The sequence below is a fragment of the Saccharothrix sp. 6-C genome, assembly GCF_016695385.1.
GTDB lineage: Bacteria > Actinomycetota > Actinomycetes > Mycobacteriales > Pseudonocardiaceae > Actinosynnema > Actinosynnema texasense.
The window spans coordinates 2,629,418-2,860,103 of sequence record NZ_CP064192.1; the positions used below are offsets into that span (position 1 = coordinate 2,629,418).

171 protein-coding genes and 2 pseudogenes (1 of these 173 only partly in view) are annotated in these 230,686 nt (G+C 73.5%); 99 read left to right on the forward strand and 74 right to left on the reverse strand.

The window, feature by feature from the left end:
• Window positions 1–181: 181 nt before the first annotated feature.
• From IOD16_RS11950 to IOD16_RS11985, 8 genes are all read left to right on the forward strand, one after another.
• Window positions 182–1,216, forward strand: a complete 1,035-nt coding sequence (locus IOD16_RS11950) for a LysR family transcriptional regulator (protein WP_201440088.1) — start codon at window positions 182–184, stop codon at window positions 1,214–1,216.
• Window positions 1,217–1,517: 301 nt separating this feature from the next.
• On the forward strand, window positions 1,518–2,444 hold the full coding sequence (locus tag IOD16_RS11955) for a 3-oxoacyl-[acyl-carrier-protein] synthase III C-terminal domain-containing protein (RefSeq protein WP_201440089.1): 927 nt from the start codon (window positions 1,518–1,520) through the stop codon (window positions 2,442–2,444).
• Window positions 2,445–2,463: 19 nt separating this feature from the next.
• Window positions 2,464–3,822, forward strand: a complete 1,359-nt coding sequence (locus IOD16_RS11960; protein WP_201440090.1) for an ATP-grasp domain-containing protein — start codon at window positions 2,464–2,466, stop codon at window positions 3,820–3,822.
• Complete coding sequence (locus tag IOD16_RS11965; RefSeq protein ID WP_201440091.1) at window positions 3,819–5,120, forward strand: type III PLP-dependent enzyme; 1,302 nt, start codon at window positions 3,819–3,821, stop codon at window positions 5,118–5,120. The genes IOD16_RS11960 and IOD16_RS11965 overlap by 4 nt, the downstream gene beginning before the upstream one ends.
• Window positions 5,117–5,389, forward strand: coding sequence for an acyl carrier protein (locus tag IOD16_RS11970; protein WP_123742182.1), 273 nt, complete (start codon window positions 5,117–5,119; stop codon window positions 5,387–5,389). The genes IOD16_RS11965 and IOD16_RS11970 overlap by 4 nt, the downstream gene beginning before the upstream one ends.
• A gap of 2 nt (window positions 5,390–5,391) precedes the next feature.
• Window positions 5,392–6,228, forward strand: a complete 837-nt coding sequence (locus tag IOD16_RS11975; protein WP_201440092.1) for a hypothetical protein — start codon at window positions 5,392–5,394, stop codon at window positions 6,226–6,228.
• Entirely contained in the window at window positions 6,225–7,145 is a 921-nt protein-coding gene (locus IOD16_RS11980) for a DUF2786 domain-containing protein (RefSeq protein WP_201440093.1), read from the forward strand. Before IOD16_RS11975 ends, IOD16_RS11980 begins: the two co-directional genes overlap by 4 nt.
• Window positions 7,142–8,329 (forward strand): acyl-CoA dehydrogenase family protein, encoded by a 1,188-nt coding sequence (locus IOD16_RS11985; RefSeq protein ID WP_201440094.1) that lies wholly within the window; start codon window positions 7,142–7,144, stop codon window positions 8,327–8,329. Before IOD16_RS11980 ends, IOD16_RS11985 begins: the two co-directional genes overlap by 4 nt.
• A gap of 262 nt (window positions 8,330–8,591) precedes the next feature.
• Here IOD16_RS11985 and IOD16_RS11990 read toward each other — a convergent pair whose 3' ends face one another.
• Window positions 8,592–10,184 (reverse strand): tryptophan halogenase family protein, encoded by a 1,593-nt coding sequence (locus IOD16_RS11990; RefSeq protein ID WP_123742178.1) that lies wholly within the window; start codon window positions 10,182–10,184, stop codon window positions 8,592–8,594.
• Window positions 10,185–10,445: 261 nt separating this feature from the next.
• Between IOD16_RS11990 and sbnB the strand changes: the two genes are divergently transcribed.
• The 11 genes from sbnB (at window position 10,446) to IOD16_RS12045 (ending at window position 32,473) form a co-directional block, all read left to right on the forward strand.
• Window positions 10,446–11,474: a 2,3-diaminopropionate biosynthesis protein SbnB gene (sbnB, locus tag IOD16_RS11995; RefSeq protein ID WP_201440095.1), complete on the forward strand. Its 1,029-nt coding sequence runs from the start codon at window positions 10,446–10,448 to the stop codon at window positions 11,472–11,474.
• A gap of 36 nt (window positions 11,475–11,510) precedes the next feature.
• On the forward strand, window positions 11,511–12,494 hold the full coding sequence (gene sbnA / locus IOD16_RS12000; protein WP_201440096.1) for a 2,3-diaminopropionate biosynthesis protein SbnA: 984 nt from the start codon (window positions 11,511–11,513) through the stop codon (window positions 12,492–12,494).
• Window positions 12,491–24,046: an amino acid adenylation domain-containing protein gene (locus tag IOD16_RS40945; RefSeq protein ID WP_201440097.1), complete on the forward strand. Its 11,556-nt coding sequence runs from the start codon at window positions 12,491–12,493 to the stop codon at window positions 24,044–24,046. Before sbnA ends, IOD16_RS40945 begins: the two co-directional genes overlap by 4 nt.
• Window positions 24,043–24,858 (forward strand): ABC transporter permease, encoded by an 816-nt coding sequence (locus IOD16_RS12010; RefSeq protein WP_236594922.1) that lies wholly within the window; start codon window positions 24,043–24,045, stop codon window positions 24,856–24,858. The genes IOD16_RS40945 and IOD16_RS12010 overlap by 4 nt, the downstream gene beginning before the upstream one ends.
• Before the next feature lie 13 nt (window positions 24,859–24,871).
• On the forward strand, window positions 24,872–26,083 hold the full coding sequence (locus IOD16_RS12015) for a cytochrome P450 (RefSeq protein ID WP_201440098.1): 1,212 nt from the start codon (window positions 24,872–24,874) through the stop codon (window positions 26,081–26,083).
• A gap of 213 nt (window positions 26,084–26,296) precedes the next feature.
• The gene (locus IOD16_RS12020) at window positions 26,297–28,501 is read left to right on the forward strand and encodes an MMPL family transporter (RefSeq protein ID WP_201440099.1); all 2,205 of its coding nucleotides are present in this window, start codon (window positions 26,297–26,299) and stop codon (window positions 28,499–28,501) included.
• Window positions 28,502–28,693: 192 nt separating this feature from the next.
• Window positions 28,694–28,897: an MbtH family protein gene (locus IOD16_RS40125; RefSeq protein ID WP_236594923.1), complete on the forward strand. Its 204-nt coding sequence runs from the start codon at window positions 28,694–28,696 to the stop codon at window positions 28,895–28,897.
• Window position 28,898: 1 nt separating this feature from the next.
• Window positions 28,899–29,843 carry an ATP-binding cassette domain-containing protein gene (locus IOD16_RS12030; protein WP_236594924.1) on the forward strand — a complete coding sequence of 315 codons (945 nt, stop codon included), beginning with the start codon at window positions 28,899–28,901 and terminating at the stop codon, window positions 29,841–29,843.
• 196 nt (window positions 29,844–30,039) lie between these two features.
• The gene (locus IOD16_RS12035; RefSeq protein ID WP_201440102.1) at window positions 30,040–31,290 is read left to right on the forward strand and encodes a cation:proton antiporter; all 1,251 of its coding nucleotides are present in this window, start codon (window positions 30,040–30,042) and stop codon (window positions 31,288–31,290) included.
• Complete coding sequence (locus IOD16_RS12040) at window positions 31,287–31,796, forward strand: flavin reductase family protein (RefSeq protein WP_201440103.1); 510 nt, start codon at window positions 31,287–31,289, stop codon at window positions 31,794–31,796. The genes IOD16_RS12035 and IOD16_RS12040 overlap by 4 nt, the downstream gene beginning before the upstream one ends.
• An 83-nt stretch (window positions 31,797–31,879) precedes the next feature.
• Window positions 31,880–32,473: a hypothetical protein gene (locus tag IOD16_RS12045; RefSeq protein WP_148088711.1), complete on the forward strand. Its 594-nt coding sequence runs from the start codon at window positions 31,880–31,882 to the stop codon at window positions 32,471–32,473.
• 5 nt (window positions 32,474–32,478) lie between these two features.
• Here the strand turns inward: IOD16_RS12045 and IOD16_RS12050 are convergent, their stop codons facing one another.
• The 3 genes from IOD16_RS12050 to IOD16_RS12060 all read right to left on the reverse strand — a co-directional run bounded on the left by IOD16_RS12050 (window position 32,479) and on the right by IOD16_RS12060 (window position 35,190).
• A complete protein-coding gene (locus IOD16_RS12050) occupies window positions 32,479–33,573 on the reverse strand; it encodes an LCP family protein (RefSeq protein WP_201440104.1) in 1,095 nt (364 codons plus the stop codon).
• Entirely contained in the window at window positions 33,570–34,073 is a 504-nt protein-coding gene (locus IOD16_RS12055; protein WP_201440105.1) for a SigE family RNA polymerase sigma factor, read from the reverse strand. Before IOD16_RS12055 ends, IOD16_RS12050 begins: the two co-directional genes overlap by 4 nt.
• A 163-nt stretch (window positions 34,074–34,236) precedes the next feature.
• On the reverse strand, window positions 34,237–35,190 hold the full coding sequence (locus IOD16_RS12060) for a Gfo/Idh/MocA family protein (RefSeq protein ID WP_201440106.1): 954 nt from the start codon (window positions 35,188–35,190) through the stop codon (window positions 34,237–34,239).
• Window positions 35,191–35,341: 151 nt separating this feature from the next.
• On the opposite strand from IOD16_RS12060, the gene IOD16_RS12065 reads away from it, so the two are divergent.
• Together IOD16_RS12065 and IOD16_RS12070 are read left to right on the forward strand one after the other, a co-directional pair.
• Window positions 35,342–36,574 (forward strand): DUF4032 domain-containing protein, encoded by a 1,233-nt coding sequence (locus tag IOD16_RS12065; protein ID WP_201440107.1) that lies wholly within the window; start codon window positions 35,342–35,344, stop codon window positions 36,572–36,574.
• Window positions 36,575–36,596: 22 nt separating this feature from the next.
• Window positions 36,597–37,595, forward strand: a complete 999-nt coding sequence (locus tag IOD16_RS12070; protein ID WP_201440108.1) for a YdcF family protein — start codon at window positions 36,597–36,599, stop codon at window positions 37,593–37,595.
• 67 nt (window positions 37,596–37,662) lie between these two features.
• On the opposite strand, the gene IOD16_RS12075 is transcribed toward IOD16_RS12070, so the two are convergent.
• Window positions 37,663–39,513, reverse strand: a complete 1,851-nt coding sequence (locus tag IOD16_RS12075) for a S9 family peptidase (RefSeq protein WP_201440109.1) — start codon at window positions 39,511–39,513, stop codon at window positions 37,663–37,665.
• Window positions 39,514–39,607: 94 nt separating this feature from the next.
• Here IOD16_RS12075 and IOD16_RS12080 point away from each other — a divergent pair, with 94 nt between their 5' ends.
• Window positions 39,608–40,144: an ArsR/SmtB family transcription factor gene (locus tag IOD16_RS12080; RefSeq protein WP_201440110.1), complete on the forward strand. Its 537-nt coding sequence runs from the start codon at window positions 39,608–39,610 to the stop codon at window positions 40,142–40,144.
• Between the two features lie 146 nt (window positions 40,145–40,290).
• On the forward strand, window positions 40,291–40,824 hold the full coding sequence (locus IOD16_RS12085; RefSeq protein WP_201440111.1) for an RICIN domain-containing protein: 534 nt from the start codon (window positions 40,291–40,293) through the stop codon (window positions 40,822–40,824).
• A gap of 36 nt (window positions 40,825–40,860) precedes the next feature.
• On the opposite strand, the gene IOD16_RS40130 is transcribed toward IOD16_RS12085, so the two are convergent.
• Window positions 40,861–41,247 carry a DMT family transporter gene (locus IOD16_RS40130; RefSeq protein ID WP_236594925.1) on the reverse strand — a complete coding sequence of 129 codons (387 nt, stop codon included), beginning with the start codon at window positions 41,245–41,247 and terminating at the stop codon, window positions 40,861–40,863.
• Between the two features lie 38 nt (window positions 41,248–41,285).
• On the opposite strand from IOD16_RS40130, the gene IOD16_RS40135 reads away from it, so the two are divergent.
• A complete protein-coding gene (locus IOD16_RS40135) occupies window positions 41,286–41,528 on the forward strand; it encodes a hypothetical protein (RefSeq protein ID WP_236595289.1) in 243 nt (80 codons plus the stop codon).
• Here the strand turns inward: IOD16_RS40135 and IOD16_RS40140 are convergent.
• A pseudogene (locus IOD16_RS40140) lies at window positions 41,426–41,785 on the reverse strand (EamA family transporter); the annotation flags it as partial. The gene IOD16_RS40135 and the pseudogene IOD16_RS40140 overlap by 103 nt on opposite strands.
• 20 nt (window positions 41,786–41,805) lie before the next feature.
• On the opposite strand from IOD16_RS40140, the gene IOD16_RS12095 reads away from it, so the two are divergent.
• The 3 genes from IOD16_RS12095 (at window position 41,806) to IOD16_RS12105 (ending at window position 43,335) form a co-directional block, all read left to right on the forward strand.
• Complete coding sequence (locus IOD16_RS12095) at window positions 41,806–42,303, forward strand: MarR family winged helix-turn-helix transcriptional regulator (RefSeq protein ID WP_201440112.1); 498 nt, start codon at window positions 41,806–41,808, stop codon at window positions 42,301–42,303.
• 102 nt (window positions 42,304–42,405) lie between these two features.
• On the forward strand, window positions 42,406–42,864 hold the full coding sequence (locus IOD16_RS12100) for a DUF4383 domain-containing protein (RefSeq protein ID WP_123742158.1): 459 nt from the start codon (window positions 42,406–42,408) through the stop codon (window positions 42,862–42,864).
• Between the two features lie 45 nt (window positions 42,865–42,909).
• Window positions 42,910–43,335 carry a DUF6292 family protein gene (locus tag IOD16_RS12105; protein WP_201440113.1) on the forward strand — a complete coding sequence of 142 codons (426 nt, stop codon included), beginning with the start codon at window positions 42,910–42,912 and terminating at the stop codon, window positions 43,333–43,335.
• Between the two features lie 77 nt (window positions 43,336–43,412).
• On the opposite strand, the gene IOD16_RS12110 is transcribed toward IOD16_RS12105, so the two are convergent.
• Complete coding sequence (locus IOD16_RS12110) at window positions 43,413–44,585, reverse strand: glycosyltransferase (RefSeq protein WP_201440114.1); 1,173 nt, start codon at window positions 44,583–44,585, stop codon at window positions 43,413–43,415.
• A 247-nt stretch (window positions 44,586–44,832) separates the two neighbouring features.
• On the opposite strand from IOD16_RS12110, the gene IOD16_RS12115 reads away from it, so the two are divergent.
• Entirely contained in the window at window positions 44,833–45,075 is a 243-nt protein-coding gene (locus IOD16_RS12115; RefSeq protein ID WP_201440115.1) for an acyl carrier protein, read from the forward strand.
• A 67-nt stretch (window positions 45,076–45,142) separates the two neighbouring features.
• Window positions 45,143–45,631: a metallophosphoesterase family protein gene (locus IOD16_RS12120; RefSeq protein WP_268957733.1), complete on the forward strand. Its 489-nt coding sequence runs from the start codon at window positions 45,143–45,145 to the stop codon at window positions 45,629–45,631.
• A 299-nt stretch (window positions 45,632–45,930) separates the two neighbouring features.
• Here IOD16_RS12120 and IOD16_RS12125 read toward each other — a convergent pair whose 3' ends face one another.
• Window positions 45,931–46,443 (reverse strand): GNAT family N-acetyltransferase, encoded by a 513-nt coding sequence (locus IOD16_RS12125; protein ID WP_201440117.1) that lies wholly within the window; start codon window positions 46,441–46,443, stop codon window positions 45,931–45,933.
• A complete protein-coding gene (locus tag IOD16_RS12130) occupies window positions 46,440–47,081 on the reverse strand; it encodes a class I SAM-dependent DNA methyltransferase (protein ID WP_201440118.1) in 642 nt (213 codons plus the stop codon). The genes IOD16_RS12125 and IOD16_RS12130 overlap by 4 nt, the downstream gene beginning before the upstream one ends.
• 128 nt (window positions 47,082–47,209) lie before the next feature.
• On the opposite strand from IOD16_RS12130, the gene chrA reads away from it, so the two are divergent.
• Complete coding sequence (chrA, locus tag IOD16_RS12135; RefSeq protein WP_201440119.1) at window positions 47,210–48,334, forward strand: chromate efflux transporter; 1,125 nt, start codon at window positions 47,210–47,212, stop codon at window positions 48,332–48,334.
• Between the two features lie 28 nt (window positions 48,335–48,362).
• Here the strand turns inward: chrA and IOD16_RS12140 are convergent, their stop codons facing one another.
• The 6 genes from IOD16_RS12140 to IOD16_RS12165 all read right to left on the reverse strand — a co-directional run bounded on the left by IOD16_RS12140 (window position 48,363) and on the right by IOD16_RS12165 (window position 78,888).
• Window positions 48,363–48,554, reverse strand: a complete 192-nt coding sequence (locus IOD16_RS12140; protein WP_123742152.1) for an MbtH family protein — start codon at window positions 48,552–48,554, stop codon at window positions 48,363–48,365.
• Window positions 48,551–49,768, reverse strand: a complete 1,218-nt coding sequence (locus IOD16_RS12145) for an MFS transporter (RefSeq protein ID WP_201440120.1) — start codon at window positions 49,766–49,768, stop codon at window positions 48,551–48,553. The genes IOD16_RS12140 and IOD16_RS12145 overlap by 4 nt, the downstream gene beginning before the upstream one ends.
• Complete coding sequence (locus IOD16_RS12150; RefSeq protein WP_201440121.1) at window positions 49,765–68,574, reverse strand: non-ribosomal peptide synthase/polyketide synthase; 18,810 nt, start codon at window positions 68,572–68,574, stop codon at window positions 49,765–49,767. Before IOD16_RS12150 ends, IOD16_RS12145 begins: the two co-directional genes overlap by 4 nt.
• 6 nt (window positions 68,575–68,580) lie before the next feature.
• Entirely contained in the window at window positions 68,581–76,329 is a 7,749-nt protein-coding gene (locus tag IOD16_RS12155) for a non-ribosomal peptide synthetase (RefSeq protein ID WP_201440122.1), read from the reverse strand.
• 67 nt (window positions 76,330–76,396) lie between these two features.
• A complete protein-coding gene (locus tag IOD16_RS12160) occupies window positions 76,397–77,668 on the reverse strand; it encodes a serine hydrolase domain-containing protein (RefSeq protein ID WP_201440123.1) in 1,272 nt (423 codons plus the stop codon).
• A gap of 605 nt (window positions 77,669–78,273) precedes the next feature.
• Window positions 78,274–78,888 (reverse strand): GTP pyrophosphokinase, encoded by a 615-nt coding sequence (locus IOD16_RS12165; RefSeq protein WP_201440124.1) that lies wholly within the window; start codon window positions 78,886–78,888, stop codon window positions 78,274–78,276.
• A 262-nt stretch (window positions 78,889–79,150) separates the two neighbouring features.
• Between IOD16_RS12165 and IOD16_RS12170 the strand changes: the two genes are divergently transcribed.
• Window positions 79,151–79,981 carry an EamA family transporter gene (locus IOD16_RS12170; RefSeq protein ID WP_201440125.1) on the forward strand — a complete coding sequence of 277 codons (831 nt, stop codon included), beginning with the start codon at window positions 79,151–79,153 and terminating at the stop codon, window positions 79,979–79,981.
• Between the two features lie 42 nt (window positions 79,982–80,023).
• Here the strand turns inward: IOD16_RS12170 and IOD16_RS12175 are convergent, their stop codons facing one another.
• The 4 genes from IOD16_RS12175 to IOD16_RS12190 all read right to left on the reverse strand — a co-directional run bounded on the left by IOD16_RS12175 (window position 80,024) and on the right by IOD16_RS12190 (window position 83,506).
• The gene (locus tag IOD16_RS12175; protein ID WP_201440126.1) at window positions 80,024–80,560 is read right to left on the reverse strand and encodes a hypothetical protein; all 537 of its coding nucleotides are present in this window, start codon (window positions 80,558–80,560) and stop codon (window positions 80,024–80,026) included.
• Between the two features lie 133 nt (window positions 80,561–80,693).
• Window positions 80,694–81,194, reverse strand: coding sequence for an ATP-binding protein (locus tag IOD16_RS12180; RefSeq protein ID WP_123742144.1), 501 nt, complete (start codon window positions 81,192–81,194; stop codon window positions 80,694–80,696).
• Between the two features lie 571 nt (window positions 81,195–81,765).
• Window positions 81,766–82,719 (reverse strand): TIGR03617 family F420-dependent LLM class oxidoreductase, encoded by a 954-nt coding sequence (locus IOD16_RS12185; RefSeq protein WP_201440127.1) that lies wholly within the window; start codon window positions 82,717–82,719, stop codon window positions 81,766–81,768.
• A gap of 241 nt (window positions 82,720–82,960) precedes the next feature.
• Window positions 82,961–83,506 (reverse strand): YceI family protein, encoded by a 546-nt coding sequence (locus IOD16_RS12190; RefSeq protein ID WP_123742143.1) that lies wholly within the window; start codon window positions 83,504–83,506, stop codon window positions 82,961–82,963.
• Window positions 83,507–83,597: 91 nt separating this feature from the next.
• Here IOD16_RS12190 and IOD16_RS12195 point away from each other — a divergent pair, with 91 nt between their 5' ends.
• The 5 genes from IOD16_RS12195 (at window position 83,598) to IOD16_RS12215 (ending at window position 90,984) form a co-directional block, all read left to right on the forward strand.
• Entirely contained in the window at window positions 83,598–84,092 is a 495-nt protein-coding gene (locus tag IOD16_RS12195) for a MarR family winged helix-turn-helix transcriptional regulator (protein ID WP_123742142.1), read from the forward strand.
• Window positions 84,093–84,248: 156 nt separating this feature from the next.
• Entirely contained in the window at window positions 84,249–86,417 is a 2,169-nt protein-coding gene (locus IOD16_RS12200) for a hypothetical protein (RefSeq protein WP_201440128.1), read from the forward strand.
• Window positions 86,418–86,430: 13 nt separating this feature from the next.
• Window positions 86,431–87,417, forward strand: coding sequence for an AAA family ATPase (locus IOD16_RS12205; protein WP_201440129.1), 987 nt, complete (start codon window positions 86,431–86,433; stop codon window positions 87,415–87,417).
• Window positions 87,414–88,562: a DUF58 domain-containing protein gene (locus IOD16_RS12210; RefSeq protein ID WP_201440130.1), complete on the forward strand. Its 1,149-nt coding sequence runs from the start codon at window positions 87,414–87,416 to the stop codon at window positions 88,560–88,562. The genes IOD16_RS12205 and IOD16_RS12210 overlap by 4 nt, the downstream gene beginning before the upstream one ends.
• A 310-nt stretch (window positions 88,563–88,872) precedes the next feature.
• A complete protein-coding gene (locus IOD16_RS12215; RefSeq protein WP_201440131.1) occupies window positions 88,873–90,984 on the forward strand; it encodes a transglutaminase domain-containing protein in 2,112 nt (703 codons plus the stop codon).
• A 46-nt stretch (window positions 90,985–91,030) separates the two neighbouring features.
• On the opposite strand, the gene IOD16_RS12220 is transcribed toward IOD16_RS12215, so the two are convergent.
• Window positions 91,031–92,638 carry a serine/threonine-protein kinase gene (locus tag IOD16_RS12220; RefSeq protein ID WP_201440132.1) on the reverse strand — a complete coding sequence of 536 codons (1,608 nt, stop codon included), beginning with the start codon at window positions 92,636–92,638 and terminating at the stop codon, window positions 91,031–91,033.
• Between the two features lie 147 nt (window positions 92,639–92,785).
• Here IOD16_RS12220 and IOD16_RS12225 point away from each other — a divergent pair, with 147 nt between their 5' ends.
• The 3 genes from IOD16_RS12225 (at window position 92,786) to IOD16_RS40145 (ending at window position 96,213) form a co-directional block, all read left to right on the forward strand.
• Window positions 92,786–93,643 (forward strand): universal stress protein, encoded by an 858-nt coding sequence (locus tag IOD16_RS12225; protein ID WP_201440133.1) that lies wholly within the window; start codon window positions 92,786–92,788, stop codon window positions 93,641–93,643.
• 95 nt (window positions 93,644–93,738) lie between these two features.
• Window positions 93,739–95,028: an MFS transporter gene (locus IOD16_RS12230; protein WP_201440134.1), complete on the forward strand. Its 1,290-nt coding sequence runs from the start codon at window positions 93,739–93,741 to the stop codon at window positions 95,026–95,028.
• Between the two features lie 591 nt (window positions 95,029–95,619).
• Window positions 95,620–96,213, forward strand: a complete 594-nt coding sequence (locus tag IOD16_RS40145) for a hypothetical protein (RefSeq protein WP_236594927.1) — start codon at window positions 95,620–95,622, stop codon at window positions 96,211–96,213.
• A gap of 232 nt (window positions 96,214–96,445) precedes the next feature.
• On the opposite strand, the gene IOD16_RS12240 is transcribed toward IOD16_RS40145, so the two are convergent.
• On the reverse strand, window positions 96,446–97,474 hold the full coding sequence (locus IOD16_RS12240; RefSeq protein WP_236594928.1) for a LacI family DNA-binding transcriptional regulator: 1,029 nt from the start codon (window positions 97,472–97,474) through the stop codon (window positions 96,446–96,448).
• Between the two features lie 319 nt (window positions 97,475–97,793).
• On the opposite strand from IOD16_RS12240, the gene IOD16_RS12245 reads away from it, so the two are divergent.
• Window positions 97,794–100,520, forward strand: coding sequence for an exo-rhamnogalacturonan lyase family protein (locus IOD16_RS12245; RefSeq protein WP_201440137.1), 2,727 nt, complete (start codon window positions 97,794–97,796; stop codon window positions 100,518–100,520).
• 54 nt (window positions 100,521–100,574) lie between these two features.
• Here IOD16_RS12245 and IOD16_RS12250 read toward each other — a convergent pair whose 3' ends face one another.
• Genes IOD16_RS12250 through IOD16_RS12260 form a run of 3 tightly spaced genes read right to left on the reverse strand, consistent with a single transcriptional unit; the run spans window position 100,575 to window position 104,197 of the window.
• On the reverse strand, window positions 100,575–102,218 hold the full coding sequence (locus tag IOD16_RS12250) for an extracellular solute-binding protein (protein ID WP_201440138.1): 1,644 nt from the start codon (window positions 102,216–102,218) through the stop codon (window positions 100,575–100,577).
• 54 nt (window positions 102,219–102,272) lie between these two features.
• Complete coding sequence (locus IOD16_RS12255; RefSeq protein WP_201440139.1) at window positions 102,273–103,160, reverse strand: carbohydrate ABC transporter permease; 888 nt, start codon at window positions 103,158–103,160, stop codon at window positions 102,273–102,275.
• Window positions 103,157–104,197 carry an ABC transporter permease gene (locus tag IOD16_RS12260; RefSeq protein ID WP_236594929.1) on the reverse strand — a complete coding sequence of 347 codons (1,041 nt, stop codon included), beginning with the start codon at window positions 104,195–104,197 and terminating at the stop codon, window positions 103,157–103,159. The genes IOD16_RS12255 and IOD16_RS12260 overlap by 4 nt, the downstream gene beginning before the upstream one ends.
• 195 nt (window positions 104,198–104,392) lie before the next feature.
• Here IOD16_RS12260 and IOD16_RS12265 point away from each other — a divergent pair, with 195 nt between their 5' ends.
• The 6 genes from IOD16_RS12265 to IOD16_RS12290 all read left to right on the forward strand — a co-directional run bounded on the left by IOD16_RS12265 (window position 104,393) and on the right by IOD16_RS12290 (window position 111,055).
• Window positions 104,393–105,406 (forward strand): hydroxyacid dehydrogenase, encoded by a 1,014-nt coding sequence (locus IOD16_RS12265; RefSeq protein WP_201440140.1) that lies wholly within the window; start codon window positions 104,393–104,395, stop codon window positions 105,404–105,406.
• Entirely contained in the window at window positions 105,403–107,295 is a 1,893-nt protein-coding gene (locus IOD16_RS12270) for a DUF2264 domain-containing protein (RefSeq protein ID WP_236594930.1), read from the forward strand. Before IOD16_RS12265 ends, IOD16_RS12270 begins: the two co-directional genes overlap by 4 nt.
• Window positions 107,292–108,074, forward strand: coding sequence for a sugar phosphate isomerase/epimerase family protein (locus tag IOD16_RS12275; protein WP_201440141.1), 783 nt, complete (start codon window positions 107,292–107,294; stop codon window positions 108,072–108,074). Before IOD16_RS12270 ends, IOD16_RS12275 begins: the two co-directional genes overlap by 4 nt.
• A 220-nt stretch (window positions 108,075–108,294) precedes the next feature.
• The gene (locus IOD16_RS12280; RefSeq protein WP_201440142.1) at window positions 108,295–109,206 is read left to right on the forward strand and encodes a PmoA family protein; all 912 of its coding nucleotides are present in this window, start codon (window positions 108,295–108,297) and stop codon (window positions 109,204–109,206) included.
• On the forward strand, window positions 109,203–109,949 hold the full coding sequence (locus IOD16_RS12285) for a cupin domain-containing protein (protein ID WP_201440143.1): 747 nt from the start codon (window positions 109,203–109,205) through the stop codon (window positions 109,947–109,949). Before IOD16_RS12280 ends, IOD16_RS12285 begins: the two co-directional genes overlap by 4 nt.
• Window positions 109,946–111,055 carry a Gfo/Idh/MocA family protein gene (locus IOD16_RS12290; RefSeq protein WP_201440144.1) on the forward strand — a complete coding sequence of 370 codons (1,110 nt, stop codon included), beginning with the start codon at window positions 109,946–109,948 and terminating at the stop codon, window positions 111,053–111,055. Before IOD16_RS12285 ends, IOD16_RS12290 begins: the two co-directional genes overlap by 4 nt.
• 30 nt (window positions 111,056–111,085) lie before the next feature.
• On the opposite strand, the gene IOD16_RS12295 is transcribed toward IOD16_RS12290, so the two are convergent.
• Window positions 111,086–113,158: a hypothetical protein gene (locus IOD16_RS12295; RefSeq protein WP_201440145.1), complete on the reverse strand. Its 2,073-nt coding sequence runs from the start codon at window positions 113,156–113,158 to the stop codon at window positions 111,086–111,088.
• A gap of 79 nt (window positions 113,159–113,237) precedes the next feature.
• Entirely contained in the window at window positions 113,238–114,521 is a 1,284-nt protein-coding gene (locus tag IOD16_RS12300; RefSeq protein WP_201440146.1) for a hypothetical protein, read from the reverse strand.
• Window positions 114,522–114,704: 183 nt separating this feature from the next.
• Here IOD16_RS12300 and IOD16_RS12305 point away from each other — a divergent pair, with 183 nt between their 5' ends.
• Window positions 114,705–115,061: a helix-turn-helix domain-containing protein gene (locus IOD16_RS12305; protein ID WP_123742121.1), complete on the forward strand. Its 357-nt coding sequence runs from the start codon at window positions 114,705–114,707 to the stop codon at window positions 115,059–115,061.
• 9 nt (window positions 115,062–115,070) lie between these two features.
• Here the strand turns inward: IOD16_RS12305 and IOD16_RS12310 are convergent, their stop codons facing one another.
• The 3 genes from IOD16_RS12310 to IOD16_RS40150 all read right to left on the reverse strand — a co-directional run bounded on the left by IOD16_RS12310 (window position 115,071) and on the right by IOD16_RS40150 (window position 117,539).
• The gene (locus IOD16_RS12310) at window positions 115,071–115,661 is read right to left on the reverse strand and encodes a ClpP family protease (protein ID WP_123742120.1); all 591 of its coding nucleotides are present in this window, start codon (window positions 115,659–115,661) and stop codon (window positions 115,071–115,073) included.
• Window positions 115,658–116,284 carry a ClpP family protease gene (locus tag IOD16_RS12315; RefSeq protein WP_201440147.1) on the reverse strand — a complete coding sequence of 209 codons (627 nt, stop codon included), beginning with the start codon at window positions 116,282–116,284 and terminating at the stop codon, window positions 115,658–115,660. The genes IOD16_RS12310 and IOD16_RS12315 overlap by 4 nt, the downstream gene beginning before the upstream one ends.
• 154 nt (window positions 116,285–116,438) lie before the next feature.
• Window positions 116,439–117,539 (reverse strand): polysaccharide deacetylase family protein, encoded by a 1,101-nt coding sequence (locus IOD16_RS40150; RefSeq protein ID WP_236594931.1) that lies wholly within the window; start codon window positions 117,537–117,539, stop codon window positions 116,439–116,441.
• 487 nt (window positions 117,540–118,026) lie between these two features.
• On the opposite strand from IOD16_RS40150, the gene IOD16_RS12325 reads away from it, so the two are divergent.
• Window positions 118,027–118,770 (forward strand): carbonic anhydrase family protein, encoded by a 744-nt coding sequence (locus IOD16_RS12325; protein WP_201440148.1) that lies wholly within the window; start codon window positions 118,027–118,029, stop codon window positions 118,768–118,770.
• Between the two features lie 41 nt (window positions 118,771–118,811).
• On the opposite strand, the gene IOD16_RS12330 is transcribed toward IOD16_RS12325, so the two are convergent.
• Entirely contained in the window at window positions 118,812–120,320 is a 1,509-nt protein-coding gene (locus IOD16_RS12330; protein ID WP_170184975.1) for an IMP dehydrogenase, read from the reverse strand.
• A 234-nt stretch (window positions 120,321–120,554) separates the two neighbouring features.
• Here IOD16_RS12330 and IOD16_RS12335 point away from each other — a divergent pair, with 234 nt between their 5' ends.
• Window positions 120,555–121,430, forward strand: coding sequence for a hypothetical protein (locus tag IOD16_RS12335; RefSeq protein ID WP_201440149.1), 876 nt, complete (start codon window positions 120,555–120,557; stop codon window positions 121,428–121,430).
• Between the two features lie 21 nt (window positions 121,431–121,451).
• On the opposite strand, the gene IOD16_RS12340 is transcribed toward IOD16_RS12335, so the two are convergent.
• From IOD16_RS12340 to IOD16_RS12355, 4 genes are all read right to left on the reverse strand, one after another.
• On the reverse strand, window positions 121,452–122,561 hold the full coding sequence (locus IOD16_RS12340) for a glycoside hydrolase family 53 protein (RefSeq protein ID WP_201440150.1): 1,110 nt from the start codon (window positions 122,559–122,561) through the stop codon (window positions 121,452–121,454).
• 166 nt (window positions 122,562–122,727) lie between these two features.
• Window positions 122,728–123,075, reverse strand: coding sequence for a nuclear transport factor 2 family protein (locus IOD16_RS12345; protein ID WP_201440151.1), 348 nt, complete (start codon window positions 123,073–123,075; stop codon window positions 122,728–122,730).
• Between the two features lie 2 nt (window positions 123,076–123,077).
• The gene (locus tag IOD16_RS12350) at window positions 123,078–123,791 is read right to left on the reverse strand and encodes an SDR family NAD(P)-dependent oxidoreductase (RefSeq protein ID WP_123742113.1); all 714 of its coding nucleotides are present in this window, start codon (window positions 123,789–123,791) and stop codon (window positions 123,078–123,080) included.
• Window positions 123,792–123,898: 107 nt separating this feature from the next.
• Window positions 123,899–124,822, reverse strand: a complete 924-nt coding sequence (locus tag IOD16_RS12355; RefSeq protein WP_201440152.1) for a LysR family transcriptional regulator — start codon at window positions 124,820–124,822, stop codon at window positions 123,899–123,901.
• Between the two features lie 212 nt (window positions 124,823–125,034).
• On the opposite strand from IOD16_RS12355, the gene IOD16_RS12360 reads away from it, so the two are divergent.
• The 5 genes from IOD16_RS12360 to IOD16_RS12380 all read left to right on the forward strand — a co-directional run bounded on the left by IOD16_RS12360 (window position 125,035) and on the right by IOD16_RS12380 (window position 129,730).
• On the forward strand, window positions 125,035–125,448 hold the full coding sequence (locus tag IOD16_RS12360; protein ID WP_201440153.1) for a hypothetical protein: 414 nt from the start codon (window positions 125,035–125,037) through the stop codon (window positions 125,446–125,448).
• A gap of 68 nt (window positions 125,449–125,516) precedes the next feature.
• Complete coding sequence (locus IOD16_RS12365; protein WP_201440154.1) at window positions 125,517–126,839, forward strand: MFS transporter; 1,323 nt, start codon at window positions 125,517–125,519, stop codon at window positions 126,837–126,839.
• Window positions 126,764–127,336 carry an FCD domain-containing protein gene (locus tag IOD16_RS41435; protein ID WP_201440155.1) on the forward strand — a complete coding sequence of 191 codons (573 nt, stop codon included), beginning with the start codon at window positions 126,764–126,766 and terminating at the stop codon, window positions 127,334–127,336. Before IOD16_RS12365 ends, IOD16_RS41435 begins: the two co-directional genes overlap by 76 nt.
• 127 nt (window positions 127,337–127,463) lie before the next feature.
• The gene (locus tag IOD16_RS12375; protein ID WP_201440156.1) at window positions 127,464–128,363 is read left to right on the forward strand and encodes a fibronectin type III domain-containing protein; all 900 of its coding nucleotides are present in this window, start codon (window positions 127,464–127,466) and stop codon (window positions 128,361–128,363) included.
• A gap of 167 nt (window positions 128,364–128,530) precedes the next feature.
• Entirely contained in the window at window positions 128,531–129,730 is a 1,200-nt protein-coding gene (locus tag IOD16_RS12380) for a cytochrome P450 family protein (RefSeq protein ID WP_123742109.1), read from the forward strand.
• On the opposite strand, the gene IOD16_RS12385 is transcribed toward IOD16_RS12380, so the two are convergent.
• Window positions 129,717–130,820: a serine hydrolase domain-containing protein gene (locus IOD16_RS12385; protein WP_201440157.1), complete on the reverse strand. Its 1,104-nt coding sequence runs from the start codon at window positions 130,818–130,820 to the stop codon at window positions 129,717–129,719. The two genes, IOD16_RS12380 and IOD16_RS12385, sit on opposite strands and share 14 nt — an antisense overlap.
• 154 nt (window positions 130,821–130,974) lie before the next feature.
• On the opposite strand from IOD16_RS12385, the gene IOD16_RS12390 reads away from it, so the two are divergent.
• A complete protein-coding gene (locus IOD16_RS12390) occupies window positions 130,975–132,672 on the forward strand; it encodes a cholesterol oxidase substrate-binding domain-containing protein (RefSeq protein ID WP_201440158.1) in 1,698 nt (565 codons plus the stop codon).
• Window positions 132,673–132,708: 36 nt separating this feature from the next.
• On the opposite strand, the gene IOD16_RS12395 is transcribed toward IOD16_RS12390, so the two are convergent.
• The 4 genes from IOD16_RS12395 to IOD16_RS12410 form a co-directional block, all read right to left on the reverse strand.
• On the reverse strand, window positions 132,709–132,999 hold the full coding sequence (locus tag IOD16_RS12395) for a hypothetical protein (protein WP_201440159.1): 291 nt from the start codon (window positions 132,997–132,999) through the stop codon (window positions 132,709–132,711).
• 96 nt (window positions 133,000–133,095) lie between these two features.
• On the reverse strand, window positions 133,096–135,177 hold the full coding sequence (locus IOD16_RS12400) for a xanthine dehydrogenase family protein molybdopterin-binding subunit (RefSeq protein ID WP_201440160.1): 2,082 nt from the start codon (window positions 135,175–135,177) through the stop codon (window positions 133,096–133,098).
• Window positions 135,174–136,163 carry an FAD binding domain-containing protein gene (locus tag IOD16_RS12405; RefSeq protein ID WP_201440161.1) on the reverse strand — a complete coding sequence of 330 codons (990 nt, stop codon included), beginning with the start codon at window positions 136,161–136,163 and terminating at the stop codon, window positions 135,174–135,176. Before IOD16_RS12405 ends, IOD16_RS12400 begins: the two co-directional genes overlap by 4 nt.
• Window positions 136,160–136,663 carry a 2Fe-2S iron-sulfur cluster-binding protein gene (locus IOD16_RS12410; protein ID WP_201440162.1) on the reverse strand — a complete coding sequence of 168 codons (504 nt, stop codon included), beginning with the start codon at window positions 136,661–136,663 and terminating at the stop codon, window positions 136,160–136,162. Before IOD16_RS12410 ends, IOD16_RS12405 begins: the two co-directional genes overlap by 4 nt.
• 191 nt (window positions 136,664–136,854) lie before the next feature.
• On the opposite strand from IOD16_RS12410, the gene IOD16_RS12415 reads away from it, so the two are divergent.
• Complete coding sequence (locus tag IOD16_RS12415; RefSeq protein WP_236594932.1) at window positions 136,855–139,176, forward strand: glycoside hydrolase family 95 protein; 2,322 nt, start codon at window positions 136,855–136,857, stop codon at window positions 139,174–139,176.
• Between the two features lie 188 nt (window positions 139,177–139,364).
• On the opposite strand, the gene IOD16_RS12420 is transcribed toward IOD16_RS12415, so the two are convergent.
• The 6 genes from IOD16_RS12420 to IOD16_RS12445 form a co-directional block, all read right to left on the reverse strand.
• Entirely contained in the window at window positions 139,365–141,236 is a 1,872-nt protein-coding gene (locus tag IOD16_RS12420) for a rhamnogalacturonan lyase (protein WP_236594933.1), read from the reverse strand.
• A 255-nt stretch (window positions 141,237–141,491) separates the two neighbouring features.
• Window positions 141,492–142,277, reverse strand: a complete 786-nt coding sequence (locus IOD16_RS12425) for an MFS transporter (RefSeq protein WP_201440163.1) — start codon at window positions 142,275–142,277, stop codon at window positions 141,492–141,494.
• A 6-nt stretch (window positions 142,278–142,283) separates the two neighbouring features.
• Complete coding sequence (locus tag IOD16_RS12430; protein ID WP_201440164.1) at window positions 142,284–142,910, reverse strand: MFS transporter; 627 nt, start codon at window positions 142,908–142,910, stop codon at window positions 142,284–142,286.
• A 108-nt stretch (window positions 142,911–143,018) separates the two neighbouring features.
• Entirely contained in the window at window positions 143,019–144,245 is a 1,227-nt protein-coding gene (locus IOD16_RS12435) for a cytochrome P450 (protein WP_201440165.1), read from the reverse strand.
• A gap of 93 nt (window positions 144,246–144,338) precedes the next feature.
• A complete protein-coding gene (locus IOD16_RS12440) occupies window positions 144,339–144,662 on the reverse strand; it encodes a hypothetical protein (RefSeq protein WP_201440166.1) in 324 nt (107 codons plus the stop codon).
• Window positions 144,663–144,762: 100 nt separating this feature from the next.
• Window positions 144,763–146,865: a cellulase family glycosylhydrolase gene (locus IOD16_RS12445; RefSeq protein WP_236594934.1), complete on the reverse strand. Its 2,103-nt coding sequence runs from the start codon at window positions 146,863–146,865 to the stop codon at window positions 144,763–144,765.
• Window positions 146,866–147,596: 731 nt separating this feature from the next.
• Here IOD16_RS12445 and IOD16_RS12450 point away from each other — a divergent pair.
• The 3 genes from IOD16_RS12450 to IOD16_RS12460 all read left to right on the forward strand — a co-directional run bounded on the left by IOD16_RS12450 (window position 147,597) and on the right by IOD16_RS12460 (window position 150,652).
• The gene (locus IOD16_RS12450) at window positions 147,597–148,316 is read left to right on the forward strand and encodes an SDR family oxidoreductase (protein ID WP_201440167.1); all 720 of its coding nucleotides are present in this window, start codon (window positions 147,597–147,599) and stop codon (window positions 148,314–148,316) included.
• 315 nt (window positions 148,317–148,631) lie between these two features.
• Entirely contained in the window at window positions 148,632–149,207 is a 576-nt protein-coding gene (locus IOD16_RS12455; RefSeq protein WP_201440168.1) for a TIGR00730 family Rossman fold protein, read from the forward strand.
• A 95-nt stretch (window positions 149,208–149,302) separates the two neighbouring features.
• On the forward strand, window positions 149,303–150,652 hold the full coding sequence (locus tag IOD16_RS12460) for a serine hydrolase domain-containing protein (RefSeq protein ID WP_201440169.1): 1,350 nt from the start codon (window positions 149,303–149,305) through the stop codon (window positions 150,650–150,652).
• 273 nt (window positions 150,653–150,925) lie between these two features.
• On the opposite strand, the gene IOD16_RS12465 is transcribed toward IOD16_RS12460, so the two are convergent.
• Complete coding sequence (locus tag IOD16_RS12465) at window positions 150,926–151,582, reverse strand: pentapeptide repeat-containing protein (protein ID WP_201440170.1); 657 nt, start codon at window positions 151,580–151,582, stop codon at window positions 150,926–150,928.
• Window positions 151,583–151,705: 123 nt separating this feature from the next.
• On the opposite strand from IOD16_RS12465, the gene IOD16_RS12470 reads away from it, so the two are divergent.
• From IOD16_RS12470 to IOD16_RS12480, 3 genes are all read left to right on the forward strand, one after another.
• Window positions 151,706–153,178, forward strand: coding sequence for an ABC transporter substrate-binding protein (locus IOD16_RS12470; protein WP_236594935.1), 1,473 nt, complete (start codon window positions 151,706–151,708; stop codon window positions 153,176–153,178).
• A gap of 200 nt (window positions 153,179–153,378) precedes the next feature.
• A complete protein-coding gene (locus IOD16_RS12475) occupies window positions 153,379–155,073 on the forward strand; it encodes an ABC transporter permease subunit (protein ID WP_236594936.1) in 1,695 nt (564 codons plus the stop codon).
• 108 nt (window positions 155,074–155,181) lie between these two features.
• The gene (locus tag IOD16_RS12480) at window positions 155,182–155,613 is read left to right on the forward strand and encodes a PPOX class F420-dependent oxidoreductase (protein WP_123742094.1); all 432 of its coding nucleotides are present in this window, start codon (window positions 155,182–155,184) and stop codon (window positions 155,611–155,613) included.
• Between the two features lie 56 nt (window positions 155,614–155,669).
• On the opposite strand, the gene IOD16_RS12485 is transcribed toward IOD16_RS12480, so the two are convergent.
• The 3 genes from IOD16_RS12485 to IOD16_RS12495 are packed head-to-tail and all read right to left on the reverse strand — an operon-like array spanning window position 155,670 to window position 160,622.
• Entirely contained in the window at window positions 155,670–156,227 is a 558-nt protein-coding gene (locus IOD16_RS12485) for a nitroreductase family protein (RefSeq protein WP_201440172.1), read from the reverse strand.
• Between the two features lie 34 nt (window positions 156,228–156,261).
• Window positions 156,262–158,964, reverse strand: coding sequence for an RNA repair domain-containing protein (locus tag IOD16_RS12490; protein ID WP_201440173.1), 2,703 nt, complete (start codon window positions 158,962–158,964; stop codon window positions 156,262–156,264).
• Window positions 158,964–160,622 (reverse strand): RNA ligase family protein, encoded by a 1,659-nt coding sequence (locus IOD16_RS12495; protein WP_201440174.1) that lies wholly within the window; start codon window positions 160,620–160,622, stop codon window positions 158,964–158,966. Before IOD16_RS12495 ends, IOD16_RS12490 begins: the two co-directional genes overlap by 1 nt.
• Before the next feature lie 186 nt (window positions 160,623–160,808).
• Between IOD16_RS12495 and htpG the strand changes: the two genes are divergently transcribed.
• The 6 genes from htpG (at window position 160,809) to IOD16_RS12525 (ending at window position 168,062) form a co-directional block, all read left to right on the forward strand.
• Window positions 160,809–162,629, forward strand: coding sequence for a molecular chaperone HtpG (htpG, locus tag IOD16_RS12500; protein ID WP_236595155.1), 1,821 nt, complete (start codon window positions 160,809–160,811; stop codon window positions 162,627–162,629).
• A 324-nt stretch (window positions 162,630–162,953) separates the two neighbouring features.
• Window positions 162,954–163,865 (forward strand): SDR family oxidoreductase, encoded by a 912-nt coding sequence (locus IOD16_RS12505; RefSeq protein ID WP_123747812.1) that lies wholly within the window; start codon window positions 162,954–162,956, stop codon window positions 163,863–163,865.
• Between the two features lies 1 nt (window position 163,866).
• A complete protein-coding gene (locus IOD16_RS12510; RefSeq protein WP_201440176.1) occupies window positions 163,867–164,760 on the forward strand; it encodes an amidohydrolase family protein in 894 nt (297 codons plus the stop codon).
• Entirely contained in the window at window positions 164,757–165,215 is a 459-nt protein-coding gene (locus IOD16_RS12515) for a MaoC family dehydratase (RefSeq protein ID WP_201440177.1), read from the forward strand. Before IOD16_RS12510 ends, IOD16_RS12515 begins: the two co-directional genes overlap by 4 nt.
• A 10-nt stretch (window positions 165,216–165,225) precedes the next feature.
• Window positions 165,226–166,530: an MFS transporter gene (locus tag IOD16_RS12520; protein WP_201440178.1), complete on the forward strand. Its 1,305-nt coding sequence runs from the start codon at window positions 165,226–165,228 to the stop codon at window positions 166,528–166,530.
• 44 nt (window positions 166,531–166,574) lie between these two features.
• Window positions 166,575–168,062 carry an acyl-CoA synthetase gene (locus IOD16_RS12525; protein WP_201440179.1) on the forward strand — a complete coding sequence of 496 codons (1,488 nt, stop codon included), beginning with the start codon at window positions 166,575–166,577 and terminating at the stop codon, window positions 168,060–168,062.
• A 109-nt stretch (window positions 168,063–168,171) separates the two neighbouring features.
• On the opposite strand, the gene IOD16_RS12530 is transcribed toward IOD16_RS12525, so the two are convergent.
• The gene (locus IOD16_RS12530; protein ID WP_201440180.1) at window positions 168,172–168,954 is read right to left on the reverse strand and encodes an IclR family transcriptional regulator; all 783 of its coding nucleotides are present in this window, start codon (window positions 168,952–168,954) and stop codon (window positions 168,172–168,174) included.
• 123 nt (window positions 168,955–169,077) lie between these two features.
• Here IOD16_RS12530 and IOD16_RS12535 point away from each other — a divergent pair, with 123 nt between their 5' ends.
• The 4 genes from IOD16_RS12535 to IOD16_RS12545 all read left to right on the forward strand — a co-directional run bounded on the left by IOD16_RS12535 (window position 169,078) and on the right by IOD16_RS12545 (window position 174,165).
• Window positions 169,078–170,247, forward strand: coding sequence for a 4-hydroxybenzoate 3-monooxygenase (locus tag IOD16_RS12535; protein ID WP_201440181.1), 1,170 nt, complete (start codon window positions 169,078–169,080; stop codon window positions 170,245–170,247).
• Between the two features lie 563 nt (window positions 170,248–170,810).
• Window positions 170,811–172,202 (forward strand): endo-1,4-beta-xylanase, encoded by a 1,392-nt coding sequence (locus tag IOD16_RS12540; RefSeq protein ID WP_201440182.1) that lies wholly within the window; start codon window positions 170,811–170,813, stop codon window positions 172,200–172,202.
• Between the two features lie 283 nt (window positions 172,203–172,485).
• Window positions 172,486–172,617: a hypothetical protein gene (locus tag IOD16_RS40950; protein WP_268957705.1), complete on the forward strand. Its 132-nt coding sequence runs from the start codon at window positions 172,486–172,488 to the stop codon at window positions 172,615–172,617.
• 144 nt (window positions 172,618–172,761) lie between these two features.
• Window positions 172,762–174,165, forward strand: a complete 1,404-nt coding sequence (locus IOD16_RS12545; RefSeq protein ID WP_201440183.1) for a cellulase family glycosylhydrolase — start codon at window positions 172,762–172,764, stop codon at window positions 174,163–174,165.
• A gap of 83 nt (window positions 174,166–174,248) precedes the next feature.
• Here the strand turns inward: IOD16_RS12545 and IOD16_RS12550 are convergent, their stop codons facing one another.
• The 3 genes from IOD16_RS12550 to IOD16_RS12560 all read right to left on the reverse strand — a co-directional run bounded on the left by IOD16_RS12550 (window position 174,249) and on the right by IOD16_RS12560 (window position 177,965).
• Window positions 174,249–174,563, reverse strand: a complete 315-nt coding sequence (locus IOD16_RS12550; protein ID WP_123742081.1) for a SelT/SelW/SelH family protein — start codon at window positions 174,561–174,563, stop codon at window positions 174,249–174,251.
• Between the two features lie 210 nt (window positions 174,564–174,773).
• A complete protein-coding gene (locus IOD16_RS12555) occupies window positions 174,774–175,100 on the reverse strand; it encodes a hypothetical protein (RefSeq protein WP_148088704.1) in 327 nt (108 codons plus the stop codon).
• A gap of 57 nt (window positions 175,101–175,157) precedes the next feature.
• Window positions 175,158–177,965, reverse strand: coding sequence for an ATP-binding protein (locus IOD16_RS12560; RefSeq protein WP_201440184.1), 2,808 nt, complete (start codon window positions 177,963–177,965; stop codon window positions 175,158–175,160).
• A 57-nt stretch (window positions 177,966–178,022) separates the two neighbouring features.
• Here IOD16_RS12560 and IOD16_RS12565 point away from each other — a divergent pair, with 57 nt between their 5' ends.
• Window positions 178,023–178,622: a phosphoribosylanthranilate isomerase gene (locus tag IOD16_RS12565; protein ID WP_201440185.1), complete on the forward strand. Its 600-nt coding sequence runs from the start codon at window positions 178,023–178,025 to the stop codon at window positions 178,620–178,622.
• Window positions 178,623–178,725: 103 nt separating this feature from the next.
• Window positions 178,726–179,625, forward strand: coding sequence for a homocysteine S-methyltransferase (mmuM, locus tag IOD16_RS12570; protein WP_236594937.1), 900 nt, complete (start codon window positions 178,726–178,728; stop codon window positions 179,623–179,625).
• Between the two features lie 21 nt (window positions 179,626–179,646).
• Here mmuM and IOD16_RS12575 read toward each other — a convergent pair whose 3' ends face one another.
• Window positions 179,647–180,390, reverse strand: coding sequence for an SDR family oxidoreductase (locus IOD16_RS12575; RefSeq protein ID WP_201441328.1), 744 nt, complete (start codon window positions 180,388–180,390; stop codon window positions 179,647–179,649).
• Window positions 180,391–180,530: 140 nt separating this feature from the next.
• Here IOD16_RS12575 and IOD16_RS12580 point away from each other — a divergent pair, with 140 nt between their 5' ends.
• Window positions 180,531–181,193, forward strand: coding sequence for a TetR/AcrR family transcriptional regulator (locus IOD16_RS12580; protein WP_201440186.1), 663 nt, complete (start codon window positions 180,531–180,533; stop codon window positions 181,191–181,193).
• Window positions 181,194–181,226: 33 nt separating this feature from the next.
• On the opposite strand, the gene IOD16_RS12585 is transcribed toward IOD16_RS12580, so the two are convergent.
• Window positions 181,227–182,180 (reverse strand): alpha/beta fold hydrolase, encoded by a 954-nt coding sequence (locus IOD16_RS12585; RefSeq protein WP_236594938.1) that lies wholly within the window; start codon window positions 182,178–182,180, stop codon window positions 181,227–181,229.
• Between the two features lie 484 nt (window positions 182,181–182,664).
• On the opposite strand from IOD16_RS12585, the gene IOD16_RS12590 reads away from it, so the two are divergent.
• Together IOD16_RS12590 and IOD16_RS12595 are read left to right on the forward strand one after the other, a co-directional pair.
• Entirely contained in the window at window positions 182,665–184,035 is a 1,371-nt protein-coding gene (locus IOD16_RS12590; protein ID WP_201440187.1) for an MFS transporter, read from the forward strand.
• A 200-nt stretch (window positions 184,036–184,235) separates the two neighbouring features.
• Window positions 184,236–184,961, forward strand: coding sequence for an SDR family NAD(P)-dependent oxidoreductase (locus IOD16_RS12595; RefSeq protein ID WP_201440188.1), 726 nt, complete (start codon window positions 184,236–184,238; stop codon window positions 184,959–184,961).
• Window positions 184,962–184,964: 3 nt separating this feature from the next.
• Here IOD16_RS12595 and IOD16_RS12600 read toward each other — a convergent pair whose 3' ends face one another.
• Window positions 184,965–186,221 (reverse strand): glycosyltransferase 87 family protein, encoded by a 1,257-nt coding sequence (locus IOD16_RS12600; protein WP_201440189.1) that lies wholly within the window; start codon window positions 186,219–186,221, stop codon window positions 184,965–184,967.
• A 269-nt stretch (window positions 186,222–186,490) separates the two neighbouring features.
• Here IOD16_RS12600 and IOD16_RS12605 point away from each other — a divergent pair, with 269 nt between their 5' ends.
• Genes IOD16_RS12605 through IOD16_RS12615 form a run of 3 tightly spaced genes read left to right on the forward strand, consistent with a single transcriptional unit; the run spans window position 186,491 to window position 189,136 of the window.
• Window positions 186,491–187,705 carry a cytochrome P450 gene (locus IOD16_RS12605; protein WP_201440190.1) on the forward strand — a complete coding sequence of 405 codons (1,215 nt, stop codon included), beginning with the start codon at window positions 186,491–186,493 and terminating at the stop codon, window positions 187,703–187,705.
• A 28-nt stretch (window positions 187,706–187,733) separates the two neighbouring features.
• Window positions 187,734–187,934 (forward strand): ferredoxin, encoded by a 201-nt coding sequence (locus tag IOD16_RS12610; RefSeq protein ID WP_201440191.1) that lies wholly within the window; start codon window positions 187,734–187,736, stop codon window positions 187,932–187,934.
• Window positions 187,931–189,136, forward strand: coding sequence for an NAD(P)/FAD-dependent oxidoreductase (locus IOD16_RS12615; protein ID WP_201440192.1), 1,206 nt, complete (start codon window positions 187,931–187,933; stop codon window positions 189,134–189,136). The genes IOD16_RS12610 and IOD16_RS12615 overlap by 4 nt, the downstream gene beginning before the upstream one ends.
• Before the next feature lie 7 nt (window positions 189,137–189,143).
• On the opposite strand, the gene IOD16_RS12620 is transcribed toward IOD16_RS12615, so the two are convergent.
• The 5 genes from IOD16_RS12620 to IOD16_RS12640 all read right to left on the reverse strand — a co-directional run bounded on the left by IOD16_RS12620 (window position 189,144) and on the right by IOD16_RS12640 (window position 194,155).
• On the reverse strand, window positions 189,144–189,782 hold the full coding sequence (locus IOD16_RS12620; RefSeq protein WP_123747809.1) for a hypothetical protein: 639 nt from the start codon (window positions 189,780–189,782) through the stop codon (window positions 189,144–189,146).
• Between the two features lie 203 nt (window positions 189,783–189,985).
• Window positions 189,986–190,840, reverse strand: a complete 855-nt coding sequence (locus IOD16_RS12625; RefSeq protein ID WP_201440193.1) for an alpha/beta hydrolase — start codon at window positions 190,838–190,840, stop codon at window positions 189,986–189,988.
• A gap of 144 nt (window positions 190,841–190,984) precedes the next feature.
• The gene (locus IOD16_RS12630) at window positions 190,985–192,055 is read right to left on the reverse strand and encodes a zinc-dependent alcohol dehydrogenase (RefSeq protein ID WP_201440194.1); all 1,071 of its coding nucleotides are present in this window, start codon (window positions 192,053–192,055) and stop codon (window positions 190,985–190,987) included.
• Window positions 192,043–193,386, reverse strand: coding sequence for an MGH1-like glycoside hydrolase domain-containing protein (locus tag IOD16_RS12635; protein ID WP_123742067.1), 1,344 nt, complete (start codon window positions 193,384–193,386; stop codon window positions 192,043–192,045). Before IOD16_RS12635 ends, IOD16_RS12630 begins: the two co-directional genes overlap by 13 nt.
• Before the next feature lie 4 nt (window positions 193,387–193,390).
• Complete coding sequence (locus tag IOD16_RS12640; RefSeq protein ID WP_123742066.1) at window positions 193,391–194,155, reverse strand: sugar phosphate isomerase/epimerase family protein; 765 nt, start codon at window positions 194,153–194,155, stop codon at window positions 193,391–193,393.
• Between the two features lie 214 nt (window positions 194,156–194,369).
• Here IOD16_RS12640 and IOD16_RS12645 point away from each other — a divergent pair, with 214 nt between their 5' ends.
• From IOD16_RS12645 to IOD16_RS12675, 7 genes are all read left to right on the forward strand, one after another.
• On the forward strand, window positions 194,370–195,761 hold the full coding sequence (locus IOD16_RS12645) for an ABC transporter substrate-binding protein (RefSeq protein WP_201440195.1): 1,392 nt from the start codon (window positions 194,370–194,372) through the stop codon (window positions 195,759–195,761).
• Window positions 195,762–195,771: 10 nt separating this feature from the next.
• Window positions 195,772–196,710: a carbohydrate ABC transporter permease gene (locus tag IOD16_RS12650; protein WP_201440196.1), complete on the forward strand. Its 939-nt coding sequence runs from the start codon at window positions 195,772–195,774 to the stop codon at window positions 196,708–196,710.
• The gene (locus tag IOD16_RS12655; protein ID WP_201440197.1) at window positions 196,707–197,573 is read left to right on the forward strand and encodes a carbohydrate ABC transporter permease; all 867 of its coding nucleotides are present in this window, start codon (window positions 196,707–196,709) and stop codon (window positions 197,571–197,573) included. The genes IOD16_RS12650 and IOD16_RS12655 overlap by 4 nt, the downstream gene beginning before the upstream one ends.
• A gap of 50 nt (window positions 197,574–197,623) precedes the next feature.
• Window positions 197,624–198,823: an ROK family transcriptional regulator gene (locus tag IOD16_RS12660; protein WP_201440198.1), complete on the forward strand. Its 1,200-nt coding sequence runs from the start codon at window positions 197,624–197,626 to the stop codon at window positions 198,821–198,823.
• A 48-nt stretch (window positions 198,824–198,871) separates the two neighbouring features.
• Complete coding sequence (locus tag IOD16_RS12665) at window positions 198,872–201,052, forward strand: alpha-galactosidase (protein WP_201440199.1); 2,181 nt, start codon at window positions 198,872–198,874, stop codon at window positions 201,050–201,052.
• The gene (locus IOD16_RS12670) at window positions 201,052–201,978 is read left to right on the forward strand and encodes a Gfo/Idh/MocA family protein (RefSeq protein ID WP_201440200.1); all 927 of its coding nucleotides are present in this window, start codon (window positions 201,052–201,054) and stop codon (window positions 201,976–201,978) included. Before IOD16_RS12665 ends, IOD16_RS12670 begins: the two co-directional genes overlap by 1 nt.
• Before the next feature lie 151 nt (window positions 201,979–202,129).
• Window positions 202,130–202,672 (forward strand): hypothetical protein, encoded by a 543-nt coding sequence (locus IOD16_RS12675; RefSeq protein WP_201440201.1) that lies wholly within the window; start codon window positions 202,130–202,132, stop codon window positions 202,670–202,672.
• Between the two features lie 130 nt (window positions 202,673–202,802).
• Here IOD16_RS12675 and IOD16_RS12680 read toward each other — a convergent pair whose 3' ends face one another.
• On the reverse strand, window positions 202,803–203,348 hold the full coding sequence (locus IOD16_RS12680) for a DUF6630 family protein (protein ID WP_201440202.1): 546 nt from the start codon (window positions 203,346–203,348) through the stop codon (window positions 202,803–202,805).
• Window positions 203,349–203,553: 205 nt separating this feature from the next.
• On the opposite strand from IOD16_RS12680, the gene IOD16_RS12685 reads away from it, so the two are divergent.
• Window positions 203,554–204,531: a cellulase family glycosylhydrolase gene (locus IOD16_RS12685; protein ID WP_236594939.1), complete on the forward strand. Its 978-nt coding sequence runs from the start codon at window positions 203,554–203,556 to the stop codon at window positions 204,529–204,531.
• A gap of 111 nt (window positions 204,532–204,642) precedes the next feature.
• Here IOD16_RS12685 and IOD16_RS12690 read toward each other — a convergent pair whose 3' ends face one another.
• Window positions 204,643–205,248: a hypothetical protein gene (locus IOD16_RS12690; protein ID WP_201440204.1), complete on the reverse strand. Its 606-nt coding sequence runs from the start codon at window positions 205,246–205,248 to the stop codon at window positions 204,643–204,645.
• Window positions 205,249–205,322: 74 nt separating this feature from the next.
• Here IOD16_RS12690 and IOD16_RS12695 point away from each other — a divergent pair, with 74 nt between their 5' ends.
• The 3 genes from IOD16_RS12695 (at window position 205,323) to IOD16_RS12705 (ending at window position 207,893) form a co-directional block, all read left to right on the forward strand.
• On the forward strand, window positions 205,323–205,472 hold the full coding sequence (locus tag IOD16_RS12695) for a hypothetical protein (RefSeq protein ID WP_201440205.1): 150 nt from the start codon (window positions 205,323–205,325) through the stop codon (window positions 205,470–205,472).
• A gap of 340 nt (window positions 205,473–205,812) precedes the next feature.
• Complete coding sequence (locus IOD16_RS12700) at window positions 205,813–206,760, forward strand: IS481 family transposase (RefSeq protein WP_201440206.1); 948 nt, start codon at window positions 205,813–205,815, stop codon at window positions 206,758–206,760.
• Window positions 206,761–206,840: 80 nt separating this feature from the next.
• Complete coding sequence (locus IOD16_RS12705) at window positions 206,841–207,893, forward strand: histidine phosphatase family protein (RefSeq protein ID WP_201440207.1); 1,053 nt, start codon at window positions 206,841–206,843, stop codon at window positions 207,891–207,893.
• Window positions 207,894–207,914: 21 nt separating this feature from the next.
• On the opposite strand, the gene IOD16_RS12710 is transcribed toward IOD16_RS12705, so the two are convergent.
• On the reverse strand, window positions 207,915–208,430 hold the full coding sequence (locus IOD16_RS12710; RefSeq protein WP_201440208.1) for a hypothetical protein: 516 nt from the start codon (window positions 208,428–208,430) through the stop codon (window positions 207,915–207,917).
• Window positions 208,431–208,567: 137 nt separating this feature from the next.
• Here IOD16_RS12710 and IOD16_RS12715 point away from each other — a divergent pair, with 137 nt between their 5' ends.
• Entirely contained in the window at window positions 208,568–209,389 is an 822-nt protein-coding gene (locus IOD16_RS12715; protein ID WP_201440209.1) for a peptidoglycan DD-metalloendopeptidase family protein, read from the forward strand.
• A 111-nt stretch (window positions 209,390–209,500) separates the two neighbouring features.
• On the opposite strand, the gene IOD16_RS12720 is transcribed toward IOD16_RS12715, so the two are convergent.
• The 9 genes and pseudogenes from IOD16_RS12720 to IOD16_RS12755 all read right to left on the reverse strand — a co-directional run bounded on the left by IOD16_RS12720 (window position 209,501) and on the right by IOD16_RS12755 (window position 220,041).
• Window positions 209,501–210,310, reverse strand: coding sequence for an NPP1 family protein (locus IOD16_RS12720; protein ID WP_201441331.1), 810 nt, complete (start codon window positions 210,308–210,310; stop codon window positions 209,501–209,503).
• Window positions 210,311–211,316: 1,006 nt separating this feature from the next.
• Window positions 211,317–211,568: an ATP-binding protein gene (locus IOD16_RS40155; protein ID WP_328809492.1), complete on the reverse strand. Its 252-nt coding sequence runs from the start codon at window positions 211,566–211,568 to the stop codon at window positions 211,317–211,319.
• A 316-nt stretch (window positions 211,569–211,884) separates the two neighbouring features.
• Window positions 211,885–212,787: pseudogene (locus tag IOD16_RS41215) on the reverse strand (HAMP domain-containing protein); the annotation flags it as partial.
• Complete coding sequence (locus IOD16_RS12730; protein ID WP_123742052.1) at window positions 212,784–213,473, reverse strand: response regulator transcription factor; 690 nt, start codon at window positions 213,471–213,473, stop codon at window positions 212,784–212,786. The gene IOD16_RS12730 and the pseudogene IOD16_RS41215, both read right to left, overlap by 4 nt.
• Window positions 213,470–214,654, reverse strand: coding sequence for a streptophobe family protein (locus tag IOD16_RS12735; RefSeq protein ID WP_201440211.1), 1,185 nt, complete (start codon window positions 214,652–214,654; stop codon window positions 213,470–213,472). Before IOD16_RS12735 ends, IOD16_RS12730 begins: the two co-directional genes overlap by 4 nt.
• Complete coding sequence (locus tag IOD16_RS12740; RefSeq protein WP_201440212.1) at window positions 214,654–215,448, reverse strand: ABC transporter permease; 795 nt, start codon at window positions 215,446–215,448, stop codon at window positions 214,654–214,656. Before IOD16_RS12740 ends, IOD16_RS12735 begins: the two co-directional genes overlap by 1 nt.
• Window positions 215,445–216,353: an ABC transporter ATP-binding protein gene (locus IOD16_RS12745; protein ID WP_442978120.1), complete on the reverse strand. Its 909-nt coding sequence runs from the start codon at window positions 216,351–216,353 to the stop codon at window positions 215,445–215,447. The genes IOD16_RS12740 and IOD16_RS12745 overlap by 4 nt, the downstream gene beginning before the upstream one ends.
• 164 nt (window positions 216,354–216,517) lie before the next feature.
• Window positions 216,518–218,353 carry an asparagine synthase (glutamine-hydrolyzing) gene (gene asnB / locus IOD16_RS12750; RefSeq protein ID WP_201440214.1) on the reverse strand — a complete coding sequence of 612 codons (1,836 nt, stop codon included), beginning with the start codon at window positions 218,351–218,353 and terminating at the stop codon, window positions 216,518–216,520.
• 425 nt (window positions 218,354–218,778) lie between these two features.
• Window positions 218,779–220,041, reverse strand: coding sequence for a LacI family DNA-binding transcriptional regulator (locus IOD16_RS12755; RefSeq protein ID WP_201440215.1), 1,263 nt, complete (start codon window positions 220,039–220,041; stop codon window positions 218,779–218,781).
• 145 nt (window positions 220,042–220,186) lie between these two features.
• Here IOD16_RS12755 and IOD16_RS12760 point away from each other — a divergent pair, with 145 nt between their 5' ends.
• The 7 genes from IOD16_RS12760 to fabF all read left to right on the forward strand — a co-directional run.
• Complete coding sequence (locus IOD16_RS12760) at window positions 220,187–221,524, forward strand: tachylectin-related carbohydrate-binding protein (RefSeq protein WP_201440216.1); 1,338 nt, start codon at window positions 220,187–220,189, stop codon at window positions 221,522–221,524.
• Window positions 221,525–221,541: 17 nt separating this feature from the next.
• A complete protein-coding gene (locus IOD16_RS12765; protein ID WP_201440217.1) occupies window positions 221,542–222,810 on the forward strand; it encodes a M23 family metallopeptidase in 1,269 nt (422 codons plus the stop codon).
• Between the two features lie 63 nt (window positions 222,811–222,873).
• The gene (locus tag IOD16_RS12770; protein ID WP_236594940.1) at window positions 222,874–223,845 is read left to right on the forward strand and encodes a magnesium transporter CorA family protein; all 972 of its coding nucleotides are present in this window, start codon (window positions 222,874–222,876) and stop codon (window positions 223,843–223,845) included.
• Window positions 223,846–223,886: 41 nt separating this feature from the next.
• Window positions 223,887–224,228 (forward strand): DUF4342 domain-containing protein, encoded by a 342-nt coding sequence (locus tag IOD16_RS12775; RefSeq protein ID WP_201440218.1) that lies wholly within the window; start codon window positions 223,887–223,889, stop codon window positions 224,226–224,228.
• Between the two features lie 1,182 nt (window positions 224,229–225,410).
• Window positions 225,411–228,101, forward strand: a complete 2,691-nt coding sequence (locus IOD16_RS12780) for an aldehyde dehydrogenase family protein (RefSeq protein WP_123742045.1) — start codon at window positions 225,411–225,413, stop codon at window positions 228,099–228,101.
• Window positions 228,102–228,130: 29 nt separating this feature from the next.
• The gene (locus tag IOD16_RS12785) at window positions 228,131–229,873 is read left to right on the forward strand and encodes a thiamine pyrophosphate-binding protein (RefSeq protein ID WP_201440219.1); all 1,743 of its coding nucleotides are present in this window, start codon (window positions 228,131–228,133) and stop codon (window positions 229,871–229,873) included.
• A 25-nt stretch (window positions 229,874–229,898) separates the two neighbouring features.
• On the forward strand, window positions 229,899–230,686 hold the 5' portion of the coding sequence (gene fabF / locus IOD16_RS12790) for a beta-ketoacyl-ACP synthase II (RefSeq protein WP_201440220.1). Its footprint extends 463 nt past the window's final position; the window shows 788 of its 1,251 coding nt (coding positions 1–788); its start codon is at window positions 229,899–229,901; its stop codon lies off the right edge, out of view.

A 230,686-nucleotide genomic window follows, 5' to 3' on the forward strand; every position in this document is an offset into this window, starting at 1 on the left:
TGTTTCCATAATTTCTGTTGAGGACTCAACGAATAGTCGACGGTCACCTGAACTCCTCCTCACGCGTTCACCCGTGGGGTACGTTGGAACGGCCGCCCGGCACGAACGAGGTGGGTGCGGGAAATCCCCGAACCCGCCGGAGTTAGTGGACCCCGAGTAACGACGCGAAGGGGTTGGATGCATGCACCTGGAGATACGTCATGCCAGGGTGGTCACCACCCTTGCCGAGGCCGGCAGCATCTCGAAGGCCGCGGCGAAGCTGTCCCTGCCCCAACCGAGCCTCACCGCCCAATTGAGACGGATCGAGAAGGCGGTTGGCGGCGACCTGTTCGTGCGGTCGGCCTTCGGGATCACTCCCACACCCCTGGGGGAGCGATTGATCCCGATGCTGGCGGACCTGGCCACCCGGGCCGACGCGGTGGTGGCGGAGGCGTCCTCGCTGTCCTCCGGAATTCTCCGCATCGGCAACGCCGAATGGACACCGGTGACGCTGCGGCGCGCGCTGCAGTCGTCGCTGCCCTCGGTCGAGGTGCAGACGGTGACGCTGGACCCGGCGCTCGGCGTGGACGCGGTCAGCCGCGGCGAGCTCACCGCGGCGCTCGTGCCCAGCCCGGAGGCGGTGGACGGGGTGCGGGACCTCGATCCCACACTGGCCAAGGAGATCATCGTGCGCGAGCCGATCTGGCTCGCGCTGCCGCGCGACCACGCGCTCGCGCGCAGGACTACGGTGAGCCGAAGGCACATGCTGTCGCTGAGCTGGGTGCACCACGTGCCCGGCCACTGGTTCCACGTCGTCGAGGAGCACCTGTTCCGCAGGCTCGACCACCCCACGCCGGAGGTCATGCACTACGCGGGCGGGCACGCCGAGGCGATGAGCTGGGTGCGGGACGCGGGCGCGGCGGCGTTGGCCACGCCGACCGGGTCCACGTCGGACGTGAGCCTGGTGGCGATGACCGAGCCGTTGCGCAGCAGGCTGCTGCTCGTGTGGCGGCCCGGCTCGATCCACCCGAACACGCTCCGGCAGCTGATCGACGCGCTGCGCCGGTACTACTGCGAGTACGCCCGGTCGATCCCGCGCTACTGGAACTGGATGACCGAGCGGCCGACCGACTTCCCGGAGCTGGCCGCGTTCCTGCCGCGGCCGACCCGGTGGTGGCCGCGCGACTCGGCCGGTGACCAGCAGCCGGACCAGGCCTCCCGCACGGCCGCCACCTGAGCAGTCCACTGGGGATGAAGGGCCACCTCGACCCCGGTCGAGGTGGCCTTCGCCATCCCGAGAGTCCAACGTTCAGGGCTCGAGAGTCCAACGTTCGCGAGCCCTGAGTTCAACGCTCGGACACCCGCGCCCGACGCCGAGCGTTGAACTCAGGGCCGCTGAACGTCGGACTCTCGCGACGTGGGCGTTGGACTCTCGCGACGTGGGCGTTGGACTCTCGGCGGTCAGTCGGGTGTCAGCACGGTGTCAGTGGGCCTTGCGAACCTTGATCCGGCAACGGACCAGGGCGAGGAGGACGCACATGACGGCGTTGGTGGCGGTCTCGAGTCACCTGCCGGAGACGGTGGCCGTCGCGGACCTGCAGGAGTCGCTCGGGCTCGACGAGCAGCAGGTGCGCCGGTTCACCCGGCTCTACGGCCTCGACCGGATCTGCAAGTCCGACCTGTCCGAGGCGCAACTGCTGATCGCGGCCGCGGAGAAGCTCGACGGGCTGCGCGGCCAGGAGGACCGGGTCCGCTACCTCATCCGCGCCAAGGGTATGCGCACCACCGCGCCCTACCCGATCAGCCCGGTGCACGAGGTCCGCGAGGCGTTGAACCTGCGGCACGCGACGACCCTCTCCGTCGCCGACCACGGCTGCGCCACCGGCCTGCTCGCCCTGGACGTGGCTGGCACGCTGCTCGCCGCCGACGGCGACCCCGACGCGCTGGCGCTGATCCTGGCCGGCGACAAGACGTTCACGCCGTTCACCCAGTGGGTCCGCGACACGTCGATCATGGGCGAGGGCATGGCCGCGATCCTGGTGGCCGCCGACGGCGACCGCGACCACGTGCGCGGCTACGCCAGCCGCATCCACGGCCGCGACGACGGCGTGATCGACCTGACCCCCGAGATCGCCAAGGACGCCCGCCGCATCTACCAGGACGCGCTGGCCGAGGTCGTCGGTGCGGCCACCGGCGAGGCGGGCATCGGCGTCGCCGACCTCGACCTGGTGCTGCCCCACAACGTCAACCGCGTGTCGTGGACGGTCGCGGCGAAGAACCTCGGCCTGCCCAACGACCGGTTCTTCCTGGACAACCTCGGCGCCACCGGCCACTGCTTCTGCGCCGACCCGTTCATCAACTACCAGACGGTGACCGAGCTCGGCCTGCTCAAGCCCGGCGACAAGTACCTGATGACGGCCGCCGGCCTCGGTCAGACGTTCGCCGCGATGGTCCTGGAGCACTGAGATGTCCCGGAGCGCAGACATGGACGAACCGGACTTCACCCGCAGGCTCAAGACGGCGCTGCTCGGCACGCCGGACGCCTCGCTCGCGTTCCTCGGCAACTTCGAGGTCGAACAGCGGTGGGCGCTCGGCGAGCACACGCTGCCCCGGCTGTCGGCCGAGAGCGGCGCGGCCGTGGTCAACCACATGGACGAGTTCGCGCTGCTGCTGGCCGGCGGCGACGACCACGTCGTGCTCAAGGCCACCCCCGACCCCGACTACCTGGCCTACCTCGCCGGGCTGGGCATCGACCTGCCGACCGTGCACGTGGTGGCGGACTCCGACCCGCGCCGCACGGTCACCGCCGACGCCCTCGCCGACCCCGCCACGGTCGAGACGGTGGCGGGACTGGCCCGGCAGGGCGTCCGGCTGACCGCGCACGGCGTGTCCGACCTGGAAGAACGCCTCGCCGAACGCACCGGCATGGCCCTGGCCGCACCGGACGCCACGACGTGCAAAGCGGTCAACAGCAAGGTCTACAGCCGCCGCGCGGCCGACGAGCTGGGGTTGCGGCAGCCCGCCGGGTGGGCCTGCGAGAGCGTCGACGAGCTGCGCGAGGCGTTCGAGCGGGCACGCGCGCTGGTCGCGGACGGCCGCAAGGTCGTGGTGAAGGAGGCGCTGGGCGTCTCCGGCAAGGGCATCGCGGTGCTGGAGAGCGACCGCCGGATGGACCGCCTGCTCGGCATGGTCGCCAAGCAGGTCGAGAAGTCCGGCCGGCCGCGGCTCGCGTTCGTGGTGGAGGAGTGGGTCGCCAAGCGCGCCGACCTCAACTACCAGTTCACCGTGGCCCGCGACGGCGACGTGCGGTTCGACTTCGTCAAGGAGCTGCACACCGAAGGCGGCGTCCACAAAGGACATCGGATGCCCGCGAGGCTGTCCGGCGCCCAGGTCGGCGAACTCGCCGAGACCTCGCTCCGGCTGGGCAAGAAGCTCGCCGCGGACGGCTACTACGGCGTGGTCGGCGTGGACGCCATGGTCGACCCCGACGACGGCCTCTACCCGGTCGTGGAGATCAACGCGCGCAACAACATGTCCACCTACCAGGCACGCGTGCAGGAGCGGTTCGTCGGACCCGGGCAGGTCGCCCTGGCCCGGCACTACCCCGTGCGGCTGCACCGCAGGCTGCCGTTCGCCGAGGTGCGCGACCTGCTGCGCGGCCTGCTGCTCGACGGGGCCGGCGGCACCGGCCTGCTGGTCAACAACTTCGCCACGGTCAACGCGGGCCACCGCGCCGACGCGGCGTTCGACGGACGGCTCTACGGCCTGCTCGTCGCGTCGTCGGACGACGAGCTGCGCCGCGTGGACGACGACATCACCGCCCGATTGGAGACGCGACCGTGAGCGCCGAGTTCGAGGTCCAGGGCATCGGGATCACCGAGATCGCCGAGCGGTACGGCACACCGCTGTACCTGTACGACGGCGACGAGCTGGAGTCGCGGGTGGACGGGCTCAAGGAGCTGCTGCACCCGCGGCTGGAGTTCTTCTTCTCCCTCAAGTCGAACCCCAACATCGGCGTGCTGTCCGTGCTGCACGCCCGGGGCGCGCGGGCCGAGGTGTCGTCGATGGCCGAGCTGGTCACCGCGCGCCGCGCCGGCGTCGACCCCGCCGACATCATCTTCCTCGGGCCGGGCAAGAGCGCCGACGAGCTGGCCGCCTGCCTGGACGAGGGCGTCTACGCGATCGTGTGCGAGTCGTTCGGCGAGCTGGCGCTGATCGACGAGTTCGCCGCGCTGCGCGGGATGCGCGCGCCGGTCGCGCTGCGGGTCAACCCCAGCTTCTCGGTCAAGGGCTCCGGCCTGACCATGGGCGGCAAGCCGCGCCAGTTCGGCATCGACGAGTCGCAGCTGTTCGCGTCCGACGACCTCGTGGCACGGCACCCGAACGTGCGGTTCATGGGCGTGCAGGTCTACATGGGCACCCGGATCCTGTCCGAGGAGGCCGTCGCCGAGAACACCGAGCGGATCTTCGAGCTGGCCGACCGGCTGGCCGGGCACCTCGGCATCCCGCTGGAGCTGGTCGACATCGGCGGCGGCCTCGGCGTGGCCTACTTCGACGGCGAGCGCGACCTCGACCTCGCGCTGCTCGCCGCGCGCGTCAACCCGGTCATCGACGGGTTCGCCGACCGGCACCCCGGCACCCGGCTGGTGATGGAGCTCGGCCGCTACCTCACCGCCACGTCCGGCACGTACGTGGTGCGCGTGCGGTACGTCAAGGAGTCCATGGGGGAGCGGTTCGCGGTCGCCGACGGCGGCACGAACCACCACATGGCGGCGGTGGGCATCGGGTCGTTCGTCAAGCGGAACTTCCCCATGCGGGTGCTCAACCGGGTCGACGAGCCCGCCACCGAGAGCTGGCACGTCACCGGACCGCTGTGCACGCCCAACGACACCCTCGGCAAGAAGGTCCGGCTGCCGCCCGTCCGACCCGGCGACCTCGTCGGCGTGCTGCGCTCCGGCGCCTACGGCCCGACCGCCTCGCCCGTGCTGTTCCTCAGCCACGGCTACCCGGCGGAAGTGCTCGTCCACGACGGGCGCGCGCACCTGGTGCGCACCCGTGACGACACCGAGGACCTGCTGCGCCACCAACACCTCCCCGACCGCGCCGCCGCCACGGCTCTCACCGAAGGAACCGCATCATGAGCGAATCCACCACCGTCGCCCCCCGCGAGCGGATCGTCGGCGCCATCACCGCCGTGCTGGCCCAGGTGCTGGACTACGACCTGCCGGAGCTGACCGAGCAGTCCCGGCTGTTCGACGAGCTCGGCCTCGACTCGACCGGCGTCTTCGAGCTGCTGATGCAGCTGGAGGAGGCGCTGGAGGTCGAGTTCGACACCGACAACCTGGAGATGGCGCACTTCGAGACGGTCCGCTCGCTGGCCGACTTCGTCGCCGCGGAAATGGACCGCTAGCCGTGTACCGGACCACCGCGCCGACGCTGTCCCGGCCGGCGGGCGCGCGGACGCTGGGCCTGGCGCGGGTCGTGCGGACCCGCGTCGCCCCCGACCGCTCGCTGGCCGACGAGTTCTCGTTGCGCCACTTCACCGACCTGACCTCCGGTTACGGCGTCGCGCTGCGACCCGAGGCGCTCGCCTCGCCGGGCACCACGTTCACCGCGCTGACCCGGTCGCTGCACGCGGGCCTGGAGCCGTTGGGGCCGGTGGAGCTGGCGATCGTGGCCCACGCCACGCCGGACCTGGACTGCCGGATGGCCGCGGCGACGTACCTGGCCGAGGCGGTGCCCGGCGCGCCGTTGTCGTTCTCGGTGTCGGACGTCGGCCGGTGCGCGCCGTTCGCGGCGTTGCGGATCGCGGCCGACTACGCGGCCCGGCACGGGTTCTCGCGCGCGCTGGTGGTGATCGCGGACCAGGCCACGTTGCCCTACGAGCTGGGTGACGAGGCCGGTGACCGGCCGGTCGGCGATGCCGGGGTGGCGTTGCTGCTGGAGCCGGGAGGCGCGCCGTTGTCGATGGTGCACACACCCGGGGTGTCGGTCGCGGACCTGCCGGACGCCGTCGCGGCCGGGATGGCGTCGTTGGTGGGTCCGGGCGTGCCGGTGGCCGTGGTCGCCGGGGCCGGGGTCGACCCGGAGCTGGTGCGGCACGGCGGGACGGTGCGGTCCGCGCCGGCCGGGTACCCGTGCACGGCGCTGTGGGAGGGCTTGGCGGACTCGCTGGGACGCGTGGTGCTCGTGGAGCACGACGTGGCGACCGGCGACCTGGGCATGGCCGCGGTGGGGGTGACCCGGTGACGACGTCGGTGCGGTTGGGCGCGGCGGTGCTGTCGAGGTGCCACTCGGCGGCGCGGGAGGAAGGGCTGGCGCCCGCGTTGACGGTGCTGGGTTCGCTCGTGGCGCCGGGGCTGCTGCCGTGCGGGCCGGGTGGGCACGCGGTCGTGCCGCAGGAGGTCGCGGCGTCGGCGGACCGGGTGTGGGTGGACGGCGTCGTGGTGGACCGGCCTGGACTGGCCGAGTCCACTGTGGATACGATCGACCTGCCCGGCGGGGCGGTCGTGCTGCTGCGGGTCCTGGGTACACGATCGGGTGAAGATGGTCCGAGAATGTACGGAAACGGTGTTCCCGTACCTCGGTTGAGAGCAGCGGACCCCGAGACCGACCCCGCCACGTCCGACCAGCGCGCCGCCTGGGCCCTGGGCCTGGTGTGGCTGCGGCTGGGGCTGTCGGAGGCGCTGCGCGAGACGTGCATGCGCTACCTGAACGGGAGGCGGACCGGCAGCACCACCCTGCTGCAGCAGCAGATGGTGAAGTCGACCGTGGCCGACGGGCTGATCGAGCACCTGGAGGTGCGGGCGGTCCTGACGGGCGTGGACGCGGGCGAGCTGCCCGGCGTGATCCTGGCCCACCTGCACGCGAGGATCACCGCGGCCGACCGGTGGCTGGTGAACCTGCTCGGCGCGAGCGGGTACCTGGTCGGCGGCCCGGGGCAGGTGGCGCACCTGTCGGAGCTGCTGGCGGAGGCCTACGTGCCCGGCCCGACCCCGGAGCCCGCCGCAGACCCCACCGCAGGCCCCACCGCGGGTCCCGCCGCGGGTCCCGCCGCAGACCCGACCTCGGGCCCCACTGCGGGCCCCGCCGCAAACCGGACCTCGGGCGCCGCCGCGGATTCCGCGTCGGGCACGCCCGGGACGCACGTGGGCGTCGAGTCGTGAGCGCGTTGGACGCGCGGCTGGTCGCGTTGCGCGACCAGGTGCGCGAGTGGGGGGCGGACTTCCGCCGGTTGGGGCTCGCGGTGGACCGCGACCCGGAGCTCATCCGCGACCACTTCGACCTCCCCGCGGTCCGGTACCTGTCGACCATGGGCATCCCGCCGGAGTACGGCAACGTCCCCATCCCCATCGCGGGCAACCGGTTCTACGGCACGCTGGCCCTCGAACGGGCGATCATCATGGAGGAGCTGGCCTGCGCCGACGTCGGCATGCTGGTCGCCTCGCCCGGCCCGCTGCTGGCCGGCGTGCTGGTCGACCTGCTCGCCGACGACGAGCAGAAGGAGTGGTTCTACGGCCGGATGCTCGCCGAGCCGCTGTGGACGTTCTTCGCGCTCACCGAACCCGACCGCGGGTCCGACGCGGGCGGGCTGACCACGACGTTGACCTCGGTCGAGGGCGGCGCGGTGCTCGCCGGCGAGAAGCGGTACGTCGGCAACGCCTGCCGGGCGCAGCTCGGGGTGGTGTTCGCGCGCGTCGGCTCCGGCCCGCTGGGCATCAACGCGGTCCTGGTGGAGACCCCGGCGCCGGGGTTCTCGGCGACCGCGCTGGAGACCATCGGCCTGCGCGGCGCGCGGATCAGCGCGATCACCCTGGACGACGTGCACGTGCCGGCGTCCCGCTTCGTCGGACGGCACCTCTCGCCGTCGCGGCGCGGCATGTGGGCGTTCGTGCAGACGTTCAACCTGCTCCGGCCGGGCGTGGCGGCGATCGCGCTCGGCATCGCGCGGGCGGCGCACGAGTACGTCGCGGAGAACCGCTCGACGTTGCGCCGCGACGAGCGCGACCGGCTCGACGAGCTGGGCCGCCGGATCACGGCGGCGCGCGCGCTCGTGCACCTGGCCGCCCGCGCGGTGGACGCCCGGACCTCGGACGGCTACCTGGCGTCGGCGGCGAAGGCCCGCGCGTCGCAACTGGCGCTCGACGCCACCCGCGCGGCCTGCGAGTTCTTCGGCGTCGGCGCCCGCTTCGACCACCCGCGGCTGGACAAGCTGGTCCGCGACGCGCGCGGCCTGGAGTTCATCGAGGGCACGTCGAACATGCAGAAGCTGAACCTGTTCCAGGGCCTGTTCACCGGCAAGCTGGACCGGGACGACCCGTTCCGGGTGAGCGTCGGCTCACCGCGCTGAACCCCGCGCGCCACCCCCGCGGCCGACCGCCGCCGCACCCCGAGTACCCCGACCGGCGCCAACCGGTCGGGGTACTCGGCGTGGTGCCCGCGGTGGGCGCGCACCGCCTCCGGGCACGCCCGGAACTCCTCCAGCCGGCTCGTGAGCCGAGCCCTCATCCACGTCGTGCCGTCGTACCGGGGCTCGAAGCGGCGCCCGGACGGCGACGAGCCCACCGGGTCGGGGGACCGGTGGGCTCGTCGTTTCCCGGGGGAGGGAGGTCCTACTTGCCGTGCAGCTGCTTGAGGTACTCGTAGGTGCTGGGCAGCGTGGTCAGCAGTTCCTTCTGCGTCTGCTTGATCTGCGCGAACACCGGCTCGGCCGAGTCCAGCACGTCCTGCCGCGCGGCCAGCGCGGGCAGCGAGTGGTCGGGCAGGTAGTCGAGCCCGGCGAAGATGCAGTAGTAGTTGGAGTTGTTCCAGAAGTTGCGGAACTCCGCGTCGAAGTTCGCGTAGTAGGTCGACTCGTCGGTGATCGGCATGTTCACCGCCAGGCCCGCCTTGTACATGCGGACCTTCTCCTGGAAGTCGTCCGCCAGCCGCAGCTCCTTGCAGGCCTGCCAGAACGCCGTGTCGTTGCGCGGCGCGAAGCTGAAGTGGCCCTGCACGAAGTCGCGGGAGTCGTCGAACATCGTCTCGATCTCCGCGTTGAAGCGGTCTTGCAGGACCGAGTCGAAGTTCTTGTCCGGGAAGTACTTCGCCAGCTGGTACAGCGCCGCGTAGACGAAGTAGATGCCGGTCGACTCCAGCGGCTCCAGGAAGCAGGAGGCGAGGCCGATCGAGACGACGTTCTTCACCCACGCGCGGCGGTTGCGGCCGACCCGGAACTTGATCTGGTTCAGGTTCGCCGTCTCGGGGTCGAGGCCCCACATGGTGCAGAACTCCAGGGTCGCGTCGTCGCGCGACTGGAAGCGGCTGGAGAAGACGTAGCCCGTGCCGAACCGGCCCAGCATCGGGATCTTCCACGCCCACCCGCTCGACATGGCGATCGAGGACGTGTACGGCTCGACGCCGTTGGCCGCGTCGTCGTGCGGCACCTGCGTCGCGACCGCGCTGTCGTTGAGCAGGTGGTCGCTCATGTCCAGGAACGGCTCCTTCATGGCCTGGTTGATGAGCAGGCCGCGGAAGCCGGAGCAGTCGATGAACAGGTCACCCTCGATGGTGAGCCCGCCCTCGGTCTTGAGCGCCGAGATGTTGCCGCGCTGGTCGATGACCGCTTCGGTCATCAGGTCCTGGATGTGGATCGCGCCCTGGTTGGTGGTGGCCCACTTGCGCAGGAACGGCGAGATCAGGTTGGTGTCGAAGTGCCACGCGTAGTTGGTCCACTTCGTGCCGTCCATGAACCGCGGCGACAGCTTCGCGTCCATGATCGGGGGCTCGCGGTAGCAGGCGTAGTCGAACGGCTCGTCGGTCTGGCCGCCGAGCTTCTTGTGCGCCCAGTAGTGCGACAGCGGGTGGTTCTCGTGGTTGGGCAGCAGGCCGAACAGGTGGTAGTAGTGGTCGGTCCCGTCGCCGTACGGCCGGGGGTTCGCCTCGCCGCGGCCCGGGGTGCGCCAGTTGGTGAACTTGATGCCCATCTTGTAGCTGGCGTTGCACTCGCGCATCCAGTCCTCTTCGGCGATGCCGAGGAACTCGAAGAACGTCTTGTGCAGGTTGGGTACGGTCGCCTCGCCCACACCGATCTTGGGGATCGAGGGCGCCTCCAGCACGGTGATGGTCACACCGGGGCCGAGCGCCTTGCCGAGGTACGCCGCGGCCATCCAGCCCGCGGTGCCGCCACCGAGCACCACGACCTTCTTGATCCTACGATCTTCCATCGAGGTTTGTCCTCCCGTCATGATCACGACAAAGGCCGCGGAACCGACGTCCGTCGCGGTGCTGCCGGTGTTCGAAGGGCGAGTGCCCGGAAATCCGTGTCCGGACCCACCCTGAACCCGAATGGCTATGAATTTTCTATACGCACCGCCGTCAGTGACGTGTCAGCGGCTTGTCAGCCGTGTTCGCGAGTATGTGGTCGGGATCGCTGCCCGGCCGGGTCGGCGCAGCTCATCAGGGCTGGACGAGAAAGGGACGGTAACGTGGCACCTGCCTTCGCGGTGATTTCCGGCGCTCAGGTGAACGAGGTATTGCGAGGGCGCGAGAAGCACGTTCTCGAACTCATCGAGGCCGCCTACCGGTGGCACGGTGAAGGCGCCACGATCAATCCTCCGTCCTATTTCCTGCGGTTCCCCGAAGACCCCTCGTCGCGGATCATCGCGCTGCCCGCGTCCATCGGCGGCGACATCGGCGTGCACGGGGTGAAGTGGATCTCCAGCTTCCCCGCGAACGTCGCCGCCGGGCTGCCGCGCGCGTCCGCGGTGCTGATCCTCAACGACCGCGAGACCGGCTACCCGATCGCCTGCCTGGAGAGCTCCATCGTCAGCGCGGTGCGCACCGCCGCGTCCGCCGCGCTCGCCGCCGACTGGCTCAGCCGAGGCCGCGGCCCCGGCCGCCCCGCCCGGGTCGGGTTCGTCGGCACCGGCCTGATCGCCCGCTACATCCACACCTACCTGACCGCGACCGGGTGGAGCTTCGACGAGGTCGGCGTGCACGACCTGAGCGCCGACTCCGCGACCGGCTTCCGCGAGTACGCCCTGGACGCGGGCGACGGCGCGGTGCGGGTCCACGACAGCGCGGAGAGCCTGATCCGGTCGAGCGACCTGGTCGTGTTCGCCACCGTCGCGGGCACGCCGCACGTCACCGACCCGACGTGGTTCGACCACAACCCGCTGGTGCTGCACGTGTCGCTGCGCGACCTGTCGCCCGAGGTGATCCTCGCGTCCGCCAACGTGGTGGACGACGTGGAGCACTGCCTGAAGGCGAACACCTCGCCGCACCTGGCCGAGCAGCTCACCGGCAACCGGGAGTTCCTGTCCGGCACGTTGCACGACGTCATGACCGGCGCGGTGACGCCACCGGCGGACCGGCCGCTGGTGTTCTCCCCGTTCGGCCTCGGCGTGCTGGACCTGGCGGTCGGCAAGCACGTCTACGACGAGGTGTCGCGGGCGGGCGAGCTGGCCGTGGTCCCGGACTTCTTCCACGACCTCGACCGCTACGGCAAGCGCTGAGCCGCCTGACCGTGCACCTCGCCTAGGAGTCGGCGCATGCCAGTGATATCGACGCCCCAGGAGTTCAACGTGGACGACCTCTACGTGGACCTCCGGCGGCTCTCGGGCCACCCGCTGTACCTCAAGTGCGAAGGGTTCAACTTCGCCGGGTCCATCAAGCTCAAGGCCGCCAACGAGATGGTGTCCGCCGCCGTGCGCGCGGGCACCCTGCGCGAGGGCGCCACGCTGGTGGAGAGTTCGTCGGGCAACCTCGGGGTGGCGCTGGCGCTGGTGGCGGCGAGCCGCGGCTACCGGTTCCTGTGCGTCACCGACGCGCGCTGCAACCTCGCCACCAGACAGCTGATGGAGGCGTTGGGCGCGCGGGTGCACGTCATCACCGAGCCCGACCCCCAGGACGGCTACCTCGGCGCCCGCATCCGCTACGTCAAGCAGGTGTGCGAGGACGAGGGGCACGTGTGGCTCAACCAGTACGCCAACCCGGCGAACTGGATGGCGCACTACCAGAGCACCGGCCCGGAGATCCTCAAGAGCTTCCCCGAGGTCGACGTGGTGTTCATCGGCGCGGGCAGCACCGGCACCCTCATGGGCTGCGCGCGGTACTTCAAGGAGACCAAGCCGTCGGTGCGGGTCGTCGCGGTGGACTCGGTCGGCTCGGTCACCTTCGGCACGCCCGCGCAGCCGCGGCTGCTGCCGGGTCTGGGCACCAGCGTCCGCCCGACGCTGCTGGACGAGTCCTTCGTGGACGAGGTGCTGCACGTGGCGGAGCGGGACACGGTGCGCGCCTGCCGGACGTTGCTGCGGCACGGGTTCCTGTTCGGCGGCTCGACCGGCACGGTGCTGTCCGGCGCGGCCGACTGGCTCACCCGCAACCGGCCCGACGGCGACGTGACCGCGGTGGCGATCGCGCCGGACCTCGGCGACCGCTACCTGGACACCGTCTACCGGGACCAGTGGATCAGCGACAGCTACGGCGCGGAACTGCTCGCCGAGGACGCGATGCTTGCGAGGAGACTGCCATGACCCGACGGCTGCCCCTGTCCGCCGGCCAGGTCGACATCTGGTTCGACGAGAAGCTCTCCGGCGGGACCTCGTCCTACAACACGGCGGGCTACCTGGACATCCGGGGACCGCTGGACCTGGAGGTGTTCCGCGCGGCCGTGGCGCGGCTGGTGTTCGAGTCGGAGTGCATGCGCGCCCGGTTCACCGAGGTCGACGGCGAGCCCGGCCAGGTGGTCGAGCCGCTGCCGGACCCCGGTCTGCGGGTGCTGGACCTGCGCGCCGAGGCCGACCCGGAGCGGGCCGGCCGCGACTGGGTGCGGGCCGACCTGGACGTGCCGTTCGGCCTCGGCGACTTCCCGCTGTTCCGGCTGGCGCTGCTGCGCGTCGCCGACGAGCGGGCGTTCTTCTACATGTGCATCCACCACTTCCTGTGCGACGGCTACACGCAGGTGGTGTTCTGGCGCCGGCTCGGCGAGCTGTACGAGGCGCTGCTGGCGGGCGCGCCGGTCGGCGACGGCCAGCTGCCGCCGCTGGCGGAGCTGATCGAGGCGGAGGCGGCCTACGGCGGGTCCGGGCAGGCGGAGCGGGACCGGCGGTTCTGGGAGCGCCGGTTCACCGACGCGCCCGAGCTGGTCAGCCTGTCGCACCGGGACGGCGCCCGCACGCCCGGGTTCGTGCGCCGCAGCGCCGTGGTGCCCGAGGCGACCGCCCGGCTGGTCCGCGAGGTCGCCGCCGAGGCGAAGGTGACGTGGCCGACCGTGGTGACCGCCGCGATGGCGGCCTACACGCAGCGGATGACCGGCGTCCGCGACGTGCTGCTGACGTTGCCGGTGACGGCCCGGGTGGGCGCCCGGATGCGCGCCATCCCCGGCATGGTGGCCAACACCGTGCCGCTGCGGCTCGCCGTGGGCCCGGAGACCACGCGCGCCGGGCTGCTGGCCGACACCTCGCGCGAGGTCACCAGGGTGCTGCGCCACCAGCGGCACCGGGTCAGCCGCATCCGCGGCGCGATGGGCCTGCGCAGCGACGACCGCAGGCCGTTCGGGCCGCTGGTCAACATCCTGCCGCAGGAGACCGAGCTGAAGCTCGGGCCGTGCGTGATGACGGTCAACAACCTGTCCACCGGGCTGGTGGACGACTTCGAGGCCACGGTCGTGGAGGCGCCGGGCGGAGGCCTCGAGCTGCACCTGAGCGGCAACGCGGGCCTGTACGAGGAAGACGAGATGCTCGGCCACGTCACCCGCTTCGCCGCCTACCTGGAGCGGTTCGCGCGCGTCGCGCCGGACTCCGCGCTGAGCCGGGTGGACTTCGCGGGCGCCGGCGCGGTCGTCGGCCCGGTGCGCGAGGACGAGCACCTCGGCGTGGTCGAGCGCGTGCGCGCGGTCGCCGAGGCGCGGCCCGACGCGGTCGCGGTGGTGGACGGGTCCGGACCGGTGACCTACGGCGAGCTCGTCGCGCGCGCCGAGGCCCTGTCGCACGAGCTGGACGCCGGCCTGACCGCCGTGCTCGCCGAGCCCGGCGCCGGTTTCGTCACGGCGGTGCTGGCCGCCCTCGGCGCGGGCGGCGCCTACGTGCCGCTGGACGTGCGCGCGCCGGTCGCCCGGATCGCGGGACTGCTGGCCGACAGCGGCGCCACGCGCCTGGTGGTCGACCGGGCGCACCGCGCGCTCGCGGCCGACCTCGCCGGCGGCGCCCGGGTGGTGGTGCTGGACGACGCCGAGGCCGACGAGCTGTCGCCGCTGTCCGGCGCGGCGCACGACCTGGCGTACGTGATCTTCACGTCCGGGTCGACGGGCCGGCCCAAGGGCGCGATGGTGCACCGGGGCGGTCTCGTCAACCACCTCCTGGCCAAGGTCGAGGACCTCGGGCTCACGGCGGCCGACACCGTCGTGCAGAACGCGCCGGTCACCTTCGACGTGTCCGTCTGGCAGATGCTCGCGCCGCTGGTCGTGGGCGGCCGGGTGCGCGTCGTGGGCGCGGCCGAGGCCGCCGACCCCGACACCCTGTTCAGCCTCACCGCGGCCGAGGGCGTGACCGTGCTGGAGGTCGTGCCGTCGCTGCTGCGCGCCGCGCTCGACGCGTGGGACGCCGCCGGGGTCGCCGCGCCGCTGCCCGGCCTGCGGTACCTGGTGGTCACGGGCGAGGTGCTGCCCGCCGACCTGTGCGCCCGCTGGTTCGACCGCTACCCCGGGTTGCCGCTGGTCAACGCCTACGGGCCCACCGAGTGCTCGGACGACGTGACGCACGCGGTGATCACCGGACCGGTCGGCGGCGCCCGCGCGCCGATCGGCCGCCCGGTGCGCAACACCAGGCTCTACGTGCTGGGCGACGACCTGCGCCCGATGCCGCGGGGCGTGCCCGGCGAGCTGTACGTGGCCGGCGCCGGGGTCGGCGACGGCTACCTCGGCGACCCGGCACGCACCGCGGTCGCGTTCACACCGGACCCGTTCGGCGGACCGGGCGACCGCATGTACCGCACGGGCGACCGCGTGGTGCTGCGCGCCGACGGCGACCTGGAGTTCCTGGAGCGGCGGGACTTCCAGGTCAAGATCCGCGGCCACCGCATCGAGCTGGGCGAGGTCGAGGCCGCGGTCCGCACGGTCCCCGGCGTGGTGGACGCGGCGGTCGCCGCCGTCACCGACCCGGCCGGGCACAAGCGGCTCGTCGGCTACGTCGTGGGCGAAGCCGCGGCGGTCCGCGAGCAGGTGGCGGCGCTGCTGCCCGAGTACATGGTCCCGTCCACCTTCGTGGTGCTGGACGCGATGCCGTTGACCCCGCACGGCAAGGTGGACCGCAAGGCGCTGCCGGCGTTGGACTTCGGCACGCCCGCCACGACGCGCGCGGCCCGCACGCCGCAGGAGGAGATCCTCTGCCGTGTGCTCGCCGAGGTGCTCGGCGTGGCCTCGGTCGGCGTCGACGACAGCTTCTTCGCCCTCGGCGGCGACAGCATCAGCTCCATCCAGGTCGTCAGCCGCGCCCGCGCGGCCGGTCTGGTCGTCACCTCGGCGGACGTGTTCCAGCTGCGGACACCGGCCGCCATCGCGGCGGTCGCCGAACCCGTCTCCGCCGTCGCGGTGGTCGCGGACGACGGGGTGGGCGAGGTCGAGCTGCCCCCGATCGCCCACCAGCTGCGCGAGACGCCCACCGCGCTGACCCGCGACTACAGCCAGCACGTCGCGGTGTCCGTGCCCGCCGGGCTGGACGTCGACCGGCTCACCGCGGCCGTGCAGGTGCTGCTCGACCACCACGACGCGCTGCGGCTGCGGCTGGCCGAGCCGGTCGAAGGGCTGTGGGCGCTGGAGGTCCGGCCGCGCGGCGCGGTCCGGGCGGCCGACGTGGTCAGCGCCGGCGGCACGCTCGACTCGGCGCGCGAACGCCTGGCCCCCAAGGACGGCGTGGTCGTCCAGTTCGTCCTCAGCGACGGCGAGCTGCTGGTGGTGGCCCACCACCTGGCCGTGGACGGCGTGTCCTGGCGGATCCTGCTGCCCGACCTGCGCGCGGCCGTCGAAGGACGGGCGCTGCCGCCGGTCGGCACCTCCTACCGCCGCTGGACGCGGCTGCTGTCGGAGCAGGCGCGCACCGCCGCCCGCACCGCCGAGCTGCCGCTGTGGACCGGGCAGTCACGCGGCGGCGACCCGCTGCTGGGCGCACGCCCGCTGGACCCCGCCGTGGACGTCGAGCGCACCGCCGGCCACCACCGGTTCGAGGTGCCCGACGCGGCGGCGCTGACGACCGCCGTGCCCGCCGCGTTCCACGCCGAGGCCAACGAGATGCTGCTGGCGGCCCTCGCGGTGGCGGTGGCCCGGCGGCGCGGCCTGGGCTCGGTGCTGGTCGAGCTGGAGGGCCACGGCCGCGAGCAGACCGCCGAGGACGTGGACCTGGCGCGCACGGTCGGCTGGTTCTCCAGCGTGTTCCCCGTGCGCCTCGACATCGGCGACACCTCGGACGTGCCGGGCGTGGTGAAGCGGGTCAAGGAAGCGCTGCGCGCGCTGCCCGACCACGGCCTCGGCTTCGGGCTGCTGCGCCACCTCAACCCGCAGACGCAGGGCGCGCTGGCCCGCTACGCCCCACCGCAGATCGGTTTCAACTACCTCGGGCGCTTCGGCGTGGACCGGGGGGAGTGGTCGCTGCGCGGCGACGTCGGCCTGCACGCGCACCGCGACGTGCCCCTGCGGTACGCGCTGGAGGTCGCCGCCGTCACCGAGGACCGGCCGGACGGCCCGGTGCTCGTGTCCGACTGGCGGTACGCGGGCGCGCTGCTGTCCGAAGAGGACGTCCGGGGCATCGCCGAGACCTTCACCGAGGTGCTCGCCGCGCTCGTGGCGCACGCCGAGCGGCACGCGGACCGGGCCGGTGGCCGCACGCCGTCGGACTTCCCGCTGGTGTCGCTGACCCAGCGGGAGGTCGAGGACGTCGAGCGGTCCGTGGGTCCGCTGGACGACGTGCTGCCGCTGTCGCCGTCGCAGCGGGGCCTGCTGTTCCAGGCCGACTACGACCGCGACGGCGTGGACGCCTACACGTTGCAGGTGACCGTGGACGTGGCCGGCCCGCTCGACCCGGCCCGGCTGCGCGCCGCCGCGCGGGCGCTGGTGGCGCGGCACCCCCTGCTGCGCGCCGCCTTCCACCACCGCGAGTCCGGTGACGCCGTCCTGGTCGTGCCCTCGGCGGTCGAGCCGTCGTGGGACGAGGTCGACCTGACCGGGATGGACCCGGCGGACCGGGACCGGGAGCTCGCCCGGCTCACCGACGCCGACTGGCTGCGCCGCTTCGACCTGACGGCCCCGCCGCTGGTGCGGTTCACCGCGGTGCGGCTGACCGGCGAGGCGTCGCGCGTGACCTGGACCGTGCACCACTCGCTGGTGGACGGCTGGTCCAACCCGATCTTCGCCCGGGAGCTGTTCACCCTCTACGCCGGCGGGGCCGACGCGTCGGCGCTGCCCCCGGTCACGCCGCACGCCCACTACCTGCGGTGGCTGGCCGACCGGGACGTCGAGGCGGCGCGTGGCGCGTGGCGCGCGGCGCTGGCCGGGCTGACCGAGGCGACCCGGCTGGCGCCGGTCGACCCGGACCGCACGCCCGCCGTGCCCGACGAGCTGCTGGTGGACGTGCCCGAGCCGCTGACGGCCCGGTTGACCGACTGGGCGCGGGCCAACGACCTCACCCTCAGCACGGTCGTGCAGGGCTGCTGGGCGGTGCTGCTCGGCGCCCTGACCGGGAGCCGGGACGTGGTGTTCGGCGCGGTGCGGTCCGGCCGGCCCGCCGAGCTGCCCGGCGTGGAGACGATGATCGGCCCGTTCCTGGGCACGCTGCCGGTGCGGGTGGCGCTCGACCCGGCGCAGGCGCTCGCGCGGCTGCTGGCGGACCTGGGCGCCGCGCAGGTCGACCTGGAGCCGCACCTGCACCTCGGGTTGGCCGAGGTGCAGCAGCTGGCCGGGATCGGCGAGCTGTTCGACACGGTGGTCAGCTACCACAACTACCCGATGGCCGACGCCCGCGAGCTGGGCGGCCTCGTGCCGGACCTGGAGGTGCTCGGCGGCGAGGCGCGCGTCGTGGCCGAGTACCCGTTCGCGCTGGGCGTGTACCCCGGCGAGCGGATGCGGCTGCACGCCCAGTACCGGGGCCGGCTGTTCGCCCGGGACGACGTGCGGGTGCTGGTCGAGCGGTTCGTGCGGCTGCTGGAGACCGTGGTCGACGCGCCGGACACCCCGGTGGGCCGGGTCGACGTGCTGGCGGCGGGGGAGCGGGAGCTGCTGCTGGGCGAGTGGAGCGGGCGGATCGCGCCGATCCCGGACGTGACCGCGCCCCGGATGTTCGCCGACCGGGTCGCGCAGGCGCCGGACGCGCTCGCCGCCGTGTTCCGCGACGAGGAGCTGACCTACGCCGGGTTGGACGCCCGCGCGAACCGGCTGGCCCGGCTGCTGGCGGCCCGGGGCGCGGGTCCCGAGCGGGTGGTCGCGTTCGCCCTGCCGCGTTCGCTGGAGGCCGCGGTGGTGGTGCTGGCCGTGCTGAAGGCGGGCGCGGCGTTCCTGCCGATCGACGCGAAGCTGCCCCCGGACCGGATCGCCTACATGGTGGACGACGCCCGGCCGATCACCGTGGTGTCCACCGCGGACACGAGCGCGAACCTGGCCGGCCTGGACGTGCCGCTGGTGCTCCTGGACGACCCGGCGGTGCTCGCCGAGCTGGAGGGCCTGCCCGCCACCGCGCCGGACCCGGCGCTGCGCCAGGGGCACCCGGCCTACGTGATCTACACGTCCGGGTCCACCGGGCGGCCCAAGGGCGTCGTGGTCGACCACGCCGGGCTCGTCGCCATGGTCGAGAGCCTGATCGCGAAGTTCGACGTCACGCCCGACACGCGGGTGCTCCAGTTCGCCTCCTACAGCTTCGACGCGACCGTGTGGGAGTGGGGCCTGGCCCTGCTGGGCGGCGGCACGCTGGTGGTCGCCGACGACGACGCCCGCGCGCCGGGGCAGCCGCTGCTGGACCTGCTCCGGACCCGGCGGGTCAACCTCGCCGCGCTGCCGCCGGTGGTCGCGGGCGGGCTGCCCGAGGACGCCCGCCTGCCCGACGACCTGGTGATGGTCGTCGCCGGCGAGGCGTGCCCGCCCGAGGTGGTGGCGCGCTGGGCGCCGAGGCACCGGATGTTCAACGGGTACGGGCCGACCGAGGCGGTGCTCGCCTCGACCGTGGGCGGCCCCCTGACCGGGGAGGGCAGGCCGCCCATCGGCACGCCGACCGCGGCGCACCGGGTGTACGTGCTCGACCCGCTGCTGCGACCGGCGCCGGTCGGCGTGACCGGCGAGCTGTACGTCGGCGGCGGGCTCGCCCGCGGCTACCTCGACCGGCCCGGCCTGACCTCCGAGCGGTTCGTCGCCGACCCGTTCGGCGCGCCGGGCGGGTTCGCGTACCGCACCGGCGACCTGGTCCGGTGGCGCGCCGACGGCCAGCTCGACTACGTCGGCCGCGCGGACGACCAGGTGCAGCTGCGGGGCTTCCGCGTCGAGCTCGGCGAGATCGAGTCGGCGCTGGTGTCGCACCCCGCCGTCGCCCAGGCCGTGGTCGTGCTCCGCGAGGACGACGGCGACCGCAGGCTGGTCGGCTACCTGGTGCCGGACGCGTCCGCGGCCGGGCGGCCCGGCACGGTGCCCGAGGGCGTGCGGGAGCTGCTGGTCGAGTCGCTGCCCGAGTACATGGTGCCGTCAGCGCTGGTCGCGCTCGACGAGCTGCCGCTGACCCCGCAGGGCAAGCTGGACCGCAAGGCGCTGCCCGCGCCGGGGGCCGGCGCGCCCGCCGGCGGTCGGGGCCGCGCGCCGCGCACCCCGGTCGAGGACATCCTGAGCGGGCTGTTCGCCGACGTGCTCGGCCTGCCCCGGGTCGGGGTCGACGAGGACTTCTTCGAGCTGGGCGGGCACTCCCTGCTGGCCACGCGGGTCATCAGCCGGGCCCGGTCCGCGCTGGGCGTGGAGCTGCCCATCCGGGCGTTGTTCGAGGCGCGCACCGTGGCGGCGCTGGCCGAGCAGGTCCGCGGGGCGCAGGGCGCCCGACCGGCCCTGGCGCCGGTGCCGCGCGGCGCGGAGGCGCCCCTGTCGTTCGCGCAGCGGCGGCTGTGGTTCCTCAACCGCCTGGAGGAGAACGCCACCGGCACCTACAACGTGCCGCTGGCGATGCGGTTGACCGGCGCGCTGAGGGTCGACGCGATGCGCGCCGCCCTGCGCGACGTCGTGGCCAGGCACGAGGTGCTGCGCTCGGTGTTCCCGGACGTCGACGGCAAGCCGCACCAGCGGGTCGCCGACCTGCCGCCGGGGCACCCGGCGCTGGAGGTGGTCGACCTCGCCGAGGCCGACCTGGACCGCGTGCTCACCGCCGAGACCGACCGCGGGTTCGACCTGGCGGCCGAGCCCGCGCTGCGCGCCAAGCTGTTCCGGCTCGGCCCGGACGAGCACGTGCTGCTCGTCGTGTTCCACCACATCGCGTTCGACGGCTGGTCGATCGCGCCGTTCGCCCGCGACCTGACCGACGCCTACCGGGCCCGGTGCGCGGGCGCGGCGCCGGACCTGGCGCCGTTGCCGGTGCAGTACGCGGACTACGTGCTGTGGCAGCGGGAGCTGCTCGGCGCCGAGGACGACCCGGGCAGCCTGCTCGCCACGCAGCTCGCGTACTGGACGGAGGCGCTCGCCGACCTGCCCGAGGAACTGGACCTGCCCACCGACTTCCCGCGCCCGGCGGTGAGCACCCACGACGGCGGCGAGGTCGAGTTCCTGGTCGACGGCCCGCTGTACGCGGACCTGGTGGCGCTGGCGCGCGAGGCGGGCGCGAGCGTGTTCATGGTGTTCCAGGCGGCGGTGTCGGCCCTGCTGACCAAGCTCGGCGCGGGCACCGACATCCCCCTCGGCACCCCGGTGGCGGGTCGCGCCGACGAGGCGCTCGACGAGCTGGTCGGGTTCTTCGTCAACACCGTGGTGCTGCGCACCGACACCGGCGGCGACCCGACGTTCCGGGAGCTGCTGCACCGGGTGCGGGAGGCGAACCTCGGCGCCTACGCGCACCAGGACCTGCCGTTCGAGCACCTGGTGGAGAGGCTGAACCCGGTGCGGTCGCTGGCCCGCCAGCCGCTGTTCCAGGTCATGCTGGTGCTGCAGAACGACGGTGACGGCCCGGCCGTGCTGCCCGGCCTGAACGCCCGCGTGCAGCCGGTGGCCGCGCCGCGCGCCAAGTTCGACCTCACCTTCCAGCTGGACGAGCTGCTCACCGACGGCGTGCCCTCGGGCATCCGGGGCGCGCTGGAGTACACGACCGACCTGTTCGCCCGGCCCACGGTCGAGCGGATCGCGCAGCGGCTGACGCGGCTGCTGCGCGCGGCGGCGGCCGACCCGGGCGCGCGGCTGAGCCGGATCGACGTGCTGGAGCCGGCGGAGCGCGACCGGGTGCTGGGCGCGGGCGCCGGACCGCGCCGCCCGGACGCGTACCGGGGCGTGGCGGAGCGGGTGCGCGAGGTCGCGGCCCGCACCCCCGACGCCGTGGCCGTCGTGGACGACGACGGCGAGGTGACCTACTCGACGCTGGTCCGCCGCGCCGCCGCCGTGTCCCGCGAGCTGACCGGCGGGCCGGCCGCCGTGCTGGCCGCGCCGGGCGCGCGGTACGTCTCGGCCGTGCTCGGCGCGCTCGGCTCCGGCGGCGCCTACCTGCCGCTGGACGTGCAGGCACCGGTGGCCCGCACGGCCGCGTTGCTGGCCGACAGCGGCGCGCGGGTGCTGCTCACCGACGCCGCGCACCGGGGCCTGGCCGAGCAGGTGGCCGGCGCCGCGCGGGTGGTGGTGCTGGACGACGCGGAGGACGGCACGTCGCCGCCGCTGTCGGGCGCGGCGGACGACCTCGCGTACGTGATCTTCACGTCCGGGTCGACGGGCAAGCCGAAGGGCGCGATGGTGCACCGGGCCGGCATGGTCAACCACCTGCTCGCCAAGGTGGACGACCTGCGGCTGTCCGACCAGGACACGCTGGTGCACAACGCGCCGGTGACGTTCGACATCTCGGTGTGGCAGATGCTGGCGCCGCTGGTGGTCGGCGGCCGGGTGCGGGTCGTCGGCCGCGAGGTCGCCGCGGACCCGGAGGCGTTGTTCGGCGTCACGGCCGCCGACCGCGTCTCGGTGCTCGAGGTGGTCCCGTCGCTGCTGCGCGCCGCGCTGGACGTGTGGGACACCACCGGCTCGGCGCCGGAGCTGCCGTCGCTGCGCCGGCTGGTCGTCACCGGCGAGGCGCTGCCCGCCGACCTGTGCGAGCGGTGGTTCGCGCGGTTCCCGACCATCCCGCTGGTCAACGCCTACGGGCCCACCGAGTGCTCCGACGACGTGACCCACGCGGTGATCACCGGACCGGTGCCGGGCGCGCGCGTGCCCATCGGCAAACCGGTCCGCAACACCGCGCTGTACGTGCTGGGCGACGACCTGCGGCCCCTGCCCGTCGGCGTGCCGGGCGAGCTGTACGTCGGCGGCCTCGGCGTCGGGCGCGGCTACCTCGGCGACCCCGCGCGCACGGCGGTGACGTTCCTGCCCGACCCGTTCGCCGCGGAGTCCGGGCTCGGCGCGGGCGCGCGGATGTACCGCACGGGCGACCGCGTGGTGCTGCGCGCCGACGGCGACCTGGAGTTCCTGGAGCGGCGCGACCACCAGGTCAAGATCCGCGGCCACCGCATCGAGCTGGGCGAGGTCGAGGCCGCGACCCGGGCGTTGTCCGCCGTGCGCGACGCGGCGGTGGTCGTCAGCGGCGACGCCAAGGGCCACCGGCGGCTCGTCGGCTACGTCGTGCTGGACGACGACACCGCGGACGGCGACACCGCGTTGCTGCGCAAGGAGCTGGGCGAGGCGCTGCCCGACTACATGGTGCCCGCCGCGCTGGTCGTGCTCGACGCCCTGCCGCTGACCCCCAACGGCAAGGTGGACCGCAAGGCCCTGCCGGCGGCGGACTTCGCGCACCTGCCCGCCGGGCGGGCGCCGCGCACCCCGAGCGAGGAGCTGCTGGCCGGGATCGTCGCGGACGTGCTCGGCGTGCCGTCGGTCGGCGTGGACGACAACTTCTTCGCGGTCGGCGGCGACAGCATCAGCTCCATCCAGGTCGTCACCCGGGCCCGCAAGGCGGGGCTGCCGATCGCCGTCGCGGACGTGTTCGTCCACCAGACCGTCGCCGACCTGGCGGGCGCGGCGGACGACCGGGCGCCGTCCCGGGCCGCGGCGATCTCCAGCGTGTTCGACGAGTTCGCCGGACTGGAGGAGACCACGCCGTTCGACACGGTGCTGCGGATGAAGCCGGGCTCCGGGCCCGCGCTGTTCTGCCTGCACAGCGGCGTCGGCTTCGCCCTGCCCTACATCGGCCTGGCGCCGCACGTCGGCCCGGACACGCCGCTGATCGGCCTCCAGTCGCCGAGCATCACCGAGCTGGCCGAGCTGCCGACGTCGCTGGGGCAGCTGGCCTCGGACTACATCGACCTGATCAGGTCGATCCAGCCCACGGGTCCGTACCACCTGCTGGGCTGGTCGTTCGGCGGCATCCTCGCCCACGAGGTGGCCGCGCGGCTGGAAGCCGACGGCGAACGGGTCGGCGTGCTGGCCAACCTCGACGCCTACCCGCCGAGCAGGCACGACCCGCACGGCGACGAGCAGGCGATGCTGGGCTGGGTGGTGGAGCTGGTCGGGCACGACCGGTCGGAGTTCGCGGGCCGCGACATCACCTCCCGGGACGTGGTCGAGGCGCTGCGCCGCGACGGCAGCCCGCTGGCCGGCCTCGGCGACGAGCGGGTGCTGGCGATGATCGAGGTGATGAAGGTCCACTCGCGGTTCTCCGAGCGGTACCGGCCGTCCCGCTACGACGGCGAGGTGCTGCTGTTCGCGGCCTCCGGCGAGCTGGCCGAGGACGAGCTGGCCGAGCGGATCGACCTGTGGACGCCGCACGTCGGCGCGCTGCGCGTGCAGCACCTGCCCGGCGGGCACGACCACATGATGGACCCGGGCCACCTGGCCCGGATCGGCGCGGCGGTGGCGGCCGGGATGGCCCGCTCGAACGGGAATGGGGAATCGTGAACGCACTGGTCGACGTCAAACCCGGGCTCGGGGCGACCCTGGTCGAAGTCCTCGCCGTGACCGGTCGGAGGCTGCGGCACCTGCGCCGGGCGCCCGGCCGGTTCATCGGGGTCACGCTCAACCCGCTGGTGTCCATGCTGGTGCTGGGCTACCTGTTCCAGCAGTCGATCTCCATCCCCGGCGGCGGCAGCTACCAGGAGTACCTGTTCGCGGGCGCGGCCATCCAGGTCGGCCTCGCCGGCGTGGGCCCGACCGCCATCGCGGTCGCGACGGACCTCAAGGGCGGGCTGATCGACCGGTTCCGGTCGCTGCCGATCTCGCGCTCGTCCGTCCTCATCGGACACACGATCGCGGACCTCGTGGTCGCCGTCCTCGGCCTGGCCGTCGTCACCGGCGTCGGCCTGGTGCTGGGGTGGCGCCCGCACACCGGCCTCCTGTCCACGCTCGCCGCGTTCGGCGTGCTGGTCGTGTTCTGCTACGTGGTGACGTGGGTCGGCGTGCTGCTGGGCATGTCGTCCAAGAGCCTGGAGACGATCGACTCGATCGCGCCGCTGGTCGTGGTCGTGTTCCCGTTCCTGTCCAACGCGTTCCTGTCCGAGCAGAACCTGCCCGCGTGGCTCGCGCCGGTCGCGGCCTGGAACCCGATCAGCGCGGTGGCCACGGCCTGCCGGCAGCTGTGGGGCAACCCGGTCACCACCGGCGGCGGTTTCCCGACCGACCACCCCGAGGTGGTCGTCGTGGTGACCCTCGGCCTGCTGTTCCTGCTGACCTCGGTCGTCAGCCTGCGCCGCTACGCGAGCACCGCCAACTGAGGAGGACCCGGACATGACCGCCCACCTGGCCGACGTCGACCTGGCCGACCTGGACCTGGCCGACCCGCAGACGTTCCTGGACGTGGACCTGCACTCGATGTGGCGGCGGCTGCGCGAGGAGGACCCCGTGCACTGGAACCCGCCGGGTGAGGGCACGCCGGGCTTCTGGGTGCTGTCGCGCCACGCCGACATCGTCGCGGTCTACAAGGACAACAAGAGGTTCACCTCCGAGCACGGCAACGTGCTGGCGACCTTGTTGCGCGGCACGGACTCGGCGTCGGGCAAGATGCTCGCGGTCACCGACGGCCCCCGGCACCGCGACGTGCGCAACCTGATGATCAAGTCGTTCTCGCCGCGGGTGCTGGAGAAGGTCGCCGACCGGGTGCGTCAGCGCACCCGCGCGCTGGTGGGCGGACTGGTCGGGCCGGCGTTCGACTTCGCGACCGACGTGGCCGACCACATCCCGATCAACACCATCGGCGACCTGATGGACGTGCCCGTCGCCGACCGGGCGAAGCTCGTGGACTGGAACAACCGGACGTTGAGCCGCTACAGCTCCGAGGACGCGGAGATGGAGGAGTGGCTGGCCCGCAACGAGATCCTGCTCTACTTCTCGGGCCTGGCCGAGGAACGCAGGCGCAGCCCCGGCGACGACGTGGTCAGCGCCCTGGCCAACGGGCTGGTGGACGGCGCGCCGCTGAGCGAGGACGAGATCGTCTTCAACTGCTACAGCCTCATCCTGGGCGCGGACGAGTCCAGCCGCATGTCCTCGATCGGCGGTCTCCTGGCGCTGCACCAGCACCCGGAGCAGTGGCGGGCGCTCAAGGACGGCGCGGTCGACCTGGGCACCGCCACCGAGGAGGTGCTGCGCTGGACCACGCCCGCCATGCACTTCGGCCGCCGCGCCGTCGTGGACGTGGAGCTGGGCGGGCGGCTCATCAGGGCGGGCGACGTGGTGACGCTGTGGAACAGCTCGGCGAACTTCGACGAGGAGGTGTTCGCCGACCCGATGTCGTTCGACCTGTCCCGCACGCCGAACAAGCACATCGCGTTCGGCCACGGGCCGCACTTCTGCCTGGGCGCCTACCTCGGCCGCGCCCACGTGCGGTCGGTGCTGGAGGCGGTGCGGGACCTGGTGGACGGGATCGAGCTCGCCGGCAAGCCGCGCCGGCTGTTCTCCAACTTCGTCCACGGCTACTCCAGCCTGCCGGTGACGTTGCGCTGACCACCGCCGACCGACCACCCCGACCCGGACGTCGCCCCCGCGGCAGGCGTCCGGGCCGGGGTTCTCGCGCGCCCGCGGCGCCGGGCCGGCCAAGGGTGGGGACAGCCCTACCCCGGGCCGGTGGGCACCACCAGTGCCGGTCCGGTCACGCAGCGGAAGGATCACAAGCACAGTGCCACAACGGAGGAGTTGAGGGTCGTGGGCAGCTCGCCGGTGACCGTGTCAATCGCCAAGTGGAGCGCCACCCACCCGTGGCGCGCGATCATCGGGTGGCTCGCCTTCGTCGCGGTGTGCGTCGCCGCGGGCGCCATCGTGGGCGTCCGCGACGCCTCCAGCGAGGACTACCGGGTCGGCGAGGCGGGTCGCGCCGAGACCGTGGCGGCCGACAGCGGGCTGCTGGAGCCGATCGTGGAACGGGTGCTCGTCACCTCGCCGTCCGGGCCGCTCGACCAGGCCGCCGCCGACGCCGCGGCCCGCGAGGTCGCCGACCGGATGCGGGCCCTGGCCGAGGTGTCCTCGGTCGGCGCGCCGACCCGCTCCCCGAACGGTGACGCCGTCCTGGTCGAGGTGACCATGAAGGCCACCGACCGCACGGCGATGGAACAGGTGGCGGCGCTGCTGGACCAGACGGCCGCGGTGCGCGACGCCCACCCGGAGCTGGTGGTCGAGCAGACCGGCGGCGTGTCGATCGACGTCGGCATCGACGAGCAGCTGGCGGAGGACCTGGCGTTCGCGGAGAAGCTGACGCTGCCGGTGACCCTGCTGATCCTGCTGGTCGTGTTCGGCGCGCTGGTCGCGGCCGGCGTGCCCGTGCTGCTGGGGTTGTCGTCCGTGGTGACGGCGATGGCGCTGTCGGCGGTGGCCTCGCACGTGTTCCCCGACGCGGGCGCGACGAAGAACGTGATCCTGCTGCTGGGCATGGCCGTCGGCGTGGACTACTCCCTGTTCTACCTCAAGCGGGAACGGGAGGAACGCGCGCGCGGCGGTGGCCGGGTCGACCACGTGACCGCGGTGGAGCTGGCGGCGGCGACGTCCGGCCGCGCGATCGTGGTGTCCGGTCTCGCGGTCATGGTCTCGATGGCCGGTCTCTACCTCGTCGGCGACGTGGTGTTCTCGTCGCTGGCCACCGGCTCGATCATCGTGGTGGCGGTGGCGGTCGTCAGCTCGCTCACCGTGCTGCCCGCGCTGCTGGCCAAGTTCGGCCGGTGGGTCGACCGGCCGCGCGTGCCGCTGCTGTGGCGGCTCACCCGGCGCGGTGACGGCCGGGTGTGGCGCCGGGCGCTGGAGCCGTCGATGTCGCGGCCGGGGCGGACCCTGCTGGTCACCACGGGCGCGCTGCTGCTGCTCGCGCTGCCCGCGTTGGGCATGGAGCTGGGGTTGCCGGGCAACGACACGCTGCCCAAGGAAGTCGCGGAGATCCGCACCCACGACCGGATGGTGGCGTCGTTCCCCGGCGAGGGCGCGCGGCACGTGGTGGTGATACGGGCCGACCCGGCGCGGGCGGCGGAGGTGGCGTCGGCGGTGGACGGGCTGGTGGCCCGGACGCAGGGCGACCCGCTGTTCGCGCCCGGCGCCGCCCGGCGGGTGTCGGCGGACGGCCGGGTGACCGTGCTGGAGCTGCCGATCCCGTTCTCGCCGGAGTCGCCGCGGGCCGCGGAGTCGTTGGCGGAGCTGCGCGGCGAGCTGGTGCCCGCGGCGGTGGGCGGGTTCGAGCACGCGGTGTCCGGCGACGTGGCGCGCAACGTGGACACGGTGGCGCACCAGGCCGACAAGCTGCTGCGCGTGGTGCTGTTCGTGCTGCTGCTGACGTTCGTGATGATCGTGGTCGCGTTCCGGTCAGTGGTGATGGCGCTGCTGACGATCGCGCTCAACCTGCTCGCGACCGCGGCCACGTTCGGCGTGCTGGTGCTGGTGTTCCAGCTCGGCTGGGCCGAGGACCTGCTGGACTTCACCTCCGGCGGGTTCATCGTCTCGCGGGTGCCGCTGTTCCTGTTCGTGATCCTGTTCGGGCTGTCGATGGACTACCACGTGTTCGTGCTGAGCCGGGTGCGCGAGGTGGCGCAGACCGGCATCCCGTCGTGGCAGGCGGTGCGCGAGGGCATCGCGGGCTCCGCCGGGGTGGTGACCAGCGCGGCGGTGGTCATGGTGTCGGTGTTCGTCAGCTTCGTGTTCACCGGCCTGCTGGAGATGAAGCAGCTGGGCCTGGGGCTGGCGGTGGCCGTGGTGCTGGACGCGTTCGTGATCCGGCTGCTGGTGCTGCCGTCGGCGATGCGCCTGCTGGGCCGGGCAGGCTGGTGGCCGTCGAAGCTGTCGCGCCGGCCGGTCCACCCGACCGTCGAGCCGCAGCCGCAGCCGCAGCCGCAGCCGCAGCCGCAGTCGCAGCCGCAGTCGCCCGAGGAGGCGCACCTGCCGAGGTGACGGGGTGACCGGGGGATGACCTCCCGGGTCGTGACGCCGCCCGAGGGCGCGCCACGACCCGGGAGGTTCCGCTGCGTCGGCCCGGACGTGCCGCGCGGGGCCGGTCAGGTATCCGTCAGTGCGCTGTCAGCGGTGGTGACCAGGATCGGGAGCACCCGAGGCCGACGCCGGCGACGCGGACGGAGTACTGACGTGGTGAACCCCTTTGACGACGAGGACGGCACGTTCCTGGTGCTGGTGAACGACGAGGGCCGGCACAGCCTGTGGCCGACCTTCGCGGACGTGCCCGCGGGCTGGACCGTCGCGCTCGACGCCGGCCCCCGCGCCGCCGCGCTGTCCTATGTGGAGCGCAACTGGACCGACATGCGGCCCGCGAGCCTGCGCGAGGCGGGCTGACGTGGACGCCGCGATTCGCGTTGAAGGACTGAAGAAGACCTACAAGGGCACCGAAGCCCTCCGCGGGGTCGACCTGACCGTCAAACCGGGATCGGTCCTGGGCCTGCTCGGTCCCAACGGCGCCGGCAAGACGACCGCCGTGCGGGTCATGACGACGTTGCTCGCACCGGACAGCGGGCTGGTCGAGGTCGCCGGCTACGACGTGACGCGCCAACCGGGGCAGGTCCGCCGGCGGATCGGCCTGGCCGGGCAGTACGCCGCGGTCGACGAGCTGCTCACCGGCCGGGAGAACCTGGTCCTCGTCGGCAAGCTCCTGCACCTGGGCGGCCGGGGCGCCCGGGCGCGCGCCGCCGAGCTGCTGGAGCGCTTCGACCTCGTCGGGGCGGCCGACCGGCCCGTCGGCACCTACTCCGGCGGCATGCGCCGCCGGCTCGACCTGGCGGGCTGCCTGGTCGGTAGGCCGCGGGTGCTGTTCCTCGACGAGCCGACCACCGGGCTCGACCCGGCCAGCAGGCAGTCGCTGTGGAACACGGTGCGCGGCCTGGTCGCCGACGGCATGACCGTGCTGCTGACCACCCAGTACCTGGAGGAGGCCGACTACCTGGCCGACCAGATCGTGGTCATCGCCGCCGGCCAGGTGATCGCCGACGGCACCCCGGACGAGCTCAAGCGCAAGGTCGGCCAGGAGTGGCTGGAGGTGGCCGTGGCGCTGCCGGACCGGGTGGCCGACGCGGTGGCGGTGCTCGCGCCGCTGGCCGTGGACGAGCCGGGCGCCGACCCCGCCAGGGGCCTGGTGAAGCTGCAGCTGCGCGACGGCATGGACGGCATCGCGGCCGCCGCCGTCGCCCTGCGGGACGCGGGGGTGGACGTCGCGGACTTCGCGCTGCGCCGCCCGACCCTCGACGACGTGTTCTTCAACCTCGTCGGCCACCAGCCCCGGGGCTGACCCGCCGGCCACCGGCAGCCGACCCGCCCACACCCACGCACATCCCCGGCGCCGACGTTCGCGGCCCGACAGCGAAAGGCGCCGTCCACCGATAGGGAAGGGAACCCGCCGTGACCATGCGCATCCCCAACTTCGCGGGCAGCCGCGCGCTGTCGATGACCAGACACCACGTCCCCCGGTCACCGGGGGCGCGACCGTGACCGAGGTCCTGGTGCGGGTCGGGCACGTGGCAGCCGTGCTGGCGGTCGTGCTGGTCGCGGCGTACTCGGGTCGGGTCGCGGCGCGCGCCGCGCGCCAGCCCGAGGTCATCGGCGAGATCCTGGCGGGCATCCTGGTGGTGCCCGCGGTCCTCGCGGTCGGCGGGACGCCGACCCTCGCCGCGGTGCTGCCCACCGACGTGGTCGGCCCGCTGAAGGTGATCGGCCAGATCGGCCTGGTGCTGTTCCTGGTCGGCGTGGCGCACGAGCTGCGGCACGGCGGCTCCGGCCTCGGCGCCCGCGCGGTCGGCTGGGTGACCGCGGGCTCGTTCGTGCCCGCCCTGCTCACCGGCCTGGTGATGGCCGCGTGGGTGGTCTGGTTGGCCGACCCGGACCTGCGCGGCGACGCGCCGGTGCCCGCGCTGGTGCTGATGATCGCGGTCGCGTTGAGCGTGACCGCCGTGCCCGTGCTGGCCCGCGTGCTGGAGGACCGCGGCATGGTGGACAGCCCGGCGGGCAAGCTCGCCATGGCCGCCGCCGTGGTCACCGACTCGGCGGCCTGGGTGTTGCTCGTGGTGGCCGTCGGCATCTCCGGCGGTCTCGTGGTGTCCCTGGTCCTGGTCGCCCTCGGTGTCGCGGTGACCGTCGTCGGCCGCGTCCTCCTGCGCTCCCGGGTGCCCGTGTCGGCGGCCGGGCGCTTCCCCCGCGCCACGGGCGCCGGCATCGCCGGGGTGGCGCTGCTGGTGGCGTTCCAGTTCGAGCACTGGGGCCTGACCGCCGTGTTCGGCTCGTTCGTGGTCGGCCTCGCGATCCCCGGCGGCGTGTGGGCCAGGGCCGTGCGGGCCGTCACGTCGACCGGCCGGCTGCTGGTGCCGGTGTTCTTCGTGGTGGCGGGCATGGGCGTGGCGAACGCGCCGCGCGGCTCGGTGCCGTGGACCGCGATCGCCGTCGCCATCGCGCTGGCCGTCGTCGGCAAGGTCGGCGGCGGTTACCTGGGCGGGCGGTTGGCCGGTCAGGACCGACGCACGGCGATGACGGTCGGCGTGCTGGTGAACACCCGCGGCCTGACCGAGATCGTCGTGTTGCAAGCCGGGTACAGCGCCGGGCTGCTGTCCGTGCAGCTGTTCCTGGCCCTCGTGGTGATGGCGTTGGCGACCACCGGCATGACCGGTCCGCTGCTCTCGCTCATCGAACGCACCCGCGCTCCGAAGCCCGTGCCGGTACCCGAGTTGCCCGGGAGCAGGTCATGACCCAGTCGCTGCCCGCGATCGAGATCGCGGAGTTCCGCACCCTGATGTCGCACTTCCCGACCGGTGTCGCGGTCGTCACCACGACCGGCGAGGACGACTCGCCGCGCGGCATGACCGTCTCCTCGGTGTGCAGCGTGACGTTGTCGCCGCCGACGCTGCTGGTCTGCCTGCGCAACGGCAGCCCGACCCTGGACGCGGTGGTGGCCCGCGGCGCGTTCGCGGTGAACTTCCTGCACGGCGACGCCAAACCCGTCGCGGAGCTGTTCGCCTCCGGCGCGCCGGACCGCTTCGACCTGGTCCCGTGGCTCGTGCCGCCGAGCGGGGGCGGGCCGCACCTGGTGCGGGACGCGCACGCGGTGGTCGACTGCCGGGTCAGCCGGACCGAGGCCGTCGGCGACCACACGGTGGTGTTCGGCGAGGCGTTCCAGGTCGCGCAGGAGCACGGCCACCTGCCGCTGCTCTACGGCATGCGCGAGTACCGGGTGTGGCGGGCCGAGCAGGGGTAGGGCCAGCCCTACCGGCAGTTGGAGAACCATGATCGCCCCGGCGGCCCCTGTCGCCGGGGCGATCGCGCACTAGCCTCGGGAACGTGGCCCGGTTCTCGCCAGTGATCACCAGGTACGCGCCGGAGAGCTTCGACCTGTGGCCGGTGTCCGGCGGCGACGGCGGCTGGCTGCACCTGGACGGGACGGTGGGGCAGGACGAGGTCGGCTCGGTGCTCTGCACGCTGTACCTGCACAGCGGCGGCCGGGACGCCCGGACCGCGGCGGCGGCGGTGCACGAGCTGATCGGCTTCGACACCTTGTGCGGGCTCGGCGGGCTGCTGCTCGACGGCGGCGACGGGGTGCGCGTCGAACCCGTCGGCACCGACCTGTTCGAGTGGCGCACGTGGCTGCACGCGCTGCACCGCGCGCCCGTCGACCTCGGCCGCCCGCCCGCGCCGTGGGTCGAGCACGTCGGCGTGGACGTGGTCCGCGTGTGGGTGGCCGAAGGGCGCGACGTGCCGCACGTGGACCTGCCCAGGACCGCGCTGCCCGCGATGCTGCGCGCCGCGCAGCGCGACCTGGCCGACTTCCTCGTCCCGTTGCGCAGCTGGGCCGGCGTCCACTCGCCCCACCAGGTGGAGCTGCTGGTGGCGAGCGTGGACGCCGGCCTGCAGATCACCGAGCCGCTGCCGCTGTAGCCGGGTCAGCGCACGCAGTCGACGGGCGGCGGCGTCCGGCCGGGCTTCTCGGTCTCCGTGGCGGGCAGCGGGACGGAGTGGCCGCCGGTGGGCGCGCCGGTGGCGCCGTCGGCGAAGAACCCGGCCATGAACGCCCGCACCGCCGCCGGGTCGACCCGGTGGGCCCTGCCCCCGTCGGCGTCGACCTCGTCGCCGAGCGGGATGATCGCGGTCCGCACGGCGGGGGTGAGCCGCCCGGCGAGCTCGAGCACGTCCAGCCCGGGGTCGACGCGCACGCCGGTCGCCGTCACCCGCGCCAGCCGGGCGATCTCCGCGGGCCCGGCCTCGGCCAGCTCGCCCGCCAGCGACCGCAGGAACGCGAGCTGCCGCACGATCCGGTCGAGGTCGCGGTTGGCGAGCCCTTCGCGCTGCCGCAGGAACGCCAGCGCCTGGGCGCCCGAGACCGTCTGCGGCCCGGCGGGCAGGTCGACGCCGGAGAGCTCGTCGCGGGCCGGGCGCCTGAGGCAGACGGGCACACCGCCGACCGCGTCGGACAGCGCGCCGAACGCCGCCACGTCGACCGCCGCGTAGTGGTCGACCGCCACGCCGGTCAGCGCCTCGACGGTCCGGACGAGCGACTGCACGCCCGCCAGGTCGCCGTCACGCCCGTCGGCCCGCGCCGCCGCGTGGGCCCGCGCGTAGGCCGAGCCCAGCCTCCCCGGGCCCTCCCCGGGGATGTCGACCAGGACGTCGCGGGGCAGCGCCGCCGCGCTCACCGAGCCGTCCGCGCCGACCCTCGCCAGCACCGCGGAGTCGGTGTTCGCCGACCCGTCCAGGCCGATCAGCAGCACGGTCCACGCGGTCGCGGTCGCGGTCGCGGTCACCGGTGGCGCGGCCGGGTCGGTGGCCGGCGGCGCCGCGCCGCGGTCCACGGTCAGCGGCACGACCACCGCGACGACCGCGGCGACGACGGTCAGCCCGGCCGCGGCGAACAACGCGAAGGGCCGCCGCCGGGTCCGCCCGCCGTGCAGGGTCGCCAGCACGGTCCGGTGGTCGACGGCCTGGCCCGCCTCGGCCGCGATCGCGTCGCGGATGAGGGCTTCCTGCCGGGTGTCGGTCATCGCAGCACCTCCGACGGCGCGTTCTCGTTGACCCGCAGCGTGTGCAGCGCGCGGGAGATGTGGCTGCGGACGGTTCCCTCCGCGCAACCCAGGATTCCGGCGATCTCGGCGTCGCTGCTGTCCTCGTAGTAGCGCAGCACGAGCGCGGCCCGCTGCTTGCGCGGCAGCACGGCGATCCGGGCGCGCATCGCGTCCCGTTCGGCGTGGCGCACGGCCGGGTCGGCCACGGCGGGCGCCAGGTCGTCGAGCACGACGTGGGTGGCGGACACGTCCCGGGCCGCCCGGCGGCGACGCCACGACAGGTACTCGTTGGTCACCATCCGCTTGACGTACAGGTGGGGCACGTCGACCGCGCCGATCCGCGCCCACTTCTGCCGCGCGCGCAGCAGCACGTCCTGGACGATGTCCTGGGCGAGGTGCTTGTCGCACGTCAACGCCGTGGCGTACCGCAGTAGTCGATCAAGCCGCTCGGTGACGAACTGGTCGTAGTCGGCCAGCACGTCGCCCCCTTCCGCCGCTCCCTGGTTTCCGTCGCGGACGGGAAACCCCTCGGAGGACGTCCCCCGTTGCACCACCCGGGTGTGACCTGCGCCACCGCGCCGGGTGGGGTGGGCTACCGCCCGGCCCGGTCGGCCGCCGGGCGCGGAGGCGCGGGCTCCCCGCTCACGACCGCCGGCCGGCGGTGGCGTGCAGGTCGGTCAGGGACGCGGCGGCGGCGAGACCGAGGATCGGGTCCGGCCGGCCGGACAGCAGGCTCGCGTACAACGGGCGGTAGTGCGCGACCTTGCGCGGCGTGCGGCCGTCACCGCCGTGCTCGGCCAGCAGCTCGCCGCCGCGGAACGCGAACCCGGTCATCGCCGTGTGATCCAGCCACACCTCCACGTCACCGCAGGTGAACGCGGTGGACTTGCTGCTCGCGCCGGTGCGCCAGCTCGTGTGCAACCGGGCCTCGCCCACCGCGCCGCGCGACCGGAACGACGCCACCGCCCAGCAGCTCGTGCGCTCGTCCCGCAGCGACGTCACCTCGTCGACCCGCACCAGGCGGGCCAGGACGGTGAGCTGGTTGATGCCCGAGTCCGTCCACGCCGAGAGGTAGGACGTGAACGCCTGCTCGCCCTTGAGCACGTACGGGTCGTTGAACGCCGACGTGACGGCGGTGACCGGCCCCCACTCCGGGTGGGCGGCCACCAGGTCGGCCGCCCACCGCACCTCCGGCGAGAACGCGAAGTGGTGCGCGGTGAACAGCCGGTCGTGCGAGCCGGCCACGCCGCGCAGCCGGTCCACCGACGCCGGGTCCGGCGCCAGCGGTTTCTCCACCAGCACCCGCGCGTCGGAACCGGTCAACACGGCCGCGGCGAGGTCGGCGTGCGAGTCGGCCGGCGTGGCGACCACCACCAGGTGCGGTCGGTGCGCCGCCAGCGCGTCGTCGAGGTCCCGGTGGTGCGCGGGGGTCGCGCCCCGGAACACCGGCGGCTCGGCGTGCGGGTCGACGGTGAACACGAGGTCCACCTCGGACCGCTCGGCGAGCACCTCCAGGTGCGTCCGGGCGATGGCGCCGACCCCGACCAGCCCGACCCGCGTCCGCCCGTCGCCCCGCCGCACTCCGCCAACGTCCACACCGGGCAGTATCCCTCCGCCCCGGACGGCGGCCACCGGGCGGGGCCGACCTCTTTCTGGATCGTGACGACCAGGACACATCGCGTGGCTCGACGACACCGCGACGAGGTAGTTTCGGCGTCGTCCGCCGCGCACCAGCCACGGGGAGCACATGCGATTCCTCTTCCGCCCACCCGCCAGCGAGGCCGGTGGGCTGCTCACCCTGCCGTGGGCCCAGCCGTTGGAGGAGTGGGACGAGAAGCTGCTGCTGACCGTCCCGCAGCGGGGCATCTCGCGGCACGTCGTGCGGTTCGTCGCCAGCGAGGGCCGCGTGTACGCGCTCAAGGAGATCGCCGAGTCGCTGGCCCGCCACGAGTACGCCGTGCTCGGCGACCTGGAGGGCGAGGGCATGCCCTCCGTGGCGGTGCTCGGGCTGTGCGTCGACCGCCCGGACGACCAGCAGGCCATCCTGGTCACCCGCTACCTCGACCACTCGATGTCCTACCGCTACCTGTTCTCCAGCCCGCGCGGCGAGCACTCGGCCGAGCGCCTGGTGGACGTGCTGGTCGAGCTGCTGGTGCGGCTGCACCTGTCCGGCACGTTCTGGGGCGACTGCTCGCTGTCGAACACGCTGTTCCGGCTCGACGCGGGCAACCTGGCCGCCTACCTGGTGGACGCCGAGACCGTCGAGCGGCACCCGCAGCTCTCCGCCGGTCAGCGCACCTACGACGTGGACCTGGCCCGCGAGCGCATCGGCGGCGAGCTGATGGACCTCGAAGCAGGCGGCCTGCTGCCCTCCGACATCGACCCGATCGAGGTCGCCGACAGCGTGCCCCGCCGCTACGCCGCGCTGTGGGACGAGGTGACCCGCGAGGAGTTCTTCCAGCTCGACGAGCAGCGCTACCGGGTCGCCGAGCGCCTGCGCCGGCTCAACGACCTCGGCTTCGACGTGGACGAGGTCGAGCTGGTCACCTCGGACAGCGGCGCGCGGCTGCGGGTGGACATCCGGGTCGCCGAGATCGGCCAGAGCCGCCGCGAGCTGTTCAAGCTCACCGGCCTGGAGGTGCAGGAGGGCCAGGCCAGGCGCCTGCTCAACGACCTGCGCTCGTTCCGCGCCTACCTGGAGCAGCGCGACGGCGCGCCCGTGCCCGAGACCACCGCCGGTCACCTGTGGCGCAACGAGGTCTACGACCCGGTGGTCGCCGCCGTGCCGCCCGACCTGCTCGGCGTGCTGGCGCCGGCGGAGCTGTTCCACGAGGTGCTGGTGCACCGCTGGTTCCTGTCCGAGAACGCGGGCCGCGACGTGGGCACCACCGCCGCGCTGCGCTCCTACCTCGCCACCGTGCTGCCCGGGCAGGAGGCGTCGGACCGCGACAGCGCCCTCGGGGACGACGACTTCGGGTGACCGGCCGTCTACATTGGCCGGCATGATCTTCGGGATCGCGGCGCTCGTGCCCGCCCTGTTCTTCGTGGTCGGCGTCGTCCGGGACCGGCGGCGCCTCGGCAACGCCGTGTGGCTCGGCGTGACGCTGGTGCTCCTGCTGCTGTGGCTGGTGTTCCGGGCCTCGGCGACGGGCGGGTGGGCCGCCGTTGCCGTCGGCTACGCGTTCGTGGCCCTGCTGCTGGGTCTTGGTTTCGTGCTGCCGAGCGCGCTGGTCGCCAACGGCGTGCTGATGCTGCGCCGCGAGGGTCTCGGCCTGGCGAACCTGCTCTCGTTGCTCGCCGGGCTCGCGATCTTCGGCCTGGTGGTCGCGTTCGGGTTCGCCACCGCGCACACCGGGCCGGTGGTCGACGCGGTGATCGGGTCGCTGCTGATCGTCTCGGCCTACGTCGCGTTCCTGTTCGTCAGCCTGCTGCTGTACTCGATCGTGTACGGCAGCGTGGGCCGCCGCACGGGGTTCGACGCGATCGTCGTGCTCGGCGCGGGCCTGATCGGCGACCGGGTGCCGCCGCTGCTGGCCGCCCGGCTGGACCGCGGCCTGCACCTGTACCGCCGGGAGGTGGCCGCGGGCCGCACGCCGCTGCTCGTCGTCTCCGGCGGGCAGGGCCCGGGTGAGGCGGTGTCCGAGGCGGCGGCGATGCGCGAGTACCTGCTGCGCCGGGACGTGCCGGACGGGCTGATCGTCCTGGAGGACCGCGCGACGACGACCGAGCAGAACCTGGAGTACAGCGCGAAGCTCCTCGCCGACCGGGAGTGGACCGGCCGCGCGGTCGCGGTGACCAACAACTTCCACGTCTTCCGCGCCGCCGTGCTGGCCCGGCGGCTGCGGCTGCGCATGCAGATCATCGGCGCGCCGACGGCGTGGTACTTCCTGCCCAGCGCGTTCCTGCGGGAGTTCGCCGCCCTGCTGGCGCAGAACCCGGTCGTGCACACCGTCACGTGCGGCCTGCTGGTCGGCCTGCACCTGCTGCTGACCCTGTCCTGATCCGAGCGGGGCCGTGCCGCCGGAGGTGGCGGCCGGGGAGGTTCGCGTCGGCGTGCGTGCGGGGTCGTCAGCGGAGGTGGTCGGCGAACCAGGAGACGATCAGCCCGATGGTGGCGGCGAGCCCTTCCCGGGCCCACTCGTGCCCGACGCCGGGGTGCAGCACGAGCCGCGTCGGTTTGCCCAGCTCACGCAGCCTGCCGTACATCCGCTCGGACTCCGCCGGGTCGACGTTGGCGTCGTTCTCGCCGTGCATCAGCAGCACCGGCGCGGTGAGCCGGTGCGCGTTGCGGAGCGGGCTGCGCTCGGTGAGGACGGCCACGTCCACCGGGTCGTCGGGATCGCCGATCCAGTCCACCGCCCGCTTGCGCCAGGTCGGCGGGAACCCCTCGATGTCGCTGAGCAGGTCCGACGGCCCGCACTCGCTCACCCCGGCCCGCCACAGGTGCGGCAACCTGGTCAGGCACGACAGCGCGGCGAACCCGCCGTACGACGCGCCGTGCACCCCCAGCCGCGTCGGGTCCGCCCACGGCACGTCGTCCAGCAGCCGCGCCGACGCCTCCAGGTCGGCCAGGTCCCCGCCGCCCCAGTCGCGGTAGATCAGCCGCTGGTAGCGCAGCCCGTAGCCGGACGAGCCGCGGAAGTTCGGCGCCAGCACGCCGATGCCCCGCGCCAGCAGCGACTGCACCAGCGGGTCGAACACCGGCTTCGCCTGGTACTCGGGTCCACCGTGGACGCTCACCACCACCGGCGTCGCCCGGTCCGCGCCCGCCGACGGCGGCCGGTACAGCAGGCACGGCACGGTTTCGCCGTCGGCGCTGGTCGCGTGGACGAGCGTCGGCGGCACGACCGCGTCCGGCAACCGCGCGCCGCAGTCGGTGAGCTGCCGGGCCTCGCCGCGCGGCAGGTCCGCCAGGAACAGGTCGGTCGCGCCGTCCGGCCGGCCGAGCTGCACCAGCAGCTCCCCGGACGCGGTGAACCGCGGCGCGAAGCCGTCGAGGCCGAACTCGGTGACCGCGACACCGCGCGGCAGCCCGGTCACGTCGGCCGGCGGGCCGCCGACCTCCGCCCACCGCAGCCGGGTGTACCCGTCCTCGTTGAGGCCCCACGCCAGCCGCGTGCCGTCCGGTGAGAGGGCGCCGCCCTCCACGTCGGCCTCGGGGGTGTCGAGCCAGGTCAGCTCACCGTCCAGGGACAGCGTGGCGAGACCGAGGAAGTCCCGGCCCCGGGTGGTGCACAGGTAGACGCCGGACGAGTCGGGCAGCCACGCGAAGGGGTGGTACTTCGCCGGGCCGTCGTGCGGGGTGAGCAGCCGGACCTCGCCGGTGGCGAGGTCGCACGCGAACAGGTCCTGCTCGGTGTTCTGGTGCAGCCGCAGCACGAGCAGCAGCCGCGCGTCGGGGGAGAAGCCGATCGGCAGGTAGCGGTCGTCGCCGGGCAGCACGATCCGCTCGTCGCCGGTGCGCAGGTCGCGCACCAGCACGTCGAACACCTCGCGGTCCCGGGCGTTGGACGCGTAGGCGAGCAGCGCGCCGTCCGGGCTGTAGGGCCGCCCGTTGCTGCCGTGCGGCGTGCCGATCTCGCACCGCACCCCGTCCTCGGCGACCAGCCACCGCACCTCGCCCGTCCCGGGGTCGACCTCGGCCAGCCGGTGGTCCTCGCCGCCGTCCGGGTCGGTCAGCACCAGCAGCCGCGTCCCGTCGGGCCGCCAGACGCACCGGCGGACCGACCCGGCCACCTCCACGTGACGAGGGGGCCCGTCCAGGGTCGACACCCACGGCTGCGGCCGGCCGGAGGCGTCGCTGATGTACACCAGGCCCCGGCCGTCCGGGCTGGGCTCCGCGCCGGTCAGCCACTCGAAGTCGGTCCAGCCCGCCGTCCCGTCGAGCGCCTCGTCCACCTGCCGCGCCGGTCCGTCCACGCCGCCCCCCAGTGATTTCAGATTGTGCAATCGATGTCAGTGAACCAAATCACCGGTGAGGGCGGCAAGACGGGGGTGGGCTAGCCTCTGCGGCGTGCCGGCCCCGTCTGACCACCCCGCCCGCGACGCCACGGTCGAGGAGCTCAAGGCGCTCGCACACCCGTTGCGCTGGCGCATCCTGCGGTTGTGCTGGGACCGGGCGTTGACGAACAAGGAGCTGGCGGACCGGCTCGGCATCGCCCCGGCGACCGTGCTGCGGCACGTGCGGGCACTGGTGAAGCAGGACTTCCTGACCGCCGACCCGGTGCGCAGCGGCGCGCGCGGCGCGCTGGAACGGCCGTACCGGTCGACCGGCCGCACGTGGCGGCTCGGGTTGGTCGACGTCGAGGGCGAGGGCCTGGTCCAGCTGGTGGACCTGGCGATGCTCGCCGCGCACCGGGCCGAGGTGCTCGAAGCCGGGCCGGACGCCTACCGGGACACCGCGCGGGGCGTGCTGCGCCTCGGCGCGCGGTCGCAGGCGGAGCTCAACGCCCGGATGATCGCCCTGATCACCGAGTTCGTGGAGCGCGACGAGGCCGACGGCGAGCCGTTGAGCTACTTGTGGTCGCTGGTGGCGCGGTCGCAACCGTGAGCACCGGCTGCCCGATCGGGCGATGGGTGTCCCCTTTCGAGTGACCACATTGGACTGCGCGGGGTGGCTTCGTCTGCCTTGGTGGCAGTCCACTGGGGGCATCGGTGGATTTTCACGTCATTCTGGGGGGGAATGCGATGAAACCAGTGATTCGTGCGTCCGTCGCGCTGTCGGCGCTGCTGTTCGCCGTGATCGGCGCGGCACCGGCGGTGGCGGCGCAGGCGGCCCCGACCGGCGCGGTGTCGGGGCAGGGCGTCGGGCCCGCGGTCGCCGTGGCGGCGCCGGCGGTGCGGCACTTCTACAACGTGCGCTTCCAGCGGTGCCTGGACGCGGACACGAACACCGGCGGCAACGGCGGCAGGGTGCAGTTGTGGGACTGCGGTCCCTGGAACCAGCAGGACTGGGAGGTCCGGCCGGACGGCTCCATCTACAACGTGCGCTTCCAGCGCTGCCTGGACGCGGACACCAACACCGGCGGCAACGGCGGGATCGTGCAGCTGTGGGACTGCGGCCCGTGGAACCAGCAGCAGTGGGTCCTCCGCGACGACGGCTCCGTGTACAACGTGCGCTTCCAGCGGTGCCTCGACGCGGACACCAACACCGGCGGCAACGGGGGCAAGGTGCAGTTGTGGGACTGCGGCCCGTGGAACCAGCAGTGGTGGGAGAACCGGGCCGGCTGAGCCGGGCGGGCCGAGCCCGGGTCGGGTTCGGCTGAGTCAGGTTCGGCCGGGTCGGGAGCGGTGCCGTGCCCGCCTCTCCGGGGGCGGGCACGGTGCGGGCGGGCGGGTGTTCTGCCCGAGCAGCACGCCGGACAGCACGAGCACCAGCCCCAGCGCCTGGTGCGCGCCCAGCGACTCACCCGCCGACAGCAGGCCGAGCACGACCCCGGTGACCGGGTTGAGCAGGCCGATCAGCCCCACCGTCCCGGCGTCCAGGTGCCTGAGGCCGCTGAACCAGGCGATGAACGCGACCGCGGTGGCGACCACCGACACGAACGCGAAACCGGGCAGGGTGGCGCCGGTGAGCGGCGGGGGAGCGCCCTCGACCACGAGCGCCGGTCCGACGAGCACCGCGCCACCCGCGACGAGCTGCCACGACGTCACCGACAGCACGTCCGCGCCCGCCCCAGCGCTTGGTGAGGATGTGCCCGAACGCGGACATCGCCATCGCGGCGACCGACACGAGCACCCCGAGCGGGTCGACGGCGTCCACGCCCGAGGCGAGCATGAGCACCACGCCCGCGACGCCCGTGAGCGCGCCGAGGACCGTCCGACCGCGGGGTCGCTCACCGAGCAGGGGCCACGCCAGGGCGATCATCGCGACCGGTGAGGTCGCCATGATCGTCGAGGCCAGGCTGGTCGGCAGCAGCTGCGCGGCGAGGTAGACGAGGGTGAAGAACACGCCCATGTTCACCGTGCCGAGCACGAGCGACCGCCACCACCACGCGCCGCGCGGACGTCTGCGGCACAGGAGGAGCAGCAGCACGCCGGCGGGGAGCGCGCGCAGCACCGCGCCCCACAGCGGGTGGTCGGCGGGCAGGAAGTGGCGGGTGACGTAGTACGTCGAGCCCCACGCGACCGGGGCGATCGCGGTGACCAGGCCCCACCGGATAGTTTCCACGGAAGACACTATAGCTTCCACGGAAGCTATAGTGTGGTGGCATGGAACTCGACCGCGTGGCCCGGATCCAGGCCGAATGGGCTCGGGAACGCCCGGACCTCGACGTCACGCCCCAGGGCGTCATCGGCAGGCTGCACCGCCTCGCGGCCGTGCTGACCGAGCAGCTCGCCGTCGTGTACCGGCGGCACGGGCTGGGCGAGGGCGAGTTCGACGTGCTGGCCGCGTTGCGCCGGGCGGGCGCCCCGTACGAGCGCGCACCGGGCGAACTGGCCCAGCACACGATGGTGACCACGGGCGCGATCACCAAGCGCATCGACCGGCTGGAACGGGACGGCCTGGTGACCCGCAGGCCGGGGCGGGACGACGCCAGGCGGCGGGTGGTCGCGCTCACCGAGGCGGGCAAGCAGGTGATCGACCAGGCGTTCACCGAGCACATGGCCAACGAGCGGCGGCTGCTCGACGCCCTCGACGCCGACGACGCCGGGCGGTTGGAGCAGATCCTCACCACGTGGCTGGCCCGGTTCGAACCGCCCCGCTGACCCGCGCTGACCCGCCGGCGTGGTGAGCGTCGTTTGCCCGCACGCGCGTCGGGTAGTCGGACGGCAACCGAAGTGGGTTTCCGCGAGGCGACAGGAGTCGACATGTCCAGACCCGGAACAGCGACGACACGCACACCGGTCCAACTGGCGGCGACGGTGGTGGGCGCGGTGTTCCTCGTGGTCGGGATCGCCGGGTTCATCCCCGGCATCACCACCGACTACGACACGATGCAGTTCGCGGGCCACGAGTCGCACGCCAAGCTGCTCGGCGTGTTCGCCGTGTCGATCCTGCACAACATCGTGCACCTGGCGTTCGGCGTCCTCGGCCTGGTGATGGCCCGGACGATGCGCAACGCGTTCCTGTACCTCGTCGCGGGTGGCGTCGTCTACCTGCTGCTGTGGTTGTACGGGCTGATCGTCGACCACGACAGCTCGGCCAACTTCGTGCCGCTGAACACCGCCGACAACTGGCTGCACCTGCTGCTCGGCATCGGCATGATCGCGCTCGGCTTCGCGCTGGGTCGAACGGCTCGGCCGAACCGGGTCGCCGGGAACGGGTGAGCCCGGACGAGTGAGGCAGGACGGGCGAGTCGGGAGGCGACGGCGGTGGGGTCGGAGTCGGCGTTCGGGTCCGGGTTCGGGGACACGCCGACTCGGGGCCTCCAGCGGTACGTGCGAGCCGTCGCGGTCGAGGTGGGGTCGGCGAGCGGGTGTTGGCGCGCCGACCCCGGTCCGCCCGCGACGGCGTACCTGCCGGTGCACGGGAACCTGCCGTCGTTCCCGGACCGCGACCTCGCCCTGCTGTGGGACGAGGAGTACGGCTGGGCCGCCGCCGTCCGACCCCGACCGGCCGAGGCCCCGGTGGTGATCACCTACCGGGGCGGCGACGTGCTGCCGCCCGCGCCGGAGGTGGCCGCGTACGTGGCGGCGTTGCGGCGCGGCGACCACCCGGGCGACCCGAGGCCCATCCGGTTGCGCGCGTACGGCACACCGGACGACCTGACCGACCGCCTGCGTGCCTATCGGCCGTGACGCTCACCGACGCTCGTCGACCCGGTGTGACACCCGGATCGACGAGCGTGGCCGCGTGGGCGACGAGAGGTCGGGGGTCAGCCGTCGCTGATCGACGCTTCCAAGGTCTCCGGGCGGCCGGTGGCCTGGCGGTACACGTGGACCGTCTCGATGGCGATCCTGGTCGTGCTGAACCTCGCCTCGACGCGGTCGGTGGCGGCGATCCCGTAGGCGTCGCGGCGGGCATCGTCGGACAGCAGGGGGCGCAGCGCACGGGCCAGCACCCGCGGGTCGTTCGGCGGCACGAGCAGGCCGGTGACACCGTCCACGACCGTGTCCGTCGAACCGCCGACGCTCGCGGCCACCACCGGCACGCCGCACGCCATCGCCTCGAGCGGGGTGACGGCGGCGCAGCCCGACCCGGCGCAGACCACCACGTCGGCGGACCGCAGCAGCGCGGGCATCGCCACCTGCGGCACGCGACCGACCAACCGGACCCGGTCACCGACGCCCGACGACCGCGCGTGCTCGCGCAACCTGCGCACCTCCTCGGCCCGCCCGCCCACGACCACCAACTCGGTGTCCCACACCGATCGCAACGCCGTGATCACGTCCTCGGCGCCACCCGAAGGCGACACCAGCCGGTGCGGCAGCGGCCGGTTCAGCCGAGGACCGTCCGGCTTGAACCGCTCCACGTCCACCCCCGGCGGCACCACGGCCACCCGCGCCCGCGGCACACCCATGTGCACCAGCTGCGTCTTCTCCTCCGTGCACTGGGCCACGATCCGGCTCGCCTCACGCCCGATCAGCCGCTCGGTGGACAGCCGGGCCTCCGGCACGCCCTCGTCACCCGCCTGCTGCGCCGTCACGCCCAGCGATTGGAACGTCTGCACCACCGGCACGTCCAGACCGTTGGCGGCCAACACCGACGCCACCCCCGACGTCCAGTAGTGGGCGTGCACGACGTCCGGCGGGTCGGCCCGCCACTGCGACCGCAGGAACCGGGTGAACTCGTCCAGGTGAGGCAGTAGTTCGTCCGGGTGAACCGGGCTCGGCGGCCCGGCGGCGACGTGCACCACGTCGTAACCGAACCGGGTGCGCACCACATCGGGTGAGCGAGGGGAGTCACGTCGGGTGTGCACCACGACGTCGTGCCCGGCCGCCACCAATGCCGCCGAAAGATCGGCGACCTGAACGTCCTGACCGCCCTCTTCGGCGTCTCCGAGAACGGGCAGCGGGTTCGCATGCGCCGAGACGACCGCGATCCTCATGGGGGGTTCCTCCAGCCGGCGAAATGGCTCGCGCGAGACCAAGGCTGTCGTCTCAACCCGGTTCGCACGCTACAAGCAATGTCCGACTCCTGCCACTCAGCGAGACCGCGCCCGGGCGCCAGGCGGTTTGTCCGGCGGTCCGTCCGTGGTTCATCCGGTGGATTGTCCGGCGGTGTGGTCGGCTTGGTGGGTTGACGGCCCGGATGGCGGGTACCGCACAGGGCGACCGACCGACCGAGGAGGGTCCATGGCCACCGGTGAGACCGGATTCGACGACGTCAGCTACGACCTGATCTCCGTGCAGTACCACGCGCTCAAGGCGGGCCACGACTACGGCCAGTACGTGCGGGACGCGGAGAACGCGGGCAAGCAGGAGATCGCCGCCTTCTTCCGCCGCGTGATGGAAGAGGACTCCGCGCGCGCCAAGCAGTGCCACGAGTTCTTGAAGGAGCTGACCGGGAGCGCCGACGCGGGCCCGGCGATGACGTGAACCGACTCGACCGGCCGGTCGAGTCGGGCAGTCGTGCCGTGCGGGTAGTCACGCCGTGCGGGTAGTCGTGCTGTCCGACACCCACGGGCCCCGGCGGTGGAAGTCGTGCCCTCCGCGAGTGGCGGAACACCTGCGCCACGCGGATGTCATCCTGCACGCGGGGGACGTCTGCGTGGCGTCCGTGCTGGACGAGCTGGCCCAGTACGCGCCGGTGATCGCCGTGCGCGGCAACAACGACGGGCCCGACGTGGCCGAGTGGGGCGCGCCCGAGACGGTCGAACCGGACCTCGCCGGCCTGCGCGTGGCGATGATCCACGACAGCGGCCAGGCGGTCGGACGCGCGGCCCGCATGCGCCGCCGGTTCCCGGAGGCCGACCTGGTGGTGTTCGGCCACTCCCACATCCCGATGGACGTCACCGGCGAAGGCCCGGGCGGTGTGCGCGTGTTCAACCCGGGCTCACCCACCGACCGCCGCCGGCAGCCGCACGGGACGGTCGGGTTGCTCGACGTCGTGGAGGGCGAGCTGGTGTCGGCGCGGATCGTGCCGGTGACGTGAGGCGAGGTGAGGGGTCGGGGGCTCGATTCGACATGGGCCCTTACGGGCACCCCGCCTATGGCACCCGAACCCGGTAAAATCGGGCCCGGCGGGTTGGTTTCGGTCCGATGGGGTGGATTTTCGAGGTTTCGCTCACTCGACCGGGCGAAGAATGCAACCGAAGACAACCTGAATCGCATTTCTCACGTTAGCCGGGAAAAACGGCGGCCGGCGGCGACCACCGGTGGGCAGGCCCTCGGATTCGAGGGTCCGAAGGGCGAGGAGAGGGCAGGAGGATCGGGGAGAGGTCAGCGGAGAGGTCAGCGGAGCGTGATCAGGTAGCGGCGCAGGCGGCCGAGGTCGGTGGACTGGACGCCGTCGAAGGCGCCGCCGTTGCGCTCGATCGTCTTCACAGACGCGGTGTTGTGGTCTTCGCAGACCAGCAGCACCTCGGTCAGGCCGAGCGAGCCCGCCTCGACCAGCATGCGGCCCAAGGCCCAGGTGGCCAGGCCCCGCCCCCGAGCGGACGGGCGGATGCCGTAGCCGAGGTGGCCGAAGGCCCGCACGTGGTCGGCGGGACCGAGCCGCAGCGCGATGCCACCGAGCACGCGGTCGCCCTCGACGATCCAGCGGCACACCGAGCCGGGCCCGTCGGTGAGGCGCGCCACCCAGGCGGCGAAGCCCGGGGCTGAGTCGACCTCGTCGGACGGGTGCAGGCCGAAGCCGTCCTCGTGGACGCCCGGCCCCCAGTCGTCCCGGGCCGCCAACCAGGCGTGGTGGAGGCGGGTGGTGGGTGCGATCAGGGCCGGTTCGGCGCGGGGGTCGTCGGTCAAGACCCGGTCCGGGCGATGAGCATTCCGCCGGGCACCTCGTCGTCCGGGCCCAGGAGGACCTGCGCCTCGATGGTGAAGCCCGCGTCCCGCAGCCGGCCGGCCACCCGCTCGACCGGACGCCGGTGGACGTGCAGCGACATCGGGTGGCCGCCGTAGCCCTCGGTCTTGAGGCGGACGCGGTCGCCCACGTGGAAGCCCAGCATGACGACGCCGCCGGGCCGGAGCACGCGCCGGAAGTGGGTGAGGACGGTCGGCACCTCGTGGTCCGGGACGTGGATGATCGAGTAGAACGCCAGCACCCCGCCGACCGAGTCGTCGGCCAGGGCGAGGTCGGTCATCGAGCCGACGTGGAACCGCAGGTCGGGGTACTGCCGGGCGGCGAGTTCGACCATCCGGGGTGAGAGGTCGACGCCGAATGCGTCCAAGCCCAGCCCGTGGAGGTGGGACGTGATGAGGCCCGGTCCGCAGCCGATGTCGGCGACGGGGCCGCCGACGTCGCGGGCGGCCTCGGCGAACAGGGCCAGGACGCCGCGCAGGAGCGGGGACCCGGCCAGTGCCTCGCGCGTGAAGTCGAGGTAGCTGTCGGCCACCGTGTCGTAGGAAGCCCTGGTGTCGGTCAGCCAGTCGTCTGCGCTCACGGTGGTGAAGGTAACGCCACCCGTGCCACCCGACTCCTCGGCCACCGGGCGACCGGAAGTGGGTGGGAGGAGAGGATGGGGGAGGCGGGGTGACGTTCGGCTTCGGGAGTGGCGGCGGTGGGTGTCTCGTGAGCGGTCGGGTCGGGTTGGGGACCATCGTCCGCGAGTGGGGGCGGATCGGGTGCGTCGGGTTCGGTGGGCCGCCCGCGCACATCGCGTTGTTGCGCGACCTGTGCGTGACGCGGCGGGGGTGGCTGTCGGACCGCGAGTTCGAGGACGGCGTCGCGGTCACTAACCTGTTGCCCGGGCCCGCTTCCACGCAGCTCGCGATCCTGTGCGCGTGGCGGTTGCGCGGTGCGGTCGGGGCGGTGGTCGGCGGGGTGTGCTTCATCGTGCCGGGCCTGCTGGTGATCCTGGCGCTGGCGGTGCTGTTCCTGGCCGACGACGCGCCCGCGTGGGTGACGGGCGCGGCGGCGGGGGCGGGGGCGGCGGTGCCCGCGGTGGCGTTGCACGCGGCGTGGGGGTTGATCCCCGGCAGCCACCGCAGGGTCGGCGCGGCACGGGTGGCGCGGGCGCGGTGGGGGTTGTACCTGCTGGTGGGGGCGGTGGCGGCGGCGGTGACCGGGCCGTGGCTGGTGCTCGTGCTCGTCACCGCCGGGCTGGTGGAGGTCGCGGTGCGCGCGCCCGGCCGGGCGGCGAACTGGCCGGTGGTGCTGGCCCTGCCCGCGGCGGGCGGCGGGTTGGGCGCGGTGGCGTGGGTGGCGGCGAAGGTCGGCGCGCTGTCGTACGGCGGCGGTTTCGTGATCATCCCGTTGATGCGGCAGGACGCCGTTCACACCTATGGGTGGATGACGGACGCGCAGTTCCTCAACGCGGTGGCGCTCGGGCAGATCACGCCGGGACCGGTCGTGCAGACGGTCGCGGTCGTCGGGTACGCCGCCGCCGGGCTCGGCGGCGGGCTGCTGGCCGCGTTCGTGGCGTTCGCGCCGTCGTTCGTGATGGTCATCGCGGGCGGGCCGAGGTTGTCGCGCCTGCGGGAGGACGGCCGGGCCCAGGCGTTCCTCACCGGCGCGGGCGCCGCGGCCATCGGGGCGATCGCGGGCTCCGCGGTGCCGCTGGCCTGGTCGCTGCACGAGCCGTGGCAGTTCGTCCTGCTCGGCCTCGCCGCGCTGTGGCTGCTGGCGCTGCGCCGGGGCGTGGTGAGCGCGCTGGTCGCCGCGGGCGTCGTCGGCGCCCTGGTCCCGCTGCTCTGAGCGGGCCCGGGGCGCCGACGACCCGACCTCAGTCCATCGCCGCGCGCAACGACGCGGGCCGCATGTCGGTCCACACCTGGTCGACGTGCGCCGAGCACTCGTCCTTGGTGCCCTTCGTGCCCTCGAAGCGCCACCCGGCGGGCACGTCGTGGTGGGCGGGCCACAACGAGTACTGGCCCTCGTCGTTCACCAGGACCTGGTACGTGATGTCGTCCCTCATGCCTTGTTCTCCTCTTGTGCTTTCGCATACCCGCGCAACGTCGGGCTGACTGTGACGAAAATCGTGATGGACAAGATGCCCGCCGCGCACACCACGACGGCGGTGCGGGCCGACAGCGCTTCGGTCAGCACGCCGCCGACCAGGGGGCCGGCCGCGCCCGCGCCGCCCACGACGACACCCATCACCCCGCTGAGCCGTCCGCGCAGCTCGTCGGGGGTGAGCAGCAGCTGGTGGGTGCTGATGGTGGTGTTGGCGGTCGGCGCGAGGAAGCTCATCAGGGCGAACAGCACCCCGACCAGGTAGGCCGACTCGACCAGCAGCGCGCACGGCACCAGCAGGGTCAGCACCCAGAACACCGACGCGATCGACCGGTGCGGGCCGAGCGCGCGGTGCAGCCACGGCGCGGCCAACGCCCCGAGCACGCCGCCGACGCCGAGCATCGCCGCCATCACGCCGATCTCGCCGAACGACGCGCCCCGGCCCTCGACCAGCACGATGACGACCACGTAGAACGCGGTGAAGAACAGGTTCAGCACCACCGCGCACAGCGCCGTCACCCGGATCTCCCGCCGGCTCCACACCCACCGCAGGCCCTCGCCGATCGACCGCAGCAGGGGCGGGTGCGCCTCGACCGGCGCGGCCGGCGGCACCCGCAGGAACAGCAGCGCCACGAACGCCACCACGTGCGTGACCAGGTCCACCAGGAACGGCAGCCACCGCGCCACGGCGATCAGCAGGCCACCCAGCGCCGTCCCCGCCATCTGCCCCAACGAGGACCGCGCGCTGTTCATCGCCACGGCCGTCGCCAGCTGCGACTCGGGCACGAGCCGGGGCAGGCACGCGTCCTCGGCGGGCTCGAACAACGCCCGGCACACGCCGAGCACCGCGGCGACCGCCATGACGTGCGGGATGGTGACCGCGTCGGCCCACACCGCGACCACGAGCCCGCCCAGGGCGACCACCTGGACGGCCTCGCAGCACAGCATGATCCGCCTGCGGTCCCACCGGTCGACCAGCGCGCCGGCCGGCAGGCCGACGAGGAGCTGCGCGGTGGCGTCCACGGTGAGGACCAGCCCGGACAGCACCGGCGACCCGGTCAGCGCCAGCACGAGCAGCGGCAGGGCCAGCATCGAGGCGCTGAACCCCACCTCGGCCAACGCCTGGCCGCCCCACAGCAGCGTGTAGTTCCGGTTGCGCGCCAGCGACGTCGTCACAGCGCACCCCGGCAGTCCGCGGCGATCGCCCGCAGCGCGGCGGCGAAGTCGGCGGCCACCGCGCCGATCTCCTCGGCCGAGTGCGTCGACGGGTAGTGGTAGAAGGCGAAGCCCAGCGTCTTCCCGGCCTCGCCGACCACGTCGAGCACGTGGTCGCCGCCGTCGGCCGGGTCGTGGTCCGCGCCGACGGACGGCCGCACCGCCCGGTACAGGCCGGTCGACTCGGCCGAGCCGCCGTCGAACTGGCCGAGGTAGTTGAACGACACCGCGGGCCGCCCGCCGTCGGGCACCCGGCCGTGCTGCCGCAGCGGCCCGTACCCGAACCCGTTGCCCGGCACGGCCCGCAGCTGCCGCCGCACCGCCTTCACCCGGTCGCGCCAGCCGCCGTCCGGCACCTCCAACGTCACCGGGAACACCGTGGTGAACCAGCCGACGGTCCGCGAGAGGTCCACGTCGAGCACGTCCTCGCGGCCGTGGCCCTCCAGGTCGACCGCGACCCGCGACGACCCCGTCCACCGGGACAGCGCCCACGCCAGCGCGGCCAGCAGCACGTCGTTGATCCGGGTCCGGTAGGCGACCGGCGCGCCGCGCAGCAACGCGTCCGTGTCCTCCTCGGACAGCTCCACGGTCACCGACTCGGCCGTCCCGGACGGCGGGGGGAACGACGGGAAGGTCTGGTCCCAGTGCTCCACCTCGTCGTCCAGCGCGCCGCCGAGCACGTGGGACTCCAGCCGCCGCGACCACTCCTGGTAGGAGGTGGTCTTGGCGCCCAGGTCCTCGCCCCGGTACGCGGTCTCCAGGTCGTCGAGCAGGATCCGCCACGACACCCCGTCGACCACCAGGTGGTGGCCGACCAGCAACAGCAGCGGCTGCTCGCCCTGGAACAGCACCGCCCGCACCAGCGGCCCGGTCGCCAGGTCGAACGACGAGTGGACCTCGTCCGCGACCCGCTCCAGCTCCGCCGCTCCGTCCACGACGGTCAGCACGTCGACGTCGTCCACGTCGTCGTTGTGCTGCCGCCACACCCCGTCGACGGACGTGAACCGCAGCCGCAACGCGTCGTGGTGCGCCACGAGCACGCCCAGCGCCCGCCGCAACGCCGCGACGTCCACCGCCGGGTCCAGCTCCACCAGGTGCGACTGGTTGAAGTGGTGCGGGTTGTGCCGCCCCGAGGTGAGGAACCAGTGCTGGATCGGCGTCAGCGGCACCTCGCCCACCACCGGCGCCCGGTCGGCGGACGACGACACCTCCACCGTGACGTGCGGGGCGAGCGAGGCGGGGGTCTGGTGCACGAACAGGTCGCGGGTGGCGAAGCGGAACCCGGCCTGCCGCGCCCGCGCCACCACCTGCATGCTCAGGATCGAGTCGCCGCCCAGCGCGAAGAAGTTGTCCTGCGCGCCCACCCTGGGCACACCGAGCACGTCGGCCCAGACGGCGGCCAGCGCCTCCTCCACCGGCCCGGACGGCGCGACGTACCCGGCGCCGGCGAGGGCGCCGAAGTCCGGCTCGGGCAGCTTCGCCCGGTCCACCTTGCCGTTGGGGCTGATCGGCAGGGCGTCCACCGGCGTGAACACCGACGGCACCAGGTAGTCCGGCAGCGACTCGCCCAGGAACTCCCGGACTTTCTCCACCCGGAACGACTGCGCGACCTCGCCCACGACGTAGGCGACGAGCCGCTTGTGGCCCCGCGCGTCCGCCCTGGCCACGACGACCGCCTCACGCACGTCCGGGTGCCGCAGCAGGGCGGTCTCGATCTCGCCGAGCTCGATGCGGAACCCGCGGATCTTCACCTGCTCGTCGGCCCGGCCGACGAACTCCAGCTGTCCGGACGTCCGGTCGCCGGGGGTGGCGGTCCACCGCACCACGTCGCCCGTGCGGTACATGCGCGACCCGGGCGGCCCGTACGGGTTCGCCAGGAACCGCTGCGCGGTCAGCCCCGGCCGGTCCAGGTACCCGCGCGCCAGCCCGACGCCGGACACGTACAGCTCGCCGGCGACGCCCACCGGCACGGGCCGCAGCTCGCCGTCGAGCACGTGCGCGGTCGTGCCGGGGATCGGCCGGCCGATCGGCGGCACGCCGCCGGGCTCCAGCGGCTCGCTCCACGACGTGACCACGGTGGACTCGGTCGGCCCGTAGGCGTTGATCATCCGGCGGCCGGGCGCCCAGCGGCGCACCAGGTCCGCCGAGCACGCGTCGCCGCCCACGACCAGCGTGCGGAACGTCGGCAGCGCCACGTCCGGCACGGTGGCCAGCGCGACCGGCGGGATCAGCGCGTGCGTCACGCCGAACCCGTTCACCACCTCGACGAGCTGGTCGCCCAGCAGCGGCCCCGGCGGCGGCACGACCAGCGCCGCGCCGGCGGGCAGGGCCATGCACAGCTCCAGCACGGACGCGTCGAAGCTGGGCGAGGAGAACTCCAGCACCCGGTCGCCGGGCCGCACGTCGAAGTGCGCGATCTCGGCCGCCGCGAACGTGGCCAGGCCGGCGTGCGACACCACCACGCCCTTCGGCCGCCCGGTCGACCCGGACGTGTAGATCACGTACGCCGGATGCTCCGGCCGCACCGCCACGGCGGGGTCCGCGTCGGGCTGGTCGGACACGTCGACCGGCCCGTCCAGCACCACCAGCGGCCGGGCGTCGTCGAGCATGAACGCGATCCGCTCGGCCGGGTACTCCGGGTCGACGGGCAGGAACGCGGCGCCCGCCTTGAGCACCGCCAGCTCCGCCACCAGCAGGTCGACCGACCGGGGCAGCCGCAGCGCGACGATCCGCTCCGGTCCCGCGCCCAGCCCGATCAGGTGGTGCGCCAACCGGTTCGCGCGGGCGTTGAGCCCGGCGTAGGTCACGTCCGCCGCGCCGGTCAGCGCCAACGCGCCCGGTGTGCGCGCGACCTGCGCCTCGACCAGCTCCACGAAGCCGGGGCCGTCGACCGCCGGACCGCTGGAACCCCACGCCGCCAGCAGCTCCCGCTCGGAGTCGGGCAGCACCGGCAACGCCCACAGCGGGCGGTCGGGGTCGGCCGCGATGCCGGACAGCAGCACGCCCAGGTGCTCGACCAGCCGCTCGACCGTGCCCGCGTCGAACAGGTCGGTGTTGTACTCGACCGATCCGTGCAGCCCCCCGTCGGGGTCCTCGGTGAACTCGATCGTCACGTCGAAGTTGCTGCTCACCGTGGGCTGCTCGACGTCCTCCGCGTCGAGCCCGGGGAAGCCCGCCGCCTGGGGCGCGTTCTGCAGCGCCACCACGGCCTGGAACAGCGGCGTGCGGCTGGTGTCGCGGTCGGGGCGCACCGCGTCCACCACCCGTTCGAACGGCACGTCCTGGTGCGCGAACGCGTCCAGCACGGTCGCCCGGGTGCGGGCCAGGAACTCGGGGAACGTCGCCGACGGCTCGACCCGCGCCCGCAGGGTCACCGTGTTGACGAAGAACCCGACCAGGTCCTGCGTCTCGGGCCGGTCGCGGCCGGAGGCCACGGTGCCGAGCGCGAAGTCGTCCTGCCCGGTCCACCGGTGCAACAGCACCTCGCAGGCCGCGACCAGCGCCATGAACAGCGTGCCGTCCACGGTTCGTGCCAGCTCGCGCAACCGCTCCGCGACCGGCGCCGGCACCGCGAACCCGGTCTGCGCGCCCGCCGTCGTCTGCACGGGCGGCCGGGGCCGGTCCGTCGGCAGCTCCAGCGCGGGCACGTCGGCCAGCCGTTCGCGCCAGTAGTCCAGCTGCGCGTCCAGCGGCTGCTGCCGCTGCCAGGCGGCGAAGTCGCCGTACCGGACGGGCAGCGGCGCGAGCTCCTCGCCGCCGTACAGCGCGGCCAGGTCGGACATCAGCACCCCGCCGGACCAGCCGTCGGTGACGATGTGGTGCATCGTGAGCGCGAGCACGTGGTCGTCGGGTCCCCGGCGCACCAGCACGGGCCGGAACAGCGGCCCCTCGGCCAGGTCGAACGGCTCCGGCGCGGGCAGCTCGTCCACCACCGGCAGCGTCACGTCGACCGGCCGCACGGAGGTGACGGGCAGCCCGTCCACCGCCGGGAACGTGGTCCGCAGCGACTCGTGCCGCTCGACCAGCGCCCGCAACGCCCGCTCCAGCCTCCGCACGTCCAGCGCGCCGCGCAGCCGCACGGCCAGCGGTGTCACGTACTCGGTGCCGCCGGGCTGGAACTGGTCGAGGAACCACAGCCGCTGCTGCGCGAACGACAGCGGCGCGTCACCCTCGACGCGGGGGATCGCCCCGTCGGCCGAGACGGACCCGGACAGGCGGGCGGCGAGCGCGGCCACGGTCGGGTGGTCGAACAGGTCGCGCGGCGACACGTCGAACGACGACCGCAGCCGCGACACCACCCGGATGCTGGAGATCGAGTCGCCGCCGAGGGTGAAGAAGTTGTCCTCCGCGCCGACCTCGGCCAGGCCGAGCACGTCCGCCCAGACCTCCGCGACCAGGCGTTCGGCCTCGGTGCGCGGCGCGACGAACCCGCCCGCCGCCGACGCCTCCCGCTCCGGCGCGGGCAGCGCGGCCCGGTCCAGCTTGCCGTTGGCGTTGAGCGGCAACCGCTCCAGCGCCACGTACGCGGCGGGCACCATGTAGTCCGGCAGCGACCGCTCGGCGTGCTCGCGCAGCCCGGTGGCCTCGGCCGTGCCGGCGGGCACGTGGTAGGCGACCAGCCGGTCCTCGCGCACGATCACCGCGACCTGGGCCACGGCGTCGTGCGCGGCCAGCACCGCCTCGATCTCGCCCAGCTCGATCCGGAAGCCGCGGATCTTCACCTGCTGGTCCGCGCGCCCGAAGTACTCCAGCCGGCCGTCCACCCACCGGGCCAGGTCGCCGGTGCGGTACATCCGGCTCCCCGGCGCGCCGAACGGGTCGGCCGGGAACCGCTGGGCGGTCAGGCCCGGCCGGTGGAGGTAGCCGCGGGCCACTCCCGGCCCGGCCACGAACATCTCGCCGACCACGCCGGGCGCGACGGGTTGCAGCTCGTCGTCGAGCACGTAGACGCGCAGGTCGGGGATGGGGACGCCGATCGAGCCGTCCGCGGGCGTCCACGTGACGTGGACGGTCGTCTCGGTGATGCCGTACATGTTGATCAACTCGCCGGAGCCGCGCCACGCCGACAGCTTGCGCATGTCCAGCGCCTCGCCGCCGAAGATCACGTACCGGACGTCGAGGTCGGGCGCTTCCTCCAGCAGCTGGTAGAACGCCGAGGGCGTCTGGTTGAGCACGGTCACGCCTTCGTCGGCGATCAGGCGGGCGAAGTCGCGCGGCGACCGCGAGACCTCGTAGGGGACGACGACGAGTCGTCCGCCGTGCAGCAGCGGTCCCCACAGCTCCCAGACCGAGAAGTCGAAGGCGTAGCTGTGGAACAGCGTCCACACGTCGTCGGGTCCGAAGCCGAACCAGTGGTCGGTCCCGGAGAACAGCCGCACCACGTTCGAGTGCGGGATCACCACGCCCTTCGGCCGCCCGGTCGACCCGGACGTGTAGATCACGTACGCGGCGTTCTCGGGCCGCAGCGGCACATCGGGCGCGTCGGTCGGCAGCCCGGACAGGTCGGGCAGCCCGTCCAGGGTCACCGTCGGCCGGGCGTCCTCGATCATGTGCGCGATCCGGTCGGCCGGGTACGAGGCGTCCAGCGGCAGGTAGGCCGCGCCCGCCTTCAGCACGCCCAGCACCGCGACCACCAGGTCGGACGAACGGGGGAAGCGCAGCGCCACCACCGTCTCCGGGCCGGCTCCGGCCGCGACGAGGTGGTGCGCCAGGCGGTTCGCGCGCTCGTCCAGCTCCCGGTAGGTGAGGCTCGCGCCCTCGCACGTCACCGCGACGGCGTCCGGCGTGCGCGCGGCCCGTGCGGCGAACAGCGACGGGATGGTGTCCTCGACCACCGCGCCGGACGACGTGCCGTTCCACGACACCAGCACCCGGTCCCGCTCGTCGTCGGACAGCCACGGCAGCTCGAACACCCGCCGCCGGGGGTCCGCGCCGATCGCGTCGAGCAGCCGGGCCAGCCGCTCGCCCAGCAGACCGATCGTGGCGGCGTCGAACAGCCGCGGGTCGTAGGTCAGCTCCACGTGCAGCGAGTCGTCCACGTACGCCCGCACGGTGAGCGGGAACGACGTGGTGTCCAGGCTGTCCACCTCGCCGATGCCCGGCGCGCCGTCCGGCGAGTCCTTCTCGACCGGGTAGTTCTCGAACGCCAGCAGGCTGTCGAACAGGCGCGTGCCCGAGCCTGAGCTGATCTTGGCCAGAACCTGCACCTGCGCCAGCGACACGTGTTCGTACTGCCGGGACTCGGTCTGCGAGTCCTGCAACCGGCGCAGCCAGGTCACCACCTCGACGTCGGACTCCACCGTCACCCTCGTGGGCACGGTGTTGATGAACATGCCGATGATCGACTCGACACCGGGCAGCTCCGCCGGCCGGCCGGACACCGTGCTGCCGAACACCACGTCCCGCTGACCCGAGGTGCGGGACAGCAGCACCGCCCACGCGCCCTGGACCAGCGTGTTCACCGTCAGGCCGTGCGTGCGGGCGACCGCGTCGAGCCGGTCGGCGGGCAGGTCGAGCACGACCTGTGCGGACGACTCGGCGCGGTGCGCCTCGGTCGGCGGCCGGTCGAACGGCAGCGGGGTGGGCGTCTCGAACCCGGCCAGCACGCCCCGCCAGTACGACTCGACGGCCGACTGGTCGACCTCGGCGAGCCAGGCCAGGTAGTCGCGGAAGGGCCGCCGCGCGGGCGCCGCGCCGCCCGCGTACTCGTGGAGCACCTCGCCGAACACCTGCGCGGTGCTCCACCCGTCGAGCAGCAGGTGGTGCGAGGTCCACAACAGGTCCACCTCGGTGTCCGAGGCCCGGCCGACGACCAGCCGCATCAGCGGCGCGGTGGTCACGTCGACACCGGCCGCCGCGTCGGCCGCGACCACCTCGTCGGTGACGTCGGCGTAGGTCACCGGCACGGTCACGCCGCGCCGCACCACCTGCACCGGCTCGTCCAGGCCCTCCCACACCACGTCGGTGCGGAGGATGGGCGTGCGGTCGACCACGCGTTGCCACGCCTGGGCGAAGCGCCGGGGGTCGTCCACACCGGACAGCCGCACCCGCAGCTGGTTCACGTAGGCCGTGCTGTCGTCCACGAGGCTGTGGAACACCATGCCCGCCTGCAACGGGGTGAGGGGGTAGACGTCCTCCACGTCCCGGTCGACGATCCGGTCCACCTGCTCGGCGGTGAGCTTCGCCAGCGGGAAGTCCGAGGGCGTGCGGCCCCACGCGTCCGGTTTCGCGCAGAACGCGACGATCCCGCGCAGCGCGTCGACCATCCGGTCGGCCAACGCGCGCACCGCGGCCTCGTCGTGCGCCTCGGTGGAGTACTCCCAGTCCAGCACCAGCTCGCCCGACGACACGGCGGCGCCGATGTCGAGCAGGTGCGGCCGGACGGCGTCGTCCGGCACCTCGCGGCCGTGGTCGACGTCGTCGATCTCGTCGTCGTACTGGCCCAGGTAGTTGAAGCACACGCGCGGCAGCGGGCCGGTCACGCCGCGGTCCCAGTACTTCAGGGCCTCGTAGCTCAGCCCCTTGTCCGGCACGGCGCGCAGCTGCTCCTTGACCGACTTCAGCGCCGCGCCCCAGTCGACGGCGCCGCCGCCGTCCCCGGGCAGCTCCAGCGCGACCGGGAACTCGGCGGTGAACCAGCCGACCGTGCGGGACAGGTCCAGGCCGTCGAACAGCTCCTCCCGGCCGTGGCCCTCCAGCGCCACCAGCGCCCGCCCGGCGAACGCCGCGGTCAGCGCGGTGAGCAGGACGTCGTTGACCTGGGTGCGGTAGGCGTCGGGCACGGCGTGCAGCAGCGCGTCGGTCTCGGCCTTGCCCAGCCGCACGGACACGCTGCGCGCGCTGCCCGCCGACGTCGGCGCCGGTTCCTCCGCGGGCACGTCCGCCCAGTGCGGCAGGGCGTGGTCGAACCGGCCCTCGCGCACGTGCCGGTCGAGCCGGTGCGCCCAGTCGGTGAACGCCGTGCTCTTCGGCCCGAGGTCGCGGCCGGCGAGCGCGGTGTCCAGGTCCTCCAGCACGATCCGCCACGACACCGCGTCGACCACCAGGTGGTGGGCGGTGACGAACAGCCTGCCGTCGTCGAACAGGACGGCGCGCAGCAGCGGGCCGTGGCGCAGGTCGAGGCTCGTGCGGGCCTGGTGCGCCTCGGCGGCCAGGTCGCCCGAGGCGAGGCGGAACACCTCGGCGGACTCCGCGTCCGCCACCTCCTGCCGCCATTCGCCGTCCACCCGGGTGAACCGCAGCCGCAGCGCGTCGTGGTGGGCGACCACGGCCCGCACGGCGTCGCGCACCGCGGCCGGCTCGGCGTCGCCGACCCGCACCACCACCGACATGGTGAAGTGCGCCAGCGGTCCCTGCTCGGCGAAGAACCAGCGCTGGATCGGGGTCAGCGGCGCCGGCCCGGTCACCGTCTCGTGGGTCGTCGCGGTGTCGTCGGTGACCGCGAGCGCGAGGTCGCCGACGGTCTGGCGGAGGAAGACGTCCTTGGACGTCAGCTTCAGCCCGGCCTGCCGCGCCCGGGACACGACCTGCATGCTCAGGATCGAGTCGCCGCCCAGGGCGAAGAAGTTGTCCCGCGCGCCGACCCGCTCCACACCGAGCACGTCGGCCCAGATGTCGGCGAGGGTGGCCGCGACGCCCGGCTCGGGCGCGACGTAGCCGGCGTCGGTGAACGTCGGCGCGGGCAGCGCCCGCCGGTCCACCTTGCCCGCCGGGGTCATCGGCAGCGCGTCCAGCGCCACGAACGCCGACGGCACCAGGTAGTCCGGCAGCCGCTGCTTGAGCCAGCCCGCCAGGTCGGCGGCCGTGCCCGCGGTGTAGGCGACGAGCCGCTGGTGACCGTTGTGCGCCCGCGCCACCACGGCCGCCTGCGTCACGTCCGGGTGGTGCAGGAGCGCCGCCTCGACCTCGCCCAGCTCGACCCGGAAACCGCGGATCTTCACCTGGTCGTCGTTGCGGCCCAGGTAGTCGAGGGCGGCTGTCCGCGTCCGATCACCGGCTCCGCCGGCGGGAACCCACCGCACCTTGTCCCCGGTGCGGTACATCCGGGCGCCGGGCTCGCCGAACGGGTCGGCCAGGAACCGCTGGGCGGTCAGGCCCGGCCGGTCGTGGTAGCCGCGGGCCACCTGCGCGCCGCCGAGGTAGAGCTCGCCGGGCACACCGGCCGGGACGGGGCGCAGGTCCTCGTCGAGCACGTGGGCCACCAGGTTGAGCAGCGGGCGGCCGATCAGCGCGCGGTCCCCGCTGACGACGGTGGACACCGAGTCGACCGCCACCTCGGTCGGGCCGTAGTAGTTGTGCGCGGTGGTGCGGGACGCGGCCAGCGTCCGCCACAGCGACCCCGGCAGCGCCTCGCCGCCCAGCATCACGTGCCTGGGGGTGTGGTCGCCGTCGAGGAGCCCGAGCGGGAGGAGCTGCTGGACGTAGGACGGCGTCAGGTCCAGCAGGTCGACGCGGTGCTCGCGCACGTACTCGACGAGCACCTGCGGTTCGAGGCGGACGTCGTCGGTCAGCACGTGCAGCTCGTGGCCGCCCGCCATGAACAGCGGCCCCTCCCACGACGTGTCGAACGAGAACACGGCGGTCAGCGCGACCCGCATCGGGTCGTCGGCGAACACCCGGTGGTGGTTGTGGATCAGGTTCGTCAGCTGCCGGTGCTCGACCACGACACCCTTGGGCACACCGGTCGAGCCGGACGTGTAGATCACGTACGCGGCCTGGTCCGGGCGCACGACGACGTCCGGCGGGGTGTCCGGGAAGCCCGACACGTCGGGCATCACGTCGAGCACGAACGCCGGCCGGGCGTCGCGGAGCAGGAAGTCCACCCGGTCGCGCGGCAGGTCGCGGTCGACCGGCAGGTACACCGCGCCCGCCTTGTGCACGGCCAGGATCGCCACCACCGAGTCGGCCGACCGCGGCAACGACACCGCGACCACCCGCTCCGGACCCGCGCCGGCGGCCAGCAGGTGGTGCGCGAGCCGGTTGGCCCGCGCGTCGACCTCGGCGAAGGTGAGGCGGGTGCCGCCGCACACCAGCGCGCCGGCGTCGGGCGTGCGCCGCGCCTGCTCCTCGAAGATCGCGGCGAACGTCGTCTCGGGGACGGCCAGCCGCGGCCCTCGCCCGTCCGGCTCGTCGCCGAGCAGCAGCGGCAGCTCGCCCACCGGGCGGTCCGGCGCGGCCGTGACGCCTTCCAGCAGCACCAGCAGGTGCCGCGCCATGCGGTCCACCGTGTCCGCGTCGAACAGGTCGGTGCTGTACTCCACCGCGCCGCGCAGCTCGCCGTCGACCTCGCCGAACTCGAACGTGAGGTCGCACGTCGAGGTCACCAGCGGGAGCTGGAGGTCCTCCACCCGCAGGCCGGGCAGCTCGGGCACGTCGGCGCCGAAGTTCTGCATCAGCACCATGACGTCGAACAAGGCGTTGCGGCTGGGGTCGCGGTCCGGCCGGACGGCGTCCACCACCCGCTCGAACGGCACGTCCTGGTGCGCGAAACCGTCCCGCACGGTGGTCCGCACGTCGGCCAGCAGCTCCGTGAACGACCGCCTCGTGTCCACCGCGGACCGCAGCACCACGGTGTTCACGAACAGGCCGATCACGTCGTCCAGCTCGGCCCGCCCGCGCCCGGACACCGCGGTGCCGACCGCGATGTCGTCCTGCCCGGTGTAGCGGGCCAGCAGCACCTTCGTGGCCGCGAGCAGCGCGGTGAACAGGGTGTCGCCGTGCTCGGCGGCCACCGCCTTCACGGCCTTCGCGAGCGGCGCGGGCACGGTGAACCCGTGCATCGCGCCCGTCGTGCCGCGCACCGCCGGCCGCGGCCGGTCCGTCGGCAGCTCCAGCGGCGGCACGCCGGCCAGCGCGCCGGCCCAGTAGTCGACCGCGGGCTCCGGCAGCCAGGCCGTGTAGTCCACGTACTGCACGGCGAGCGGCGGCAGCTCCTCGCCCGCGTACAGCGCGCCGAGGTCCTTGGCCAGCACACCGGTCGACCAGCCGTCGGTGACGATGTGGTGCAGCGTCAGCACCAGCACGTGCTCCTCGGCGGCGACGCGCACCAGCCGGGTCCGGAACAGCGGTCCTCCGCGCAGGTCGAACGGCGTGCCGACCTCGTCGAGCAGCACCGCCTCCCACGAGCCGTCCTCGACCGCGAGCGGCACCTCGAACGGCTCGTGCACGAGCTGCACGCCGTCGTCGAACGTGGTGCGCAGCGACTCGTGCCGGACCACCAGGCCGTCGAGGGCCCGCCGCAGCGCGGCCAGGTCCAGCGGCCCGCTCAGGCGCAGCGCGGTCGGCGTGACGTACTCCGTGCCGCCCGGCTCGAACTGGTCCAGGAACCACAGCCGCCGCTGGGCGGGCGACTGCGGGTGGGTGAGCGGAGGGTGGACGCCATCGCGCGGGATCACCGGGATGGCGTCCACCGCATCCTGGCCGGAACCCGCCCCGGTGCTGATGGCGGAGGCGAGGCCGGACACTGTGGGGTGGTCGAACACCGCGCGCGGCGACAGCTGCACGCCGAACGCCGCGCGCAACCGCGAGGTCACGCGGATGCTGAGGATCGAGTCGCCGCCGAGGCGGAAGAAGTCGTCGAGCGCGCCGACCCGCGTCACCCCGAGCACGTCGGCCATCACCTCGGCCACGACCCGCTCGGCGTCGGTGCGCGGCTCGACGAACCCGCCGGACAGGTCCGGTTCGGGCAGCGCCCGCCGGTCCAGCTTGCCGCTGGGCGACAACGGCAGCTCGTCCAGCACCACCACCGCCGACGGCACCAGGTAGTCGGGCAGCGCGCGGGCCAGCGCGTCACGCGCGTCGGTCTCCGGCGCGCCGGTCACGTACCCGATCAGCCGGTTGTCCCGGACCACCACGGCGGACTCCCGCACGCCGGGCACGTCCAGCAGCGCCGCCTCGACCTCGCCGGGCTCGATCCGGAAACCGCGGATCTTCACCTGGTCGTCGGCCCGGCCGAGGTACTCGAGCACGCCGGGCCGAGCCGGGTCGTCGACCGCCGACCACCGCACCCGGTCGCCGGTGCGGTACATGCGCGCGCCGGCCGGGCCGAACGGGTCGGCGACGAACCGCTGGGCGGTCAGCCCGGGCCGGCCGAGGTAGCCGCGCGCCACCTGCGTGCCGCCGATGAACAGCTCGCCGGGCACACCGGGCGGCACCGGCCGCAGGTCGGCGTCCAGCACGTAGGCGGACAGGTTGGCCAGCGGCCGGCCGATCACCGGCCGCTCGCCGACGACCCGCGTCGCCACCGAGTCCACCGTCACCTCGGTGGGGCCGTAGTAGTTGAAGCCCTCCACCGGCGACTCGGCGATCTGCCGCCACAGCGGCGCGTCCACCGCCTCGCCGCCCAGCATGATCCGGCGCAGGCCGGACTCCAGCAGCCCGGCCTGCGCCAACTGCCGCGCGTAGGACGGGGTGAGGTCGACCGTGCCGATGCCGTGCTCGGTGACGTACCGGACCAGCGCGGGCGGGTCGAGCCGCAGCTCGTCGTCGATGACGTGCAGCTCGCTGCCCGCGGCCAGGAACAGCAGCCCTTCCCAGGACGTGTCGAAGGAGAACGTCGCGGTGACCGCGAACCGGGTCGGCTCGCGCATCAGGGCCGCGCTGTTGGCGTAGTACAGGTTCGCGAGCTGCCGGTGCTCGACCACGACGCCCTTGGGCGTGCCGGTCGACCCGGACGTGTAGATCAGGTAGGCGGCGTGCTCCGGGCGCGGCGCGACGGGCGGCGGCGTGTCCGGCAGCCCGGCCAGGTCCGGCCCGGCGAAGTCCGGCATCGCGTCCAGCACCGACGCCGGGTTCGCGTCGCGCAGCAGGAAGTCGATGCGCTCGGCGGGCAGCCGCGGGTCGACCGGCAGGTACACCGCGCCCGCCTTGAGCACCGCGAGCACCGCCACCACCAGGTCGGCCGAGCGCGGCAGCACGACCGCGACCACGCGCTCCGGACCCGCGCCGCGCGCGAGCAGGTGGTGCGCCAGCCGGTTCGCCCGGGCGTCCAGCTCGGCGAACGTGTACGCGGTGCGCGCCCCCGTGCGGTCGTGGTGCACCAGCGCGGTCGCGTCCGGCGTGCGGCGGGCCTGCCCGGCGAACACCTCCGGGTACAGCTCCCGGGGCGTGTCCCGCTCGGTCCGGTTCCACTCCACCAGCACCCGGCGCCGTTCGGCCTCGGTCAGCCACGGCAGGTCGGCGATCCGCGCCGTCGGGTCGGCCGCGATGGCGCGGACCAGCTCGCGCAGCCACCCGGCCAGCCGTTCGGCGGTGGCGGTGTCGAACAGCTCGGGGTCGTAGGCCAGGTCCAGGTTCAGCCGGTCGGTCAGCGACGCGCTCAGCGTCAACGGCAGCGTGGCGTTGTCGACCGCGTCGATCTCCACCACGCGCGGCCCGTCGCCGTCCCGCTCGAACGGGTAGTTCTCGAACACCACCACGGAGTCGAACAGGGTGGTCCCGGTCCACGACTGGATCTCGGCCAGCGAGGTGTGCTCGAACCGCCGCGACTCGCTCTGCGCGGCCTGCAGCTCGCGCAGCCACGCGCCCACCTCGGCGGTGCCGTCCACGACCGCCCTGGTCGGCACGGTGTTGATCAGCATGCCGACCATGGACTCGACCCCGGCGAGCTCGGCCGGGCGGCCGGACACCGTGCTGCCGAACACCACGTCGGCCTCGCCGCAGGCACGGGCCAGCAGCAACGCCCACGCGCCCTGCACCACCGTGTTCACCGTCAGGCCCGCGCGCCGCGCGGCGTCGTCCAGGTCCAGCGAGAACCGGACCGACGCGGACGCCTCCGAGCGGTGGGCCCGCGCGGGCGCGCGGTCGAACGGCAACGGCGTCGGACCGTCCACATCGGACAGCACGGACCGCCAGTGCGCCTCGGCCTCGGCCCGGTCCTGCTCGGCCAGCCAGCGCAGGTAGTCCCGGAACGGCCGCCGCGCGGGCAACCGGGCGGGCGTTCCGGTGACGATCGCCCGGTACTGCTCCAGCACCTCGCCGAACACCTGCCCGGTGCTCCAGCCGTCCAGGATCACGTGGTGCGACGACCAGACCAGCTCGACCCGGTCCTCGTCCAGCGGCGTGACCGCGACCCGCAGCAGCGGCGCGACACCCAGGTCGAACGGGGCGTCCACCGGCCCGCCCGGCAGCTCCACGTGCCCGTGCACGACCTGCACCGGCTCGGCCACCCCGTCCCACACCACGCTCGACCGCAGCACGGGCGTCCGGTCCACGACCCGCTGCCACGCCTGGCGCAACGCCGCCGGGTCGCGCACGCCGTCGAGCACCAGCCGCATCCGGTCGACGTAGGTGCCGGGCTCGACCAGGCTGTGGAACACCATGCCCGCCTGCAACGGCGTGAGCGGGAGGATGTCCTCCACGTCCGGGCCGGCCAGCGCGTCGACCTGCTCCTGCGTGAGCCGGGCCAGCGGGAAGTCCGAGGGCGTGCGACCGCCGGCGCCGGGCTGGGCGCAGTGCGCCACGATCTCCCGCAGCGCCTGCAGGGTCCGCTCGGCCAGCCGCCGCACGGTCTCCTCGTCGTGCACGTGCTCGGAGTACTGCCAGCTCAGCTCCAGCTCGCCGCGCTCGACCAGGCCGGTCACCTCGAGCAGGTGGGTGCGCGGACCGTCGGCGGGCACGTCCTCGCCGACCGCGTCCCGCCGGGCCCGGTAGAAACCGCCGTCGGCCACGTCGAACCGGCCGTGGTAGTTGAACGAGACCTGGGGCAGCGCGCCGCCGCCCAGCGCCTCGAAGCTCAGGCCCCGGTGCGGCGCGGCGCGCAGCGACTCCTTGACCGACTTCAGCGTGCGGCCCCACTCGTCGCCCGGCTCCAGCACCACCGGGAACTGCGTGGTGAACCAGCCGACCGTGCGGTTGAGGTCCACGCCGGGCAGCAGCTCTTCGCGGCCGTGGCCCTCCAGCGTCACGCTCACCGCGTCCCGCCCGGTCCACTCGGCCAGCGTGCGGCCCAGCGCGCTGAGCAGCACGTCGTTGACCTGCGTCCGGTACACCGGCGGCACGGCGGTCAGCAGCGCCTCCGTGGTCGCCCGGTCCAGCCGCGCCGACACCACGCGCGTCGACCCGGCGGTGTTCGCGCCGTCCCGGTCGACCGGCAGCTGCTCGGGCGCGGGCAGCGAGTCCCAGTGCGCCCGCGCGTCGTCCAGCGCGCCGGACGCCACGTGCTCGGCCAGCCGGTGCGCCCACTGCGTGAACGACGTCCCGACGGGCTCCAGCGGCACACCCCGGTAGGCCTGCTCCAGGTCGCCGAGCAGGACCCGCCAGGACACGCCGTCCATCGCCAGGTGGTGCACGGTCAGCAGCAGCTTCGGCCGCGCGCCGGGGAAGAACACCGCGTGCAGCAGCGGTCCCGCGGCCAGGTCCAGGCCGCGTTGCGCCGCGCGTGCCACGGGCTCCACGTCCGCGTCGACCTCGACCCGGAACACGTCGACCTCGGTGTCCGCGACCTCCTGTACCCACCGCCCGTCGACCTCGCGGAACCGCAGCCGCAGCGCGTCGTGGTGCCCGACGACGGTCCGCACGGCGCCGCGCAACACCTCCGCGTCCACCGCCGGCTCCAGCTCGACCAGCAGCGACATGGTGAAGTGGGCGAGCGGCCCGTACTCGGCGAAGAACCACCGCTGGATCGGGGTGAGCGGCGCCGGACCGGTGAACACCGGCTCCGGCGCGGTCCGCACGGCCTCCCGCACGACCAGCGCCAGCTCGGCCACCGTCTGGTGCCGGAACACGTCCCGCGAGGTCAGGTGCAGCCCGGCCCGCCGCGCCCGCGACACCAGCTGGATGGACAGGATCGAGTCGCCGCCCACCGCGAAGAAGTTGTCCTCGACGCCGATCCGCTCCGCGCCGAGCACCTCGGCCCAGATCCGGGCCAGCTCGGCCTCCGCGGGGGTGCGCGGCGCCACGAACTCGCCGCCCGCCACCGCCTGCGGCGCGGGCAGCGCGGCCCGGTCCAGCTTTCCGTTGGGCGTCAGCGGCAGCCGGTCGAGCTCCACGAACGCCGACGGGACCTGGTAGTCCGGCAACGAGTCGCGCAGGTGCGCGCGCAGGTCGACCGGCCCGGTGGTGACGACGTAGGCGACGAGCCGGGTGTGCCCGCCGTCCTCGCGGGCGACGACGACCGCCTCGGTGACCTCCGGGTGGGTGGAGATGGCGGCTTCCACCTCGCCGGGCTCCACCCGGAACCCGCGGATCTTGACCTGGTCGTCGGTGCGACCCAGGAACTCCAGGACGTGCGACGGCGCCCGATCGTCGGCTCCGCCGACGGGAGTCCGATCGTCGGCTCCGCCGACGGGAGTCCACCGCACCCGGTCGCCCGTCCGGTACATGCGTGCGCCGGGCCCGCCGAACGGGTCGGCCAGGAACCGCTGCGCGGTCAACCCCGGCCGGTCCAGGTAGCCGCGGGCCACCTGGGCGCCCGCGATGAACAACTCGCCCGGCACGCCCACCGGCGCCGGCCGCAGGTCGTCGTCCAGCACGTACGCGGTCACGTTGCCCAGCGGCGTGCCGATGACCGGCCGGTCGCCGGTGACGCGGCACGACACGGCGTCCACCGTGGTCTCGGTGGGGCCGTAGAAGTTGTGCGCCCGCAGCCCGGTGGCCACCAGGTCGCGCCACAGCGCCGTGCCCAGCGCCTCGCCGCCGAGCACCAGCACCTTCGGCCCGTCCTCGGCGGTCAGCAGGCCGTCGGCCAGGAGCTGCCGGACGTAGGACGGCGGCAGGTCCAGCAGGTCGATCCGGTGCTCGCGGGCGTACCCGATCAACGCGGTGGCGTCGAGCCGCACGTCGTCGGTGAGCACGTGCAGCTCGTGGCCGTCGGCCATGAGCAGCACGCCCTCCCACGACGTGTCGAACGAGAACACCGCGCTGAGCGCGACGCGCATCCGGTCGCCGGCGAACGTCTCGCGGTGGTTGTGCAGCAGGTTCACCAGGTGCCGGTGCTCGACCACGACGCCCTTGGGCCGGCCGGTCGAACCGGACGTGTAGATGACGTACGCGGCGTTGTCGGGCCGCACCGGCACGTCAGGCGGGGTCGCCGGCAGGCCGGCGGTGTCGAGCGGCGCGTCGATCACCCGCACCGCGCCGGAGTCCTCCAGCAGGTACGCGTACCGCGCCTCGGGCAGGCCGGGGTCGACGGGCAGGTACACCGCGCCCGCCTTGAGGATGCCCAGGACCGCGACCACCCAGTCCAGGCCGCGCGGCAGGGCCAGCGCGACGATCTGCTCGGGCTCCACGCCGTCGGCGAGCAGGCGGCGGGCGAGCCGGTTGGCGCGGGCGTCCAGCTCGGCGAAGGTGAGGGAGTCACCGTCGCACACCAGGGCGGTGGCGTCCGGCGTGCGGCGGGCCTGCGCCTCGAACAACGCCGGGAACGTCACGTCCGGCACGGCCAGCGCCGGTCCGCGGCCGGCCGGCTCGTCGCCGAGCAGCATCGACAGCTCGGCCATCGGCCGGTACGGGTCGGTGGTGATCGCGCCCAGCAGGGCGAGCAGGTGCCGGGCCATCCGGTCGACCGTGCCGGCGTCGAACAGGTCGGTGCTGTACTCGACCGCGCCGTGCAGCCCCTCGGGCGTCTCGGTGAACTCGAAGGTCAGGTCGAAGTTCGACCACGCGCGGCTGAGCGGGTGCTCCTCGACGCGCAGGCCCGGTAACGAGGGCAGGGCGCGGCCCGCGTTCTGCAGCACCACCATCACGTCGAACAGCGGCGTGCGGCTGGGGTCGCGGGACGCCCCCACCGCCTCCACCACCCGGTCGAACGGCACGTCGTCGTGGCCGAACGCGTCCAGCGCCGTCCGGTTCGCCTCGCCCAGGAACTCGGCGAACGACCGCGAGCTGTCCACAGTGGACCGCAGCACGACGGTGCCGACCAGGAAGCCGACCAGGTCGGCCAGCTCCGGCCGGTTGCGCCCGGTGGTGACCGTGCCGACCGCGATGTCGTCCTGGCCGGTGTAGCGGGCCAGCAGCAGCTGGCAGGCCGCCATCACGGCGGTGAACAGCGTGGTCTCGTGCACGCGGGCCAGCTCCGCCAGGTCGCCGGCCAACCGGGCGGGCACGGTGAACTCGTGCGTCGCGCCCGCCGGGGTGCGCTCCGCCGGCCGCGGCCGGTCGGTCGGCAGGTCCAGCGGCACGACACCGGCCAGCCGGTCGACCCAGAACCCGGTGTCCACCGGCCGGCCGCGCTGCCAGACGGCGTAGTCGGCGTACTGCAACCGGGGCTCGGGCAGGGCTTCGCCCCGGTACAGCGCGCCCAGCTCGTCGCCCAGCACGCCGAGCGACCAGCCGTCCACGACGATGTGGTGCGAGGCCAGCAGCAGCACGTGCGCGCCGTCGGCCTCGGTGCGCAGCGCCGCCCGGAACAGCGGGCCGCGCCGCAGGTCGAACGGCTCGTCCAGCACCTCGCCCAGGTCGTCCACGGCGAGCAGGTCGACCTCGACGTCGTCGTGCACCACCTGCACCGGGTGCCCGTCGACCTGGTCGAACGTGGTGCGCAGCGACTCGTGCCGGCGCACCAGCCCGCGCACGGCGTCGGCCATCCTCTCCCGGTCGAGCCGACCGGTGAGCCGCAGCGCGACCGCGCTGGTGTACTCGGTGCTCCCGGGCTGGAACTGGGCCAGGAACCACAGGCGCTGCTGGCCCGCCGACAGCGGCAGCGGCTCGTCGCGCGGCGCGGGCGGGATCACGTCGACCACGGGCGCGGCCCGGCCGGCGAGCCGGGCGCGGAGCTTCTCGCGGAGGTGTTCGGGCAGCGCGGAGATGCGGTCGTTCTTGGACGCGGTCATGACGGGTCACGCCTCCGTGTCGGCAGCGAGGGCTTCGAGATCGGCGAGCACCAGTTCCTCGACCAGATCGGCCAGGGCGGACACGGTGCGGGAGGTGAGGATGTCGCGCGGGGACAGGTCGATGCCGAACGCCGCCTTGGTCCTGGAGGTGATGTGCAGGCTGCGGATGGAGTCGCCGCCCAGGGTGAAGAAGCTGTCCTCGACCCCGACCCGGCCGACGCCGAGCACGTCCGCCCAGATGGCGGCGATCGCGTCCTCGGTCTCGGTCCGGGGCGCGACGTACTCCCCGGACGTGACCGCGTCGCGCTCGGGCGCGGGGAGCGCGACGCGGTCGAGCTTGCCGTTCACGGTCAACGGCAGGCTTTCCAGTGCGACGAACGCGGCGGGCACCATGTGGTCGGGCAGGACCTCGGCCGTGTGGTCGCGCAGCTCCGACGCCGTAGTCGGCTTGTCCGGCACGTAGTACGCGACCAAGCGTTGTTCGTTCGCCACTACAACGACCTGGGCGACGGCAGGATGCGCGGCGAGCACCGATTCCACCTCGCCGAGTTCGATCCGGAACCCGCGGATCTTCACCTGCTGGTCGGCGCGCCCCAGGTAGTGCAGCACGCCGTCCTCCCACCGGGCCAGGTCGCCGCTGCGGTACATGCGGGAACCGGGCGGGCCGAACGGGTTCGCGACGAACCGCGACGCGGTCAGCCCCGGCCGGCGCAGGTAGCCGCGGGCCAACCCGGGCCCGGCCACGTACATCTCGCCCGGCACGCGCGGCGGCACCGGGTTCAGGTCCTCGTCCAGCACGTAGATCCGCAGGTCCGGCATGGCCACGCCGATGCTGCCGTCGACCTCGGTGTAGGTGACGTGCACGGTGGTCTCGGTGATGCCGTACATGTTGATCAGCGCGCCGGGGCCGTCCCAGCCCTCCAGCTTGGCCGGCTCCAGCGCCTCGCCGGCGAAGATCACGCAGCGCAGGCTCAGCCCGGTCGGCTTCTCCGGGATCAGCTGGTAGAACGCCGACGGCGTCTGGCTCAGGATCGTCACGCCCTCGTCGGCCAGCAGCCGGGCGAAGTCGCGCGGCGAGCGCGACACCGCGTACGGCACGACCACGAGCCGGCCGCCGTGCAGCAGCGCGGCCCACAGCTCGAACACCGAGACGTCGAAGGCGTAGCTGTGGAACATCGACACCACGTCGTCGGGGCCGAGCCGGAACCAGTGGTCGGTGGCCGAGAACAGCCGCACCACGTTGCCGTGCGGGATGACCACGCCCTTGGGCCGTCCGGTGGAACCGGAGGTGTAGATCACGTAGGCCGAGTGGTCGGGCCGCAGCGCCGGCGTCGGAGCCGTGGCCGGCTGACCGGCGAGGTCCGGGATCTCCGACAGCACGGCCACCGGCCGGGCGTCGTCGAGGGTGGCCGCGATCCGCTCGGCCGGGTACGCCGGGTCCAGCGGCAGGTAGGCCGCACCCGACTTGAGCACCGCCAGCACCGCGACGACCTGGTCCAGCGACCGGGGCAGCCGCAGCGCGACGATCCGCTCGGGCCCGGCGCCCAGGCCGACCAGGTGGTGGGCCAGCCGGTTGGCCCGCTCGTCCAGCTCGCGGTAGGTCAGGTGCTCGCCCTCGCACGTCACCGCGACCGCGTCCGGCGTGCGGGCGGCCTGGGCGGCGAACAGCTCGGGGATCGTGGTGGTCGGCTCGTCGGCGACCGCGCCGTTCCAGTCGACCAGCACCTGGCGGACCTCGTCCTCGGACAACCAGGGCACGTCGGCCACCGGCCGGTCCGGGTCGGCGACGAGGCCGACCAGCAGCCTGCGCAGCCGGTCGCCGAGCCGCTCGACCCCAGCCCGCTCGAACATCGCGGGCTCGTAGCCCAGCAGCAGGCCGAGCCGCTCGGCCGGGTAGACGGTGGCGCTGAGCGGGAAGCTCGTCGTCTCGACCGCGGACAGCTCGCGCAGCCCCATGTCCTCGGCCGGCTCGACCGGGTAGTTCTCGAACACCACGACGCTGTCGAAGAGGTTCGTGCCGCGCTCGACACCGCTCCACGACTGGATGTCGGCCAGCGGCACGTGCTCGAACCGCCGCGACTCGACCTGCGCGTCCTGCAACGCGCGCAGCCAGTCGGCCACCGGCTCGGCGCCGTCGACCCGGACCCGGACCGGCAGGGTGTTGATGAAGATGCCGGTGATGGCGTCCACGCCGGGCAGCTCCGCCGGCCGGCCGGAGACCGTCGCGCCGAAGCACACGTCCCGCCGGCCGCTGGAGCGGGCCAGCAGCAGCGCCCACGCGCCCTGCACGATCGCGCTGGGCGTGACGCGGTGCCGGCGGGCGAACTCGTAGAGCCGAGCGGACTCCTCGTCGGTCAGCTCGACGCGGAGGCGCTGCGACGACGTGCCGTGCTCGGCCGGGCGGTCGGCGGGCAGCGGCGTGGGCGAGTCGAACCCGGCCAGCACCCGCCGCCAGTGCTCCTGCGCCTGCGCCTCGTCCTGCTCGGCGGTCCAGGCGACGTAGTCGCGGAACGGCCGCCGCTGCGCCGGTTCGCCGAGCACGTCGGACAGCACGTGGAAGACGCTCCAGCCGTCGAGCAGCACGTGGTGGAACGTCCACAGCACCTGCACGCTCGTCGGCGACAGGCGGGCGATGGCGACCCGCATCAGCGGCGGCGCGGCCAGGTCGAGGCCCTCGGCCCGGTCCTCGGCCAGCAGGTCGCGCAGCCGCCGGGCGCGGGTCGCCTCGTCCAGCCCGCTCCAGTCCAGGAACGTGAACGGCACCCGCACGTGCTCGTGCACGACCTGCAACGGCTGCCGCACGCCCTCCCACAGCACGCTGCTGCGCAGCACCGGCGTCCGGTCGACCACCCGCTGCCAGGAGGCGGCGAACGCGGCCGGGTCGGTCACGCCGTCCACCACGAACGTGGTCTGCTGGAAGTACACGCCCTTGTCGCCGAGCCCGTGGAACACCATGCCCGCCTGCATCGGGGTGAGCGGGTAGGCGTCCTCGCCGGTGATCAGGTCCACCTCGGCCTGGGTCAGGCGCGCCAGCGGGAAGTCCGACGGCGTGCGGCCGCCCGCGCCCGGCTCGGCGCAGTGCGCCACGATGCCGCGCAGCGCGGCGGCGAACCCGTCGGCGAGGTGGGCGACGGTGTCCCGGTCGTGGGCGTTCTCGCTGTAGTGGAAGCGGAACTCCAGCCGGTCGCCGCGCACCTGGCCGACCACGTCGAGCAGGTGCGGGCGCGGCGCGCGCGGGTCGGCGAACAGCTCCAGGTCGCGCTGGTCGGCGTCGAACCGGCCCAGGTAGTTGAACGAGACCCGGGGGTCGCAGGCGGGCGCGGTGCGGGCCAGGTGGCGCAGCACGCCATAGCCGAGGCCGCGTCCGGGCACGGCCCGCAGCTGCTCCTTCACCGACTTGAGCGCCGTGCCCCAGTCGCTTCCGGGCGCACGGTCGTCCCCGGGCAGGTCGAGCGCGACGGGGAAGACGGTGGTGAACCAGCCGACCGTGCGGGACAGGTCGACGTCGGCGAACAGCTCCTCGCGGCCGTGGCCCTCCAGGTCGACCAGGACGCGCGGGCGGCCCGTCCAGTCGGCCAGCACCCGGCCCAGCGCGGTCAGCAGCACGTCGTTGACCTGGGTGCGGTACACGCCGGGCACGTCGCGCAGCAGCGCGTCGGTCTCCGCCGCGGTGAGCCGCACGGTGACCTCCCGCTGCGAGCCGACCGTGTTCGGGCCGGTCCGGTCGACCGGGATGGCAGTCGGGGTGGCGGCCACGGCCGTCCAGTGGGCCAGCTCGGCGTCGAAGCCGTGCGGGGCGTGGTCGGCGAGCCGGGTCGCCCAGTCGCGGAACGACGTCGTCTTGCGCCCGATGCGGACGGTCTCGCCGGCGCGGGCCTGGCGGTAGGCGGTGGTCAGGTCTTCGACCAGCACGCGCCAGGACACGCCGTCGACCACGAGGTGGTGCGCGGTCAGCCGGACCGACCCGTCGTCGAGGACCTCGGCGCGCAGCAGCGGCCCGCGGGTGAGGTCGAAGTGGTCCACCGCCAGCGGGTCGGCGTGCGTGACGGGGCCGACCACCTGGCGGTCGCCCTCGAACCGGGTGCGCAGCGCGTCGTGGTGCCCGACCAGCGCGACCAGGGCGGTGCGGAGGGCGGGCACGTCGAGGTCGGGGTCGAGGTCCACCACCACGGACTGGTCGAAGTGCTCCGGCCGCACCGCGTGGCTGTCGAGGAACCAGCGCTGGATCGGGGTGAGCGGCGCGTCGCCGGTCACCACGCCCTGGTCGGCGGCGGGCGGCAGGTCGCGGGTCACGTGCGGCGCGATGGCCGCGATGGTCTGGTGCGCGAAGATGTCCAGCGAGGTGAGCACCAGGCCCGCGCGGCGGGCGCGGGTGACGACCTGGATGCCCAGGATCGAGTCGCCGCCCAGGGCGAAGAAGTTGTCCCGCACGCCGACCCGGGCCGCGCCGAGCACCTCGGCGAACACGTCGGCCAGCACGGCCTCGACGGGCGTGCGCGGCGCCACGTAGCGGACCTCCGCGCGGTCGTCCGGGGGTGTGGGCAGCGCGTCGCGGTCGAGGTGGTCGAGGCCGACGACCGTGGTGGGCACGGCGTGCGCGGGCAGCACCTGGCCGAGGAACCCCTGCAACGCCGGGGCGTTCACCGGGGGCGTCACGTAGGCGACGAGTCGGGTGCCGGCCACGACCACGGCGGCGTCGGTCACGTCGTGGTGACGGCGGATCGCCCGCTCGACCTCGGCCAGGTCGACCCGGGAGCCCCGGATGCGGACCGCGTCGTCCGGCTGGAAGTCGAGGGTGACGAGGTCGCGCAGCGGGCGGTCGGGGTCGTCCACCACCAGGCGCAGCAGCGCTTCCAGGTCGTCGCCCAGCGCGTCGATCGTGGCCGCGTCGAACAGGTCGGTGTTGTACTCGACGGTCAGCGCGAGGTCGTCGCCGCGCGGCCAGAACTCCACCACCAGGTCGAACCGGGCCACGGGGCGCGGGAGGTCGTGCTCGGCCGCGGTCAGCTCGCCGAACGCGGGGCCGGGCAGCAGCGGCTGCTGGAGCGCGACGACGGCCTGCACGAGCGGCGTGCGGCTGGGGTCCGGGTCGGGGCGCACCGCCTCCACCACCCGGTCGAACGGCACGTCGTCGTGCGCGAAGGCCTCCAGCGCCGTGTCCCGCACCTGGTCGAGGAACGCGGTGAACGGCAGGTCGGGGTCCACCCAGGAGCGCAGCACCAGCGTGCGGACGAAGAACCCGACGGCGCGTTCGAGGTCGGCGTGGTCGCGGCCGGAGCTGACCGTGCCCACGGCGACGTCCCGCTGCCGGCTGCGGGCCGACAGCAGCAGCTGCACGGCGGCGGTGAGCGTCATGAACAGGGTGGCGTCGTGCGCGCGGCCGACGCCCGTCAGCCGCCGGACGAGGTCCGCCGGCAACGGGCGCCGCAGCACCGCGCCGGCCGTGGTGCGCAGCGGCGGGCGGGGGCGGTCGGTGGGCAGGTCGAGCGCCTCGATGCCGTCGAGCCGGTCGCGCCAGTAGGCCACGTCGCCCGCGGGCCTGGCCCGGTCCCAGGCGGTGAAGTCCGGGTACTGCACGGGGGGCTCGTCCGGCTGCCCGCCCGCGTACAGCTCGGCCAGCTCCCGCAACAGCACCTGCACCGACCAGCCGTCGGTGACGATGTGGTGCTGGACGAGGGCCAGCAGGTGCTCGTCCGGGCCGAGGGGGAGGAGCACGGCCCGGGTGAGCGGCCCCCGCCGCAGGTCGAACGGCTCGTCGAGGCCGAGGTCGGCCGAAGCGGGTCCACCCGTGCCCGGCGCGGCCGTGCCCGGTTCGGTCCAGCCCGGCTCGGTCGGGTCCGTCGTCGCTCCCGCGCCCGCCGGAGCGGGCAGCACGCGCAGCGGGATCGTGCCGTGCGACGCGATGACCTGCACCGGCTCGTCGCCCACCACGTCGAACGTCGTGCGCAGCGCGTCGTGGCGGCACGCCAGCGCGTCCAGCGCCCGGGCGAGGCGCGGCACGTCCAGCCGACCGGTCAGCCGGATGCCGACGGCGGTGTTCTGCTCGGCCGTGCCGTCCAGGGAGAACAAGCGGCGCTGGGCGGGGGAGAGGGGCAGCGGCCCGCCCCGCGGCACGCGCGGGATCGGCGCGCCGTCCTGGTCGGGCAGGGCCTCGGCGAGCGCGGCGACCGTGCGGTGGTCGAACATCGCCCGCACCGGCAGCCCGCCGAGCCGTGACAGCGCCCGCACCGCCAGGATCGAGTCGCCGCCGAGGGCGAAGAAGTCGTCGTGCGCGCCGACTTGGGGCACGCCGAGGACGTCGAACCACACGTCGGCGACCCGGCGCTCGGCGGCGGTGCGCGGCTCGACGTGGTCGTCCGGGACGTCGCCGACGACCGGCTCGGGCAGCGCGTCGCGGTCCAGCTTCCCGTTGGGCGTGAGTGGGAACGCTTCCAGCGGCACGAAGGCGGAGGGCACGAGGTAGTCCGGCAGTCTGCTGACGAGGTGGTCCCGCAGCCCTTCCACGGTGCCGACGACGTAGGCCACCAGCCGCTTCGGCTCGCCGCGCGCGATGACGACGGCGTGCTCCACGCCGGGCCGCTGCCGCAGCAGCGCCTCGATCTCGCCGGGCTCGACCCGGAAGCCCCGGATCTTCACCTGGTGGTCGGCGCGGCCGACGAACTCGAGCTGGCCGTCGGCGCGGGTGCGGACCACGTCGCCGGTGCGGTACATGCGGGCGCCGGGCCGGCCCAGGGGGTCGGCCAGGAACCGCTGCGCGGTCAGCCCCGGCCGGCCGAGGTAGCCCCGCGCCAGGCCGACGCCGGTCACGTACAGCTCGCCCTCGGCGGCGGGACGCAGCTCGTCGTCCAGCACGCGGACCTCCGTGCCCGGGATGGGACGGCCGATGGGCGGCGTGCCGCCCGGCTCCAGCGGCTCGCTCCACGACGTGACCACGGTGGACTCGGTCGGCCCGTAGGCGTTGATCATGCGACGGCCGGGCGCCCACTTCGCCACCAGGTCGGGCGGGCAGGCGTCACCGCCGACGACCAGGGTGCGGAACGAGGGCAGCTCGACGTCGGGCACGGTGGCCAGCGCGACCGGCGGGATCAGCGCGTGCGTCACGCCGAACCCGGCGATCACCTCCGCGAGCTGGTCGCCGAGCAGCGGACCGGGCGGCGGCACCACGAGCGCCGCGCCCGCGGGCAGCGCCATGCACAGCTCCAGCACCGAGGCGTCGAAGCTGGGCGAGGAGAACTGGAGGACCCGGTCGCCCGGCCGCACGTCGAAGTGGGCGATCTCGGCGGCGGAGAACGCCGGCAGGCCCCGGTGCGGCACCACCACGCCCTTGGGACGGCCGGTCGACCCGGACGTGTAGATCACGTAGGCCGGGTCCTCCGGCCGGATCGCCACGTCGGGCGCGGTGGCGGGCTGGTCGTCGAGCGGCGGCAGGTCGGAGAGCACGAGCAGCGGCTCGGCGTCGGAGACCATGAAGGAGATCCGGTCGGCCGGGTAGTCCGGGTCGATCGGCAGGTACGCGGCGCCGCTCTTGAGCACCGCGAGCCGCGCCACCACGTTGTCCACCGACCGCGGCATGGCGACCGCCACCACGCGCTCCCGCCGCGCCCCCAGGGCGACGAGCACGTGTGCGAGCCGGTTCGCGCGTTCTTCGAGTTCCCGGTAGCCGACCACACCGCCGGCCGATATGACCGCGGGTGCGTCCGGAGTGCGCAGCGCCTGCGCGGCGATCAATTCCGGCAGTGTGCGGGCGTGCGTCATCGCGAGAAGTGCCTTTCTGGTTCGGGGGCGCGGCCTACCCATTCCGCGTGAGGTTCAAACGTGTAATTCAATACACTTTCGCGGCCTGCCGGCGCGCCAGTCGGCCGCCGATCTGGATCCAGCGGATGCCGCCGTCGCCCGGGTCGCGCAGGAAACGCCCGGTCTGGTTGGTGTCGCCGGTGTCGGAATCACGCATGGCGAACACCAGGCCGTCGAACAGGGACAGGTCCGCGAACGGCTCGCCGTCCACGGTCAGCGCCAGGCGCTCCCGGTCCACGGCCCGCACGGCGTATTCGACGTCCCCGTTGCGGAAGCGGCCGGTGCAGTCCGGCGGCGGGGCGATGCGGTGGTGCAGGCCGCTCATTCCGTCGTAATCGGCCACCGGCAGGCCCGCGTCGACCAATTCCGGCACGAGCTCGCGCCACAGGCCCCACCCGCTGCTGCCGTTGGTGGTCAGCGCGACCGAGGTGCCGTCGGCGGGGTTGATCCGCAGGTGGCAGGACGTGCCGTCGGCGGTGCCGTCGTGGCCGACCCAGCGGACGCCGTCGCGCTGGAAGAGCGCGAGGCCGAGGCCCCAGCCGTCGGCCATGCCGAACGGCTCGGCGTGCCGCACGGGCTCGCGCATGAGCGCGAGGTCCTCCGGGGACATGATGTGCGGCGCGGCGCCGCCGAGCATCCGGCCGAACGCCACCAGGTCCGCGGCGCTCACGGCCAGGGCGCCCGCGGGCGCGTCGACCGGCGTAAGCGATTGCGTCACCGGCACCACGCGGCCCGTGGCGGCGTTGACCGCGTGGCCGGCGACCACGTCGGCGTCGGGGCTCGTGATGAACCGGGCGCGCACCCCGAGCGGGCGCAGCAGGACCGCCTCCACCGCCTCCGACCAGGACATCCCGGTCGTTACCTCGATCAGGTGGCCGATCAGCGAGTAGCCGATGTTGGAGTACGAGAAGCCCGCGCCGGGCTCGTGCAGGGGGTGCAGCTCGCGCAGCGCCTGCCGGACGTGGTGGCGCAGGGACGTGGTGCGCACGTCCTCCGGGTCCGACGGCAGGCCGCCGGTGTGGCTGAGCAAGTGGCGCAGCGTGAGCTCGCCCGCCGCCACCCCGGGCAGGTGGTCGGACAGCGGCGCGTCCAGCTCGAGGTCCCCGTCGGAGACCAGGGCCATGGCGACGGCCGCGGTGAACGTCTTCGTGATCGAGCCGATGGGCACGGCCGCGTCGGCGGCCAGGCCCACCTCGTGCGTCCACGTGCGTCCCTCGTGGTGCACGGCGAGCTGCGCCCCGGGCACGAGGTGCTCGCGGGTCAGCGTCGCTAATCGGGTGGAGATCCGGTCGGTGTCCATGCGTGATCCTCTGAGAATGAGCCACAGTGTCAATGAGTAACCGGGCGCGGGGCCAACGTTGACGGTCGCCGGGAGTTCGTCGCGACCGCCGAACGGAGCATTCTCCGTAAAGTCATTCCCTATTTTGAGGGGAGCATGACCCCGCGTTGGAAGAAGCACTTCCGCGATTCACTCGAACGGCCGGTTTGGACCGTGGGGTCTCGTAAATACGTGCAGTACGCGAGGGTTATTCGCAGTCGCGTGTCAACGCGCCCGGCGCGCCTCGGACGGGGGATTGCACGCGTCCGTAGGCTGTCCATCCAGGAAGCATGAAATATCTTCGTGCTCCGTTCAGACGGATTTTCGAAGATGTTCTGGGATGGCCGTAACCTTCTCCGTCTGACGTCGTTTGACGTTACTCGGGCGTAGCGCGCTCGCCGGTCGCTAAGTGATGTGCGACACGTCTTGATTAATCCGCGACAAGCCCGCCCGCGAGAGTCCCGCGTTCAGGGCGCGTGAGTCCTACACCCACGACGCGTGAGTCCTACGTCCGGAGCGCGTGAGTCCTACGTCCAGGACAGGTGAGTCCTACGTCCGGGCACCCCGAGTTGAACGCTCGGCGCCGGTCAGTCGCGCTGGACCTCGAGGTGCAGCGACTGCATCCGGGCGTCCAGCTCCGCGGCGATGGCGGCGGTGGCGGTCAGCTCCTCGACGAACCCGGCGGGCACCTGGTCGTCGTACTTGTAGTACAGCTTGTGCTCCAGGGTGGCCCAGAAGTCCATCGCGATGGTCCGCAGCTGAACCTCGACCTTCACGTGCTCCACCCGGTCGGACAGGAACACCGGGATCCGCACGATCAGGTGCAGGCTGCGGTACCCGTTGGGCTTCGGCGCGGCGATGTAGTCCTTGGTCCGCAGGATCTCCACGTCGCTCTGCCGGGCCAGCATGTCGCGCACTCGGTACACATCGGACACGAAGGGGCACACCACCCGCACGCCCGCGACGTCGTCGAGGTGCTCGGCGGCCAGCGCCAGGTCCGCGGGCAGGCCCTTGCGCCGCAGCTTGTCGAGGATCGCGTCGGGCCGCTTCACGCGGTGCGTGACGTGCTCGATGGGGTCGTGCCGGTGGACGAGGTCGAACTCCTCGCTGAGGATCCGCAGCTTCGTCATGAGCTCGTCGACCGCGAACTTGTAGACCACGAGGGACCGCCGCAGCAGGTCATCCGCGACGCCGATGTCCATGATCCCCACGATACCGGCAGGCGGTGCGGCTACGATTCCGGCCGTGAACACCCACTGGCACGTGGTCCTCCCGCCGCCGTGCGCCTGACCGGGCGCACCCGCTGACGCACGCCTCCACGCCTGCCTGACCCGCCCCGGCCACGTCGACCCGGTCGAGATCCCGACCCCGGTCACGTCCGCCCGGCCCGGTCACGCGGTGCGCCCGTTCGCGTCCTCTTCACCCCTCGTCTCGCGAACGGAGACCTTCGTGTCGACCTCTGTCATGCCATCACGCGCTCGTTCCACCCGCGGACCGCTGCCGATCCTGGCCGCGTGCGTCCTGTGGGGCACCACCGGCACCGCGAGCTCGATGGCGCCCGCTTCCGCACCGACCGCGGCGGTGGGCGCGGCCGGGCTGGTGGCGGGTGGCTGCCTGTTGTTCCTGACCGCCAGCGGCACGCGCGCCGTGCTGCGGACCGCCGACTGGCGGTTGTTGCTGCTCGGCGCGGTGACCGTGGCGGGCTACGTGCTCGCGTTCTACCCGGCCGTCGCGCGCACGGGTGTGGCGGTGGGCACCACCGTGGCGCTGGCCGTCGCGCCGATCCTGCTCGGCCTGCGGTCGCGGCCGCTGCCCACGTCGGCCGCCGTGGCCGGCTGCACGGCGCTCGTGCTGGGCGGCGGCGACGCCCGCGTCGACCTGGTCGGCGTGGCGCTGGCGCTGGTCGCGGGCTTGTCCTACGCCGTGTACTCGGTGGTCTGCGCCCACCTCATCGGCTCGGGGCACCCGTCCCGGGCCGTGGTGGGCGTGGTGTTCGGCGGCGCGTCGGCCCTGACGCTGCCGGTGCTGTCGGTGGTGGGCGTGGGGTGGCTGGCGAGCCCGTCGGGGCTGGCGGTGACCGCGCACCTGGCGGTGTTCACCACGTTCGCCGCGTACCTGCTGTTCGCCCGTGGGCTCCGCCACACCGGCGCGGCGGCGGCGACCACGTTGACGCTCGCCGAGCCCGCGGTGGCGGCGGTGCTGGGCGTGGTCGTGCTGCACGAGCGGCTGCCGCTCGTGTCCTGGTGCGGGATGGGCGTGCTGGCGGCGGCGTTGGTGGCGCTCGCGCGGAAGTGAGCGGAGGGGCCGGCGTCCCCAGTGAGGCGCCGGCCCCGGGCGTCACTCGTGCGGGGTGAGCTGCCACTCCTGGCTGCCGTCGTCGAGGGGCAGCTGGATGTCGACCCGCGGCGGGTAGGTCCACGTGGGTGCCCGGTCGAGCCGCAGCCGGTCGTCGCCAACGGCGGAGGCGATGAGGACGCGGTCGGGCGCCGAGCCGGCGCGGATGGTCCACGAGTAGGGGTACGGCGTGGCGACGACGGGCCGGTGCTGCTGCGGCACGCCCCCGCCGAGCCCCAGGTAGAGGCCGCTGTGCAGGTTCCTGATGATCTGGGTGGTCCGGCTGTCCCGGACGACCTCCCACTCCTGGTAGCCGGGCCGGCCGAACGCCGGCAGGAGGACGGTCGGCAACCCTTCCCCGGTCGAGAGGTGGGTCAGCAGTGAGTCCTCGTCGCCCTGGAAGGCGATGCCGTAGACCCCGTCCGGGACCACCGTGGTGGCCGTGGCCGAGGCCGGGGGCGCGACGGTCGAGCCCGCCACCACTCCGATCGCGGCGGCCACCACGGCCATCCGCCTCGCGGCGCGTCGGAGAATCATCATCAACGGTCCCTTTCCCGAGGTGCGCGCCTCGCGGTGGCGAGGGCACCTCAGGCATACCGCCATTCGGTCGCCGGAGCAGAGGGCGAACGGGGGTACTGCCTGCGCGAAGGTGGGAACCTGTGGTGACGGCCCGCTAATCGGGCCGGTGCGCCCCGCCGCCCAGGCCGTAGAGGATGCGCTGGATGACCTCGGGGTCCACGTCCGGCTCGTCGCCCAGCGCCTCGGCGGCGGGCGAGCGGCGGGGTTCGCGGCGGGGCAGCGGCACGGCCGAGGCGCTCATGCCCGACGGCAGGGCCAGTTCGCACCACGCCAGGTGGCCGCCCGCGGTGAGGTCGACCAGGCCCGCGCGGGAGCCGGCCAGCTCCGGCGGCAGCGCGACGCGGTTGCCCTCGACCTCGACCACCAGGCAGGCGCCCGTCAGCCGCAGGCGCACCAGCAGGAAGCCGGGCGCCCGCCGGTCGGCCACGTCGACCGCGGCGCCGACCAGCCGGCGGACCGTCTGCGCGGCCTCGTCCTGCATCGCGCGCAGCCGCCACTCGCCCAGCGAGAAGCGCACGAATAGGTCCGCCACGTTCACCGCGGTGGGCAGCGCGACGAGTCGAAGGTCGTCGACCTGTTCGGTCTGGGCGTTCACACCGATCCTCCTCGCCTGCGTCCGGCGCGTTGCTGCGCCAGATGGTGCCATGGGTGCGTCCGATGTCACCCACGTGGTCTACCGACCGTGAGCGGACTGTGTCCGCACCGAGTTCTACCGCTTCAGTGCCGACCGAAGCAAAACTCGGGTCCCACGACCTACTACGGGTGGAGACGGCTCGCGGTTCAGGCAGGTTGCGGCGGCACGGCAGAAGTTACCGAAATGCGCGGTGAAATGGAATGACGCTCGATTTCGCCCGGTCCAGCTACTCGCCCTACGCACGGTAGGTGGCGTGGCGAGGGCCGCCGAGCAGCCGGACGTCTTCCGGCGGACCGACCCGGCACGTCGGTGGCGAGGCGAACTCGTGGTGGCCCGGGGCGTCGCGAAGCGGGTCGACGCGCCACGGCGGGCGATCAGGATCCGTTCCCCGACCGCCGGGAATCGACCGAGGACGTCGCGGGCCGGGCGGTGGGCGAGGAGGCGGTGGGCGAGGAGGTTGGTGGGGCCGCGCGTCCGGGGGCGCAGCTGTGCCGGCACGGGACGCGCGGTGACGAGCCGAGCCGGCGGTTCCTCATCCGGTCCTGACGACCGTCGGCGTCGGCGTGGCGCTCCTGGTGACCAGGCCGCCGTAGCGGCGGGCGTACTCGGCGCGCACCTCGGCCGGCGTCCCGACGACGGCGAACGCGTGCAGCACCTCATCGGGCACGAGGCCGGTCATCTCGTTCCACCGCCCGTCCAGGGACAGTTGGTGCAGCTCCTCGTGCAGGTCGCCCCAGCCGTGCAGGTCCAGGACCTTGCGGTAGGCGGGGGTGGCGCCGTAGAACGCGATCAGTCGCCGGATCTTGACCACCGACCGGTCGTCGTAGGCGATCAGGGAGGGGCCCTGGATCTCCAGTGGCCGCAGCCCTCCTGCCCTGGCCCGGCCGCGGGCGAGCGCGGGCAGGGTCACCTCGCGCAGGTACCGCTCGGTGGTGAAGCTGTGGCAGAGGAAGCCGTCTGCGACCTCGCCGGCGACCTCGGTCATGAGCTCGCCCACCCCGGCCAGCCACACGGAGGGGTTGCCGAAGGGGTTGGGACCCGGGTCGAAGACCGGAGTCATCAGCGTGTGGGTGTAGAACTCGCCGCAGAACCGCAGCTGCTCCCGGGTGGCCCAGCTGTGCCAGATCGCGCGCAGCGCGAAGACGAACTCGCGCATGCGCGCCGCGGGCCGTGACCACGGCATGCCGAACCGGTTGGTGACGTGCGCTTCCACCTGGGTGCCCAGGCCCAGGTGGAAGCGACCGCAGGAGAGCAGTTGGAGGTCGTTGGCCGCCATGGCGGTGGTCATCGGGTTGCGCGCGAACGCCACCGCGACGGCCGTGCCCAGCTCCAGCTCCACTTCGCCCGCGACGCGGCCCAGCGCGACGAACGGGTCACGAGACGTCTCGGCCACCCAGAACCCGTCGCAGCCGTCCTCCTCGGCGCTGCGCGCGAGGTCGAGGACCCTCGTCGGATCCGGGCCTGCTTCCACGCGGTCCGTTTTCATGGTGTGGAAGCTATTGACGCGCCGCGCGGCCCACTCGGTCACCGAACGGGTGCGGCGTGAAAATCGCCTGATCGAGCGACGGGATGCCCGCCGGGCGACGCCTGGGTGGCAGAGGTCGGCAGCGGTGTCCCGGTCGATCCGTGGAAGGAGGCCCGCCCCCGTCGAGTGCGGGCGGGCCTTCCGGGAAGCGCGAGTGCCGGGCAGGTTCGCCGTCGCGGTCGACGGCAGACCGGCGGCCGGTTCAGGCCTGCTTGACGGCCTCGATCTCGAGCAGGATCGTGATCTTGTCGCCGACGACCGCGCCCGCCGCGCCGCCGGTCACGCCGAACTCGCGGCGGTTGATCTCGGTGGAGGCGGAGAAGCCCGCGACCTTCGCGCCCTCGAACCCGTCGCCGAAGCCGTTGATCTCCAGCTCCAGGGACACGGTCTTGGTCACGCCGTGCAGGGACAGCTCGCCGTCGACGAGGAAGCCCTCGCCGTGTGCGCGCACGCCGGTGGAGGTGAAGGTCAGCTCGGGGAACTTCTCCACGTCCAGGAAGTCCTCGCCCTTGACGTGGGCGTCGCGCTGGCCGTTGCGCGTGTCGACCGAGGTGGCGTCGATCTTCGCGGTGACCGTGGACTCCAGCGGGTTCTCGGCCGTCACGATCGTGCCCTCGAACGTGCCGAAGTGGCCGCGGACCTTGGACACGCCCAGGTGGCGGACCACGAAGGAGATGTCCGAGTGCACCGGGTCGATCGCCCACGTGCCCGCGAGGTAGCCGGGGATCTGCACAGTCTGCGAGGTCATTGATGGTCCTTCTGGGTTGGTCTGGTTGAACTCTCAACAGAACATAGCGCATCCTGGTTGAAGGTTCAACAACGCCCGTATGATGGGAGACATGAGCGACGTGCGGTGGCTGAGCGCTGAAGAGCAGCAGGTGTGGCGTGCCTTCATGACCGCCGTGACCAAGTTCACCGGACACCTGGACCGGCAGTTGCAGCGCGACTCCGGGATGCCGATGGCGTACTACGAGATCCTCGTCGCGCTGTCCGAGGCACCGGAGCGCTCGCTGCGGATGAGCGAGCTGGCGTCGGTGTGCCACTCGTCGCGGTCGAGGCTCTCCCACGCGGTGGCCCGGCTGGAGAAGGAGGGCTGGGTCGAGCGCCAGGCCTGCCCGTCGGACCGCCGCGGCTCCAACGCGGTGCTGACGGACGCCGGGTTCCGGGTGCTGGAGGCCGCGGCGGCCGGGCACGTGACGGCGGTGCGGGAGCACCTGTTCGACGTGTTGACGCCCGCGCAGCTGCAGTCGCTCGCGGAGATCAGTCGGGCCGTGGACGCGGGGTTGACGGTCGAGTGCGCGAAGGCGCGGCGGGAGGAGTTCGCCGACCTGTGAGGCCCCGCCGGGAGGCCGCGTGACAAGCCGGTCATCCCACGCGCGGGGGACGACCCGTCCGATGTGGACGCATCCGGCCGAACCGCGTGTGGGCCGAGCGGAGCAGGCTCGCCGGTTGTCCCGGAATTGTCATACCGGGCCGTTAGCATCCGGCCCGTGGGAGCGAAGCTGGGCAGGATCGCGCGTCGGGTCGTCGGCGCGGGCCGGCGCGAGTCGGCCGGTGTGAGCGCCGCCGCGCTGGGGCTGCTGCTGCTCGCCGGCGCCGCGCTGGGCGACGGCATCTCGCGCACCGCCGTCGAGGTCTCCGACGGCCTCACCTGGCTGAACGACGACCAGCGCGGCGAGGTCGTGCAGGTCAACCCGAGCTCCGGGAAACCCCAGACGCGGCTGCAGGTCAGCGGCGCGGACGCGCGGCTGGAGATCGCGCAGTCCGACGACAAGCTGATCGTGCTCGACCGCCGCACCGGCCAGATCACCGTGATCGACCTGGCCACGCTGCTGTCCTCCGGTCGCCGCCAGGCGCCCGCCGGCCCGTCGGCGAAGGTCCTCATCGCGCTCGACCGGGTGTTCGTGGTCGACCGCGCGGCCGGCTCCGTGCACAACGCGGACCCGGTGACGCTGGCCGACATCGGCCCGCCGTGGCTCGCGGGCCAACCGCTGGCCGACGTGGTCGCCGACGACGGCGGGGTGGTCTGGGCCGTCGACCACGGCGGCAACCTCCACTCGCTGGAGTGGTCCGACGAAGACCTGAAGTTCCTGGAGCGCAGCAACAAGGCCGTGGCGGGCGCCGGACCGCGCACCGCGCTCGTGCCGCACGAGCGCGGCGTGACGCTGCTCGGGTTGGAGGGCGGCGTGGTGGTGCGCGACGGCACCGGCCGCGACCTCACCGCGAGCACCGCGTCGTTCACCGGCGAGGTGCTGGCCGCGCAGACGAGCCCGACGGGCCTGGTGCCGGCGTCGGTCCCGGACGCGTCGGTGGTCGTGCTGGTCAGCGGTGACGAGGTGGTCCGGGTGGACATGCGGCAGTTCGACTGCCCCGAGCCCGGACGGCCGGCGGTGTTCCGCGACCGGGTCTACGTGCCGTGCCTGGGTTCGGGCAAGGTCGTGGTGCTGGACCGGGCGGGCCGGAAGGCCGCGGACGACGTGCGAACCGGCGGTGCGGGCGACCCGGCGCTGGTCTTCGACGACGGCAAGCTGTTCATCAACACGCCGGGCGCGGACTCGGGCGTCATCGTGGACTCCGACGGGCGCACCCGGGACGTGGTGATCCGCAGCCCCGAGCTGCCGGTCATGGACCCGGAGCGCACGCCGATCCCGAGCGTGCCCAGTCCTCCGCCGCCGCGCCCGGACCCGCCGACTCGGGGCAACGGGCAGAACACGCAGGGCCGGGGCGTGGAGCCGACCACCGCGCCGGTGACCGTGACGACGACGCCGAGCGCCGGCGTGTCGGGCGCTGCGCCCGGGCGTCCCGCGGGCGTGACGGTGTCGCAGCGCGGCAACGACGGCGCCTCCGTGGTCGTGGCGGTGAGCTGGAGCGCGGCGCCGGACGGCGGCGAGCCGATCTCGGGGTACGCGGTGACGGGGACCGGCGCGTTCTCGGGCGGGTCCCGGGAGACGCGGGTGGCGGGCACGTCGGCCGAGCTGGTGCTGCCCTGTGCGGGCTCGACGTTCTGCGCGAGCGGGAAGCTGGACGTCTCGGTGGCCGCCTACAACCGGTTCGGCACGGGCGAGGCGGGCACCGCGTCGTGGACGATCCGGCCGGCGGCCGTGACCACGACCACCCAGCCGCCCGTGGTCACGACCACGACTGCCGCACCACCGCCGCCACCACCGACGACCGAGCCGCCTGTGGTCACCACGACGACCACACCGCCGCCACCGCCGCCACCGCCGCTGCCCACCCCGGGCGCCGCGGTGATCAGCACGGTCGGCGCGGGCTCCCACCTCTACGAGAGGAGGGTGACCACGGCGCCGCCGGCGGACTGGGCGAGCCACAGCGGGACGTGCGAGGTCGCCAACACGACCTTGGGCACCAGCGTGCCGATCGCGTGCGCCGGCGGCACCGTGACGATCGACGTGGACACCGGCTTCAACTCGCTGCTCGTGCGGGCGCACGGCCCGACGGGTGTGGCGGAGTCGAAGGTGTATCCGGTGCGCGTGCGTGAGCCGATCGAGAACTGCGGCGGCGGCAGGATCTGCCAGCCGCTGAGCGTGCCCGCGTCGGAGGAGGACAACCAGCTCGTCGGCGGCGGCATCGGGCTGCTGGCCACGGCGTGGCTGCTGACCCTGCGCAACCGGCGGATGCGGCGCGGCGGGTCGGAGTGACGAGGGGCGTGACGTGACGACTACGGCGGTGCCGGCCATCGGCGAGGACGAGATCGCGGAGTTCCGCGCCCTGCACGCGCGGCTCGGTGACGCGGTCGAGTCCGCGGTGCGCGGCAAGCGGGACGTGGTCGACCTGGTGCTGGTCGCGCTGTTCGCCGGCGGGCACGTGCTGCTGGAAGACGTGCCGGGCACGGGCAAGACGACGTTGGCGCGCGCCGTGGCGGGCGCGCTGGGCGGCGTGTCGAGGCGGGTGCAGTTCACACCCGACCTGCTGCCGTCGGACGTCACCGGCACGTCCGTGTACGACCCGCAGACCGGCGAGGTGCGGTTCCGGCCGGGGCCGGTGTTCGCGAACATCGTGCTGGCCGACGAGATCAACCGCGCGGCGGCCAAGACGCAGTCGGCGCTGCTGGAGGTCATGGAGGAGCGGACGGTGACCGTGGACGGCGTCGCGCACGCCGTGCCCGCGCCGTTCCTGGTGGTGGCCACGCAGAACCCGATCGACCTGGACGGCACGTACCGGCTGCCCGAGGCGCAGCTGGACCGGTTCATGCTGCGCACGTCCATCGGCTACCCGTCGGTGGAGCACGAGATGGACGTGCTGCGGCCCGGGAGCGGCGCGGGACAGGTGGGCGCGGTGCCCACGGTGAGCAACCCGCGCGTCGTCGCCGAGCAGGGACGTCGGCTGGCGACGCTGCACGTGGCGGACCCGTTGTTGCGCTACATCAGCGACATCGGCGTCGCGTCGCGAGAGGACAGCCGGTTGCGGTTGGGCGCGAGCACCCGTGGGCTGCGTTCCCTGGTGCGGTGCGTGCAGGTGTACGCGGCGGCCCGGGGCAGGCACTTCGTGGTGCCGGGCGACGTGCAGGAGTTGGCCGTGCCGGTGTTGGCGCACCGGTTGGTGCTGACGCGCGAGGCGCAGTTGGCGGGCACGACGACCGGGGAGGTCCTGGCCGACGTCCTGGCGGGCGTGGCGGTGCCGCGACCGGCCGCGCGATGACCAACGTGCGGCTCACCGCGCGGGGCTCGGGCGCGCTGCTGCTGGGCGTGCCGCTGGCGGGTCTCGGGTTGTGGTGGCGGTACCCGGGGGTGGCGGGGTTGGGGCTGGCCCTGGTGCTGCTCGTGGCGGTCGGCGCGGTGTCGGTGCTGTCTCGGGCGCAGGTCGCGCCGAAGCGGACCGTGCGGCCGCGGACCGTGCAGCGGTTGGGCGCCTGCTCGGGAGTGGTGGAGCTGACGGGCACGAGCAAGCGCTTCCCGGTGGTGTTCGACGCGACCGACGAGGTGGCGGGCGAGGCGGTGCCGGTCGACATCCCGCTGCTGGCGCCGGGGCAGAACGTGAAGGTGGAGTACCCGATCCCGACGCACGCGCGCGGCCTGCTGAAGGTCGGGCCGTTGACGTTGAGCCGTCGGGGTCTGGCGGGTCTCGCGCGCGCCCGGACCGTCGTGGGCGACGTGGTGGAGGTGCGGGTGGTGCCGCGCGTGCTGCCGGTGCGCGGTCTGCCCGGCGGGGTGCGGCGCGGGCACGTCGGCGCCGAGGAACGGGTGGAGCGCGGCGGGACGGACCTGGTGGGGCTGCGCGAGTACGTGCCCGGTGACGACCTGCGGCGGCTGCACTGGGCGACGTCCGCGCGGACCGGGACGTTGATGATCCGGGAGGACGCCGACCCGGCCCGGCCGCACCTGGCGGTGGTGCTCGACGACCACGCGGACGGGTACGCCGAGGCGAAGGACCTGGAGGACGCGGTGGAGGTGGCGGCGTCGCTGGTGGCGGTGGCGATCGCCGAGGGCCACCCCGTGCGGTTGGCGTCGACGTCGGGCGCGGTGGACGTGGAGCTGCCGGCGGGGGCGGTCGACGCGGACGCGTCGGTGGTGCTGGCGGCGTTGGCGGATCTCCGGGCGGCCGACGGGGCCGGGGCGGTGCGCTCACTGCCGATCCGGGACCTGGACGTGGTGGCCGTGGTGTGCGGGGCGAGGGCCGGCCTGTCCGCGTTGGCGCTGGAGGCGGGACGTGCCTCGGTGGGCGTCGTGCTGGTCGTGGATCCGGAGGTGACGCAGCCGATCTCGGCCGTCGGCCCGGTGCTGCTGCTGCGCCACGCCAAGGCCGAGGGCCTCCTGGACGCCTGGAACACGGCGGTGTCGCGATGACCGCCGGCGCTGCCGTAGATCACCCGATAGCGTCATGGCCGCCGGGGATGAATGGAAGCGCCGATTTTGTTGCCGGAAGTATGGAGGCGCGGCGCCCCGGCCCAGGGTGTGTCGCGGCGGTGGGCACGTGAACGCCCACAGACCCGCCGACCCCGCCCCCCGCACCACCCCAGCAAGCGCGACCCCGGGCACCGCGGGAAGTGCCGCGGGAAGCACCGCAGCCGACTCGAGCACCACCCGGACAAGCTCGAGCACCACCCGGACAAGCACGCCGGCCGCCCCGGGCACCGAGCGCACGAGCACGACGCCGGTGAGCACCACGCCGGTGAGCACCACGCCGGTGAGCACCGCCGTGAGCGCGGCCAGGGTGGGCTGGGCGGCCCTGGTGGTTGTCGTGGCGGCGTTGCACCTGGGGTCGGGGTGGCAGGGGTTCACCGCGTCGCTGGTGTTCGCGGGCGCGGCGGTGGTGGCGTTCGGGTGCCTGCCGTTGTTGCGGTGGCGGCGGATGCCTTCGGGGCTCGTGGCGTTCTCGCTGGTGGCGTCGGCGCTCGTCGGCGGGTACTGGGTGGCCCGGGACACGGCGGTCGACTCCGCCGATCCGCTGCCCGTGCTGCTGGACCTGGTGCCGCGCCTGCTGACCGCCGCCCGTCCCGCGCCCGCGACGCCCGAGCTGCTGGCGCCGGGCGCGCTGCTGGTGTTCGGGGTGTCCCTGGTCGTGGTGCTGGCGGTGGCGGGGCGTGGGCGGTCGTTGGTGGCGCCGGTGGGTGGCGCGGCGGTGCTGTACACGTGCACGGCGTTGTTGACGGCGGGGCGGGCGGATCGGTTCGGGTTGGTGGCGGTCGGGTTGGTCGCGTTGGCGGCGGCCGGGTGGCTGGTGGTGGACCGGGTGGAGGCGGGCGGCCGGGGGCGGGTGTTGTCGGGGTTGCCGGCGGTGCCGGTGGCGGTGGTGGCGGCGCTCGCGGTGGTCTTGCCGTCCGGTGATGCGTTCGAGCCCCGGGAGTTGGTGGAGCCGCCCGTCGGTGATCTGGGGGTGGCGAGTCCGCTGCCGCAGTTGGCGTCGTGGGCGAACCTGGGCGACACCGAGCTGTTCCGGGTGCGCGGCCCGGAGCGGGCGGTGCGGTTGGTGGCGTTGTCGGACTACTCGGGCGCGGCGTGGCGGGCGGCGTCGCTGTACGGGCCGATCGGGGCCGTGGCGGAGCCCGACCTGCCGCCCGGCGCGCGGGTGGACGAGACCGAGGTGGAGATCACCGTCGGCGAGCTGGGCGGCCGGTGGTTGCCGACGGTCGGGCGGCCGACGGCGGTGACGTTGGCCGGCGCGATGGTCGACCCGGACTCGGGTTCGCTGGTGCTGCGCGAGGAGCTGACGCCCGGGTTGTCGTACCGGGTGCGGGGTGTGGTGGACGTGCCCGACGACACGGACCTGCTGGACGCCGCCGTGCCGACGAACGCGGGCCGGTACCTGGAGCTGCCGGGCCTGCCCTACTCGTTGGCCGAGTACGCGCGGCAGATCGTGCAGAACGCGCGGTCGCCCTACGAGCGGGCCGTGGCGATCGAGCAGGTGGTGAAGCAGGGCCGGACGCCGGACGCGCAGGCCCCGGTCGGGTCGTCGTACGCGCGGCTGGAGCGGTTCCTGTTCGGCGGCGCCGGTGAGCCGGGCGCGAACGCGGGCACGGCGGAGCAGTTCGCGTCGGCGTTCGCGGTGCTGGCGCGGGCGGTGGGGTTGCCGACCCGGGTGGTCGTCGGCTTCCAGCCGGCCGACGGCGAGGAACGCGTGGTGCGCGGCAGCGACGCGACCGCCTGGCCGGAGGTGTACTTCGCCGGGTGGGGCTGGGTGCCGTTCGACCCCGTGTCGGGTGTGTCGTCGGGCGGTTCGAGCGCCGCGCGGAAGCGCGAGGTGCTCGACCGGTTGGCGTCGGTCACGGCCACCCCGACGAGCACGCCGCTGTCCGCGCCGCCGCTGTTGGTGACCCCGTCGAGTCCCGTCGCCGCGCGGGCGACGCCCGCCGGGTCGCAGCGGTGGATCGGGCACGCGGTGCTCGGCGGGGTGCCGGTGCTGATCCTGCTGGTGCTCGGGTCGGCCCGGCTGGCGCGGCGCGGGCGCCTGCGTGCCGGGGGCGCGACCGGCGCATGGGCCTACGTGCTGGACGGGTTGCTGCTGGCGGGCCGGACACCGCCCGCCGACCGGACCGCGCCGGACATCGCGGCGGGCCTGGGGTCCGGGCCGGCGGTGGAGTTGGCGCGGCTGGCCGAGCACGCCGCCTTCGCCCCGAGGACGCCGGGGGAGATCCCGGGAGCCGACGAGCGCGGTCGGACGTCGGCGTGGTGGTTGGCGAAGCAGGTGCGCGGCGGGCTGCGGCGCGGGGTTCCCTGGTACCGCAGGGTGTTCTGGGCGGTCGACCCGCGGCCCCTGTGGCGGCGATAGCCCGAGGCGTCGGCGCGAGGCGCGCGGTCGGCCGTGGTGCGCGGCGTCAGCCGTTGCGCACGGCGCACGTGCGGGCGGACGCGCCGCGCTGCGTGGCCGGGTCGTCCAGCCCGATCGCGAGCACCTGGAAGCAGTACTGCGGCGCCTTCGGCTCCAGGCCCTCCAGCACGTGCGACGTCGCACCGGCCGCCACCGTCACCAACGGCTTCGGCGCCGGACCCGTCACGTCGACCACGACGAACTGCGCGTTGCCCTCGCTCGGGTCCGTCCAGAACAGCTCGATCCGGTCACCGTCGTCCTCCAGCCGCTTGAGCACCGGCGTGAACCGCGGATCACCACCCGGAGGCAGGCCGGCCGTCGCGGAGGTGGTCGTGACGGCCGTGGTGGTGGTCGTGGTCGTCGCCGTGGACAGCGGCGACGCGACCTGCTCCGACCGGCCGGGCAGGCTCAACGCCACCCCGACCGCCACGCCGACGAACACCGCGCTCGCCCCGGCGAGCTTCCACGACCGGCGTGGCCGCGGCGGCGGCTCCGGCAGCTCCACCAGCGGCGGCGCGGGCGGCGGCACGGGCGGGCGGCGCTCGGTGTGGTGCCGGACGGTCAGGTCGGCCAGGTCCTCGGTCCACGTCTTCGCCGGCTCCGGCGCGGCGGCGACCGGTTCCGGCGCGCTGTCGAGCACCGGCTTCGGACCGAAGTCCGGCAGCTCGGTCGGGCCCTCCGGGTAGCGCTCCGGCGTCACGTGCCGCACCGCCGCGGTGTGCTCCGGGTCCACGGTGGACTGCGGCGACCACGTCGGCACCGACGCCAGCGCGGCGCGCAGCGCGGCGGCGTCCGGGAACCGCTCCTCCCGCGCCTTGCGCAGGCACCGCAGGATGATCGCCACCAGCTCGACCGGCACGTCCCGCCGCAGCAGCGACCTCGGCCGCGCCTCGCGCACCCGGCCGAGGTAGGCGAGCATGGTGTCCTCGCCGGGGTCGGCCGACGCGAACGGCGGTTGGCCGTCCAGCAGCGTGAACAGCGTCGAGCCCAGCGACCACAGGTCGTCGGCGGCGGCGGGCGGGCGGCCGTCCACCATCTGCGGCGCGGCGTGCCGGTAGCTCACCAGCTGCAACGACGCGGTGTGCGCCGCGTCCGCGCCGCGCGCGATGCCGAAGTCGGCCAGCACGTAGGAGGTGGGCAGCACCAGGATGTTCTGCGGCTTCACGTCCCGGTGCAGGATGCCCTGGTCGTGCGCGAACGACAGCGCGTCGGCGACCGCGATCCCGGCCGCGACCACCTCGTGCACGGGCAGCGGCCCGCGCTCCCGCAACCGGTCGTGCAGCGACCCGAGGTCGTGGTACTCCATCACGATGCACGGCCGGCCGCCGATGACGCCGGTGTCGAGCACGGTCACGATGTGCGGGTGCTGGCGGCCCAGCCGGACGGTGATCTCCAGCTCGCGGTGGAACCGGGTGACCGTGTCCTGATCGGTCACGTCCAGCACCTTCACCGCGACGTCGCGGTCGAGCCCTTCCTGCGTGGCCCGGTACACGGTGCCCTCGCCGCCGTGCGCGACGAGCCGGAAGTCGCGGTAGCCCGGCAGCGCGACGGCCGGCGCCGCGGCGCTCGAACCGGGCGGGGGCGCCCAGGCCAGCAGGTCGTCGGCGGGGTCCACGGCGCGATCGTATCCGGCGGGCACGGCGCCGGAGGGCACTTGGCGGACGGGGGCGCCGCGGGTGCGCCGGACGGCTGTCGACGTGCGGCCGGCCGGTCGGCGTCGGATGGTGTCCCTGTTGGCGGACGTCGGCGGAGGGAAGCTGTGATGAGTGGCCCGATCGTGGTCGGAGTGGACGGATCGGCGTCGGCGCTGACGGCCGTCCGGTGGGCGGCGGAGGAAGCCGCCCGGCACCGGGCGCCGCTGGAGCTCGTGCACGCCTACCTGCTGCCGAGGCGCGGTTACCCCGAGCTGGTGCTGACCGGGCACGAGGTGCGGGACGCGTTCGAGCGGCAGGGCAGGCAGTGGCTCGCGGACGCGGCGGACTCCGTGCGGGACCTCGTGCCCGAGGTGAGGACGTCGCTGGTGGTCGACCGGCCCGCCGCCGCGATGATCGCCGCGTCCCGGGGCGCCCGGCTCGTCGTGCTCGGCTCGCAGGGCCTCGGCGGGTTCTCCGGGCTGATCATCGGGTCGGTGGCGGTGTCGGTCGCCGCGCACGGCAAGAGCCCGGTGGCCATCGTGCGCGGCGCGTACCGGGACACGGGCCCGGTCGTGCTCGGGGTGGACGGCGAACCGGCGGGGGAGGAGGCGATCGCGTTCGCGTTCGCGGAGGCGTCGGTGCGCGGGACGACGCTCGTCGCGCTGCTCGCGTGGACGGCGCTGCTCGCCGAGACGCCGTACGCGGCGAGCCTGAGCGTCGACTGGGACGAGGTGGAGGACCAGCAGCGGCAACTGCTCGCGCAGCGCCTGGCGGGATGGCAGCAGGAGTACCCGGACGTCGTGGTCGAACGGCGGGTGGTGCGCGAACGCCCGGCGAAAGCCCTGCTCGACGCCGCCCACGACGCGCGGCTCCTGGTCGTCGGCAGCCGTGGCCGCGGCGGCTTCGCCGGGATGCTCCTCGGCTCCACCAGCCAGGCGCTGGTCTACCACGCGCCGTGCCCGTTGGTCGTCGTTCGGGCGGACTGACCCACCACAGCCGCCGGCCGGGGTGATCTTCGGGCATGATCGGCACCCCGAGGTGATCGCCTCGGTCCGTACCGGCGACGCGGCGGGGGAGCGGAATGGTCGCAGTGCTCGGGGATCTGCGGGACAACCGGGACCTGGCGGTGCTGGCGGGCGGGTCCGGGGTGGCCGGGCTCGGCGCGCAGCTCACGCTGATCGGGTTCACCACCGAGCTGGCCGGGTCCGGCGCGTTCGCCGTGGCCGGGCTGTTCGTGGCCGTCGCGTTCGGCGCGGTGCTCGGCACGCCGCTCGCCGGGTGGGCCCTGGACCGGGTACCCCATCGGCTGCTGCTCGTCGTCGCGGTGTTCGCGCAGGTGCTGCTGCCTGTCGGTCTGCTGTTCGGCTACCAGCGGCCGCCTGTGCTGTACGGCCTGGTGGCGTTGCTCGGCCTGTGCGGCGCGGTCGTGTGGACGTGCGCGTCCGCCCTGGTGCCGGTGGCCGTGGGCGAGGACGGCGCGGCACGCGGTCACGCGGTGTTGTCGTCGGCGCGCAACGCCGGGTCCGTGGCGGGCATCGTGCTCGGCGGGGTGATCGCGGCCGGGCCGGGCGTGCAGTGGGCCGTGATGCTCGACGCGGTGTGCGCGTTCACGCACCTCGCGCTGGTCGTGGTGTGGCTGCGGGCGGACCGGGACCCGAGGCGGGACGACGGCGGCGCGGCCGCGCCGGGCGGCCAGTGGAGCGGCTGGGTGCTGCTGCGCAGCGACCGGCTGCTGCTGGGCCGCGTCGTCGCGCAGGCCGTGGTCGGCGTGGCCGTGGCCATCGCGCTGGTCAACCAGGTGTTCCTGGTCCTGGGCCCGATCGGGGGCAACGAGTTCACCTACGGCGCCGTGCTGGCGTGCTGGAGCGCGGGCCTGCTGCTCGGCGCGAACCTGACCCGCCGCGTCACCACCACGCGAGGGCTGGTCGCGGCCTTCGCCGCCGCGAACCTGGTGCTGGCGCTGGCGCTGGCCGCGCCGGCCCGGCTGCCGCACCTCGTGGTCACGGCGGTCGCGTGGCTGGTCGCCGGCGCGTGCGGCTCGGTGCAGAACGTGACGCTGAACGGCCTGGTCGAGGCCAGGACCTCGGACGCGGTCCGGGGACGCGTGGTCGCCACCGCCGGCGCGGTCACCACCTGCTCGGGCGTGGTCGGCCTGCTGGTGGCGGGCGTGGTCGTCGGCGCCGCCGGCCCGCTGTCCGCGTTGACCGCGGCGTCGGGGTTCGCCCTGGTGGCGGCGCTCATGGCGGTGCTGGCGGTGCTCCGCCGCGACCACCTGCGCGCCTCCGCGGTGACACCGGACCCCGACCGCGCGCCGGACCGTCAGGGGACGCTGGTCGCGGGTTCTGGCCGGTGGACGCCTCGCGGCCGGTAGCGCAGGGCGTCGGCGAGCCCGAGGAGGTCGGCGAGCAGCCACACCACCGCCGGCCACATCTCGGCGCCCTGAAGGCCCGGCGCCGTGGCGGGGAGGCCCGCGGTCGTGGGTGCGGCGCCCGTAAGCCCAAGCCCGCGCCGGCGGACCAGCGGCCCAGCGCGTCGGTGAGCAGCCGGCGCGCGACCTCGGCGACCTCGTCGGCGCGGTGCCCGGTGTGGCGGGTCAGCCAGAGCGGGTGGGCGACGTCGAGGACCGTGCAGGCGTCCTGCTGCTCCGGGCGGAAGAAGCGGGCGTCGCGGACGTGCTCCAGGACCGTGTCCACGACGCGTTCCGGGTGCGGCAAGGGCAGGTCGAACTGGGCGAACGTGCCGCGCGAGGCCCGGTAGCAGCCGTTGACGAGCCGGCGCAGGCCGTCGCCGGGCGACGGTCGGCCCCACATGCCGGTGCGGCGGTCGGCGTTGACGACCAGCCAGCCGAACAGGGCCTCGGTCGCGCCGGGCGCGGTCGGTGCGCCGAGCCGCCGGTTCCAGTGCAGGACGGTGCCGAGGGCGTCGACCCAGGCAGGTCGAGCGCGTAGCCGACGGACAGGACGTGGTAGGCGGCGTCCGGGTCGACCGGACCGCGCCCGACCGGTCGCGTGGCGCCGTCCGGGCCGAGCGCGCCGACGAGCCCGGTCTCCGGGTCCTGCCGGCCGCGCAGCCGGTCGACCTGGGCCTGGGCGGGCAGCTGGTCGGGCACGCGGCCGAGCAGCAGGTCGGCGATCTCGATCGCGTCGCACTGGGCGCGGACGGTCGGCGCCGCCCCCGGCCGGTCGGTGAACAGGCCGAGGTCGGGGTTCCAGCAGCGCTCCAGCACGCCGGTGGCCTGGGCGCGGGCGGTCTCGGCGAACGCGGTGAGCCCGCCGACGAGGTCGTCCCTCGCGGCGCGAGCGCGGGCACCACCGTCACCCCCTCGAGGACCACGACGTGCGACCCGATCCAGACGTCGTCACCGACGGTGATGCCGATCGAGCGGAGGGGCTGCCGGAACACCTCGGTGTCCGGGTCGTCGACGGTGTGGTTGAACGCGAGGATCGAGGTGTGCGCGCCGATCCGCACGGCGTCGCCCAACCGGATGTCGCCGCGCACCACCGCGTACGGGTTGATCGAGCAGTCGCGCCCCGCGCGCGGCGACCCGCTCAGGTAGGCGCCCGCGGCGACGTAGCCGCCGGGGCCGAGGCGCAGCACCTCGTTCTGCACGGAGGCCGGCCCGGAGAGGAAGCAGCGCTCGCCGATCTCGTAGCCGCGCCGCTCGGCGAGGCGCCGCTGGACGTCGAGCTGCCGTCGCCGCGCCGGTTCGTCGGCCTCGTCTTGGAACGACCAGGGCGAGTAGTCGAAGTGGGTGCGGTCGAACGGTTCGTCCGCCTCGGGCGGGTCGGTCACGACCGGGCGCCGGAACGCACGACGGGGCGCACCGAGTCGCGCACCACGATGTGGGTGCCGAGCATGACCCGTTCGGGTGTTCCCGACTTGTCCCGTGCGCGTTGCAGGGCCATGCGCACCGCGGTGCGGCCCAGCTCCTCGTGCGGCACGTGGACGGTGGTGAGGCCGATGTCGGCCGCGGGCGGCAGGTCGTCGAAGCCCACCATGGAGATGTCGTCGGGGATGCGCAGGCCGTGCTCGAGCAACGCCTGACGGGCGCCGGCGGCGATGAGGTCGTTGCCGGCGAACACGGCGGTGAAGTCGGCCGGCCCGGCGGCGAGCCGTTCGCTGATCATCCGGTAGCCCTCGTGCCGCTCCATGCTGCCCTCGACCTCCAACCCGGGGTCGTGGACCACGTGGTGGTCGGCCAGGGCCTTGCGGTAGCCGGCGACGCGGCTCTCCGGGGTGGTGTAGTTGTCGCGCCTGCCCAGGAACAGGATGCGCTGGTGGCCCGCCGACAGCAGGTGGCTGGTGATGGCGTAGGCGCCGCCGGTGTTGTCGTACTCCACGACCAGGGCGGGCACGTCCGGCCCGAGCGGCGGGCGTCCGCACAGGACCAGCTGGGAACCGGCGAGCGCCAGCGCGCGGGCGTACTCGGCCATCCGGGCGCGGTACGCCTCGTCCGCCACCACGTTGCCGACCAGGATCACGCACTCGGCGTGCTCCTCGCGCATGAGCTGGACCGTGGCCAGCTCCCGCTCCGGGTCGCTGCCGGTCGTGCCGACGATGCAGAGCTTGCCCTCGATCGCGGCCTGGGTCTGCACGCCCTGCGCGACGTGGGCGTAGTGCGGCGACACGACGGAGTTGACGATGATGGCGACGCTGCGGCTGCTCGCGCCCGCCAGCCCGCGCGCGTTGGCGTTGGCCACGTAGTCCAGCTCGCGCACCGCCCGCAGCACCCTGGTCCGCGTGGCCGGCGCGCCGGGGTAGGTGCCGGACAGGATCCGGGAGACGGTGGCGACGGACACCCCGGCGTGGGCGGCCACGTCACGGATCGTCGTCGGCCGGGGTCCACCGCTGTCGGACGCCGCTCGCCGAACCATCCCGCCTCCGTCTGCGCTGGTGCACGCCGCTGGTAAAACGCTTGCACGCGATGCTTCCGGCGGACTGTCCCGGTGTCAAATCACCATTGCGGTCGGCGGCGGGCCGGAGCGGGGCCCGTTCGGACGCGTCCGACCCGTCTTTGCGGTAACCGCATACCTCCCATCGCCGGGTGTCTTGACAGAGGCTGCGGCCCGTGCTGGCATTACCGCGCTGTAAACGTTTTCATCACCTCATCGGAGCCCCCGCCGGAGTGGAGCACCCATGGCGATGATCTCCCGACGCAACCTCATCCTCGGCGCGGCCGCGGTCGGCGCCGCCGCGCACGCCGGTCACGGCGCCGCGCCGGCGCACGCCGCGGGCCCCCGACCGGCCGCGGCGAGCGGCACCTTGGCCGACGGCGTCCCGCTCGGCTGGCTGGAAGGCGGCACGCCGCGGCGGCTGGCCGCCGGGTCAACCTGGGGCGTGCCGTGGCCGAAGGGCACGGTGCCCGAAGAGCAGGCGTTCGCCCTGCGCACGGCCGCGGGGCAGCAGGTGCCCGTGCAGACGTGGGCCACGGCGTACTGGCCGGACGGCTCGCTGAAGTGGACCGCGCACGCCATCGGCGAGGACGTGCCGCCGGCTGAGAAGTACGTGCTGACCGGCGGCACGCCCGCCGTGCCCGCGACGGCCGTGACGGTCGAGGACGGCCGCAACGAGGTCGAGGTGAGCACCGGCGTCATCCGGTGCGTGATCCCCAGGAAGGGCGACCAGCTGGTCCGCGCCCTGTTCCGGGGCGACCGCGAGATCGCCCGCAACGGCCGCCTGGTGTGCCTGCGGCAGGACGAGCCGGGCGGCGACGAGGGCGGCACGGCGAAGGCGGAGAAGTTCACCGGCCGCACGGAGAAGGTGACGGTCGAGCAGTCCGGGCCGGTCCGCGCCGTCGTCCGGGTCGACGGCGGCCACCGGCACGGCAACCGGACCTGGCTGCCGTTCACCGTGCGCCTGTACTTCTACGCCGGCAGCGACGGCGTCCGCGCGGTGCACAGCTTCGCGTACGACGGCGACGAGAAGAAGGACTTCGTCCGCGGCCTGGGCATCCGGTTCGACGTGCCGATGCGCGACGAGCCCCACGACCGGCACGTGCGCTTCGCCGGACCCGGTGACGGCGTGCTGTCCGAGGCGGTGCGCGGCGTCACCGGACTGCGCCGCGACCCCGGCGCGGAGGTCCGCCGGGCGCAGGTCGCCGGCCGGGCCACGCCACCGGTGTCCACTTGGGACACCAGGGTGGCGTCGCGGCTGCACCTCGTCCCCGCCTTCGGCGACTACTCGCTGCGCCAGCTCTCCGCCGACGGGTTCCAGGTCCGCAAGCGCACCAAGGCGGGCCACGGGTGGATCCCGGTCGACGCCGGCGGCCGGGCGGGCGGGCTCGGGTACGTCGGCGGCCCCGGCGGCGGCTTCGCGTTCGGCCTGCGGCACTTCTGGCAGCTGCACCCCACCCAGCTCGACGTGCGGGGCGCGGCCGGCGGGACGGCCGAGGTCACCGTGTGGCTGTGGTCGCCCGACGCCGAGCCGATGGACCTGCGCTTCTACCACGACGGCCTGGGCCAGGACACCTACCCCGAGCAGCTGGAGGGCCTGGAGATCACCTACGAGGACTACGAGCCGGGGTTCGGCACCCCCTACGGGATCGCGCGCACGACGGAGCTGGTGTTCTGGGCGTTGGCGTCGACGCCGCCCGCCGAGCGGATCGCCGAGCTGGCCGACGCGGTGCGCACCCCGCCGCTGGTCGTCGCACCGCCCGCGCACCTGCACGCCGCCGGCGTGTTCGGCGACTGGTCGCCGGTGGACCGCTCGACCCCGGCGAGGGCTCGCATCGAGGACCGGCTGGACCTCCTGTTCGCCCACCACAGCGCGCAGGTGGAGCAGCGGTCCTGGTACGGGTTCTGGGACTACGGCGACATCATGCACAGCTACGACCCCGACCGGCACGTGTGGCGCTACGACGTCGGCGGCTACGCGTGGGACAACTCGGAGCTGTCCACCGACCTGTGGCTCTGGTACCACTACCTGCGCACCGGCCGGGCCGAGGCGTTCCGCTTCGCCGAGGCGATGACCCGCCACACCGGCGAGGTCGACGTCTACCACCTCGGCAAGTGGCGCGACCTCGGCACGCGGCACGGGGTGCAGCACTGGGCCGACAGCGCGAAGCAGGCGCGCATCAGCAACGCCGGCTACCGGCGGTTCCTGTACTTCCTCACCGCCGACGAACGCGTCGGCGACCTGATGCGCGACCTCGTGGACGCCGACCGGACGTTCCTGGCCCTGGACCCCGTCCGCAAGATCCGCACCGGGCCGTACGAGCCCGACCCGCACGCCCTCGGCGTCAGCACCGGCACCGACTGGAGCGGGCTCGCGCTCGCCTGGCTGACCGAGTGGGAGCGCGGCGGCGACCCGGTCGCCCGCGAGAAGCTGCTCAACGGGATGCGCAGCATCGCCGCGATGCCCAACGGGTTCGCGCGCGGCAGCGGCCTGTACGACCTGGACGACGGCACGTTCACGCCGACGGAGCCCGCGGTGGGCGTCGGTTCGCTGGGCGCGGTGTTCGGCCTGGTCGAGCTGTGCAGCGAGCTGATCTCGCTCACCGGCGACGAGGCGTTCACCGCGGCGTGGTTGCAGTACTGCCGCCTCTACAACGGCACCGCCGCCGAGCAGCAGGCGGAGACGGGGCAGTCGTGGGGCAGCCTGAACCTGCGCCAGGCGCACTCCCGGCTCACCGCCTACGCCGCCGCCAAGCTCGGTGACACCAGGCTCGCCCAGCGGGCCTGGGCGGAGTTCGACACGGGCCACGCGGGCTACCCGAAGGGCCACGACTTCGGGTCGCGGCGGGTCGAGGGGCCGAAGGTGCTCAAGCCGGTGGACGAGGCCGACTTCAGCACCAACGCCTCCGCGCAGTACGCCCTGGCCGCCATCCAGTGCCTCGCCCTGGTGGGCGACCGCCTGCCGGCGTGACCGGAGCTCCGGCCCCACCCGGTGCTCCCGGGCGGGGCCGGAGCTCCGACGGCGTCACCGGTTCGCCGCGTGCTCCTCGGCCAGTTCCCCGGCGACCCGGTCGCCGCCCGCCTGCCGCCACTGGGTGACGACGTCCTTCCACGCCGACAAGGGCTTGCGGCCGAAGGCGACCGCGGCGATCCCGTCCCCGACGATCTGGCTCAGCTGGGCGCCCTTGCCCGCCTCGGTGGCCGACCGGAGCCCGGTGGCGGGGTTGCGCACGCTGCGCGGCATCGTGGCCTTCTGCCACTCGTGCACGGCCTTGGCCGCGTCCGGGTACCCGGGCAGGTAGAGGACCGCCGGCGCGGCGCCGACGTACTTCGTCGGCAGCAGCGAGTTGTTCTCCTGGCCGTAGAGGTCGGTGGTCCTGATGCCGTCGGCGTCCTTGGTGAAGTGCTCGCCCTCCACGCCGTAGTTGGCCAGCTCGTGCTCCTCGGTGCCGAACGGCGCGCTGAGGTAGTCGACGATGCGCAGCAGCAGCTTGATGCGGGCCGGCTCGGCCTTCTTGAACGTGACGTGGCCGAAGACGCCCGGACCCTGCCACGGTGTGGCCCGCGGCCCGTAGGGGCGGCCGAGGTCGAGGGCGAACCGGCCGTCGATCTTCTTCATGGTCGCCAGGCTCACCGAGCCGAACCCGTCGTTCATGGTGGCGACCGTGCCGTTGTGGAAGTGGCTCTGCATGTCCGTGGAGCTGGTGGTGAGGCTGTCGGGGTAGTGCGCGCCCGACTCGACCAGCTTGCGCATGACCTCCAGCGCCTGCTCGAACTGGGGCGTGGCCAGGGTCGGCGCGAACGCGCCGCCGTCCGCGGACCACGTGTTGGGCGCGCCGAGCGAGCCCGCGTGGTAGGTGATGCCGCCCAGGCCGCCGAACAGCGTCTTGAACCAGCCGACGCCCCACTTGCGGTCGCCGGTGAGCTGCTTCATCGCGTCGAGGTGCTGCTCGGTCGTCCAGTCCAGGGGTATGCCCGCCGCGTCCAGCGCCGTGCGGTTGACGAACAGGCTGTTGGCCGGCATCGGGCGTTCCAGCGGGACGCCGTGCAGCTTGCCGCCGATGCGGCCCATGCCCTTCCAGGCGTAGGTGGGCAGGTTGGCCAGGTTGGGGTACTCCTTGACCGCGTCGCCGCCGACGAACTCCGACAGGTCGGCGCACCGGGCCTGGACGAACTCGGCGGCGTGCGGCAGCGCCAGGTTCGAGAACATGACCAGGTCCGGCAGGTCGCCGCTCGACGCCATCAGCGTGGCCATCTTCTGCCCGTACTCGGGGTCGGGCACCACGATGACCTTCAGGTTGACGCCGAGCGCCCGGTTGACCGCCTGCCAGTACTGGTTGTCGCCGACCGGTTTGGGCGGCGCGCCGTAGGACAGCACCATCACCGTCACGACGGACCCGTCGCCCGGGGTGTCGCCCACCGACCGCACCAGCCGCTCGGGGTACTTCAGGTACAGCGGCTGCACGCCGGAGTCGTCGCCGGGGGCGTCCGGGGTCGGGCCGGTGAACGGCACGTACGTCGGCCACGGGGCCAGGTCCTTGCCCGCGTTGGAGACGCCGCCACCCGAGGGGCCGCCGCCGCACGCCGTGAGGAAGGAGGGGACGGCGAGGCCGAGCGCGCCGACGCCCGCCAGCCGGAGCAGGGAACGGCGGCCGATGCGGTGGTCCATGAGGAGGTTCCTCTCCCGGCCGGGAAGCCGAAAGGAGTGGTTGCGGTGGAGGGGTCAGGCCTTCAAGGCACCGGTGACGACACCCTTGACGAAGTAGCGCTGCAGGAACGGGTACACGCACACGATGGGCAGCGTCGCCAGCATCACCACGGCCATCTGCACGGACTGCGGCGACGTGGCCGCCAGCTCGCCCGAGGACTCGGCGAGCGACGCCCCGCCGGTGACGTACTGCCGCAGCACGGTGCCGATCGGCCACTTGGCCTGGTCGTTGAAGTAGATGATCGCCTCGAAGAAGCGGTTCCAGTACGCGACCGCGTAGAACAGGCCGACCACGGCGATGACCGCCTTGGACAGCGGCAGCACGACCAGGCGCAGGATGCCCAGCTCGCCCGCGCCGTCGATGCGCGCGGCGTCGATCAGCTCCCCGGGGATCGACTGGAAGAAGCCGCGCATCACGACCAGGTTGAACACGTTGACCAGGAACGGCAGCACCAGCGCGGCGTAGGAGTCGAACAGCCCGGCGCCCTGCACCACCAGGAACAGCGGCACCATGCCCGGCGGGAACAGGAACGTGAACAGCACCAGCAGCAGCAGCGGTTTGCCGCCGTACACCGCGGGCCGGCTCAACGTGTAGGCCAGCCCGATCGTGCAGAACAGGCTCAGGGCCGTGCCGACGACCGTGACGCCCGCGCTGACCAGCAGCGCCCGGCTGATGATGCCGCCCTGGAGGATCTCGGCGTAGGAGTCGAACGAGAACTCGTCGGGCCAGAGCACCCAGCCGCCGTCGGCGATCACGTTCTGCGGCGAGGCCAGGCTGGTCGCCAGCACCGTCCACAACGGGAAGACCACCAGCGCGACCACCACGGTCAACGCCACGGCCTTGGCGACGCGCACCGCGGGGGTCGGCCGGCCCATCCAGGCCGGCGCGGTCGTCCTGCTCATGCCTTGTAGACCCCCTGTTCGCCCAGCCGGTGGGCCACCTTGTTCGCCGCGTAGACGAGCGCCACGCCGACCACGCCCTTGAACAGCCCGACCGCTGCCGCATAGCCGAAGTCGCCGTTCGCGAAGCCGGTGAAGTACACGAACGTCTCCAGCACCTCGCCCGCCTCCGGGCCGACCGACTGGCGCTGGAGGAAGAACTGCTCGAACCCGATCGAGAGGAACTCGCCCAGCCGCAGCACCAGCAGCAGCACGATCACCGGCCTGATCGCGGGCAGCGTCACGTGCCACACCCGGCGCCACCAGCCCGCGCCGTCCAGCGCCGCCGCCTCGTACTGCCGCTCGTCCACCTGCGACAGCGCGGCCAGGAAGATGATGGTGGCCCAGCCGCACTCCTTCCACACCAGCTGCGCGACCACCAGCGGCCCGTACGCGTCGGCGTTGCCGATGATCGACACCCCGCCCACGCCCAGGTCCGACAGCCAGCCGTTCACCACGCCCGCGCCGCCCAGCACCTGCTGGAACAGCGCGACCACGATCACCCACGACAGGAAGTGCGGCAGGTACACCACGCTCTGCACGAAGCGCCGCAGCGTGTCGCCCACGACGCTGTTGAGCAGCAGCGCCAGCGCCAGCGGCGCGGGGAAGAAGAACACCAGCTGCAACGCGGCGATCAGCAGCGTGTTCTCCACCGCGTTCCAGAACAGCGGGTCCGAGGCCATGCGCTCGAAGTGCGCCAGACCGACCCACTCGCTGCCCGGGACGCCCAGGAACGGCACGTAGTCCTGGAACGCCAGCACGTTGCCGAACAGCGCGCCGTAGTGGAAGAACAGGAAGTACGCCAGACCCGGCGCGGCGACGAGCAGCAGCACCCGGTCGGCCCGGAGGCGGCGCAGGTGACCGGGGCGCGGGCGACCGCCCTCCGGTGGGGCGGGCGCCTCCCCGGTCGGGGGACTGGCGCCACCGGTGCCGCCGCGGACCCGCGTCATGTTCACGTCGAACGCCTCTCTCGCGGTGCCGAGCCGAAACAGAATGGTCACGAAGATAAAACGGTTACACAGGTTCGTCAACGCCTTGCGTGGCTGGTAAGGCTGGGTGTATTCGCCTGTGCTGCTGCTCTGCTCCGGTCAGGTTGCGGGCATTGTGAGCGGAAGGGGTGGTGCGTAGAGTGACCTGTGGATGCAAACGTTTACATGGATCGGCCGCTGCCCGACCCACTGATAGGAGCCCACTCCGTGCCACGGCGCCCTGTCGCGGTCTTCGCCCTCGCCCCCTGGGCGTTCGCCGACGTCTTCCCACCCGACCTCGTCACCCGGTTGCGGCAGCTGGTCGACATCGACCCGACGACGACGTTCACCTCGTTCGACGGGCCGGCCGCCGCCGCGGCCCTGGCAGAGGCGGACGTCCTGGTCACCGGGTGGGGCTGCCCGCGCGTCGACGCCGGGGTGCTGGCCGCCGCGCCGGGGCTGCGCGCGATCGTGCACGCCGCCGGCACGGTGAAGTCGTCCGTCGACCCCGTCGTGTTCGAACGCGGGGTGGTCGTCTCCTCGGCCGCCGAGGCCAACGCCGTCCCGGTGGCCGACTACACGATGGCCATGCTGGTGCTGGGCGCCAAGCGGGCCTTCGGTCGCGCCCGGCGGTACGCGACGGCCGCCGAGGGCGCGCCGCGGGACTGGCTGCCCGGCGACGGCACCGGGCTGCACGACTGCGCGGTTGGGGTCGTCGGCGCGTCCCGGATCGGGCGCCTCGTGCTGCGGCGGCTCCGGGCGTTCGACGTGGAGGTGCTGCTCCACGACCCGCACGTGACCCGCGCGGAGGCCACGCGCCTCGGCGCGGAGGCCGTGGGGATGGACGACCTCTGCCGCCGCAGCGACGTGGTCACGGTGCACGCGCCGGCCCTGCCCGAGACCCGGCACCTGCTCGACGGCCGCAGGCTGGACCTGCTGCCCGAGGGCGCGCTCGTGATCAACACCGCGCGCGGCTCGCTGATCGACACCGACGCGTTGACCAGGGTGTGCGCCACCGGCCGGATCTCGGCGGTCCTGGACGTGACCGAGCCGGAGCCGCTGCCCGCCGGGCACCCGCTGTTCGCCCTGCCCAACGTGCTGATCACCCCGCACCTGGCCGGCGCGCAGGGCCGCGAGCTGCGGCGCATCGGCGAGTTCGCGGTCGCCGAGGTGGGCCGGTTCGTCAAGGGCGTGCCGCTGGTCGGGCGGGTGGCGGCCGAGCGGCTGCCGTACATCGCGTGACCGGCTCGTCCGACGAGAGGATGCACCGCGTGAACCCCTTGGCCGACCTGGCGGAAGACCGGCGGCTCAGCCCGCGCACCGGGTACACCCGCGCCCACTGGGAGGCCGCCGCCGACGCGTTGCTCGACGCGGCGTGGCGGTGGGCGAGCCCCGCCGGCGCCCGGCTGGACCTGCCCGGCCCGGCGTCGGGCAGCGGCGTGCGCAGCGACGGCCTGGAGGGGTTCGCCCGGACCCTCCTCGCCGCGGGCTTCCGGGTCGCCGGCGCGGGCGGCGACGACCCGCACGGCCGGCTGGCCCGGTACGCCGACGGCCTCGACGCGGGCACCCGCACGCCCGGCGCGGACGACGCCGAGTCGTGGCCGGTGATCCGCGACCACCACGTGCGGGGCCAGCCGATGGTCGAGGCGGCGTCGGTCGCGCTCGCCCTGCGGGTGAGCCGGCCGTGGCTGTGGGACCGGCTGGACGACACCGTCCGGGACCGGGTCGAAGCCTGGCTGCGGGACGCGCTGCACGCCCTGCCCGCGCCCAACAACTGGTACCTGTTCCCGTTCACCGTGGCCGGGTTCCTCGAGGCGGTCGGCCGGGGCGACGCCGACACCGCCCGCGCCCGGCGGCGCGCCCTGGACCTGCTGGAGGCGTGGTACCGAGGCCAGGGCTGGTACTCCGACGGCGACGGTCGGGCCTTCGACCACTACAACGGCTGGGCGCTGCACCTGTACCCGGTGCTCGACGCGCACCTGGCGGGGACGGGCTCCCCGCACGGCGACCGGCTGCGCGAGCACCTCGCCGGGTTCTCGCTGCTGTTCGGCGGCGACGGCGCCCCCGTGCACCACGGCAGGTCGCTGACCTACCGGTTCGCCGCCGGCGCGGCCGTCGCCCTCGGCGCGGTCACCGGCCACACCCCGCTCGCGCCGGGGGTGTCCCGCCGGCTGCTCAGCGGCTGCCTGCGCCACTTCCTCGACCGGGGCGCGGTGGACGACCGCGGCCTGCTCGGCCTCGGCTGGCACGGCCCGCACGCCCCGACCGTGCAGCGCTACTCCGGGCCCGCCTCGCCGTACTGGGCGGCCAAGGCGTTCGTGTGCCTGCTCGCCGGGCCCGACGACCCGCTGTGGACCGAGGTGGAGCGGGACGCGCCCGTCGAGGAGCGCGACCACGTGCTCGGCCTGTCCGCGCCGGGCTTCCTCGTGCAGACCACGGCCGCCGACGGGATCGCCCGCCTGCACAACCACGGCAGCGACCACGTGCGCCCGACCCACGCGGAGACCGCCGAGGGCGACGACCCGCACTACGGCCGGTTCGCGTACTCGACCCGCACCGGTCCGACCCCCGCCGGCCACCCGGCCGACAACCACCTCGCCGTCGTGCACCGCGGGCTGCGCGGCGCCCGCCGCCGCATCCACCCGCTCGGCGCGGGCCACGGCGACGGCTGGGGCTGGGCCGCCTCGTGGCACCGGCCGGTGTTCCCCGGCGGCTCGCCGTTGCTGCCCGCGCTGCGCGTGGAGAGCGTCGTGGTCGCCCGAGGACCGCACGAACTGCGCGTGCACCGCGTGGTCGGCGCGCCGCCCGGGGCCGGTGTCGAGCTGACCGGCTGGGCCGCCGGACCCGACCTGTCCTCGGTGCTGCGCCCCCTGCACGGCTGGGAGTCCGCCGACGAGGTCGTCGCGCCGGGCGGCACCGCGTTCACCGCCTCGGCGCGGGTGCCGAGGCTGCTCGGGACCTCGGACGGCACCTCCGCGCACGTCGCGCTGGCCGTGCTCGCGGTCGACCCGGGGGACCTCGCCGACGTGGTGGCGGTCGTGGCCGCCGGGCCGGACGCCGTCGAGGCGCGCTGGTCGGACGGGACGGTGACCAGGGTGTCCTTCGCGCCGCTGGAGGTGGTGCACGGGTGACCGGGTGGCGGTTCGCGGTGAGCACGCTCGGCGCGCCCGGTGTGCCGCTCGCGGACAGCGCGCGGGTGGCGGCCGAGCACGGCTGTCACGGCCTGGAGGTCCGCGTGCACCCCGACGAGGAGGTCCACCTCGGGATGTCGCCCGTGCGGGCGGCGCGGGCACGTGACCGGATCGCCGACGCCGGCTTGGCGGTCGCCTGCCTCGCGGGCTACCCGAAGGTGTGCCGGCCGGGACCGGACGGGCCGGTGGTGGACGAGCTGCGCGCCCTGGTGGAGTTGGCGGCGTCGCTCGGTGCGCCGTCGGTGCGGGTGTTCCCCGGCGGCGAGCGCCCGGGTGAGGACGGGCGGGCGTCGCAACGCATCGCCGCCGTGCTGCCCGACCTGCGCTCCGCCGGCGTCCGGCTGCTGGTCGAGACGCACGACTCCCACCCGACCGGCGAGGCGGCGAGGCGGCTGGTCGCGCCGTTCGGCGACCCCGGGCGGGTGGCGGTGCTGTGGGACGCGGTGCACCCGTGGCGCGCGGGCGAGCCGCCGGAGCGCACGCGCGCGTCGCTGGGGGAGTACCTGGGGTACTTCCAGGTCAAGGACGTGGCCGCCGGTGCCCCCACGCCGGTCGTGCCGGGTGCGGGCGACGTGCCGTTGGCGCGGTGCGGCCGGCTGTTGGCGGACTGGTCGGGGTGGGTGTCGCTGGAGTGGGAACGCGCCTGGTACCCCGACCTCGCGCCGCTGCCGGCGCCGCTGCGCGCGGCGGCCGACTGGTACGCCCGGTGGCGGCCGTGACCCGCTTGCCGGGGGACGCGGTGGCGGGCAGCCGAAGGCGACCGGCGGAGATGGAAAGCGCTTTCCGCAGTGGTGGCGAGCGGGTGAACGACCCTTGACGAGGGGTGCGGCGGGCCGGAATACTCGCCGGAAAGCGCTTTCCGACCGAAGGGGTCCGGGTGGAAGAGGCCGTCGTCGCGATCCGGGAGCAAGTCGGGCTCGACCTGCCGGAGCGGTCGCGGTGAGCGCCCTGGCCGTGCGGCACGACATCGGGTCCGCGCTGACCCTGCGCGCCGGCGACGTCGACCTCGCGCGCTACGTCTACGTGCCCGACACGCCGGAGCTGGAGTCGCCCAAGCCGTACCTGCACCCGGTCCGCACGCGGGCGGGGCGGGTGGTGAGCCTGTTCCGGCCGCACGACCACGTGTGGCACAAGGGGATCGCCTGGTCGTTGCCGAACGTGGGCGACGAGAACTTCTGGGGCGGTCCGACCTACGTGCACGGGCGGTCCTACGTGCAGCTGGCCAACAACGGCGCCCAGCTGCACCGGCGCGTGGTCGACGTCGGCGTGGACGGGGAGACGGCCGGGTTCACCCACGAGTTGGACTGGATCACCCAGGCCGGGGCGACGGTGATCACCGAGCGTCGGACGATCGCCGCGTCCCTGCTGTCCGCCGAGGCGTGGGCGCTGACGTTCGACACGACGATGACGAACACCTCGGGGCGGGACGTCGCGTTCGGCTCGCCGACCACGCGCGGCCGGGAGAACGCGGGGTACGGGGGCCTGTTCTGGCGCGGGCCGCGCTCCTTCACCGGCGGCGCGGTCGTGACGCCCGACGGCGTCGGCGGTGACGAGCTGCGCGGCCGGCGGTCCGAGTGGATGGCCTTCGCGGGCCGCCACGACGGCGACGACGCGCGATCCCTGGTCCTGATGGTCGACCACGCGGCCAACCCGCACCACCCGCCGCGGTGGTTCACCCGGTCCGAGAACTTCGCGTGCCTGAACCCGGCTCCGTTCTTCAGCGAGGAGCTCGTCGTCGCGGACGGGGAGACCGTGCGGTTCCGCTACGGCGTCGGGGTGGCCGACGGCGGTGAGGAAGACGCCGCCGCCCTGGCGGATTCGGTGCGCGGTGTGTTGGGTGAGTCGGTGTGAGCACGTTTCCCGGCGGGACGTCGTTGTCGTTCCTCGACGTCTACGACGACGCGGCGCCCGACGGCGTGGTGGGCGGCAGCCCGCACCTGCACCTGGCGTCGACCGAGTGCTACGTGGTCGTCGGCGGTGAGGGCGAGCTGCACGCGATGACCCTCGACGGCTGCCGCGAGATCCCGCTCGCCGCCGGTTCGGTGGTGTGGTTCACCCCCGGCACGATCCACCGCGCCGTCAACCACGGCGGTCTGCGGGTGGTCGTGGTGATGGGCAACGCGGGGCTGCCCGAGGCGGGTGACGCGGTGATGACGTTCCCGCCCGAGGTCGTCGCCGACCCGGACCGCTACCGGGACGCGGCGACGTTGCCGGTCCGGGCGACGGAAGCCGAACGGGCCGCCGACGCCCGCCGACGCCGCGACCTGGCGGTGGAGGGCTTCGTCCGGCTCCGGGACGCCCTCCGCGGCGGTGACCCGGCTCCGCTGCGCCAGTTCCACGCGTCGGCGGCGGCGTTGGTCCGGAACCGGGCTCAGACCTGGGCGGACATCGTGCGCGCCGGGCCGCTCGGCCAGGCCGAGACCACTCTCGCGATCACGCAGGACCTGTCGCGGGGCGTGGCCGCGCACTTGGCGCGGGCGGCCGTGACGCGGGCACCGGAGCCGCGGCGGGTGTTCGGCATGTGCGGCCGGCTGCGCCCGGTCGACGTGGGCTTCCCCCTGACCGTCGCAGCGGACGAGGAGCACCTCTCGTGACCAGTCGCAGCTACACCTGCGCGATCGTCGGCACGGGCGCGATCGCCGGCGCCCACGCCGAGGCCATCGCGCAGCTCGCCGGCCGGGCCCGGCTCGTCGGCGCGGTCGACGTCGACGCCGACCGGGCCGCCGCGTTCGCCGCGTCCTGGGACGTGCCCGCCTACCCGACGCCGGCCGCGCTGCTCCAGGACGGGCGACCCGACCTGGTCCACGTGTGCACGCCACCGGGGACGCACCTGCCGCTCGCGCTGGAGTGCCTGGCGGCGGGCGCGGTGCCCGTGGTCGAGAAGCCGCCGGTGCTGTCGTTGGCCGGTGTCGACCGGTTGCGCGCCGCCGAGGAGGCGACCGGCGTGCCGATGGCCACCGTGTTCCAGCACCGGTTCGGGTCCGGCGCGGTGCGGCTGCGGCGGCTGGTGGCCGAGGGCGCGCTGGGCCGGCCGCTGGTGGCGTCGGCGAGCACGTTGTGGTTCCGCGACGACGACTACTTCGCCGTCCCGTGGCGGGGGAAGTGGGAGCTGGAGGGCGGCGGGCCGACGATGGGGCACGGCATCCACCAGTTCGACCTGCTGCTGTCGATCCTGGGCCCGTGGCGCAGCGTCACCGCGATCGCCGCCCGCCAGGCCCGGCCGACCGACACCGAGGACGTGTCCGCCGCTCTCGTGCGGTTCGAGTCCGGCGCGGTGGCGACCGTGGTCAACTCGCTGGTCTCGCCGCGCCAGACCAGCCAGTTGCGCTTCGACTTCGAACGGGCCACCGTCGACCTGGAACACCTCTACGGCTACACGGACGCGCACTGGACGTTCACCGCCGCGCCCACGGCGCCCGACGTCGCCTCGGCGTGGGACAGCGGCCCGACCGACACGCCCAGCGGCCACACCGCCCAACTCGCCGCCGTGCTCGACGCCCTCGACACCGGCGGGACGCCACCCGTGTCGACCGCCGACACCAGGATGACCATGGAGTTCGTCGCCGCCGTCTACGCCTCGGCGTTCACCGGCGGCACGGTCGAGCAGGGCGAGATCACCGACGGCCACCCGTTCTACGACAGCATGGCGGGCACCGGCGCGCCCTGGCCGACCACGTCCGACCTCCGGTCCTCCCGGTGACGGGCGCGGGGACTGCCCGCGCCCGTCGGATCAGCCGACCTTCGGGTGGATCTGCGTCTCCCGGCCGGTGACGGCGTCGATCGCGAAGACCCGTTCGACCCGGGGGTTGGTCTGGAGCGTCGGGAAGTCCGCCAGCTCCACCGGGTCGCCCTCGGCGCGGTTGGGGCCGACGAGGACGTAGACGTCGCCGCTCGCGCTGCGCGCCGGGCTCGCCGCGACGTCGTCCGACAGCCCCCGCTCGGGCCCGGGTCGCCCGGCGGCGTCGGGAGCGGAACCCGGCTCGGGGCGGCTGTCCAGGTTCGTCATGAACTCGGCCAGGTCCATCAGGGAGTGCCGCCGGCCCTGAGCGTCGATGGTGTCGCCGGCCCAGAAGAAGGACCCTTCGCCCTTGGTGGCGAGGATGTCGCGGATGTTCTCCTGCCAGCGCTCGCCTTCCTCCGCCGGGAGGTCGCGCAGGTCGAGGCAGGGCTTCCCGTCCACCGACGTGATGGGGAACCCGTGCTGGTCACGCTCACCGGGCCCGCCATCCTCCCCGCCACCGCCGTGCTCGCCGTGCCGGCCGTGCTCGCGGTCTTCACGCTCGCCGTGTTCGCCGCGCTCACGGTGCTCGCCGCCTTCTCGATCACGGCCGGGGCGCTCGTCGTCCGAGGCGTCGCGGTCACCACGACCACCCTGGTCGCCGGGCGTCTGCTCACCGGGCCGGTGATCACCACCCGCACCACCGCCGCCGGTGCCGAGGTCGGGGATCCCTGGCTGCTTGAACAGGTCTTTCGGCACTTCGGGGATGGGTGGCATCGGCGGTGGGGTCGTGCCGCCTGCCGGGCTCGTCGCGCCGGGAGTGGTCGACGTGGGTGATCCGCCACCGGTCGATCCACCACCAGGCGTACCGCCGCCGGCCGAGCCGCCGCCCGTGCCCGGATCGGGGATGCCTGGCTGCTTGAACAGGTCCTTCGGCACCTCCGGGATGGGAGGGGTCGGTGGCGGGGTCGTGCCGCCGGCCGAGCCGCCCGTGCCCAGGTCGGGGATTCCCGGTTGCTTGAACAGGTCCTTGGGCGCTTCGGGGATGGGTGGCATCGGCGGTGGGGTCGTGCCGCCTGCCGGGGTGGTCGCGCCGGGGGTGGTCGGTGTGGGTGATCCGCCGCCGGTCGATCCGCCGCCGGCCGTATCGCTGCCGGCCGAGCCGCCGCTCGTGCCCGGGTCGGGGATGCCTGGCTGTTTGAACAGGTCCTTCGGCACCTCCGGGATGGGAGGGGTCGGTGGCGGTGTGGTGTCGGCGGAGGGGGTGGTGCCGCTGCCGGAGCCGTTGGGGACGGGAGGCGGGTCCGGGATCTCGGGGAAGTCGGGGATCGGTGCGGCTTGGGGTGCTGCGGCCTGGGGCGGGGTGGAGGGCTTCGTCGGGGATTCGGCGGTCGGTGCGTTCGGCATCGTGGCCGTCGGGGGCACCTGACCGGTGGGGACGCCGGCCGGCTGACCGGTCGGTGCGCCGCCGCCCTGGCCCGTGGGCGTGCCGGACTGTCCTGTCGGGGTTTCCGGGGCCGTGTAGTTCGAGGCTTGGGTGGTGCCGTCCGGGCCGGGGAGGTCGGTCGGCGGCGGGACTTGCGCGCCCGAGGGTGGGGCGGCGCTGCCCGCGCCGCCTCCGGCACCGCCCGGGATCTCCTGGGTCGGGGTGACCGGCGGGCCCTGGGGCGTCGGGGTGCCGCCGGGGCCGCCTGCCGGTGCGCCCCGCGGCCCGTCGGCGATCGTGGCGGGTTCGACCAGGGCGAACTGCTCGCCGCTGGCCCGGTCGGCGTCCTGATGGGTCTGCGCGGTGGCCTTCAGGCCGTCGCCGACGAGCCCCAACGTCGAGGCGGCTCGACCGGTCAGCTCGACCGACCTGGTGTTGGAGGCGTTGAACGCTTCGACGGCGAACGTGCCCGCGGTGCCGAAGGCGTTGCCCGCCAAGGCCTGGCCGGACAGCTTCGAGGAGACCTCTTCGTAGCCCGTGCGCAGCTCGCCGGCCTGCTGCTGGAGCGTGTCCATCGCGGCCGGGTCCAGGGTGAAACCGGAGTCGCCGCCGGGAGGTGGTGGCGTGCTGATCGTGGTGGGTGTCAGGTTGGTGACCATGGCGTTGCCTCCGCGGAACGCAGGGAAGTGGAAGGACGGGGAGGTTCTCGGCCGGGGCGGCCCGGGGGACCGCCCGCGCCTACTCGGTCTCCTCGACCCTGCGGACCGTCGCGTGGTGGGTGGCGGTCACCGCACGCGCCTCCGCCTGCTCGGCGGCTCGGAAGTGGGTGGCCGGCTCGGTGGCGCGAACGCCTTGCTCGTACTGGACGGGGGCCTCCAGGCGGGTCGCCTGCATCATCGGCTCCGCCTGCACGTGGGCCGTCCGCATCATCGGCTCCGCCTGCACGTGGGCCGTTCGCATCATCGGCTCGGCCTGGACGGCATGGCGCGCCTGGACCGGCTCCTCCGCCCGCACGAAATGGGTGGGTTCCTCGGGCAGGAGCCGACCGGTGAGCCGCTCGCCCGCCACCGCGTGCACGGGGCGCAGGGCTTCCGCCTCTTCCACGGCCATGGCGCGGGTGGCCTGCACGGGGCGCAGGGCCTCCGTCTCCTCGACCGCCATCGCCCGGGTCGCCTGCATGGGGCGCAGCTGCTCCTGAGCGGTCTCGCCTTCGCGCAGCAGTCGTCGGGACGCGGTGTGCGCCGGGGTCGCCTCCGAACCGCCGCTCGAGGCGGCCTCGAACCGCTCCCACCCCCGGCCGACCTCGTCGGCGATCTCGTCGAGCTGCTTGACCCGGTCGACCTGGCGGGTCAGGGCCGCGTTCAAGTCGTCCATCTTCGCCGCGATGCTCGTGCCGAGCTGGGTCGCGCTGTCCACCACCGAGGCCAGGAACATGGCGATGGACGCGCCGAACGTGATCGGCGCGAAGACGTAAGCGCTGATCGCACCCGGCACCAGCGAGTGCGAGTACTGGCCGACGGTGTGCAGCAGCGCCTCCCGCAGCGCCCGCACCATCGCGCCGCTGTTCTCGACCACCACGCCCTTCACCGCCACCGCGCCGGCCAGCGAGTCCAGCTCCCCGCCCAGGGCGTCCATGCTGGTCTGGTAGGCCTCCTGCGCCTTGCCCGTCCACCCCTGGGGCTTGGCCAGCGTGTCGCGCTGCGTCGACGCCAGCTCGCGCATCCGCTCCGCACCGGAACGGATCGCGTCCACGGTCGCCTGCACGCTCTGCGGGTCGCCTTGGAGCTGGTCGATCGGCTCGCGAAGGAAGGTCACGTAGTCGACCGCCCACCCGGCGACGCCTCGCAGGCTCGCGAACGGGTCCTCCGGGAACTGGCCACCGGTGGGCCTGCCCACCACGGAGTCCGGCTCGGCCGCCGCCTCCGCGCCGATCGCCTCGATCCGCTGGTCGACGTCGGCCCTGGCCGCGATCTTCCTCCGCACGGTGCGCATGGGGGCCAACGCGGCGGTTCCTGTTGCCATGAGCCGGACCTTCCTCGACAGCGCTGGGTTCGAGCCGGGACGGGTGCTCCGGGCTGGACGCCCGGCCCGGGCAGTCAAGTGATCGCCGCCAACGCCGCGCCAACGTTGTGCTAACGATCACCGCCGTGTCCGCCGGCAGCGGAACCGCTGCCGGCGGGGCCGGACCTGCGTCACGATGGCCGCATGGCGGACATCCTCCCCTTCCACCAGAAGCGCACGCCGGACCGCGAACCGGAACCGCTGTGGCGCGACCTGCTCGGCCGGAGCCTGCGCGCGGCCAGGGAGGAACGGGGCAGCCGCCTCGTCGACGTCGCGGAGCGGGCCGGCATCTCCCCGCAGTACCTGTCGGAGATCGAACGCGGCCGCAAGGAGCCGTCCAGCGAGATGATCGCCGCTGTCGCCGGCGCGCTCGGCGTCGAGCTGGTCGACCTGCTCGCCGACATCGCGGGCGACGTCCGGCGCCGGCGCGGCACGGGCCCCGGGGTGGGCCGCCCCGCGGTCGGGCGGCGCCCGGCGGGACCCGTGCTCATGGCCGCCTGAGGCGCGGTCTCAGACCCGGTGCTCGAGGACGCGGTCCGCGAGCCCGTAGCGGATGGCGCCCACCGCGTCGAACACCCGGTCGCGGTCGGTGTCGTGCCGCAGTTCCGCGACCTCGCGCCCGGTGTGCAGGGAGAGGATCGACTCCAGCTGGGCCCGCACGCGCACCACCTCGTCGGCTTGGAGGATGAGGTCCGGGATGGTCCCGCGGCCCTGCGCCGCGGGTTGGTGCAGCACCACCCTGGTGTGGGGCAGCACGAACCGGTGCCCGGCCTCGCCCGCCGCCAGCAGCACCGCGCCGGTCGCCACCGCCTGGCCGACGCACGTCGTCGCCACCGGGGCCTTGATGTAGCGCATGGTGTCGTACAGCGCGAGCATCGCGGACGGGTCGCCGCCCTCGTTGTTGATGTACAGGTTGATCTCGCGGTCCGGGCTGTCCGCCTCCAGGTACAGCAACTGGGCGATCAGCGCGTTGGCCACACCGGAGTCGATCGCGGTACCGAGGTAGACGATCCGCTCGGACAGCAGGTGCGAGTACACGTCCATGACGCGTTCGCCGCCCACGCCGCGGGTGATGACGTTGGGGATGGTGTAGGTGCTCACGCGCGGACCCCCGTCCGCGAACCCAGCCCCAGCTCGTGCGTGCGCACGGGCACGACCTGGTCGAGGCGCTCGACGACGTGGTCGATGAAGCCGTAGTCGAGCGCCTGCCCGGTGGTGAACCAGCGGTCGTGCAGGGAGTCGGTGAAGATCCGGTCGACCGGCTGGCCGGTGTCCTCCGCGATGAGCCCGAGCACCGTGTCCCGGGTGTGCCGCAGGTCGTCCGCCTGGACCTGCACCTCGACGGCGGACCCGCCGATCCCCGCCGAGCCCTGGTGCATCAGGATGCGGGCGTGGGGCAGGGCGTAGCGCTTGCCCGGTGTGCCCGCCGACAGCAGGAACTGTCCCGCGCTGCACGCCAGTCCCAGCGCGAGCGTGGCCACGTCGCACGGCACGAGCCGCATCACGTCGCGGATCGCGAGCATGGCCGGGACCGAACCGCCCGGCGAGTGGATCCACAGCGCGATGTCCTTCTCCGGGTCCTCGGCGGCAAGGGACAGCAGCTGCGTGGCCAGCACGGTCCCGTTGTCGTCGTCGAGGGGGCCGTCGAGCACCAGGACCCGTCGGCTGAAGAACCGGTCCCGCAGTCGGTGGTCGAACAGGGGCTGCCTGTCGTTGTCGCTCATGCCCCGACCATGCCGACGCGCCGGTGCGGTCGGTGGGTCGCGCTGCTGTGGGCAGATCAGCCCTCGGCAGTAGGCGGGCCGGCGCGAGGCGGGGCGACGGCCGGTGCGCCCCTCGACAGCGGTGAGAGGCGCACCGGCTCGCGTCACCGCGCGGTCAGGGGCTGGTGCAGCTCAGGCTCGTGGCCCCCGGTGTGCCGTTGGCGACGAACCCGAAGGTGGTGGAGGCGTTGGCGCCCAGCGAGCCGTTCCACGAGGCGTTGCGGATCGCGGCCTGGCTGCCGGAGCCGACGGACACGCCGCTCCAGACCTGGGTGATGCTCTGGCCGGACGGCAGCGTCCACCGCACGGTCCAGCCGGAGATCGCCGAGGCGGCGGTCACCGTGACGTCGGCCTGGAAACCGCCCTGCCACGAGTTGACCGTGCGGTAGGAGGCGGTGCACGCCCCGGTCGGGGGTGCGGTCGTCGTCGTGGTCGACGTGCTGGTGGTCGTGGTCGTGCTGGTGGTCGTCGTGGTGGTGGTGCTGGTCGGCGGGGTGTCCGACGGCGCGACGGCCCGACCGGTGGACGTCGAGATCATGCCCGCGCACAGGTTGCGGCCGGCGAGGTTCGCGGCGATCTGGGGGATCGCGTTGATGGTGGTCTGGTAACCGTCGTGCATGAGGATGACGCCGCCGTTCTGCAGCGTGGAGGCGGCTTGGACGATCTGGGCGGTGCTCGCGTTGTTCCAGTCCTGCGAGTCGACGCTCCACAGCACCTCGGTGAGCCCGAATTGCGCCTGCACGGCCTTGAGGGTGCTGTTGGTCTCGCCGTAGGGCGGGCGGAACAGCTTGGGCGCGGCGCCGGTGGCCGATTGGACGACCTGCTGGGTCTGGGAGATCTCGGAGGTCATCTGCGCCTGGCTGAGCTGGGTCATGTGGGGGTGCGACCAGCTGTGGTTCCCGATCCACATGCCGGCGTCGCGCTGGCTGCGGGCGAGGGCCTGGTTGGACTGGACGTTGTTGCCCTGGTTGAAGAACGTGGCCCGCAGCCCGGCCGACCGCAGCGCGTTGAGCAGCGCGGTGGTGGTGCCCGCCTTGGGGCCGTCGTCGTAGGTCAGGGCGACGTAGCCGCCCGAGCAGTCGGCGGCGGCGGCCGCGTTCGGCAGCACGACGGCCAACGCGCCGAGCAGCCCGACCGCACCGGCCAGCGCGGCGACGCGGCGCCGCACGCCACGCGTCACCGGCCTGCCGGCGTCGGTGGCAGCAGTTTCGGACATCACTTCCTCCAAGGGATCGGACCGGAGCGACCGGGTCGAGGCATCGCCGACCGAAAGTTGCGATACGTCAGGTGCGCTATTTCGGAAGCTAGGGCCGGAGGATCGCCGGAGTCAAGCAGTGAACCTCACCTATAGAGACGCAAGTCCCCAGGTAGGTCCACAACCAGGGCTGATCTCGCGAGGTGTCGGAAGTTTCGAAACTCTCGGCGGTGAGTCGGGTGTCCGAGGATGGTGAAGGGCGGGCGGTCCGGCGGTGGGCGGCGACTCCGGGCGGGAACCGGCAATGGCGCGGGCGACCCGTTCGGTGCGAAGAGGAATTGTCCGGATATAGCGGTCTGTGACGAATGGCACAGGTTGTTATGTCTTTTCCGGTCCGTTCGGGTGATTTGTTGACCTATTGAGGGTCACTCGAACGGGTGAAAGATGGTGCGGTCCCGCCGGGGTAGGACGCCTCCGCCCGGTTTCCAGGTCCCGAAGGGCTGCACCCGTGGCTAGAAAAGGCATTGTCGCCCTCGCCGTCCCTGTCGTCCTCAGCGCGCTGATGACCGCCGGTGTCGCACCGGCCCGGTCGCAGGCGCCGTCGCAGAGCCCGATCGACATCACGCCGGCGTCGATCCGCGTCGACCCGCACCTGCCCCCACTGCAGATCTCCTACGGGCACCACGCCGCCGGCGACCTCCACTACGTCCGCAAGGACGCCGCCGCCACCGACGGCTGCGCCGTGCGCGACCACGAGGAGACCGAGGAGTTCGAGGTCGAACCCGGCGCCGGCCACGTCACGCTCTCCGGCGTCCGGTACGACCTCGTGCAGTTCCACTTCCACACCCCGTCGGAGCACCGGTTCGGCGGCCACGCCGACCCGCTGGAGATGCACCTGGTGCACCGCAGCGCGGCGGGCGCGCTGCTGGTGGTCGGCGTGCCGCTGCGCGTCGGCGCGGCGTCCACCGTGGACAAGGTGCTGTCGCGCCTCGCGCCCGAGTGCGGCGAGGAGGTGCACCTGGCCGACATCGACCTGAACACCCTGCTGCCGGTGAACCGCGCCACGGCCCGCTACACCGGTTCGCTCACCACGGCGCCCTTCACCGAGGGCGTGCAGTGGTTCCTGATGGGGGAGAAGACGGTCACCCAGGCCACCGTCTCCCGCTTCCAGGGCTTGTTCCACGGGGGCAACGCCCGCCCCGTGCAGCCGTTGAACGGCCGCACCGTGCGGGTCGAGCTGCCGCACCTGTGACGGGTCCGGTGGCGGCGTCGACGACGCCGCCACCGGGCGCCTCAGTCCAGGGTGGTGTCGGCGTTGTCGCGCACGGCGACCGCGGCGGCGTTCTCCTGGTAGCTCTGCTCCGACACGAGGGTCACGCGCGCGGTGGACTGGAACACCGGGATGGTCGCCGCGCCGCAGGACGCCATCGTGGCCTTGATCTTGGCCACGGTCATCGCCAGCGCGTCGCCGAGGTCGCCGACGTACGGCACGTAGCCGTCGACACCCTCCTCGAAGTGCAGCTTGTCCTCGCCCTGGTCGTAGCGCTGCCAGTTGCGGGCCCGGCTGGAGCCCTCGCCCCAGTACTCCTTGAAGACCGAGCCGCCGATGCGCACCTTCTTGCCCGGCGACTGGTCGAACCGCGCGAAGTAGCGGCCCATCATCACGAAGTCCGCGCCCATCGCCAGGGCCAGTGCCATGTGGTAGTCGTGCAGCAGGCCGCCGTCGGAGCAGATCGGCACGTACTCGCCGGTGGCGCGCGCGTGGGCGTCGCGGGCCTCGGCCACGTCCATGACCGCGCTGGCCTGGCCCCGGCCGATGCCCTTCTGGTCGCGCGTGATGCAGATCGAGCCGCCGCCGATGCCCACCTTCACGAAGTCCGCGCCCGCGTCGGCCAGGAACCGGAACGCCTCGCCGTCCACGACGTTGCCCGCGCCGATCGGCACCTCCGGGAACTCGCGCTTGACCCACCGCAGCGCCTCGGCCTGCCAGTCGCTGTAGCCGTCCGACGAGTCCAGGCACAGCACGTCCGCGCCGGCCGCGACCAGCGCGGGCACCCGGTCGCGGTAGTCGTGCGTGTTCACGCCCGCGCCGACCCGGAACCTCTTGGCCGCGTCGACCACCGCGCCGGGGAACTGCTTGTGGTCGGCGTAGTCCGACCGGAACACGAGGTGCTGCAGGTGCCCCGCGCCGTCCACGACGGGCAGGCAGTCGAGGCGGTCCTCCCACAGCAGCGTGTTGGCCTCGGAGAGGGTGATGCCCTCCTTGCCGCAGGTCAGGGTGTCCGCGGTGCGCATCCGGTCGGCCACCGGCAGGTCGAGGTCGTGCCGGTCGGAGTGGAAGTCGCGGGAGGTGACCAGGCCGACGAACCGGCCGTGCGGCGTGCCGTCCTCGGTCACGGCGGCGGTGTTGTGGCCGGTGGTCCTCATCAAGCCGACGAGGTGGCGCAGCGGGTCGGTCGGGCGGACCGTCGTGTCGCTGACCACGAACCCCGCCTTGAAGTTCTTCACGAACCGCACCGCGTCCGCCTGGTGCTCCACGGACTGGTTGTGGTGCAGGAAGCTCAGCCCGCCCGACCGGGCCAGGGCCACCGCCAACCGGGGCGAGCTGACCGCCTGCATGATCGCCGAGGTGAACGGCGCCGACAGCCGGATCGACGACGGCTCACCGACGGCGTGCCGCACCAGTGGCGTGCCGAGGTCGACCTTCGCGGGTGTGCACTCCGCCGTGGTCCGGTTGGGCAGCAACAAGAACTCGTTGAACGTCCGCGACACACCGGGCACGATCTCGACCACGGGCAGCATCTCCGAATCACCAGGCCGGGCATCCCCGGCTCCGCTTTGTGGGGCGCAGCCTCCCACATCGCGAGGGGCACGCCGGGTCGCGTGCGCGGTGGCCGCCGCCTATGCTCGACGGATCCCCGTCGCGCCGTACCCGCCGGTCGTGCCGCGTGCGCGACCACCGCGACCGGCCGTTCGAGCCGGCCCTCTTGTCCCCCTGACGGGGGACCACACCCCCACTATCGAGGATCAGGACACGTGACCTTGCCCTACGGGTCGGACGACGACCACGCCGCCGACCGCTTCGTCAACAACGCCCTGCGCAGCCGTGACGACGAGACCTGGCGGCTGCTGGCCTCCGACGCCTACGTCGAGCAGACCGACCGGGTGCTGCGGGCGATGCTCGACCGGATCGCGGCGACGCGCGTGCACCGCACCGCCGAGCGCGCCACCGCGCGGGCCCGGGCGCTCGACGGGGAGATCAGCCAGGCCGAGTACCAGCGCGACGCCGCCGAGGACGCCAACCGCGCCACGAAGACCGCCCACTTCGAGACGTTGGTGCGCGAGCACCACCGGCTGATCGCGGCGGCGGCCCGGCGGCTGCGCGGCGACGACGTCCGCGACGAGCTGACCGACCTCGTGCTCGCCCTGGGCGCCGCGGTCGACGCCCACCGGGCCGCGGTGCTCGCCGGCGGCGCCGAGCCGTCCGAGGCGGACCGGGCGCTGTGGGCGCGGCTGGCCACGCTCGACGTGCCGGACACCTCCGACGGCGAGGGGCGCACGTCGGTGGAGGAACTGGTCCAGCGGCACTCGTCGCGGCAGGACGACTTCGGGCGCGTGCTGGCCGGGATCGTCCTGGACGTGGCGGGCGACGCGACGTCGGTGCCGCGCGCCGCGCTGCTGACCGCGTGGAAGCGGGAGGTCGCGCCGATGCTGGCCGCGGCGCAGAAGAACGAGTTCGCGGCCAAGGGCAAGGGCTCGCTGGTGACCGAGAAGCTCCGCAAGACCATGGGCCACCTGGAGCGCAAGGGCCTGGTCAAGCGCTCCGGCACGGCGGACGGGCAGCGGCTCGACGTGCTCGACCGGCCAGGCCTGGAGGCGCTGGCGGGCGGGGACGGGGGACCGTCGGCGTGACGGTCCCCCCGCCGCGTCGGGTCACGGCGTCCAGCGGATCTCGGGGTTGATGCGGCCGGACCAGTCGAAGGTCGCCATGTTGTCCCAGCCGTTGCCGCTGTCGGCGATGTCGGCGGGGTCCCAGCCGTTGCCGGGGACGGCGTACCAGGTCGGCTCCCAGTAGAAGACGCCGATGGCGCCCGCGTTGCGCGCGGTGTTCTGGACGTGGGCGAAGTTCTTCGCCTGGCCCGCCCACGTCAGCGGGTAGTCCGCGCAGCCGGAGGTGATGGAGTTGCCGGTGCCGTCGGCGTTCCCGGTGGTGAACGGGTAGGCGGTCTCCGCGAGCACGACGTCCTTGCCGTAGCGGGAGCGCACGTCGGTGATCACGTTGTAGAGGTTGCCCAGCGTGCCGTGCCACATGCAGTAGTACGACAGCGCGGTGATGTCCCAGGCCACGCCCTTGGCCCTGATGCCGTCGTAGAACCAGCGGGCGTGGTCGAGGCTGTCCGCGTTCGCCGTGTGGATCATGACCTTGGTGCCGCTGCTGCACGCCTTGGTGGCGTTGTAGCCGGCCTTCAGCAGCAGGCTGAGGTTGGTGAAGTCGTTGTTGACGACCTTGCCCTCGTTCCACAGCATGCCGACGTTGATCTCGTTGCCGATCTGCACGCTGTCCGGCGTGGTGCCCTGGGCCTTGAGGCTGGCGCACACGTCGTGGGTGTAGTTGTAGACGTCGGTCTGCAACTGGCCGATGCCGTGGCTCGACCAGGCGGCCGGCTTGTACTGCTTGCCGGGGTCGGCCCACGTGTCGGAGTAGTGGAAGTCGATCAGCAGCTTGAGCCCCTTGGCCTTCACCGTCCTGGCGTAGGCGAGGACCTTGGCCTTGTTGTTGTAGCCGCTGCGCGGGTTGTTCCAGACGCGCAGGCGGACGTAGTTGACGCCCGCGCCCTTGAGGATGTCGAGCGGATCCCGGGCGGCGCCGGACGCGTCGTAGTACTTCGCGCCGAGGTCGAGGGCGCGTTGCGCGGTCGAGACGTCGGCGCCGAGCATGCTCAGCGAACCGGCCGCGGAGACCGGCGGGGTGAGCGCGGCCAGCGGCAGCACGGCGGTCGCCAGGGCGAGGGCGGCCTTGACCGCCCGGGTGGGTCCGGACATCCGATCTCCTTTGATCGAGGGTGCGGAGCGGCGGCGATGGGCTGTGCACGTGCACGACATGAAAGCGCAGATCGTGGCTCAGCTCAAGGTCTCAACGGCCCTGATCGACTGGGAACGTGCACAGTGGCGGCCCGCTCGTCCGGACGAGCGGGCCGCACCGGCTGCCTCAGCCGAGCCCGGTCACCTGGTAGTGGCTGATCAGGCGGTCCTTCACGACCACGCCGAGGTGGACCCGCAGCGCGGGCCGGTCGGTGAAGGAGAAGTCCACCTCCAGGTAGCCCAGCACCACGCCGTCGGCCAGCTCGCGGGTCTCGCGGACCCGGTACTGCGCGGTCAGCCCGAACGGCTGGGAGGCGTAGTACGCGGCCACCGCCGCGCGGCCCACGCCGTAGGGGCGCAGCCCCTGGAAGACCGCGTCCTCGGCGAAGTTCGCGGCAACGCGGTCGGGTTCGTGCGCGTCCACGGCGTGCTTCCACCGGTCCAGGACGTCCCGCAGCACCTCGTCGGCGGTCATCGTCAGTGGCCCGCGTTCTGGCCGCCGTCGACGTGCAGGACCTCGCCGGTGACGAAACCGGCCTGCTCCAGGAAGACGACCGCGTCCACGACCTCGTCGATCTCGCCGAGGCGGCCGATCGGGTGCAGCGCGGCGAGGAAGTCGTGGGTCTGCGGCGCGTGCATCGGCGTGCGGATGACGCCGAGCGCGACGGCGTTGACCCGGATCTTCCTGGTCGCGTACTCGGTCGCGAGCGACCTGGTGACGGCGGTCAGACCGCCCTTGGTCAGCGCGGCCAACGCCGACGGCACCCGGGACAGCGCGTGGTCGACCAGGCTGGTGGACATGGTCACCACGTGGCCGCCGTCGCCCCGGGCGAGCATCGCCGCGACCGCGCTGCGGGTGATGTCGAAGAAGCCGCGCAGGTTGGTGCCCGCGACCGTGGCGAAGTCCTCGTCGGTGTAGTCGGTGAACGGCTTGGCGACGAAGACGCCCGCGTTGTTCACCAGCGTGTCGACCCGGCCGAACCGCGCGAGGGCCTCTTCGACGACCCGCGTGCCGTCGCCCGGCTGCGACAGGTCGGCGCGCACGGTCAGCACTTCGGGGTCGTCCGACGCGTCGATCGAACGGGAGGTCGCCACGACGGCGTGGCCGAGCTTGCGGTAGGCCGGGACGAGGGCGGCGCCGATGCCCTGGGAGGCGCCCGTGATGATCGCGACCGGCTGGGTGGTGGTCATGTCCGATACCCGCTTTCGACGGATTCGCAGGAGCGGTGGGCTTGCTCCTCGATCGTGCGCGCGGGCGGGCCGACCTGCCACGACCCGTTTCCTCCCGGGTGGGAGGCTCAGCCTCCGAGAGCCCGGTGGGGGTCGTCCGCGGGCAGCCAGGCGCCCGCCCGGCGCAGGCCGAGGTCGCCCACGTCGCGGGTGACGGCGTCGACGACGGCCAGCACGGAGGGGCGGACCTCGTCGTCGCGGCGGACGAGGGACCACGTCCACACCACCTCCGGGTCGACCACCGGGCGGCGGACCAGGTCCGGCGGCAGCGGGGTGGTCTGACCCTTGGGCGAGTTCAGCACCGGGGTGGCGCACGCCCGCACGTGGTCGAAGAACGCGGGCCCGGTGATCGCCCCGTTGTGGATGCGCACGACGCGGGCCCCGGTGTCGCCGGCGAACTCCTCGGCGAACTCGTTCCAGGACGACCACGACGTGACGTCGTCGTCCACGAGCACCGTGGTGTCCGCGGCCCGCACCGGACCGGTGTCCGCGCCGGTCGACACGGCGTAGAGCCGGTCCGCGCCGAGCAGCCGCGCCGTCAGCCCGTGGCGGGCGAGGTCGGCGGCACGCACCCAGCACACGGCCAGGTCGAGGCTGCCGTCGGCGACCCGGGCCGCCTGCGCGTGCGACGGCACGACCCAGGTGTCCACGTACAGCTGCGCGACCCCGGACGTGCGCGCGGTCAGGTCGGGTGGCAGCCAGTTGACGTAGCCGAGGCGCACCGGGTCGGCCCCGGACAGCTGCCGCGCCCGGCGCCGCAGCTCGTCGGCCCGGTCGAGCAGCGCACGCGCGTCGGGCAGCAACGCGGCGCCGGCCGAGGTGAGGGCGACCGTGCGGCGGTCGCGGGCGAACAGCGGCACGCCCAGGTCGCGTTCGAGCGCCTTGATCTGCTGCGACAGCGACGGCCCGGCGATCAGCAACCGGGCCGCGGCCCGGCCGAAGTGCAGTTCCTCGGCGACCGCGACGAAGTACCGGAGCTGCCGTAGTTCCACGGGACCGCATCCTAGGACCCGGGTCGCCGCCGCACCGCCGAGCGGCTCGCGCCGGGTCGGCGGGTGGTGCCCACCGTCCGAAGTGCACCGTCCCGCCGAGCCGACCGCCCTGCGCCGACACCGGTGGCGTTCGCCGGGTGCCGTCCGGCCGGCGAGGACGTGGATGGCCGAGTCGATCCCCGCCGCGGTCGAGGTGTCGACCGGGCGCACGGGTGCTCGACGTGTGCTGCGGCGCCGGGTCGTCGGCCATCCCGGCGGACGGCCTGCCCTACGACCGGGTGCAGTGCGTGTTCGGGGTCTTCTTCCTGCCGGACGTGGACGCGGCCGCGGCGCGCCTGGCGGGCCTGCTCCGGACGGGCGGCACGTTCGCCGTGACCACGTGGCGGCAGGGCAGCGCGGACGACGTGGTGGGTCCGCTGGTCCAGGCGCTCGCCGAGCGGGCCGGGCGGACGCCCGACCGGCCGGAGGCGGCGCGGCGGGCCGCCCAGGTGGACACCGACGGGAAGCCCTCCGGGTGGTTGAGCGGCCTCGGCGTGCTCGGGGTCGACGTGCGCCCGGTGGAGCGGGACGTCCCGCTCACCCCGGACTCGGCGTGGAAGTTCGCCATGGGCTCGGGCATCCGGTGACACCAGGTCGCGCCCGGGGCGTGGTCCGCCGGGTTGACGAACGACCCGGGACGCCCTTGGATTCGATCATGTCGATGGGACCGACCGCCATGGGTGACCGGGTGCTCGCCAAGGTCGCCGTCCGGATCCTGCCGTTCCTGGCGCTGCTCTACTTCGTCAACTACCTGGACCGCGTCAACATCGGGTTCGCCGCCCCGAACGGGCTGAACGAGGAGCTCGGGCTCACCGCGACGGCGTTCGGGTTCGCCTCCGGCATCTTCTTCCTCGGCTACCTGCTGCTGGAGGTGCCGAGCAACCTCGCGCTGCACCGGTTCGGCGCGCGCCGCTGGCTGGCCCGGATCATGATCAGCTGGGGTGTGGTGGCCACCGCGATGGCCTTCGTGCCCAACGCGACCACCCTGGTGGTCCTGCGGTTCCTGCTCGGCGTCGCGGAGGCCGGGTTCTTCCCCGGCATCATCCTCTACCTGACGTACTGGTTCCCGGCCGCGCAGCGCGCGAAGGCGGTCGCGCTGTTCATGGTGGCGGTGCCCGTCTCCTCGGCGATCGGGTCCACCGTGTCCAGCCTGCTCATCACGCACGGCGACGGCGTGTTCGGGCTGTCCGGCTGGCGGTTCATGTTCCTGGTCGAGGGCGTGCCGGCGATCCTGCTCGCGTTCGTCACCTGGTTCTACCTGACCGACCGGCCGGAGCGGGCCGGCTGGCTGGCCGAGGACGAACGCCGCTGGCTCGCCGGGGAGCTGGAGGCCGAGCGCCGCGCGAAGGAGGCCGAGCACCACTGGCCGCTGCGCAAGGCGTTGCTGCACCCGCGGATCCTCGGCCTGGCGTTCGTCTACTTCGCCATCGCCTACGGCCTGTACGCGCTGGGGTTCTTCCTGCCGACCATCATCGCCGGGTTCGGCGAGCAGTTCGGGACGAAGCTGACCGTGCCGCAGGCCGGGCTGGTGACCGCCGTCCCGTACGTGGTCGCGGCGGCGGTCATGGTGTTCTGGGCGCGCCACGGCGACCGGGTGGACGAGCGGAAGTGGCACGTGGCGCTGCCGATGCTGCTCGGCGGGTGCGCCATCCCCGTCGCGCTGCACCTCGGCAACCCGTATGCGGCGATGGCCGCCGTCACCGTGTGCGCGGTGGGCGTGTGCTGCGCGCTGCCGACGTTCTGGGCGCTGCCGTCGGACTTCCTGTCCGGCACGGCCGCGGCGGGCGGCATCGCGCTGATCAACTCGCTCGGCAACACCAGCGGGTTCGCCGCGCCCTACATCACCGGCTGGCTGCGCGACGTCACCGGCAGCCAGCGCGCCGGCCTGTGGCTGGTCGGCGCGTGCCTGGTCGGCGGAGCCCTGCTCGCCCTCGCGCTGGGCGACAAACCGCGGTCCGGCGGGGCGTCGGTCCGGTAGCGCGGCCCGGTTGTCGGGCCCCTGGGGAGAACCGACCGCGTTGTACTCCACGAAGAGCGGGCACGCCTACGGCTACCTGCGTCGGCGGATCCTCGACGGCGAGCCGGCGCCCGGACCGGGCATCAACCAGTTCACGTCGGCCGAGGCCATCGGGATCGGCACGGCGGACCGCCGCCGACGTCGAGGCGATCCGCGAGGCGGCGGAAGGGCTGCGCGCGCTGCCGGGCAACCCCGACCACGAGTATTTGCCGGCCCACCGGCGCTTCCACGCGGCCCTGTGCCGGGCTTCGCACAACGTGCTGCTGATCGGACGCTGGACGGCCTGTGGGACAAGTCCGACCGCTACCGCCGGATGGCGCCGGAAGTCGACCGCGGCGACTCGGCGCGCAGGCCGCGTGGCGCTTGCGCGAGCGGGGCTGACGGTCTCGCCCGGCCGGGCTGCCGGCCCGAAACTGTTGCGGGACAAGCACGACCGGCACGTGAGGTCCTGCCGGTGACTTCGGTGTCGTGGTTCGGTGCGGGGTTGGCGGACCGGTCCGGCGCGAGGACGATCGACGTGGCACCGCCGATCGTGTGGCGGGAGCGGCGCGCGTCGTCCCTCCCGCCACGGCTGAGGGGAGCACCATGCGAGGAGCGAGGAAGGTCCGGCGCGTCGTGATCGGGACGGCGGCCGCGGCGTTGTTGTGCACCGGGATGTCGACGGGGATCGCGCACGCCGCGTCGGGCAGACCGGTGGGCCTGGAGCTGGACTACACGTGCGCGGTCGCGTCCGGGCCGCAGCTGACCGTCGCGGTCGACGTCACGTTCGTGCTGCCGCGCGAGGGGATGGTGGGCGGCGACGTCCCGCACTTCGAGCCGGCGTTCATCGACGTGGACCTGGCGCTCGGCGGCGACCGGGCGGGGTTGGCCGCGCGCGGCGGGGTGCGGTTGGACGGCGACAGCACCGCGACGCTCGCCGCGAGCTTCGCCGGTCCGGTCACGCTGGAGAGCGAGGCCGTGCTGGCGTTCGCGCCGACGTGGGTCACCGCGTCGGGTGGCGGCCTGCCGCTGACCGCGGCGGGCGGGTTCCCGGGGCTGAGCGTCCAGCAGGCCGGCGACTACGCCATCCACCTCGGCGACCTGGAGCTGTCGCTGCGGCCGGAGCGGGCCGACGGCACGCCGCTGGGGACGATCACCGCCACGTGCGCGCCCGACCCCGCGCAGAGCACCCTGCTCGGCACGCTGAAGTCCGAGCCGAGCATCGTCGAGCACCCGGTGCGGCCGTCCCAGCTCCAGGTGACCGCCGTGACGCCGACCAGCGCCTCGCTGTCCTGGTACGCGGTCCCGTGGTGGTTCGAGACCGTGGGCTACGAGGTCCACCTGGACGGGGTGAAGGTCGCGTTCGTCACCGAGAAGCAGGCCACGATCACCGGGCTGGCTCCGGACAGCCAGCACCGGGTCAAGATCGTGACCCGGGACCTGTACAACCTCTCGTCACCGCCTAGCCAGGGCCTGGTGTTCGCCACGCCACCCGTTCGCGGCTGACGGACCCGGGCGGCCGTCCGCCTGACCGCGGACCAGCACCACCGCGGTCAGGCGCCGGCTGGTCGGGTCCGTGCCGCACGAGCCACCGGCACGCGTCGCGGGCGTACCGGCCGCACAACCCGCACAGCGCCTTGTACGCGCAGTGATCATGCGGTAGCGATGAGTGCATGGAAACCTACGTGCTGGACCCGACGGGCCGCGACATCCAGACCGAAGCGGCGGAGTTACGCGGTCGCGGACCGGCGACGCGGGTCGGCCTCCCGGGCGGGGTGGAGGCGTGGTGGGTCGGCGACCTCGGTTTGCTGCGCCGGCTGCTCGCCGACCCGCGCGTGTCCAAGGACGCCCGCCGGCACTGGCCCGCCATGGCGGACATCCCGCAGGACTGGCCGCTGTACCTCTGGGTCGCGGCGCGCAACATGTTCACCGCCTACGGCTCGGAGCACCGCAGGCTGCGGATGCTGATCTCCAAGGGGTTCACCGCCCGGCGCACCGAGGCGTTGCGCCCGCAGGTGGAGGAGATCGCGGCCGACCTGGTCGACCGGCTCGCCGCCGGACCGGACCTGGTCGACGTGCGCGCCGGGTTCGCCCACCCGCTGCCGATCGAGGTCATCAGCCGGTTGATGGGCGTGCCCGACGACGACCGCCCCGAGCTGCGGCGGATCGTGGACAGCCTCTTCGTGACCACGACGACGCCCGAGGAGGCGATCGCCAACCAGGGGCGGCTCTACGAGATCCTGCACGACCTGGTGGCCGCCAAGCGGGCCGTGCCCGGCGACGACCTGACCAGCGTCCTGATCGCCGCCCGGGACGAGGCCGACACCGGGTTGGCCGAGGAGGAACTGGTCGACACCCTCCTGCTGATGATCGCCGCCGGCCACGAGACCACCGTCAACCTGCTCGACCAGGCCATCACCGCGCTGCTCACCCACCCCGACCAGCTGCGCCTGGTCCGCGCCGGCGAGCGCCGCTGGGGCGACGTGATCGAGGAGACGCTGCGGTGGCAGGCCCCGGTGGCGAACCTGCCGCTGCGCTACGCCGTCGAGGACATCGAGCTGGCCGGTGTGACGATCCGCGAGGGCGAGGCCATCCTCGCGGGCTACGCCGCCGCCGGGCGCGACCCGGCGCACCACGGCGGCACCGCCGAGCGGTTCGACCTCACCCGCGCGGACAAGACGCACCTGTCGTTCGGCCACGGCGTGCACCACTGCCTGGGCGCGCCGCTGGCCCGCATCGAGGCCGAGGTGGCGCTGCCCGCGTTGTTCGACCGCTTCCCGGACATCGCGCCGGCCGTGCCCGTCGACGAGCTGGAACCCGTGCGCTCGTTCATCTCCAACGGCCACCGCACGCTGCCGGTCAGGCTGCGGTAGCGAGCCCCTGGTAGGCGGCGAGCACGAGACCGAGACCCCGGCTGTCACCCAGCGCGCCCTGCTCCAGCATCTGGTTCATCGCGTACGCCACCGTCAGCCGGGTGTTCAGGTCGACCACAACGACGGAACCGCCCCACCCGCCCCAGGAACACGTCCGCCCCTCGACCCGGTAGCCGAGGCCGTACCGGATCGGCACGTCCAGGTAGCGGTCCACGCCCCGGTACTGCTCCTCCAGCACCCGGCGGCACCCGGCCTCCGACAGCAGCCGCACGCCGCCGACCGCGCCACCGGACGCCAGCACCGACTGCACCAGGCCGACCGAGCGCGCGTTGCCGTGCCCGCCCGCCGACGGGATCTCGGCCCGGCGCCACGCGGCGGTGTTGGCGTCCTCCGCCACGATGGCGGGGTTGGGCGCCTCGCCGTCCAGGCCCGGCGCGGGGGTGTCGGCCGCGCCGGGCGGCGGGATCACCGGCGCGACCCGGTGGTCGTGCTCGGCGGGCAGGCCGATGTGGAAGTCGGCGCCGAGCGGCCCGGCCACCTCCTCGGCGAAGAACGCGCCCAGGCCGCGGCCGGTGACCCGGCGGACCACCTCGCCGATCACGAAGCCCTGGGTCAACGGGTGGTAGCAGCCGACCGCCCCCGGCGCCCACCGGGCGGGCTGCGCGGCCAGCCGCGCCGTCGCGTCCTCCCAGTCGAACAGCTCGGGCACGGTGATCGGCTCGGCCCAGGTCGGCAGCCCGGCGGTGTAGCCGAGCACGTGCCGCAGCCGCACGCCGCCCTTGCCCGCGGCGGCGAACTCCGGCCAGTACTCGGCGACCGGCGCGTCCAGGTCGATCACGCCCCGGTCGGCGAGCATCAACGCGCACAACGCCACCATCGTCTTGGTGGTGGACCAGACGTTGACGATCGTGTCGCGTTCCCACGGCGTGGTGCGCGCCGCGTCGACGTGACCGCCCCAGAGGTCGACCACCGGCTCGCCGTCCACGTAGACGGCCACCGACGCGCCGACGTCGTCCGCGTCCAGGGACGCCTCGAACGTGTCGCGCACCCGGCCGAACCGGTCATCGCACGTGCCACGGATCTCCGCCACCGCCGGAACGTAACGCCACCCGCCGGTGCCCGGCGACCGTTTTGTTGCCCAACCGCGCGGTGATCCGCCCGAGCGGGACGACGACGCTGCGCTGTTCGGCGCAACCTCCCGCCGGTGACGCGCAGCGCGCCACCGGCGCGCTTAGGGTCGGTCCATGAGCCACTCCGGCGATGCCTTCTCCCGCCGCAATTTCCTCGGCGCCTCGGCCGTCGCGTGGTTGCCGATCGGCGCGCTGCTCCCGGGCGAAGGCGCGGGCGACCCGCCACCCGCGTTCCCGGCGGGCGTCGACCTGTACCGGCAGTCCTACCGGAATTGGGCGGGCGAGATCCACACCGACGACCTGTGGACGTGCGCGCCGCGAACCCCGGAAGACGTCGTGCTGCTCGCGAACTGGGCGCACGGCCAGGGCTTCACCTTGCGGCCGAGGGGTTTCCGGCACGGGTGGTCGCCGCTGACCGTCACCGCGGGCACCACCGGCGCGGACCGGGTCGTGCTCGTCGACACCACCCGGCACCTCACGGCCATGACGTCGCTGCCGGGCGCGGTGCGGACGCAGACCGGCGCGTCGATGGACGACCTGCTGGCGTTCCTGGAGGACGCGGACCTCGGCGTGACCAACACGCCCGCGCCGGGCGACCTGACCGTCGGCGGCGTGCTCGCGATCAACGGCCACGGCACGTCCGTCCCGGCCGTCGGCGAGACCCGGCCGCCGGGCCACACCTACGGCTCGCTCAGCAACCTGATCATCTCGTTGACCGCCGTCGTCTGGGACGGCGCCGCGTACCGGTTGCGCACGTTCCAGCGCGACGAGCCCGAGTGCGCCGCGCTGCTGACCCACGTGGGCCGCGCCTTCCTGACCGAGGTCACCCTCCGCGTGGGCGCGAACCAGAACCTGCGCTGCGTCAGCCGGGTCGACATCCCCGTGAGCGAGCTGTTCGCGCCGCCGGGCAGCGGCGCGACCCGCACGTTCGCGAGCTTCCTCGACCAGGCCGGGCGGGTCGAGGCGATCTGGTTCGCCTTCACCGACCGCCCGTGGCTCAAGACGTGGAGCGTCGCCCCGACCAAGCCGCTCACCTCGCGCCACGTCGTCACGCCGTACAACTACGTGTTCTCCGACAACGTGCCCAAGCCCGTCTCCGACCTCGCCGACCTGCTCATCACCGGCGCGTGGGCGCTCACCCCGACGTTCGGCCAGTTGCAGTACACCACCGCGGCCACCGGGCTGACCGCCACGCTCACCTCGGACCTGTGGGGCGCGTCGAAGAACCTGCTGCTCTACGTCAAGCCGACCACCCTGCGCGAGACCGCCAACGGGTACGCGGTGCTGACCAGCCGGGCCGAGGTGCAGCGCGTGGTGAGCGACTTCGCCGCGTTCTACCAGGACCTCCTGGCGTCCTACCAGAGCCGCGGCCTGTTCCCGGTCACCGGCCAGGTGGAGATCCGCGTCGGCGGCCTGGACGACCCGGCGCACGTGGGCGTGGCGGGCGCGCGGAAGCCGGCGCTGTCGGCGGTGCGGCCACGCGCGGACCACCCCGAGTGGGACGTCGCGGTGTGGTTCGACGTGCTGACGTTCCCGACCGCCCCCGGCGCGGCGGCGTTCTACCGGGAGCTGGAGCAGTTCTTCTTCACCCACTACACGGGCGCGTACGCGGCCACCCGCGCCGAGTGGTCCAAGGGCTGGGCCTACACGGACCAGGCGGCGTGGGCCGACCACACCGTGCTCACGTCCACCGTGCCGGACAGCTACCGGCAAGGCCCGGACCCGAGCTGGGACGCGGCGCTGGCCGCGCTCGACGCCCACGACCCGCACCGGGTGTTCAGCAACCCGTTCCTGGACGTGCTGCTGCCGTGAGGTGGTCGAGCGGGCCGCGGCCCGCCGCGCGCACCCTCACCGCAGTTCCTTCATCACGGCGGTCAGGCCGGGCCGGCGGAGCTGACCCGGACCGGTCCAGGCGTGGACCACGTCGGCGGCCTTGACGACGCGCGTCCGGTCGAGTCGGACCCAGTAGTCGTCGACCCAGGTCTTCACCTTGACGGCCCGCGCGTCGCCCGCCGGCGCGGTGTGGACGAGCGGGGCGACCATCACGGCGTCCGCGCCGTCGTGGGTCAGCTCGACCCGGAGGACGACGACCCGCTCGTGGTCGTGCTTCATGATCATTCCGACGTGCTTCGCGGCCATCCGGCGAACCTCCGAGTGAAGGGGGAGCTCGCACCGTAGGCACTACGCGGCGTGGTCGGCGACATCCGAACGGACCAACTCGTCACCGTTCGGACGTCAGAGGAAGTGGTCGAGGGTCACCGGCAGGTCGCGGACGCGGACGCCGGTCGCGTGGTGCGCCGCGTTGACGATGGCGGCGGCGGTGCCGACGATGCCGATCTCACCGACGCCCTTGGTGCCCATGGGGTTCGTGTGCGGGTCGTGCTCCTCGACCCAATGCGCCTGCACGCGCGGCACGTCGGCGTTGGTGGCGATGTGGTACTCGGCGAAGTCGTGGTTGACCACGTGCCCGAACCGCTCGTCCGGCACGCCGTGCTCGTGCAGCGCCATGGACAGGCCCATGGTCATGCCGCCGACGAGCTGCGACCTGGCCAGGCGCGGGTTGACCACCCGGCCGACCGCGAACACGCCCAGCAGCCGGGGCACCCGCACCTCGCCGGTGTCGACGTGCACCCGCACCTCGGCGAACTGCGCCCCGAACGCGTGCATCGCGTGCGTGTCGGCCGCGTCGTCCTCGGGCATCTCCGCGCCGGCCTCGGCGCCCTCGGCCGGGTGGTCGCCGAACTCCCGGCGGAACGCCTCGGCCGCCGCGACGACGGTCGAGCCCCACGACGTGACGCCGGACGAGCCGCCCGCCACCGACGCCCTGGGCAAGGCCGTGTCGCCGATCCGCAGCTCCACGTCGGCGAAGTCCACGCCCAGCGCGTCGGCCGCGACCTGCGCGAGCGACGTCCACGTGCCGGTGCCGATGTCGGCCGCGCCGATCCGGACCAGGTAGCGCCCCGGGCCCGTGCAGCGGATCGTGGCGGCCGAACCCGGCGTCCGGTTCACCGGGTAGGTCGACGCCGCCACCCCCGTGCCGACCAGCCAGCCCGACTCGACGAGGGCGCGCGGCGCCGGCGCGCGGTGCTCCCAGCCGAACCGGCGGGCGCCCTCGCGCAGGCACGCGACCAGGTTGCGGCTGGAGAACGGCTTGCCCGACTCCGGTTCCACGTCCGGCTCGTTGCGGACGCGGAACTCCACCGGGTCGACGCCGCACGCGTTCGCCAGCTCGTCCACCGCCACCTCGGGCCCGAACATGCCGGGGCACTCGCCGGGCGCGCGCATCCACGACGGCACCGGGACGTCCAGCGCGGCCACCCGGTGGGTGGTGCGGCGGTTCGGCGCGGCGTACATCGTGCGGCTGGGCACGGCGGTCTGCTCGGCGAACTCCTTGATCCGGGAGGTCTGGGAGACGGCGTCGACCGCGATGGCGGCCAGCCGCCCGGCCGCGTCGCACCCCAGCCTGACCCGCTGGACGGTGGGCGTGCGGTAGCCGACGAGTGAGAACATCTGCGGCCGGGTGAGCGCGAGCTTGACCGGCGTGCCCGGCACCGCCATCGCGGCCATCGCGGCGATCACCGAGTGGACGTGCGGCGTGCCCTTGGACCCGAAGCCGCCGCCGACGTGCGGCGCGATCACGTGCACCCGTCCCGGTTCGAGCCCGAAGACCTCCGCCGTCGACTCGCGCGTGGTGTGCACGCCCTGCGTGGAGTCGTACAGGACGAGGTCGCCGTCCAGCCACAGGGCGGTGGTGGTGTGCGGTTCCATCGGGTTGTTGACGTACCAGGCCGTGGTGTAGGTCTGGTCGAGGGTGAACGGCGAGTGGGCCAGGGCCGTCGCGACGTCGCCCCGCGCGGTGTCGGTCTCCGCGCCGGCGTTCACCTTCTCCGGCGCGTACAGGTCGTCGCGGTCGGCGCTCAGGCGCACGTCGTGCGGCTGCTCGTCGATCCGGACGCGGACGAGCGCGGCCGCCTCGCGGGCGATCTCCCGGGTCCGCGCGATCACCGCCGCGACGACCTGGCCGCGGAACGCCACCTCGTGCGACTGGAGCGCCGCCAGCTCCCGGTCCCGCGCGGACGCCAGGCGCGGCGCGTTGTCCGGTGTCAGCACCGCCAGCACGCCGGCCAGCGCCTCGGCCGCGTCGACGTCCACGCCGGTCAGCACACCGCGAGCCGCGTCGGCCTGCACCAGGTGCAGGTGGGCGGGGTCCACCACGTGCTGGTCGCCCGCGTACCGCGCGGTGCCGGCGACCTTGGCCGGCCCGTCGACGCGCCGGGGCGACCGGCCGAGCACGCGGGGCCGCCGCGGGTCCGTCATCGTCGCCCCCGGCTCAGCTCGCGCAACGCGGACACCACGAGGTTGCGGGTCAGCGGGACCTTGAAACCGTTGCCCGGCAGCGGCGCCGCCCCCGCGAGCTCCGCGTCGGCCGCCCGCCGGAACACCTCCTCGTCGGCCGGTGAGCCGACCAGCACGTCCTCGGCCCGCCGGGCCCGCCACGGCTTGTGCGCGACGCCGCCGAGCGCGATCCGCGCGTCGCGCACCACGCCGTCCTCGACCCGCAGCACGGCCGCGACGGACACCAGCGCGAACGCGAACGACGCCCGGTCGCGCACCTTCCGGTACGACGACCGCGTGCCCGGCGGCAACGGCGGCAGGTCCACCGACGTGATCAGGTCCGACGGCGCCAGCACGGTGTCGCGGTGCGGCTCGTCGCCGGGCAGCCGGTGCAGCTCGACCAGCGGGACGACCCGCCGCCCCGCCATGCCGAGCACGCCCACCTGCGCGTCGAGCGCCGCCATCGCCACCGCCATGTCCGAGGGGTGCGTGGCCACGCAGTGCGCGGACGCGCCCAGGATGGCGTGGTGCCGCGTGTGCCCGCCGATCGCCGAACACCCCGTGCCCGGTTCGCGCTTGTCGCACGGCGTGGTGAGGTCCTGGAAGTACGCGCACCGGGTGCGCTGGAGCAGGTTCCCGCCGGTCGTGGCAAGGTTCCGGATCTGCCCGGACGCGCCCGACAGCAGAGCGCGCGCCAGCACCGGGTAGTCCCGTCGCACCACGGGGTGCGCGGCCAGGTCGGCGTTGCGCACGGTCGCGCCGATCCGCAGCCCGCCGTCCGGCAGCTCGTCCACGGTGTCCAGCGGCAGCCGGCTGATGTCGACGAGGACGTCGGGCGCGGCGAGCCCGAGCTTCATGTGGTCGACCAGGTTGGTCCCGCCGGCGAGGAACGCGACACCCGCCCACCCGCTCGCGGCGGCGACGGCGCCCTCGGCGTCGGGCGCGCGCCGGTAGTCGAACGGCATCACCGCGCACCGTCCCGCACCGCGTCCACGATGGCGACGTACGCGCCGCAGCGGCACAGGTTGCCGCTCATCCGCTCGCGGATCTCGTCGTCGGTCAGCTCCACGGGCCCCGCCAGGTCGTCCGTGACCACGCTCGGGTGACCGGCGGCCACCTCGTCCAGCACCCCGATCGCCGAGCACACCTGCCCCGGCGTGCAGAAGCCGCACTGGAGGGCGTCCCGCTCGACGAACGCCTCCTGCACCGGGTGCAGCCGCCCGCCCTCCGCGAGGCCTTCGGCCGTGGTGACCTCCGCCCCGTCGTGCGCCACCGCGAACGTCAGGCACGTGATCGCGCGCCGCCCGTCCAGCAGCACGGTGCACGCGCCGCACTGACCGTGGTCGCAGCCCTTCTTCGGCGCCTTCGCCCCGACACCGTCGCGCAACGCGTCCAGCAGCGTGGTCCTGGTGTCCACGCGCAACCGCCTGCGCCGACCGTCCACGCGCAGTTCGACCTCACCGTCCACGGCCCGGCTCCTCCGACTCGGCGTCCCCTTGGGCTTCCCGGGTCCGGGCCCGCCAACCGGACATCCGCCGAACGGTTCAGGCCTCCGATGTATGTCGAGCTGTCAGGCCCGGTTCGGGCGTTTGCGCCGCGAGGGGTACCGACACTTCGGACGTCTTGTTATCTTCGCCGCCGAAGACCGAGGAGGACGCGGTGGCAGCCGAGGTGGACCAGCGGACGCTCGCGCTCTGGTACGACGAGCCCGCCACCGACTGGGAGACCGAGTCGCTGCCCATCGGCAACGGCGCCCTCGGCGGCGGCGTGTTCGGCGCCGTGGCCGAGGAGCGGATCCAGCTCAACGAGAAGACCCTGTGGACCGGTGGACCAGGCTCGGCGGAGGGCTACGACTTCGGCAACCCGCCCGGCCCGCGACCGGGCGCGGTGCGCGAGGTCCAGGAGCTGGTCGAGCGTGACCACCGGGTCGCGCCGGGGACCGTCGCGGCGGTGCTGGGCCGGCCGCGGCGCGGGTTCGGCGCGTACCAGCCGTTCGGCGAGCTCGTCCTGGCCCTCACCGACCCGCCCGCCGGGGTCACCGGGTACCGGCGTGACCTCGACCTGTCCCGCGCGGTCGCGTCGGTGTCCTACGAGGCCGACGGCGTGCGGCACACCCGGGAGTACTTCGCCAGCGCGGCCGACGGCGTGCTCGTGGCCCGGCTCCGCGCCGACCGGCCCGGCCGGATCGGGTTCACCGCCTCGATCACCGCGCCGGACAACCGGTCGCGGCGGTTCACCGCGGCCGGCGGCCGGGCCACCTTCACCGGCGCGCTGCACGACAACGGCCTGCGCTTCGAGTCGCAGCTCCAGCTGCTCAACGAGGGCGGCACGCGCACCGACAACGCCGACGGCTCGCTCACCGCGGCCGACGCCGACAGCGTGGTGCTGGTGTTCGCCGCCGGCACCGACTACGCCGGGCACCACCCGACGTACCGCGGCCCGGACCCGCACGACCGCGTCCAGCGGACCGTCGACGCCGCGTCGGCGAAGGGGTGGGACCGGCTCCTCGACGCCCACCTGCGCGACTACCGCGCGTTGTTCGACCGGGTGCGCCTGGACCTCGGCCGGGCGCCGCTCGACGTGCCGACCGACGAGCTGCTGCGCGGTTACGCCACCGCGCCCGCGCCGGCCCGGCGCGCGCTGGAAGCCCTCTACTTCCAGTACGGCCGCTACCTGCTGATCGCCTCGTCCCGGCCCGGCTCGCTGCCCGCGAACCTGCAAGGGGTGTGGAACGACTCGGTGGCGCCGCCGTGGAGCGGCGACTACCACGTGAACATCAACCTGCAGATGAACTACTGGCCGGCCGAGACGACGAACCTCGCCGAGACCACCGGACCGCTGTTCGACTTCGTGGACGGGCTGCGCGAACCGGGCGCGGTCACGGCCCGGCAGACCCACGGGGCCCGCGGCTGGGTCGTCCACAACGAGACCAACCCGTTCGGCTTCACCGGCGTGCACGACTGGCCCACCGCGTTCTGGTTCCCCGAAGCGGGCGCGTGGCTGGCGCGGCACTACCACGAGCACTACCTGTTCACCGGGGACCGCGGGTTCCTGCGCGAGCGCGCCTACCCCGTGCTGAAGGGGCTCGCGCGGTTCTGGCTCGACGCGCTGAGGGTGGACCCGCGCGACGGCCGGCTCGTCGTCACGCCGAGCTACTCGCCCGAGCACGGCGACTTCTCCGCGGGCGCGGCGATGTCGCAGCAGATCGTCCGGCAGCTGTTCGCCGACGTCGTCCGCGCCGCCGACGACGTGGGCGACACCGCGTTCGGGGCCGAGGTCCGCCGGGCGCTGGACCGCCTCGACCCCGGCACGCGCATCGGCTCGTGGGGCCAGCTGCGGGAGTGGAAGGAGGACTGGGACGACCCCGCCGACACCCACCGGCACGTGTCGCACCTGTTCGCGTTGTTCCCCGGCGACGGCATCAGCCCGTCGGGGACACCGGAACTCGCCGCCGCCGCGCGGACCTCGCTGACCGCGCGCGGCGACGGCGGCACCGGGTGGAGCAAGGCCTGGAAGATCAACTTCTGGGCGCGGCTCCACGACGGCGACCACGCGCACCGGATGCTGGCCGAGCAGCTGACCGGCAGCACCACCGCGAACCTCTGGGACACGCACCCGCCGTTCCAGGTCGACGGCAACTTCGGCGCGACGGCCGGCGTGGCGGAGATGTTGTTGCAGAGCCACGACGGCGTGGTGCACGTGCTGCCGGCGCTGCCGGAGGAGTGGCGCGACGGCTCCTGCACCGGCCTGCGGGCCCGCGGCGACGTCACGGTCGACGTGCGGTGGTCCGACGGCCGGGCGCGGGAGATCGCGCTGACCACCGGCCAGGACGGACCCGTCACCGCGCGCAGCACCCTGTTCGGCGGCGGCGGCCGGCTCGTGGACGCTCGGACCGGCCAGGGGGTGGCGGCGCGGATCGACGGCGAGTCGCTCACCTTCACCGCTCGCGCCGGGCGCCGCTACGTGGCCACCGCCGGGTGAGGAGTCGCCGCCGGATCGGTCGACCAGCCCGAGCAGCGGCACAGGCCGACGACGGCACGGCCGGCGCCAGGCGCCCGGCCCACCGGCTTCGCGCGGGTCCTCCTGCGGGGTGCGACCGGACGAGGCGGTCCCGTGCCCGACGGCCGGGCACGGGACCGCTCACCCGTTCACGTGGTCGTGCCGACGCCTCAGCCGATGCGGAAGCTCGGGTGGGGCGGCTGGTTGTAGGCGGTGTTCTGCCAGGCCACGGCGACCCGGTACTGCCGGTCCTGCATCAGCGACGGGCGCGAGATGCTCGTGGTGTCCGTGGTGGCGTAGATGCGCAGCTTCGTGTTGTCCGACGTGCGCCAGATGACCTCCTCGCGCCAGTCGCCGAGGATGTCGGCCGACAGCGCGGGGGTGGACTTGGTGCCGTTGTTGGACGCCACCCCGGACCCGGTCAGCAGCCGCGTGTCGCCGCTCGTGCCGTACTTGTCGATGTGGGTGCCGTCGAGCAGCTCGCGCTGCGCGTCGCCGTCCCACCAGATCACGAAGTTCGCCGACGACGGGATGCGGCCCACGCTGTTGCCCGAGGCGTTGAGCAGGTTCGACGGCGCGCCACCGCCGGTCGCCCAGAACTCCGCGCCCGCGTTGCCCGCGTAGATGTCCGCGGCCACACCGCGACCCGGGCCCTCCGCGCCGGTGTTGTTCGGCTTCGAGAAGATGATCGCGCCGGTCCGCGCGTCGTGCAGCTCGAACCCGGTGCCGCCGCTCTCGTGGATGTCGAACACCTCCAGCCCCGCCCGGCCGGGCACGAAGTCGCTCACGTGCAGCGCGTCGCCGTGCCCGAGCCGCGTGGTGTAGAGGCCGGCGCCGTTGTCGTCCACGGTCATCGCGCCGTAGATGATCTCGTCACGGCCGTCCGCGTCGACGTCGGCGACGGACAGGTTGTGGTTGCCCTGGCCCGCCCACGCCGAGCCGTTGGTGGAGCTGTTGCTGTCGAACGTCCACCGCCGGGTGAGCTGGCCGTTGCGCCAGTCCCACGCGGAGATCACGGACCGGGTGTAGTAGCCGCGCGCCATGATGATGCTCGGCCGCGAGCCGTCCACGTACGCCGTGCCCGCGAGGAACCGGTCCACCCGGTTGCCGTAGGAGTCGCCCCACGAGGAGACCGTCCCGCGCGGCGGCACGTAGTCCGCGGTGGCGAGCACCGCGCCGTCGCTGCCCCGGAACACCGTCAGGAACTCCGGCCCGGCCAGGACGTACCCCGACGAGTTGCGGTGGTCGGCGCCGGAGTCGCCGATGACCTGGCCGGTGCCCGAACGGGTGCCGTCGGCGGTCTTCATGACCACCTCGGCCCGGCCGTCGCCGTCGTAGTCGAACACCTGGAACTGCGTGTAGTGCGCGCCGGCGCGGATGTTGCGGCCCAGGTCGATGCGCCACAGCCGGGTGCCGTCCAGCCGGTAGGCGTCGACGAAGACGTTGCCCGTGTAGCCGGACTGCGAGTTGTCCTTGGCGTTGGTCGGGTCCCACTTCAGCACGATCTCGTACTGGCCGTCGCCGTCGAGGTCGCCGACACTGGCGTCGTTGGCGGTGTAGGTGTAGTTCTCGCCGGACGGCGTCCGCCCGCCCGCCGGGATCTGCAACGGCACGTCACGCGTGCTCGCCGCGATGCCGACGTCGTCCGTCGTCGCGGTGAACCGCAGCGACGGGTCGGCGTCCGCCGCGGAGACCTGCTCGACGCCGCCCACGACCGGCCGGACGACGTAGTCGGCGTTCGCCGGCGCACCCTGGTCGACGTGGTTGGACGACCCCGAGATCGGGGCCGCGTTCACCTTCACGCCGTCGCGGTAGAGGTTGTAGGCGGTGCCCGGCGCGTCGCTCGCCAGCACCCGCCAACTGATGTAGTTCCCGGTGCCGGTGTGGACGCTGACGACACCCCGGTTCAGGCGTTCGCCCTGCTGGGTCCCCGCGCCCGGGGCCGATGTCGCGGCCGGGGCGGTCACCGCGGCCGACGTCGACACCGACGCCGCCACGAGGACGGCCGCGGCCAGTCCGCGACCGATGGTCTTTGCGCGCACGCTACCTCCACATGTGCGATAACTCCGTTGTTATGGCGTGGAAAGGACACGCGGTGACCGAACCGGTCGACCACGTGCGGCGGCGACGATCTCACGATCGGCCGCGACGCTGCGTAGCGGCCTGGATGGGGACCGTACACAGGCCACCGGGCTCGCGCAACGGTCTGAAACGTATCAGCGCATCGGTGACCGGCCCGACTGCTGTGGCGCGTCCTAGCTGAGGAATCCTTACCTTGACGCACCCTCACGACCTGGCTAGCTTGAGCGACAGCGAATGAAACGGTTCACAGCCGTCGGTGGGCCTTGGGGATTCATCGCGCCGAAGACCACGCCCGCCACCGTCAGCCCGGCGGCGACCGCGATGGCCGTGCGGAAGCCGTCGGTGAACGAGTCCGCCGTGGCGTAGGTGCCCGACGCGCTGAAAGCGGCGGACAGGGTGGCGATGCCGAACGCCGCGCCCAGCTGCCGCATGGTGCCGAACGCGCCGGACGCCTTGCCGATGTCGCCGGGCGCGCCGGTGCTGACCACCGCCTTGGTCACCGCCGGGATGGCCGGCGCGAAGCCGATGCCGCCCAACGTCATGGGGCCGACCAGCGACAGGTACGGGGCATCGCCGGTCGACACGAGCGCCAACCACGCCAAACCGACCGAGTACGACGTCAGACCGGCCATGACGAGCGGCCGTTCGCCGAGCCGGTCGGCGAGGGCGCCGGCGCGGGGCGCGGGGCGCGGGGCGCGGGGCGCGATCAGGAACGGCGCCAACCCCCACGGCAGCAGGCGCAGGCCCGCCTCCAGCGGGTCGTGGCCGAGCGCGACCTGGAGGTACTGGGCGATGAAGAAGATCGCACCGGTCAGCGAGCCGTTGAGGAGGAAGATCACGGCGTTGCCCGCGGCGAACGCCCGCGACCGGAACAGGCGCACGGGCGGCATCGGCGTGGCCGCACGCGTCTGCCGCAGCACGAAGAGCCCGGTGAGGACCACGCCGCCGACGAGCGCGCCGACGACCTCGGCGCTGCCCCAGCCCGCGGCCTCGGCGCGCACCAGCCCTCAGACCAGGCCGACCGCGGCCCCGCTGGACAGCAGCAGGCCGGGTGGGTCGGTCGCGGCGCCCGCGCCGAAGCTCTCCTTGACGCGGGCCGGCACCAGCGGCATCGCCACGAGGCCGATCGGCACGTTGAGCCAGAAGATCCACTCCCAGCTGAGGGCATGGGTGAGCACCCCGCCGATGACCGGGCCGAGCAGCGCCGCCAAGCCCGTGACGCCGCCGTGGACGCCGAGCGCCCAGCCGCGGCGGTGCGGCGGGAACGTGGCGTTGAGCAGGCCGAGCGCGAGCGGCATGACGACGGCCGCGCCGACGCCTTGAACGGTCCGCGCGGCGATCAGCGCGCCGGCCGACGGCGCCACCGCGCCCGCGGCCGAGGCCGGCGAGAACAGCGCCGGCCCGCCCGCGAACAGCCGCCGGCGGCCGAACCGGTCGCCCAGCGCCGCGCCGGTCATCAGCAGGACGGCGAAGCTCAGCGTGTAGGCGTTGACGGTCCACTCCAGGTCCGCCAGGGACGCGCCCAGGTCGCGCTGGATCGCGGTCGGTGCGGTGGCGACGGCCAGCAGGTCGAGCACCACCACGAAGGAGCCGACGGACGCCAGCACCAGCACCCACCGCTGCCCCGCGCTCACGGCCGGTCCTCTGCCACTGACCGCTCCTGTCGGACGGCGCGGCACCCCGCCACCGAGCATGCCGCCCGACCACCCGGGACGTCTTCTTCCCCGGTGCCGTCGTCGGCCCTACCCGGCCGTCCCGGTCCAGGTGACCGGCAGCTCGTGCACGCCGTAGATGTTCATGTCGGACTTGAGCCTCACCTCGTCGGCGGGGACGGCGAGCGCCAGCGTCGGGAAGCGGCGCAGCAGGCCCTCGAAACCGGCCCGCATCTCGATGCGGGCCAGCTGCTGCCCGAGGCACTGGTGGATGCCGTGGCCGAAGGACAGGTGGCCGCGCGCCTGGCGGCGGACGTCCAGCGCGCCGGCGTCCTCGAAGCGCAGCGGGTCGTGGTTGGCGGCCAGCAGCGACACGACCACGGTCGAGCCCTTGGTGATCGTCTCCCCGCCCAGCTCGACGTCCTCCGTCGCGTAGCGGTAGAAGATGTCGGCCACCGACAGGTAGCGCATCAGCTCCTCGACGGCGCCGGGCAGCAGCTCCGGGTCCTCGCGCAGGGCGGCCAGCTGCCCGGGGTGCTCCAGCAGCGCGAACGTGCCCAGCGACAGCATGTTGGCGGTGGTCTCGTGGCCCGCCAGCAGCAGCAGGAACGCGATGCCGGTCAGCTCCTCGACGGAGAGGTCGTCGTGGCGGGCCAGGTCGGACAGCAGGTCCTCGGCGGGCTCGGCCCGCTTGCGCGTGACCAGCTCGGCGAGGAACGCGTTCATCGCGCCGAACGCGGCCATCTTCTCCTCCAGCGCGATGTCGCGCTCCAGGAACCTGGCCGAGTCGACCTGGAAGTTCTCCCGGTCCTCGTAGGGCACGCCGAGCAGCTCGCAGATCACCAGCGACGGCACCGGCAGCGCGAACGCCTTGACCAGGTCGACCGGTGGGGCGAGGCGCGCCAGCTCGTCCAGCTGCCGCTCCACGATGTCGGCGATGTGCTCTTCGAGCTGCTTCATGCGCTTCACGGTGAAAGCGCCGGTGAGCATCCGCCGCAACCGGGTGTGGTCCGGCGGGTCCATGCTGATGAACAGGCCGGGCATCTGCGGCGACGGCTCGGTCGGCGCGGGCATGCCGGGCGTCTCGTACGGCACGTGGACGACGCCGAGGTCCTGGCGGGAGCTGAACCGGGTGTCGGCCATGAGCCGGCGGACCGCGTCGTAACCGGTGACGAGCCAACCCTCGTGACCGTCGGGGAACAGCATCGGGCTGACCGGGCGGGCCTCGCGCAGCTCGGTGATCCGGCTGGGCGGGTCGAAGGGGCCCGCGTCGCGCTCCATGGGCAGACCGTGCGGGACGGGAACCGTCCGACTCATCGGGGTGTCCTCTCGTGGTGGCTGTTGCGACCACGATCACCGGGCGGCCGGACACCGCGCTGACACCGGCCTGACACGGCCCTGACACCGCGCCTAGGTGGTCGAGGCCCACTGCGAGAGGGCGACGAGGAACACCGCGAAGACCACGAGGACGGTCACGAAGCCGAGGGTGCCCGCCAGCACCAACCCGGTGCCGACCGAGTTCCACGGAGGCCGGAGGAACTTGACCGCGCACCCGAGCACGGTCGAGCCGACCGCGACCCCGATGAACGCGTACGCGTACTCGCCGCCGTGCCAGCCCTCGTCCGCGAAGTACTCCGCCCGGAACGCCGCCAGCACCGCGAGCTGCGCCGCGAACGGCACCAGGAAACCCGCGAACGCCACCGCGGGCCGCTTCCGCCGCTCGACCTCGATCACGCGCCCAGTCTCGCCGACCGCCCGGCGCCGCGCATGAGTACGACTACGCAGCCCGGCGGCCCGGAGCGGGGTGCTCCGGGCCGCCGGGGGTGGCGAACGGTCAGGAGAGGGTGCCCGTGACCGACGTGCCGGACTTGGTGACGTAGTAGGTCACCGTGGCGCCGCTCCAGTAGTGGAACGTCAGCGTGACCCGCGAGCCGTCCGTGACCTCGGCGAAGAACTCGGGCTTCAACGTCGTGGCGCCCGCCGCGTAGTCGGGCGCGAACGCGACGTCGAACTCCTTGTACGAGGTCCAGTTGTGCGGGCCGGCGTTGCTGCCGTCCGCGTACTTGGCCTCCATCGTGGCCAGCTGGTCGCCGCGGAACTGGGTCGGGATGGCGAACGCGCTCGTCGTCCCGGTCGCGTTCTGCAGCACCGGCTTGTCGTAGGTGACCAGGTTGATCCGCCACGGCACGCCCGCCGAGAACCGGGCCGACAGCGTCGCGTTCGTGCCGTACGCCCGCGATCCGCTCAGCCGGGTGATCGCCGACGCCGTGATGGTCAACTGGTCGCCGCTCACCGTGTAGTCCGTGCCGCGCACCAGGTCGGTGCTGCCCTGGCGCAACCCGACGAACGACGTGCCGTTCAGGTTGAGCGTCAGCGTCTTGGCGGTGATGGCCGAGGACTTGGCGCTGAACACCTGGTCCGACGACGCCGTGCCGGACCGGGTCGTCCAGCTCGACTTGATCTGCGCGATCAGCTCCGGGTCGCTCCACTGGTACGACGTGCGGCCGAAGTGCTGGCCGTTGTCCCACAGCATGGTGGTGATCTTCTTCGTCCGGGCGTAGTGGCCCAGGAACTCGAAGAACTTCAGCTTCTCGCCCTGCTGGATGGTGCCCGTGTGCCGGTCGAAGCCCAGCAGGCCGTACTCGCCCAGGATGACCGGGATGCCGCGCGCCACGAACGCGTTGGCCACGCGGTCGAACGAGTCGGTCAGGTCCTTCTGCACGGCCGCGTCGAACTTCGTGCCGCCCGCGACGTTCACGCTGAACGGCCAGTAGCCGTAGAAGTGGAACGTGGCGATGAGGTTCGGGTCGTTCAGGGTGTTGAACGTGGCCACCAGCTCGTCGACCCGCGCCTGCTCCGACGACGTGTGCAGGGTCGGCAGGACGAGCAGGCGGGTCGCGTTGTTGCCGCCGGAGCCGCGCACGATCCGGTGGAACGACGTGTTCAGCTCGTTGAGCAGCTGCGCGTTCTGCGCGTCACCCGAGCTGTTGGCGAACTGCGGCTCGTTGACGCTCTCCAGCATCAGCTTCGGCGAGGCGTCCCGGAACGCGGTCGCGATCTGCGTCCACGCCGCGTTGTAGCGGGCCAGCACGTTCGTGCGGTCCGTCGGCATGGCGTTGATCCACTGCCACGAGTCGTGGTGGATGTTGATCATGACGTAGAAGCCGTCCGCCAACGCCCAGCTCACGACCTCCTTCACCCGCGCCAGGTACGCCGCCTCGATGGTGTAGCTCGGCGCTCCGCCCTGGTGCGCGCTCCACGTCACCGGGATGCGGATGCTCTTGAAGCCCTGCGCGCGGACGTTGTCCAGCAGCGCCTCGGTGATGCGCGGGTTGCCCCACGACGTCTCGTCGGCGCCCGTGGCGTCCAGCGAGTTGCCCAGGTTCCAGCCCGGCTGCATCTCCGCGACCCGCGCCATGGCGTCACCCGCCGGCGGGTTCGTGGTCGTGGTCGTGGTGGTGGTGGTGGTGGTCGTCGTCGTGCTGGTGGTCGTCGTGGTGTCACCGGTGCAGGTGACGCCGTTGAGCGCGAACGACGACGGGTTCGTGTTCGTGCCCGTCCACGAGCCGTTGAAGCCGAACGACACCGAGCCGTTGGTCGGGATGGAGGCGTTGTAGCCGACGTTGGTCGCGGTGACCTGGCTGCCCGACGCCGTGACGGTGGCGCTCCACGCCTGGGTGACCGTCTGACCGGACGGGAACGCCCACGTCAGCCGCCACCCGTTGGTGATCGGGTCGCCCAGGTTGGTGATGCTGACGTTGCCGCTGAAGCCGCCCTGCCACTGGCTCGGCACCGAGTACACGACCCGGCAGCCCGCAGCCGCCTGGGCATCGGTCACCGCGACCACGCCCATGCCCGCGAGCAACGAGGCCATCCCGGTGGCCAGCAGGCCAACCCGCCAACGGATTTTTCTCAGCTTGTCTCGCATGTCGGCCATGACGCTCCTCGTGATCGCGTGCGGCAGCGGGAGGGGAGGGAACCGAACGCGCGCGAGCGGTGAACCGCCGCAGTGGGATATCCGGATGCGCCGGTCGCCGCCCGGCGCACCCGCGCGCCACGACCGCGGGGACCGGGCGCGGCGGCGTGTTCCAGCGCTGCCTCGCCATGATGTTGGCGGTAACGGATGGGTGACGCAAGGGTTTCGACGTTAATCGACTCCGGACCGGTCGCCACCAATTCGCAATCGCCGCCGCGAGTCGACATCATTCGACTCCGCCACCGCCCGCCGTTCGACGAATCCGTCGAACGAATTCGACATCCGACGCCCTCTCCCCACCACCCTCGCAGCGCCCCGGACCTCGATGATCATGAAGTGAACCTCACCGCCGACCACTCGCATCACATTCCTCCTCGCGCTCCCCGATGACCAATCCGAACCATCATCAACGGTCGAACCGGACACGCGGCACCCGGTCGAGAACACTATTCGCGCCGCAGCCCGAACAATCCCACCGGCGAACCCGTCGGCTTCCGCAGGACCACCTGCCAGTACCAGTGCCAGTCACCGGTTGACCTGCACACCACCACCTCCGAGTTGCATGACGAAACCCCTGGAACCCGTGAGTTCTGGTCACACATGTGAAGCGGGTCATGAATGTGAACAATAATGGTGTCAATTGGGCCGAGAAGCGGATCGACCCCGGTCGGCGGCGCTGATAGGAACCAGGCATGACGAGAACAGCGGTCGTGACCGGTGGTGGCACGGGTATCGGCAAGGCGGTCGCCGCCGACTTGGTCAAGCGGGGGTTGGACGTCGTGGTCACGGGCAGGCGCGAGGACGTGCTGACCGCCGCTGCCGCGGAGATCGGCGCGCGGGCGGTCGCCTTCGACGCCGCCGACCCCGACCGGGTGGACGAAGCGCTGGCCGCGCTGCCCGACCGGGTGGACGTCCTGGTGAACAACGCCGGCGGCAACATGGCCCGCCGCCGCGGGGCGCCCGAGGGCCTGGCGGACGTGCGCGACCTGTGGCTGGCGAACTTCGAGTCCAACGTGCTCAGCGCCGTGCTGGTGACCACCGCCCTGGAGCCACGCCTGGCCGACGACGCCAGGGTGGTCACGATCGGCTCCATCGCGGCCCGCCGGGGCTCCGGCAGCTACGGCGCGGCCAAGGCGGCCATCGAAGCGTGGACCGCCGACCTGGCGTTCGCGCTGGGCGGGCGGGGGATCACGGTCAACGTCGTGTCGCCCGGCGTCACCGAGGAGACCGAGTTCTTCGGCGGCACCCTGTCCGAGGAGCGGCGCAAGAAACTGGTCGGCAACCCGGCCAACGGCCGCGCCGCCACACCGGCCGACATCGCCGCCGCGGTCACCTTCCTGACCTCCCCGGAAGCCGGCCACCTGACGGGCCAGGTCATCGGCGTCAACGGCGGCGCCAACCTCGGCCGCTAACCCCCGCCCCCCACTCCCGCCCCCCACTCCCGCCCCCGACCCTGCCCCCCAACGGACCCGCCACATCCCCACCCAGGCCCGATTTGACATGGGTTCGGGTGCTTTAGGCTGGTCGAAGCCGGACAGGCTTGGCGGGCGCTTTATCCGCCAGGCCTGCCCGGCTTTGGCCTGCCTGGAGCGCCCGTAAGGGCCCCATGTCAAATCGAGCCGCCCGCACCACCACCCCCCTCCCACCCCTCGCCCAACTCACCCCCGGCCCAAACCCACCCAAACCCGCCCAACCATTCCTGCCCGCCTCACCTACCGTGTGTCCCCATGCGGGTCTGTGTGTTCTGCGGCTCGTCCAGCGGACGGGTCCGGCATGTCGAGGTGGCGCGGGAAGTCGGTCGCGCGCTGGCCGAGCGGGGCGTCGAAGTCGTCTACGGCGGCGGTCGGGTGGGGACGATGGGTGCGCTGGCCGATGGGGCGCTGGAGGCGGGCGGCTCGGTCATCGGGGTGATCCCGCGCAGTCTGGTCGACTGGGAGGTGGCGCACGAGAACCTGACCGAGCTGCACGTCGTGGCGTCCATGCACGAGCGCAAGGCGTTGATGGCGGAGCTGTCGGACGCCTTCGTGACCCTGCCCGGCGGCGCGGGCACGTTGGAGGAGCTGTTCGAGGTCTGGACGTGGGCCCAACTCGGCCTGCACGCGAAACCGGTCGCACTTCTGGACGTCGACGGGTACTTCACGCACCTCATCAGGATGATCGACCACATGGTGGAGGAGGGGTTCCTCAAACCGCCCTACCGGGACATGCTGCTGGTGGATCACGACTTCGACCGGCTCCTCACGCGCTGCGCCGACTACCGGACGCCGGACTACACCTGGACCGACGAGGAACCCCTGTCGTAGCGCGAAAACCCCTGCCGCAGCACGGGGAAATCGGTACGGTGAGGTCAACGCGAAGGGATTTCGCAAAGTTTCGCGCCATCCGGGGGGAGCGGGCGATGGACATCAACCACTGGCAACAACGTTTGGCGGAGCTGTGCGAGGCGCACACGGTGCCCGGAGCTTCACTGGCGATCCTGGTCGACGGCGAGATCCACGAGTGCGCGACCGGTGTGCTGCACCGCGGCACGGGGGTCGAGGCGACCGCGGACTCGCTGTTCCAGATCGGCTCGATCACCAAGCTCTACACCGCCACCTTGATCATGCAGCTGGTCGCCGAAGGCGCGCTCGACCTGGACGCGCCGGTGGTCACCGTGCTGCCGGAGTTCGCCGTGGCCGACCCCGTGGCCACCAAGACCGTGACGCCCCGCCACCTGCTGACGCACACCAGCGGCATCGACGGGGACTTCTTCCGCGACACCGGGCGCGGTGACGACTGCGTGGCCGCCTACGTGGCGGCGTGCGCGGACCTCGGCCAGAACCACCCGCCGGGCGTCACGATGTCCTACTGCAACAGCGGGTTCACCGTGCTCGGCCGGATCATCGAGGTGCTCACCGGCCAGGTCTGGGACGACGCCCTGCGTGAACGGCTGCTCGACCCGCTCGGCGCGCACGACACGATGACCCTGGCCGAGGACGTGCTGAGGTTCCGCTCGGCCCTGGGCCACCTCGGTGAACCCGGCGACGAGCCCGTGCCCGCGCCCCTGTGGGGGCTGGCGAGGTCCGCCGGACCGGCCGGGACGATCAACGCCACCGCCGCCGACGTCGTCCGCTTCGCCAAGCTGCACCTGGACGGCGGCCGCGCCCCCGACGGCACGGTGATCCTGCCCGCCGAGCAGGTGGCCGCGATGCACCGGCCGCTGGTGCAGCTGCCCGCGAGCCAGGCGCACCGCATGTGCTGGGGGCTCGGGTGGATCGTCTACGACTGGCCCGGCGGCCCGGTGATCGGGCACGACGGCGCGACGGTCGGGCAGAAGGCGTTCCTGCGGGTCGTGCCCGGCGCGGGCGTGGCGGCCGCGCTGCTCACCAACGGCGGCGTGCCCGCCGAGGTGTCCCAGCGGCTGTTCACCGAGCTGCTGGCCGAGCACGCCGGTGTCGTGGTGCCGGACTTCGCGCCGCCCGCCGAACCGCCGGTGGTGGACGTCTCCCGGTACGTCGGCTCCTACGTGCGCGAGGGCTACGACGTGGAGGTGACCGAGCGGGACGGCGTGCTGAACCTGCGCGGCGAGAGCATCGGCGAGCTCGCCGAGATCAACGCGGTGACCAACGCGGTGCTCGTGCCGGTGGAGGAAGGCCTGTTCGCGGCACGGCGCAACGAGCACGAACCGTGGGTGCCGGTAGTGTTCTACACGCTGCCCGACGGCTCGCCGTACCTGCACTTCAGCATGAGGGCCGCCCCGAAGAGCTGAGGGTGCGGCCGCACGGTCGGGGACACGACCGGGGAACGGCCGACCGCTCGGGCGCAGACCTCGCCGTCCGCCGTCCGCCGCCCGGAGCCCGGAGCTGTTGCTGGCACCCGGCGGCCCGTCCCGGCCCGACGTCCAGTCCACAGCGGACAGTCGCGCGGGCGGGCGGACCGGCGCATCGCCCGTCCACGTGGAATGGCGTCGCTGGTCACCAGCGCGATCCGCTGCACACCGGTCGGCGGCGCGGTGTCCGCCGCGGCCGGGTTCGACCGCGGGTCAGCTGTCCTTGACGGTGATCCCGAGGGTGTGGGCGAACGCCGGCGCGAGGTCGATCGCCTGGGCGAAGGTGATCGTCGCGCCGCGCAGCGAGGCGACCCCGCTGCGGATGCCCAGTTCGGCCGCGTCGCGGAGGTCCACCTTCTTCAGCTCCACGTCGTCGAACCGGAGGTCTTCGAGCGTCGAGCCCGGGAACGTGACGTCGGTGAGCCGGGCTTCGGTGAAGTCGACGTCGCGCAGGACGCAGCCGATGAACGCGACGTCGCGCAGCACCGCGCCGCGCAGGTTGACCGAGACGAGCTTGCAGCCGAAGAACGTGACGCGGCTCAACCCGGCCTCGAACATCGCCACCCCGGCGAACGCGCTGTTCACGACTTCCGCGTCGAGCCACCCGGTCTCGGCCAGGTCGGTGCCGATGACCTGCACGCCGTGCAGCCACACGTCGTTGAACCGGGCGCGCCGCAGCGACCCGTCGGTGAAGCGGACGGTGGACAGCGCCGATTCGCTGAACCGCGCGTTGCCCGCCGCGAGGTCGGGGAACTCCTGGTCGGCGAGGTGGACGACGTTGTAGTCGCCGCCCGGCTCCAGCCGCCCGCCGTCGTGGTCCTCCAGGTAGGCGGCGAACGGCAGGTCCGCGAGCGCTCGGGGTTCCGACATGCGGGGATGGTAGCCGGCGGCCGACCGGCCCGCGCCCGCGTGGCGGTGCCCACACCAACTACCGATAACGATAATCATGTTGTTAGGTTCACGGTGCTCTGTCACCGAACGCTGGGACGACCCGTGCGCCACCGCTCCTCCACCGCCCTCGCGGCGTGTGCCCTGCTGCTGACCGGGTGCTTCGCCCCCGGCGCGGAACCGTCCGACGGGCGGATCAAGCTCGCGATGCTGCAACCGCCGCGGTCGGGCCTGACGCCGTTCAGCGACGACGCGTTCAAGCTCTCGCGCTGGTCCACCGCGGAGACGCTGGTCACCCTCGACGCGGCCGGCGACGCCCGGCCCGGCCTGGCCACCGGGTGGCGGCGGATCTCCGAGCACGCCTGGGAGTTCACCGTCCGCCCGGGCGTGACCTTCCACGACGGCACCGCGTTGACCTCGGCCGCCGTCGCGAACACCCTCACCCGCGCCACCACCGCCTCGCCCAAGCCGCGGATCCTCGACGGCGTCGAGCTGACCGCCGAGCCGGCGGGCGACGCCGTCGTCGTCACCACCGCCGCCCCCGACCCCCTGGTGCCGCAACGGCTCTCGTCGCCGCAGTTGGCGATCCTCGCGGAGAGCGCCTACCGCGCGGACGGCAAGGTCGACCCGGTGGGCACGGGCACCGGACCGTTCCGGCTGGTCGCGGTGAACGGCACCACGACCGCCACGCTCGACCGCTACGACGGCTACTGGGGACCGAAGGCCGCCGCCGAGGGCATCGACGTGTCGTTCGTCCCCGACGGCACCGCGCGTGCCGCCGCGATCCGCAGCGGTGAGGCGCACATCGCGGAGGCCGTGCCGGTGTCGCAGGCGGCGCTGCTCGACCGGGCGACGATCACCGAGGTGCCGATGCCGCGCACCAACACCCTGTACCTGAACACGAAGACCGGACCGTTCCGGGACCAGGGGTTGCGCGCCGCCGCTCGGGAGGCGATCGACGCGGCCGAGATCGTGCGGGGCGTCTACGAGGGCCGGGCCGACGTCGCCCAAGGGCTGCTCGGGCCCGCCCTGCCGTGGGCCGCCGCCGGGCGCACCCCGCTCGCCGGCCGCGCCGAGGCCACCGCGCCCGCCGGCGTCGCCATCACCCTGGCCACGTTCTCCGACCGCGCCGAGCTGCCCGAGGTCGCCTCGGTGCTGCAACAGCAGTTGCAGGACGCCGGGTTCACCGTCACGCAGGTCGTGCGCGAGTACGCGCACATCGAGGAGGACGCGCTGGCCGGGAAGTTCGACGCGTTCATCCTGTCCCGGGCGACGGTGCTGGACTCGGGCGACCCCGTCGCGTACGTGCAGTCGGACTTCACCTGCGCGGGCTCGTTCAACATCGCGCAGCTGTGCGACGGCGAGGTGGACGCGGCCGTGCGGACCGCCGCCGCCACCGAGGCGGGCGACCAGCGCCGGGCCGCGATCCTGGCGGCCGAGGCGGCGGTGCTGCGGACCGACGCGGCGATCCCGATGCTGCACGAGCGCGTGATCCAGGGCGACGCGACGTCGGTGGTCGACTCGGCCAAGGACCCGCGCGAGCGAACGCTGATCACCTCCTCGACCCGGCTGCGGTGACCGCCCCGGACGCCCGCCCCGCCCCGGACGCCCGCCCCGCCCCGGACCCCCGCCCCGCCCCGGACGCCCGCCCCGCACAAAGCAGCGGCCTCCGCCAGCCGGGTGAGCCCGGCTCTCCGGCCGGTCGGCGTCGCGCGTGGGCCTCTCGGATCGGCCGTCGGGCCGCCCCGGCCTCCCGCGCCGGTCGGCGCGGTGCGCTGGTGTCCCGCGTCGCCGGGCCGGCCGCGGTCGTCGCGGTGATCGGGTCGCTGCCGTGGCTGTCCGGGCGGGACCCGGCGCTGTCGGTGCTGCGCGCCCGGTCCGCCGAGCAGGAGCCGACGGCCGAGGCGCTGGCCGCGGTGCGCCGCGAGCTGGGCCTGGACGTCGGCCCGGTGGCGTTGTTCGGCGACTGGCTGGGCGGCGTGCTGCGCGGCGACCTCGGCCGGTCGTGGGTCGGGGGCGGCGAGGTGCTGCCCTCGGTGCTGTCGGCGTTGGGCGTGTCGTCGGCGTTGATGGGCGCGGCGCTGGTCGTGGCGTTGGCGCTGGCTGCCGCGCTGTCCGCGTCGACGTTCGCGCGCGGTGCGCGGGGGACGGCACGTGCGCGCACCGGCGCTGCGGCGGCCGTGCTCGCCGCCCTGCCCGAGTTCCTGCTGGCCACGGTGCTGCTGGTGGTGCTGTCGGTGTGGCTCGGCTGGTTGCCGCCCTACGGCTGGCAGGGGGCGCGGCACCTGGTGCTGCCCGCGTTGGCGCTGGGCCTCCCGGCGGGGGGCGTCCTGGGACGGCTGGTGGACGACGCGCTGCCCGCCGTGTTCGAGGAGCGCTGGGTCGTGCTGTGGCGGTCCTGGGGGTGTTCGCCGCGAGTGGTCGGCCGGGCCGCGGCACGTCGAGCGCTGCCCGCCGTGCTGCCGCAGTTCGGGCTGGTCGCCGTGGGGTTGACCGGGGGAGCGGTCGCGGTGGAGGTGGTGTTCGCCGTGCCGGGCCTCGGCCGGACCGCGCTGGGCGCGGCGGAAGCCCAGGACCTGCCGCTGCTGCAAGGGGCAGTGCTCGCGCTGGTGCTGCTCGGGCTGGTGGGCGGCGTGCTCGTGGCCGGGGTCCGGCGGCGGATGCTCGGGCAGGCGTTGCGCGACGCCGCCCTGTCCGCCCCGCCGCCCGTGACGGTCCCGGTCGGCCGGCTGCACCGCGTGGTGATCGCGGTCGGCGTGCTGGTCCCGGCGGTGGTGATCTGCTGGGGGCTGCTGCGGGAGCCGCTGCGGGTGGACCCGGCCGCCAGGCTCGCGTCCCCGGCCTGGGCGCACCCGTTGGGCACGGACGCGCTGGGCCGTGACGTGCTGGCCAGGGTGGGGCACGGCGCGGCGGCCACGCTCGGCGTCACGGTCCTGGTGTGCCTGTGCTCGTTCGCGGTCGCGGTGGTCGTCGGCTTCCTGCCGGGCCTGGCCGAAGGCGCCGCGGAGACCGCCAACGCCGTGCCGCCCGTGATCGCGGGCATCCTGGTCGCGGCGGTCGTCGGACCGGGCACGGTCGGCGCGTCCCTCGCGGTCGGCCTGGTCTCCTGGCCGCCGCTGGCCGCCCACGCGGCGGCGCTGGTCCGGGAGAACCGCGCGGCCACGCACGTCACCGCGTTGCGAGCGCTGGGCGCCGGGCCGTTCTGGATCACGACCCGGCACGTCCTGCCCGCGGTCGCCGGTCCGGTGGCCCGGCACGCCGTGCTGCGCCTGCCCGGCATCGCGTTGGCCCTGGCGTCGCTGGGTTTCCTCGGCCTGGGCGCGCCGCCGCCGACGCCGGAGTGGGGGCTGATGCTGGCCGAGTCCCTGCCCTACCTGGAGCGCGCGCCGTGGGCGGCCCTCGCCCCGACCGCGATGCTGCTGCTCCTGGCCGTGGTGGCGGTCTCGCTGTCGACCCTGCCGAGGAAGCGGTGACGACGGAGCCTGCCTGCGCGAGCGGTCCACTCAGGACTCCCCGTCATTCACCCGAAAGAGTGGCGAGAGGTGGGAATAGGCGACGGTGGGCCGCGGGTTGGTGCCGGCATGACCGACTCAGGGTTCGACCCGCACGCGCTGCTCGCGAAGAGCCGGATCGGCGTGCTCGCGACCATCAAGGCCGACGGACGCCCCCAGCTCTCCCCGATCATGCCCTCCTACGACCAGGGCGCGGGCGTGATCCGGGTGTCGACCACGGACCGGACCGCCAAGGTCGCGAACCTGCGCCGCGACCCGCGGGTCGCGCTGGAGGTGACCAGCGAGGACGGCTGGGAGTGGGCCACGGTCGAGGGCACGGCCACGATCACCGGTCCCGGCGCGGACCCGCACGGGCCGGAGGTCGAGGCGCTGGTGGAGTACTACCGCCTCGCCGCGGGCGAGCACCCGGACTGGGCCGAGTACCGGTCGGTCATGGTGGCGGAGCGGCGGGTGCTCGTGACGATCGAGGTCGACCGGGTGTACGGCCAGAAGGTCAACTGACCGCGCCGCCCCGTGCGGTTCACCGCGACCGCACGGGCGGGAGCGCCCGAGCCGGGCTACCAGCGCCCGAAGTGCACGGCGTCCTCGAACGGCCGGCGCTTGCGCGTCCGGGGGGACGCGCCCGCCGAGACGGTCTCCTCGGCGCCGTGCCCGATCGCGATCGCACCGATCGGCACGTGGTTCGCGGGCACGCCGAACCTCGCGCGCACCTCGTCGAAGTCGTCCTCGCCGATGCCGAAGTACACCGCGCCGAGCCCTTCGTCGACGACGGTCTGCAGGATCAGCAGCACGGCCATCCCGGTGTCGACGTACCAGAACGGCACCGGCCAGTGGTCCTCGGCGTACCGGTCCAGGTAGGCGTCCTTCACCGCGAACGCGAGCACGACCACCGGCGCGGTCTTGACCGTGTCGGCGGCCCACAGCTGCCCGACCGACTCGTAGAACCCGGCCGTCTCCTCACCGCGCAGCACCAGGAACGCCTGACCTTGGGAGTACCCGGCCGACGGGCCGCGCAGCGCGTTGCGCATGATCCGCCGGACGCTCTCGTCCGGCACCGGCTCGTCGGTGAACTCCCGCACCATCCGCCTGCGCCGGACCACGTCCTGGAACTCCACGAGAACCCCGCCTCCTCGGTCGACCGACGACGGCTCAGCGCAACGTCGGCACGTCGCCGTTGCCCACCCGGACGACGTCGACGCCGCGCAGCCCGCTCCGCCACGAGGCAACCACATCGGCGAGCACGGCGGCGGACACCGGGCGCCGGCCCAGCCCGATGGCGTACCGGACCGAGTCCGCCGTCCGCTCGACCGGTCGCGGCCACGCGTGCGCGTCCGGCGTCCCGGCCACCTCCAACGCGGTCAGCAACGCCCGCACCCGGCCGCGCACCGGCCCGACCAGCTCGTGCGGCACGGTGAGCAGCGCCCACGCGGCGTGCGTCCGGTGCGCGTCGGGCGGCGCGGTCAGCCCGGGAGCGCCGGCCGACACGATCTCCCAGGCCCGGTACAGCTCGGCCGTCAGCAGGTCCCGGAAACCCGGGCCGACCTGCTCGGTGCACGAGCGCACGGGCGCGGCCGGCGTCATGATGGTCACCGGCGCGCCGGTGCGGCCCGGCTCCGTCGTCACACCGATCGGGTCGCGCCAGTCCCACGCCGCCCACGTCCCGAAGAACCCGGCGAGCAGGTCCGGTCCGTCCCACTCGCGCACGGTCCGCGCCGCGAGCACCGACCACCCCAGCCCCGGCACGCCGCCGAACGGCGCCGAGTCCAGGCCACGCGCCCGTGCCCACGCCTTGACCGCCCGCGCGAGCCGCGCGAAGTCCTCCTGCCGACCGGCGACCGCCGCCGTCACCGCCTCCGCGTCACCGACCGCGCTCAGCGCCACCCCGTCGGCGGCGGCGACCGCGAGGTCCACCCCGAGCCCGTCCACGACCAGGCGGACACCGGGCGAGCGGGCGCCGACCACCGGCCGGACGACCGCGCCGGGCAGCGCGGAGGCCACCCGTCCGGCCACCGCCGCCGGCTGCGCCACCTCGGCGACGAGGTCCAGGTCGGCGTCGGGCAGCCCGCAGCCCATCCGCCGCGAACCGACGACGTGCACCACGTCCAGCACGGCCGACAGGGCGCGGGTGACGCGGTCGGCCACCGCGTCCAACGACGGTCCGGGCGCGGTGGCCGGTTCTTCGAACCACCGCACCTCGCCGGTGCCGAGCGCGATCGCCGCACGGGGCAGCACGGGGCCTTCGCCCCGCTTCGACAGCAGCACCACCTCGTCCACCCGGTCGGACCGCGCGCCGATCGTCCCGGCCGCCTGCGCCGACCCGTCGACGGTGAGGTGCGGGGTGAAGTCGTCCCCGGTCCGGCAAGCGGGGAACGGCCGCCGCACCGCGTCGTGCAGCGCCGTCCACGGCGTGCGGCCGGCCGCGGCCGGGTCGAGCCACACCACGCCCCGCCCGAACTGCCGCACCCCGTCCACCCGCACCGGGAACGGCGGCACGGCGGCGACCGCCTCGGCCAGCAGCGGCACGGCCCGGTCGAAGTCGGACTCCGGCACGAACCCGGACAGCAGCGTCACGTGCGGCGGCCGGCGGTCGGATCGGCGCTCGTGCTCCCGCCGCACCCGCTCGACCTCCTCCCACGGCCCCGGCAGCCACACCACGGCGGTCCGCGGCGTCGGCGGCGAGTCGAGCGCGCCGGTGGCCGGCCCGGCGGGCGTCAACCGGGCCAGCACCCCGTAGTGGTCGGAGGCGAACAGGCCGTCGACGGGCCGGTCGCCGACCAGCTCCGCGCCGGCGCACCGCAACCCGCCGCGCAGGAACACCCGGTCCAGCCGCGACCGCCGGCCGGTCAGCGAGGACACCGCGGCCAGCGGGTTCACCACCGGGTCGAACGTCGGCGGCTCGTCGTCCCGCGCCTGCAGCCACGCGTCCCGCATCCCGAGCGCGGCGGCCGGCCGCCGGCTGCCGTCGTTGAAGTCGCCGACCAGCACCACGTCGCCCGCCACCCCGGCGAACGCCTCCGCCACCCGCCCGAGCTGGGCGCGCCGCTTGGCCGACCCGTTCGCGGTGTGGTCGCTGGTCAGGTGGGTGGCCGCGACGACGAGCGGCCCGTCGGCCGTCTCGACCACGATCGCGCCGACGGCCTTGTGCGCGCCCAGCGGGAACCGGGCGGCCTCCAGGACGGGCAGCCTGCTCAGCACCAGCAGGCCGGTGCGGTCGACGTCCGGCCCGGTCGGGTCCACGTCGAGGGTGTAGCGGGCGCGCACCCACGGCTGGGCGAGGAGCGCGGCGAGCAGGTCGGGCTCGACCTCCTGCAACGCGATGACGTCCGCGTCGGCCGCCGCCAGCTCGCCGAACAGCAGGGGACGGCGGCGGGCGGTGTCGATGCGGTCGCTGTCGTAGCGGTCCCACAACACGTTCCAGGTGAGGACCGTGGTGGATGGCCGCTGCTCCCGCGGCACGACCTCGCGGGTGGCCGAGGGGGTGCGGGTCGGTTCGGGTGCCGCCCTTCGCGCGGTGGCCGAGGGGGTGCGGGTCGGTGTCCAGCCGTGCAGCGGGTCCCAGGCGTGGGGGGTGCTCGCGGTGAACACCGGCGCACGCAGGCGGCGTGGCGCGCGCACCCGTCCCGCGCCCGACTCGCCGACGCGATCGAGCCCGGTGGCCCGGTCCCACACCACCTCGCCGTCCGCCTCCACGAACAGCACCCGGTGCCACGGCACCTCGCCGCCCGGGGTGAACGCGGGCAGCGCCACCCGCTCGGGCCGCGCCCCGCGCTGCTGCACGCCGAGCACGAACCGCGCCGGGTCGAACCGCGGGTCCCAGCGGACCTGGTGGTAGACCTCTTCGCTGGTGCGCATCACGGCTCCCCGGCGGTGTCCGCGTCGTCCACGGCGCCGCCCGCGCCGACGTACCAGGTCCGGTGGGCCTGCCACGGGTACGGCGGGCTGAACCGGTGGGCCTGCGCGTCGAGCACCGCGGCGGGCACGGGGTGCGTCCGCGACCCGTTGCGCCGGGCCACCTCCCGCTCGTCGACCAGCACCACCGCGTGCGTCACCATCGCATCGTGCCGCCGCGCGACCGCGTGCACCACCGCCCGTTGCGGCCCGGTCAGCGAGGTCGCGTCCCAGACCACGGTCCGGTGCGCGCGCAGGGCGGCGTCGAGCCGGTCGAGCCCCGCCCGCAGCACCCGGCCGTTGACCCGCTGGTCCGCCCGGTCGCCCGCCTCCTCGCGCAGGTCGTCCAACGACACCCGGGCGTCCGCCGCCACCCCGGCGGCGAACGTCGACTTGCCGCTGCCCGACAACCCGACCAGGTGCACCAACGACGGGAAGTCGCCGGACCGCCACCGCCACGTCGCGGCGACGGCCTCCGCCACGTCCAGCACCCGCCCGGCCCGGACGCTCGCGTCCCGCGCCTCGGCCCAGCACCGGTCGGCGGCCGGGCCCGGGTGCACGCCCAGCCCCGACCGCAGCCGGTCGAACGACCCGACGTCCTCGGCGTGCAGGGCCGACCAGGCCACGAGGTCGCGCGCGTCCGCGTCGGGCGCGACGGCGGCCGACACGGCGTGCAGCACGTCGAGGTCCACCGCCGTCGAGAAGCGCAGCAACCCGGCCCGCCGCGCCTCGTCCGGGAACGGCTCGTGCAGCAGCCGGTGCAGACCCACGAGGTCGCCGACGCGCCGCGCCACCCCGACCCCGACCGGGCCCGCGAGCAGCGACATCACCCGGCCGCGCCGAAGCCGGTGCGCCGCCGCCGCCAGCACGCCGACCAGGCGGGCTTCCCCGGTCGACCGCGCCGCCACCGCCGCCGCGGGCTCCGCGTCACCGGCGATCCCGACCGCGTCGAGCAGCGCGGACACGTCGAACGGCGCGCCGGACCGCACGTCCCACAGCACGGAGCCGGGCCCGAGGCCGTTCTCCACCACCGGCGCCGTCATCCAGTGCGCGTCGGTCCGCACGTGGTGCGCGCGCACCCACTTCGCCACCCGCCGGCCGAAGTCGGCCCGCCCGAACCCGTCGACGGTCCGCACCACGAACCCCTCCTGCCGCGTCGTGTCCACCCGCAGCCGGCGCAGCGCCCGCTCGTCGAACACCCCGCGCCACAGCACCGGGGGCACGGGCACGCCCAGGTCGCGCAGGAAGCGCGCGGTCCGGTCCCAGTCCAGGCAGCGGTCGCCGTCCCAGACGGAGAACCCGTAGAACCAGCTCTCCAGGTCCGCGTAGCCGATCGAGTGACGTGCGTAGACGTTCTCGCCGCAGATCCGCCACCCGCGGGGCACCCGCGCCCCGATCCGGCCCTGGAGCGCCTTGACCCACGACCGGGACGGGTGGTGCGCCGAGTCGAGCGACCGCGCGTGCACACCGTCGGCGTAGAGGGTGGTGTTCTCGCCGTCGAGCTTCTCGGTGACCACCACCTCACGGCCGCGCATCGCGTCCAGGTCGGCGACCCGCACGTCGTCCGCCGACGCGCCGGGCGACCACGGCAGGTGCGGCGTGCGCGGGTACGGCGTGCGCATGACCCCTCCCACCACTGGATTCGGGTGAACCATAGAGATCACCTGGCCGGGTCATCGACCGGTTTTCGGCGGTGTCCCGGCCGGCCGGGCGACTGGATACGATGACGATTCGACGAAGGTCGAAGAGAAAGGACGAACGTGGAGACGCTCGAGTTCCAGTCGGAGGCGCGTCAGCTCCTGCGGCTGATGATCCACTCGGTCTACTCGAACAAGGACACGTTCCTGCGGGAGTTGGTGTCCAACGCCTCCGACGCGCTGGACAAGCTCAGGCTGGAGACGTTCCGGGACAAGGACCTGGTCGCGGACACGTCGGACCTGCACGTCGCGATCGAGGTGGACCGGGAGGCGCGCACCCTCACGATCCGGGACAACGGCATCGGCATGACCCGCGAGGACGTGATCGGGCTCATCGGCACGATCGCCAAGTCCGGCACCGCCGAGTTCCTGCAGAAGCTGAAGGAGTCGAAGGACTCCGCCGCCTCGCAGGACCTCATCGGCCAGTTCGGCATCGGCTTCTACTCCTCGTTCATGGTCGCCGACAAGGTCACGCTCGTGACCAGGCACCCGCGCGCGGAGGGCGTCCGGTGGGAGTCCACCGGCGAGGGCACCTACACGATCGAGGACGTCGAGGACGCGCCGCAGGGCACCTCCGTCACCCTCCACCTCAAGCCTGCCGACCCCGAGGACCACCTCGCCGACTACACGTCGACGGCGAAGATCACCGAGGTCGTCAAGCGGTACGCCGACTTCATCACCTGGCCGATCAGGATGGCGAAGGAGGACGGCGCGGAGCCGGCCACGATCAACTCCCGCAAGGCGCTGTGGGCGCGGCCCGCGTCCGAGGTCACCGAGGACGAGTACGCCGAGTTCTACCGGCACGTCAGCCACGACTGGAACAAGCCGCTCGAGACGATCCGGATGCACGGCGAGGGCGTCTTCGAGTACCAGGCGCTGCTGTTCATCCCGTCCCAGGCGCCGCTGGACCTGTTCATGCGCGAGCGCAAGCGGGGCGTGCAGCTCTACGTCAAGCGCGTCTTCATCATGGACGACTGCGAAGAGCTGATGCCGGAGTACCTCCGGTTCGTCAAGGGTGTCGTGGACGCCCAGGACCTGACGCTCAACGTGTCGCGCGAGCTGCTGCAGCACGACCGCCAGATCCAGCAGGTGCGCCGCCGGCTGGTGAAGAAGGTGCTCTCGACCGTCAAGGGCATGATGGCCGACAAGCCCGAGTCGTACGAGACGTTCTGGCGGGAGTTCGGCGGCGCGGTCAAGGAAGGCCTGCTCGCCGACCCCGACAACCGCGACGCCATCCTCGACATCGCCTCGTTCGCCTCGACGGCCGACGCGGAGAAGCCGACCACGCTCGCGGGGTACGTCGAGCGGATGAAGGACGACCAGCGGCACATCTACTACATGACCGGCGACTCGCGGGCCACGGTGGAGAACTCGCCGCACCTGGAAGCGCTGCGGGCCAAGGGCTTCGAGGTGCTGATCCTCACCGACCCGATCGACGAGATGTGGGTCGACGCGGTGCCGGGGTACAAGGACATGACGTTCCAGTCGATCGCCAAGGGGCAGGTCGACCTGGAGACCGAGGAGGAGAAGGCCCAGGCGCAGGAGCGGCAGAAGGACTTCGCCGACTTCCTGGCCTGGCTGACGGGCGCCCTGGCCGACCAGGTCAAGGAGGTGCGGCTGTCCTCGCGCCTCACCACGTCGGCCGCGTGCGTCGTCGGCGACGCGCACGACCTGACCCCGACGCTGGAGAAGATGTACCGGGCGATGGGCCAGGAGCTGCCGCCGGTCAAGCGGATCCTGGAGCTCAACCCCGACCACGCCCTGGTCGCCGGGCTGCGCCAGGCGTTCGCCGAGCGCGGCGGGGACGACGCGTCGCTCGCCGAGTCGGCCGAGCTGCTGCACGGCATGGCGCTGCTCGCCGAGGGCGGCGACCTGCCCGACCCGTCCCGCTTCGTCCGGCTGATGTCGGACCACCTGGAGCGGGCGCTCTGAGCCCGGGTCCGGCGCGGTGGCTCCCACCACCGCGCCGGACACCGGTCGCCCTCGTCCGCACGACGCCGGCCGCCCGCGTCGTGTCCACCGGACTGCCCGGCCGCCCGCGTCGTGTCCGCCGGACCGTCCGGCCGCCCGCGCGCGGCACGGCCCGCACCGGTCGGGCGTGCGCCCTTCCCGCCGCACCCCGACCGCGGTCGCCGCGCGCTCGCCGGTCGCTCCCGACACCTCGCCGACGTCGTTCCCCGAAGGGGGCGACGACCGCCGAACTGATATTGGGCAGACTCTGGACCGCCGTCACGAAACTGCCGTATGTTCGCCGTCATGGAGCTGCGAGGGAAGGTCGCCGTGGTCACCGGCAGTGGCCGCGGCCTGGGCCGGGCGTACGCGGAAGCCCTGGCGCGGGCGGGGGCGGCGGTCGTGGTCAACGACGTGGACGCCGAGGCGGCGGGCGCGGTCGTGGAGGCGATCGCGGCCGAGGGGGGACGCGCGGTCGCCGTGGTCGCGCCCGTCGGACCGACCGGGACCGCCGACCGGCTCGTCGAGGCCGCCGTCGAGGAGTTCGGCGGGCTGGACGTCCTGGTCGCCAACGCGGGCATCCTGCGCGACCGGGTGCTGTGGAAGATGTCCGACGACGACTTCGACGCGGTGCTCGACGTGCACCTGCGCGGCACGTTCACCTGCGCCCGCGCGGCGGCGGTGCGGATGCGGGAGCAGGGCCGGGGCGGCAGCCTGGTGCTGATCTCCTCGCCCGCCGGCCAGCGCGGCAACTTCGGGCAGACCAACTACGCGGCGGCCAAGGCGGGCATCGTCGCCATGGCCCGCACCTGGGCGTTGGAGCTGGCCCGCGCGGACATCGCGGTCAACGCCGTGGTGCCGGTCGCCGCGACCGAGATGACCCGGACCATCCCGGCGTTCGCGCCCGTCATCGAGGAGGCCGAGCGCACCGGCGCGCCGTTCCCCGACTGGCTGCGCCGGGACGAGGGCCTCGGCACGGTGGAGGACGTCGCGTCGCTGATCGTCTACCTGGCCTCCGACGCGGCGCGGCACGTCACGGGGCAGGCCATCGGCATCGGCGGCGACCGGCTCGCCCTCTGGGCGCACCCCCGGGAGAAGGCGGTGGCGCTCGCCGACGGCGGGTGGACCGCGGACACCATCGCCGAGTCGTGGGCGACCGGTGTCGGCGTGGAACCGGAGACCTACGGCATCCCCGCGCCGACCCCGCCGGCGGCCTGACATGACCCTCGCCCTGGACGACCTGGTGGCCATCGACGTCCACACCCACGCGGAGGTGTCGAGGGACGGCCACCCGTCGTTGAGCCCCGAGCTGCTGGCCGCCTCCGCGAAGTACTTCGGCGCGCACGGCCACCGCCAACCCACCGTCGACGAGACCGCGGCGTACTACCGGGAGCGGCGGATGGCGGCGGTCGTCTTCACCGTCGACGCCGAGCACGCCACCGGCCACCCGCGCATCCCGAACGAAGAGGTCGCGGAGAACTGCGCCGAGCACCCCGACGTGCTCATCCCGTTCGCGAGCGTCGACCCCTGGAAGGGCCGCGCGGGCGCGCGCGAGGTGCGCCGGCTGGTCGAGCGGCACGGCGTGCGCGGCTTCAAGTTCCACCCCAGCCTCCAGGGCTTCGCGCCGAACGACCCGATGGCCTACCCGCTGTACGAGGTCATCGAGGAGCTCGGCGTGCCGGCGGTGTTCCACACCGGGCAGACCGGCATCGGCGCGGGCGTCCCCGGTGGCGGCGGCATCCGCCTGAAGTACTCCGACCCCATGCTCGTGGACGACGTCGCGGTGGACTTCCCGGAGCTGCGGATCGTCCTGGCGCACCCGTCGTTCCCGTGGCAGGACTCGGCGTTGGCGGTGGCCACGCACAAGCCGCACGTGCACATCGACCTGTCCGGGTGGTCGCCCAAGTACTTCCCGCCGCAGCTCGTCCGCTACGCCGACTCGCTGCTGCAGGACAAGGTGCTGTTCGGCTCGGACTACCCGGTGATCACCCCGGACCGCTGGCTGGCGGACTTCGAGGCGCTCGACCTCAAGCCCGCCGTCCGCCCCAAGATCCTCAAGCACAACGCGGCCAGGCTGCTCGGCCTCGACACGACAGACTCGGAGCGCACATGACCACCACCGTCACCGGCCAGGCGGAGCTCCTCGCGCTGGCCGGGCACGACCTCGGGCACACCGGGTGGCGCGAGATCACCCAGGACCGGGTCGACACCTTCGCCGACGCCGCCGACGACCACCAGTGGATCCACGTCGACCCGGAGCGGGCGGCCGCCGGGCCGTTCGGCGGCACCATCGCGCACGGCTACCTCACGCTGTCGCTGATCATCCCCATGTTCGGGGAGCTGCTGGCGGTCGAGGGCGTCCGGATGAGCGTCAACTACGGGCTGGACAAGGTGCGCTTCCCCAGCCCGGTGCGCGTCGGCGACAAGATCAGGCTCGCGGGCCGCGTCGTCTCGGTCGACGAGGTCGCGGGCGACGGCGTCCAGCTGGTGCTGGACTTCACCGTCGAGATCGACGGCACGGAAAAACCGGCGTGCGTCGCGCGCGCCGTGTACCGGCACTACCCCTGAGGGGGCCACCATGTCGAACCAGCCGGACGCGCCCAACGTCCAACTCCGCCGCGCCGTCGCGTCGAGCTTCATCGGCAGCGTGATCGAGTACTACGACTTCCTGCTCTACGCCACCGCGTCCGCCGTGGTGTTCAACAAGGTCTTCTTCTCCTCCCTCGACCCGCTCGTGGCCGTCATCGCGAGCTTCGGCACGTTCGCCACCGGCTACCTGGCCCGCCCGCTCGGCGGCGTCCTGTTCGGACACTTCGGCGACCTGCTGGGCCGCAAGCGGATGCTCGTGCTGACCATGACGTTGATGGGGGTGGCCAGCTTCCTCATCGGACTGCTGCCGACCTACGCCCAGGTGGGCTGGCTCGCGCCGGTCGGCCTCGTCGTCCTGCGCGTGGTGCAGGGCATCGCGGTCGGCGGCGAGTGGGGCGGCGCGGTGCTGATGTCCGCCGAGCACGCCACCCGCAGGCGCGGGCTGTGGGCCGGGTTCACCAACGCCGGCGCGCCGTGCGGGATGGTGCTGTCGACGCTGGCGCTGACGGCGACCGCCGCGCTGGTGGGCGAGCGGGCTTTCCTGGACTGGGGCTGGCGCATCCCGTTCCTGATCTCCGTGGTGCTGCTCGGCGTCGGGCTGTTCGTGCGGCACCGGGTCGAGGAGACGCCGGCGTTCCGGGCCGTGCGGGACGCGGGCGTCAAGCGCCGGGCCCCGGTGGTGGAGGTGTTGCGCGACCACCCGCGCGTGCTCCTGCTGGGCATCGGCGTGGGGCTGGCCGCGTTCGTCTCGCAGTCGACGTTGACGACGTTCGTCCTGGCGCACGGCGTGGCGGCCGGTCACGCGCGCCAGACCGTGCTCAACGCGCTCACGCTGTCCTCCGTCTGCGCCGTCGTGGGCATCCTCGGGTGGGCGGCCGCGTCGGACCGGTTCGGCAGGCGGCCGGTCGTGGTGGCGGGCGCGGTCGCGATGGGCGCGTACGCGTTCGTGCTGTTCCCCTTGGTGGACAGCGGTGACACGGTGTTGCTGACGGTCGCGCTGGTGCTGGGCCAGGGCGTGATCCACCCGATGATGTACGGGCCGCTCGCGGCCCTCTACAGCGAGCTGTTCAGCACCGAGAACCGGTACACGGGCGCGTCGCTCGGCTACCAGGTCGCCGGGCTGGGCGCGGGCGTCGCGCCGCTGCTGTTCGCCTCGATCCAGCGGGCCACCGGCGGGCAGGGGCTGACGCTCATCTCGTCGACCATCGCCGCGTTCTGCCTGCTCACCGTGGTGTGCGTGCTGGCGTTGAAGGAGACCGGCGCACGAGACCTCAGGGCGGTCGCCGTTTCCTGAGCTGTTGCCGAGCTGTTCGCCTGAGTCGTGACAGGAGGACCGAAGTGAGGAACTCGGGGCTCGGGAGTTGGCCGTACCGGCGGGCGCTGATGTCGCCGGACCGGGTGGCGATCGTCCACTCCGGACAGCTGACCTACGCGGAGCTGGCCGAGCGCGTCACGCGCCTCGCGCACCGGCTGCGCGGGGCCGGCGTGGGCAGGGGCGACCGGGTCGCGTACCTGGGCCCCAACCACCCGTCGTTCGTGGAGTCGATGTTCGCCGCCCACGTGCTCGGCGCGATCTTCGTGCCGGTGAACTCCCGTCTCACCGCCCCCGAGGTGGCGCACGTGCTGGCGGACTCGGCGCCGTCGGTGCTGGTGTGCGCGCCGCAGTGCGAGGAGGTCGCCCGTTCGGCTTTCACCGGTGTGGTCGTCGCGGTGGGTCCGAGCTACGAGCGGTGGTTGACCGAGGGCGCCGTCGCGCCGATCGACGAGGTGGTGGCGCCCGACGACGTGGCGCTCATCCTCTACACGTCCGGCACGACCGGTCGCCCGAAGGGCGCGATGCTCACGCACGCCAACCTGGTCTGGAACACCTACAACCTGCTGGTGGGCGTGGACGTCACCAGCACCGAGCGCACCCTGGTGTCCGCGCCGCTGTTCCACGTCGCCGCGCTCGCGCAGACGTTGCTGCCCACGTTCATCAAGGGCGGCACGGCGGTGCTCACCTCGTCGTGGGACGTCGATTTGGTGTACGACCTCATCGAGCGGGAACGGGTCACGCTGACGTTCGGCGTGGCCACGATGTACGCCGACCTGGCCGCGTCACCGCGCTGGGCCACGGCCGACCTGTCGTCGTTGCGGCACCTGCTGTGCGGCGGGGCGGCCGTGCCGGACTCGCTGATCCGCGCCTACCAGGAGCGGGGGCTGACGTTCTGCCAGGGCTACGGCCTCACCGAGACCGCGCCCGGCGCGACGTTCCTGGAAGCGGGGGAGAGCGTCCGCAAGGTCGGGTCGGCGGGGGTGCCGGTGTTCTTCGGCGAGGTCCGGGTCGTGCGCGACGACGGCGTGGACGCGGAGGCGGACGAGCCGGGGGAGGTGCTGGTGCGCGGCCCGAACGTGACGCCGGGCTACTGGCGCGACCCCGGCGCGACGGCCGCCGCGTTCGCCCGCGACGGCTGGTTCCGCACCGGCGACGTCGGGAAGTTCGACGACGAGGGCCACCTGCGCGTGGTGGACCGGCTGAAGGACATGTTCATCTCCGGCGGCGAGAACGTCTACCCGGCGGAGGTGGAGAACGCCCTGGTCGCCCACCCGGACGTGGTGGAGGCCGCGGTGATCGGCGTCCCGGACCCCAGGTGGGGCGAGGTCGGGCGGGCGTTCGTGCGGTGCGCCGGCGGTGGCGGGCCGTCCCGGGAGGAGCTGCGGGCGTTCCTGCTCACCAGGCTGGCCAAGTACAAGGTGCCGGTGCACGTCGACCTGGTGGACCGGCTGCCGCGAACCGGCTCGGGCAAGGTCCGCAAAGCCGCCCTGCGCCAACTGCCCCAACCCTGAGCCGCCGCGCGTGTCCTACCTTCAGAACAGGCGTGTCCTACGTTCGGAACCCGGGTGTCCTGCGTTCGGAACCCGGGTGTCCTGCGTTCAGGACACCCGGGTTGAACCCTCAGGTCGACCGGACCGCGCGGTGCGCCAGGTCGTCCAGCCGCCGCCCGATCGCCTCGGCGGCGGCACGCAGGTCCGGCACGAGGCGGTGCAGGTCGGTGCGCACGGAGCGGACCACGATGCCCAGCGCGCCGGGCGGTTCCTGCCCGTCCGCCGGGATGGCGACGGCGACCGAGCACGAGCCGAGCGTCATCTCCTCGCTGGTCAGCGCATACCCGCGAGCGGCCGTGGCCCGCAGCTCGCGCGCCAGCCGAGCCCGTTCGGTGATCGTGTAACGGGTGCAGCGCAGCAGCGGGCGTTCGAGGTAGGCGCGCACGAACGCGGGGTCGGCGCGGGCCAGCAGGGCCTTGCCGACCCCGGTCGCGTGCAACGGCAGCCGCGCCCCGGTGCGGGAGACGATCGGCACCGAGCGGTGACCGGCGAGCTTCTCCACGTACAGCGCGTCGAACCCGTCGTGCACGGCGAGGTGGATGTTCTCGCGCGTCGCCTCGTACAGGTCCTGCATGAACGGCAGGGCGACCTCCCGCAGCCGACCGGCCACCGGCGCCAGCGTCGCCGCTTCCCACAGCCGCAGGCCGATGCCGTAGCTCCCGTCCGCGTCGCGTTGCAGCGCGCCCCACGACACCAGTTCGCGGACCAGCCGGTGCACCGTCGGCAACGGCAGGTCCGCGCGCCGCGCCAGCTCGGTCAGCCTGAGCCGCGGGTGCTCGGCGTCGAACACGCCCAGCAACGCCAGCGCCCGCCCGGCCATCGAGCGCCGGGGCGCGTCGCGGTCGACCGCCATGCAGCTTCTCCTTCGAACGCCGGACGTCGACCGTAACGGCGGGTCCGGTTCGGATTCACCGCCACTTTCACCCAGTGGAAGTCGATCCTGGCGAACGGCCGCACGCCGTCCTTGGCTTGACCCATGCGAACGAGAGTCGGAATCGTCGGCGCGGGTCCCGCCGGCCTGGTGCTGTCCCACTTGCTGGCCGAACGCGGCATCGACTCCGTGGTGGTCGAGACGCGCGGCCGTGCGGCGATCGAGCAGACGATCCGCGCCGGCGTGCTGGAGCAGGGCACGGTGGAGCTGCTGACCGCCATGGGTGTCGGCGCGCGTGTGCTGGCCGAGGGCGCCCGGCACGACGGGATCGAGCTGCGGTTCGGCGGCCGCGGTCACCGGGTCGACTTCAGCGGCCTCACCGGCCGGGCGGTCTGGCTGTACCCGCAGCACGAGGTGCTCAAGGACCTGATCGCGGCACGGCTCGCGGCGGGCGCCGACATCAGGTTCGAGGCGAGCGACGTGGCGCTGCGCGGCATCACGTCCGACGAGCCCGTCCTCTCCTTCACCGACGCCGACGGCACGCGGGTCGAGCTGCGCTGCGACGTGATCGCGGGCTGCGACGGCTCGTCGGGCGTCAGCAGGCGGTCCATTCCCGACGGCGACCGCACCGACTACTTCCGCGCCTACCCGTTCGGCTGGTTCGGCATCCTGGCCGAGGCGCCACCGTCCTCGAAGGAGCTGGTCTACGCCCACTCCGACCGGGGGTTCGCGCTGATCAGCACGCGGACGCCCCAGGTGCAGCGGATGTACTTCCAGTGCGACCCCGACGAGCGCGCCGACGACTGGAGCGACGACCGGATCTGGGCGGAGCTGAACGCGCGGGTCGCGGGCGACGGGTTCAGCCTGGCGGAGGGCCGCATCTTCGACCGGGGCGTGATCCCGATGCGCAGCTACGTGTGCGAGCCGATGCGGCACGGCCGGCTGTTCCTGGCCGGGGACGCGGCGCACGTCGTGCCGCCCACCGGCGCGAAAGGACTGAACCTCGCCGTGGCGGACGTGGTGGTGCTCGCCCGCGCGTTGGAGGAGTACTTCGCCACCGGGTCCACCGGGGCGTTGGACGCCTACGGCCCGACCGCGGCCCGGCGGGTGTGGCGGGCGCAGCACTTCTCGTGGTGGATGACGTCGATGCTGCACACCGACCCGGCCGGTTCGCCGTTCGACGTCAAGCGGCAGCTCGGCGAGCTGGAGCTGATCACCTCCAGCACGGCCGCCGCGACGCACCTCGCCGAGGCGTACACGGGCTGGCCGCTGTAGCCACTGGCCGACAGGTGCGATCGGCGCAATCCGGCTGCCGGTGTTCGGACCAGGTCGCCGATAAAGTTGCGAATCTTCTTTCGAACAGTTTCGAAGGTTGCCGAATATGGCTCCGGCGGTCGGACCACTTCGGTCAGTATCGGTTCAGGTTGTCGGAACATGGTGTCTAAACAGGGGTTTCGACCTGGTCGGTCGAGTCGGAACACGTCGTTGTGGACGAGTTCGACCGGCTGTTGACCTGCCGAACTGTCCCTTACGGGCCGATGTGGGCCCGCAAGGATGCCGCGTTTCGGTGCTTGCCAGACCTATCTGTTTCGGTTAATACTTCTAAAAGTTTCAGGCCGGGCACGGTCGGGTGCCGCCCCCGATGGTGTCCGCCTGCGCTGCGCACGCTCTGGAGGACCATCTCAACGACCTGTCGTTGGCGTGGAGGAATCCCGTGGCACCGGGCCCTCCCTCGCCAAGTGTGCGGATCCGGACCACCCCGCCCCGGCGGTTCGGGTCGACCCGGCAACCACCCCCACCACCTGCCGAACCCGCAGGTGCTCTCAGAAGGTGCAAACATGAAGCTGACATCGAGGTCAGTGTTGCGAGCGGCACTCGTGTCGACGTTGGTGACCGCCACCACGGGCGCCGCGGTGCTCCTGGCGACGTCGGCCAACGCCGGGACCACCCTCGGCGCCTCCGCGGCCGAGTCGGGTCGCTACTTCGGCACGGCCGTCGCCGCGAACAGGCTCAGCGACTCGACGTACGTCGGGATCCTCAACCGTGAGTTCAACATGGTCACGGCTGAGAACGAGATGAAGATGGACGCCACGGAGCCGAACCAGAACCAGTTCAGCTACGGCAACGGCGACCGGATCGTCAACCACGCCCGTGCCCAGGGCATGCGGGTGCGCGGTCACGCGTTGGCGTGGCACTCGCAGCAGCCGGGCTGGATGCAGAACATGTCCGGCACCGCGCTGCGCAACGCGATGCTCAACCACGTCACCCAGGTCGCCACCTACTACCGGGGCAAGATCTACGCCTGGGACGTGGTGAACGAGGCGTTCGCCGACGGTTCCGGCGGCGGGCGTCGTGACTCGAACCTGCAGCGCACGGGCAACGACTGGATCGAGGCGGCGTTCCGCGCGGCGCGGGCGGCCGACCCGGGCGCGAAGCTCTGCTACAACGACTACAACACCGACGACTGGACGCACGCGAAGACCCAGGCCGTCTACCGGATGGTGCAGGACTTCAAGCAGCGCGGCGTGCCGATCGACTGCGTGGGCCTGCAGTCGCACTTCAACAGCCAGAGCCCGGTGCCGGGCAACTACCAGACCACGCTGTCGAGCTTCGCCGCCCTCGGTGTGGACGTGCAGATCACCGAGCTGGACATCGAGGGCTCCGGCTCCGCGCAGGCGGCCAACTTCGAGCGGGTCGTCAAGGCCTGCCTCGCGGTAACGCGCTGCACCGGCATCACCGTGTGGGGCATCCGGGACACCGACTCGTGGCGCGCCTCGGGCACCCCGCTGCTGTTCGACGGCTCGGGCAACAAGAAGGCCGCCTACACCTCCACGCTGAACGCCCTCAACAGCGGCGGTTCCACCGTGCCCACGTCGACGACGACGTCCACGACGGACCCGACCGACCCCACCACCACGACGACCACGATCCCCGGTAACGGCGGCTGCACCGCCTCGGTGTCGCTGAACTCGTGGAACGGCGGCTTCGTCGCCACGGTGAAGGTCACCGCCGGCTCGTCGGCGATCAACAGCTGGACGGTCACGACCGACCTGCCGTCCGGCGTGGCGGTCACCAACGCGTGGAGCGCCGAGCGCTCCGGCACCAGCGGCACCGTCCAGTGGCGCAACGTCAGCTACAACGGTCGCGTCGCGGCCGGGATGTCGACCGAGTTCGGCTTCCAGGGCACCGGTTCGGCCTCGGGCATCTCGCCGAGGTGCACGGCCGGCTGATCGCGCACGACTGAAGTCGCTCCGGTCGAAGCCCGGTGCGGGGACCCGCGTCGTCCCCGCACCGGGCTTCGCGCGGTCGACCCTCCGCCGCCGCGCACGTCACGCCTCGTCGTCGAGCCGGGGCGCGACTTCACCGCGATGATCGGCGCGGTCCTGGACCTGGGTCCGTTCGCGAGGCGCGCCACGCGAGCGCCGCGCGTCGACCGGTCGAGGACCACCTGGCGGCGTTGGCCGCGGCGCTGCCCGGCCCGCCGCGGGCGAAGGCCGCGATGATGCGGGAGGGGTGCGCGACGGCCTGGTCGCCCAGACCCGCCGGACCGGCCGCGCCGCCGCCGTGCCGGCCACCGCGTCGCACGGCGTGGTCGCCGCGTCGGCCCATGTCTGCCGCCGGTGCGCCCAGGCCGGTTTCCGCTGATCGGACGCTGACCGGCCGACACGGAGCGTCACGGCGAAATGTCAGGGTGTGAGACAGGCTCTGTACGAGCGCGCGTGTCCCGGTGTACGTTCCCGGCGGGTCTGGGAGCGCTCCCAGGCATCCTTCGAGATGAGGAGGGGCTCAGTGAAGCGCTCCACCGCACTGCTCGCGGCTTGCGCGGTGGCACTCGGCTCAGCGGCGACGATGTTGCCGAACGCCGTGGCCGCCGCCCAGGGCTGCAAGGTCGACTACGCCGTCACCAGCCAGTGGTCCGGCGGGTTCCAGGCGGGCGTCAAGGTCACCAACCTCGGTGACCCGGTCAGCGGCTGGTCGCTGACCGTCGCGTTCCCGAACAGCTCCCAGCGGGTCACCCAGGGCTGGAACGCCACCTGGACCCAGTCCGGCTCCACGGCCACCGCCACCAACGTCGACTGGAACCGGACGCTGTCCACCGGCGCGTCGACCGACCTGGGTTTCGTCGGCTCCTACTCGGGCAGCAACCCGACGCCCACGTCGTTCGCGCTCAACGGCGTCGCGTGCACCGGTTCGACCACGGGCACGTCCACCACGTCCACGACGACCACCACGACGACGAACCCGCCGGTCGGCCGCAACCCGGTCGAGATCAACGGCCAGCTGCGGGTGTGCGGCGTCAACCTGTGCAACCAGTACAACCGCCCGGTGCAGCTGCGCGGCATGAGCACGCACGGCATCCAGTGGTTCGACAAGTGCTACAACAACAACTCGTTGGACGCGCTGGCGAACGACTGGAAGTCCGACCTGCTCCGCATCGCGATGTACGTGCAGGAACAGGGCTACGAGACCAACCCGTCCGGGTTCACCAACCGGGTGAACAGCCTGGTCGACATGGCCGAGGCGCGCGGCATGTACGCGATGATCGACTTCCACATCCTCACGCCGGGTGACCCGAACTACAACATCGACCGGGCCAAGACCTTCTTCGCCGCCGTCGCGCAGCGCAACGCGAGCAAGAAGAACGTGATCTACGAGATCGCGAACGAGCCGAACGGCGTGAGCTGGGCGTCGATCAAGAGCTACGCCGAGCAGGTCATCCCGGTGATCCGCGCCGCCGACCCGGACGCCGTCGTCATCGTCGGCACGCGCGCCTGGTCGTCGCTCGGCGTGTCGGAGGGCTCCAGCGAGACCGAGGTCGTCAACAACCCGGTCAACGCCACGAACATCATGTACGCGTTCCACTTCTACGCCGCGAGCCACAAGGACAACTACCGCGCGACCGTGAGCCGTGCCGCGCAGCGCCTGCCGCTGTTCGTGACGGAGTTCGGCACCGTCCTGGCCACCGGCGGCGGCACGTTCGACCGGGCGAGCACCACCGCCTGGCTGGACCTGCTGGACCAGCTCAAGATCGGTTACGCGAACTGGACGTACTCGGACGCGAACGAGAGCAGCGCCGCGTTCCGCCCGGGCACCTGCAACGGCGGTGACTACTCCGGCAGCGGTGTGCTCACCGACTCCGGCGCGTTGCTCAAGAGCCGGATCAGCACGCCGGACAACTTCCCGACCAGCTGAACCACGCTCCACCGAGGACGGGGCCCCGCGTTCGCGCGCGGGGCCCCGTTCCCATGTCGTCGCTCGATCGGGTGACCGGCTGCTCAGTCCGCGGTCGCCGGGTCCGCGGCCTTCCGGTGGCGGTCGGTGTGGCCGAGGTCGCGGTCGGGGGCGATGCGGTCGCGCACCAGCTGCTTGAGGGCGGCCAGGTCGGGGAAGCCGTCCTGCGCCTTGCGGGACCACAGGGTCTCGCCGTCGAGCCGGACGTCGAACACGCCGCCCGTGCCCGGGATGAGAGCGACCTCGCCCAGTTCGGTGGTGAACGTGGTCAGCAGCTCCTGCGCCGTCCAGCCGGCGCGCAGCAACCAGCGGCACTGCGTGCAGTACTCGATCTCCAGGCGGGGCTCCTTCGCGGTCACCGGCCCAGTATCGCCAGTCGGGCGGCCCGCCGGCGACCTCGGTGGCGGCGGTCACGGCGGCGGGGGAGGTCGTGAGGTGTGGGGCCGGTGCCAGCCCCCAGAGTTGACACCGGCCCCGTCCGGCGGGAGCGGACGTGGGTCCGCTGTCCACCGGTCATCGCCGGCGGTGGCGGTAGCTCCCCCTGAGCACCGCCCCCGCCGGGGGCACCGTCACCCGATGCGGGCGGACTCGGGACCGGTCGGCCCGGTGATCCGGTCGAGTGGCACGGCGGAGGCTTCGACGATCCGCTCGAAGGACACCCCCGCCCGGTCGAAGACCCGTTCCAGCGCCTCGGCGTCGTCGGCGGCGAAGACGCCGAAGTAGCTGTCGTCACCCGGGACGGCGAGGCAGCACCGCAGGACGACGGGCGGTGCGCACAGGTCGGCGGCGGCGCGCACCGCGGCCATCGCGGCGGCGACCTCACGCGGGTTCGCCGCGTGCAGGTAGCACTCCGCCAGGAAGAGCCTGGTCGGCCGCTCCACTCCGACAACGGTCATGCGGGCACTCTCACCCCCGCGCCCCCGCCGGCGCATCGGGGAGCGACCCCACAGTTGCTACCCCTGGCGCAGGAAGTCCAGCCGGGCCAGCTCGCGACGCGTGCGCACACCGGCCTTGCGGTAGATGCGGGTCAGGTGGGCCTCGACCGTCTTCTCGGTCACGTACGCCGCCCCGGCGACCTCCCGGTTGCTCATCCCGGCCGCCACCAACCGCGCGATCCGCAGCTCCGCGGCGGTCAGCTCGTGCTCGTCACCGCGGCGCAGCCCGAGCGTGGCCAGCTCGGCGTCGACCTCCGCCACCCACGACGGCGCGCCCAGCCCGTCGAACACCTCCCGTGCCGCCAGGAGCGCCTCCCGCGCCGCGAGCTTCAACCGCCGCCGACGCAGCACCCGGCCGCGCACCAGGTCAGTGCGGGCCCGCTCGAACGGCATCGGCAGCAGGTCCGCCGCCTCGGCCGCCGCCGCCAACGCCTCCTCCGCGTCCTGCGGGTCGCCCCACGCCATCCGCACGAGCGCCCGCGACCTGGCCGCGACCACCGCGATCCACGGACGTGGCGCCCGGTCGCGACGCTCCTCCAGCTCGGCCAGCAGCCGCGTCGCCTCGGCGTGCTCACCCAGCTCGACCACCGCCTCGACCAGGTCGCCGTACAGGGTGCTGATCGGGAAGTCGGCCATGCCGACCTCCGCGCACAGCGCCACCGCCGCCGTCAGGTGCCCGCGCGCCGCGCCCGGGTCGCGCCGGGACAGCTCGACGAACCCCAGCACGGCACGCTGGTGCACCGCGACCCACGGGTCGTCCAGCTCCGCGGCCACCTCCAACCCGCGTGTCGCCGCCTCACGCGCCTGCTCCCACCGGCCGCGGTGCGCGTCCAGCAGAGCGCGGGTGTAGAGCGCGTAGGCGAACCACGGCCGCTGCCCGGACTGCTCCGCCGCCTCCACGGCCTCCGCCGCCCGCCGCCCCGCCCGCGCCCAGTCGCCGAGCCACACGTCCAGCTCGGCCAGGTGCACCAGCCCGTGCACGGCCACCGCCTCGTCCTCGCGCGCGACCTCCTCCCGGTGCGCCGCCTCGACCAGCGCGCGTCCCCGCACCGGGTCCAGGTACTTCGTCAGCACGCGCAGGGTGCTGCGGGCCATCCGCGCCTCACGGGTCTGGCCGGTCGCCGACACCAACGCCGCGCCGCGCTCGACGTCGTCGGCGAACAGCCCCACCCCGGCCAGCAGCCGGTAGTAGGCGCCGGTGATCAGGATGCACGCCACCAGGTCGCTCGGCGCGGCGTCCTCGTGGCCCGTGATCGCCTCCAACGCCTGCTCGGTGTTGCGGCACCGCAGCCGGGTGTCGTGCTGGCAGAACAACGACCGCCGCAGGTAGGCGGACGCCCGCAGCAGCGGGTCGTCGCCGACCTGGGCCAACGCCTGGTCGGTCAACGCCGTCGCCCGCACCGGGCCGTCCTCGAAGAACACCACGACCGCCAGGTCGATCAGCACCGCCGCCCGCTCCGGACCCGCCGGGACGTCCTCCACGTCGAACGACTCGAGCAGCTTGCGGGCGCCCGACGCGTCACCGGCGTAGTACCGGCACACCACCGCCGAGGCCAGCAGGACGGCCCGTCGCCGCGGGTCGGCCGCGTGCGTCCCGGCCAGCTCCCACAACCGGGCCGCCGCGTCGGGCGCGTTGCGGGCCTGGGCGCTGCGGGCGGCCTCGTCCAACGCGTCGGCGACCGCGGGGTCCGGGCCGTCGGTGCTCAACGCGAGGTGCAGCGCGCGGGGCTCCGGGTCGTCGACGACCCCGGCGAGCCTGCGGTGGACCCGCCTGCGCCCGCTGCCCGACGCGGTGGCGAGCAACGTCGAGCTGAGCAGCGGGTGGGTGAACCGGACCGCGCCCGCCACGATCTCGATCACGCCGCGGTCCTCGGCGTCGACCAGCGCGTCCTCGGCCCGGCGCGGGTCGTCCGACGCCCGGCGCACCAGGTCGACGGTCGGGTGCGACAACGCCGCCGCGCACAGCAGCGCGTCCCGGCCGTGGTCGGTCAGCACGGCGAGCCGGTCGGCGAGCAGCTCCTCGATCGCGCGCGTGGTGGGCAGCGGCAGGCCGAACGCGCCGACCTCGCCGGGATCGGGCAGCGCGCGGGCGATCTCCAAGGCGTAGAACGGGTTGCCGCCGCTGGCCTGGCGCAGGCGGGTCAGCGTCGGCCGGGGCAGCGGCGTGCCCAGGTGCGCGCGGACCAGCCGGTGCAGCGCGCCGACGCTCAACCCGGCCAGCCGCAGGTGCGCCAGGTCGTCACGGGCGGCCAGGCCGAGCGGGACGTCGGGCGGGCGTGCCGACACGACCACCGCGACGTGCTCGTCGGCCAGCCGGCGCACCACGTACCCCAGGACGGCGGCGGTCGGCTCGTCCAGCCACTGCGCGTCGTCCACGGCCAGCACCACCGGCGCGGTCGCGGCCATCGCCCGCACGACGTTGAGCACGGCCACGTGCACCGCGCGCGGGTCGCCGGGCCCGTGCTCGGCATCGCGGCGCAGCAGCGCGACGTCCAGCGCGGTGCGCTGCGGCCCGGGTAATCGGGCGATCAGCTCGTCGTCCACGCGGTCGACCAGGTCGATCAGGCCGCCGTAGGACAGCCGGGCCTCCGGTTCCGCGGGCCGGCAGGCCAGCACGGCGTACCCGCGCCGTTCGGCGTCCCGCAGCACGTGCTCCCACAACGCGGACTTGCCGATGCCCGCCTCGCCGGACACGACCAGGCAGGCCGAGCCCGCCCGCGCCCGGTCGAGCACCTCGGCCGCCACCGCCGCCTCGGGCTCCCGCCCGACCAGCTCCCGCCACTGCCGCACGCGCGCGCCGCCTCCCCGCCGCGGGGAACGCAGCACGACTCCACTATCACCACGAGGTCCGGGCACGGGAAGCCCACCGCTACTGTTCGCGCCATGTACGTCAAGTTGTGCGGACTGCGCACACCGGCCGACGTCGCCGCCGCCGCGGACGCGGGGGCGGACGCGGTCGGTCTCGTGCTCAGCGCGAGCGTCCGGCAGGTCGATCCCGCGACCGCGCGGCGGCTGGTGCGCGAGGCGCCGCCGCACGTGCTGACCATCGGCGTGTTCAGGGGGGTGGCGGCGGCGGACGTGCGCCGGCTCGTCGAGGAGTCCGGTGTCGGGGCGGCGCAGCTGCACGGCGACTACCCGCGTGCCGCGTTCGACGAGCTCGCCGCGGCGGGGGTGCCGCTGGTCCGGGCGGTCACGTTGACCGCGGACACGGACGTGCGGGTCGGCGCCTACGGCGAGCAGATGCTCCTGCTGGACTCGCCCGAGGCGGGTTCCGGCCACCGGTGGGACCTGTCCGCGCTCGACGGCGCCCGACCCGACGGCCACTGGCTGCTCGCGGGTGGTCTCGGCGTGGACGACGTCGCCGAGGCCGTCGTCCGCGCCCGGCCGTGGGGTGTGGACGTGTCGAGCGGCATCGAGGCGAGCCGCGGGGTCAAGGACCACGGGCTCATGCGGGAGTTCGTCGCCGCCGCGCGCTCCGCCTGACGGCCGGCCGTGCGGGGGTCCGCGCGGTGCGCCGTCCGGGCCGGGAGTCGGGTGTGACGGCTGTCGGGAAGACCGACCGGTGCCCGGTATGTAGGGTCGGGCTGTGTCCGAGGAACGGCTGACCGACGTGCTGGCCCGCCGGGTCGTGGTGGTGGACGGCGGGCTGTCGACCGCGCTCACGGCCGCCGGCCACGACCTGTCCGACTCGCTCTGGTCGGCCCGCCTGCTGCTCACCGACCCGGCCGCGATCACGGCCGCGCACCTGGCCTACTACCGGGCGGGCGCCGAGGTCGCGATCACGGCCGGCTACCAGGCCACGTTCGAGGGCTTCGCCCGCCGCGGGCTCACCGCGGCGGAGACGGCGGGCCTGCTGCGCGACAGCGTGGCGCTGGCCCGCCGCGCCGCGTCCGAAGTGGACGGGCCGCGGTGGGTGGCGGCGTCGGTGGGACCTTACGGCGCGATGCTCGCCGACGGCTCGGAGTACCGCGGCCGGTACGGCCTGGGACCGGGCGCGCTGGAGTCGTTCCACCGGCCCCGGATCGAGGTGCTGGCCGAGGCGGGGGCCGACGTGCTCGCGGTCGAGACGATCCCCGACGTGGAGGAGGCGGAGGCGGTGCTGCGGGTGGTCGCCGGGTCGGGCGTCCCGCTGTGGCTGTCCTACAGCGCGCGGGGCGCGCGGACGTGCGCCGGCCAGCCGTTGGCGGAGGCGTTCGAGGCGGTGCGCGGGGTGGCCGAGGTGGTCGCGGTCGGCGTCAACTGCTGCGACCCGGCCGACGTCGACGAGGCCGTGGCCACCGCCCGGGAGGTCACCGGCAAACCCGTCGTCGTGTACCCGAACAGCGGCGAGAGCTGGGACGCCACCACCCGGAGCTGGACCGGCGCACCGGCCTTCGACCCGGCGCGGGTGGCCGGCTGGGTGGCGGGCGGCGCCCGGCTGGTCGGCGGCTGCTGCCAGGTCGGCCCGGCCACGATCCGCGACCTGGCCGCCGTGCTGAAGGGCTGATCGGGCCGGCGCCCGGGCGGGTCAGCCGCGGCCGATGAAGGGCATCGTGGTGGCCATGACCGTCATGAACTGCACGTTGGCGTCCAGCGGCAGGCCGGCCATGTAGCGGACCGCGTCGGCGACGTGCGAGACGTCCATGGTCGGTTCGGCGGCGATCGAGTCGTCGGCTTGCCGGACCCCGGCGGACATCCGCTCCGTCAACGGGGTCGCGGCGTTGCCGATGTCGATCTGGCCGCAGGCGATGCGGTGGCGGCGGCCCTCCAGGGAGATCGACTTCGTCAGCCCGGTGATGGCGTGCTTGCTCGCGTTGTAGGCCACCGCGTCGGGGCGCGGGGTGTGGGCGGAGACCGAGCCGTTGTTGATGATCCGGCCGCCCTGCGGGTCCTGCTCGCGCATCGCCCGGAACGCGGCGCGGGCGCACAGGAACGCGCCGGTCAGGTTCGTGTCGACCACCCTGGACCACTGCTCGACGGTGAAGTCCTCCAGCGGCGTCGCGGGCACGTTCGTCCCGGCGTTGTTGACCAGCAGGTCCACCCGGCCCCACCGCTCGCGCACGGTGGTGAAGAGCGCGTCGACGGACGCCTCGACCGTGACGTCGGTCGGCACGACCAGGACGTGCCCGGCCGGCGCCCGGTCGGCGGTCCCGGCCAGCGCGTCCGCGCGCCGCCCGGCGAGCGCGACCCGGTGACCGGCGTCGAGCAGCGCGCGGGCGACCGCGCGCCCCACGCCCGAACCGGCGCCCGTCACCACGGAAACCGGGGCCATGGCGTTCTCCTCCCAGTCGACGTCGACGGCCGCGTCGACCACCTCTGTCTACCTGATCCGGTCCGCGCAGAAGGCCGAACCCCGGCACGAGGTCGGTCGGTCACGCGTCGGGCGGCGCTCGTCCCGGTACGGTGTCGACCGTGGCGGCGGACGTCGGCAGGACCCCCAGGGCGGAGCAGGTCGGAGCTACGCGGCAGCAGATCCTCGCCACGGCGGAACGGCTGTTCGCGGAGCGGGGCCTGTACGCGGTGTCCAACCGGCAGATCAGCGCCGCCGCCGGGCAGGGGAACAACACCGCCGTCGGCTACCACTTCGGCGCCAAGGCCGACCTCGTGCGGGCGATCATGCTCCGGCACACCTCCCGCATCGAGTCGTCGCGGCGGGAGGCGGTGGCCGCCGTCGCCGGGTCGCGCGACGTCCGCGACTGGGTGGCCTGCCTGGTCCGCCCGGTGACCACCTACCTGGCCTCGTCGGGCGACCCGACCTGGTTCGCCCGGTTCAGCGCGCAGGTGATGACCGACCCCGCGTTCCGGGTGATCCTGGCCGAGGAGGCGCTGGCCGAGGACTCGTTGCGCCACGTGGTGGAGAACCTGATCGGACTGCTGCCCGACATGCCCGCGGACGTGCGCGAGGACCGCGCCGGCATGGTCCGGCACCTCATCGTGCACGTGTGCGCCGAGCGGGAACGGGCGCTCGCGGAGGGGACCGAGACGCCGAGGTCCACTTGGGACGAGACGGCGAACGGCCTGATCGACGCGATCACCGGGCTGTGGACGGCGCCGCACACCGCCGACCCCGCGTAGGACGGCCGGACGGGAGCCCGCGGGCTCCGGGGTTCAGGCGAAGAACTCGGTGAAGTGGTCGATCACGGTCTGCGGTGACTCCTCGACCAGGTAGTGGCCCGAGTCGGGGACGACGACGACCCGCACGTCCGTCGCCTGGTTGGGCAGGGTCGCCCGCATCTGCGCGGCGAAGGCGCCGTCGGCGAGGTTGGACACCATGCCCAGGACCGGCGCCGTCACCCGGCCGTAGTCGGCGAGGTCGACCACGTCCTGCCCGAACGTGCCGTACCAGGCGTTGCCGCCCCGGATGTTGTCCGGGTCGTCGTAGTGGTGCGCGTACACCGCGCGGTCCAGCTCGCCGACGGCGTCGCGGTTCAGCAGGAAGTTGTCGAAGATCCAGTCGACGAGCAGCCGCGAGCGCCCCGCGAGGAGCCGTTCGGGCAGCCCGGCGACCTGGTTGAACGCGAACCACCAGGGGTGGTAGGGCTGTCCGGGCAGGGGCACCATGCGCAGCTCGTACACCGACTCGTCCGGGTGGAGGATGTCGAGCATGGCGATGCGGCCGGTGGCCTCGGGGTGGTTGGCCGCGAAGCTGAACGCGATCTGCGCGCCGATGTCGTGGCCCGCGATGTCGACCCGGTCGTAGCCCAGGGCCCGCACCAGGCCGCGGACCGCGGTGGCCATGCTCTTCTTGTCGTAGCCGCCGGCCGGTTTGGCGGAGGTGCCCATGCCCGGCAGGTCGGCCGCGATGACGCGGTGCCCGGCGGCGGCGAGCGCGGGCATGACCTTGCGGAACTCCCACCAGGTCTCCGGCCAGCCGGGCAGCAGGAGCAACGGCTTGCCGGTGCCGCCCGCGACGTAGTGCAGGCGCAGGCCGTCCACGGTGACGTGGTCGCTGCGGAACCCGCCACCCAACGACCGGGCCAGCTCGGCGTCGGTGGGAACGGCGGACCGCGTGGCGCCCGCGGAGGTCCTCGTCGAAATCTTCAGGTCATTGTTCCTCGTCACGTCGCAATCCTCTTCCCAACGTCCGGGCACGCCGGCGGCCACCGCGTTCTGCGATTTCGCCGGGTATTCCAAGCGGCGTGGGCGAACGTCTCCATCGGGTGTGCGGTAATGGCCATCGTGTATTACGGAACCGGTCAGTGCTTCTTCCAGGTTGCCCTTCGCCCGGAAAATGTGTCGTCCGGGCGTGGGTGTCTGTTAAGGGCGGCGCAGTGGGGTGTCGCGCCATTCAGTCGGCAGGCGGGCGCCCGGTGTTGCGTCGTCCGGGTGATGCGGATCGGCGTCGCATCGGAGTGCGACCACTCCTCGGGTGGGTTCGCGCTGGTCGCCGGGCAGAGGTGAGTGCAACTCATGAGTTGCGCATCCTGCGCACTGTGTGCAACCATCCGATTGCGGTCAGTGGCGACCGAAGGGTTCTCGCGGTGCGCGCCCGGCCCGGAGACGTGCCGAGGTCGACCACGCCGGCTCCTGGAGAAGGGAACACCTCTTGACCGCCGAGATCACCACCTCGCCGGCCCGCTTCACCGGTCGCGAGCGGCTGGTCCTGCTGATCCTGCTCGGCGCCGGGTTCATGCTGTCCGTCGACTTCTCCATCCTCAACGTCGCGCTGCCCCAAGTGGGCGAGGGCGTCGGGTTGGACCTGTCGGCGCTGCCGTGGATCGCCTCCGCCTACGCCCTGCCCGCCGCCGGCTTCACCCTGCTGTTCGGGCGGTTGGCCGACCTGTTCGGCAGGCGCCGGCTGCTCCTGGCCGGCATGGTGCTGCTGACCGGCGCGTCGCTGCTCGGCGGCTTCGCCACCAACCCCGGGATGCTGCTGAGCGCCCGCGCCCTCCAAGGGCTGTCCACCGCCATGACCATCCCGGCGGCGCTGTCCCTGCTGACCACGACGTTCGAGGAAGGCGCGCGGCGCGACCGCGTCCTGGGCCTCAACGGCGCGCTCCAGTCCGGTGGCTTCACCGTCGGAGCGCTCGTCGGCGGCGCCATGGTCAGCCTGCTGAGCTGGCGCGCCGCGTTCTTCATCAACGTCCCCGTCGCGGTGCTGATCCTGGTGGCGACGCCGATGCTGATCGGCGAGAGCAGGAAGCCGGAGCGGGTGAAGCCGGACGTGCCCGGCGCGGTCGCGGTGACCGGCGGTCTGCTGGCCGTGGTCTACGCGATCGTGGAGCGCAGCGTCGCCGCGGCGGTCGTCGGCGTCGTGCTGCTGGCCGCGTTCTGGGTGATCGAGCTGCGTGCCGCCGCGCCGTTGACGCCGGTGCGGATCCTCAGGCGCCCCACGGTGAAGTGGGGCAACTACGCCGGTCTCGTCATCCTCACCATGGAGACGGCGATGATCTTCCTGATGACGCTGTACCTGCAGCGCGTCCTGGGGCTCACCCCGCTGGTCACCGGTCTGGTCTTCGGCGTGCCGGGGCTGGCGGCGGTGTTCGCGGGGCCGGTCGCCGGGCGCTTCATCGGCCGGCACGGCTACCGCAAGGTGCTGGTCGCCGGCATGACCGTGCAGGCCCTCGCGACGGTGCCGCTGGTGTTCGTCGGCGCCGACCGCCTCGGCCTGGTCATCCTGCTGCCGGCGCTGTTCGTCGGCTTCTTCGGCCACGTGGCGGCCATCGTCGCCTACACCGTGACCGGCACGTCCGGTCTGCCGAACGAGGAGCAGGGCCTGGCCACCGGCCTCACCTCGATGACCCAGCAGGTCGCCATCACGATCGGCATCCCCGTCCTCAGCGCGGTCGCGGCCACCGGGAGCACCGAGCTGGCCGGCATCCACCTGGCCCTGGCGGTGAACGTCGTCTTCACGTTCACCGGCATCGTGCTCGTCTGGTTCGGGCTGCGCCCGCGCGTCGGGGCCGCGGTTCGGTAGCGGGCGCGGACGGCATTCTCGAAAGGCCGCGGCGACGGTTCCCCGGCCGTTTTCGGCATTCCCCGGCACATTCCGGCCGGGTGCGCGGAAATTTCGTCCGATGGGCGCGGAGGCAATCCGCGAGTAGTTCCGGGCAGGCCCCGACCATAACGTGGAGCGCACGGGCCGATTCCGGTCGTCCACCCCACGCGAGGAGCAGCATGGACATCACGGGCAAGGCGGTCCTGGTGACCGGGGCCAACCGCGGCATCGGGAAGGCGTTGGTCGAGGAGGCGCTGCGGCGGGGCGTCGCGCGGGTCTACGCCGGCACCCGCCGACCCCTGTCGCACCCGGACGGGCGCGTCGTGCCGGTCACCCTGGACGTCACCGACGCCGCGCACATCCGCGCCGCCGTCGAGCGGGTCGACACCCTCGACGTCCTCGTCAACAACGCCGGCGTCCTGGAGTTCGACGACCTGGCGGACCGGGAGCTGCTCGACCGGATGCTCGCGGTCAACTTCTACGGCGTGCGCGACGTGACCATGGCGTTCCTGCCCAAGCTGGTGGAGGGCGGCGGCGCCGTCGCGAGCAACATCTCGGTGAACGGTTTCGTGGCGCTCCCGCTGAGCGCGTCCTACTCGATCTCGAAGGCGGCCGTGCTCGCGATGTCCCAGTCGCTGCGCGCCATCCTGGCGTCCCGGGGGGTGAGCGTGCACTCGATCCTCACCGGCCCGGTGGACACGGACATGACCGCCGGGCTGGAGATCGCCGAGAAGGCGTCACCGGAACTGGTGGCGCGCAACATCCTCGACGGGATCGAGGAAGGCGCCGAGGACATCTTCCCCGACCCGTTGTCGCAGGGCCTGGCCGACGACTGGCGCGCCGGCCTGCACAAGGCCCTCGAACGGCAGTTCGCGTCGGTCTACGAGGCCGCGACACGGGGCTAGCGCTCAGGACGGGGACGTCAGCGGGCCGGGCCGGCGCTCGGCGCGCCGCAGCGCGACGGCGAGCGCGGCGAGGAAGACGATGCCGGCGACCACGGTCAGGCTGTTGAGGACGATGACGGTCGTCAGGGTGCCCGCCATCACCTCGCCCGCGGAGGTCTGGGTCGGCGCGCCCACCGCGATCACGAACGTCAGCACGCCCGAGGCGGCCAGCACGAGCCACGTCAGCGCCGCGCCCGCCACGTGCGCTGCGCTGCGCCGCCAGGCCCACCACAGCCAGACGGCGAGCCCGGGAGCCGCCCACACCCAGTGGAACGGCCAGGACACCGGTGACACCAGCAGGCTGGTGACGGCGCAGGTGAAGATGCCGACCGCCTCCAGGCCGCGCCGGCTCGCCCACGCGGCGACCGCCAGCCCGGCGACGCCGACCGGGACCGCCGACGCCAGCCAGAACCACTGCGTGCTCAGCACACCGGGCAGGTGCGCGAGCACACCGCGGATCGACTGGTTGAACGGCGCCGCGCCCGGCGTCATCATCCGCCCGATGTCGACGACGAGCCCGCCCGCCCAGCGCGCCGACGGGCCGGGCAGCACGAGGAAGCCGACGAGCACGGTGGCCGCGAACGTCGCCGAGGCCACCGCGGCGGCGCGGACGCGCCGGGTGAACAGCAGGTAGGCGATGAAGATGAGCGGCAGCAGCTTGATCCCGGCCGCGATCCCGATGGCGACGCCCTGGAAGCGCCCGGTCCGGCGGGTCAGGTCGGCCACGAGCAGCAGCAGGAGCAGGATGTTGATCTGGCCGACGGTGAAGTTCAGCATCACCGGCGCCAGGGGCAGCGCGGCGACCGCGGCCAGGAGGGCGACCTTCGCCCGCCGGTCCCGCGACCGGGGCGCCACCAGCCCGAGGGCCAGCCAGATCGCCGCTTCGAGCGCGAGCACGTTGACGAAGGTCCACCCGGCGAACGCGACGGGGACGCCGGCCAGGCCCAGGACGGAGAGCACCACCGCGCCGAACGGCGGGTAGGTGAAGGGGTACCCCTCCACGGTCGCGACGTCGTAGGGCGAGATGCCGTGCAGCACCGCCGAGCCGGCCACGTGGTAGACCCGGAAGTCCGGTCCGATCAGCCACAGCGGGTGGGGCTGCGCGATGGCGGCGACGAGGACGGCCGTCACCGCCGCCGCGATGGCGAGCGCGGCCACCACGATCCCGGCCGAGAGGCGGTTCGTCGTCGTGGGGTGCTCCGGGGCCTCGGTCCTCGTCATGGGCCAGTCCTCACGTTGCCGGGTCGACGGGCGCGCCACCGCGGACTCCGGGTGCCGCTCGACGTGCCGAGCGCGCGTGATTCCACCTCCGCGGAACTACTCCGTCCCTCTCTACTGGTTCCGGGTTCGCGCCGACTACCGCTGACCGGGCGACCGCGGCCGGTGACGCAGCGGTGCCGGGGCGCGGTCGGCCGATCACGTTGCGTCGTGCGCCGATCGCCGGCAGTCTTAAGTCAGTTGATTGAATCAAGCTCGAGGAGGCGGTCGCGGTGGCGCTCGGAGACACCGACCACGTGCTGGACTACCCGATCCCCGGTCCGGCCGCGCTGGAGCCGCCCGCGGAGTGGGCCGAGCTGCGGCAGGGGTGCCCGGTCGCCCACGTCCGGCTGCCCAGCGGCGACGCGGCCCGGCTGCTGACCCGCTACGACGACGTCAAGCAGGTGCTGGCGGACCCCAGGTTCACCCGCAACCTCGACGCGCCGGACGCGGCCCGGATCGCGGCGAACGAGTCCGGTGGCGTGTTCAACAGCGGCCTGGGCAAGGCCATGCGCGAGGAGTACCACCAGCAGTGGCGGCGCATGGTCGGCAAGTGGTTCACCGCCAAGCGCATGACGGCGCTGCGGCCGGGCATCGAGGCGATGGCCGAGCGGCTGCTCGACGACATGGTGGCGGGCGGCGCGCCCGCCGACCTGAAGGCCGCGCTCGGCTTCCCGCTGCCGGTGTGGGTCATCTGCGACATGCTCGGCGTGCCCGAGAGCGACCGGGACAAGTTCGCCTACTGGTCGAACACCCTGCTCAGCCTCACCCGCTACGCGCAGGCCGAGATCGACGCCGCGCAGGCCGAGTTCGCCGCCTACATGAGCGCCCACATCGCCGCGACCAGGGCGGACCCGGGCGACGACCTGATCAGCGAGCTGATCACCGCCGCGGCGGGCGCCGGCCACGTCATGCCGGACGAGGCGCTGCTGGCCACCTCGCAGGGCCTGCTGGTGGCCGGGCACGAGACCACGGCCAACATGATCGGCAAGATGGTCGGGATGCTGCTGGCCGACCGGACGCGGTGGGAGGCGCTGCTGGCCGACCCGTCACTGGTGCGCACGGCGGTGGAAGAGGCGTTGCGCGCCGACGCCAACCCCGGGTTCGGCATCCCGCGCTACATCACCGAGGACGCCGAGATCGGCGGCAGCGTGATCCCGCGCGGCACGACCGTGGTGTGCAACCTGGCCGCGGCCAACCGGGACGAGGACGTCTTCGCCGACGCCGCCGGGCTGGACCTGGCGCGCACCCCGAACACGCACCTGGCGTTCGGCTCGGGCGCGCACGCGTGCCTGGGGCAGTCGTTGGCCCGCACCGAGCTGCAAGCCGTGCTGGAGGTGCTGCTGCGCCGCCTGCCGACCCTGGAGCTGGCCGTGCCCGCGGCCGAGCTGGAGCGCGTCGACGGCCTGGTCGTCGGCGGTCTGCAGGAACTGCCCGTCCGCTGGTGACGGCGACGAGACCCGAGGAGGGCGACAGATGAAGGTCACCGTGGACGAGGACAAGTGCTGCGGGGCGGGCTCCTGCGTGCTGGCCGCGCCGGACGTGTTCGACCAGCGGGACGAGGACGGCGTGGTGGTGCTGCTCGACCCCGAACCCGCCGAGCACCTGCACGCCGCGGTCCGAGAGGCCGCCGAGGTGTGCCCGGCGGCGGCGATCGCGCTGGGCGAGCGGGCGTGACACCCGCTCCCGAGGTGGCCGACGTGCTCGTCGTCGGCGCCTCGGCCGCCGGCCTGGCCACCGCCGAGGCGTTGCGCCGCAAGGGCTACACCGGCGGGCTGACCCTGCTCGGCGACGAGGCGCACCCGCCGTACGACCGTCCCCCGCTGTCCAAGCACGTCCTGTCCGGCGCGTGGGAGCCCGGACGCGCCCGGCTGCGCGGCCAGGACGCGCTCGACGGGCTGGGCGCGAGGTTCGTGCTCGGCGACCCGGCCGTGTCGCTGGACCCGGCCGCGCGCGGCGTGCGCACGGCGTCGGGGACCGTGCTGCGGGCCGACGCGGTGGTCGTCGCGACCGGCGCGCGGCCCAGGACCCTGCCGGACCAGGAGGGTCTGGGCGGCGTGCACGTGCTGCGCACCGTGGGCGACGCGGTCGCGTTGCGGGCCGACCTGCTCACCGCCGAACGGCTCGTGGTGGTGGGCGACGGCGTGCTCGGCGCGGAGGTCGCCGCCACGGCGCGCGGCCTCGGCCTGGACGTCACCCTCGCCGGGCCGCAGCCCGCGCCCCTGGCCGCCCAGCTCGGACCGCTCGTGTCCGGTCTGCTCGCCGACCTGCACGCCGCGCACGGTGTCCGGCTGCGCCTCGGCGCCGCCGTGCTCGGCCTGACCGGGCGGGACGGGCGCGTCACCGGCGTGCGGCCGGCCACCGGCGACGTGCTGCCGGCCGACGTCGTCGTGGTCGCGCTGGGCGCGGTCCCGAACACCGACTGGCTGCTCGACAGCGGCCTGCTGCTCGACAACGGCGTGGTCTGCGACGCGAGGTGCCGTGCCGCGGCCGGCGTCTACGCGGTCGGCGACGTGGCGCGGTGGCACCACGAGCACCTGGGTTCGTCGCTGCGCCTGGAGAACCGGACCAACGCCACCGAGCAGGCCGGGGTGGTGGCCGACAACATCCTCGGCGCGGACCGCGCGTACACGCCCGTGCCGTACTTCTGGACCGACCAGTTCGACGCCAGGCTCCAGGTCTTCGGCCGGCTGCCCGTCGACGCGGAGGTGTCCGTCGTGGACGGTGACGTCACCGCGCGCCGGTTCGTCGCGCTCTACCGGCTCGCGGGCGAGCCGGTCGGCGTGCTCGGCTGGAACATGCCCAAGCAGGCCCGCCTGCTCCGGCAACGCCTGCTCGGCCAGGCGCCGACCCCCGGGAGGGCGAGGACGACGGCGTGACCCGAGGTCACTTGGACCAGGTGATGGGCGACTTGTCGTAGCCGTCGCCGTTGGCGTAGCCGGCGGCGGCGACCGCGGCGCCCTCGCGGGCTCCCTGGAGCACGCACGTCTCGTACTTCGCGCCCACGGTGGTGAAGTCCTTCTTCGCCGTCTCCGACTCGCACTGCTTCGTGTCGCCGCTGATGATGACGCCGGTGCCCTTGCCGTCCGCGCCGAGCGCCCGCAGGCTCAGCGAGCTGTAGGACAGGTCGGTGCCGCCGACGTTCTCCACGGTCACCCTGATGTAGAACGGCGTGATGCCCTTGGCCTTCTCGCCGAACGCGGCCAGGTCGGCGTTGGCGCCCTGGTCGATCGCGGTGACGGTGATGGCGATCGTGCCGTTCTTCTCGGTGCCGTACTTGAACGGGACCACCGCGCGGTCGCCGACCTTGAGCTCGGTGCCGGGCGCGGTGACGTCGCTGACGGGTGTGTCGTCGGCCGGGGCGGGCGCCTTGCTCTTCGACGTGGTGCTCGTGGTGCTCGTCGTGGTCTCGGTCGTCGCCTCGGTGGCGCCGGGCGAGGCGGTGCCCGTGGTGGCGTCGCCGCAGGCCGTCAGCAGCAGCGCGAGCGCGCCCACGGAAGCGATCAGCGTGCGGTTGACCTGCATGAACGACACTCCTCGAGCTGAACGGGGCCGGCGCGTGCGCGCGGGAAGGGCGCGGTCGAAGTCGCCCTGACCGCACGGCCGACCGTAGCCGCACCCGGGGCAGCGCACTGTGGTCCGTTCGTACCACAAGCACCGACCGGTTCCCCCTGCACGGGAGCTGCCCGCCGCGGCGACCGCGGCGGGCAGGGTGCCTGGCGCGCGGGTCAGGTCAGGTTCGTCCGCAGCACGTCCCACTCGGTGGCGCACAGGCCGCAGTTCGGGCCGACGAACTGGGCCTTGCTCGCCTGGTCGCCCTTGAGCTGCCACTTCAGCCAGTGCCCGCCGACCCGGCCGAACTCGCCGCCGTCGGGCTGGTCGAACGTGCCGAGGTGCCCGACGTCGAGGTTGCCCATGAACGCGGGCAGCCCGGCCGGCAGCCGGCCCCGGTGGTCCATCGCGTTCTCGTAGGCGATGTCGGTCGGTCCGCCGATGAAGTAGGCGATCGGCACGCGCAGCCGCTGCAACAGGTGGTTCTGCGAGTCGCCGAGCATGCCGCTGTTCCACAGCACGGTGGTGGTCAGGCGCGGGTCGGCGGCCACCTCGTAGGTCTCGATGCCGCCGCACGATTGGCCCATCACGGCGATCTTGGTGGTGTCGATCCGCCCGTAGTACTTGCCGGTCCGCCGGGAGTTCTCCGCGACCGCCCAGTCGGTGGAGGCGGTGAGCATCTCCGAGTCGGTGGAGCCGCTGCCGCCGGGCCTGCCGTTGGCGATGACCAGGAAGCCGTGCGAGGCCCATCCGGTCAGGATGTTCCGGAACCACGTCCCGTCGGCGCGGCACGCGCCGTCGCCCCAGGCGACGATGGGCAGCTTGACGCCCGCCGGCAGGGTGTCGGGTCGGTAGATCGTGTGGTTGGTCAACCGCAGGGTCGTCTCGTAGCCCGCGGGGCAGGGGCCCGAGCCGCCGAGGACCGAGAGCGGCGTCCGGGGTGCGGCCGCCGCGCCGACCGGGCCGGTGGTCGTCGCGGTCAGCACTCCGGCCAGGGCGAGGACGGTGAGGATCGCACTGCGCAATCGCATGGCTTCTCCACCGGTGGCGTAGGTGGGTTCGGTGCGACGTCGTCGGAATCCGGCACACCGGACCCGCCCGCGGCCGGCGACGGCGCGGGGACCGGCGGAACCACCGATGTCCCACCGCCGGCGCCCCGGAGCCGGGGCGCGACGCTAGGCGTCACCGCGCGGGTGGTCGTACCCATCCGGCGCGGGGAACTCCAGCACCACCTGCGTCACCCGCTCCGGATGGGTGTCGAGCAGGTCGTAGGCCCACGCGGCGTCGGTGAACGGCACGACGTGCGACACCAGCGGCCGCAGCGACAGCCGGCCCCTGACGGCCAGGTCGATGACGGTGGTGTTGAGTCGCCGGCGGTCCCAGCGGTGCGCGAGACCGGGTGCGACGCCGGAGATCTGCGAGCACACCAGGTCGACCCGGTTGTGGTGGAACTCCTCGCCGAGGAACAGCCCCCGCGCCTCGCCCTGGTAGAAGCCGGCCGTGACGACGCGCGAGTTGTAGGCGACCGAGCGGACCGCCTCGTGCAGCGCCTTGGGGTTGCCGCTGACCTCCAGGGCGACGTCCGCGCCGCGACCGGAGGTCGCCGCGCGGACCTGCTCGGCGATCCGGCCTTCGCCGGCGTCCAGCGCCACGTCGGCGCCGAGGTCCCGGGCCAGCGCCAGGCGGTCGGGGAGGGTGTCGACCCCGATCACCCGCGCGCCGTTGCGCCGGGCGAGCTGGGCGACGATCTGCCCGACCACGCCGAGGCCGAACACCACGGCGGTCTCGCCGACGTGGAGGTCGGCGTCCAGCACGACGTTGAGCGCCACCGAGCCGATGTGGCTGAAGATCCCCAGCACCGGGTCGGCCGCCGGGTCGAGCACGCGTGCCGCCGCGTACTCCTCCTCCACCACGGTCGTCGAGCGGTGACCCCACACGCCCCACACGACCTGGCCGGGCCGGACCGCGGTGACCTCGTCGCCGACCTCCACCACCTCGCCGACCTCCTCGTACCCCACCACCACCGGGTACGCGACCTCCGGCCGGCCCGGCACGAACAGGCGCGCGTCGGGGTCCCACGTCTTCACGACGTGCGCGTTGGTGCCGCGGTACTGGGTCAGCTCCGTGCCCGCCGAGATGCCCGAGTACCGCGTGCGCAGTCGGACGCCGGTCGCGTGCAGCGGCGGGTCGGGCTCTTCCGCGATCGAGACGCACCCCGGCGCGTCCAGCCGCACTACCGTTGCCATCCTTGCCCTTCCGGTTCACGCGCGAGGACGTCCAGCAGGAGCGCCGCCGTCCAGCTGAAGTGGTCCGAGCCGAGGCCCTCGCCGGTCACCGGGTGGAAGTACTCCCGGAACCCGGCGCCGGCGACCAGGCCGACCATGTCGGCCGCCAGCCGGGCGGCGTGCCCGGTCTCGCCGTGCGCCAGCAACGCCCGCCACAGCAGCCAGGTGGTGTTGAGCCACGTCGGTCCGCGCCAGTACCGGCGCGGGTCGGCGTCGGCGGCGGTCAGGTCGTAGCTGGGCACGCCGCGCACGCCCGGGGCCGCGAACGCCGGTCCGGTGAGGGTCGCCAGCAGCGCCGACCGGTGCCCGCCGGGCAGCAGCAGCGGGACCAGGCCGGAGACCGTGCGCTTGGCGAGGGGACGGCCGGTGCGCGCGTCGAGCGCCACGTAGCACCCCAGCACCGGGTCGAACAGCCGCGTGTGGATCTGGTGCGTCAACTCCCGCGCCCGCTCCACGTGCCTGCCCGGGTCGACGCCGATGCGGCGGGCGAGCGCCGCCAACGCGTGCTCCGACCAGGCGAGCACCGCGCAGAACAACGGGTCCACGGTGCAGAACGGCAGGCTGAGCAGGTCGTCGTCGGCGTAACCGCGGTCGCGGTAGGCGGCGACGATGCCCATGTAACGCGCGTAGTCGTCGTCCGTCGGCCGGTGCCCGGCGTCGGCGTGCCGCAGGTCGCGCCGCAGCACCGCGATGTCGTCGGCCAAACCCGGGTCGACCGCGCCGAGCGGTTCGTCCCACGACGGGCTGTTGTCCAGCCCCGACTCCCACGGGTGCACGATGCCGACCAGCCCGGACGCCACGCGTCGCCGGTCGAACAGGTAGTCGTGGGAGCGCGCGAGCCGCGGGTACAGGCGCCGGACGGCCGCGTCGGCGGCGGCGCCCGGGTGGCGTTCGACGACGGCGAGCAGCGCGGCGGCGTGCACCGGCGGCTGGACCAGGCCCGTGGTCGACACCCCCGCCGGCGGCCCGTGCCGCGGCAGCGGTCGCCAGAACGCCGGGCCGGGGAAGTAGGCGTCGGCCGGCACGGCGGGGTTGAACACGATCTGCGGCACCCGCCCGTCGCCCCACTGCGCGCCGTGCAACGCGGTCAGCTCCGCGAACGCCCGGCGCGGGCTCAGGTGCGCCTGGCCGACCGCGATGAACGCCGAGTCCCAGCTCCACTGGTGCGGGTACAGCGCGGTCGTCGGCACGGTGGCCGACCCGCGCCAGTTCCGCAGCAGGGTCGCGGCGGCCTCGCGCCGCAGGCCGGCGATGTCCGGCGCCCGCGGCTCCGGCGTCGTCCCGATGCTCACCACCTCACCCGCCGGCCTGCCGCAGCACGCCGACCGCCGCCCCCAGGACGACCTCGGCCGGACCGGACAGGCGGCACGCGAGGCTCGTCCACCCCTCGTACCCGGCGGCGTCGAGCGCCGCGAACAGCGCCGGCCAGTCGACGTGGCCCGCGCCGGGTTCGAGCCCGGTGGAGTCGGCGAGCCCGACGTGCCCGAGCCACGGCCCGGCCGCCAGCAGCGCGCCGGCCGGGTCGGCCTCCTCGATGTTCATGTGGAACGTGCCGGCGGCCACCCGCACGGCCGGCGACCCCGCCGCCCGGCACAGCTGCGCGGCCTGGTCGAGCGTGTTGACGGGCCGGCCCTCGTAGCGGTTGACCGGTTGCAGGCAGAGCGACACGCCGTCCCGCCCGGCCTGCTCGGCGAGGCGGCGCAGACCGTCCGACCACGTGTCCCGGTCCGGGGTGGACGATCGTTGCCGCGGCACCCGGCGCAGGTCCGACAGCGGCACCACCACGGTCCGGGTGCCCAGCGCCGCGAGCGAGGACACCTGCCGCAGCCCGTCGCCGAGGTCGTCGCCGACCAGCGGCAGCGCGTCCAGGCACACCGAGGGCATCACCACACCGCGCCCGGCCGCGCGTTCGAGCACGCCGAGCCTCGCCGCGAACGCCTCGCCGTCGCGTGCGCGCAGCTCGATGCCGTCGAACCCCGCCGACTGCGCGAACTCCCACTTCTGCTCGATCGAGGCGCCCGGCAGCAGCTGCTCCTGGCAGGCGATCTTCCACTGCGGCATGGCGACATTAATCCCGCGATCAGTCAAAACGACAATGCGGCATCCCGATCCCCGCGCGGGTTTAGCCGCCGACAGCGCGTCAACCGCCTGGTACGGCCCCGAAGTCACGTCCGGATTGGCGGTTGTCACGGGACAAACCCGGGTGTTCAGTGACGCCACCGAACACCCGGCCCTGGCCCGTGAGAGGTCGCGGACCACCGGAAGGGAGCACCCGATGACCCGACGCGGACTGCGCGCGCTCGCCGCCGCGACGCCTCTCGCCCTCGTGCTGTCGGCCTGCGGCGGCGGTGACCCCGGTGGCGCGGCGGACGGTCCGCTGGTCTTCTGGACCATCGAGGACACCGCCGACCGGGTGCGCGCCCAGGAACGCCTGCTGGCGGCGTTCACCGAGCGGACCGGCATCGAGACCGAGGTGGTCGCGATCGCCGAGAACCAGCTCACCACCGTGCTGACCTCGGCCGCCGCGTCCGGCGAGCTGCCCGACGTCATCGGGTCGATCTCGCTGCCGATCATGAGCCAGTTGCGCACCGACGACCTGCTCGACACCGACGCGGCCAAGCAGGTCGTGGACGCCCTCGGCGCGGACACGTTCGCGGCGCAGTCGCTGGAGCTGACCCGGGAGGGCGACACGCAGCTCGTCGTGCCCAGCGACGGCTGGGCGCAACTCCTGTTCTACCGCAAGGACCTGTTCGCCCAGGCCGGGTTGGCGCCGCCGACCACCTACGACGCCATCCGGCAGGCCGCCGAACGGCTCGACCGGGACGACGTCGCGGGGATCACCGCGAGCACCACGCCCGCCGACGTGTTCACCCACCAGACGTTCGAGCACCTGGCCCTCGCCAACGGCTGCGACCTCGTCGACGACGACGGGCGGGTTGCGCTGGACAGCCCCGCGTGCGTCGGCGCGTTCCAGTTCTACACCGACCTCCTCACCCGCCACTCGGTGGCGGGCAACCAGGACGTCGACACCACGCGCGCCACGTACTTCGCGGGCAGGTCCGCCATGGTGATCTGGTCGTCGTACCTGCTCGACGAACTCGCGGGCCTGCGCGCCGACGCGCTGCCCACCTGCCCGCAGTGCCAGGCCGACCCGGCGTTCCTGGCGAAGAACACCGGCGTGGTGGCCGCCCTGAGCGGACCGGACGGCGGCGAGCCGACCACGTTCGGCGAGACCGCGTCGTTCGCGGTGCTCAAGGACGCCGCGACGGACGACGCCAAGAAGCTCGTCGAACACCTGATGAGCGACGGCTACCGGGACTGGCTGGCCATCGCGCCGGAGGGCAAGGTGCCGGTCCGCGCGGGCACCGGGGACAACCCGCGCCAGTACGCCGAAGCGTGGCTCGGCCTCGACGTCGGCGTGGACACCAAAGCGCCGCTGTCGGAGTTCTACGACGCGCAGACGCTGCGGGTCGTGCAGGACAGCCCGCGCAGCTTCAGCCGGTGGGGCTTCCCCCAGGGCAAGGCGGAACTCGCGGGCGCCGTCGCCGGCCAGCTGGTCGTGCCCAAGGCGCTGGCCGGGGCCCTGAACGGCGGCGGCGACGCGCCCGCCGCCGCGCGCGAGGCGACCGAGCGGGCCGCCGGCATCGCCCGGGAACTCGGCGAGTAGCGGGTCCGCGGTGGCGCGCACGCTGAAGCAGCACGACGCCCGCACCGGGCTGCTGCTGCTCACCCCGACGCTGGTGATCGTGCTCGCGGTCGTGCTCGTGCCGCTGGCGTGGTCGGTGCTCATCGCGTTCCAGCGGGTGCGGCTGATCGACATCGGCCGCACCGGGCTGCTCGAGAAGCTGACACCGGACAACTTCGCCCGCGTCCTCGCCTCGGACGTGCTGTGGCACAGCCTGCGCACCACGGTCGTCTACACGGCGGGCTCGACGATCCTCGCCGTCGTGCTGGGCCTCGTCGCGGCGCTGGCGCTGCGCCGGCCGTTCCGGGGCCGGTCGCTCGTGCGCGCCGCGATGCTCATCCCCTACGTGGCCCCGGTCGTGGCGGTCACGTTCGTCTGGCGCGTGCTGCTCAACCCCGAGTTCGGCATCGTCAACAGCTGGGGCACGCGGCTGTTCGGGTGGGACGACCCGATCGCGTTCCTGTCGCAGGCACGCGGCGAGATCACCCTGTTCGGGCTCGACGTGCCGGTGCCCACCGCCCTGCTGACCGTGATCGCGTTCGAGGGCTGGCGGTACTTCCCGTTCGCGTTCCTGTTCCTGCTGGCCCGCTTGTCGGCCCTGCCCGGCGACCTGGAGGAGGCCGCGACCGTGGACGGCGCGACACCGACGCAGCGCTTCCGCCACATCGTGCTGCCGCAGCTCATGCCGGTGATCGCGGTGCTCGTGGTGCTGCGCACCATCTGGACGTTCAACGAGTTCGACGACATCTTCCTGCTCACCGGCGGCGCGGCCGGCACGGAGGTGGTGAGCGTCCGGGTGTACGAGCTGCTGACCGTGCAGCGCAACGTCGGCGCGGCGGCGGCCCAGTCCGTGCTGCTGGCGGCGGTGCTGGTGCTGCTGCTCGGCGCCTACCTGTGGCTGCTGCGGCGACGGGAGGCGACGAAGGCATGACGCGCGACCGGTTCGAACGGGCGGTGCTCGCCGTGCTGCGGCCGGTGGTCGTCGTGGGCTTCCTGATCGCCACGCTGCTGCCGTTCTACTACATGCTGATGCTGTCGCTGCGGCCGATCGAGGACCTGCTGCGGCGACCGGACTCGCTGCTGGTCGACCTGGGGCAGCTGACCCTGGCGACCTACGCCGACGTGCTGCGGCCCGTGGCGGAAGGCGGCCAGGGCTTCCTCGGCCTGCTGGGCAACAGCGCGGTCGTCGCCACGGCGTCGGTGCTCGTGGCGCTGGCGATCGCCATCCCCGGCGCGTACGCGGTGAGCAGGCTCGAGTTCTTCGGCAGGCGGCAGGTCAGCGCGCTGTTCCTGGCCGTGTACCTGTTCCCGGCCATCGTGCTGGCGATCCCGCTGTTCGTGCTGCTCACCCGGATGCAGCTGCGCGGCTCGGCGGCCGGCCTGGTGCTCGTCTACATCGCGCAGACCGTGCCCGTCGCCATCTACATGCTCAAGAACTACTTCGAGACGATCCCGGCGAGCGTCGAGGAAGCGGGCCTCGTCGACGGCCTGAGCCGGGTCGGCGTCATCCGGCGGATCAGCCTGCCGCTGGCCATGCCCTCGGTCGTCGCGACCGGCGTCTTCGTGTTCATGATCGCCTGGAACGAGTTCCTGTTCGCCCTGCTCTTCCTGGTCGAACGACGCGACCGCTGGACCGTCTCCCTCGGCCTCGCGCAGCTGTCCGGCAGCGTCGAGATCCCCACCACCGTGCTCATGGCCGGCTCGGTCGTCATCACGGTGCCGGTGGTGCTGCTGTTCTTCCTGACCGAACGGCTACTCTCCCAAGGGCTGACCAGCGGCGCGGAGAAGGGCTGACCGCGGTGGTGGCAGCGGGTCCGACACCTCCGGCGGGGAAGGAATCCCGGGTGGCGCGCAGCGGGTTCACGGCGTCGCCGGGCGAGATCCTCGCACTGGTCCGGTCCGGCCGGGTCCGGACGCGGCGAGACCTCCAGGAGCTCACCGGCCTGTCGCGCTCCACGGTCGCGCTGCGCCTGAGCCAGCTCATCTCCGCCGGGTACATCCGGGCCGTGGAACAGCGGCGCGGCACGGCGGGACGACCGGCCGAGGTGCTGTCGTTCGAGGAGAGCGACAAGCTGGTGCTCGCGGCCGACCTCGGCGCCACCCACGCGCGGTTCGCGCTGACCGACGCGGGCGGGCGGGTGCTGGGCGAGCGCACCGAGGACCTGCCGGTCGACCAGGACCCCGACGTCGTGCTGAAGATCGTCCTGCGGCGGTTGCGGGAGCTGCTGAAGAGCGCCGGGCGGGACCGCGCCCGGCTCGTCGGGGTGGGCGTGGGACTGCCCGCGCCCGTCGACTTCCGGACCGGACGACCGGTGCAGCCGCCGATCATGCCCGGCTGGCACGGCACCGCGGTGGCCAAGACGCTCTCCGACGCGCTGGGCTGCCCGGCGTTCGTCGACAACGACGCCAACCTCCTCGGCCTCGGCGAGGTCCGCGAGCGCTACCCCGACGTGGACAACCTGCTGTTCGTGAAGGTCGGGACCGGGATCGGCGCCGGGGTGATCCTCGGCGGCCGGCCCGAGCGCGGCTCGACCGGCCAGGGCGGCGACATCGGCCACATCCGGATCGCCCGGCCGGTCGACGGCGCCCGGTGCCGGTGCGGCGCGACCGGCTGCCTGGCCGCGCACGCGAGCGGCGCGGCCCTGGCGGCCCGGCTCCGCGAACGGGGCATCGAGGCGCGCACCAGCCGTGACGTCGTGCGGCTCGTGCTGGAAGGCGACGCGGACGCCATCACGCTGGTCCGGGACGCCGGCCGGCTGCTGGGCGAGGTGCTGGCGACGGCCGTGGCGCTGCTCAACCCTACCGTCGTGGTCATCGGCGGCGACCTCGCGCTCACCCGCGAGCACCTCCTCGGCGGGGTGCGGGAGCGGCTGTACGAGCGGACCGTGTCGGCGTTGGCCAGCAGCGTGGCGGTGGTGGAGAGCCTGCTCGGAGATCGGGCCGGTGTCCACGGGGCGCGGCACATGGTGATCGACCAGGTGTTCTCGGCGGAGGCGGTCGACGCCCGGCTCGCGCCGGACGTGGCGGGCGCGTCGGAGAGCTGATCGTTGACGGGGTCGTGTCGGTCCGGAACCACTCCGCGGAGGAGAGCGATGCCTGCTGTCACCCGAACCACGTGCGCCGGGCGGCCCGCCTGGTTGGTGCGGACGTCGTGCAGCGCGATGCTGGTGTCCGTCGCGGACGGCGGGGCGTTGGTGCTGGACCACTGGGGCGGTGACGGTGGTGCCCTGGACGGCGGCCTCAACGGCGACTCGTACTTGCCGCACACGCCGTGGAACCGGCCGTCGCAAGCCCACTTCCTCGACGGTGTCCCGTTGGCGTACTCGGTGCACGGCGACCGGGCGTTCAAGGAACCAGGGTTGGTGGTGGCGCGCCAGGACGGCTCGTCGGTGTCACGGCTCACGTTGAGCGAGGACCACGTCGACGGCGACGTGCTGCGGCTCGTGTTCGAGGACCCGGGTTCGGGTCTCCTGGTGGAACACCGGTTCGCGGCGGCGGTCGAGCACGGGATCGTGGTGCGCGACGTCCGGGTCGAGAACCGGGGCGCGCAGCCGCTGCGGGTGGAGCGGATCGCCAGTGCCGTGCTCGGCCTGCCGCCCGCGCGCTACCAGGCGTGGACCCTGACCGGCCGGTGGGGTGACGAGTACCAGCTCACCCGACGCGACCTGATGCCGGGCAAGGTGGTGCTCGACAGCCGGCGCGGGTTCACCAGCCACGAGGCCAACCCCTGGTTCGCGCTGACCGAGGCGGGGCAGGACGGGCCGGTCTGGTTCGGCGCGCTGGCGTGGAGCGGCAACTGGTCGATCGTGTTCGAGACCGAGCGCAACGACGCGCTGCACGTGGTCGCCGGGATCAACCCGTTCGACTCGGCCTGGCACCTCGAACCCGGCGAGAGCTTCCGCACCCCGCCGCTGGTCTGCGGGTACGCCGACGACGGCCTCGACGGCGCGGCCCGGCTGATGCACCGCTACCAGCGCGACCACGTGCTGCCCGCACGGCACCGCGGGACACCCCCGCCCGTGCACTACAACACGTGGCTGGCCACGTCGTTCGACGTGGAGGTGGGGCACCAGGTCGAGCTCGCCACGCGGGCGGCCGAGCTGGGCGTTGAGCTGTTCGTCGTCGACGACGGCTGGTTCGGCGCGCGGCGGGACGACCACGCCGGCCTCGGCGACTGGGTGGTCGACCCGGCGAAGTTCCCCGGCGGGCTGGGCGAACTGGTCGACGAGGTCCACCGGTTGGGCATGAAGTTCGGGATCTGGCTGGAACCGGAGATGGTCAACCCCGACAGCGACCTCCACCGCGCCCACCCCGACTGGGTGCTGCACCTGCCGGACCGCGAGACCACCCTGTCCCGCAACCAGCTCGTGCTCAACTTCGCTCGCGACGACGTGCGGGAAGGCGTGGTCGAGCAGGTCCGCGCGTTGTTGCGCGAGCACCGGATCGACTTCGTGAAGTGGGACCACAACCGGCCCTACACGGAGGTCGGCTGGCCGCAGGCGCCGGTCGAACGACGCCGTGAGGTGTGGGTGCGTCACGTCCGGGGCGTGTACGAGGTGATCGCACGGCTGCGCGCCGAGTTCCCCGACCTGATGATCGAGACGTGTGCGGGCGGTGGCGGGCGGGCCGACCTGGGCATCCTCGGGGTGGCCGACCTGGCGCAGGTCAGCGACAACACCGACCCGTCGGACCGGCTGCGCGTGCAGCACGGGTTCAGCCGCGCTTACGCGCCGAGGGCGATGGTCGGGTGGGTGGCCGACACACCGGAGCCCACCACCGGCCGCACCAGCCCCCTGGAGTTCCGGTTCCACGTGGCGATGCAAGGCGTGCTGGGGATCTCCGGCGACATCCTGGCGTGGGGCGAGGACGAACGGACCCGGGCGGCGGGGTTGATCGCCGAGTACAAGCGGGTGAGACCGACCATCCAGGACGGAGACCAGCACTGGCTCGTGCCGCCGTCGGACAGGGGGCCGTGCGCGGTGCAGTACGTGTCCCGTGACCGGGACGAGGTGGTGGTGTTCGTGTACCAGGTGCGCGGGGTGGTGGGGGAGGGACCGCGTCGACTCCGGTTGCGCGGGTTGGACGCCGGGCGGCGTTACCGGCGGTCGGGCGACGGCGCGGTCACGACCGGGGCCGCGTTGATGGCCGTGGGGCTGCCCTCGGCCTTCCCGCCGCCGGAGGCGCCGGGGCACACCGAGGACTGGCGCAGTCGGGTCGAGGTGTGGCGGGCGGTGCGGGAGGAGTCGGGCGCGGTCCGGCAGGAGGAGGTCTGATGAAGGTGGCGTTGGTGGGGACGGGTTACATCGCCGGGCGGCACGCGGCGGCGTTGACCGGGGCGGGGGTGGAGATCGTCGGCCACGTCGGCAGGTCGGGGGTCGACGAGGCGGCGGCCCGGTGGGGCGGTCGCGCGTACCGGGACACCGCCGGTCTGTTGGCGGCAGAGGAAGTGGACGCGGCGTGGATCTGCGTCCCTCCCGCTGCCCACGGCGAGATCGAGCAGGCGTTGGTCGAAGCCGGTGTGCCGTTCTACGTCGAGAAGCCGATCGGCACGGACGTCGACGGGCCGCGCCGGATCGAAGCGGTGGTGCGCGAGAGCGGGCTGATCGTCGAGGCAGGTTACTACTGGCGGGGCATGGAAGTGATCCCCGAACTGCGGCGCATGCTCGCCGAGACGCCACCGCACCTGGTGCGCGCCGCCTGGCACGGCCTCGTGCCGCCGGTGCCGTGGTGGCGCGTCGAGGCGGAGAGCGGCGGACAGGTCGTGGAACAGGCCACGCACCTGTTCGACTTGGCGCGGTTCCTGCTGGGCGAAGCGGAGGTCCTGCACTCGGTGGGGCGGCGTTCGGCGCTCGGCGACCACCCGGGGTTGGACGTGGCGACGGTCAGCGCCGCGACCCTCGCGTTCGAGTCCGGAGTGGTGGGTGTGTTCACGGCGACGTGCGTACTGCACGGGACGGTGGACGCCGGCATCGAGTTCCACTGCGAGGGGAGGAAGGTGACGCTGACGAACAAGGCGTTGCGGTGGGAAGACGCCGACGGCGGCCATGAGGTGCCGGTCGGGCGCGACCCGCTGGTCGTCGCGGATGAACGGTTCCTGAGCGCGGTGCGGGAGCGGGACCCGAGCCGGATCTTGTGCGATTACTCCGATGCGGTTCGTACGCAGGAGCTTTGCTGCAGGGTGCGGGAGATGGCTGGTTGAGGGGGCGGGGGTGTGGGGCGGCTCGATTCGACATGGGTCCGGGCCTCGGTGGGCAGGTGCGGTAACGATGGTGTCCGGTGCGCGATAGAGGAATGCCGATATCGGCGAATCCGCATTTCTGCGGAATTCGTGTTCGGAAAGGGGAACCGCCATGTCCCGAGTCGCCTCCTTCCTCGCCGCGGTCCTGATCACCGTCGCGTCGGTCCCGCTCGTCGCCACCGGCACGGCCGGCGCTGCCGGGCTCGACCTCACGTGCACCCCGCCCAGCAGCGCGAGCCTGCTGTTCGACCCGCCCGCGACCAGCTCCCCGCAGAACATGACGCTCACGGTGTCCCGGCAGTACGGCCCCTGCGTCTCGGCCACCCACCCGGACATCACCTCGGGCCAGTCGACCGCCGGCGGCGCGGTCACGGGGGCCACCTGCCTGAGCCTGCTCGGCGCGAACGCGCTCACCATCACCATCACCTGGAACACCGGTCAGACGTCCGTCCTGTCCGGCAACAACGTGTCGAGCCTCAGTGGCGTCACGCTGACCGTCGTCACCACCGGCACGGTCACCTCGGGCGTGTTCGCGGGAGCGACGTTCGTGCACACCATCGTCTACCCCAGCACGAACATCCTGCTGTGCAACCTGGGCCTGGGCTCCCTGTCCGGTCTGTACGGCCAGGTGGTCCTGGAGATCATCACCCCGTGAACCGGTGCGGGACGCTCACTCGATCGGGCGAAGGATGCAACCTGGGACAACCCGAACCGCATCTCTCACGTTAGCCGGATAAAACGGCCGGCGGCGGCGACCACGGGTGGAGCGGGGGGCGAACAGGGAGTCAGGAGGTCGGTGGCGGCGTCGCAGGGCGAGCGGGTTCGCCGAGGACGTCTGCGGTGAACCCCGTCGCGGTGGCCAGCTCGCGCAGGGTGTCGGCGTGCTCATCGGGCAGCAGCACGAGCGGGTAGCAGTCGGACTCGATGTCGAGCACCGCGAGGGTCGTGCCGGTGGCCCGGAGCTCGCGGCCCGCTCGCTCCAGGAAGTCGTATGCGGGCAGGTCCTCGTCGAGGCCAGCGAACCAGTCCCACGCCCGCGGGTCGGCGGGGCCGGAGCGCAGGGACCGGAGCTGCGCGACGATCTCGCCGGCCGCCTCCTTCCAGTCCACCTCGGCCAGCAGGTCGTGGTCGGTCAGCGCGTCGACCAGGGCGATCCACGCCAGCTCGGGCAGGGGTTCGTCGATGCCGCGGTCGTCGAGGCGCTCGGCGTGGGTTCGGAGGTAGGTGGCGGGGTCGTCGTGGGCGCTCGTGACGCGGTCGGCGACGTCCGGCGCGTCGGGGGCCAGCAGGGCGGCCAGGGCGACCAGCGCGTCCCGCACCGTTGACGACACGTTCGGCCTCCTCGGTTCGTGGCCCGTGATCGTAGCAATGGCTTAACCGATTCATGTCCGCTGGTGACGTTCATCTGATCGTGTCTGGACCTTGACCGCTTAACCGGTTAACTGATTGCATTCGCGTCCGAACCGGGTGGGTGCTCCGCCGCCGGCCCGTCGGTTCGGACGTCAACGATGTCAACGACGACATGGTGAGGTGGACGTGGTCAAACGATGGGCTTCGGTCGCGGTGGCGGCGCTGGTCGTGCCGCTGCTCAGCACCCCGGCGGCGTCGGCCGCGAACGGGTTCTACGTCGGCAACGGGCGGCTGTACGACGCGAACGGCAGCGAGTTCGTGATGCGCGGGGTCAACCACGCGCACGCCTGGTACCCCGACCGGACGGCGCAGGCGCTCAAGGACGTCAAGGCGCTGGGCGCGAACAGCGTGCGCGTGGTGCTGAGCACGGGCGCGCGGTGGACGTGGACCAGCACCTCGGCGGTCTCCTCGATCGTCTCGCAGTGCAAGGCCGACAAGCTGGTGTGCGTGCTCGAAGCGCACGACACCACCGGCTACGGCGAGCAGGGCGGCGCGGTGACGCTGAACCAGGCGGTGGACTACTGGTTGGGCGTCAAGAGCGCGCTGGTCGGCCAGGAGAAGTACGTCATCATCAACGTCGGCAACGAGCCGTACGGCAACAACAACTACGGCAACTGGACCAACGACACCCGCAACGCCATCTCGCGGCTGCGGTCCAACGGCTTCACGCACACGCTGATGGTGGACGCGCCGAACTGGGGCCAGGACTGGTCGAACACCATGCGCGCCAACGCGTCCGCGGTGTTCAACGCCGACCCCCAGCGCAACACCGTCTTCTCGATCCACATGTACGGCGTGTACGACACCGCGGCCGAGGTGACCTCGTACCTCAACGCGTTCGTCAACGCCCGGCTGCCGATCGTGATCGGCGAGTTCGGCGACAACCACTCCGACGGCAACCCGGACGAGGACACGATCATGGCCACGGCCCAGTCGCAGCGCCTCGGCTACCTCGGCTGGTCGTGGAGCGGCAACGGCGGCGGTGTCGAGTACCTCGACATGGTCACCGGCTTCAACCGCGCCGGCCTGACCGCCTGGGGCAACCGCATCTTCAACGGCGCGAACGGGATCAGGTCGACGTCCCGGCAGGCCACTGTCTACTGAGGACCCGGTGAGGTGGTCGGGGGCGTGCCAAGCCCTCGACCACCTCGGGTGGTGAGGGCGGTCGACGTCATCCGTGCCGGGCCGGCGCCGGGGGTGTCGCGGCACGCGAAGTCACCGGTGGCCTTCTGGTGCATCAGCCGCAGGCACGTGCCCAGCGCGCTGGCCGTAGTGGTTGGGGTGCATGCTCTCCTGGCGGTCGCCCCGCGACGCGTACCCGGTGACGACCCACCGCACCCACTCGGCCACCGTGCCGGGCAGGGGGTTGGCGGCGGAGTCGGTCCTCGTCGCCTGGCGTGAGTCCGTGGGGCACACCTCGCGGCCGTCGAACGAGTCCCGCAGGCCGAGGAACCGCACGCCCCGGTCGGCGGCCACGCGCTTGAGCGTCCCGGCGATCGTGGGCACGAGGTGCTCTCGCGCCCAGTCGGCGTCCGAGTCCCACACCGGGCACCGCCCACCGCGACCCGCTCTCGGGGATCCGGAAGCGGCCGGCGGCGGGCATCGGCGAGGGGTAGGGCTGGAGGACGAACCGGTAGCTGCCCGCGCCCTGGGCGCGTCGAGCACCTCCTCGATCGCCTTGACCGTGGCGCCGACGTCCGCGCGGACCCGGTCGAGCTGCCCGGCGATCGTGGGCCCCCACTTCGGCGCGCACTCGTAGGAGGAGAGGCAGCCCTTGACGCAGTCGGCGATGATGGTCGCCGAGCCCGAGGTCGTTGCCACCGACGGACAGCACGACGAGGTCCACCCGGTAGTCGCGGACGACGGCGCGCAGCAGCTCGACCTGGTTCGGCTGGTTGCGCGCGGCGTCACCGGCGCGCACGTCGGACGTGGTCGCGCCGGAGCACGCCAGGTTGTCCGCCGTGACGTCGGGGACGGCGGCGCTGACGATCTCGGCCGACGTCGAGCGGTGGCACGTGTTCGTGGCGGTGCGGGTGTCGCCGTAGACCTTCCGCGGGTCCGTGGCGCAGCCGTTCGCGTCACACGCGGTGCGCGGGACATCGGCACTCCTCGGTGCGGTCCGGCTGCGGTAGGAGCGGGGCCGCCGGAGGAGAACGGTGTGGAGGCGGGTGAACCCGGTGGTGCGACGGGATGAACCTGGCCAGGTGAATGCGGTGCGCGGACGGTGATGCCGGGCGGCGCCCCGCTCACCCTGGTGGTGGTCGTGCCTGCGCTAGGTGTAGTGACTAATCAGGTTGTTGACGGCGTGTCGGGTTGAACGCAGGGAGGACCTCCGGGCGGAGTGGATGTGTCTGACGCATCCCATCGGCACACGGAGGTCCTCGCGTGCACAGTAACGCCCGCACCACGGTCCATGCCCGCAGGCTGATCGTGACCCGTCGCGCGGCCGGGTGGTCGCCCGCGAGCATCGCCGAGCAGCTCGGTATCTCCCGGGCCACCGTGCACAAGTGGCTGGCCCGGCACCGCGGTGAAGGAGACGCCGGGCCGGCCGACCGCAGCTCACGACCGCACCACAGCCCCCGGCGCACCCCGACCGAGATCGAGGACCGCATCCTCGCCGTCCGACGGTCGGTGCGACGCGGGCCGGTGCACCTGTCCGGACTGCTCGGACTGCCGGCCTCCACGATCGGCCGGGTCCTGCGCCGCCGCGCCGAGCCCGCCCTGGCCGTGACCGATGCGATCACCGGCCTGCCGGTGCGGCGCCGGCACACCGGCATCCGCTACGAACGCCCCCACCCCGGCGACCTGCTGCACGTCGACGTCAAGAAACTCGGCCGCGTCCCCGACGGCGGCGGCTGGCGGGCGCACGGCCGCAGCGAGAAGGTCCGCGGCCGGGGCATCGGCTACGACTACCTGCACGTCGCGGTGGACGACCGCACCCGCCTGGCCTACGTCGAGGCACTGCCCGACGAGCGCGACGCGACCTGCGCCGCCTTCCTGCACCGCGCCGTGGCCTGGTTCCGCGACCGGGGCGTCGTGGTGCTGCGGGTGCTCACCGACAACGCCAAGACCGACCGCGTCGGCGGCAACTGGCGGGCGGTCTGCGTCGCCCCGGGCATCCGCCGACGCTTCACCAAACCCGGCTGCCCCTGGACCAACGGCAAAGCCGAACGCTTCAACCGCACCCTGCGGACCGAGTTCGCCTACGCCCAAGCCTGGACCGGCAACGACCACCGCCTGACCGCCCTGCCCGACTGGGTCCACGACTACAACCACCACCGCGCCCACAGCGCCCTCGGCGGCCAGCCACCCATCACCCGACTGACCCCCTAGACGTCAACAACGTCACGAATCAGTACAGCTAGGCTGGGCGGCCGCCGGCGCTCGTCGACGACGCGAGGACAGGTGATGATGTGGGCCGGCAGTTCGCCGTGCTGATCCGCGGCCTCCCGGGTACGGGGAAGACCACGACGACGGCCTTGTTGAGGGACGCGTTGCCCCCATCGGTGCGGGTGTCGAACGACTCCGTCCGGTACATGGCGCACCCGCGCGACTTCACCGCGTTCACCCTCGAAGCGTCCGAGCTCGCGTGCCTCGACCTCGCCCTGTCCTATTGCGACAGCGGGTTCCTGCCGGTCGTGGACGGCGTGTTCGAGGACGTCGACTTCCTCGCCGGTCAGGCGGTGCGCTTCGACCGGCGCGGTCACCGGCTCGTCACGGTCTCACTGGCCGCCGACCTCGAAGACCTGCTGCACCGCAACCGGCTCCGCGACCCGTTCCAGCGGATGGACGAGGACCGGGTCCGCCGACTGCACGCGGCGTTCCGGCCGGCCGGCGTGTCCCTGGACATCCGGGGGAAGCTGCCCGAGGAGGTCTGCGACGACGTGCTCGACGTCATCGGGCGGGACCGGACCGACGGGCCGCCGACCGGGGTCGGCGACCACGAGGTCGACGTGCTCTTCCTCCGCCACGGCGAGCGCGGGCGCCCGCACGGGGCGGACCCGGTCGAGGTGGGCCTGTCCGCGCGTGGCCGGGCCGAGGCCGGGGCCGCGGCCGCGGCGGTCCGCAGGTTCGCGCCGGACGTGGTGCTCAGCTCGGACTCCGCGCCGGACCGGGAGACCGTCCGGCTCGCGACCGCGGGACTGGACGTGACCGCGGAGCGCGCCGAGGCGTTGCGGGACCGCGTTCCCCCCGGCGCGCCGGACGAGTCCCCCGAAGCGGTTCGCGACCGCGTGTGGTCGTTCTTCGACGAGCTGCCCGCCCGTCACGGCGGCAAGCGCGTCCTCGTCGTCGGCCACGCCGGGCCGCACTCGTGGCTGGTGGCACGGGCGCTGGGCGTCGACCGGCCGGGCGTGGGCCGGTTGCGGTGGGACACCGGGTGCTTCAGCCGGTTCACGCTGTCGGCCGGGCAGACCCGGCTCGAGACGATGAACGTGCCGCCCGACGCGGTGGTCCCCGGCCGGTGACCCGGTGCGGGGACCGTGTCGTCACGGTCGGTGGATGGTGAGGGTGGTCGGGCCCGTCACGCTCGACACCCCGCCGGACAGGCACTGGACGACGTTCGGCGTCACCAGGGTGATCACCTGCTCCGCGCCGGCGGGCGCGAAGCCGCCGGAGGTGATCACGCCGGTGTTCGTCACCACGACCTGACCGGCCACGGCGCTGGAGGTGACGTTGTACTGGAACTCGCTGGGCGCCACCGTCCCGCCCCAGGTGAAGGTGCGCAGCGCCGACCCGGAGTCGAACAGCACCAGGCAGGACGCGGTGAGGCTGAACGTCTCGGCGTACGTCCCGGTCACCGCGCCCGTGCTCGTGCACGCGGGGTAGACGCCGCTGACGGTGACCGTGACCGGCCGCGCGGTGAGGGTCAGCGGCGGGTCGAAGGTGGTGACCTCGGTGCCGACGCAGGTCTGCTCCAAGGCCAGGGCGTGCGCGGGCACGGTGGACGCGCCGGCGGCCAGCACGGCGACCAGGGCGCAGTGGGCGAGTCGTGACAGTCTCATGGTCGGACCGTCGCCGCGGCCGCGCGGCCGTTAGCCGGTCCGGGCGCGCACCACCCGCTCGACCGGACCGCCCACCCGAATGGCCGTCGGTCGAACACACCATGTCGGTGCGCCGCGCCCGTCCCTACGTTCAGGTGATGGGCAACGACTGGATCGGCAGACGGGCACTGCTGCGCGGGACGGTGGCGGCCGGGGTCGTCACGGTGGTGGGCGCGGGCACGGCGGGCGCCGCCGTCCCGGGGTTCTACCACCCGTTCAGCGGCTACCGGATCACCGGCACCTGGCAGGAGCACCTCGACCGCGGCTCGCTGGGCGGCATCGACTTCGGCATGGCGGTCGGCACCCGGCTGCCCGCGGCGGGCGGCGGCGTGGTGACCAACACCCCGTACAACGGCACGGGCGGCCACACCGTCACCATCCAGCACGACAACGGCTACCGCACCCAGTACCTGCACCTGTCCCAGTTCCTGCTGGCCAACGGCACCCGGGTCGGCATGGGCGCGGTCGTCGGGCTGTCCGGCGGCGCGGCCGGCGCACCGGGGTCGGGCTCCTCCACCGGGCCGCACCTGCACTGGCACATGATCAACCCGAGCGGCGCGCGCATCGACCCGCTGGTCTACCTCGGCAGCGGCGCCGGGCTGCCCAAGACGTCCACCGAGCAGGACGGCGTGCCCGGCCCGGTCATGTGGCGGCGGGCGCAGAACTGGCTGCGCCTGGAGCAGGGCTACACCGGGCCGATCGACGGCGTGCCGGGGGTGAACACGTACGCGGCGTTGCAGCGGGCGATGCGCGCGTACGGCTACGGGGGTCCGATCGACGGGGTGCCCGGTGCGAACACGTGGGCCGCGGTGCAGCGGTTGGCCGCGCGGTGGGGTTACACGGGGCCGATCGACGGCGTGATGGGGCCGAACTCGTGGCGCGGCTTCGCCCGCTTCCTCAACCAGGACAAGTACGACTGAACCGCCGCCACGTCACCGGAGGCGGTCGACGCCGCGCGCGGACCAGGGCCGCTACGGGTGCGCTCACCGGGTGACGGGGACCCCGCCCGCCGGACGGGGTCCCCGGGCCGGTCAGGCGTTCGGGTCGAACGGGATTCCGCTCGGCTTCGCCTGCGCGAGGTTGTAGTTGAAGGCGCTGTCCTTGATGGCCAGGCTCGCGCTGCCGAAGTCCGCGTTCACCAGGACGTCGCGGATGCCGGCGGGGAAGCGGTCCCAGGAGACCAGGTCCGGGTACTGCCACGCGCCGTAGTGGTTCTCCGGCTGCTCGCTCGCGCTCGCCAGGCGGAAGCAGTGCGTGCTCAGGCCGTCCTTGTGGTAGACGATCTTGGGGTGCGTGCCCTCCCAGGCGACCTGGGACCGCGGGTAGGTCGAGTACTTGCCGTGCGCGGACGTGGAGACGTACTGGGCCTGGTCGCCGCTCACCCACACGACCACGTGCTCGATGTCGTGGCGGTGGCCGCAGCAGTCGATGCCCGGCACGGCCTGGTCCTTCTCGAAGTACAGGTCGTAGAGGTAGGCGCACCAGTTGTTGTTGCACTTGGCGCGCGAGTACGAGTTGGTGTTGTCCAGGTCGGACTGGTCGCGGCACTGCCCGTTGAGGGCGCCGGAGTTCTTCAGCCCGGTGGCGATCGCCCCGGACGGCGAGATCGCCGGCGTCGGGTAGCAGCCGTCGGTGTCGTAGTCGAACGCCGGCTGCCACCTGCCGTCTTCGGCGGCGTGGTTCGCGGGCAGGGCCTGCGGCGGCTCGGCCCAGGCGGCTCCGGGCAGGAGCACCGCGAGCAGGGACGCGCCCACCAGCGCGCGCAGCAGTCTCACGGCGTGGCGCCGGGTGCGGGAAGGGGTTCGGGACGGGTCGGTCAGCTGGGCGGTCACGACGACCATGCCCTCCATCCGGTGTCGAGTGGCACGACGGCGGAGCCGGCCGACGTCGCGGAGATCATCGGCCGGCACCGAGGTTCCCGGCAGGGGCGTGACGTCGTCAACCCGCCGATGGTCGCCCCGAGGCGAACAGGCGGCGAACATCGGCGGCCCGCGCCGCGGCCCGGTCCGCGTGGCGAGGAGCCGGACGTGCGCCGGCGGGGCCGAACTCGCCGAAGCCGGCCGCCTGGTGCGAGCGCCGCTGGGCGGGTCCAGGCGGTTGCGCTCGGGGTCCTGCCACAGGTCCCGGCCGAGGGAGTGCCGGCCGCCGTCGCGGCGCAGCGTCAGCCACGCGTGGTGGAAGGTCTTCGCCGGGGCCGACATCGCGCCCCAGCAGGTCCGCAGCTGCGTCACGTCCTCGCCGGACACCTCGGTGTCCCGGTCCGGCCGTGAGAGCGCGTCCACGTCCGGCTCGTGCGGCATCCGCCGGTCGTCCAGGAGGTCGGACAGCCCGCCACCACGCCCGTCCGCCGCGCGGGAGTCGAAGCTGATCGCCTCGGTCCGGGGCACGAGGACCGACCAGAACCGGGGGTGGGCGTCGAGGAAGCGGATGACGGCGCCCGCGCGCGGCAGGTCCAGGTCGGGATCGGCGACCAGTTCGCGCAGGCGGGCCAGGCTCGGCCGGCCCGGTGGCGTCGAGGTCGGGCCCGGCGCGCCCGACGAGCCGCCCGACGATGCCGCTGTCCAGGCTGTCCTCGATCACCGCGCGCACCTGGTCCGGGCCGAACCGGGCGGACAAGCGGCCTTCGGGGTCGGTGCCGTGCGGAGGCGACCGCCGTCGCGGACTCGTCCGGTGCGCCCAGCGCTCATCCCGGCCAGGAGGTCGTCCAACTCGTCCAGGGACGAGCGCTGCGGGTCGTCGTCACGGGTACTCGTCGTGGCCCGGTCGGGTGGGGTGCATCGAGGTCTCCCCGAGGACGCGGGCGGGTTGTTCAGAGGACCCGTAAACCCGCCCGCGCAACTGGGCGGATCAGGTGTCCGGGTCGGGCGCCTGGTCGAGCAGGGGCAGGGTGAGCCGGAAGCGGGCGCCTTCGCCGAGGGCCGTGTCCAGCTCGACGTCGCCATCGTGCGCGCGGGCGAGGGAGCGGGCGATGGCCAGGCCCAGCCCGGCGTTCGCGCCGCCCGCGCGGTGGCGCGAGCGGTCGGCGCGGTAGAAGCGGTCGAACACCCGGGTCGCCTGCTCGGCCGCCACACCGGGGCCCTCGTCGGCCACCTCCAGCACGGCGCGGCCGTCCGCCGTGCCGACGGACGGCGGTGCCCGGCGGGGTGTGGGCGGCGGCGTTGCCGACCAGGTTGGCGACCACCTGGCGCAGCCGGTCCTCGTCGCCGTGCACCGGGGCCGGCCCGGGCGGTCCGGCGGCGTCGGGGCCGGTGAGCTCGACCGACCGGGACGGGTCGAGGGCGCGCAGGTCGTGCCGGGCGTCGTTGGCGAGGGTGCGCAGGTCCATCGGCGCCCGGTCGAGCTGGCCCTCGGGCGCCTCGTCGAGCCGGGCGAGCAGCAGCAGGTCCTCGGTGAGCGCGGTGAGCCGGGTGGCCTCGCGGTCGATGCGGCGCATCGCCTCGTCCACGTCGGCGCGCCCGGGCATCGCGCCCATCCGGTACAGCTCCGTCGAGCCCTTGATGCCGAACAGCGGCGTGCGCAGCTCGTGGCTGACGTCCGACAGGAACGCGCGCATCCGGGTCTGCGCCGCGGTCCGGTCGGCGAACGCCTGTTCGAGCTGGCCGAGCATGGTGTTGAGCGAGGCGGCGAGGCGCCCGACCTCCGTGCCCGGCGCGGCCAGGAGGGGCACGCGCCGGGTCAGGTCGCCGTCGGCGATGGCGGCGGCGGTGTGCTCGATCCGGCGCAGCGGGCGCAGGCCGCGGCCGAGCGCGAACCAGCCGACCGCCGTCAGCAGCACCAGCAGCACGGCGCCGCCGGCGAGGCTGGTGGTCCGGAGCCGGGCGACGGTGGCGTCGGCCTCGGCGAGCGGCGCGGCGACGACCACCGTCCCGCCCCACCCGGTGGTCGGCCGGGCCACCGCGCGCCACCGCGTCGAGCCGGTCGCGGCCCGCAGGTCCACGGCGTCGCCACCGGTCGGGACGGTGCGCAGCGCCTCGGGCGGTGGCAGCGCCGTGCGGTCCAGCCTGCTGGTGCGCAGGCCGCCCGCCACCTCGCCGCGCACGTCCAGGTACACCAGGTACGGCGCGCCGACCAGGTCCAGGGCGGGGTCGACGAGCTCGGGGTGGCGGGCGGTGTCCGCCGCGCCGGGCGGCCCGGTGGTCGACACGCCGGAGACGATCGAGGCGAGCGAGCGCAGCTGCCCGTCGATCCGGGCGAGCTGGTAGCGCTCCAGCTGGTCGGAGACGACCGCGCCGACGAGGCCCAGCCCGGCCAGCAGCAGGCCCGCGGTGAGCAGCAGCAGCCTGGCCCGCAGCGAGAACCGGCCCAGCGCCCGCCTCACCCCGTGGGCTCCCGCATCACGTAGCCGACGCCGTGCACGGTGTGGATCAGCTTGGGGTCCTCGACGTCGACCTTGCGCCGCAGGTAGGAGATGTAGGTGTCGACGATGCCCGCGTCGCCGCCGAAGTCGTAGCGCCACACCCGGTCGAGGATCTGGGTCTTGGACACCACGCGCCCGGCGTTCTCCATCAGGTAGCGCAGGAGCCGGAACTCGGTGGGCGAGACGCGGACGGCCCGGCCTGACCGCGTCACCTGGTGCCCCTCCGCGTCCAGCGCGAGCGCGCCCACGGTCAGCACGCCGGCCTGGTGGCCCGAGGTGCGGCGCAGGATCGCGCGGATCCGGGCGATCAGCTCCTCCAGGTCGAACGGCTTGGTCACGTAGTCGTCCGCGCCGAGCGACAGCCCGGTGACCTTGTCGGCCTGGCCGTCCCGCGCGGTGAGGAACAGGACGGGCACCGGGCCCCGGCGGCCCTCCGCGCGCCGCTCGCGCAGCCGCCGGACCACCTCGAACCCGTCCACGTCCGGCAGCATCACGTCGAGCAGCACGAGGTCGGGCGGCTCCGCGACGGCCGCGGCGAGCGCCTCGGCGCCGGTCGCCGCGGACGTCACCCGGAACCCGGCGAACCTCAGCGTCGCGGACAGCAGTTCGCGCACGGTGGCCTCGTCGTCCACCACCAGCAGTGTCATCGCCCGTCCCGGTCCGTCCACGCCGGCCAGGATACGGACGTCACCCTGAGGGAACCGTCGACGAGCAGGCTGCCCGAGAAGCCCGCCGCCGCGCCGCCCGCCGCCCCGAGCGCCAGGGCGACCAGCGGGTCCGCCGCCACCCGCGCGGCCAGGAGGGGGAGCGAGAACCCGAACGCGCCGATGCCCAGGTCCACCGACACGCGCGACACCAACGCCGACGCGCACAGCACCGGCCCCATCACCGCCGCGAGCCACAGGGCGAGGCGCGCGGCGCGGCGCAGCGGCGTGCCGTCGCGACCGCGGGACCGCGCGGCCACGACGCCGAGACCCAGCAGCCCGGCGACCGCCACCCACGTCAGCGGCCCGCCGGGGGCCGGCGGCCCGACCTCGCCCAGGACGCACGACAGCGCGCCGTCCGAGGTCACCGTCCACGGCACGCCCAGCCCGAGCGACAACGCGCCCGACACCACCAGCGGCAGCACGAGCAGCACGGCGCCGGCCGCCGCGGGGCCGGCGGACGCCCAGGCGACGACCAGGCACCCGACGGTGACCGCGATCGCCGTCCACCACCCGCCCCGCACGGCCGGCCGGCACCGCTCGGCCACCCGGAACCGCGCGACCAGCAGGCACACCCCGACGACCGCGAGCACCCAGCACACCGCGCCCGCCACCGCGGGCCAGACCGGCACCGCGAACCCGGCGCGGAGCGCGTCGACGGACCCGCCCCGGCCCGACGGCCCCACCGCCGGCACCCCGCAGACGGCCGCCCCGGACCCGCCTCCCGACGCGCCGCGCGGCAACGCCACCGCACCCCGGGCCGACCACGCCACGGCGGCCAGCCCCACCGGGAACGCCGCGGCCGCCGCCGCGCCGCGGACGAGCAGACCGTCCCGGCGTCGCAGCAGCAGCCACCCCAGCACCACCGCGCCCGCCAGGGAAACCCCCGACGGCACCACCGCGACGCCACCACGCAGGGCGAACGGCAGGTCGCTCGCCGGGACCGCGCCGAACTCCGCCGACCCGCCCGCGGCCAGCGCGACCACAGCCGCCGTGAGGCCGCCGAACGCGCCGATCCGGTCGGCGTCGAGCAGGAGCAACCCGGCCGCCGCGACCGCCCCCATGGCGGCCAGGGCCGCGACCGCGGCCACCACGCCCCGGCCCGCCTCCCTCGACGTGCCCATCACACGTCACGCCGGCCGAAGACGACGAACGCGACGGCCAGCACGGCGGCGACGCCCAGGCACATCCCGCCCAGGTTCAGCCAGGGGTGCGGGTAGGCGGGGTCCGGGACCGTCGCGAGCACCGCCACGGCGCCCTTGCTCGGCCAGAAGTCGACCAGGCCCTGGAGCCACGACGGGAACAGCCCCGACAGCGCGGGCACCAGGAACACGATCCCCACCAGCGTGGCGAGCGCGCCCGCCGTGGCCCGCGTGATCGCGCCGAGACCGATCGCCAGCAGCGCGATCGCCGCGAGGTACAGCCCGCCGCCCGCCACGGCGGGGAGCACACCGGGATCACCGAGCCCCGCGTGCGGCACGCCCTGCCCGGCGAGCACCGCCTGACCGAGCAGGAAGGCGGTGACCATCAACGACTGGCCCGCCACCGCGGCGACGGCGGTCACCACCAGCACCTTGGCCGCCAGCAGCCGGCTCCGGCGCGGCGTGGCGGCCAGCGACGTCCGCACCAGACCGGTCGCGTACTCGGAGGTGACGACCAGGATGCCGAGCACGCCGATGATCAGCTGCGCGACGACGTAGGTGGTCAGGCTGCGCTCGGTCGGGTCCCACGCGAGCCGTTGCGCGGCGGACGCGCCGCCGTGCTCCGCGCCGACCGCGCTCATCGAGAGGAACGCGATGCCGATCCCCACCGCGAACAGGCACGCCAGCGTGTACCAGGTGGAGCGCAGGCTGCGGAGCTTCACCCACTCCGCGCGCAGGGCGTGGCCGAACCCCGCCCGGGTCGCGGGCCGGCTCACGCCGCCGCCCCCTGGTACTCGACGCTGTCCTTGGTCAGCTCCATGAAAGCGTCCTCCAGCGACGGCCGTCGCGGCGTCAGCTCGCTGAGCGCGATGCCGTGGTAGGCGGCGAGCTTGCCGATCTCCTCGCCGGTCAGGCCGGAGACGAGCAGCGAGGACTCGACCCCGTCCCGCACGGTGGCGCCGGACGCGGTCAGCCGCAGCGCGAACGCGGCCGGCTCGGCCGTGCGGACCAGCACGGCGCCCTCGCCGCGGCCGCGCAGGAACTCGTCCACGCCGGTGTCGGCGATGAGCCGGCCGCGGCCGATGACGACCAGGTGGTCGGCGGTCTGCGCCATCTCGCTCATGAGGTGGCTGGAGACGAGCACCGCGCGTCCCTCGCGGGCCAGGGACCGCATGAAGTCCCGGATCCAGCGGATGCCCTCGGGGTCGAGGCCGTTCACCGGCTCGTCGAAGATCAGCACCCGCGGGTCGCCCAGCAGCGCCGCCGCGATGCCGAGCCGCTGCCTCATGCCGAGCGAGAACCCGCCCGCCCGCTTGCCCGCCACGCCTTCGAGCCCGGTCCGGGCGAGCACCTCGTCGACCCGCCGCCGGGGCAGGCCGTTGCTGAGGGCGAGCGCCAGCAGGTGGTCGTGCGCCTTGCGGGCGCCGTGCACGGCGCCCGCGTCGAGCAGCGCGCCGACCTCCGCCAGCGGCACGGGCAGGTCGCGGTAGCGGCGTCCGCCGACCGTGGCGGAACCGCTCGTGGGGGCCGCCAGCCCCAGGATCACCTTCATGGTCGTGGACTTGCCCGCGCCGTTCGGCCCGAGGAACCCGGTCACCTGCCCGGCCTCGACGGTGAACGACAGGTCGTCCACCACGGTGTCGGGCCCGTACCGCTTGGTCAGGCCCCGCACTTCGATCATCGTCATGGGTTCGAGCCTGGCGCGCCGGTCCGGCCGATTCCCGAATGATCCTGGGAGAACCCTGGGAACCCGACGTCCCGACCACTCGCCGCGCGCCGCCGGGGCGCGGCACTCACAGGGAACACCCAGGCCCGGGTCGCCGACGACCCGGACCGGGCGCCGGCCTACGCGAGCGCGAGCCGCGGGTTGTGGATGTCCATCCACACGCCGAAGTCGATGGCCCGCTCCATCCCCAGCCGGGTCGTGCGCTGCACGGCCTCGGCGTCCTGGCGGGTCGCGTCCTCCAGCCACTTGCGGTTCACCAGCTCGAAGACGCCGTGGTCCTTGGTGGAGAGCAGGTCCTTGCACTGCGCCTGCAACTGCCGCACGTAGTACGGGTCCTGGGTGGACGGATACGGGCTCTTCACGCGCCAGGCGACCGACTCCGGCAGCAGGTGCTTGACGGCGCCGCGCAGCAGGCTCTTCTCCCGGCCGTCGTAGTGCTTGAACGACCAGGGCGCGTTGTAGACGTACTCGACCAGCCGGTGGTCGCAGAACGGCACCCGCACCTCGAGCCCGACCGCCATGCTCAACCGGTCCTTGCGGTCGAGCAGGAACCGCAGGAAGCGGGTCAGGTGCAGGTTGATCATGATCCGCATCCGGTACTCGTGGTCGTCCTCGTCGTCACCCCGCTTCACGTCGCCGACCGCGGCGTCGTACTGGTCGCGCCGGAACTCCTCCAGCTCCAGCCCGTCCAGCAACGGCTGGTTCAGCCCGTGGCCGTCCTTGTCCAGCGGCCCGATGCTGAACGCGATCCACGGGAACGCCCGCGCCTTCTGCACGTCGGGGTTGTGCATGTGCCGGTACCCGCCGAAGATCTCGTCGGCCGACTCGCCGGACAGGGCCACGGTCGACCGCTTCCGGATCTCCTTGAACAGCAGGTACAGCGACAGGTCCATGTCCCCCAGGGTGATCGGCACGTCCCGCGCGGTCAGCACGGCCCGGCGGACCTCCGGGTCGGCCAGCGTCTTCGGGTCGAGCACGAGGTCGGCGTGCTCGGAGCCGACGTGGTTCGCCAGGTCGTGCACGTACTGGGTGTCCGCGGTGTCGTGGAACTCGTTGGGCGTGAAGTTGTCGGCCTGGCCCGCGAAGTCGACCGCGAACGTCCGCACCCGCTCGTCGCCCATGTGGGCCGCGGCCAGCGCGGTGAGGGTGCTGGAGTCCAGGCCGCCGGACAGCAGGAGGCAGCGCGGCACGTCCGCGACGAGCTGCCGCCGCACGGTGTCGTCCAGCAGCTCGTGCACCCGGCCGACGGTGGTCTCCAGGTCGTCCTCGTGCGCGCGGGTCTCCAGCCGCCAGTAGGTGCGCTCGCGCACGCCGTCGACGTCGACCGTGACGACCGTGCCCGGCTCGACCTGGCGCATGCCCGCCCAGATCGCGTGGCCGGGCGTGAAGGCGAACGCGAGCGACTCCCGCAGCCCGTCGGTGTCGACCACCCGCTCGGCGATCGGGTTCGCCAGGATCGCCTTCGGCTCCGAACCGAACAGGATGCCGTCGGGCGTCCGGTAGTAGTAGAGCGGCTTGATGCCGAGCCGGTCGCGGATCATGACCAGCTTGCGGTCCCGCGCGTCCCAGATCGCGAACGCGTACATGCCGTTGAGCCGGTCGGCCAGCGCCGCGCCCCAGCGCAGGTACCCCCGCAGGACGACCTCGGTGTCGCTCGACGTCGTGAACCGCTCACCCAGCCCGGTCAGCTCGTCGCGCAGCTCGACGAAGTTGTAGGCCTCGCCGCTGTAGACCAGCGACACCTCGCCGTTCGGCGTGCGCGCCGACATCGGCTGGGCGCCACCGGGCAGGTCGATCACGGCCAGCCTCCGGTGGCCGAGGGCGGCGTGCCGGTCGACCCAAGTGCCGTGGGCGTCCGGGCCGCGGCAGGCCATCGTCCGGGTCATCGCCTCGAGCGTCTCGCCCTCCCTGGTGAGGTCGCGGTCGAATGAGACCCAGCCGGTGATTCCGCACATCCGTGTGCCTCCTGTGGTGTTCCGGAGAGATTCGGCGTTCCCGCCGCCCACCCGAGCGACCACGGCTGGTCGGACGACCGCTCCGCGGCGTCTCCAAGGGCGTCCCGGACGCGCCACCCCGCCCGTCACGACGACAGCGGCGGCACACCGGGGATGCTCGGGTGACCTGCCCGTGAGCGGTCTTCCACTACCCCCGTCCGACCCCCTCGCACGAGCTATTTCCCAACATACATTTTCTACGGAATTGGAGCTCGTGCGTTCGACGGCAACCCGTAGGCGTGGTCGGAATTCGCGGTGGGATCGACTATTCTCGTGGTGCGCCCAGGTGCCGTCCCACAGGGCCGGACATCAGTTCGAAAGATTTCGAAAAATGTTGGAAACACTTCGGCGGTCCGTTCGGGGTGCGCGGATTCCGCCGGGCCGGCTCACCTCGGCGGCGCGGTGCTGTCGCGGACCACGAGGGTGGTGGCCAGCTCCACCCGGCTCTGCGCCGGCGTCCGGCCGGCGGCCAGGGTCAGCACCAGCTCGGCGGCGGCGGCGCCCATCTCGACCATCGGCTGCCGCACCGTCGTCATCGGCGGCCCGCACCAGCGCACGGCCGGTATGTCGTCGAAGCCGACCACGCTGAGGTCCTCGGGGATGCGCAGGCCCGCCTGCCGGGCCGCCTCGTAGACGCCGAGCGCCTGGAGGTCGTTGCCGCACAGCACGGCGGTGGGCGGCTCGGGCAGCCGCAGCAGCTCCCGGGCGTGCTCGTAGCCCTCCTCGAAGGCGAACTGGCCGACGCGCACCAGCCGCTCGTCCAAGGGCCTGCCGTGCTCGGCCATCGCCGCGCGGATGCCGCCGAGCCTGGCCCGCGCGCACATCCGGTCGGCCGGGCCGGCGACGACCGCGATCCGCCGGTGGCCGAGGGAGAGCAGGTGCCGGGCCGCCGCGATGCCGCCGCTCCAGTTGGCCGCGCCGACCGACGGCACCGAGTGCTCCGGCTCGCCCGTCGGGTCCAGGGCCACCAGCGGGATGCCGCTCGTGGCCAGCAGCCCGTGCTGCTCGCTGGTGAAGCCCAGGTGCACGACGACCACGCCGCACGGCTGGCGCGACAGCAGGTCGTGCGCCCACGACCGGCCGGTCGCGGACTGGCGCGCGGCGTCGGTGAAGCCGACGGCCAGCCGGTGCGCGCCCGCGACCCGCTCGACGCCGTGCATGACCCCGACCGCCAGGTAGCTCTGCATGCCGAAGAAGACGACCTCCACGTTCGGCGACCGCACGACCGCCTCCGGCCGCCGGTAGCCGTGCTCCCGCAGCGCCGTCTCCACCCGCCGCCGGGTCGTCGCCGCCACGCCCGGCCGCCCGTTGAGCACCTTGGACACCGTCGGCGCGGACACGCCGGCCAACCGGGCGACGGCCGCGACGGTCAGCTCGCCACGCCGCCGCCCGCGCGGTCGCACCTCCGCGAGCGCGTCGGGCCGCTCCGCGGCCCGCGGGTTGCGCACCGCGTCCACCTGGTCGAGCAGCCGGGTCCGGACCGCCTCCGCCTCCCGGTCGGCCGCGGGACCGGCGGGCACCGTCTCGGTCAGGTACCGCCGCTTGCCCGAGCCCGGGTCGACCCCGGCGTACACCCGCACCCGCAACGACCCGCTCGGCAGCCGTTCGACCTCGCCACGCGCCTGGCGCCGTGCACCGGGAGTTCCCATGGAGCCACGGTACCGCAGAATTAGCTCCACGACGACCTGGCGATGGCTCCACGGAACGGACTTCTCCGCACACCGCGTTTAGCGACTTGTTAGAGCGCCCTGCCACGGTCGCGCTCGCATCGGGACCAAGGGGAGAGGACGCACCATGCCCGGAACCACCATCAAGGCGATGACCGCGGTGTTCGTCGCCGCCGTCACCGCCGTGACCGCGGCGACGGCCACCGCCACCGCCGCGCCCGCCGAGGCGGTGACCACCGCGCGGACCGGCGAGGTGACCGCCACCTCGACGATCGGCGGTCAGATCACCAGATCCGAGGTGCTCGCCAGGGCCGCGGACTGGTACGACCGCCGCCACGACGCCGACCTGACCTACGACCAGGGCGCGAAGGCCTGGGACGTCGGCCGCACCCGCCAGTACCGGCGCGACTGCTCGGGCTACGTCGGCATGGCGTGGCACCTGGGCTACGACCCGAACACCGACGGCCTGGACGAGTCCACCCTCACCGTGCCGATCTCGCGGGCCGAGCTGCGCCCCGGCGACCTGCTCAACGACCGGGTGAACGACGACGGCGGGCGCTACCCGTACCACGCGATCCTGTTCGGCGGCTGGGAGAACGCGGCGAAGACCACGTTCTGGTACTACAGCTTCGGCTCGACGCCGGTCGCCAAGGTCACCGGCGCGTCGTTCGGCCAGTCCTCGCTCTCGGGCCACCCGACGTCGCACTACCGGGCGCTGCGCTACCGCAAGATCGTGGACGACGGCGTCTCCGGGACCGCCTCCGTCTACGGCGTCCTGGCCGACGGGCGGCTCACCTACACCGCCGTCGACGCGGCCGACGGCACCCGCACGCACGGCGCGGTGACGTCCGGCGCGTCCCTGGGGTTCGTGCCGAAGGCGATGGCGACGGTGAACTTCAACACGATCCTGGTCACCTCGCCCGCCGGTCAGCTCTACCGCGTGGACGTGATCACGAACGACACGTCGCTGACGTTCGCCGCGCCGGTGCCGCTCGGTGGCGGCTGGACGCACGACCTGCTGGCCTACGACGGCCGCGGCAGCCTCTACGGCATCGCGGCGGGCGCACTGCGCCGCTACACCGTGGCCGCCACCAAGCCGGGAGCGGGTGACATCACCAGCGACGGCCTGATCGACACCGGGTTCACGCTCAAGACGCTGACCGCGACCGGCCAGGACTGGCTGCTCGGCACCACCAGCGGCGGCGAGCTGCTGTCCTACCGGATCCGCGGCGCGGGGGACTGGACGCGCTACGAGCTGAAGTCCTCGACGTGGCAGGTGTTCACCGACCTGGTCTCGCCCGGCGGCGGCGTCTACTTCGGCCACAACGTCGACGGCGGGCTCTACCACTACCTCGACGCCGACCCGTACGACGGCAGCGGCGCGGACCTGCGCGGGCTCGACGCGGTCGACGCGCAGGGCTGGTCGCAGGTGCTGCTGTCCGCCCAACCGGCCACCGTCGCCTGACCGAAGGAGCCAAGGACATGAGAGTGCACAGGGGGATCGTCGCGACCGTCGCGGTCGTGGCCGCGAGCATGGCGGTGACCGTGCCCGCCGAGGCCGCGGCCCCGTTGTTCCAGCTTCCGTTCCCGTGCGGCCAGACGTGGCGCGGCGACTCGGACGGCAGCAGCGCCCACGAGTCGTGGGAGATCGACTTCAACCGCGGCTCCGGCGCCGACGACCTCGGCGACCCGGTCGTCGCCGCGGCCGCCGGCACCGTGCGCACGGCGGCGCACCAGGGCTCGGCCAACGGTTACGGCAACCTGGTGAAGATCGAGCACGCCGGCGGGTACTTCACCTACTACGCCCACCTGAACACGATGGCGGTGCGGGAGGGCCAGAGCGTGGCGCAGGGCGCGACCATCGGCTCGGTCGGCGACACCAGCAAGCCCGGCAACGACATCAGCCCGCACCTGCACTACGAGGTGCGGCTCGGGTCGGGCTACCCGGACAACATCCAGCCCGCCTACTTCGACGGCGTGCGGTTCGGCTACCCGGACCAGACGCTGGCGTCCCGCAACTGCGGCGGCGGCGTGGCGGGCACGGCGTTCATCTACGGCACGACCTCCGACGGCCGCCTCACCTACACGACCGTGAACGCCGCCACGGGCGACCGGACGCACGGGGCGGTCGTGTCCGGGGCGTCGTTGGGCTTCGCGCCGAAGGCGATGGCGACGGTGAACTTCAACACGATCCTGGTCACCTCGCCCGCCGGCCAGCTCTACCGCGTGGACGTGATCACGAACGACACGTCGCTGACGTTCGCCGCGCCGGTGCCCATGGGCGGCGGGTGGACGCACGACCTGCTGGCCTACGACGGGCGGGGGAGCCTGTACGGCATCGCCGACGGGGCGATGCGCCGCTACACGGTCCTGGGCACCAAGCCGGGTGCGGGTGACATCACCAGCGACGGCCTGATCGACACCGGGTTCACGCTCAAGACGCTGACCGCGACCGGCCAGGACTGGCTGCTCGGCACCACCAGCGGAGGCGAGCTGCTGTCCTACCGGATCCGCGGCGCGGGCGACTGGACCAGGTACGAGCTGAGGTCGAGCACGTGGCAGGTCTTCGGTCACCTGCTGTCGGCCGGCGGTGGCGTCTACTTCGGACACAACGCCGAGGGCGGGCTCCTGCGCTACACGGACGCGAACCCGTACGACGGCAGCGGCGCGGACCTGCGCGGCCCCGACACGGTGGACGCGCAGGGCTGGACGCAGGTGCTGCTGTCGGCCCAGCCGGGCACGGTCGCCTGATCGCGGTCCCCGGCCGCGGGTGTCGTGCCGCGGCCGGGGACGCCCGTCGCTACTGTGGGTCAGGTGCCACGAAACCGCCTGTACCGCGACGGCAGGCTCGCCGAGGAGGACTTCCCGGTCGCCGACCTGCCCCGGCTGCTGCGCGACGAGGACGCCGTCGTCTGGCTCGACCTGTGCGGCCCGGCCGAGGCGGACCTGGCGGTCGTCACGGCCGAGCTGGGCCTGCACGAGACGTCCGTGGAAGACGCCCTGGAGGTCCACGAGCGGCCCAAGCTGCACCAGTACGACACGTACCTGCTCGTGAACGCGTACGCGGTCACCTTGGACGAGGCGTCGGGCCGGCTGACGACGGCGGAGCTGTCGGCGTTCGTCACGCCCCGGGCGCTGATCACGGTCCGCAACGACGACCGGTTCGACATGGCCTCCCTGACCAGGCGGTGGGACGAGTCGTCGGAGCTGGCCGGGAGCGGGGTCGGGTTCCTGCTGCACGGGCTGCTGGACGTCGTGGTGGACAGCCACTTCGACGCCGTGCAGGCGCTGGACGACCACATCGAGGGCCTGGAGGACCTGGTGTTCGCCGAGCGGCCGAACGACCCCGACATGCAGCGGCGGGCGTTGGCGATGCGCAAGTCGCTGGTGACGCTGCGCCGGGTCGTGCTGCCGATGCGCGACGTGCTCGCCGCCCTGATGCGCCGCGACCACGCGGTGGTGGACCGCCGGATGACGCCGTACTACCAGGACGTCTACGACCACGTGCTGCGGGCGTCGGAGTGGACCGAGTCGTTGCGGGACATGGTCGCGACCATCCGCGACATCCAGCTCAACCTCCAGGGCAACCGGCTGAACCTGATCATGAAGAAGGTGACCGGCTGGGCCGCGATCATCGCCGTGCCGACCGCCGTGACCGGCTTCTACGGGCAGAACGTGCCGTACCCGGGCTTCAACGAGGTGTGGGGCTTCTGGGTGTCGACGGTCGCCATGCTGCTGCTGTCGGCCGGGCTGTACCGCCTGTTCAAGCGGCGTGACTGGATCTGACCGGCCGGCACGCGGGAGGATGGTCGGCGAAGGGGGTGCGCATGGCGGAGCAGGGTGACGGGCAGGCGCAGGGCGCCGGGCAGGCTGAGGGTGATCGTCAGCCGCCGGGTGTCGAGGCGCTGACGGACAAGATCAGGCAGCTCGTGCAGGAGGGCAACACCCGCCGGGTGGTCGTGCGCAACGGCAAGGGCGAGTCGGTGCTGGACATCCCGGTGACGGCCGGCGTGGTGGCCGCGGTGGCCGCGCCGGTGGTGACGGCGGTGGCGGCGTTCGCGGCTCTCGCCGGCCCGTGGACGGTGGGCGTGGAGCGCCCCGAGCCCACCGCCGGCGCCGAGGTCGACGTCACGGCCGGCGGTGACGGCGCGCCGCCCGTGAAGGGCTGAGGACGGGCTCGGGTCCACGACCCGGGAGGAGGGGTGGGTGGCCGTGAGCCGCCCACCCCTCTTCCGCGTCCTGGTCCGCGACGGCCGTCCCGCGGCGGGAAGTCGTCGGGTGCGTCCGATGTGGAGGTCCACAACGGACGTCGGCGGCGCGGGCCTGCGGAATGCCGTCCTTTTCGGCCGGCGCGCTTCGGAGGTGCGCAGGTCGGTGCCCGGTCGCACCCCGAAGGCCGTCTCGATCGGTGGGGGCGTCGGCCGCGGCACTCTGTGGAGAACCTGTCGGTCGAGTTAACGTGAAGATCGTCCGGGCCGCCTCCGGTGGGGCCGTCTATACGACTTCTATATCTCCATGTTACGGCGGTACTCGGACGTGCCGGAAGTCCGAAGGTGTTCAACCGGTCCGTTCGACTCGATTTGACACCCCATCCGGGCCTCGCTAGCTTGCCGCGCCGGACAATGTGAAGAGCGTTCTGCTTCAGTGTTTTGAGACGGATTTGTCAGCGTGCTGCGCCAATCGGCTGATTGTGATCGACCGACCTCTTGGCCAAGGTGATCGGTGCTGATGAACGGGAACTACTCGTTGCCTGTTAGAAGCTGACGAGCCCGGTCGACGATCAGTCACCTCCACGATCTGCGCAGATCAGGGTGGTGTCGGCACACCCTCCAGTACTGGAGCGGCGTGCGCAGTACCCTGACGCGTGGTCCGCCGGCCGCGCGCGAACTTCCAACGAGGACAATGGCAGTGAATACGATCTCCTGTCCCAGGGGCCCGTTCACCGCCGTTCCCGAGCTATTCGGGAACGCGGTGCGCGGGGCGGACAAACGTGAGGCGGGCACTACCGGCGGTAACTCGGGTGGCGCGGTCGACACCGCGCCACCGGGCACCACGCCGAGTCGTGCGCAGCGGTTGCGCCCGTGGCACGTGTCGCCTCCGACGCGTGCGCCACGTGCGGCGCGACCCTTCTCCTAGCGCCCCCGCGCGAATTCCGGCACCCCGCGGGCGATCGCGGGCGAAATGTGTCCGAAAGCCTCGGCTCACGTTCTGGTTCGTGAGCCGCCCACGCCTGTCCGGGCGGTATCGGCGACTGCGGTCTGCGCGCGATTTCTTCCCGCGCCGCCGGACCGGGTCCATTCCGCGTCAACGCCCCGGTGGGTGTCCGATGAACGAGGAACGAGGGCAGAGCCATGCTTGTGAACGAACACGGCGGGGAAACACCCCTGGCACACGTCGCCGAACGCTGCCACGCGCTCATCGGCGTGCTGCGCGAACGCGGGGTCGGCGACGGCGACCGGGTCGTGCTGTCGGCGCGCAACTCCGACGACTTCGTGGTGGTCCTGTTCGCGCTGATGGAGCTGGGCGTCTCGGTCGGCCTGGTCGACCCCGGCCTGCCGCCCGCGCAGTCCGCCGAGCACGTGGTCGACTCCGGCGCCCGCTGGTTCGTCACCGACGCCGACCAGGCCGACCCCGCGTTCGACCGCATCGCGGCCGGCCTGCTCGACCTGCACGGCCTGGTGAAGACCGCGCGCGACCTGCCGGTCACCGAGGCGCCCGAGCTGACCTTCGCCCAGTGGGGCCGGCGGCGTGACGCGCTCGTGGTCTGGAGCTCCGGCAGCTCCGGCAAGCCCAAGGGCGTCGTGCGCTCCGGCGCGTCCGTGCTGCGCAACGTCGAGCGCACCCAGGCGCGCATGGGCTACGTCGAGTCCGACGTGCTGCTGCCGCTGCTGCCGTTCACCCACCAGTACGGGCTGTCCATGCTGCTGCTCTGGTGGAACGCCCGCGCCACCCTCGTCATCGCGCCCAGCCGGCGCGTCGACCAGGCGTTGGACGTGATCGCGCGGCAGCGGGTCACGGTGGTGGACGCCGTGCCCGCCACCTACGACACGATGCTGCGCGTCGTGGCCCGCCGCGACACCCGCGACCTCGGCTCGGTGCGCATGTGGTGCGTCGGCGGCGAACCGCTGCGCGACGAGCTGCGCGCCCGCTTCGAGACCCGCTTCGACGCCACGCTCCTGGACGGCTACGGCAGCAGCGAGGCGGGCAACATCGCGTTGTCCTCGGTGCAGGACCCGACCTACTGCGGCACGCCGCTGGACGGCGTCGCGGTGGAGGTGCGCGACCCGCTGGGCAACCCCGTGCCCCCGGGCGAGATCGGCGAGGTCGTGGTCCGCACCCCGGACATCATGGTCGGCCTGCTCGAACCCGGCGGCCGGGTCCGCGAGGTCGAGCGGCAGGAGTTCCACACCCGCGACATCGGCTTCCTCACGCCCGCCGGCAGTCTCCGCGTGCTGGGCCGCAAGTCCGCCGTGCACCGCTTCGGCCACACGCTCTACCCCGACGCCATCGCCGAGAAGGCCGGCGCGTGCGGCGCGCCGGTGCGCGTGATCCCGGTCGAGGACGAGCAGCGCGGCACCCAGCTCGTGTTCGTGATCACCGACCCGGCCGAGCAGCCCGTGGCGCACTGGAAGCGCGCCGTGTCGCGGTTCGTCGCCGCGCACGAGCAGCCCAACCGCGTGGTCGTGCTCAAGGAGCTCCCGCTCAACGGCAACGGCAAGGTCGACCTCCAGGCGTTGCGCGACATCGCCGCCTCGACGGTGGCCCTCGAAGGCGTCAAGGGCGTGTTCCCCAGGGTCCACGGCGACGCGGACCCGTCGGCCATCCCGTTCCCGGACCGGCTGGCCCGGCTCACCGACCTCGCCCAGCTGCTGCGCGAACGCCGCACCGAAGTGATGTCCCTGCTCACGCAGGTGATGAGCTACAAGACCGCGTACGGCGAGATCGACGCCTCGATCGCCGCGCTGGAAGGCGCGGCGGCCGAGATCGCCCGGTACCGGCCGCCCGCGATCGGCCAGATCGGCGTGCTGATGCCGTCGAACATCCCGCTCTACAGCTACGTGCTGTACCTGGCGATCCCCAGCCTCTACAGCGAACGCGTCGTGTTCCGGCCGTCGCGGCGCATCGCCGACCAGCTGCTCAAGCTGCACGAGCTGCTGTCCGGCGTGCACCACCTGCCGATCGTCATGGACGACAGCGACCAGCGGGAGTTCCTGGAGGGCGAGGGCGCGCGCTCGGACGTGCTGGTGTTCACCGGCACGTTCAACAACGCCGAGAAGATCCGCGCCGGGCTGCGCCGCGACCAGCTGTTCCTCTACTTCGGCCAGGGCGTGAACCCGTTCGTGGTCGGCGCGGACGCCGACATCCCCAAGGCGGTGGACGGCCTGCTGCGGGTGCGGATGCTGAACTCCGGGCAGGACTGCTTCGGCCCGGACGTGGTGTTCGTGCACACCTCGATCAGCGCCCAGTTCTGCAACCTGCTGTGCCGCCGGGTGGACAACCTGCGCTACGGCCGGTTCGACGACCCGAACGCCGACTACAGCCACATGTTCTACCTCGACGCGTTCGACTCCTCGCTGGACTACCTGCGCGCCGGCCGGGAGCACCTGGCGGCGGGCGGCGAGGTCAACTTCGTCGACGACCACCTCAGCCCCACCGTGCTGATCCGGCCCGCCGACACGAAGATCACCCCGCCCGAGCTGTTCGCGCCGATCTTCAACGTGGTCCCGTTCACCTCGACGGACTGGCTGCACCAGATGCTCGACCACCAGTACTTCCAGGAGCGGGCCATGGCCGCCACGGTCTACGGCCGCCTGCCCGACACCGTCGAGCTGCTGCGCCGGCGGCACACGGTCAGCGTGGACGAGACGGTGATCGACATCGAGGACGGCAACGCGCCGTTCGGCGGCACCGGCATCCGCGCCAACTACGCCGCGCTGGGCCGCAAGCGCCACGCCGAGCCGCTGCTGATCTCGAAGGCCGTCGCGGACCACCTGGGCGCCGACCGCCTGGCCGCGTCCGACGCCACCGGCCGCACGGCCTGACCGCCGCCGAACAGATGGGTGTGATCGAGATGGAACCGCCGACCCCGGACGACGTGCCGGCCATCCACGTCGTGGGCGAGCACCGCCCGGCCCACCACGTCCGGGGCGCCTGGCACGCGGTGGCCCGGCTGCTCGCCGAAGCGGGGGTCGAGGTCGTGTTCGGCCTGCCCGACGACGACCTGGACGCGCTCGGCGCGCTGCACGCCGCCGGTGTCCGGCTGGTCGTGTGCCGGGACCAGCGCAACGCCGTGTTCATGGCCACGGGCTACGCGCTGCGGTCCGGCGCGCTCGGCGTCGCGCTCGTCGGCAAGGGCCCGGCGGTGACCAACACCGTGACGGGCCTGCTGGAAGCGGCGTCGTCCGGCGCGCCCGTGCTGCTGCTCTCCGGCGGCACGGCGGCCGAGCGGCGGGGCAGCGGCGCGTTCCAGGAACTGGACCAGCAGGCCGTGGTCGCGCCCCTGGTGAAGTCGGCGACCCGGGTCGAGCACCCCGACCGGGTGGCGCCCGCCGTGCGCCGCGCGGTCCTGGTGGCCACGTCCGGCGCGACCGGGCCGGTGTACGTGGAGCTGCCCGACCACCTGCTGAAGGTGGACGTGCCGGTGCCGCCGCCCGCGCCGCCCGTCGAACGGCCGGCGTCCGTCCCGGCGCCCGGCGACTCCGCGGCGCTGGACGTGCTGCGCAACGCGCAGCGCCCGATCGTGCTCGTCGGCGGCGGGATGCGGCACCGCGGCGCGGGCGGCGCGGTGGAGCGGTTCGCCGAACGCGTCGGCGCGGCCCTGTCGTGCACGGCCAGCGGGCGCGGCGTGGTGGACGAGTCGTCGGTCCGGTTCATCGGACTGGCCGGCCTGTACGCCTCGGACCGCGCCAAGGCGCTGTGGGACGACACCGACTGCGTGGTGGTGCTCGGCAGCAGGCTGGAGGAGACCGCGACCTACGGCTGGCCCGCCGCGCTCGGCACGACCGTGCCCGTGGTGCAGGTCAACGTCGACCCGGCGGGCGTGGCCACCCAGTACGCGGGGCCGGTCGTGCTCGGCGACGGCGCCGACGTGTGCGCGGCGTGGCTGGAGCAGGTCGTCGACAGCGCGCCGGCCGAGTGGTCCAAGCGCGTGGACGAGGCGCACCACGGGCTGCGCGCCGACCACCGCCGCGAGCTGGCCGACCTCGCCGCCAAGCCCGGCCTGCACGTGGTGGAGGTGCTGGCCGCGCTCGACGCGGAGCTGCCCGCCGACCGCGTCCTGGTGCAGGAGAACGGCTTGCAGGACATGTGGTCCTACAGCTTCCCCCGGTTCGAGTGCGCGCACGGCGCGGGCTCGGTCGTGCCGTCCGAGCAGACCAGCCTCGGGTTCGGCGCGGCGGCGGCGATCGGCGTGAAGGCCGCCTCCGGCGACCGGCCGGTGGTGGCGTTCGTCGGCGACGGCGCGTTCGGCCTGTTCGACGCCGACCTGCCGACGGCCGCGGCCCTCGGCTCGGGACTGCTGTACGTGGTGCTGCGCAACGGCGGCTACGGCTGGCTGCACTCCCAGCTCGGCCCGCACAACGAAGCCCTGGCGGGCACGGCGTTCGTGGACCGGGACGCCGTCACGGCCCGCGCGCCGCACCTGCGCGGCGTGCACCAGGTGACCGTCACCAAGGAGTCGTTGCGCGCCGACGTCGCCGACGCGTGGCGGCGCTCGCAGGACGGCGAAGTCGTCGTCCTCAACGTGCCCGCACGCCTGGAAGACGCGATGTTCGCCGACCACGAGCTCGGCGGCGCCTTCCCGGTCGCCGACTGACCCCCACTGGAGCGAGGAGCAGCACATGGCTGAACGGCACGGCAGGCGGGTCGTCATCACCGGCTGGGGCATGGTGTCCCCGGTCGGCCTCACCGCCGACGAGACGTGGGACGCGCTGGTCGCCGGTCGCAGCGGCATCGGGAACGTGACCGTCATCGACGCCTCCGACCTGCCCACCGACCTGGCGGGCGAGGTCAAGGGCTTCGAGCCGAAGAAGTACCTGAACCACAAGCAGCTGCGCCGCATGGACCCGTACGCCCAGTACGCGTTCGCCGCCGCGTCCGAGGCCGTCGGCACGGCGAAGCTGGAGATCACCGAGGAGAACGCGCACCGCGTGGGCGCGCTCATCGGCAGCGGCTACGGGCCCATGCGGTCCCTCGGCGAGCACGTGCTGGCGCTCGACGCGAAGGGACCGCGCGGGGTCAGCCCGTTCGCGCCCATCACCGGCGCCATCGACAGCGCGGCGGGCGAGATCAGCCTCGCGTTCGGCGTCACCGGGCCGACCAGGGCGGTGAGCAGCGCGTGCGCGACCGGCACCGACGCCATCGGCGAGGCGGCCCGCTGGGTGCGCTACGGCGTGGTCGACGCGGTGATCGCGGGCGGCGCGGAGAACATCCTCACCCGCGTGGACATGGCGGGCAGCGGCAACGCCAAGGCGCTGTCCACCCGCACCGACGCGCCCGCCGAGGCGTGCCGGCCGTTCGACGAGGACCGCGACGGGTTCGTCATGGCCTCCGGCTCCGGGATCGTCGTGCTGGAGTCCGAAGAGCACGCGCTGGCGCGTGGCGCGACGATCCTCGCCGAGGTCGCCGG

What these genes read in the sequence shown, in the direction of transcription:
- IOD16_RS11950 (WP_201440088.1), top strand. Translation starts at nt 182, where the DNA reads ATGCACCTGGAGATACGTCATGCCAGGGTGGTCACCACCCTTGCCGAG.
- IOD16_RS11955 (WP_201440089.1), top strand. Translation starts at nt 1,518, where the DNA reads ATGACGGCGTTGGTGGCGGTCTCGAGTCACCTGCCGGAGACGGTGGCC.
- IOD16_RS11960 (WP_201440090.1), top strand. Translation starts at nt 2,464, where the DNA reads ATGGACGAACCGGACTTCACCCGCAGGCTCAAGACGGCGCTGCTCGGC.
- IOD16_RS11970 (WP_123742182.1), top strand. Translation starts at nt 5,117, where the DNA reads ATGAGCGAATCCACCACCGTCGCCCCCCGCGAGCGGATCGTCGGCGCC.
- IOD16_RS11990 (WP_123742178.1), bottom strand. Translation starts at nt 10,184, where the DNA reads ATGGAAGATCGTAGGATCAAGAAGGTCGTGGTGCTCGGTGGCGGCACC.
- sbnA (WP_201440096.1), top strand. Translation starts at nt 11,511, where the DNA reads ATGCCAGTGATATCGACGCCCCAGGAGTTCAACGTGGACGACCTCTAC.
- IOD16_RS40945 (WP_201440097.1), top strand. Translation starts at nt 12,491, where the DNA reads ATGACCCGACGGCTGCCCCTGTCCGCCGGCCAGGTCGACATCTGGTTC.
- IOD16_RS12015 (WP_201440098.1), top strand. Translation starts at nt 24,872, where the DNA reads ATGACCGCCCACCTGGCCGACGTCGACCTGGCCGACCTGGACCTGGCC.
- IOD16_RS12040 (WP_201440103.1), top strand. Translation starts at nt 31,287, where the DNA reads ATGACCCAGTCGCTGCCCGCGATCGAGATCGCGGAGTTCCGCACCCTG.
- IOD16_RS12050 (WP_201440104.1), bottom strand. Translation starts at nt 33,573, where the DNA reads ATGACCGACACCCGGCAGGAAGCCCTCATCCGCGACGCGATCGCGGCC.
- IOD16_RS12065 (WP_201440107.1), top strand. Translation starts at nt 35,342, where the DNA reads ATGCGATTCCTCTTCCGCCCACCCGCCAGCGAGGCCGGTGGGCTGCTC.
- IOD16_RS12070 (WP_201440108.1), top strand. Translation starts at nt 36,597, where the DNA reads ATGATCTTCGGGATCGCGGCGCTCGTGCCCGCCCTGTTCTTCGTGGTC.
- IOD16_RS40135 (WP_236595289.1), top strand. Translation starts at nt 41,286, where the DNA reads ATGTGCCCGAACGCGGACATCGCCATCGCGGCGACCGACACGAGCACC.
- IOD16_RS12095 (WP_201440112.1), top strand. Translation starts at nt 41,806, where the DNA reads ATGGAACTCGACCGCGTGGCCCGGATCCAGGCCGAATGGGCTCGGGAA.
- IOD16_RS12100 (WP_123742158.1), top strand. Translation starts at nt 42,406, where the DNA reads ATGTCCAGACCCGGAACAGCGACGACACGCACACCGGTCCAACTGGCG.
- IOD16_RS12110 (WP_201440114.1), bottom strand. Translation starts at nt 44,585, where the DNA reads ATGAGGATCGCGGTCGTCTCGGCGCATGCGAACCCGCTGCCCGTTCTC.
- IOD16_RS12115 (WP_201440115.1), top strand. Translation starts at nt 44,833, where the DNA reads ATGGCCACCGGTGAGACCGGATTCGACGACGTCAGCTACGACCTGATC.
- IOD16_RS12140 (WP_123742152.1), bottom strand. Translation starts at nt 48,554, where the DNA reads ATGAGGGACGACATCACGTACCAGGTCCTGGTGAACGACGAGGGCCAG.
- IOD16_RS12150 (WP_201440121.1), bottom strand. Translation starts at nt 68,574, where the DNA reads ATGACCGCGTCCAAGAACGACCGCATCTCCGCGCTGCCCGAACACCTC.
- IOD16_RS12155 (WP_201440122.1), bottom strand. Translation starts at nt 76,329, where the DNA reads ATGACGCACGCCCGCACACTGCCGGAATTGATCGCCGCGCAGGCGCTG.
- IOD16_RS12160 (WP_201440123.1), bottom strand. Translation starts at nt 77,668, where the DNA reads ATGGACACCGACCGGATCTCCACCCGATTAGCGACGCTGACCCGCGAG.
- IOD16_RS12165 (WP_201440124.1), bottom strand. Translation starts at nt 78,888, where the DNA reads ATGGACATCGGCGTCGCGGATGACCTGCTGCGGCGGTCCCTCGTGGTC.
- IOD16_RS12170 (WP_201440125.1), top strand. Translation starts at nt 79,151, where the DNA reads ATGCCATCACGCGCTCGTTCCACCCGCGGACCGCTGCCGATCCTGGCC.
- IOD16_RS12175 (WP_201440126.1), bottom strand. Translation starts at nt 80,560, where the DNA reads ATGATGATTCTCCGACGCGCCGCGAGGCGGATGGCCGTGGTGGCCGCC.
- IOD16_RS12185 (WP_201440127.1), bottom strand. Translation starts at nt 82,719, where the DNA reads ATGAAAACGGACCGCGTGGAAGCAGGCCCGGATCCGACGAGGGTCCTC.
- IOD16_RS12190 (WP_123742143.1), bottom strand. Translation starts at nt 83,506, where the DNA reads ATGACCTCGCAGACTGTGCAGATCCCCGGCTACCTCGCGGGCACGTGG.
- IOD16_RS12195 (WP_123742142.1), top strand. Translation starts at nt 83,598, where the DNA reads ATGAGCGACGTGCGGTGGCTGAGCGCTGAAGAGCAGCAGGTGTGGCGT.
- IOD16_RS12210 (WP_201440130.1), top strand. Translation starts at nt 87,414, where the DNA reads ATGACCAACGTGCGGCTCACCGCGCGGGGCTCGGGCGCGCTGCTGCTG.
- IOD16_RS12225 (WP_201440133.1), top strand. Translation starts at nt 92,786, where the DNA reads ATGAGTGGCCCGATCGTGGTCGGAGTGGACGGATCGGCGTCGGCGCTG.
- IOD16_RS12230 (WP_201440134.1), top strand. Translation starts at nt 93,739, where the DNA reads ATGGTCGCAGTGCTCGGGGATCTGCGGGACAACCGGGACCTGGCGGTG.
- IOD16_RS12245 (WP_201440137.1), top strand. Translation starts at nt 97,794, where the DNA reads ATGGCGATGATCTCCCGACGCAACCTCATCCTCGGCGCGGCCGCGGTC.
- IOD16_RS12250 (WP_201440138.1), bottom strand. Translation starts at nt 102,218, where the DNA reads ATGGACCACCGCATCGGCCGCCGTTCCCTGCTCCGGCTGGCGGGCGTC.
- IOD16_RS12255 (WP_201440139.1), bottom strand. Translation starts at nt 103,160, where the DNA reads ATGAGCAGGACGACCGCGCCGGCCTGGATGGGCCGGCCGACCCCCGCG.
- IOD16_RS12295 (WP_201440145.1), bottom strand. Translation starts at nt 113,158, where the DNA reads ATGGTCACCAACCTGACACCCACCACGATCAGCACGCCACCACCTCCC.
- IOD16_RS12300 (WP_201440146.1), bottom strand. Translation starts at nt 114,521, where the DNA reads ATGGCAACAGGAACCGCCGCGTTGGCCCCCATGCGCACCGTGCGGAGG.
- IOD16_RS12305 (WP_123742121.1), top strand. Translation starts at nt 114,705, where the DNA reads ATGGCGGACATCCTCCCCTTCCACCAGAAGCGCACGCCGGACCGCGAA.
- IOD16_RS12315 (WP_201440147.1), bottom strand. Translation starts at nt 116,284, where the DNA reads ATGAGCGACAACGACAGGCAGCCCCTGTTCGACCACCGACTGCGGGAC.
- IOD16_RS40150 (WP_236594931.1), bottom strand. Translation starts at nt 117,539, where the DNA reads ATGTCCGAAACTGCTGCCACCGACGCCGGCAGGCCGGTGACGCGTGGC.
- IOD16_RS12330 (WP_170184975.1), bottom strand. Translation starts at nt 120,320, where the DNA reads ATGCTGCCCGTGGTCGAGATCGTGCCCGGTGTGTCGCGGACGTTCAAC.
- IOD16_RS12340 (WP_201440150.1), bottom strand. Translation starts at nt 122,561, where the DNA reads ATGTCCGGACCCACCCGGGCGGTCAAGGCCGCCCTCGCCCTGGCGACC.
- IOD16_RS12345 (WP_201440151.1), bottom strand. Translation starts at nt 123,075, where the DNA reads ATGACCGCCGACGAGGTGCTGCGGGACGTCCTGGACCGGTGGAAGCAC.
- IOD16_RS12350 (WP_123742113.1), bottom strand. Translation starts at nt 123,791, where the DNA reads ATGACCACCACCCAGCCGGTCGCGATCATCACGGGCGCCTCCCAGGGC.
- IOD16_RS12365 (WP_201440154.1), top strand. Translation starts at nt 125,517, where the DNA reads ATGTCGATGGGACCGACCGCCATGGGTGACCGGGTGCTCGCCAAGGTC.
- IOD16_RS12375 (WP_201440156.1), top strand. Translation starts at nt 127,464, where the DNA reads ATGCGAGGAGCGAGGAAGGTCCGGCGCGTCGTGATCGGGACGGCGGCC.
- IOD16_RS12380 (WP_123742109.1), top strand. Translation starts at nt 128,531, where the DNA reads ATGGAAACCTACGTGCTGGACCCGACGGGCCGCGACATCCAGACCGAA.
- IOD16_RS12390 (WP_201440158.1), top strand. Translation starts at nt 130,975, where the DNA reads ATGAGCCACTCCGGCGATGCCTTCTCCCGCCGCAATTTCCTCGGCGCC.
- IOD16_RS12395 (WP_201440159.1), bottom strand. Translation starts at nt 132,999, where the DNA reads ATGGCCGCGAAGCACGTCGGAATGATCATGAAGCACGACCACGAGCGG.
- IOD16_RS12400 (WP_201440160.1), bottom strand. Translation starts at nt 135,177, where the DNA reads ATGACGGACCCGCGGCGGCCCCGCGTGCTCGGCCGGTCGCCCCGGCGC.
- IOD16_RS12435 (WP_201440165.1), bottom strand. Translation starts at nt 144,245, where the DNA reads ATGAGTCGGACGGTTCCCGTCCCGCACGGTCTGCCCATGGAGCGCGAC.
- IOD16_RS12445 (WP_236594934.1), bottom strand. Translation starts at nt 146,865, where the DNA reads ATGGCCGACATGCGAGACAAGCTGAGAAAAATCCGTTGGCGGGTTGGC.
- IOD16_RS12450 (WP_201440167.1), top strand. Translation starts at nt 147,597, where the DNA reads ATGACGAGAACAGCGGTCGTGACCGGTGGTGGCACGGGTATCGGCAAG.
- IOD16_RS12455 (WP_201440168.1), top strand. Translation starts at nt 148,632, where the DNA reads ATGCGGGTCTGTGTGTTCTGCGGCTCGTCCAGCGGACGGGTCCGGCAT.
- IOD16_RS12460 (WP_201440169.1), top strand. Translation starts at nt 149,303, where the DNA reads ATGGACATCAACCACTGGCAACAACGTTTGGCGGAGCTGTGCGAGGCG.
- IOD16_RS12465 (WP_201440170.1), bottom strand. Translation starts at nt 151,582, where the DNA reads ATGTCGGAACCCCGAGCGCTCGCGGACCTGCCGTTCGCCGCCTACCTG.
- IOD16_RS12480 (WP_123742094.1), top strand. Translation starts at nt 155,182, where the DNA reads ATGACCGACTCAGGGTTCGACCCGCACGCGCTGCTCGCGAAGAGCCGG.
- IOD16_RS12490 (WP_201440173.1), bottom strand. Translation starts at nt 158,964, where the DNA reads ATGCGCACCAGCGAAGAGGTCTACCACCAGGTCCGCTGGGACCCGCGG.
- IOD16_RS12495 (WP_201440174.1), bottom strand. Translation starts at nt 160,622, where the DNA reads ATGCGCACGCCGTACCCGCGCACGCCGCACCTGCCGTGGTCGCCCGGC.
- htpG (WP_236595155.1), top strand. Translation starts at nt 160,809, where the DNA reads ATGATCCACTCGGTCTACTCGAACAAGGACACGTTCCTGCGGGAGTTG.
- IOD16_RS12505 (WP_123747812.1), top strand. Translation starts at nt 162,954, where the DNA reads ATGGAGCTGCGAGGGAAGGTCGCCGTGGTCACCGGCAGTGGCCGCGGC.
- IOD16_RS12510 (WP_201440176.1), top strand. Translation starts at nt 163,867, where the DNA reads ATGACCCTCGCCCTGGACGACCTGGTGGCCATCGACGTCCACACCCAC.
- IOD16_RS12515 (WP_201440177.1), top strand. Translation starts at nt 164,757, where the DNA reads ATGACCACCACCGTCACCGGCCAGGCGGAGCTCCTCGCGCTGGCCGGG.
- IOD16_RS12520 (WP_201440178.1), top strand. Translation starts at nt 165,226, where the DNA reads ATGTCGAACCAGCCGGACGCGCCCAACGTCCAACTCCGCCGCGCCGTC.
- IOD16_RS12530 (WP_201440180.1), bottom strand. Translation starts at nt 168,954, where the DNA reads ATGGCGGTCGACCGCGACGCGCCCCGGCGCTCGATGGCCGGGCGGGCG.
- IOD16_RS12535 (WP_201440181.1), top strand. Translation starts at nt 169,078, where the DNA reads ATGCGAACGAGAGTCGGAATCGTCGGCGCGGGTCCCGCCGGCCTGGTG.
- IOD16_RS12540 (WP_201440182.1), top strand. Translation starts at nt 170,811, where the DNA reads ATGAAGCTGACATCGAGGTCAGTGTTGCGAGCGGCACTCGTGTCGACG.
- IOD16_RS12555 (WP_148088704.1), bottom strand. Translation starts at nt 175,100, where the DNA reads ATGACCGTTGTCGGAGTGGAGCGGCCGACCAGGCTCTTCCTGGCGGAG.
- IOD16_RS12565 (WP_201440185.1), top strand. Translation starts at nt 178,023, where the DNA reads ATGTACGTCAAGTTGTGCGGACTGCGCACACCGGCCGACGTCGCCGCC.
- IOD16_RS12575 (WP_201441328.1), bottom strand. Translation starts at nt 180,390, where the DNA reads ATGGCCCCGGTTTCCGTGGTGACGGGCGCCGGTTCGGGCGTGGGGCGC.
- IOD16_RS12595 (WP_201440188.1), top strand. Translation starts at nt 184,236, where the DNA reads ATGGACATCACGGGCAAGGCGGTCCTGGTGACCGGGGCCAACCGCGGC.
- IOD16_RS12600 (WP_201440189.1), bottom strand. Translation starts at nt 186,221, where the DNA reads ATGACGAGGACCGAGGCCCCGGAGCACCCCACGACGACGAACCGCCTC.
- IOD16_RS12610 (WP_201440191.1), top strand. Translation starts at nt 187,734, where the DNA reads ATGAAGGTCACCGTGGACGAGGACAAGTGCTGCGGGGCGGGCTCCTGC.
- IOD16_RS12620 (WP_123747809.1), bottom strand. Translation starts at nt 189,782, where the DNA reads ATGCAGGTCAACCGCACGCTGATCGCTTCCGTGGGCGCGCTCGCGCTG.
- IOD16_RS12625 (WP_201440193.1), bottom strand. Translation starts at nt 190,840, where the DNA reads ATGCGATTGCGCAGTGCGATCCTCACCGTCCTCGCCCTGGCCGGAGTG.
- IOD16_RS12630 (WP_201440194.1), bottom strand. Translation starts at nt 192,055, where the DNA reads ATGGCAACGGTAGTGCGGCTGGACGCGCCGGGGTGCGTCTCGATCGCG.
- IOD16_RS12640 (WP_123742066.1), bottom strand. Translation starts at nt 194,155, where the DNA reads ATGCCGCAGTGGAAGATCGCCTGCCAGGAGCAGCTGCTGCCGGGCGCC.
- IOD16_RS12645 (WP_201440195.1), top strand. Translation starts at nt 194,370, where the DNA reads ATGACCCGACGCGGACTGCGCGCGCTCGCCGCCGCGACGCCTCTCGCC.
- IOD16_RS12655 (WP_201440197.1), top strand. Translation starts at nt 196,707, where the DNA reads ATGACGCGCGACCGGTTCGAACGGGCGGTGCTCGCCGTGCTGCGGCCG.
- IOD16_RS12665 (WP_201440199.1), top strand. Translation starts at nt 198,872, where the DNA reads ATGCCTGCTGTCACCCGAACCACGTGCGCCGGGCGGCCCGCCTGGTTG.
- IOD16_RS12670 (WP_201440200.1), top strand. Translation starts at nt 201,052, where the DNA reads ATGAAGGTGGCGTTGGTGGGGACGGGTTACATCGCCGGGCGGCACGCG.
- IOD16_RS12675 (WP_201440201.1), top strand. Translation starts at nt 202,130, where the DNA reads ATGTCCCGAGTCGCCTCCTTCCTCGCCGCGGTCCTGATCACCGTCGCG.
- IOD16_RS12710 (WP_201440208.1), bottom strand. Translation starts at nt 208,430, where the DNA reads ATGAGACTGTCACGACTCGCCCACTGCGCCCTGGTCGCCGTGCTGGCC.
- IOD16_RS12715 (WP_201440209.1), top strand. Translation starts at nt 208,568, where the DNA reads ATGGGCAACGACTGGATCGGCAGACGGGCACTGCTGCGCGGGACGGTG.
- IOD16_RS12720 (WP_201441331.1), bottom strand. Translation starts at nt 210,310, where the DNA reads ATGGTCGTCGTGACCGCCCAGCTGACCGACCCGTCCCGAACCCCTTCC.
- IOD16_RS12730 (WP_123742052.1), bottom strand. Translation starts at nt 213,473, where the DNA reads ATGACACTGCTGGTGGTGGACGACGAGGCCACCGTGCGCGAACTGCTG.
- IOD16_RS12735 (WP_201440211.1), bottom strand. Translation starts at nt 214,654, where the DNA reads ATGGGCACGTCGAGGGAGGCGGGCCGGGGCGTGGTGGCCGCGGTCGCG.
- IOD16_RS12745 (WP_442978120.1), bottom strand. Translation starts at nt 216,353, where the DNA reads ATGATCGAAGTGCGGGGCCTGACCAAGCGGTACGGGCCCGACACCGTG.
- asnB (WP_201440214.1), bottom strand. Translation starts at nt 218,353, where the DNA reads ATGTGCGGAATCACCGGCTGGGTCTCATTCGACCGCGACCTCACCAGG.
- IOD16_RS12755 (WP_201440215.1), bottom strand. Translation starts at nt 220,041, where the DNA reads ATGGGAACTCCCGGTGCACGGCGCCAGGCGCGTGGCGAGGTCGAACGG.
- IOD16_RS12760 (WP_201440216.1), top strand. Translation starts at nt 220,187, where the DNA reads ATGCCCGGAACCACCATCAAGGCGATGACCGCGGTGTTCGTCGCCGCC.
- IOD16_RS12765 (WP_201440217.1), top strand. Translation starts at nt 221,542, where the DNA reads ATGAGAGTGCACAGGGGGATCGTCGCGACCGTCGCGGTCGTGGCCGCG.
- IOD16_RS12775 (WP_201440218.1), top strand. Translation starts at nt 223,887, where the DNA reads ATGGCGGAGCAGGGTGACGGGCAGGCGCAGGGCGCCGGGCAGGCTGAG.
- IOD16_RS12780 (WP_123742045.1), top strand. Translation starts at nt 225,411, where the DNA reads ATGCTTGTGAACGAACACGGCGGGGAAACACCCCTGGCACACGTCGCC.
- IOD16_RS12785 (WP_201440219.1), top strand. Translation starts at nt 228,131, where the DNA reads ATGGAACCGCCGACCCCGGACGACGTGCCGGCCATCCACGTCGTGGGC.